This window comes from Pseudosulfitobacter pseudonitzschiae (assembly GCF_900129395.1).
Lineage (GTDB): Bacteria > Pseudomonadota > Alphaproteobacteria > Rhodobacterales > Rhodobacteraceae > Pseudosulfitobacter > Pseudosulfitobacter pseudonitzschiae.
In genome coordinates, this window is record NZ_FQVP01000005.1 from 111644 (window position 1) to 338407 (window position 226764).

219 protein-coding genes, 3 tRNA genes, 2 pseudogenes and 1 riboswitch (2 of these 225 only partly in view) are annotated in these 226764 nt (G+C 61.3%); of the genes and pseudogenes, 121 read left to right on the forward strand and 103 right to left on the reverse strand.

Annotated features, from left to right (window positions below):
- Positions 1 to 709, reverse strand: the 5' end (the start) of a protein-coding gene (gene ctaD, locus BUC08_RS15125; protein ID WP_037926015.1) for a cytochrome c oxidase subunit I. The gene continues 983 nt to the left of window position 1, outside the view; 709 of the gene's 1692 nt are visible here — the first part of the coding sequence; its start codon is at positions 707 to 709; its stop codon lies off the left edge, out of view.
- Positions 710 to 929: 220 nt separating this feature from the next.
- Here ctaD and BUC08_RS15130 point away from each other — a divergent pair, with 220 nt between their 5' ends.
- Complete coding sequence (locus BUC08_RS15130) at positions 930 to 2213, forward strand: MFS transporter (RefSeq protein ID WP_037926012.1); 1284 nt, start codon at positions 930 to 932, stop codon at positions 2211 to 2213.
- Here BUC08_RS15130 and lipB read toward each other — a convergent pair.
- The gene (gene lipB, locus BUC08_RS15135) at positions 2210 to 2860 is read right to left on the reverse strand and encodes a lipoyl(octanoyl) transferase LipB (RefSeq protein WP_037926008.1); all 651 of its coding nucleotides are present in this window, start codon (positions 2858 to 2860) and stop codon (positions 2210 to 2212) included. The two genes, BUC08_RS15130 and lipB, sit on opposite strands and share 4 nt — an antisense overlap.
- A gap of 5 nt (positions 2861 to 2865) precedes the next feature.
- Positions 2866 to 3537, reverse strand: a complete 672-nt coding sequence (locus tag BUC08_RS15140) for a DsbA family oxidoreductase (RefSeq protein WP_037926006.1) — start codon at positions 3535 to 3537, stop codon at positions 2866 to 2868.
- A 145-nt stretch (positions 3538 to 3682) separates the two neighbouring features.
- On the opposite strand from BUC08_RS15140, the gene BUC08_RS15145 reads away from it, so the two are divergent.
- The 4 genes and pseudogenes from BUC08_RS15145 (at position 3683) to BUC08_RS24955 (ending at position 6647) form a co-directional block, all read left to right on the forward strand.
- Positions 3683 to 3768 (forward strand) — tRNA-Leu (locus BUC08_RS15145).
- 536 nt (positions 3769 to 4304) lie between these two features.
- Positions 4305 to 4523, forward strand: a pseudogene (locus tag BUC08_RS25225) (BapA prefix-like domain-containing protein); the annotation flags it as partial.
- A gap of 97 nt (positions 4524 to 4620) precedes the next feature.
- Complete coding sequence (locus tag BUC08_RS24950) at positions 4621 to 5445, forward strand: hypothetical protein (RefSeq protein WP_234973763.1); 825 nt, start codon at positions 4621 to 4623, stop codon at positions 5443 to 5445.
- 44 nt (positions 5446 to 5489) lie between these two features.
- The gene (locus BUC08_RS24955) at positions 5490 to 6647 is read left to right on the forward strand and encodes a hypothetical protein (RefSeq protein WP_073194271.1); all 1158 of its coding nucleotides are present in this window, start codon (positions 5490 to 5492) and stop codon (positions 6645 to 6647) included.
- Between the two features lie 194 nt (positions 6648 to 6841).
- Here the strand turns inward: BUC08_RS24955 and BUC08_RS15160 are convergent, their stop codons facing one another.
- Positions 6842 to 9715 (reverse strand): UDP-N-acetylmuramoyl-tripeptide--D-alanyl-D-alanine ligase, encoded by a 2874-nt coding sequence (locus BUC08_RS15160; protein ID WP_037926383.1) that lies wholly within the window; start codon positions 9713 to 9715, stop codon positions 6842 to 6844.
- 666 nt (positions 9716 to 10381) lie between these two features.
- Between BUC08_RS15160 and BUC08_RS15165 the strand changes: the two genes are divergently transcribed.
- Together BUC08_RS15165 and BUC08_RS15170 are read left to right on the forward strand one after the other, a co-directional pair.
- Positions 10382 to 10828 carry an RrF2 family transcriptional regulator gene (locus tag BUC08_RS15165; RefSeq protein ID WP_037926003.1) on the forward strand — a complete coding sequence of 149 codons (447 nt, stop codon included), beginning with the start codon at positions 10382 to 10384 and terminating at the stop codon, positions 10826 to 10828.
- A complete protein-coding gene (locus BUC08_RS15170; RefSeq protein WP_037926001.1) occupies positions 10828 to 11724 on the forward strand; it encodes an NAD(P)/FAD-dependent oxidoreductase in 897 nt (298 codons plus the stop codon). The genes BUC08_RS15165 and BUC08_RS15170 overlap by 1 nt, the downstream gene beginning before the upstream one ends.
- Positions 11725 to 11805: 81 nt before the next feature.
- Here BUC08_RS15170 and BUC08_RS15175 read toward each other — a convergent pair whose 3' ends face one another.
- The 5 genes from BUC08_RS15175 to BUC08_RS15200 form a co-directional block, all read right to left on the reverse strand.
- Positions 11806 to 12888, reverse strand: coding sequence for a response regulator (locus BUC08_RS15175; RefSeq protein ID WP_143186757.1), 1083 nt, complete (start codon positions 12886 to 12888; stop codon positions 11806 to 11808).
- 30 nt (positions 12889 to 12918) lie between these two features.
- Positions 12919 to 13884: a response regulator gene (locus BUC08_RS15180; RefSeq protein WP_051694289.1), complete on the reverse strand. Its 966-nt coding sequence runs from the start codon at positions 13882 to 13884 to the stop codon at positions 12919 to 12921.
- Between the two features lie 13 nt (positions 13885 to 13897).
- Complete coding sequence (locus BUC08_RS24635) at positions 13898 to 14236, reverse strand: hypothetical protein (RefSeq protein WP_037925998.1); 339 nt, start codon at positions 14234 to 14236, stop codon at positions 13898 to 13900.
- Positions 14237 to 14456: 220 nt separating this feature from the next.
- Positions 14457 to 16232 carry a BapA/Bap/LapF family prefix-like domain-containing protein gene (locus BUC08_RS24960; protein ID WP_051694287.1) on the reverse strand — a complete coding sequence of 592 codons (1776 nt, stop codon included), beginning with the start codon at positions 16230 to 16232 and terminating at the stop codon, positions 14457 to 14459.
- A 267-nt stretch (positions 16233 to 16499) separates the two neighbouring features.
- On the reverse strand, positions 16500 to 18491 hold the full coding sequence (locus BUC08_RS15200; protein ID WP_051694285.1) for a BapA/Bap/LapF family prefix-like domain-containing protein: 1992 nt from the start codon (positions 18489 to 18491) through the stop codon (positions 16500 to 16502).
- A 293-nt stretch (positions 18492 to 18784) separates the two neighbouring features.
- Here BUC08_RS15200 and BUC08_RS15205 point away from each other — a divergent pair, with 293 nt between their 5' ends.
- The 3 genes from BUC08_RS15205 (at position 18785) to BUC08_RS15215 (ending at position 22909) form a co-directional block, all read left to right on the forward strand.
- Positions 18785 to 20740, forward strand: a complete 1956-nt coding sequence (locus BUC08_RS15205; RefSeq protein ID WP_051694282.1) for a hybrid sensor histidine kinase/response regulator — start codon at positions 18785 to 18787, stop codon at positions 20738 to 20740.
- 99 nt (positions 20741 to 20839) lie between these two features.
- Positions 20840 to 21559: a response regulator transcription factor gene (locus BUC08_RS15210; protein ID WP_318173672.1), complete on the forward strand. Its 720-nt coding sequence runs from the start codon at positions 20840 to 20842 to the stop codon at positions 21557 to 21559.
- A gap of 114 nt (positions 21560 to 21673) precedes the next feature.
- A complete protein-coding gene (locus BUC08_RS15215; protein ID WP_200796210.1) occupies positions 21674 to 22909 on the forward strand; it encodes a glycosyltransferase family protein in 1236 nt (411 codons plus the stop codon).
- Here the strand turns inward: BUC08_RS15215 and BUC08_RS15220 are convergent.
- The 6 genes from BUC08_RS15220 to BUC08_RS24815 all read right to left on the reverse strand — a co-directional run bounded on the left by BUC08_RS15220 (position 22906) and on the right by BUC08_RS24815 (position 32593).
- Positions 22906 to 24243: a BamA/TamA family outer membrane protein gene (locus tag BUC08_RS15220; protein ID WP_224551678.1), complete on the reverse strand. Its 1338-nt coding sequence runs from the start codon at positions 24241 to 24243 to the stop codon at positions 22906 to 22908. The genes BUC08_RS15215 and BUC08_RS15220 overlap by 4 nt on opposite strands.
- 76 nt (positions 24244 to 24319) lie before the next feature.
- Positions 24320 to 25492: an HlyD family efflux transporter periplasmic adaptor subunit gene (locus BUC08_RS15225; protein WP_037925994.1), complete on the reverse strand. Its 1173-nt coding sequence runs from the start codon at positions 25490 to 25492 to the stop codon at positions 24320 to 24322.
- Positions 25489 to 27624 (reverse strand): type I secretion system permease/ATPase, encoded by a 2136-nt coding sequence (locus BUC08_RS15230; protein WP_051694280.1) that lies wholly within the window; start codon positions 27622 to 27624, stop codon positions 25489 to 25491. The genes BUC08_RS15225 and BUC08_RS15230 overlap by 4 nt, the downstream gene beginning before the upstream one ends.
- Before the next feature lie 31 nt (positions 27625 to 27655).
- Complete coding sequence (locus BUC08_RS15235; RefSeq protein WP_224769679.1) at positions 27656 to 28948, reverse strand: TolC family protein; 1293 nt, start codon at positions 28946 to 28948, stop codon at positions 27656 to 27658.
- Positions 28948 to 29718, reverse strand: a complete 771-nt coding sequence (locus BUC08_RS15240) for a BapA/Bap/LapF family prefix-like domain-containing protein (protein WP_143186759.1) — start codon at positions 29716 to 29718, stop codon at positions 28948 to 28950. The genes BUC08_RS15235 and BUC08_RS15240 overlap by 1 nt, the downstream gene beginning before the upstream one ends.
- Positions 29719 to 30034: 316 nt before the next feature.
- A complete protein-coding gene (locus tag BUC08_RS24815) occupies positions 30035 to 32593 on the reverse strand; it encodes a hypothetical protein (RefSeq protein WP_191610379.1) in 2559 nt (852 codons plus the stop codon).
- Positions 32594 to 33219: 626 nt separating this feature from the next.
- Here BUC08_RS24815 and BUC08_RS15250 point away from each other — a divergent pair.
- From BUC08_RS15250 to BUC08_RS15260, 3 genes are all read left to right on the forward strand, one after another.
- A complete protein-coding gene (locus tag BUC08_RS15250; RefSeq protein WP_224551673.1) occupies positions 33220 to 34179 on the forward strand; it encodes a TAXI family TRAP transporter solute-binding subunit in 960 nt (319 codons plus the stop codon).
- A 60-nt stretch (positions 34180 to 34239) separates the two neighbouring features.
- Entirely contained in the window at positions 34240 to 36024 is a 1785-nt protein-coding gene (locus BUC08_RS15255; RefSeq protein WP_051694338.1) for a TRAP transporter permease, read from the forward strand.
- Between the two features lie 150 nt (positions 36025 to 36174).
- The gene (locus BUC08_RS15260) at positions 36175 to 37569 is read left to right on the forward strand and encodes an HWE histidine kinase domain-containing protein (protein ID WP_037925985.1); all 1395 of its coding nucleotides are present in this window, start codon (positions 36175 to 36177) and stop codon (positions 37567 to 37569) included.
- A 118-nt stretch (positions 37570 to 37687) separates the two neighbouring features.
- Here BUC08_RS15260 and BUC08_RS15265 read toward each other — a convergent pair whose 3' ends face one another.
- Genes BUC08_RS15265 through BUC08_RS15280 form a run of 4 tightly spaced genes read right to left on the reverse strand, consistent with a single transcriptional unit; the run spans position 37688 to position 41479 of the window.
- Positions 37688 to 38494 carry a heme ABC transporter ATP-binding protein gene (locus BUC08_RS15265; RefSeq protein WP_037925981.1) on the reverse strand — a complete coding sequence of 269 codons (807 nt, stop codon included), beginning with the start codon at positions 38492 to 38494 and terminating at the stop codon, positions 37688 to 37690.
- The gene (locus BUC08_RS15270) at positions 38494 to 39561 is read right to left on the reverse strand and encodes a FecCD family ABC transporter permease (RefSeq protein WP_037925979.1); all 1068 of its coding nucleotides are present in this window, start codon (positions 39559 to 39561) and stop codon (positions 38494 to 38496) included. The genes BUC08_RS15265 and BUC08_RS15270 overlap by 1 nt, the downstream gene beginning before the upstream one ends.
- On the reverse strand, positions 39561 to 40427 hold the full coding sequence (locus BUC08_RS15275; protein ID WP_037925975.1) for a heme/hemin ABC transporter substrate-binding protein: 867 nt from the start codon (positions 40425 to 40427) through the stop codon (positions 39561 to 39563). The genes BUC08_RS15270 and BUC08_RS15275 overlap by 1 nt, the downstream gene beginning before the upstream one ends.
- A complete protein-coding gene (locus tag BUC08_RS15280; RefSeq protein WP_037925973.1) occupies positions 40424 to 41479 on the reverse strand; it encodes a hemin-degrading factor in 1056 nt (351 codons plus the stop codon). Before BUC08_RS15280 ends, BUC08_RS15275 begins: the two co-directional genes overlap by 4 nt.
- A 236-nt stretch (positions 41480 to 41715) precedes the next feature.
- On the opposite strand from BUC08_RS15280, the gene BUC08_RS15285 reads away from it, so the two are divergent.
- From BUC08_RS15285 to BUC08_RS15325, 9 genes and pseudogenes are all read left to right on the forward strand, one after another.
- On the forward strand, positions 41716 to 43719 hold the full coding sequence (locus BUC08_RS15285) for a TonB-dependent receptor domain-containing protein (protein WP_143186760.1): 2004 nt from the start codon (positions 41716 to 41718) through the stop codon (positions 43717 to 43719).
- Between the two features lie 21 nt (positions 43720 to 43740).
- The gene (locus tag BUC08_RS15290; protein ID WP_037925971.1) at positions 43741 to 44181 is read left to right on the forward strand and encodes a hypothetical protein; all 441 of its coding nucleotides are present in this window, start codon (positions 43741 to 43743) and stop codon (positions 44179 to 44181) included.
- A 4-nt stretch (positions 44182 to 44185) separates the two neighbouring features.
- Entirely contained in the window at positions 44186 to 44827 is a 642-nt protein-coding gene (locus BUC08_RS15295; RefSeq protein ID WP_037925964.1) for a MotA/TolQ/ExbB proton channel family protein, read from the forward strand.
- Positions 44817 to 45203: a biopolymer transporter ExbD gene (locus BUC08_RS15300; RefSeq protein ID WP_073194279.1), complete on the forward strand. Its 387-nt coding sequence runs from the start codon at positions 44817 to 44819 to the stop codon at positions 45201 to 45203. Before BUC08_RS15295 ends, BUC08_RS15300 begins: the two co-directional genes overlap by 11 nt.
- Complete coding sequence (locus tag BUC08_RS15305; RefSeq protein ID WP_143186761.1) at positions 45200 to 45580, forward strand: ExbD/TolR family protein; 381 nt, start codon at positions 45200 to 45202, stop codon at positions 45578 to 45580. Before BUC08_RS15300 ends, BUC08_RS15305 begins: the two co-directional genes overlap by 4 nt.
- Positions 45577 to 46482: a cell envelope integrity protein TolA gene (gene tolA / locus BUC08_RS15310; RefSeq protein ID WP_051694278.1), complete on the forward strand. Its 906-nt coding sequence runs from the start codon at positions 45577 to 45579 to the stop codon at positions 46480 to 46482. The genes BUC08_RS15305 and tolA overlap by 4 nt, the downstream gene beginning before the upstream one ends.
- Before the next feature lie 71 nt (positions 46483 to 46553).
- Positions 46554 to 47325 (forward strand): annotated as a pseudogene (locus BUC08_RS15315) (cyclase family protein).
- Positions 47326 to 47527: 202 nt separating this feature from the next.
- Positions 47528 to 47728: a hemin uptake protein HemP gene (gene hemP / locus BUC08_RS15320; protein ID WP_051694336.1), complete on the forward strand. Its 201-nt coding sequence runs from the start codon at positions 47528 to 47530 to the stop codon at positions 47726 to 47728.
- Positions 47725 to 48204: a hypothetical protein gene (locus BUC08_RS15325; protein WP_037925947.1), complete on the forward strand. Its 480-nt coding sequence runs from the start codon at positions 47725 to 47727 to the stop codon at positions 48202 to 48204. The genes hemP and BUC08_RS15325 overlap by 4 nt, the downstream gene beginning before the upstream one ends.
- On the opposite strand, the gene BUC08_RS15330 is transcribed toward BUC08_RS15325, so the two are convergent.
- The 7 genes from BUC08_RS15330 to BUC08_RS15360 all read right to left on the reverse strand — a co-directional run bounded on the left by BUC08_RS15330 (position 48201) and on the right by BUC08_RS15360 (position 55732).
- A complete protein-coding gene (locus tag BUC08_RS15330; protein WP_037925945.1) occupies positions 48201 to 49679 on the reverse strand; it encodes a mannitol dehydrogenase family protein in 1479 nt (492 codons plus the stop codon). The genes BUC08_RS15325 and BUC08_RS15330 overlap by 4 nt on opposite strands.
- On the reverse strand, positions 49667 to 50440 hold the full coding sequence (locus BUC08_RS15335) for an L-iditol 2-dehydrogenase (protein ID WP_037925943.1): 774 nt from the start codon (positions 50438 to 50440) through the stop codon (positions 49667 to 49669). The genes BUC08_RS15330 and BUC08_RS15335 overlap by 13 nt, the downstream gene beginning before the upstream one ends.
- Positions 50437 to 51441 (reverse strand): ABC transporter ATP-binding protein, encoded by a 1005-nt coding sequence (locus tag BUC08_RS15340; protein WP_037925940.1) that lies wholly within the window; start codon positions 51439 to 51441, stop codon positions 50437 to 50439. Before BUC08_RS15340 ends, BUC08_RS15335 begins: the two co-directional genes overlap by 4 nt.
- 10 nt (positions 51442 to 51451) lie before the next feature.
- Entirely contained in the window at positions 51452 to 52282 is an 831-nt protein-coding gene (locus BUC08_RS15345) for a carbohydrate ABC transporter permease (RefSeq protein ID WP_037925938.1), read from the reverse strand.
- Between the two features lie 8 nt (positions 52283 to 52290).
- Positions 52291 to 53157: a carbohydrate ABC transporter permease gene (locus tag BUC08_RS15350; RefSeq protein WP_037925935.1), complete on the reverse strand. Its 867-nt coding sequence runs from the start codon at positions 53155 to 53157 to the stop codon at positions 52291 to 52293.
- Between the two features lie 116 nt (positions 53158 to 53273).
- Positions 53274 to 54593 (reverse strand): ABC transporter substrate-binding protein, encoded by a 1320-nt coding sequence (locus BUC08_RS15355; RefSeq protein WP_037925933.1) that lies wholly within the window; start codon positions 54591 to 54593, stop codon positions 53274 to 53276.
- A 110-nt stretch (positions 54594 to 54703) separates the two neighbouring features.
- Positions 54704 to 55732, reverse strand: coding sequence for a LacI family DNA-binding transcriptional regulator (locus BUC08_RS15360; protein ID WP_037925930.1), 1029 nt, complete (start codon positions 55730 to 55732; stop codon positions 54704 to 54706).
- Positions 55733 to 55970: 238 nt separating this feature from the next.
- Here BUC08_RS15360 and BUC08_RS15365 point away from each other — a divergent pair, with 238 nt between their 5' ends.
- Genes BUC08_RS15365 through BUC08_RS15375 form a run of 3 tightly spaced genes read left to right on the forward strand, consistent with a single transcriptional unit; the run spans position 55971 to position 58403 of the window.
- Positions 55971 to 56810 carry a crotonase/enoyl-CoA hydratase family protein gene (locus BUC08_RS15365; protein ID WP_037925927.1) on the forward strand — a complete coding sequence of 280 codons (840 nt, stop codon included), beginning with the start codon at positions 55971 to 55973 and terminating at the stop codon, positions 56808 to 56810.
- 4 nt (positions 56811 to 56814) lie between these two features.
- Positions 56815 to 57966, forward strand: coding sequence for an iron-containing alcohol dehydrogenase (locus BUC08_RS15370; protein ID WP_037925925.1), 1152 nt, complete (start codon positions 56815 to 56817; stop codon positions 57964 to 57966).
- Positions 57960 to 58403 carry an acyl-CoA thioesterase gene (locus tag BUC08_RS15375; RefSeq protein ID WP_037925920.1) on the forward strand — a complete coding sequence of 148 codons (444 nt, stop codon included), beginning with the start codon at positions 57960 to 57962 and terminating at the stop codon, positions 58401 to 58403. Before BUC08_RS15370 ends, BUC08_RS15375 begins: the two co-directional genes overlap by 7 nt.
- Positions 58404 to 58576: 173 nt before the next feature.
- Here the strand turns inward: BUC08_RS15375 and rsgA are convergent, their stop codons facing one another.
- Positions 58577 to 59653, reverse strand: a complete 1077-nt coding sequence (rsgA, locus tag BUC08_RS15380; protein WP_037925917.1) for a ribosome small subunit-dependent GTPase A — start codon at positions 59651 to 59653, stop codon at positions 58577 to 58579.
- 365 nt (positions 59654 to 60018) lie between these two features.
- Between rsgA and BUC08_RS15385 the strand changes: the two genes are divergently transcribed.
- The 14 genes from BUC08_RS15385 to BUC08_RS15450 all read left to right on the forward strand — a co-directional run bounded on the left by BUC08_RS15385 (position 60019) and on the right by BUC08_RS15450 (position 74151).
- A complete protein-coding gene (locus BUC08_RS15385) occupies positions 60019 to 62310 on the forward strand; it encodes a bifunctional salicylyl-CoA 5-hydroxylase/oxidoreductase (protein ID WP_037926347.1) in 2292 nt (763 codons plus the stop codon).
- The gene (locus BUC08_RS15390) at positions 62307 to 63026 is read left to right on the forward strand and encodes an SDR family NAD(P)-dependent oxidoreductase (protein ID WP_037925914.1); all 720 of its coding nucleotides are present in this window, start codon (positions 62307 to 62309) and stop codon (positions 63024 to 63026) included. Before BUC08_RS15385 ends, BUC08_RS15390 begins: the two co-directional genes overlap by 4 nt.
- On the forward strand, positions 63023 to 63481 hold the full coding sequence (locus BUC08_RS15395; RefSeq protein ID WP_037925909.1) for a MarR family winged helix-turn-helix transcriptional regulator: 459 nt from the start codon (positions 63023 to 63025) through the stop codon (positions 63479 to 63481). The genes BUC08_RS15390 and BUC08_RS15395 overlap by 4 nt, the downstream gene beginning before the upstream one ends.
- Positions 63471 to 64271: an enoyl-CoA hydratase family protein gene (locus BUC08_RS15400; protein ID WP_037925907.1), complete on the forward strand. Its 801-nt coding sequence runs from the start codon at positions 63471 to 63473 to the stop codon at positions 64269 to 64271. The genes BUC08_RS15395 and BUC08_RS15400 overlap by 11 nt, the downstream gene beginning before the upstream one ends.
- A gap of 54 nt (positions 64272 to 64325) precedes the next feature.
- A complete protein-coding gene (locus BUC08_RS15405) occupies positions 64326 to 65471 on the forward strand; it encodes an acyl-CoA dehydrogenase family protein (RefSeq protein ID WP_037925904.1) in 1146 nt (381 codons plus the stop codon).
- A complete protein-coding gene (locus BUC08_RS15410) occupies positions 65471 to 67090 on the forward strand; it encodes an AMP-binding protein (RefSeq protein WP_037925901.1) in 1620 nt (539 codons plus the stop codon). The genes BUC08_RS15405 and BUC08_RS15410 overlap by 1 nt, the downstream gene beginning before the upstream one ends.
- Positions 67087 to 67902 (forward strand): tryptophan 2,3-dioxygenase, encoded by an 816-nt coding sequence (locus BUC08_RS15415; RefSeq protein ID WP_037925899.1) that lies wholly within the window; start codon positions 67087 to 67089, stop codon positions 67900 to 67902. The genes BUC08_RS15410 and BUC08_RS15415 overlap by 4 nt, the downstream gene beginning before the upstream one ends.
- Positions 67902 to 69086, forward strand: coding sequence for a kynureninase (gene kynU, locus BUC08_RS15420; RefSeq protein ID WP_037925896.1), 1185 nt, complete (start codon positions 67902 to 67904; stop codon positions 69084 to 69086). Before BUC08_RS15415 ends, kynU begins: the two co-directional genes overlap by 1 nt.
- 70 nt (positions 69087 to 69156) lie before the next feature.
- Positions 69157 to 70299, forward strand: coding sequence for an ABC transporter substrate-binding protein (locus tag BUC08_RS15425; RefSeq protein WP_037925893.1), 1143 nt, complete (start codon positions 69157 to 69159; stop codon positions 70297 to 70299).
- Between the two features lie 98 nt (positions 70300 to 70397).
- The gene (locus BUC08_RS15430) at positions 70398 to 71315 is read left to right on the forward strand and encodes a branched-chain amino acid ABC transporter permease (protein ID WP_037925890.1); all 918 of its coding nucleotides are present in this window, start codon (positions 70398 to 70400) and stop codon (positions 71313 to 71315) included.
- Position 71316: 1 nt separating this feature from the next.
- On the forward strand, positions 71317 to 72300 hold the full coding sequence (locus BUC08_RS15435) for a branched-chain amino acid ABC transporter permease (RefSeq protein ID WP_037925887.1): 984 nt from the start codon (positions 71317 to 71319) through the stop codon (positions 72298 to 72300).
- Complete coding sequence (locus BUC08_RS15440; protein ID WP_037925884.1) at positions 72293 to 73048, forward strand: ABC transporter ATP-binding protein; 756 nt, start codon at positions 72293 to 72295, stop codon at positions 73046 to 73048. The genes BUC08_RS15435 and BUC08_RS15440 overlap by 8 nt, the downstream gene beginning before the upstream one ends.
- On the forward strand, positions 73045 to 73734 hold the full coding sequence (locus BUC08_RS15445) for an ABC transporter ATP-binding protein (protein WP_037925881.1): 690 nt from the start codon (positions 73045 to 73047) through the stop codon (positions 73732 to 73734). Before BUC08_RS15440 ends, BUC08_RS15445 begins: the two co-directional genes overlap by 4 nt.
- A gap of 24 nt (positions 73735 to 73758) precedes the next feature.
- A complete protein-coding gene (locus tag BUC08_RS15450; protein ID WP_037925878.1) occupies positions 73759 to 74151 on the forward strand; it encodes a RidA family protein in 393 nt (130 codons plus the stop codon).
- On the opposite strand, the gene BUC08_RS15455 is transcribed toward BUC08_RS15450, so the two are convergent.
- Genes BUC08_RS15455 through BUC08_RS15465 form a run of 3 tightly spaced genes read right to left on the reverse strand, consistent with a single transcriptional unit; the run spans position 74135 to position 76150 of the window.
- Positions 74135 to 74932 (reverse strand): metal ABC transporter permease, encoded by a 798-nt coding sequence (locus BUC08_RS15455; protein WP_037926345.1) that lies wholly within the window; start codon positions 74930 to 74932, stop codon positions 74135 to 74137. The genes BUC08_RS15450 and BUC08_RS15455 overlap by 17 nt on opposite strands.
- Entirely contained in the window at positions 74922 to 75647 is a 726-nt protein-coding gene (locus BUC08_RS15460) for a metal ABC transporter ATP-binding protein (RefSeq protein ID WP_037926343.1), read from the reverse strand. Before BUC08_RS15460 ends, BUC08_RS15455 begins: the two co-directional genes overlap by 11 nt.
- 23 nt (positions 75648 to 75670) lie before the next feature.
- Positions 75671 to 76150: a transcriptional repressor gene (locus BUC08_RS15465; RefSeq protein ID WP_028958098.1), complete on the reverse strand. Its 480-nt coding sequence runs from the start codon at positions 76148 to 76150 to the stop codon at positions 75671 to 75673.
- A gap of 84 nt (positions 76151 to 76234) precedes the next feature.
- On the opposite strand from BUC08_RS15465, the gene BUC08_RS15470 reads away from it, so the two are divergent.
- On the forward strand, positions 76235 to 77254 hold the full coding sequence (locus BUC08_RS15470; protein ID WP_037925875.1) for a zinc ABC transporter substrate-binding protein: 1020 nt from the start codon (positions 76235 to 76237) through the stop codon (positions 77252 to 77254).
- Between the two features lie 138 nt (positions 77255 to 77392).
- On the opposite strand, the gene BUC08_RS15475 is transcribed toward BUC08_RS15470, so the two are convergent.
- A complete protein-coding gene (locus BUC08_RS15475; protein ID WP_037925873.1) occupies positions 77393 to 79417 on the reverse strand; it encodes a PhoX family protein in 2025 nt (674 codons plus the stop codon).
- A gap of 261 nt (positions 79418 to 79678) precedes the next feature.
- Here BUC08_RS15475 and BUC08_RS15480 point away from each other — a divergent pair, with 261 nt between their 5' ends.
- The 6 genes from BUC08_RS15480 to BUC08_RS15505 all read left to right on the forward strand — a co-directional run bounded on the left by BUC08_RS15480 (position 79679) and on the right by BUC08_RS15505 (position 83471).
- Positions 79679 to 80320, forward strand: a complete 642-nt coding sequence (locus BUC08_RS15480; protein ID WP_028958095.1) for an ATP-dependent Clp protease proteolytic subunit — start codon at positions 79679 to 79681, stop codon at positions 80318 to 80320.
- 156 nt (positions 80321 to 80476) lie between these two features.
- Positions 80477 to 81742 (forward strand): ATP-dependent Clp protease ATP-binding subunit ClpX, encoded by a 1266-nt coding sequence (gene clpX / locus BUC08_RS15485; protein ID WP_037925869.1) that lies wholly within the window; start codon positions 80477 to 80479, stop codon positions 81740 to 81742.
- Positions 81743 to 81815: 73 nt separating this feature from the next.
- Positions 81816 to 82178: a RidA family protein gene (locus BUC08_RS15490; RefSeq protein WP_037925867.1), complete on the forward strand. Its 363-nt coding sequence runs from the start codon at positions 81816 to 81818 to the stop codon at positions 82176 to 82178.
- Positions 82179 to 82266: 88 nt separating this feature from the next.
- On the forward strand, positions 82267 to 82650 hold the full coding sequence (locus BUC08_RS15495; protein ID WP_037925864.1) for an NADH:ubiquinone oxidoreductase subunit NDUFA12: 384 nt from the start codon (positions 82267 to 82269) through the stop codon (positions 82648 to 82650).
- Positions 82651 to 83115: an outer membrane lipid asymmetry maintenance protein MlaD gene (gene mlaD / locus BUC08_RS15500; RefSeq protein WP_037925861.1), complete on the forward strand. Its 465-nt coding sequence runs from the start codon at positions 82651 to 82653 to the stop codon at positions 83113 to 83115.
- Positions 83112 to 83471: a DUF2155 domain-containing protein gene (locus BUC08_RS15505; protein ID WP_037925858.1), complete on the forward strand. Its 360-nt coding sequence runs from the start codon at positions 83112 to 83114 to the stop codon at positions 83469 to 83471. The genes mlaD and BUC08_RS15505 overlap by 4 nt, the downstream gene beginning before the upstream one ends.
- Here the strand turns inward: BUC08_RS15505 and aat are convergent.
- From aat to BUC08_RS15550, 9 genes are all read right to left on the reverse strand, one after another.
- The gene (gene aat / locus BUC08_RS15510; RefSeq protein ID WP_037925855.1) at positions 83435 to 84067 is read right to left on the reverse strand and encodes a leucyl/phenylalanyl-tRNA--protein transferase; all 633 of its coding nucleotides are present in this window, start codon (positions 84065 to 84067) and stop codon (positions 83435 to 83437) included. The two genes, BUC08_RS15505 and aat, sit on opposite strands and share 37 nt — an antisense overlap.
- Positions 84067 to 85419, reverse strand: coding sequence for an acetyl-CoA carboxylase biotin carboxylase subunit (gene accC, locus BUC08_RS15515; RefSeq protein ID WP_037925851.1), 1353 nt, complete (start codon positions 85417 to 85419; stop codon positions 84067 to 84069). The genes aat and accC overlap by 1 nt, the downstream gene beginning before the upstream one ends.
- 10 nt (positions 85420 to 85429) lie before the next feature.
- Positions 85430 to 85924 (reverse strand): acetyl-CoA carboxylase biotin carboxyl carrier protein, encoded by a 495-nt coding sequence (gene accB / locus BUC08_RS15520; RefSeq protein ID WP_037925846.1) that lies wholly within the window; start codon positions 85922 to 85924, stop codon positions 85430 to 85432.
- Between the two features lie 273 nt (positions 85925 to 86197).
- Entirely contained in the window at positions 86198 to 87391 is a 1194-nt protein-coding gene (locus BUC08_RS25120) for a calcium-binding protein (protein ID WP_051694276.1), read from the reverse strand.
- A gap of 322 nt (positions 87392 to 87713) precedes the next feature.
- A complete protein-coding gene (locus BUC08_RS15530; protein WP_028958086.1) occupies positions 87714 to 88469 on the reverse strand; it encodes an ABC transporter ATP-binding protein in 756 nt (251 codons plus the stop codon).
- A gap of 11 nt (positions 88470 to 88480) precedes the next feature.
- A complete protein-coding gene (locus BUC08_RS15535) occupies positions 88481 to 89242 on the reverse strand; it encodes an ABC transporter ATP-binding protein (RefSeq protein ID WP_037925842.1) in 762 nt (253 codons plus the stop codon).
- 12 nt (positions 89243 to 89254) lie between these two features.
- Positions 89255 to 90496, reverse strand: coding sequence for a branched-chain amino acid ABC transporter permease (locus tag BUC08_RS15540; RefSeq protein WP_037925839.1), 1242 nt, complete (start codon positions 90494 to 90496; stop codon positions 89255 to 89257).
- 3 nt (positions 90497 to 90499) lie between these two features.
- A complete protein-coding gene (locus BUC08_RS15545) occupies positions 90500 to 91531 on the reverse strand; it encodes a branched-chain amino acid ABC transporter permease (protein ID WP_037925836.1) in 1032 nt (343 codons plus the stop codon).
- 93 nt (positions 91532 to 91624) lie between these two features.
- Positions 91625 to 92989 carry a substrate-binding protein gene (locus BUC08_RS15550; protein ID WP_037926337.1) on the reverse strand — a complete coding sequence of 455 codons (1365 nt, stop codon included), beginning with the start codon at positions 92987 to 92989 and terminating at the stop codon, positions 91625 to 91627.
- Between the two features lie 248 nt (positions 92990 to 93237).
- Here BUC08_RS15550 and BUC08_RS15555 point away from each other — a divergent pair, with 248 nt between their 5' ends.
- The 5 genes from BUC08_RS15555 (at position 93238) to BUC08_RS15575 (ending at position 99261) form a co-directional block, all read left to right on the forward strand.
- Positions 93238 to 94530, forward strand: a complete 1293-nt coding sequence (locus tag BUC08_RS15555; protein WP_037926335.1) for a helix-turn-helix domain-containing protein — start codon at positions 93238 to 93240, stop codon at positions 94528 to 94530.
- 117 nt (positions 94531 to 94647) lie between these two features.
- Positions 94648 to 95016: a response regulator transcription factor gene (locus BUC08_RS15560; protein ID WP_037925833.1), complete on the forward strand. Its 369-nt coding sequence runs from the start codon at positions 94648 to 94650 to the stop codon at positions 95014 to 95016.
- Between the two features lie 3 nt (positions 95017 to 95019).
- Complete coding sequence (locus BUC08_RS15565) at positions 95020 to 95301, forward strand: hypothetical protein (protein WP_037925830.1); 282 nt, start codon at positions 95020 to 95022, stop codon at positions 95299 to 95301.
- Positions 95301 to 97991 (forward strand): sensor histidine kinase, encoded by a 2691-nt coding sequence (locus BUC08_RS15570; RefSeq protein WP_037925827.1) that lies wholly within the window; start codon positions 95301 to 95303, stop codon positions 97989 to 97991. Before BUC08_RS15565 ends, BUC08_RS15570 begins: the two co-directional genes overlap by 1 nt.
- Before the next feature lie 91 nt (positions 97992 to 98082).
- Positions 98083 to 99261: a FliM/FliN family flagellar motor switch protein gene (locus BUC08_RS15575; protein WP_037925823.1), complete on the forward strand. Its 1179-nt coding sequence runs from the start codon at positions 98083 to 98085 to the stop codon at positions 99259 to 99261.
- Between the two features lie 31 nt (positions 99262 to 99292).
- Here BUC08_RS15575 and BUC08_RS15580 read toward each other — a convergent pair whose 3' ends face one another.
- From BUC08_RS15580 to BUC08_RS15650, 15 genes are all read right to left on the reverse strand, one after another.
- Entirely contained in the window at positions 99293 to 99718 is a 426-nt protein-coding gene (locus BUC08_RS15580; RefSeq protein ID WP_037925820.1) for a protein tyrosine phosphatase family protein, read from the reverse strand.
- A gap of 9 nt (positions 99719 to 99727) precedes the next feature.
- Positions 99728 to 100159, reverse strand: a complete 432-nt coding sequence (locus tag BUC08_RS15585; protein ID WP_037925817.1) for a DUF6691 family protein — start codon at positions 100157 to 100159, stop codon at positions 99728 to 99730.
- A gap of 1 nt (position 100160) precedes the next feature.
- On the reverse strand, positions 100161 to 100589 hold the full coding sequence (locus BUC08_RS15590) for a YeeE/YedE family protein (protein ID WP_037925814.1): 429 nt from the start codon (positions 100587 to 100589) through the stop codon (positions 100161 to 100163).
- A gap of 16 nt (positions 100590 to 100605) precedes the next feature.
- A complete protein-coding gene (locus tag BUC08_RS15595; protein WP_037925810.1) occupies positions 100606 to 101472 on the reverse strand; it encodes an MBL fold metallo-hydrolase in 867 nt (288 codons plus the stop codon).
- A gap of 65 nt (positions 101473 to 101537) precedes the next feature.
- Positions 101538 to 101780 (reverse strand): hypothetical protein, encoded by a 243-nt coding sequence (locus BUC08_RS15600; protein WP_174861657.1) that lies wholly within the window; start codon positions 101778 to 101780, stop codon positions 101538 to 101540.
- A gap of 37 nt (positions 101781 to 101817) precedes the next feature.
- Positions 101818 to 102804, reverse strand: a complete 987-nt coding sequence (locus tag BUC08_RS15605; protein ID WP_051694274.1) for a TonB family protein — start codon at positions 102802 to 102804, stop codon at positions 101818 to 101820.
- A complete protein-coding gene (locus BUC08_RS15610) occupies positions 102804 to 103184 on the reverse strand; it encodes an ExbD/TolR family protein (protein ID WP_037925802.1) in 381 nt (126 codons plus the stop codon). Before BUC08_RS15610 ends, BUC08_RS15605 begins: the two co-directional genes overlap by 1 nt.
- 2 nt (positions 103185 to 103186) lie before the next feature.
- Complete coding sequence (locus BUC08_RS15615; protein ID WP_174861658.1) at positions 103187 to 103558, reverse strand: ExbD/TolR family protein; 372 nt, start codon at positions 103556 to 103558, stop codon at positions 103187 to 103189.
- Positions 103558 to 104193, reverse strand: a complete 636-nt coding sequence (locus BUC08_RS15620; protein WP_037925799.1) for a MotA/TolQ/ExbB proton channel family protein — start codon at positions 104191 to 104193, stop codon at positions 103558 to 103560. The genes BUC08_RS15615 and BUC08_RS15620 overlap by 1 nt, the downstream gene beginning before the upstream one ends.
- On the reverse strand, positions 104190 to 105008 hold the full coding sequence (locus BUC08_RS15625; RefSeq protein WP_224769678.1) for a cobalamin-binding protein: 819 nt from the start codon (positions 105006 to 105008) through the stop codon (positions 104190 to 104192). Before BUC08_RS15625 ends, BUC08_RS15620 begins: the two co-directional genes overlap by 4 nt.
- Positions 104972 to 105631, reverse strand: a complete 660-nt coding sequence (locus BUC08_RS15630) for an adenosylcobinamide amidohydrolase (protein ID WP_037925797.1) — start codon at positions 105629 to 105631, stop codon at positions 104972 to 104974. Before BUC08_RS15630 ends, BUC08_RS15625 begins: the two co-directional genes overlap by 37 nt.
- Positions 105628 to 106374 carry an ABC transporter ATP-binding protein gene (locus tag BUC08_RS15635; RefSeq protein ID WP_037925796.1) on the reverse strand — a complete coding sequence of 249 codons (747 nt, stop codon included), beginning with the start codon at positions 106372 to 106374 and terminating at the stop codon, positions 105628 to 105630. Before BUC08_RS15635 ends, BUC08_RS15630 begins: the two co-directional genes overlap by 4 nt.
- Complete coding sequence (locus tag BUC08_RS15640; RefSeq protein WP_037925793.1) at positions 106371 to 107351, reverse strand: FecCD family ABC transporter permease; 981 nt, start codon at positions 107349 to 107351, stop codon at positions 106371 to 106373. The genes BUC08_RS15635 and BUC08_RS15640 overlap by 4 nt, the downstream gene beginning before the upstream one ends.
- Entirely contained in the window at positions 107348 to 108184 is an 837-nt protein-coding gene (locus BUC08_RS15645) for an ABC transporter substrate-binding protein (RefSeq protein ID WP_051694333.1), read from the reverse strand. The genes BUC08_RS15640 and BUC08_RS15645 overlap by 4 nt, the downstream gene beginning before the upstream one ends.
- Positions 108171 to 109973, reverse strand: a complete 1803-nt coding sequence (locus tag BUC08_RS15650) for a TonB-dependent receptor plug domain-containing protein (RefSeq protein ID WP_037925787.1) — start codon at positions 109971 to 109973, stop codon at positions 108171 to 108173. Before BUC08_RS15650 ends, BUC08_RS15645 begins: the two co-directional genes overlap by 14 nt.
- A 135-nt stretch (positions 109974 to 110108) precedes the next feature.
- Positions 110109 to 110311: riboswitch (cobalamin riboswitch) on the reverse strand.
- A gap of 146 nt (positions 110312 to 110457) precedes the next feature.
- On the opposite strand from BUC08_RS15650, the gene BUC08_RS15655 reads away from it, so the two are divergent.
- Together BUC08_RS15655 and BUC08_RS15660 are read left to right on the forward strand one after the other, a co-directional pair.
- The gene (locus BUC08_RS15655) at positions 110458 to 110721 is read left to right on the forward strand and encodes a DUF2312 domain-containing protein (protein ID WP_028958061.1); all 264 of its coding nucleotides are present in this window, start codon (positions 110458 to 110460) and stop codon (positions 110719 to 110721) included.
- A 152-nt stretch (positions 110722 to 110873) separates the two neighbouring features.
- Positions 110874 to 111194, forward strand: a complete 321-nt coding sequence (locus BUC08_RS15660; protein ID WP_037925784.1) for a hypothetical protein — start codon at positions 110874 to 110876, stop codon at positions 111192 to 111194.
- Positions 111195 to 111206: 12 nt separating this feature from the next.
- On the opposite strand, the gene BUC08_RS15665 is transcribed toward BUC08_RS15660, so the two are convergent.
- Together BUC08_RS15665 and BUC08_RS15670 are read right to left on the reverse strand one after the other, a co-directional pair.
- Positions 111207 to 111725, reverse strand: coding sequence for a hypothetical protein (locus BUC08_RS15665; protein WP_037925782.1), 519 nt, complete (start codon positions 111723 to 111725; stop codon positions 111207 to 111209).
- 258 nt (positions 111726 to 111983) lie between these two features.
- Positions 111984 to 112059: transfer RNA gene (locus tag BUC08_RS15670), tRNA-Thr, on the reverse strand.
- 148 nt (positions 112060 to 112207) lie between these two features.
- On the opposite strand from BUC08_RS15670, the gene BUC08_RS15675 reads away from it, so the two are divergent.
- Positions 112208 to 113083 (forward strand): hypothetical protein, encoded by an 876-nt coding sequence (locus BUC08_RS15675; protein ID WP_037925780.1) that lies wholly within the window; start codon positions 112208 to 112210, stop codon positions 113081 to 113083.
- A gap of 306 nt (positions 113084 to 113389) precedes the next feature.
- Entirely contained in the window at positions 113390 to 113947 is a 558-nt protein-coding gene (locus tag BUC08_RS15680; protein WP_051694267.1) for a DUF6151 family protein, read from the forward strand.
- 144 nt (positions 113948 to 114091) lie between these two features.
- On the opposite strand, the gene eda is transcribed toward BUC08_RS15680, so the two are convergent.
- Together eda and edd are read right to left on the reverse strand one after the other, a co-directional pair.
- Positions 114092 to 114736, reverse strand: a complete 645-nt coding sequence (gene eda, locus BUC08_RS15685) for a bifunctional 4-hydroxy-2-oxoglutarate aldolase/2-dehydro-3-deoxy-phosphogluconate aldolase (RefSeq protein ID WP_174861659.1) — start codon at positions 114734 to 114736, stop codon at positions 114092 to 114094.
- A gap of 17 nt (positions 114737 to 114753) precedes the next feature.
- Positions 114754 to 116559: a phosphogluconate dehydratase gene (edd, locus tag BUC08_RS15690; protein ID WP_037925778.1), complete on the reverse strand. Its 1806-nt coding sequence runs from the start codon at positions 116557 to 116559 to the stop codon at positions 114754 to 114756.
- 273 nt (positions 116560 to 116832) lie between these two features.
- Here edd and BUC08_RS15695 point away from each other — a divergent pair, with 273 nt between their 5' ends.
- Positions 116833 to 117849 (forward strand): Fe(3+) ABC transporter substrate-binding protein, encoded by a 1017-nt coding sequence (locus BUC08_RS15695; RefSeq protein ID WP_037925776.1) that lies wholly within the window; start codon positions 116833 to 116835, stop codon positions 117847 to 117849.
- Positions 117850 to 117917: 68 nt separating this feature from the next.
- Here BUC08_RS15695 and BUC08_RS15700 read toward each other — a convergent pair whose 3' ends face one another.
- Entirely contained in the window at positions 117918 to 118553 is a 636-nt protein-coding gene (locus tag BUC08_RS15700; RefSeq protein ID WP_318173645.1) for a flavin reductase family protein, read from the reverse strand.
- Positions 118554 to 118585: 32 nt separating this feature from the next.
- Between BUC08_RS15700 and BUC08_RS15705 the strand changes: the two genes are divergently transcribed.
- Both BUC08_RS15705 and BUC08_RS15710 read left to right on the forward strand, forming a co-directional pair.
- Positions 118586 to 119107 (forward strand): DUF992 domain-containing protein, encoded by a 522-nt coding sequence (locus tag BUC08_RS15705; RefSeq protein ID WP_037925772.1) that lies wholly within the window; start codon positions 118586 to 118588, stop codon positions 119105 to 119107.
- A gap of 226 nt (positions 119108 to 119333) precedes the next feature.
- Positions 119334 to 119954, forward strand: a complete 621-nt coding sequence (locus BUC08_RS15710; RefSeq protein WP_037925770.1) for a YdeI/OmpD-associated family protein — start codon at positions 119334 to 119336, stop codon at positions 119952 to 119954.
- A 21-nt stretch (positions 119955 to 119975) separates the two neighbouring features.
- Here BUC08_RS15710 and BUC08_RS15715 read toward each other — a convergent pair whose 3' ends face one another.
- Together BUC08_RS15715 and acs are read right to left on the reverse strand one after the other, a co-directional pair.
- Positions 119976 to 120680 carry an adenylate kinase gene (locus BUC08_RS15715; protein WP_037925767.1) on the reverse strand — a complete coding sequence of 235 codons (705 nt, stop codon included), beginning with the start codon at positions 120678 to 120680 and terminating at the stop codon, positions 119976 to 119978.
- A 5-nt stretch (positions 120681 to 120685) separates the two neighbouring features.
- Complete coding sequence (gene acs / locus BUC08_RS15720) at positions 120686 to 122629, reverse strand: acetate--CoA ligase (RefSeq protein ID WP_037925765.1); 1944 nt, start codon at positions 122627 to 122629, stop codon at positions 120686 to 120688.
- A 480-nt stretch (positions 122630 to 123109) separates the two neighbouring features.
- Between acs and BUC08_RS15725 the strand changes: the two genes are divergently transcribed.
- The 3 genes from BUC08_RS15725 to BUC08_RS15735 all read left to right on the forward strand — a co-directional run bounded on the left by BUC08_RS15725 (position 123110) and on the right by BUC08_RS15735 (position 126310).
- Positions 123110 to 124129 carry a C4-dicarboxylate TRAP transporter substrate-binding protein gene (locus tag BUC08_RS15725; RefSeq protein WP_037925763.1) on the forward strand — a complete coding sequence of 340 codons (1020 nt, stop codon included), beginning with the start codon at positions 123110 to 123112 and terminating at the stop codon, positions 124127 to 124129.
- Between the two features lie 154 nt (positions 124130 to 124283).
- Complete coding sequence (locus BUC08_RS15730) at positions 124284 to 124910, forward strand: TRAP transporter small permease subunit (RefSeq protein ID WP_037925761.1); 627 nt, start codon at positions 124284 to 124286, stop codon at positions 124908 to 124910.
- Positions 124910 to 126310, forward strand: a complete 1401-nt coding sequence (locus BUC08_RS15735) for a TRAP transporter large permease (RefSeq protein ID WP_037925759.1) — start codon at positions 124910 to 124912, stop codon at positions 126308 to 126310. Before BUC08_RS15730 ends, BUC08_RS15735 begins: the two co-directional genes overlap by 1 nt.
- A gap of 99 nt (positions 126311 to 126409) precedes the next feature.
- On the opposite strand, the gene BUC08_RS15740 is transcribed toward BUC08_RS15735, so the two are convergent.
- On the reverse strand, positions 126410 to 126757 hold the full coding sequence (locus BUC08_RS15740) for a hypothetical protein (RefSeq protein WP_037925757.1): 348 nt from the start codon (positions 126755 to 126757) through the stop codon (positions 126410 to 126412).
- Positions 126758 to 127033: 276 nt separating this feature from the next.
- On the opposite strand from BUC08_RS15740, the gene dusA reads away from it, so the two are divergent.
- Positions 127034 to 128041, forward strand: coding sequence for a tRNA dihydrouridine(20/20a) synthase DusA (gene dusA, locus BUC08_RS15745; protein ID WP_037925755.1), 1008 nt, complete (start codon positions 127034 to 127036; stop codon positions 128039 to 128041).
- 19 nt (positions 128042 to 128060) lie between these two features.
- Here dusA and BUC08_RS15750 read toward each other — a convergent pair whose 3' ends face one another.
- Positions 128061 to 129239 carry a multidrug effflux MFS transporter gene (locus BUC08_RS15750; protein ID WP_037925753.1) on the reverse strand — a complete coding sequence of 393 codons (1179 nt, stop codon included), beginning with the start codon at positions 129237 to 129239 and terminating at the stop codon, positions 128061 to 128063.
- A gap of 157 nt (positions 129240 to 129396) precedes the next feature.
- Here BUC08_RS15750 and BUC08_RS15755 point away from each other — a divergent pair, with 157 nt between their 5' ends.
- Positions 129397 to 130218: a sulfite exporter TauE/SafE family protein gene (locus BUC08_RS15755; protein ID WP_037925751.1), complete on the forward strand. Its 822-nt coding sequence runs from the start codon at positions 129397 to 129399 to the stop codon at positions 130216 to 130218.
- A 52-nt stretch (positions 130219 to 130270) separates the two neighbouring features.
- Here the strand turns inward: BUC08_RS15755 and BUC08_RS15760 are convergent, their stop codons facing one another.
- The 4 genes from BUC08_RS15760 to ccmI form a co-directional block, all read right to left on the reverse strand.
- The gene (locus BUC08_RS15760; RefSeq protein WP_037926317.1) at positions 130271 to 130690 is read right to left on the reverse strand and encodes a PACE efflux transporter; all 420 of its coding nucleotides are present in this window, start codon (positions 130688 to 130690) and stop codon (positions 130271 to 130273) included.
- Between the two features lie 108 nt (positions 130691 to 130798).
- On the reverse strand, positions 130799 to 131032 hold the full coding sequence (locus tag BUC08_RS15765) for a DUF1289 domain-containing protein (RefSeq protein ID WP_037925749.1): 234 nt from the start codon (positions 131030 to 131032) through the stop codon (positions 130799 to 130801).
- Between the two features lie 9 nt (positions 131033 to 131041).
- Complete coding sequence (gene ruvX / locus BUC08_RS15770; protein WP_037925747.1) at positions 131042 to 131518, reverse strand: Holliday junction resolvase RuvX; 477 nt, start codon at positions 131516 to 131518, stop codon at positions 131042 to 131044.
- Positions 131515 to 132750, reverse strand: a complete 1236-nt coding sequence (gene ccmI / locus BUC08_RS15775) for a c-type cytochrome biogenesis protein CcmI (protein ID WP_037925744.1) — start codon at positions 132748 to 132750, stop codon at positions 131515 to 131517. Before ccmI ends, ruvX begins: the two co-directional genes overlap by 4 nt.
- 211 nt (positions 132751 to 132961) lie before the next feature.
- Between ccmI and BUC08_RS15780 the strand changes: the two genes are divergently transcribed.
- The 5 genes from BUC08_RS15780 to BUC08_RS15800 all read left to right on the forward strand — a co-directional run bounded on the left by BUC08_RS15780 (position 132962) and on the right by BUC08_RS15800 (position 138647).
- Entirely contained in the window at positions 132962 to 134206 is a 1245-nt protein-coding gene (locus BUC08_RS15780) for a sarcosine oxidase subunit beta family protein (RefSeq protein WP_037925743.1), read from the forward strand.
- 103 nt (positions 134207 to 134309) lie between these two features.
- Positions 134310 to 134639, forward strand: coding sequence for a hypothetical protein (locus tag BUC08_RS15785; protein ID WP_037925741.1), 330 nt, complete (start codon positions 134310 to 134312; stop codon positions 134637 to 134639).
- A 99-nt stretch (positions 134640 to 134738) separates the two neighbouring features.
- Positions 134739 to 135068 (forward strand): sarcosine oxidase subunit delta, encoded by a 330-nt coding sequence (locus BUC08_RS15790; protein ID WP_037925739.1) that lies wholly within the window; start codon positions 134739 to 134741, stop codon positions 135066 to 135068.
- Positions 135065 to 138085 carry a sarcosine oxidase subunit alpha family protein gene (locus BUC08_RS15795; protein ID WP_037925735.1) on the forward strand — a complete coding sequence of 1007 codons (3021 nt, stop codon included), beginning with the start codon at positions 135065 to 135067 and terminating at the stop codon, positions 138083 to 138085. The genes BUC08_RS15790 and BUC08_RS15795 overlap by 4 nt, the downstream gene beginning before the upstream one ends.
- Positions 138078 to 138647, forward strand: a complete 570-nt coding sequence (locus BUC08_RS15800; protein ID WP_037925732.1) for a sarcosine oxidase subunit gamma — start codon at positions 138078 to 138080, stop codon at positions 138645 to 138647. The genes BUC08_RS15795 and BUC08_RS15800 overlap by 8 nt, the downstream gene beginning before the upstream one ends.
- Positions 138648 to 138701: 54 nt before the next feature.
- Here BUC08_RS15800 and BUC08_RS15805 read toward each other — a convergent pair whose 3' ends face one another.
- Entirely contained in the window at positions 138702 to 139310 is a 609-nt protein-coding gene (locus BUC08_RS15805) for an NADAR family protein (protein ID WP_073194283.1), read from the reverse strand.
- Positions 139311 to 139468: 158 nt separating this feature from the next.
- On the opposite strand from BUC08_RS15805, the gene BUC08_RS24370 reads away from it, so the two are divergent.
- The 4 genes from BUC08_RS24370 (at position 139469) to rarD (ending at position 142310) form a co-directional block, all read left to right on the forward strand.
- Positions 139469 to 140092: a hypothetical protein gene (locus tag BUC08_RS24370; protein WP_143186763.1), complete on the forward strand. Its 624-nt coding sequence runs from the start codon at positions 139469 to 139471 to the stop codon at positions 140090 to 140092.
- Positions 140092 to 140517, forward strand: a complete 426-nt coding sequence (locus BUC08_RS15815; RefSeq protein WP_037925730.1) for an immunoglobulin domain-containing family protein — start codon at positions 140092 to 140094, stop codon at positions 140515 to 140517. The genes BUC08_RS24370 and BUC08_RS15815 overlap by 1 nt, the downstream gene beginning before the upstream one ends.
- A gap of 112 nt (positions 140518 to 140629) precedes the next feature.
- A complete protein-coding gene (locus BUC08_RS15820) occupies positions 140630 to 141229 on the forward strand; it encodes a superoxide dismutase (protein WP_037925728.1) in 600 nt (199 codons plus the stop codon).
- A 139-nt stretch (positions 141230 to 141368) separates the two neighbouring features.
- On the forward strand, positions 141369 to 142310 hold the full coding sequence (rarD, locus tag BUC08_RS15825; protein WP_051694264.1) for an EamA family transporter RarD: 942 nt from the start codon (positions 141369 to 141371) through the stop codon (positions 142308 to 142310).
- Here the strand turns inward: rarD and BUC08_RS15830 are convergent.
- Positions 142247 to 142795: an LOG family protein gene (locus tag BUC08_RS15830; RefSeq protein WP_037925726.1), complete on the reverse strand. Its 549-nt coding sequence runs from the start codon at positions 142793 to 142795 to the stop codon at positions 142247 to 142249. The genes rarD and BUC08_RS15830 overlap by 64 nt on opposite strands.
- Before the next feature lie 131 nt (positions 142796 to 142926).
- Between BUC08_RS15830 and BUC08_RS15835 the strand changes: the two genes are divergently transcribed.
- The 3 genes from BUC08_RS15835 (at position 142927) to BUC08_RS15845 (ending at position 146632) form a co-directional block, all read left to right on the forward strand.
- Complete coding sequence (locus BUC08_RS15835; protein WP_037925724.1) at positions 142927 to 144363, forward strand: LysM peptidoglycan-binding domain-containing protein; 1437 nt, start codon at positions 142927 to 142929, stop codon at positions 144361 to 144363.
- Positions 144364 to 144432: 69 nt separating this feature from the next.
- Entirely contained in the window at positions 144433 to 146283 is a 1851-nt protein-coding gene (locus tag BUC08_RS15840) for an ABCB family ABC transporter ATP-binding protein/permease (RefSeq protein WP_037925722.1), read from the forward strand.
- A gap of 7 nt (positions 146284 to 146290) precedes the next feature.
- Entirely contained in the window at positions 146291 to 146632 is a 342-nt protein-coding gene (locus tag BUC08_RS15845) for a hypothetical protein (RefSeq protein WP_037925720.1), read from the forward strand.
- A 47-nt stretch (positions 146633 to 146679) separates the two neighbouring features.
- Here BUC08_RS15845 and BUC08_RS15850 read toward each other — a convergent pair whose 3' ends face one another.
- A complete protein-coding gene (locus BUC08_RS15850) occupies positions 146680 to 150612 on the reverse strand; it encodes an efflux RND transporter permease subunit (RefSeq protein WP_037925717.1) in 3933 nt (1310 codons plus the stop codon).
- Positions 150609 to 151901: an efflux RND transporter periplasmic adaptor subunit gene (locus BUC08_RS15855; protein WP_037926309.1), complete on the reverse strand. Its 1293-nt coding sequence runs from the start codon at positions 151899 to 151901 to the stop codon at positions 150609 to 150611. The genes BUC08_RS15850 and BUC08_RS15855 overlap by 4 nt, the downstream gene beginning before the upstream one ends.
- A 246-nt stretch (positions 151902 to 152147) precedes the next feature.
- On the opposite strand from BUC08_RS15855, the gene BUC08_RS15860 reads away from it, so the two are divergent.
- The 3 genes from BUC08_RS15860 to der all read left to right on the forward strand — a co-directional run bounded on the left by BUC08_RS15860 (position 152148) and on the right by der (position 155768).
- Complete coding sequence (locus BUC08_RS15860; protein WP_037925715.1) at positions 152148 to 152825, forward strand: tetratricopeptide repeat protein; 678 nt, start codon at positions 152148 to 152150, stop codon at positions 152823 to 152825.
- A gap of 48 nt (positions 152826 to 152873) precedes the next feature.
- Complete coding sequence (locus BUC08_RS15865) at positions 152874 to 154226, forward strand: outer membrane protein assembly factor BamB family protein (protein ID WP_037925708.1); 1353 nt, start codon at positions 152874 to 152876, stop codon at positions 154224 to 154226.
- 69 nt (positions 154227 to 154295) lie between these two features.
- The gene (der, locus tag BUC08_RS15870) at positions 154296 to 155768 is read left to right on the forward strand and encodes a ribosome biogenesis GTPase Der (RefSeq protein WP_037925706.1); all 1473 of its coding nucleotides are present in this window, start codon (positions 154296 to 154298) and stop codon (positions 155766 to 155768) included.
- An 81-nt stretch (positions 155769 to 155849) separates the two neighbouring features.
- Here der and BUC08_RS15875 read toward each other — a convergent pair whose 3' ends face one another.
- The gene (locus BUC08_RS15875; protein WP_037925704.1) at positions 155850 to 156539 is read right to left on the reverse strand and encodes a tryptophan-rich sensory protein; all 690 of its coding nucleotides are present in this window, start codon (positions 156537 to 156539) and stop codon (positions 155850 to 155852) included.
- Positions 156540 to 156620: 81 nt separating this feature from the next.
- On the opposite strand from BUC08_RS15875, the gene BUC08_RS15880 reads away from it, so the two are divergent.
- Positions 156621 to 157733 carry a DUF2235 domain-containing protein gene (locus BUC08_RS15880; protein WP_037925702.1) on the forward strand — a complete coding sequence of 371 codons (1113 nt, stop codon included), beginning with the start codon at positions 156621 to 156623 and terminating at the stop codon, positions 157731 to 157733.
- Here the strand turns inward: BUC08_RS15880 and serS are convergent.
- Positions 157730 to 159022 carry a serine--tRNA ligase gene (serS, locus tag BUC08_RS15885; protein WP_037925700.1) on the reverse strand — a complete coding sequence of 431 codons (1293 nt, stop codon included), beginning with the start codon at positions 159020 to 159022 and terminating at the stop codon, positions 157730 to 157732. The two genes, BUC08_RS15880 and serS, sit on opposite strands and share 4 nt — an antisense overlap.
- Positions 159023 to 159232: 210 nt before the next feature.
- On the opposite strand from serS, the gene yajC reads away from it, so the two are divergent.
- The 10 genes from yajC (at position 159233) to BUC08_RS15935 (ending at position 166120) form a co-directional block, all read left to right on the forward strand.
- Complete coding sequence (yajC, locus tag BUC08_RS15890) at positions 159233 to 159511, forward strand: preprotein translocase subunit YajC (RefSeq protein WP_037925698.1); 279 nt, start codon at positions 159233 to 159235, stop codon at positions 159509 to 159511.
- Positions 159512 to 161173 (forward strand): protein translocase subunit SecD, encoded by a 1662-nt coding sequence (gene secD / locus BUC08_RS15895; RefSeq protein ID WP_037925696.1) that lies wholly within the window; start codon positions 159512 to 159514, stop codon positions 161171 to 161173.
- A gap of 1 nt (position 161174) precedes the next feature.
- Positions 161175 to 162143 carry a protein translocase subunit SecF gene (secF, locus tag BUC08_RS15900; protein ID WP_037925694.1) on the forward strand — a complete coding sequence of 323 codons (969 nt, stop codon included), beginning with the start codon at positions 161175 to 161177 and terminating at the stop codon, positions 162141 to 162143.
- Positions 162109 to 162891: a sulfite exporter TauE/SafE family protein gene (locus BUC08_RS15905; RefSeq protein ID WP_224769677.1), complete on the forward strand. Its 783-nt coding sequence runs from the start codon at positions 162109 to 162111 to the stop codon at positions 162889 to 162891. The genes secF and BUC08_RS15905 overlap by 35 nt, the downstream gene beginning before the upstream one ends.
- A gap of 1 nt (position 162892) precedes the next feature.
- The gene (locus BUC08_RS15910; protein WP_037925691.1) at positions 162893 to 163249 is read left to right on the forward strand and encodes an Mth938-like domain-containing protein; all 357 of its coding nucleotides are present in this window, start codon (positions 162893 to 162895) and stop codon (positions 163247 to 163249) included.
- 115 nt (positions 163250 to 163364) lie between these two features.
- On the forward strand, positions 163365 to 163985 hold the full coding sequence (ccmA, locus tag BUC08_RS15915) for a heme ABC exporter ATP-binding protein CcmA (protein ID WP_037925689.1): 621 nt from the start codon (positions 163365 to 163367) through the stop codon (positions 163983 to 163985).
- On the forward strand, positions 163982 to 164638 hold the full coding sequence (gene ccmB, locus BUC08_RS15920) for a heme exporter protein CcmB (protein ID WP_037925687.1): 657 nt from the start codon (positions 163982 to 163984) through the stop codon (positions 164636 to 164638). The genes ccmA and ccmB overlap by 4 nt, the downstream gene beginning before the upstream one ends.
- A gap of 63 nt (positions 164639 to 164701) precedes the next feature.
- Entirely contained in the window at positions 164702 to 165433 is a 732-nt protein-coding gene (locus BUC08_RS15925; RefSeq protein ID WP_037925685.1) for a heme ABC transporter permease, read from the forward strand.
- Positions 165430 to 165588 carry a heme exporter protein CcmD gene (gene ccmD, locus BUC08_RS15930; protein WP_174861660.1) on the forward strand — a complete coding sequence of 53 codons (159 nt, stop codon included), beginning with the start codon at positions 165430 to 165432 and terminating at the stop codon, positions 165586 to 165588. Before BUC08_RS15925 ends, ccmD begins: the two co-directional genes overlap by 4 nt.
- Complete coding sequence (locus BUC08_RS15935) at positions 165581 to 166120, forward strand: DsbE family thiol:disulfide interchange protein (protein ID WP_037925683.1); 540 nt, start codon at positions 165581 to 165583, stop codon at positions 166118 to 166120. The genes ccmD and BUC08_RS15935 overlap by 8 nt, the downstream gene beginning before the upstream one ends.
- A 5-nt stretch (positions 166121 to 166125) precedes the next feature.
- Here the strand turns inward: BUC08_RS15935 and BUC08_RS15940 are convergent, their stop codons facing one another.
- Together BUC08_RS15940 and acnA are read right to left on the reverse strand one after the other, a co-directional pair.
- Positions 166126 to 167433: a short-chain fatty acid transporter gene (locus tag BUC08_RS15940; protein WP_037925681.1), complete on the reverse strand. Its 1308-nt coding sequence runs from the start codon at positions 167431 to 167433 to the stop codon at positions 166126 to 166128.
- Positions 167434 to 167665: 232 nt separating this feature from the next.
- Entirely contained in the window at positions 167666 to 170455 is a 2790-nt protein-coding gene (gene acnA / locus BUC08_RS15945) for an aconitate hydratase AcnA (RefSeq protein ID WP_037925679.1), read from the reverse strand.
- A 286-nt stretch (positions 170456 to 170741) separates the two neighbouring features.
- On the opposite strand from acnA, the gene BUC08_RS15950 reads away from it, so the two are divergent.
- On the forward strand, positions 170742 to 171434 hold the full coding sequence (locus BUC08_RS15950) for a DUF1223 domain-containing protein (protein WP_037925677.1): 693 nt from the start codon (positions 170742 to 170744) through the stop codon (positions 171432 to 171434).
- Between the two features lie 24 nt (positions 171435 to 171458).
- On the opposite strand, the gene BUC08_RS15955 is transcribed toward BUC08_RS15950, so the two are convergent.
- The 6 genes from BUC08_RS15955 to purB form a co-directional block, all read right to left on the reverse strand.
- Positions 171459 to 172358 carry a lysophospholipid acyltransferase family protein gene (locus BUC08_RS15955; RefSeq protein ID WP_051694261.1) on the reverse strand — a complete coding sequence of 300 codons (900 nt, stop codon included), beginning with the start codon at positions 172356 to 172358 and terminating at the stop codon, positions 171459 to 171461.
- Between the two features lie 7 nt (positions 172359 to 172365).
- Complete coding sequence (locus BUC08_RS15960) at positions 172366 to 173259, reverse strand: DMT family transporter (protein WP_037925676.1); 894 nt, start codon at positions 173257 to 173259, stop codon at positions 172366 to 172368.
- Between the two features lie 51 nt (positions 173260 to 173310).
- The gene (locus BUC08_RS15965; RefSeq protein ID WP_037925673.1) at positions 173311 to 174345 is read right to left on the reverse strand and encodes a flagellar motor switch protein FliG; all 1035 of its coding nucleotides are present in this window, start codon (positions 174343 to 174345) and stop codon (positions 173311 to 173313) included.
- Between the two features lie 114 nt (positions 174346 to 174459).
- Positions 174460 to 175005, reverse strand: coding sequence for a tetratricopeptide repeat protein (locus BUC08_RS15970; protein WP_037925671.1), 546 nt, complete (start codon positions 175003 to 175005; stop codon positions 174460 to 174462).
- 92 nt (positions 175006 to 175097) lie between these two features.
- Positions 175098 to 175259: a hypothetical protein gene (locus tag BUC08_RS24820; RefSeq protein WP_169741850.1), complete on the reverse strand. Its 162-nt coding sequence runs from the start codon at positions 175257 to 175259 to the stop codon at positions 175098 to 175100.
- A 108-nt stretch (positions 175260 to 175367) separates the two neighbouring features.
- Positions 175368 to 176672 carry an adenylosuccinate lyase gene (purB, locus tag BUC08_RS15975; protein ID WP_037925669.1) on the reverse strand — a complete coding sequence of 435 codons (1305 nt, stop codon included), beginning with the start codon at positions 176670 to 176672 and terminating at the stop codon, positions 175368 to 175370.
- A gap of 90 nt (positions 176673 to 176762) precedes the next feature.
- On the opposite strand from purB, the gene BUC08_RS15980 reads away from it, so the two are divergent.
- From BUC08_RS15980 to BUC08_RS15990, 3 genes are all read left to right on the forward strand, one after another.
- On the forward strand, positions 176763 to 177176 hold the full coding sequence (locus BUC08_RS15980) for a DUF6314 family protein (protein ID WP_037925667.1): 414 nt from the start codon (positions 176763 to 176765) through the stop codon (positions 177174 to 177176).
- A 105-nt stretch (positions 177177 to 177281) separates the two neighbouring features.
- Positions 177282 to 177869, forward strand: coding sequence for a biotin transporter BioY (locus BUC08_RS15985; RefSeq protein ID WP_037926300.1), 588 nt, complete (start codon positions 177282 to 177284; stop codon positions 177867 to 177869).
- A gap of 131 nt (positions 177870 to 178000) precedes the next feature.
- Positions 178001 to 178726 carry a heme-dependent oxidative N-demethylase family protein gene (locus tag BUC08_RS15990; RefSeq protein WP_037925664.1) on the forward strand — a complete coding sequence of 242 codons (726 nt, stop codon included), beginning with the start codon at positions 178001 to 178003 and terminating at the stop codon, positions 178724 to 178726.
- Here BUC08_RS15990 and BUC08_RS15995 read toward each other — a convergent pair.
- From BUC08_RS15995 to BUC08_RS16035, 9 genes are all read right to left on the reverse strand, one after another.
- Complete coding sequence (locus BUC08_RS15995; protein ID WP_037925662.1) at positions 178723 to 179154, reverse strand: glyoxalase superfamily protein; 432 nt, start codon at positions 179152 to 179154, stop codon at positions 178723 to 178725. The genes BUC08_RS15990 and BUC08_RS15995 overlap by 4 nt on opposite strands.
- Before the next feature lie 225 nt (positions 179155 to 179379).
- Positions 179380 to 180192, reverse strand: a complete 813-nt coding sequence (locus BUC08_RS16000) for a lytic murein transglycosylase (protein ID WP_037925659.1) — start codon at positions 180190 to 180192, stop codon at positions 179380 to 179382.
- 73 nt (positions 180193 to 180265) lie between these two features.
- The gene (locus BUC08_RS16005; protein WP_037925657.1) at positions 180266 to 181417 is read right to left on the reverse strand and encodes a hypothetical protein; all 1152 of its coding nucleotides are present in this window, start codon (positions 181415 to 181417) and stop codon (positions 180266 to 180268) included.
- A gap of 121 nt (positions 181418 to 181538) precedes the next feature.
- Positions 181539 to 183011, reverse strand: a complete 1473-nt coding sequence (locus BUC08_RS24195) for a calcium-binding protein (protein ID WP_083604358.1) — start codon at positions 183009 to 183011, stop codon at positions 181539 to 181541.
- A gap of 174 nt (positions 183012 to 183185) precedes the next feature.
- On the reverse strand, positions 183186 to 184493 hold the full coding sequence (locus tag BUC08_RS16015) for a M10 family metallopeptidase C-terminal domain-containing protein (RefSeq protein WP_073194285.1): 1308 nt from the start codon (positions 184491 to 184493) through the stop codon (positions 183186 to 183188).
- Positions 184494 to 184700: 207 nt separating this feature from the next.
- Positions 184701 to 186026, reverse strand: a complete 1326-nt coding sequence (locus tag BUC08_RS16020; protein WP_073194287.1) for a calcium-binding protein — start codon at positions 186024 to 186026, stop codon at positions 184701 to 184703.
- 337 nt (positions 186027 to 186363) lie between these two features.
- Positions 186364 to 187833 (reverse strand): calcium-binding protein, encoded by a 1470-nt coding sequence (locus tag BUC08_RS24200; RefSeq protein ID WP_083604360.1) that lies wholly within the window; start codon positions 187831 to 187833, stop codon positions 186364 to 186366.
- Positions 187834 to 188111: 278 nt separating this feature from the next.
- Complete coding sequence (gene glnA / locus BUC08_RS16030) at positions 188112 to 189515, reverse strand: type I glutamate--ammonia ligase (RefSeq protein WP_037929224.1); 1404 nt, start codon at positions 189513 to 189515, stop codon at positions 188112 to 188114.
- Positions 189516 to 189548: 33 nt separating this feature from the next.
- The gene (locus BUC08_RS16035) at positions 189549 to 189887 is read right to left on the reverse strand and encodes a P-II family nitrogen regulator (protein WP_028957987.1); all 339 of its coding nucleotides are present in this window, start codon (positions 189885 to 189887) and stop codon (positions 189549 to 189551) included.
- A gap of 280 nt (positions 189888 to 190167) precedes the next feature.
- Here BUC08_RS16035 and BUC08_RS16040 point away from each other — a divergent pair, with 280 nt between their 5' ends.
- The gene (locus tag BUC08_RS16040) at positions 190168 to 191022 is read left to right on the forward strand and encodes an NAD(P)H-hydrate dehydratase (protein ID WP_037929226.1); all 855 of its coding nucleotides are present in this window, start codon (positions 190168 to 190170) and stop codon (positions 191020 to 191022) included.
- Here BUC08_RS16040 and BUC08_RS16045 read toward each other — a convergent pair.
- Positions 191019 to 191522, reverse strand: a complete 504-nt coding sequence (locus BUC08_RS16045; RefSeq protein ID WP_051694592.1) for a Hint domain-containing protein — start codon at positions 191520 to 191522, stop codon at positions 191019 to 191021. The two genes, BUC08_RS16040 and BUC08_RS16045, sit on opposite strands and share 4 nt — an antisense overlap.
- 187 nt (positions 191523 to 191709) lie before the next feature.
- Between BUC08_RS16045 and BUC08_RS16050 the strand changes: the two genes are divergently transcribed.
- Positions 191710 to 191793 (forward strand) — tRNA-Leu (locus BUC08_RS16050).
- A gap of 267 nt (positions 191794 to 192060) precedes the next feature.
- On the opposite strand, the gene BUC08_RS16055 is transcribed toward BUC08_RS16050, so the two are convergent.
- Positions 192061 to 192969 carry a LysR family transcriptional regulator gene (locus BUC08_RS16055; RefSeq protein WP_051694593.1) on the reverse strand — a complete coding sequence of 303 codons (909 nt, stop codon included), beginning with the start codon at positions 192967 to 192969 and terminating at the stop codon, positions 192061 to 192063.
- 92 nt (positions 192970 to 193061) lie between these two features.
- Here BUC08_RS16055 and BUC08_RS16060 point away from each other — a divergent pair, with 92 nt between their 5' ends.
- Genes BUC08_RS16060 through BUC08_RS16075 form a run of 4 tightly spaced genes read left to right on the forward strand, consistent with a single transcriptional unit; the run spans position 193062 to position 197532 of the window.
- Positions 193062 to 194024 carry a TAXI family TRAP transporter solute-binding subunit gene (locus BUC08_RS16060; RefSeq protein WP_037929229.1) on the forward strand — a complete coding sequence of 321 codons (963 nt, stop codon included), beginning with the start codon at positions 193062 to 193064 and terminating at the stop codon, positions 194022 to 194024.
- A 10-nt stretch (positions 194025 to 194034) separates the two neighbouring features.
- Positions 194035 to 195894 carry a TRAP transporter permease gene (locus BUC08_RS16065; RefSeq protein ID WP_037929235.1) on the forward strand — a complete coding sequence of 620 codons (1860 nt, stop codon included), beginning with the start codon at positions 194035 to 194037 and terminating at the stop codon, positions 195892 to 195894.
- Positions 195891 to 197234, forward strand: coding sequence for an acyclic terpene utilization AtuA family protein (locus BUC08_RS16070; RefSeq protein WP_037929238.1), 1344 nt, complete (start codon positions 195891 to 195893; stop codon positions 197232 to 197234). The genes BUC08_RS16065 and BUC08_RS16070 overlap by 4 nt, the downstream gene beginning before the upstream one ends.
- Positions 197221 to 197532 (forward strand): AtuA-related protein, encoded by a 312-nt coding sequence (locus BUC08_RS16075; protein ID WP_037929241.1) that lies wholly within the window; start codon positions 197221 to 197223, stop codon positions 197530 to 197532. The genes BUC08_RS16070 and BUC08_RS16075 overlap by 14 nt, the downstream gene beginning before the upstream one ends.
- 152 nt (positions 197533 to 197684) lie before the next feature.
- Here the strand turns inward: BUC08_RS16075 and BUC08_RS16080 are convergent, their stop codons facing one another.
- Both BUC08_RS16080 and BUC08_RS16085 read right to left on the reverse strand, forming a co-directional pair.
- Positions 197685 to 198050 (reverse strand): cupin domain-containing protein, encoded by a 366-nt coding sequence (locus BUC08_RS16080; RefSeq protein ID WP_037929243.1) that lies wholly within the window; start codon positions 198048 to 198050, stop codon positions 197685 to 197687.
- Positions 198051 to 198190: 140 nt separating this feature from the next.
- Positions 198191 to 200209: a BTAD domain-containing putative transcriptional regulator gene (locus BUC08_RS16085; protein ID WP_037929246.1), complete on the reverse strand. Its 2019-nt coding sequence runs from the start codon at positions 200207 to 200209 to the stop codon at positions 198191 to 198193.
- Positions 200210 to 200364: 155 nt separating this feature from the next.
- Between BUC08_RS16085 and BUC08_RS16090 the strand changes: the two genes are divergently transcribed.
- From BUC08_RS16090 to tig, 9 genes are all read left to right on the forward strand, one after another.
- The gene (locus BUC08_RS16090; RefSeq protein WP_037929460.1) at positions 200365 to 201447 is read left to right on the forward strand and encodes a PLP-dependent cysteine synthase family protein; all 1083 of its coding nucleotides are present in this window, start codon (positions 200365 to 200367) and stop codon (positions 201445 to 201447) included.
- A gap of 4 nt (positions 201448 to 201451) precedes the next feature.
- Entirely contained in the window at positions 201452 to 201823 is a 372-nt protein-coding gene (locus BUC08_RS24970) for a hypothetical protein (protein ID WP_224769895.1), read from the forward strand.
- The gene (locus BUC08_RS16095; protein WP_263596506.1) at positions 201741 to 202301 is read left to right on the forward strand and encodes a pyridoxal phosphate-dependent decarboxylase family protein; all 561 of its coding nucleotides are present in this window, start codon (positions 201741 to 201743) and stop codon (positions 202299 to 202301) included. Before BUC08_RS24970 ends, BUC08_RS16095 begins: the two co-directional genes overlap by 83 nt.
- Positions 202302 to 202504: 203 nt before the next feature.
- Complete coding sequence (locus BUC08_RS16105) at positions 202505 to 202987, forward strand: tetratricopeptide repeat protein (RefSeq protein WP_143186764.1); 483 nt, start codon at positions 202505 to 202507, stop codon at positions 202985 to 202987.
- A gap of 765 nt (positions 202988 to 203752) precedes the next feature.
- Positions 203753 to 204628, forward strand: a complete 876-nt coding sequence (locus tag BUC08_RS16110; RefSeq protein WP_037929253.1) for a type IV pili methyl-accepting chemotaxis transducer N-terminal domain-containing protein — start codon at positions 203753 to 203755, stop codon at positions 204626 to 204628.
- A gap of 203 nt (positions 204629 to 204831) precedes the next feature.
- Positions 204832 to 205875: a TRAP transporter substrate-binding protein DctP gene (gene dctP, locus BUC08_RS16115; protein WP_224551516.1), complete on the forward strand. Its 1044-nt coding sequence runs from the start codon at positions 204832 to 204834 to the stop codon at positions 205873 to 205875.
- Positions 205876 to 205986: 111 nt separating this feature from the next.
- Positions 205987 to 206559, forward strand: a complete 573-nt coding sequence (locus BUC08_RS16120; RefSeq protein ID WP_051694594.1) for a TRAP transporter small permease subunit — start codon at positions 205987 to 205989, stop codon at positions 206557 to 206559.
- Entirely contained in the window at positions 206556 to 207869 is a 1314-nt protein-coding gene (locus tag BUC08_RS16125; protein WP_037929256.1) for a TRAP transporter large permease, read from the forward strand. Before BUC08_RS16120 ends, BUC08_RS16125 begins: the two co-directional genes overlap by 4 nt.
- 156 nt (positions 207870 to 208025) lie before the next feature.
- On the forward strand, positions 208026 to 209357 hold the full coding sequence (tig, locus tag BUC08_RS16130) for a trigger factor (protein ID WP_037929263.1): 1332 nt from the start codon (positions 208026 to 208028) through the stop codon (positions 209355 to 209357).
- Between the two features lie 178 nt (positions 209358 to 209535).
- On the opposite strand, the gene BUC08_RS16135 is transcribed toward tig, so the two are convergent.
- Positions 209536 to 210273: a helix-turn-helix domain-containing protein gene (locus BUC08_RS16135; protein ID WP_159436700.1), complete on the reverse strand. Its 738-nt coding sequence runs from the start codon at positions 210271 to 210273 to the stop codon at positions 209536 to 209538.
- Positions 210274 to 210392: 119 nt separating this feature from the next.
- On the opposite strand from BUC08_RS16135, the gene BUC08_RS16140 reads away from it, so the two are divergent.
- Positions 210393 to 211235 carry an SMP-30/gluconolactonase/LRE family protein gene (locus tag BUC08_RS16140; RefSeq protein WP_051694596.1) on the forward strand — a complete coding sequence of 281 codons (843 nt, stop codon included), beginning with the start codon at positions 210393 to 210395 and terminating at the stop codon, positions 211233 to 211235.
- Positions 211236 to 211293: 58 nt separating this feature from the next.
- Entirely contained in the window at positions 211294 to 211674 is a 381-nt protein-coding gene (locus BUC08_RS16145; RefSeq protein WP_037929266.1) for a carboxymuconolactone decarboxylase family protein, read from the forward strand.
- Positions 211675 to 211800: 126 nt separating this feature from the next.
- On the opposite strand, the gene BUC08_RS16150 is transcribed toward BUC08_RS16145, so the two are convergent.
- From BUC08_RS16150 to BUC08_RS16160, 3 genes are all read right to left on the reverse strand, one after another.
- Positions 211801 to 212286, reverse strand: coding sequence for a transglycosylase SLT domain-containing protein (locus BUC08_RS16150; protein WP_224551512.1), 486 nt, complete (start codon positions 212284 to 212286; stop codon positions 211801 to 211803).
- A gap of 148 nt (positions 212287 to 212434) precedes the next feature.
- Complete coding sequence (locus tag BUC08_RS16155; protein WP_037929270.1) at positions 212435 to 214393, reverse strand: bifunctional 2',3'-cyclic-nucleotide 2'-phosphodiesterase/3'-nucleotidase; 1959 nt, start codon at positions 214391 to 214393, stop codon at positions 212435 to 212437.
- Positions 214394 to 214544: 151 nt separating this feature from the next.
- Positions 214545 to 215351 carry a helix-turn-helix domain-containing protein gene (locus BUC08_RS16160; RefSeq protein WP_037929272.1) on the reverse strand — a complete coding sequence of 269 codons (807 nt, stop codon included), beginning with the start codon at positions 215349 to 215351 and terminating at the stop codon, positions 214545 to 214547.
- A gap of 132 nt (positions 215352 to 215483) precedes the next feature.
- On the opposite strand from BUC08_RS16160, the gene BUC08_RS16165 reads away from it, so the two are divergent.
- Complete coding sequence (locus BUC08_RS16165) at positions 215484 to 215882, forward strand: hypothetical protein (RefSeq protein WP_037929275.1); 399 nt, start codon at positions 215484 to 215486, stop codon at positions 215880 to 215882.
- Positions 215883 to 216027: 145 nt separating this feature from the next.
- On the opposite strand, the gene rplI is transcribed toward BUC08_RS16165, so the two are convergent.
- From rplI to rpsF, 3 genes are read right to left on the reverse strand one after another with little or no spacing between them, the layout of a single operon-like run.
- Positions 216028 to 216657 (reverse strand): 50S ribosomal protein L9, encoded by a 630-nt coding sequence (rplI, locus tag BUC08_RS16170; RefSeq protein ID WP_037929277.1) that lies wholly within the window; start codon positions 216655 to 216657, stop codon positions 216028 to 216030.
- A 12-nt stretch (positions 216658 to 216669) separates the two neighbouring features.
- Entirely contained in the window at positions 216670 to 216897 is a 228-nt protein-coding gene (gene rpsR, locus BUC08_RS16175; RefSeq protein WP_028957713.1) for a 30S ribosomal protein S18, read from the reverse strand.
- A gap of 26 nt (positions 216898 to 216923) precedes the next feature.
- Positions 216924 to 217277, reverse strand: a complete 354-nt coding sequence (gene rpsF, locus BUC08_RS16180) for a 30S ribosomal protein S6 (RefSeq protein ID WP_037929279.1) — start codon at positions 217275 to 217277, stop codon at positions 216924 to 216926.
- Positions 217278 to 217576: 299 nt separating this feature from the next.
- Between rpsF and BUC08_RS16185 the strand changes: the two genes are divergently transcribed.
- Positions 217577 to 218080 (forward strand): hypothetical protein, encoded by a 504-nt coding sequence (locus tag BUC08_RS16185; RefSeq protein ID WP_051694597.1) that lies wholly within the window; start codon positions 217577 to 217579, stop codon positions 218078 to 218080.
- Positions 218081 to 218230: 150 nt separating this feature from the next.
- Positions 218231 to 218800, forward strand: coding sequence for a YceI family protein (locus BUC08_RS16190; protein WP_037929281.1), 570 nt, complete (start codon positions 218231 to 218233; stop codon positions 218798 to 218800).
- Positions 218801 to 218898: 98 nt separating this feature from the next.
- On the opposite strand, the gene BUC08_RS16195 is transcribed toward BUC08_RS16190, so the two are convergent.
- Positions 218899 to 220107, reverse strand: coding sequence for a cytochrome b/b6 domain-containing protein (locus BUC08_RS16195; RefSeq protein ID WP_037929283.1), 1209 nt, complete (start codon positions 220105 to 220107; stop codon positions 218899 to 218901).
- 190 nt (positions 220108 to 220297) lie between these two features.
- On the opposite strand from BUC08_RS16195, the gene fabD reads away from it, so the two are divergent.
- From fabD to BUC08_RS16235, 8 genes are all read left to right on the forward strand, one after another.
- Entirely contained in the window at positions 220298 to 221227 is a 930-nt protein-coding gene (fabD, locus tag BUC08_RS16200; protein ID WP_037929285.1) for an ACP S-malonyltransferase, read from the forward strand.
- Between the two features lie 21 nt (positions 221228 to 221248).
- Positions 221249 to 221983: a 3-oxoacyl-ACP reductase FabG gene (gene fabG / locus BUC08_RS16205; protein ID WP_037929287.1), complete on the forward strand. Its 735-nt coding sequence runs from the start codon at positions 221249 to 221251 to the stop codon at positions 221981 to 221983.
- A 183-nt stretch (positions 221984 to 222166) separates the two neighbouring features.
- On the forward strand, positions 222167 to 222400 hold the full coding sequence (locus tag BUC08_RS16210) for an acyl carrier protein (RefSeq protein ID WP_028957706.1): 234 nt from the start codon (positions 222167 to 222169) through the stop codon (positions 222398 to 222400).
- A gap of 176 nt (positions 222401 to 222576) precedes the next feature.
- Positions 222577 to 223113, forward strand: coding sequence for a GNAT family N-acetyltransferase (locus tag BUC08_RS16215; protein WP_037929291.1), 537 nt, complete (start codon positions 222577 to 222579; stop codon positions 223111 to 223113).
- 135 nt (positions 223114 to 223248) lie between these two features.
- Entirely contained in the window at positions 223249 to 224511 is a 1263-nt protein-coding gene (gene fabF / locus BUC08_RS16220; RefSeq protein WP_037929294.1) for a beta-ketoacyl-ACP synthase II, read from the forward strand.
- Positions 224511 to 225683, forward strand: coding sequence for an endolytic transglycosylase MltG (mltG, locus tag BUC08_RS16225; protein WP_037929297.1), 1173 nt, complete (start codon positions 224511 to 224513; stop codon positions 225681 to 225683). The genes fabF and mltG overlap by 1 nt, the downstream gene beginning before the upstream one ends.
- 212 nt (positions 225684 to 225895) lie before the next feature.
- Complete coding sequence (locus BUC08_RS16230) at positions 225896 to 226237, forward strand: hypothetical protein (protein WP_037929300.1); 342 nt, start codon at positions 225896 to 225898, stop codon at positions 226235 to 226237.
- Positions 226149 to 226764: the 5' end (the start) of a DNA-packaging protein gene (locus tag BUC08_RS16235; protein ID WP_174861661.1), read on the forward strand. Its footprint extends 755 nt past the window's final position; only the first 616 of its 1371 coding nucleotides appear in the window; its start codon is at positions 226149 to 226151; its stop codon lies off the right edge, out of view. The genes BUC08_RS16230 and BUC08_RS16235 overlap by 89 nt, the downstream gene beginning before the upstream one ends.

Sequence of the window (226764 nt, forward strand, 5' to 3'; positions counted from 1 at the left end):
CCAGAACCGGCAGGGACAGCAGGATCAGCCAGCTGGTGACAAAGATCGACCACGAGAACAGCGGCACCTTGAACAGAGTCATGCCGGGGGCACGCATGTTCAGGAAGGTGGTGATCATGTTGATCGCGCCCAGGATGGACGAGGCACCCGATACGTGAACCGCGAAAATCGCAAGGTCCATGGCCATGCCGCCTTCGCGCACGGACAGCGGCGGATACAGAACCCAGCCCACGCCCGCACCGTGCTGACCGCCTTCGGAGGGGGCCAGAACCGAACAGACAGCCAGTGTTGTACCGGCGACATACATCCAGAACGACAGGTTGTTCATCCGCGGGAACGCCATGTCCGGCGCGCCGATCTGCAACGGCATGAAATAGTTGCCAAACCCGCCGAACAGGGCGGGAATCACCACAAAGAACATCATCAGGATGCCGTGGCCGGTGATCAGCACGTTCCAGAGGTGCCCGTTGGGGGTACATACGTCGGATGACGCAATCAGACGCGCCCCTTCCTGACACATATACTGGACGCCGGGGTTCATCAGCTCAAGGCGCATGTAAACGGTGAATGCGACCGAGATGAAACCGGCCAATGCCGATACGATAAGGTACAGAATACCAATATCTTTGTGGTTTGTGGACATGAACCAGCGGGTAAAGAACCCGCGTTCGTCGTGATGATCGTGCCCGTGAATGGCTGCGTCTGCCATGCGGTGCCTCCTGCTGAGATGACTGCGGGCACGCCAAGAGCGACGGTGACCCGGATATGGAGCGGTTCTAGTGTGTTGGGCCGCGTGCATCAATGCATGATCTTGCCGCAGGTGGGGAATTATTGTCGCGGTCGGGCCTGTGACGCGCAAAAATTTTGTATTTAGCGCAAACGATCTATCTACCTTCGGGATCACGCAGCCGGAGATCTCTTTCGTGGCCATGGATTTGCAAAGACGCCTGTACGGCGCGTTGACAGAAGATGACGCTCAGGCCGATGCGGGGCAGGTCCGTGCCTTTGCGACCCATTTTACCGCTTTGACTGCGACAAAGCTGGCCGGTGGGCTTGTCGATCCCAAGCTGGTTCTGTCGTCCCTTCTGGTCGCCCTCGGCGCACCGGGCGGCGTGATCGGGGCGCTGGTGCCGGTGCGCGAGGCGGGGGCGCTGTTGCCGCAACTGGCCCTTGCAGCCTGGATCGAACGCAGCCGTCAGCGCAAATGGTTCTGGGCGGCGGGGGCCGTTGGACAGGGCATTGCGGCGCTTGGCATGGCTGCGGCGGCCCTGACGCTGGACGGCGTTGCGGCGGGCTGGGCGATACTGGGCTGTCTGGCGTTGCTGGCGGTTTGCCGGTCGGCAGGATCGGCCAGCTACAAGGACGTGCTGGCGCGCACGCTGGACAAGGGCACGCGCGGCACCGTCTCGGGGTTGGCCGGCACCATCGGTGCGGTGGGGGTCCTGATCTTTGCGCTGTTGCTCAGCCTTGGCATCATTCCGGGCACCCCTGCGGCGATTGCCATGGTGATCGCGGTGGCGGGCGGGCTTTTGATCGCGGCGGGGCTGATTTTCACCTGGCTGCAAGAGCCGGAGGCGGAGGTTGGTGATGCAAGCCAGGGGCTTGGCGGGCTGCGTGCGGTCTTTGCGCCGTTGCGCAAGGATGCACAACTGCGTCGGTATATCCTGACGCGCACGCTGCTGATTTCGACCGCGCTTGCTCCGCCTTTTGTGGTGATGCTGTCGGCCGGGCAGGGCGACAGCATCAATCTGGGTCACCTCGGTCTGCTGGTGCTGGCCTCCTCGGCGGCAGCGATTGTGTCCTCTTATATCTGGGGGCGCCTGTCGGACCGTTCGTCACGTCAAACGCTGATGTTTGCCGGGATCGCCGCAGCCGCCGTGCTGGCATTGGCCGCCGTGGTCGGCACGCTGACGGGGGATCTGGGGGGAGCTTACGGCGCTGCGGGTTTCGTCTTTGCCGCGAAGATCGCCTATGAAGGCGCGCGGGCGGGGCGCAAGACCCACCTGGCGGATATGGACGCGCATGGCCAAAAGGCGATCTATACCGCGCTCAGCAATTCAATCCTGGGTGTGATGCTGTTGCTGGGCGGATTGTTCGGCCTGTTGGCCGACATCGCCGGGCCTGCGCTGGTGCTGGGTGTCTTTGCAGCGATGGCAGCGGGCGGTGCCTTGGTGGCCGTAGGGCTGGACGAGGTGCAAGCCGACGCGACCTAGGTTTCGAAAATTTTCGTGAAACTGCGGCGCAGGGCCAGATCCACGTCATCCATCGTCACCGGCAGGCCCAGATCGACCAGCGACGTGACGCCGTGGTCGGTGATTCCGCACGGCACGATGCCACTGAAATGCTCCAGGTCCGGTTCGACATTGATGCTGATGCCGTGAAAGCTGATCCATTTGCGCAGACGGATGCCAATCGCGGCAATCTTGTCCTCGGCGGGGGTGCCATCGGCTTGCTGTGGCTTCTCAGGACGCTGCACCCATACACCGACGCGCCCATCACGGATCTCGCCCTTGACGTTGAAACTGTCCAGCGTGTCGATGACCCAGGCCTCTAGATCGCGCACAAAGCAACGTACGTCGCGCCCGCGCTTGCCCACGTCCAGCAGGGTATAAGCCACACGCTGACCCGGACCGTGGTATGTATATTGCCCGCCGCGCTTGGTGGGATAGACCGGAAAGCGGTCGGGATCGGTCAGATCGGCTTCCTTGGCCGAGGTGCCTGCAGTGTAGAGGGCAGGGTGTTCCAGCAACCAGATGCATTCGTCCGCCGTGCCTGCCGCAATCTGGGCGGCGCGCTCTTCCATCCACGCCTCTCCGGTGCGGTAATCGGTCAGGCCGGGGGTGGTGATCCATTCGACCATATGTCTCAGGCAGCCTCTTCCAGCGTTTGCCGCAGGATTTGTGCATAGTTTTCCGCGCCTTGTGCGCCGGTCACCAGATATTTGCCGCCAAAGACCATCGACGGCACGCCGGAGATTGCGCGCGAGGTCCAGAATTTCTGCTTTTCGCGCACGCTTTCGACCAATTTGCCGCTGTCCAGCACCTCGCGCGCCGCATCGGCGTCGATGCCCACGGAGCCGGCCACGTCGATCAGCACATCGGGGTCGGACACATCGCGGTTGTCGGTGAAATGCGCCTTGAACAGTGCCAGTTTCAGCGGATGTTGCAATCCTTGTGACAGGGCAAAGTCCAGCAGCTGGTGCGCCTGAAACGAATTCACGATGCGGCTTTCGGGGGTAAAGTTGAAATCGAACCCCAGCGACTTGCCCAATTCCTGCAACTGCTTGCGGTTCTGCGCGGATTGTTCGGGCGAGGCGCCGTATTTCTCGGCGATATGCTCGGCGGTGTTCTGGCCTTCGGGCGGCATTTCGGGATTCAGCTCAAAAGGATGCCAGCGGATGCGCGCACCGATGCCGGTTGCAGCCAGGGCCTGTTCCAGCTGGCGGTATCCCACGATGCACCAGGGACACATCACGTCCGAGACGATATCAACGTCGACAACAGGCCCTTCCGGGGCGGCGGATTCGGGTGTGGACATGGGGCGCGATCCTTTCTGCTTTGCCTATAGGTCGTACCTGTGCCGCAGAATTGCAACCCGCAGGATGTGCCGTGTGCTTGGGGCAAATTTCCACTTCACATCTGAACGGCGTCGGTCTATAGCCCGCTCACCAAGCGACTGGCGTGCGGCCGTGGCGGAATGGTAGACGCGCAGCGTTGAGGTCGCTGTGGGGTAACACCCGTGGAAGTTCGAGTCTTCTCGGCCGCACCAACTCTCTCTCCCTCTCCAGAATGTTTCGTGTCGCGGCTGCCTGTTCCGGAAGCCTTCGCACCGGATAATCGTTTGTGCCCTCGATAATCTGGCTGGTTCCTTCGGTTGGACCAAGTTGATGTGGCCCTCTTTCTCGATGCTGTGCTGGCCGCTCTTCCCGATCCGGGGCGCGCAGGGGGCAGGGGCATCGTGTGGTCCTCTTCCGGCAGTTCTGCGCATGGCACCGGGTTCAGCAATTGAACAGAAAGCGTGATTGCCACACCGGTACGGGTTTGCCGCCGCCGCGGGATGTCCTGGGCGATCTTGGGAGGAAATTTTTCAGGCGCGCCATCGTGCGTTTTTCCACCAGGGCTGCGCGTTCCTGCCAGTGCTCAGATCAAGGGCCGGAACCCTCTCTTCCCCCTCAGAAACAGTGAATTCTCAAATGGGCTACAAAAACGAGGATTCTCGATTGATTATATACTTAAGTTATGCATTATATCCTTTAGGATGTAACTTATGCCACCCTTGTGTGGGGTGTGGAGAGGACGTGCCCCATGGCCAACACCGTTTTACAAGCAGGACAAGAGATCAATATTCGGATCGATGCGCTTCAGTCAGACATCGCCCGTTACAGTCGGCAGGGCGATACGCTGACTGTCGAGTTGAAGAATGGCGATACAATTGTCATCAGGGATTATTACAAGCCTGCAAAGGACGGGTCTCTGCACAGCCTCACGCTTGGCGATGATACCAATGCAAATATCGACGGTGAGCAGCAAGAAGAGCTGAGTTCGGAAGAGCAGGCCGGTCTGGTCGCGGCCGGTTTGGCGGGCTTGGGGCTGGCAATGTCTGGCGGTGGCAGCGATAGCGATGACGGAGATGCGGATGCAGATGCTGATGCTGACGCGGATGCGGATGCGGATGCGGATGCTGACGCCGATGCGGATGCGGATGCGGATGCAGATGCAGATGCCGATGCTGACGCCGATGCGGATGCTGACGCCGACGCAGATGCTGACGCCGACGCCGATGCCGATGCAGATGCAGATGCGGATGCTGACGCAGATGCAGATGCAGATGCAGATGCTGACGCCGATGCTGATGCTGATGCCGACGCTGATGCAGATGCCGACGCGGACGCAGACGCTGACGCGGATGCCGACGCTGATGCTGACGCCGACGCTGATGCTGACGCCGACGCTGATGCCGATGCAGATGCGGATGCTGACGCCGACGCTGATGCTGATGCGGATGCCGACGCTGATGCTGATGCAGATGCTGATGCCGACGCAGATGCAGATGCAGATGCCGACGCAGATGCAGATGCCGACGCTGATGCAGATGCTGACGCCGATGCGGATGCTGACGCCGACGCGGATGCTGACGCCGATGCAGATGCAGATGCGGACGCGGATGCAGATGCCGACGCTGATGCTGACGCCGATGCGGACGCTGACGCTGACGCTGACGCCGATGCGGACGCTGACGCAGATGCGGACGCTGACGCAGATGCTGATGCAGATGCGGACGCGGATGCTGACGCCGATGCGGACGCTGACGCTGACGCAGATGCGGACGCTGACGCTGACGCCGATGCAGACGCTGATGCGGACGCGGACGCCGATGCAGATGCTGATAGCGAGCAGGGTTTCCTCGACCCGCTTATCTCGGACGATGGCCTTCTTGGGGACCTGACCGGAAATGACGGGCTTCTTGGGGCCGTCACTGGTTCGGAAGGTTTGCTTGGAGACCTGCTCGGTGACGACGGTGCCTTGGGTGACGTAGGCGACGACCTTTTGGGTCAGCCGGTCATCGGTGACGGCACAATCTCTGACGAGGTCGGTCTGCTGGACGGTGTTGTAGCCAACGACGGCCTGCTTGGAGCCGTCACCGGAAACGATGGCGTCCTTGGGGATATCACTGGCTCAGAAGGATTGCTGGGTGATCTGGTCGGCAACGACGGTGCCTTGTCGGATATCACCGGCGCAGATGGCTTGGTCGGTGATCTGGTGGGAACCGGGTTGCTTGGGACAACCGATGGGGACGGCGGCGACGGTGGTCTGCTGGACGGTGTGATCGGTGACGACGGTCTCGTTGGCGGCCTGCTTGGCGGCGACGGTGGTCTGCTGGACGGGGTGACCGGTGACGACGGCCTTGTTGGCGGCTTGCTTGGCGGCGACGGTGGTCTGCTGGACGGTGTGACCGGTGACGACGGTATCGTTGGCGGCTTGCTTGGCGGCGACGGTGGTCTGCTGGACGGTGTGACCGGTGACGACGGTATCGTTGGCGGCTTGCTTGGCGGCGACGGTGGTCTGCTGGACGGTGTGATCGGTGACGATGGTATCGTTGGTGGCTTGCTCGGCGGGGACGGTGGTCTGCTGGACGGTGTGACCGGTGACGACGGCCTTGTTGGTGGCCTGCTCGGCGGCGACGGCGGTCTGCTGGACGGTGTGACCGGTGACGACGGCCTTGTTGGTGGCCTGCTTGGCGGCGACGGTGGTCTGCTGGACGGGGTGATCGGTGACGACGGTCTCGTTGGCGGCCTGCTTGGCGGCGACGGTGGTCTGCTGGACGGGGTGATCGGTGACGACGGCCTTGTTGGCGGCTTGCTTGGCGGCGACGGTGGTCTGCTGGACGGTGTGACCGGTGACGACGGCCTTGTTGGCGGCTTGCTTGGCGGCGACGGTGGTCTGCTGGACGGTGTGACCGGTGACGACGGCCTTGTTGGTGGCTTGCTCGGCGGCGACGGTGGTCTGCTGGACGGCTTGACCGGTGACGACGGCCTTGTGGGCGGCCTGCTCGGCGGCGACAATGGTCTGCTGGACAGTGTAACCGGTGAAGACGGCCTGCTGGGCGGCTTGCTCGGTGGTCTGGGCGGATCAGACGACATCGTCTAACCGCTGGTCGATCAACGAAACAATCTCAAGCCCCACATTTCATGTGGGGCTTGTTTGCGTTTCAGCTGACTGTTGCGAAAAGTGAGCGCACCTGAGGGAGGCCCTGAAAGCGCGGCCGCTGGCATTAACCATCATTTAAAAAGACAGAAAACCGGCCACAGATAAAGCTGCCCCAAAGGGGGAAAGAAAGTGGCTTAAGACGCTCTGAATTTCGAAAGGCGTTGAAACAGGCCCGTACTGTTCGAACCTTTTACCAAGACGACATCGCCCGGGGCGACCTGTTCGGTCAGGAGGTTTTCCAGATCTTCCAGATCCAGACTGTTGAACCGGCCATCATGTTCAGTCGATGCGAGGCCGGCCTTGAACGCGTCGCCGACAAGATAAACGGTGTCCAAAGGCTTTTCTCTGAGCAGGTTCAGAAGCGCGACATGTTCTGCACCGCTCTCCTCGCCAAGCTCCGCCATATCCCCAAGAATGGCCACCCGTTTCCCATCGCAAGGCATCGCAAGCATTTCATCCAGCGCCGCGCGCATCGATGCCGGGTTTGCGTTATAGGAATGATCCAGAATTTTCGCGAAACCCTCTGCGACAGCCAGTTCGATAACCTGGCCGCGCCCGACATCTTTTGCAAAAGTCGTCAGATGCTCAAGCACAGGCGCGACCGGTTGGCCCAGTTCACTGACCACCGCAACCACCGCCATCGTGTTGTCGATCGCATAGCGCCCCGCGCTCAGGGTTGGCACAGTATGGTGTTCTCCGAAGACACTCAGCGTGATCTGCGATGCCGAGGGGGCCGGGGATACCGGAAAGATGTTGGCCGTGTCCGACCAACCGTAGGTTACAATTTTCAGACCCTTGTTCTTCGCGGCGGTCTCTACGATCTCGTATTCGGTCATATCCCGGTTCAGGATCGCCACGCCAGTGTCGGGCATCTGGGTAAAAATGCGCGCTTTTTTCTGTGCAATGGTGGCCGTGTCTTTGTGATAGATCAGATGCGCGGGATGGATGTTGGTGAACACGGCAATGTCCGGGCGCGCCAGTCGGGTGTTCTCTTGCATCTGTCCGATCGCCATCTCCAGAATACAGTATTCCGTATCGGTGGGGGCGCAACACAGGTTCCAGGCAAGGCCGCGCACCATATTCGCGCTGAAGCGGCTGGCGTGAACCTTGCCAACCGCGCCAAGGCAATGGGCAATCATCGACGTTACGGTGGTCTTTCCTGCGCTGCCTGTAACGCCGACAACCGGGGCAGCGAGCGACCTGCGCGCATCATGTGCCAGTGCAATCAGAGCTGCGCTCATATCGGGTACGCGTAACACGGAACCCGCTTTGACAGATGCACCTTCGTTGCGGCTCACGATGGCAAGGCGCGGAAAAATCTGGCTGTCTTCAAGCTCTTCATAACGAATTCCGAACCGGTCATCCGGATGCCGCGCAAATACGATGTCATCGGCGCGAAAGCTTGGGGCGAACGTGGAAACGCCGTTCAATTCCTGCCGGGCCGACGGTGGGTGCAGCCATTCCGACCCCGGCAGAAGGTCGGTGATATCTTGGGTTGTCCAGCGCGCCTGTCCCGGTTTTCTGACCTGCCTTCGCTTTTGCTGGTCGCAAAGGGCGATAAAGTTGTCCCGCTCTTTCAGATAGGACCGATATGCGATCAATCCTGACAGGTAGTGTTCGACATCGTCGATGCGCACCCGAAAGCCGTGATGGCGAATGAAAAAGCTTCCGGTGACAGAAGCCGGGTTTCGGAAATACATCGCGACTTCGGGAAAAAAGAACCCGTTGGTCAGATATTGCGCCCGATGTTCCATCGCCTCGCGAAACGCATGGAGATCCAGCGCGTCGATGACCGGGGTCGATGATCTGTCCTGAAGCGCGCGTTGCAGCAGCCGCCGGGTGGCACAACACAGCTCCAGCAGGGTCGGAAAGGTGGTGATCCGCTCGCGGATAAAGGGCAGGTAGTCCCGGACGTTGCGGATGCCGAAAGCGATGTACTTCGGGTCGGTGTCATGACGCGACAGTTCGTTGACGCAATAGGCCAGCCAGTGATCGTTGTACTGCCAGTAATCCTTGGCGATGAAATAATCGACGGCACGTCGGGTTGCATCCAGCCAGCGTTGATCACCGGTGGCACCGTAAAGCCGCATCAGCCCGAACGCGGCTTCTCCGTCATAATAGACCGTGCGAAACTCCTCTTTCGGGGTCAGGGTGTCCGCATCCAGAACGTGGCAAAAGCTGCCGTCCGCCCGTTGCATCGCCAAGATGCCGTTGCCCAATCGGCGGGCCAGTTCAAGCACGGTTTCGTCGCCGGTCACCTCGAAAAATTTGCAGCACGCCAGAATGGCCACGGCATTGCCGCCAAGTTTTACTTCCTTGCCCGTGTCCATGAGAAAGGCAGACGCGCCGTCCGGTCCCTTGTTGTATTTGACAAGGTTTTTCGCGATCTGCCTCAAGGACCGGTCAATGGCTTCGCGCAGATCATCGCGTTGGGACAATTCATAGGCTTCACACAGCGCATAGGTGCTGCTGGCATGGCGCAGCGTGTTGTAGTGATTGATCGGGCGGTCAAAGCAGGGATGCCTGCCATAATAAAACATGCCGTTCTCGTTCACCTGAGCGGCAAGATACCCAGCACTCTGATCTATCAGAAAATCCAGGTTGGCAGGCTGCATAAGGTCAAACACGCGCCGCCCGCCATTCGGCCCGGAGGGTTCGAGGTGGACAATTTCGCCACCGTCGCCATCACGGAACATCCCATCGGTTGAGAAGAGATGGACGGTGTCGGTATCTTTGGGGGCTTCAAATGTTTTGCCAAAACGCCTTTTCCAGTAAATCCCGAGGTTGTTGAGGTTGATTTCGCAATGCGGAACCTGCGCGCCCTGATAAAGCAGGGCGCTGCCGTTCAGTTCACCTTCGGTGATCGCATGCTGGAAATCCGCATCCAGAGACAGCCCCTTGCGGCTGTAGTTGCGTTTCACCTTCTTCAATGCGGCAATGTAGGTGGCGAAGGATACCGCCTGTACCGAGGTCGCCCAGTCCAGGCGCACATGACGTGCACCAAGCATGTGCAAGGGACCTTTTTCCTGCAACCTTTCACGCAATTCTTCCAGGGTTGAAGCCGTGATCGTTCTGACCCGCGCGCGACTGTCGCCATCCGTCGCAGACACAAAGACAACAAAGCGCGGATAGGGTGCAGGAAGAGAAGATACCCGCGCGGCGAATTCATCCAGAAATTTCGATATGGCATTGGTTTTCATATGAATTCAGCGTTCGCAGTTGGAAAATTCGTCACGTTGGGCCTGTAAACATTCATACTGCATGACCTGCGCTCGTGGAAGGTCGGGTGTTTGGATTCGTCCGTGTTGACCCGGCCGTTTGTTCCGGGGCGTTCAGGGGTGGAAATTGTCCTATCTGTTTGGAAATACAGGCGGGTTGGTTTGACCCGGTCAAGCGCCATTGGTTTCGGCAGGGTGCCTCGCGGCGATACCAGCTATTCCAGGTTCAACTGGCCCAGCTGATTTCCTGGTCAACTTCAACGGGCTGGTCCAACGTTGCATGTGCCGGTTGCTTGCCAAATCCTGCATCCTTGGATTTTCGCTAGCCTTTGAGTGAGGTTTTTCGAGTAAGCGACTGGATTCGCGACATCTTCCGTATCGTGGTCCACGGATGAGGTTTCCCCGATTGCCATCCCTTGGTTGACATTCGGCGCGAATCATAACTATTGATGTTACATGAAGCGTGACAGCCGCCTTTCCTCCGTCCTTCATGCGCTTTTGCATATGGCAGAGCATGATGGTCCCATGACCTCTGACGATCTCGCAAAATGTCTGGGCACCAATCCCGTGGTCGTCCGACGCAGCATGGGTTTCCTGCGCCAAGCCGGAATCGTGGCGTCGGACAGGGGGCACGCAGGCGGCTGGCGCATCACGGCGGACCTGTCCGTCGTCTCGTTGCGGCAACTGCATGACGCCTTGGGCGAGCCTGCGCTTTTCGCTGTTGGAAATCGCAATGAACTGCCCGAGTGCCTGGTGGAACAGACTGTTAACGCGGCGCTGGACCAAAGCTTTGCCGAAGCCGAGGCCCTGTTGCTCAAACGTTTCGGAGAGATCACCCTGGCCGACCTTGCCGCAGATTTCACATTGCGGCATGCCGCCCGGCGCAACCAGAGAGAAACCTGATGATCCATGATGTTATTGTTATCGGGGGGAGCTACGCCGGCATGGCCGCTGCCCTGCAACTCCTTCGCGCGCACAGATCGGTGCTGGTCATCGACGCGGGGCAAAGACGCAACCGGACCGCCGCCCATTCGCATGGTTTTCTTGGGCAGGATGGCGTTGATCCGGCGGTTATCGCCCGCAAGGCCCGCGACCAGCTAGAGGCATATCCGACCCTGGTCTGGACAGAGGGCGAAGCCACCGCGGTCACGGGCGCGCGCGACGGTTTCGTCGTGACATCGGCAGACGGAGGGTCGCACCAGGGGCGCCGCATCCTGTTTGCCACCGGAGTGACCGATCAATTGCCCCAGATTGCAGGTCTGGCCGAGCGGTGGGGCAGGTCTGTCTTTCACTGCCCTTATTGCCACGGGTATGAGCTGGACAAGGGGGCTATCGGCGTCATCGGCTCGGGCCCGGCTTCGGTGCATCAGGCCGAGCTTTTGACCGAGTGGGGCACCATCACGTTGCTGGCAAATGGTGTCGTGACACTGGAAAACCCCGAACGTCAGAGGCTGAAGCAAAAGGGGATCACCGTCGTCGATACGCCAATCGCTGCCGTCGAGAACGAGGCCGACGTGCGGCTGAGGGACGGCCACCTGCTTTCCTTTGCCGGTCTGTTTGTCGCCACGCGTATGTCACCGGCGAGCACGCTGCCCGCCATCATGGGCTGCACCCTTGCGGAAAATCCGATGGGGCAGATGATCGCGGTGAGTGGCTCGAAAGAGACCTCAGTGCCGGGTGTGTTTGCCTGTGGTGACGTGGCCGTGGTCCCAAGTTCCGTGTCCCTTGCCGTCGGGGATGGCGCATTGACGGGTTTGCATTTGCACCGCTCATTGGTCTGGCCCGACGCCGGAACCTGAAGGCGGTCTGTCCCGTCCGCGACCGGAACCTGCCCTTGTCGCGTGACCTGTCCCCTTGTCCGGCGATGTGGCGGGGAACTCTTAAGCCTGGAGTGGTGCGGCATGGCCCGTCTGCTGGGCCATGCGTTGCTCGGCCCTTGCAAGCGCGCGCTCGAAGACATCGCGCGCCGGTTGGGTGGCGTTAAGCCGTGGGATGATCGGATTGCCAATCGAAATATCCAGATCCAATGGATCGCCGTTGTCGTATTCGGTCCCCTTGTCATCCAGCAGGTTCTGGATTTCTGTTTCCAGGTCAGCCGAAGACATCATTCCGGTTCTGCCCCGGACAATCAAAAATGCACCGTTTCCGGCATAGGCCATCATGGCGTTCTGGGTCATCAGGGCGCTGCTGATGGCATCCGCCACTTCCCCCAGGGCATAGGCGAATTCGGCGGAAGACGTTCTTGCATGAATGGTGTCGATCCGATGGATTTTCACAGCTTCCACCTGCGATCCGGCAAGGCCCGCTTGGGACAGTTGCAACAGGTAGTTGCCCAGAGCATCATAGCTGATCAACCCGGGGAAGCCGCTGATCGTATAGCGTTGGGTCAGGCTTTGCTTTGCGTCCATGGCAAGCGGCGTCTGCGATGTATTGACACTTTGGGCGTCTCGGATCTGCTTTGCGATGCGCAGCCGCGCACCAAGTTCGGTGATATGGAAAGGCTTGTTGGCGTAATCCGTCGCCCCCGCCTTGAAGGCGCGATCCACATAGTCCCTGTCAGTCATCGAGGTCAGCATGATGATCGGGGTGTCGCGGTAGGCGGGCAGGGCGCGCACGAGAGCGCACAGTTCAATGCCGTTCATACCCGTCATCATGATATCGAACAGCAAGCAGTCGAACGGCACAGGTTCGCGCCCGATCAGATCGAACGCGTCTTCGCCGGATGATGCGGTTGTGACGTCATGAAAGCCCAGTTGCCCGGTCAATTGGGACAACAAGTCGAGTGTCAGCTGATTGTCATCGACGGCAAGAATTTTCATGGGTCCCTGACACTGTTGTGTGCGGCTTAAATATTCCGCAAGAAATGATGTGATGTGAAAATCGGTTTGGCTGTTTTCGGGTACGGGTTCCCCCACCAGGCGGGCTGTTCGACGGGGCAGAGCGCGGCTCGTCTGGTGGGACAATTGGCGGGTATTCGGTTCAGGTGCTAACGATCAGAGACTGTGCACCTCGTTTTCGGTCGCTTTGAATTTTGTGGCCTGGCGGGCTTCTGCCAGACGAATTACCCGATCAAAGGTAAACTTGACCCGCTGGGTCTTGTTGGCCGAAGGGTGGACAGGTCGACCGACCGACAGCGTGACCTTCATCTGACGCCCATCGTCGTCACGCAGGTCCATGTTGTCCAAAGCGGACTGAAGCCGGTCCTCAAGCTCGTGCCAGACCGGGGGGCGTTCTTCGGTGACGATGCCCAGAATTGTACCGTCTCCGGCATAGGCCATCAAAAGTTGCGTACGGTCCACGACCTCTGCAATTGCCTGTGCAGCAGCAGCGATGGCGCCGACAAATTCGCGGCTTGTGCCGTTGCGATACAGCGCGTCGATATCGTCGATCTTTACCGCGAAAGCCTGGCAGATCTTCAGATTGCTGCGCGACAGTTGCGACAGGTAATTGCCCAGGGAAAACGGCAGAACCAGCTGGTTGACGCCAAGAACATACACCGGATCTTCAAGTCCGAACTTGTGGATGCCGGGCAGGCCGTTCTTGGTCATGGTGTTCGGATTGAGCCGCGGCGCCTTGTCCGAGGTTTCTGTCATACGCTTGGCCACGCGCAAACGTGTGGCCATCTCTTTGATCTCGAAAGGTTTCGTGAGATAGTCGTTGGCGCCCGCTGCAAAAGCCTGTTCGATCGACACCGGGTCAGACTTCAGCGTCAGCATCAGGATCGGTGTGTTGTGATAGGCGTCCATGCTGCGGATTCGACGGCACAGGGTGATCCCGTCCATCTCTGGCATTTCGATATCCAGCAGCAGGCAATCAAACGGCGCTTCCGCTTCGGCCAGAATATCAAGCGCCTGTGGACCCGATGCCGCGACGCTTACGTCCGGAAAGTCGGTTTTCTGAAGAATGGCCGGCAGGAAATCAAGAATGAACGGATTGTCATCAACAGCAAGAATTCTCATCTTTTCGACTTTCTCATTTGGCTTTTGCCGTTTCACAGATGCGACCTGGCGCCGAGGTGTTGCGTTGATCTTCGGGATGCTCCGGTGCCTCGGCAAGTGTCGCGCGCCGTTGCAGCATCGCGTGAACAAGGATGGAAACCATCGTGGCCACGCCACCGCCCAGAACATAGGCCAGTGCCACCAGCCCAAGATGCCCGCCCAGCAAGAAGATCACTGCCGCCGACAGGTTGGCGTAGATCAGCCCGATAAACAGAAAGGCCCAGATGCCCGGACCTGGTGGCTGTTTGGTCGCGACCGGGGGCAGGGCGTATTTCATTTCGACCTGGTCTACGTCGTAGGTTACGGCGGACAATCGTTGCGGATCCGCCTTTGCGTGAGATCTGCGTCTGCGTCCCTGAGCGGTCTGGAAGGCCGCGGATGCGTCGTATCCTTCACAAGGTAAAAAGGCTGACCGGAACGTGCCGGGGGGCACGGGTGTTCCGGTCAGCCCAGTGAAATGGCCCCTCGTGTCTGCCCGGGCTGGCAGCATGAAAAAGGGACCAAATCCTCGTTTCATCTCTGGGAGTCTCCGATCAGATGTCCGGGGCGCCATTGAGGCCATCAGTCAGGCCGCCCAGCAGATCGCTGCCATCCGTCAGGCTGTCCAGCGTGCCGCCCAGCAGGTCGCCGCCGCCGAGCAGGCCACCGACCAGGCCATCGTCACCGGTCAGGCCATCCAGCAGGTCGCCACCGCCAAGGACATCACCCAAAGGTCCGTCCTCGCCCAGCAGCCCGTCCAGCAAGCCGCCCGCAGTGCCGTCTTCGCCAGTGCTGTCACCCAGCAGGCCAGTGTCGAGCAGTTCACCGACCAGGCCTTGGTCGCCTGTCACGTCGGCCAGAAGACCGTCGTTCCCGACAACATCACCCAGCAGGCCGTCCGAGCCGGTCACGTCGCCCAGCACTCCGGAATTGCCGGTGACATCACCCAGCAGGCCCTCATCGGCGATGACCGGGTCCAGAATGCCCCGTTCGGGTGCAAGCCCGCCTGTCAGCCCTTCGAGCGTGCCGGACAAGCCGTCCTCGCCGCCCAGCAGGCCGCCAGTGAGGCCGCCCAACAGGTCGCCTTCGCCGCCGAGCAGCCCACCGACCAGGCCATCTTCGCCGACGATACCATCCAGCAGATCGCCACCGCCCAGAACATCACCCAAAGGACCGTCCTCGCCGATCAGTCCGCCAAGCAGGTCGCTGTCACCCAGCAAACCACCCAGCAGGCCGTCTTCTCCGGTCAGGCCATCAAGCAGCCCGCCTGTCCCGTCTCCGCCTGTGCCGTCACCCAGCAGGCCGGTGCCGGTCAGATCACCGACCAGTCCGTCGTTGCCGCTTACGTCACCCAGCGATCCGGTGTTGCCGACAAGATCACCCAGCAGCCCGTCAGAGCCGGTGATATCGCCCAAGATACCATTGTTGCCGGTGATATCGCCCAGCAGGCCGGTGTCCGAGACGATCCCGTCAAGAATACCGGTTTCTCCATCGACGCCATCGCCAAGCACCGGTTGTCCCAGCAGGTCCTCGGTAAGATCACCAAGCGGCGAGTCCTCACCCACCAGGTCACCGAGCAGGCCGTCAGACCCCGTCACGTCACCCAGCAGCCCATCGTTTCCGGTCAGGTCCCCGAGGAGCCCGTCATCAGAGATGATGGGGTCCAAGAGGCCTTGGGTGTCGGTATCCGTCGGATCGGTGGGATCTGTTGGGTCCGTCGGATCTGTTGGGTCGGTTGGGTCGGTTGGGTCAGTCGGATCTGTTGGGTCGGTTGGGTCAGTCGGATCCGTTGGATCTGTTGGGTCAGTCGGATCCGTTGGATCTGTTGGGTCCGTCGGATCTGTTGGATCTGTGGGGTCCGTTGGATCTGTGGGGTCCGTTGGATCTGTCGGATCGGTTGGATCTGTTGGGTCCGTCGGATCTGTTGGATCTGTTGGGTCCGTCGGATCGGTCGGGTCCGTCGGATCAGTTGGGTCCGTCGGATCAGTTGGATCAGTTGGGTCCGTCGGATCAACAGGGTCGTCGTCACCACCACCTGCTGCGCCAAGCAGTCCCAGGCCTCCGACCACGGCAGCCGCGATTACGCCGGCATCATCCATGGTGCCGCCTACGCCCGCTTCACCGGCAATCTCGGTGCCGTCAGCCATCACCAGGCTGTGCAGCGAACCATCCGCGGTGGGCACATAGTAATCGAGGACAGTGATTACATCGCCATTCTTGAGCGTGATGAACAGGTCATCGCCCTTGCGGGCATAGTTGGCAACGTCTGCTTGGTTGGCATCGATTTTGATACCAATTTCCGCGCCGGCCTGGATGGTTGTGTTTGCCATGTCTGAACTCCTGATGGTGGTGCGCTGCAAACCACGCATATGCTAAAGTATGTTAATAAACCTTAAGTATGTAAAACCATACCAAAGGTGTATCTGTCAACGCTTCTGGTTGTTTGGCGATGGGATGAAATTAACCGGAGCTTGCAGGGTATGATGCCTGAATTGTTCGGTAAGAATATGTATTTAAAAGGAAATACTTCGAAAAAGTGAAAAGCCCCGCCAGGCGGCGGGGCTTTTGCTATTGGCTAAGAATTGGAAATTGTCTGTTCACACCCCGTCCAGCGTCGATGTGAGGCAGGAAAGCAGACCATCGTCCCCGGTCAGCCCGCCCAACAGGTCACCGCCAAGCAGGCCGCCCGTCAGCCCCCCAAGCAAGCCGCCCGATGTGCCATCTTCGCCGGTACCATCGCCCAGCAGGCCGGTGCCGGTCAGATCGCCAACCAGGCCTTCATCGCCTGTCACGTCGGCCAGAAGACCATCGTTCCCGACGACATCACCCAGCAAGCCATCCGAGCCTGTCACATCACCCAGGATGCCGTGGTTGCCGGTGACGTCACCCAACAGGCCCTCATCGGCGATGACCGGGTCCAGCAAGCCATCTTCGGCTCCGAGTGTGTCCAGCAGCCCGCCAGTCAGGCCGCCGAGCAGATCGTCTTCACCACCCAGCAAGCCGCCGGTCAGACCGCCGAGCAGATCGTCCTCACCACCGAGCAAGCCGCCGGTCAGACCGCCGAGCAGATCGTCCTCACCACCGAGCAAGCCGCCGGTCAAACCGCCGAGCAGACCGTCCTCGCCACCCAGCAAACCGCCGGTCAGTCCACCCAACAGGTCGTCCTCGCCACCCAGCAAGCCACCGGTCAGCCCGCCGAGCAGACCGTCCTCACCACCGAGCAGGCCACCAGTCAGACCGTCGAGCAGACCATCCTCGCCACCAAGCAAGCCACCGGTCAGCCCGCCCAACAGGTCGCCTTCACCGCCAAGCAATCCGCCGGTCAACCCGTCGAGCAAGCCGCCCGCCAGTCCGTCTTCACCGGAGCCATCGCCCAGAAGGCCAACACCTGTCAGATCGCCGACCAAGCCATCTGCGCCTGTCACGTCGCCCAGCAGGCCGTCGTCGCCGATCAGATCACCGGCCAGACCATCCGAACCTGTGATGTCGCCCAGAATGCCCGAGTTGCCAGTGATGTCGCCCAGCAGCCCGCCATCGGCAACCAGCGGATCAAGGAGGCCGGTGTCTGCACCAAGCCCGCCCAGCAAGCCTTCGACCGTGCCCGACAGGCCACCCAGCAAGCCGTCGTCGCCGCCCAGGACGCCATCCAGAAGGCCGCCGCCGCTGCCCAGAAGTCCGCCAACGACACCGTCTTCGCCGAGCAAGCCACCGACAATGCCTTCATCGCCGAGAATCCCATCGGTCAGCCCGGTGCTGCCCAGCAGGCCGCCCACGACACCCTGATCGCCCAGAACACCGTCAAGAACACCTTCGACAGTTTCCAGAACGCCGTCCACAGCGCTGCCTTCTCCCAGCAGGCCATCGGTCAGGCCAGTGCTGCCGAGCACGCCACCCAGCAGGCCATCCTCGGACACCAGGCCTCCGGTCAGGCTGCCCGAACCATCGCTGTCACCCAGCAGGCCAGTGCCCAACAGGCCACTGACCAAACCATCTGAACCAGTCACATCCCCCAACAGCCCGTCTTCGCCGACGAGTTGGCCCAAAAGACCGTCCGAGCCTGTCACCGCGCCCAAAAGCCCGTCGTTGCCAGTCAGATCGCCCAGCAAGCCTTCGTCTGCCAGAACGGGGTCAAGCAGTCCCTCGACGGCTGGTTCCGTTGGATCGGTCGGCTCTGTGGGGTCAGTCGGTTCCGTGGGGTCAGTCGGCTCTGTGGGATCAGTAGGCTCCGTCGGCTCGGTTGGGTCCGTCGGCTCTGTGGGATCGTCATCGCCACCATTGGCGGCCACCAGGCCGGTTGCGAGAGCGGCGAGACCTGCGCCGATTTCTTCCATATTCATGCCAAGGCCTGCGACTTCTTCGGTTTCGTCTGCAATCCCTTCGACACCACTGAAGCTTCCGTCAGAGAACATCAGCTTGTGTGCTGCGCCACCGGCTGCGCGATCGTAGAAATCAGTGACCGTGATGCTTTGGCCATTGGTCAGTTCGACAACCAGATTGTCCCCGGATTTTACGTAGCGAGCGACGTCAGCCTTTGTGGCGGGTATGGTTACGTTCGCTGCCGCCCCAGCTTGGATTTTTGTGGTAGCCATCTCAACATCCTCTGTGCGGAAGATCGCACTATCTAAAGTTTGTGTTTACATACTTAATAGAACAAACACATACTAAAGTTGCAGTCAATACGACTCACGTGTTGAGGGCGCCGCTTTTGCAGAATGTGGCACCCGATTGTTTTCTAACCATATAATAATGGCGCTCCGTGGTGCCGTAGTTGACAGGCGGGAGATTGGAATACAGGGTTTTATATAAGGAAAATACCCTCTTAAGGTGTATTCAGACCTGAAAATGTGTGCGTTCGGGAAACGATCCGAACTGGGAGAGCGCAATGACACGAAAAGCAGATCTTTCGAAAGACGCGACCGCGGTACGGCCCGTTCTTCAGGCTATTGCGCGTCTGATCTCGACAGACCGGCGCGCTGTGATTCTCGCAACGGACAAGGCCGAGGTGTTGTTGTCCAACGCCCCCGCCACACGGGTCGGGATGGACACCGAAGGGTTGAGCGCGGCATTTGACTGGCCAGCTTTGTGTGCACGTGCCCGTCGCGCAGGCAGCATCGCGGTTTCAAAAAACTTTCGGAACACCGAGCTTGAGGGCGAGCTGGTTTATGTGCCCCTGGGGGCAGCGGACAGTTTCATGCTGCGTTTGGCCGAGACGGACCAGGAGGCGGCGGTGTTGCGCAACCGCACCCGCACGGCGACGCTGCTTCGTGTCTCGCATGACCTCAGAACCCCGATCCAATCCTTGCTGGCCGCAACCGACGCAATGCTGAATTCGAAAGATACCGGCACCGCCGATACGCGCCGTGACCAAATGCAGCGGTCGGCGCAACTGGCGCTGAGCCATATCGACAATGTCATCAAGGTGATCCGGGGCGAACTGACAACTGCCGAAATCCAGTCGGACGAGGATTTCAGCCTCGCGGAAGAGGTGCGGGCGACATTGGATATGATCCGGCCCATTGCGGGCACACGCGGCACCTCAGTGGCGTTGACGATTGATCCGCCCGCCGAGGAACGGGTGAACGGTCCGGTGCGGTTTGTCAGGGCGCTGTTGCAGAACATGTTCGACAATTCGGTCAAACATGGCGGGACAAAGGTCGAGGTGCGCGTCACCAGCGAAAGTGCTGCGGAAACGGCCGCCAATCGAAACATCATGGTCGAAGTGAGCGATCTGGGCGGGGGGCTGCCCGACGCACAAAAGGCACGGCTGATGCGTGCCATTGATCTGGCGGACATCTCACTGGCGCGGCAGTCCGGCGCGGCAACCGGACCGGCAGAGGGGCGGCCATCTGCAGGGCTGAACGTGCTGGCCTATGCATTGAGCCAGCTTGGCGGGACGCTGGAAGTGTTCGACCGCGGCGAGGACGGAGAAGCGATTGCAGAAGGTTCGACTGCCAAGGTGGCGGGCACGATCCTGCGGGCGCGGTTCGATCTGGCGGTGGCAGAGGCGGCCGCGCATCCGGCTACGACACCGCACCCTGTCGCTGTCGACAGCCAGCTTTTGCGCGGCATTGGCGTGCTGGTGGTCGAGGACAGTCCCTCCAGCCGCGATTGGGTCGTCCATTGTCTGCGCGCTGCGGGTGCCCAGGTGGTGGCGGTTGAAAACGGCCTGCGTGCACTGGAGACGCTTCAAGGTCCCGATGCGGTTGAAAACATCGACTTGCTGCTGACCGATATGACTTTGCCCTACATCAACGGTCTCGAACTGGTGCAGCGGCTTATCGCACAGCAAACTTCGGGTGCGCTGGCCTGGCGCGGCAAGATCCTGGGCCTTTCTGCCCATATAGATGATGACCTGCGGAAGGCCTGCCTGAAGCTGGGGATGGCGCAACTGCTGGAAAAGCCCATCCGAAGCGTGGACCTGTGCCGTTCGGTTCAGGATGTGGTGCGCGCGTCGTCCTGCGATATCGCGCCCTTGCCGGATCAGAAGGCAGCGGGCGGTGCGGATTGTTCGCGCGCGGACCCGTTGGCCGAAAGCATGGTCAAAGAGCTTGTCGCACAGCTGGGTCTGGACACCGCACGCGGCTTTATGCTGCGGGCGCGATCCGAAGCGCAGGCGGTGTTCGAAGATATCCTGCATCAGGGCATGCATGCAGACACGGGCCGTATGCTGCATGCGGCGACAGGTGCGTGTGGACTGACAGGGCTGAAGCTGTTGGAGCGCAGTTTGCGCGAACTGGAAATTCTGGCAAAGGCGTCAAAACCGATTTCCGAGAGGCAACTTGGCGATCTGAAGGCGACGCTGGCCGCAACCGGGAGGGCGATTGAACACTTGGGCTGAGGCTTGACGTCATCTTGTCGATGTCACTTCACCTACACTTGGAATTCACCTATGAACTAGAAACCCAGGCAAACACTCAGGACTGTGAAGGTCTTGCGGGTGATCCGGAGGAACCAGATTGGGGCCCCGATTGTTCGCAAAGCTGTGCAAAAGCCTTACCAAGCTGAAATGGACCTTATGAATACCTCAAAACCCGAAATTCTAAGAGTTCTCATCGCAGACGATCATGCCATGATTTTGGAGATGTTCGAACAATTCTTGTCCGGGCTCCCCGATTTTGAGGCACAGACAGCGCCGGATCTCGACTCCGCATTGGCGCAGATCGACAACGCCGGTGGGTTCGATCTGGTATTGGTAGATCTGGATATGCCCGGAATGAACGGCGTTGCCGGGCTGGCCAAGGCGATTGAACGCAATGGCGGCAAGCCGGTTGGTATCATCACCAGCAACCCGACGCCTCATGTGGTCTCCGAAACTCTGGCGATGGGGGGGGCGGGTATCGTTCTCAAGACGGAATCCCTGAACAACCTCACGAATGAAATCCGCTTTATGGCGAACGGTGGTCGCTATGTCCCCGTCGAACTGATCGACCGTCAACGGGTCAGCAAGCCGCGCGAAAGCAACGGCGCGTCTTTGTCAGAGAGGGAAATGACCGTGCTGGCGCTGTTGGCCGAAGGCAAACCAAACCGCGAGATCGGCACCGACCTTGGGCTGGCCGAAGCCACGGTCAAGATGCATGTCAAATCCATCTGCTCGAAGCTGGGGGCCAACAACCGCACCCAAGCGGTGATTGTGGCGCGCGATCACGGCCTGTTCTGAATACCCCCGCATCGGTCCGCAGGCCTACAGACCCGAGTTGCATCCCTAAGTATGGGTGATGTAGGCTGATTGCCACGGGCCGCCGCGCGGCTGTCTGGCATGGGGATCGGGCGATTGACCAAACCGGTGATTGTGTTCGTGGGCGCCGTTTATCCGGGCCAGTTCGGGCGGTTGTGTGATTACCTGCGCGAAACAGGCATGGCCGACAGCTATTTCTTGACCACGCCGGGCCATATGGAACGCAATCGCGCGCGCGGGGCGCATATCCTTGGGTTCAAGCCGGACGGCAATATCGTTGGCGCGCAAAGCTATTATTATACGTCCAAGTTGGAACGATCTGCACGGATTTCACGCGGGGTGCTTTCGGCGCTGACCGCGTTTCAGAAGCGCCGCAAGATCGACGTGGTTGTGTGCCATTCATTATGGGGCGCGCCGCATTTTCTGTACGATGAAATTGACGCGGCCATTGTCAGCTATATCGAATTTCCCAGTTTTCGCGCCCATGGCTGGGACCCGGCCTATCCGCCGGACCAGTCCCAGCGGATGACCGATCGCAACGCCGAGATGCTGAATTTCCATCAGGCACTGCGCAGCGATCTGGTGATCTGTCCCAGCCGCCATGCCAAGCAGATGTTTCCCAAGGCTTTGCAATCGAATATCGAGGTGCAGATGGAAGGGTTCGACTTTGCCGCGATGCCCGAGGCCGAAGTTGCGACCGAACCACGACCGTTCACCATCGGTTTCGCATCGCGCGATTTGTCCTCGGCCAAGGGGTTTGAGACATTCATGCGCATCACTGACAAGCTGGTGGGGCAGGGTGTGGATGCCCGTTTTGTGGCCTTTGGCGGTGCGGGTGTGGCGACCTATGGCTACGAAGAGCAGGCCGTGCAGCGGCTGCATGACGGCAAGGTCAAGAATTTCCGCGATCATTTACTGCTTAAATACCCCCGCGCAGCATCAGCCGTCGAATTTCCGGGAAAGCTGCCATATGACGAATTTTCCAAACGCGTCGCCGAAGTTGATCTGTTCCACTACCCGCTGCAATTCGGCGTGGCGAACTGGGGACTGGTCGAGATCCTGGGCCGTGGCGGCTGTGTGCTGGCGCCCGACCGTGGCTATGCCGCCGAACTGATTCAGGACGACATCAACGGCCAGCTTCTGCCCGATGACGATGATGCCTGGATTGCCGCGACATTGGCGTTAAAGGACGATCCGTCCCGGCGGCTGCGGTATGGTCAGGCGGCTAGCGCGATGGCGCGCGCGCAATATGATCTGTCAGCGGTCGCGCCGCGTTACATGGGGCTGTTCAGGCAGGCGATGCTGAACCGCGCAGCGCGGGCTGCGGGCTAAAAACGCGTGCTCAGGCTTAGCCCAAAGACCTGATGTTCATCGCCGGGCTGGTCCTCGATGGGCGTGGCCACGTAAAGCGAAACGGGGGTGTTGCCCACGTCAAAGACAACGGACAGGCCGACACTGCTGCGCCGGTGCAGGCTGTCGTCGATGGTGCCGCCAAGTGTGTCATCCAGATCCCAGCTTGCGCCGCTGTCGACAAAGATGCCTGCACGGAACGGAGTGCGATAAATCTCGCCAAAGTCGCGTTGCAGTTCGATCGAGACTTTGGCGTAGGTGTTGCCCCCCAGCGCGTCGTTGCCGTCACGCGGGCCGATGCCGCGCGGGGCAAAGCCGCGAAAGGTGTCTGCACCGGGATAAAACCGGTCGATGGCGCGGGTGGCATTGCCGCTGGTGCCGTTGATGTTCCCGGCGTCAAAGCCGAAGAGCAATCGCAGATTGGAGGCCAGCGGAAATTGCATGCGCGTCTCAAGGCGCGTGTCCGAGATCGGGTCGTCCGTGCCGATGTTCCAAAAATACTGGTCCAGCCGGATGCGATAGCCGAACCGATCCCAATCTTCCTGTCCATCCTGCGCCTCTGCGGTGCGTTCGTGACGCAGGCCCAGCCGTACATAAGGCGCCGAAATGCCGTCGGTCTGTTCTTGCAAAAGCAGGGCGCTGGCGGTTGGTTCCACATCATACAGCCGGTGGTCGCGGTAGCCGATCCCGGCTTCCAGCTTTGTCGAAGGGGACAGCGCCCAGCCCAGATAGGTCTCGATCCGCAGGGATTCGTGGGTGTAGCTGCGGTCGTCATAATCGTCGCGCCCGCCTGCCAACTCAAAGCCGAGGTCGAAATCCGTCTCGAACGCTTCGGTGCGGTACAGGTTCAGGCTGTAGCGTTGCACCTCTTCGCCGTACTCAAGGTTGACCGCGCCATAGGTCCGGTCGAACAGGTTGTAGCGTTCATAAGACAGGCTGCCCACGACGCCGTCCTGGGACGCATAGGCCAGCGTTGCATCAATGCGGCCGGGGCGGGTGTCCAGTTCCTGTACGTCGATGACCAATGTGTCGCCTTCACGTGACAGGGCCACCGTTTCGAAAACGCCCGTGGACATAAGACAGTCTTCAATCGCGCGCAGCTCAAGGTCGATGTATTCGACGCCCTCTTCGGCGCCGCAGGTTGCCTTGATGTCTTGTTCGGGAATGAACTGCGCCCCACGCACTTCGACGGTGTTGACCATTTGCGACTGGACAGGTGTCGCGGTGGCCAGGGCGAGACCGAAAGCCCCCGTTGTGAGCAGGGTTTTGGTGAAATCCAAAGTGCCGTGGCAGCCGGCAAAGTGCAGTTGTGGCAAGGGGCAGTCTCTTTCTTGATCTTTCATCACCGCAAGCAAGCAGGTCAGCAGCGACCCGCCACAGGATTGGAGGTTATTATTGTAGCCGCGCTTTGAGAAGGGGGCGGGTGAGATAGCTGAGGACGGACCGTTTGCCGCTTTCGATGTCGACCTGGGCAATCATGCCGGGACGGATCGCGAACTCTTCGCCGCCGCGCTCCAGATAGCTGCGTTCGGTCTTGACCATGACGCGGTAGAAATCCTGCGGACCCTGGGGCGTGTCCTCTTCGACGGTGTCTTCCGAGATTTGGATGACGGTGCCGCGCAGGTCGCCGTAAGTGGCAAAGTCATAGGCGGTGATCTTGACACTGGCGGGCATGCCGGGCGCGATAAAAGCCACGTCGCGCGGTTGCACCTTGGTTTCGATGATCAACTGGTCATCCGTGGGCGTGATTTCCATGATCGGTTCGCCGGGCTGGACAACACCGCCAAGCGTGGTGATGTCGATGTTGTTGACACGCCCGGCCACGGGCGAGCGGATTTCGGTCCGTTGGAATTCGTCCTCTTTCTGGATCAGATCCTGCTGGATCATCAGCAGCTTGGCCCGGCGCTGCGCCAGATCCTTGTAGGAATCCTGCACATAGACGTTGCGTGTTTCACTGATCTTGCCGTCAATCTCGGCCTTTTTCTGTTCCAGTTGCAACAGGTTGATCTTGCTGACCGAACCGGAGGCTGTCAGCGGACGGGTGATGTCGATCTGCTCCTGAATGGCGGTCTGTTCTGCCTCCAGCGCCGACAGGGACGCCTCAAGCTTGGTGCGCCGGGCAGTGAACAGGCGCAGTTCCGTCTGCTCGGCGGCGTTCGGCTCGGGGCCAAAGTCCAGCTCGGGCTTTTCCAGCACCTCCGCCTGCAGGCGGGCCACTTCGGCAGTCAGCGCGGTGATCTCGGATTGTGCGGACAAAAAGGCCGATTGCGACCGGGTGGGGTCGAGGCGGGCCAGAACCTGGCCTTCTTCGACGATGTCGCCTTCGCTGACTGCAAGCTCGGACAGGATGCCGCCTTCAAGGCTTTGGATGGTCTGCATCCGCCGCAAGGGGATTACGCGTCCATCGCCGCGTGTGATTTCGTTGATCTGTGCAAGGGCGGCCCAAGTAACGCCAATGATCAGCGCCAGAATAATGGTTTGAATGGTCAGCCGCGCCACCCGCAGCGTTTGGCGTCGGTAACTGCCATCCATATGGCTGGATGTCATGGCATCCGCGTTGCTCATGTGACGGCTTGGACTGGTCGGGTTTTAACCGAATTGGCGCGCGCCGAATTCAGGATCTGCATCAGGTCGCCGTCCCGCGCCACGCGCCCGTCTTTCAGAACGATGGCCCGTTCGGTCAGGGCGAGCAATTCGCGCTTGTGGGTCGAGATGACCGTGGTGCGCCCTTCCAGCCAGTCCTTCATGTGGCTGATAACCTTGCTTTCGGTGATGTGGTCAAAAGCGGCGGTGGGTTCGTCCAGCAAAACCACCTTGGGATCTTGCAACAGCACCCGCGCGAGGCCGATCGACTGGCGCTGGCCGCCTGACACGTTGGCGTTGCCTTGCAGTTGCAGGTCCAACCCGCGCACGTGGCGCCGCACGAATGTGCCAAGTCCGACAGCATCCAGCGCCTCGAGCAATTCGTCATCGCTGTGCAGGCCGTGGTCCAACAGAAGGTTGTCGCGCAATGTGCCTTGGAACAGTGCAACGCTCTGCGGCAAATAGCCGATCTGCCGACGCCGGTCGATGGGGTCGATCTGGGACAGCGACAGGCTGTCGATCAACACGCTGCCCGATTGCGGATCGGTCAGCCCGGCCATCAGGCGCAGCAGGGTGGATTTGCCCGCGCCGTTGCCACCCAGCAATGCGATGCGTTCTCCTGCTCCGATGGACAGGTCGGGGATCGAGATCACGGGCGGGGCTTCGGGATCGTGGCGGAACACCACGTCGTCAATCTTGTAGTTGCCCGAGAGGGAGGAGGCGCGCACGAAATGACGGTCCACGGGGCGCTCGACGGGCAGGGCCATGATCTCGTCCAGCCCTTCCATCGCGGCGCGCACCTGCTGCCAGCGCGCCAGCAGGCCCGCGACCTGACCCATGGGGGACATGGTGCGGCTGGACAGCAGCGTGCAGGCGATCAGGCTGCCGACGGTCAGCTCGCCCGCGCTGATCAGATAGACACCGGCGATGATGACACCGGCATAGGCCAGCTTCTGAACCGTGCTGACCAGTTGCGTCATGATGTTGGTGATGCTGCGCGTCTTGATCGCGGTCGTCGCCATGGTCGCCGACAGTTGGGCGTGGGCGCGCTGCAACCGGCCTTCTGCGCGCGATGCCTTAACGGTTTCAAGGTTCGAGATGGTTTCCAGCAGCAACCCGTTCAGCGCCGCCGCCTCGCGGGTGTTTTCACGCGATGCACGGGCCAGTTTCTTTTGCATCAGGATGCCGGGCAGGATCGTGGCGATCACCCCTGCCAGCACCACAAAGGCGATATTGCCGCCGATGAACCAGATCACGCCGACAAAGATCAGCACGAAGGGCAGGTCGCAGATGGCCGTGACGGTGCCAGAGGTAAAGAACTCTCGCACAGTCGCGAAATCACGAACCTGGTTGGCAAAGACGCCTGTGGACGCGGGCTGATGCTTCAGCCGCATGTTGGCAACTTTATCAAAGAGTTGCGCAGACAACCTCAAGTCGAGATCGCGGCCCGAAACGTCCACCAAAGTCGACCGCATCAACCGCAGGACCAGTTCAAGGATGATCGCAATGCCGACACCGCTGGCCAGAATCCACAGCGTGTCAAAGGCGTTGCTGGGCACCACACGGTCATAGACCTGCATCGAGAAAAGGGCCGTCGCCACCGCCAGGATGTTCGCAGCAAAGGAGGCCAGAACCACATCGCGGTAGATCACCCAGTTGCCCAGCACAGGCCCCAGGATCCAGTGGCGTTTGTCCTTGCTTGGCGCGTCCAGCCGGTCAGATACGATGTCGATGGGCTTGGACACCAGAATGCGCCCGTCGTGCACGGCTTCGAGCTCGGCGCGCGACCACATGCAGCGGCCGCCACCAGCTTCGGGAACGATCACCTTGGCGTGGGTTTTGGTCAGGCTTTCCAGAATGACCGTCCGTCCGTTCTTCAGGAACAACAGGGCAGGCAGGCCGTGATCGGGAAAATCTTCGATGGATTCGTGGCTGATCCGGCAGCTCATATTGACGCGGCGCAAGGCCAGTGTCGCAAGGCTCTCACCCGCGGCGCCATCCTTGGCCTTGGGCAGCCCGTCTATCAGCTGACTGGACGACGTCGCAACACCCTGTACGCGGCACAGTTCGACAAGGCCTTCGATAAGCGGGTCTGAGGATGATGCATTTTTCATGCGAATTTCCAGTTTTACCTACGGGGCAAGCCTATTGCGTGTGTGAAGCGGAAATGATCAGCGTGCCCAGCACACCCAGATCATGCGCCGCGCGGTATTCGGTGCGTTTGCGTTCGTCGTATGTGTCGATCTTGTCGATTTGCGAGTCGTAAAGGTCACGGCCGGTTGTCAGCAGGTCCAGCAGCTCGCGCTGACCGCCGATAAACTGTTGTTCATAGTTGTCCAAAACCCGTTGCGCTTCGGCCAACTGCTGCGCTCTGGAGTTTTCCGTCGTGCGCAGAATGTTGATTTGCTGACGGGCGCTCGAAGCGGTGTTGGTCAGGTCGCGTTCAACCGAAACCAGGGTGGATTTGGCCGCTTGCAAGTTCAGCTCGGCGGATTGCACGCCGCGTTTGCCAAACCCGCTCGAACTGAGATCGACCCCCGTGGAGATGCCGATTGCGGTGCGGCTTCGGCCACCATTCAGGTCGGCGCGGCCCTGGGCCTGCAGCTTGATGGTGGGTAGGCGCGCGGCCTTGGCGGTTTGTACACCTGCGGCGGCCTCATCGGCCGAGGCGCGCGCAGCGATATAACTGGGCGCGATATGGACCGCAGACCGCACCTTTGCCGCCTGGGCATAGCGGCTGGCAAAGCCCAGTTCTGGCGGATACTGGATGCCTGAAACCGGTTGCCCTACCAGAAATTCGATTTGCGACAGGGCAATGCGGCGGTTTGCGACCAACTGTGCCATCTGGTCCTCGGCACGTGCGATCTCAAGCCGGGCGCGTGCCACCTCGCCATTGTCACTGATGCCAGCGGTGGCGCGGTCCTGTGCCTGCCCCGAAATCCTGCGCGCAAAGGTGGTGTAGGCTTGGGTGCGGGCGATTTTGAGATCGATGGTTTCGATATCGATAAAGAATTCCGCCACCTGCAGCGACAGGCCCTCCACCTCCATTTTCAGATCGGAAACAGCCTGAACGCGCACATGCGATGCCGCGTTGATCTTGCTGCGGATCAGGCCCCAGTCGTACAGCACCTGTGACACGGTCAGTGTGATGCCGGCCCCGTTCGAATCCGTGGTCGAGCTGTCGCCGGACAGGCTGATGCTGGGATAGTATTCATCACGCGCAGCCTGAATGTCGATCGAACGGCTCGCCACTGTCTGCCGAAGTGCTGCCACATTTCCATCACGTTCGGTTGCACGCAAAACGGCCGCTTCTAACGACATTTGCGCAGCGGCGGGCAGTGACATGGCCACCGTAAAAAGCGCAGCGGCCAGCGGTGCCAACCGGATGCCGGGGCGCTGCATGCGCCTGTTTTGCTTGGGCCGTGTCAGCACGATCATCAAGTGATCTCCGTCATCAATTCAGTGAACAGTCCATCTTGCGCCTCGGGAATGTACAGCAAGCTCGGGTCTGGCGAATCTGATACTAAAAAACCTGAAGTTTCTGGCAATTCAGTGGCATTTTCACCGCTAAATTCTGAAGAAGCTGCTTCTGCATCCTCGGAAGGAGGCGTATCTGCCGCCTCGGGGTCGAAGTCCGATGGTTCCAAGATCATATCCTCTGGACCCGTCAGTTCCTCGATGGCTGTCGCCAGATCGGTCTGGGTATCAGGCTGAGTGTTCTGTGCGACTGGGGCGGGCGTGTTTTCATCGTCAGACAAGTAGGCGATGCCGCTGCCCAGCGAGAAACCGGCGCCTGCAAACAGTGCCGTGTCGCCCCAATCTCCCGCGCCGCCTGCGTCCGCACTTTCGATGTCGGAAGAACCCGAACTGACCGGGGTCACGCCCTCGGTCGTCTGCATGGCTTCGGTAAATTCGGTGTCCTGCGCCAGATCAGGCTCGGGCGCCATAAGTCCGGTCACAACAGGGGAGCCATCGGCTGACAACAAGCGACTGAAATCGCCGTTTGGCCCGATGACAAAGAAGTTTTCAATGTTCAGGGTTTCGCCGTTTGACAGGCGCACAACCAGATCCTGCCCTGATTTCTCAGTGCCCAAAATGGACGCGCTGACGGACACATCCGTGGGTTCGCTCAGGATGCGCCGGGACATCACAGGTGCCGCGAGCGCTTGTGCCGCGTCCTTTGCCTGTGTGGTTACTCCAACGGTCACTGCCATCTCACTAACAAAATTGTTTTTACCTGACTTCGCCCCGCGCTGGATGAGCACTCAACCAAAAGTTGCCGAGCACATCACGAAGGCTGACGGGGCGTCTTTTGACAGCCAACATACTACAGCCTTATTTGTTAACTAATTGTTAACTTCTTTCAAGCGTGAGTTAAGGTTCAGGTTGTATTTTTCGGCACCACACAATCTTTTGTGGCGTTAATACCGTTTAAAATTATTAATTTACGGGCAAGGCTCCCTGACTTGGGGAACCTTTAATAGTTAAGATCAGGTCACCCCTAGGTTGCCGGATTGCCTTGATTTAGACAGAGTCGGAATCTGTTGAGTTGCCGAAGACACTATCCAGAAGCGTTGTTCCGGCATCGTCGACCTGACTGAAGAGTGTGTTCATCGCGTCTTCAATTGCGTCGTCTGCCAGCAAGCCGCTTTCGAACGAAGATGCGTCGTCGCCGGTTGTCTCGGCGTTCAACAAGTCGTCGAATGTATTGTGCTCTCCAAGGACGTCCTCGACGCCGCCGGCAAGAATGTCGTTCAGCAAGCCGTCGATCTCGGGGTCCGCAGCGTCACCGCTTTCAGCGGGCGCCGGTTCGAACAGGCCTTGGTCAACAAGCGTGCCGGTCAGGCTGGCATCACCGCTCAGACCCGCAAAGAGATCATCGGCAGTAAGATCTGTATCAACCACGTCCAGGCCAAAGATGTCCTCTTCACCTAGCAGGCCGTCAAAAATAGACGCCTCGGAGGCATCCGCGCTCGCGCCTCCAAAGCCTGGAAGGAACGCAAGGCTGTCGCCTCCGATCAGCGTATCAAGAAATCCGTCGTCGCCAGTCAACAACCCGTCTTCGCCGGTCACATCGTCCAGAAGGCTAGGGATGATGCTGGTCACGTCCTCGACGACAGTCTCAACCGGGGCCGTTACGGTTTCCAGAAGGTCCTCGGTTGTCTCGATGACGGTCTCTGCCGGGGCCGTTACGGTTTCCAGAAGGTCTTCGGTTGACTCGACGGCGGTGTCCACCGGAGCCGTTACGGTTTCCAACACGTCCTCGGTTGTCTCGACGACAGTGTCCACCGGAGCAGTTACAGTCTCCAGAAGATCTTCGGTTGTCTCGACGACGGTCTCGACCGGAGCCGTTACGGTTTCCAGAAGCTCCTCGGTTGTCTCGACGACGGTCTCTGCCGGAGCCGTTACGGTTTCCAGAAGGTCCTCGGTTGTCTCGACGACGGTCTCGACCGGAGCCGTTACGGTTTCCAGAAGGTCCTCGGTTGTATCAACGACGGTCTCTACCGGAGCTGTTACGGTTTCCAGAAGGTCCTCGGTTGTCTCGACGACGGTGTCCACCGGAGCCGTCACGGTTTCCAGAAGGTCCTCGGTTGTCTCGACAACGGTCTCGACCGGAGCCGTTACGGTTTCCAAGAGGTCTTCGGTTGTCTCGACGACGGTGTCCACTGGCGCCGTTACGGTTTCCAAAACGTCCTCGGCTGTCTCGACGACAGTCTCCACCGTATCGGTCACGGTTTCGACAACTTGTTCCGTGGTCCCGACCACAGTTTCAACCGTGTCTGTCACCGTATCTGTTAGGGGCTCGATGCTGTCCACGACAGTAGAGAGCGGATCGTCCAGAACATCCGAGGATTCGCTCTCCGTGATGCCGCCAAGAAGTCCGCCGACCAGCCCATCCGTGCCAAGCAAGCCACCGACAATACCGTCTTCTCCGAGGATGGTATCAACCAAACCATCTTCACCCAGCAGCGTGTCCACAACGTCATCGACAACGCCGTCCTCGCCGAGCACGGTGCCGACAACGCCGTCATCGCCCAGAACCGTATCCACGACCGTATCGACAACACCGTCATCGCCGAGCACGATATCGACAACACCGTCTTCCCCCAGAATGGTGTCCACCACGTCATCGACAACGCCATCATCGCCGAGCAGGGTATCGACAACACCGTCTTCACCCAGAAGGGTGTCCACAACGTCATCTACAACGCCGTCATCACCAAGAACGGTATCCAGAACACCGTCCTCGCCCAACAGGGAGTCCACGACAGTATCAACGACACCGTCCTCGCCCAGCAGTGTGTCCACGACCGTGTCGACGACGCCGTCTTCGCCGAGCAGTGTGTCCACGACCGTATCGACGACACCGTCCTCGCCCAGCAGGCTGTCCACGACCGTATCGACGACACCGTCCTCGCCCAGCAGGCTGTCCACGACTGAATCAACGACGCCATCTTCCCCCAGAAGGCTGTCGACGATACCGTCTTCACCGCCAATCAGGTTGGTCACCGGGGCCAGTGGCGTGCTTGAGGTCGGGGTGCCTGTCGAAGTTGGGGGCTTCTGGGCCGTTGTTGTCTGCGGTGTGGCAGAGGTATCTTCGCCCGGTTTCAAGGACTCCTTGAAATAGGGTTGATCGTCTTGCGAGCCATGCAAGGGGGCCGCGCCCAGGCTGGCCATCTTTGGCTCGGCGGGTGCGTCAATGCTGTTGCTGTCAGGTGTGGCTTCGACGGAGACATCCAGAGCCGCCACGTCAAATGCCTGTGCCGCAGCGCTGGCCGTGTCTTGCTCGGGATCTGCAAGGGTCTGATCCTGCGCGGCGGGGGTGTGATCGCCAGCTTTGGTATCTTGCGGGTGCGTGTCGCGGTCGGGAAGCGTTTCGGCAAATGCCTGCAATCCATCAGGCGAGCCGCTTTGCAGGGCAAGGCCCATTCCGATCGCGGTTGCCGTCGCCGAAACACCGCTCGCGCGTCCGCCACGGTCTTCTGCACTCTGGAGAGGGCGGCCAGGCAAACTCAGACCGTTGGCTTGATCGCCAAGCGTCTGACGCACCTGGGTGCCGCTGAGATTTCCACGCTTGCCCACTTAGGCAACTCCATATTTAGCCTGCGCTGTGCGCAACCGAAGCTTTAGAAACTGCGAGGCGGACCATCCGAAAGAGGCGGGTCTCATTCCTCATTGCAAACCTGTTACAGCACATAGTGGACTCCCTCGAAAGAATCCATACTTAAGCTTCAAACTAGATACTATAGTATGCGATTTTGTGATCTTTTCGCAAGCGCGAAGTGGAAAGCACATAAAAACGCGAAATAATTGGTATAAACACCCATCCAAAAGTATGTATTCCGCTTCATGCGCGATTTCAACGTCGGGGTGCGTTGCCTCCATTCCTTCGATCAAAGTGCACAAGAACGGCGCCAAACATTGCCTGAGCGACTCGCTCTGGACCTCGTTCAACCTGTGCAGATCACTTTGGTCGCGTATCGGACCGGACATCTTACGTGCTGCAACAACAGGGCAAGAGCGCGCGCGAAATGCCCTGTTTCCGACATCTTCGGCGGGTTGGCTTCTGAAAAGAGTGCATTCTGCCCGTTGACGGGGATAGAAGTTCGACGTTCTTTGCTGCACCAAAGTCGATGACCCGGACACAGGGCATATCAACGGCCGATACAACCACGAACCACAAGTACCATCTTGAAGGAGGAGTTGAGATGAACACCTTTATGAAAACGACGCTGGCCGCACTGGCGGTCGCCGCTCTGGGCGTCACTGCAGCCTCGGCGGAAACGCGAATCACTTATAAATCCGCCAAGACAGGATCGTCCTATTACCAGATGGGCGTTGAACTGGCCGAGGCGATGAAAACAGGCACCGATGGCGCGCTGATTGTCACCATCGAAGAAAGCCAGGGTTCCGTGCAGAACGTGATGGAGGTCAAGGCGCGCGGCGCGGATTATGTGTTCACCACTCCACCTGCGCTGGTTGGCCTGGCGCAGCAGGGCAAGGCAATGTTTGATGGCAAGGGCGACCCCAAGTTCGACGAGATCCGCGCCCTGTTTCCGATCCCCTCGCTGACCATGCATTTCGTGATGTCCGCAGACAGCGGTGTGACCGACCTCATGGGCATGGAGGGCAAGCAGATCCTGCTGGGCAAAGGATCGTTCGGTGCCACCGAGGGCGAGAAATACATCGAGACCTTTGGCCTGACCGACAAGGTCAAGATCGCGGATGCGGAACTGTCCAACGCGGTAGCTGCGTTGAAAAACGGCCAGATCGACGGTTTTGTCACCGCCGGATCGTGGCCTGCGCCCAATGTGATCGAGGCGGCGGCCTCGACCCCCGTGACCGTTCTGTCGCTGACCGATGAGCAGATTGCACAAACCGGCCGCACAAAGCTGGTGATTCCGGCGGGCACCTATGCAGGGCAGGACGCCGATATTCAAACCACCTCGTTGCCGGTCGTGGCCTATACCACCACCGCAATGGACGATGACACGGCCTATGCGCTGACCAAGACCTTCTGGGAGAGCAAGGCCAAGCTGGGCGACACCTCGCCGTGGTGGAATGGTGTGGATCAGGACCTGATGGCCAACATCGCAGGCAAAATTCATCCCGGCGCGCAGCGTTACTATGAAGAGGCAGGCATTGCCCTCACCGACGCGCAAAAGTAATGCGCCCTTTGCAGGCCGGGCATCGTTCCGGCCTGATCTTTTACAGCGACAGGTTCAATGATGGATATGCTTCCCAAAGGGCGCGTGCACGCGGCGTTCTGGCTTTTGCTTGCAACGGCTCTGGTGGGGTATCATCTGGCCCTTATCTTCTCTGGACTTGTGCCCAACCTGGTCAGCCGCCCATTGCACATGGCGTTCATCCTGCCGTTCATCCTGGTTTTGGGCGCATCAGGCCCCGCGAGCCGGATCAGCGGGGCGATCATCGCAATGCTTGGCGTGGCGGCTGCGCTGTGGGTCGCGCTGAATGCCGACCGGCTGGGGGATCAATACGGGTTTCTTGAGGGCAATTTTCAGGTCGCTGTGGCCGTTGTCCTGCTGGCCGTCACGCTTGAAGCTGCCCGTCGCGCCATCGGCTGGCCGCTGCCGCTGGTGGCTGCGTCTGCCTTGCTGTACGGGCTGTTCGGTCAATATATCCCGGGTCAGTTCGGCCACTCGGGCACACCGATCAACAGCTTCCTGGGCACGCTGACCATTGCCGAAGGTGGCATCTGGGGATCGCTGACCGGCGTGTCTGTCGGTGTCGTGTCGATCTTTGTGATCTTCGGCGCGGTGCTGAATGCGGGTGAGGCAGGGCAGGGGGTCATGAACGTTGCAGCCGCCTTTGCCGGGCGTCTGAGGGGCGGGGCTGCAAAGGTGTCGGTGATTTCCTCGGCGCTCTTCGGCTCGATCTCAGGTTCGGCCTCGGCCAATGTGGCGTCCACGGGGGCAATCACGCTGCCCGCGATGACCAAGCTGGGCTATCCCAAACGGCTGGCCGCCGCGGTCGAGGCGGTGGCCTCGTCCGGCGGGCAGATCATGCCGCCGCTGATGGGGGCGGGCGCCTTTGTCATGGTCGAACTGACCGGCGTGCCCTACACGGCAATCATGGCGGCGGCTGTCCTGCCTGCTTTTCTCTATTTTCTGGCGGTCTGGGTGGGGATCAATGCCTATGCCCGACGGTTCGACCTGAAGGGCGTCGACGCATCCGACCAGCCCGCGTCGCGTGACGTAATCATCACCTCGCTGTTTTTCCTTGTGCCCTTCACGGTGCTGTTGTGGGGCATGTTCTGGGCACAGTTTACCCCCGAATATGCCGCTGCATTGGCGATCCTGGCGGGCGCGCTGTTGTTGTTCGTAAATGGCAATCTGCAATGCAAACGCGAACAGGTTGCGGCCCGCTTTGCCTCTGCGGTGATCAACGCCGCGCGGCAGGTGTCGATGATTGCCGCGATCATCCTGTGCGCCTCGATCATCATCGGGGTGCTGTCGATCACCGGGCTGGGGGTCAAGGTGACCTCGCTGATCCTCGAGGGAGCGGGCGGGCTGTTGTGGCCATCGCTGCTGTTGACGGCACTGGCCTGTCTGATCCTGGGGATGGAGGTGCCGACGACCGCCGCCTATGTGATCTGTGTGTCCGTTGCAGGACCTGCGCTGACGCAACTGGGGCTTGAGCCGCTGCAGGCGCATCTGTTCGTGTTCTGGTTCGCGCTGCTGTCCACCATCACGCCGCCGGTTTGCGGCGCGGTGTTCATTGCGGCCGGCATGATCGGGGAAAACTGGTTGAAGGTGGCTCTTACCGCGATGGCGCTGGGCGTTGGCCTTTATGTCATCCCGCTGGGCATGGTTGCCAACCCCGACATGCTGCGGCTGGCCGATGCACCGGTGGCTGCGTTGATCGCGACGGTGCGGGTCGCGCTCGGCCTGACGTTGCTGTCCTATGGATTGATCGGTGCACGCAGGCCGGTGCCGACGGTCCTGATGGTGGTCGGTGGCCTGTGCGTTGTGTTCTCGGGGCTGTATTTCTGAGGCATTTGCCGGTTCTGGAACGCGGTCCGGCGCGCTGTCGTGAAGTGCTCTAAGATCCGCCGTCTTTGGGTCGCCATATCCGCAAACACTTTTCTCAGCAAAAACTGTACTATATCGTTTCAGAAGAGATATTTTGCTGAGATCAAGATTATGACCAAATCAAGCTTTCCAGCCAGCGGTGGCGATCACCTTGATCTTTTGCTTGCCACTTCGGAGATCGGTATTTGGGAGCTTGACGCAGCAACGGGCAAGGCGCTGCGCAATCTCAGGCATGACCAGATTTTCGGACATGATCAGCTTCTGGATCATTGGAGCGGTGATGTCTTTCTGACCTACGTTGTCGAGGAAGACCGCAAGCGGGTCGGTGCCCTTTTGAATGCGTCGCTGACCGATGGAGAGCCATGGTCCTTTGAAACCCGCATTCGGCGTGCGGATGGGGTTGACCGCTGGATCAGTGCCAAAGGCGTGCCGAAATTCTCGGAGACCGGGGAAGTCACCAAGCTGATCGGCCACGTTATTGATATCACTGCGACAAAGCTGACCGAGGACCGCCTTAGGTTGCTGTCAAAGGAACTGAACCACCGCGTCGCAAACACCTTCACAATCATGAACTCGATGATCCGTCACGCCTCGAAAAAGGCGAATACGGTCGATCAGCTCGCGCTCACCCTGATGGAACGGCTCGCGGCCCTTGCCCGGTCAAACAAGGTTCTGGTCGCCGAAGAGGCAGAACGCTCCAGCCTGCACGATATCCTGAAAATGGAGCTGGAAGCCTTTCTGGGGTGGCAGAAACGTATCTCGATTTCCGGGAAGTTGCATATCTGGTTTTCAGGCGAGGCTTCGGAAGCTCTGGCGTTGATCTTTCACGAGTTGCTGACCAATGCCGTGAAACACGGGGCGCTTTCGGTGCCTTCCGGTCGTGTCAATCTGACCGTCGAGGAGTGCCCTGACAGACGGGTCAAAATCAACTGGGTCGAAACGGGCGGGCCGTCCCTCGTGGGCGACCGGCGCACTGGCATCGGTTCGACGATCCTGCAAAACGCGATGCGTGACGAGGGCACCGTAAAGCTTGATTTCGCGGCGGAAGGCCTGAAGTGCGACATTGTCATCAATGACAGCTTCCGGCGGGAAGCGCCGGACATTCCCGAGCCGGTGGCGCCTGCGCGTGAGGACCAGCCGATTGCCGATGATGGCGCGTTTTCGGGGCAACGTATCATGGTTGTCGAAGACGATCCGATCATCGGGCTGGATATATCGGATATCCTGAAATCACGCGGCGCGCAGGTGATCGGACCCTTCACGAATGTGGCGAGCGCGTTGAAAGCGATACGCGACAAGCCGGACGCGGTGTTGCTGGACGTGAACCTGGGGCAGGAAACGACAGATGTGGTTGCATCGCAGCTTTCCGACCTTTCGATCCCGTTTCTGGTGCTGAGCGGCCAGTTCGACAGTTCGGATCTTGGTGCGGCATTCAAAGGCGTCACGCTCATGAGCAAGCCCTTTCGGGAACGCGATCTGGTGGCCGCTGTGCACCGGCTTTTGTGATTTGCCTTCCTGAGGTTCCTAAAACTTCGCAATCTGTGGCGCGTGCGGAACTCGCCTTGGACAGCCCCGATGTCGCTTCGCCAGCGCGGAATAACCCGGGCAGGGGGAGCGGTGTCTCTCACGCGGACTGTGCGACGGGCATCGGCTCCAAGTTGCCCGCCGATTGCGGCAGCATGAACCAGCCACCGTCCTGCGGGGCCGTGCTGGTGCGGATGTCGCACCCATAGGCGCGCGAGACCTGCGCGTCGGTCAGCACCTCGGCGGGGGTGCCATGGCCGATAATGCGACCCGACTGCATCAGCACGATCTGATGGGCAAACATCGCGCTCAGGTTCAGGTCATGCATCACCGCCACCACACCGCCGCCTGCGCGGGCAAAGTCGCGGGCGATTTGCATGACGGTCAGCTGGTGGCCGATGTCCAGGCTCGACACGGGTTCGTCCAGAAACAACCAGCGGGGCACGCCGCTGACCACGGGGCGCCAGACCTGGCAGAGCACGCGGGCCAGTTGCACGCGCTGTTGCTCGCCGCCTGACAGCTCTTGGTAAAAACGGTTGGCATAGCCCTCCAGACCCACTCGCGACAGTGCCGTCAGTGCCAGCCTGTCGTTGGTTTCGATCCCGCCGCGCAGGCCCAGCCGCACCACTTCGACGGCCTGAAACGGAAAGGCCAGCGGAGTCGCCTGTGGCAACACCGCGCGCTGCGCCGCCAGGTCATAGGGCTTGGCCGTGGCGATGTCGGTGTCGCCCAGCGTGATCCTCCCGCTGAAATCCACATCACCGGTCAGGGCCCGCATCAGCGTGGTCTTGCCCGACCCGTTGGGGCCGACGATGGCGGTCAGGGTTCCGGGTGCCGCCGTCAGGGTCAGCCCGTGCAGCACCTGTTTCGGGCCATAGCTGACTGAAATGTCTTTTGCGTACAGCATCACATATCCACCAATCCGCGCTTGCGCAGCAATATCCAGAGAAAAACCGGCGATCCCAGCAGGGCGGTGAGAATGCCGATGGGCAGTTCGGCAGGCGCCACGACGACGCGTGCGATCATGTCCGCCACCAACAGCAACGACGCGCCCAACAGGCCTGCGTTCACCAAAAGCCCACGATGGTCCGGCCCCGTGGCCAGACGCAGCAGGTGCGGCACCACGATGCCGATGAAGCCGATCCCACCCGAGATGGCGACGGCCGTGCCGGTTGCGGCAGAAACGGCGAGGATGGCAATGGTTTTCGTGCGCTCGACCGGAATGCCCATATGGTGCGCGGCAGCCTCGCCTAGGGCCAGCCCGTTCAGACCGCGGCCCAGGGTACAGGCCAAGGCGACCGACACCAGGATGACAGGGGCGGCGATGCTCAATTTCACCCACGATGCTCCGGCCAGCGACCCCAGCGACCAGAAAGTCAGCTCGCGCAGCTGCATGTCATCGGCCAGAAATATCAGTACCCCCGAAAAGGCGGCAAAAAGCGCGCTGAGCGCGATACCCGCCAGCAGCATCGTTGCGACCGAGGTACGCCCCGCACGGGTCGACACGCGGTATAGCAATAACATCGACCCCCAGGCCCCCAGAAAGGCCGCGACCGGCAGCAATCCGGCGCCCAATGTGGTTTGTACCACGGCAGGCAGGGCGGCACCCAGAACGATAATGCTGATCGCGCCCAGTGACGCACCGGTGGTCACGCCCAGAATACCCGGATCGGCCAGTGGGTTGCGGAACAGCCCCTGCATTACCGCACCGGACACGGCCAGCGCGCCACCGACGCAGATCCCCATGACCAGACGCGGCGCACGGATATCCCACAGCACGACCCGTTCGGTCAGGGTCAGCGCCTCGCCTTGTGCCAGTTTCCACAAGGCCCCCCACAACGAGGTGCCCGAGGCGCCGACGGCGAGGCTGACCAGCGACACCAGCACCAGCAGCAGGCCCAGCCAGACGTGCGCGCGCCGCGCCGTGGTGCGCCTGTCGACAAAGGGCAGGGTTGCGGTGTCGCTGGCCATCATCAACCTTGTCCCTGCAACGCATCATGCAGCGCTTGCGCTGCTTGTGGTGTGCGCGGACCAAAGCCCAGCAGCAACAGCCCGTCCATCTTGACCAGCGCGCCCGCTTCGGCGGCGGGGGTGGTGGCCATTTCGGGCATCGCAAACAGTGCCTCGGCAGTGCTGGAATGATCGCCTTCGCGGTCCATCATCAGTACCACGTCCGGTGCCGCGACCGAAATCGCCTCGGCGGTCAGTTCGCGGTAGCCTTCGAACTGGTCAATGGCGTTGATGCCCCCCGCCAGTGCGATGATCGCATCAGCAGCCGTGTTGCTGCCCGATGCCATGATACGCCCGCCTTGGGTGCTCAGCACGAACAGGACCCGCTTGGGCGCGCCCTGCGATTGGTTTACCTGCTGCGCGACGGTGTCAAAGTCGGACTTTACCTGATCGCGCAGAATCTGCGCCTTGTCCGGCACACCCAGTGCCGCTCCGATTGCGGTGATCTTGGTCAGCACCCCGTCCGCCGAAAAGGGCGCAGGAACAACAACCATGGGCACCGATGCAGCTTCGAGCACCGAAATCGTCTCGGGCGGACCCGCGCCCGGCTCGGTCAGGATCAGCGTCGGCTGCACGCTCAGCACGCCTTCGGCGGCCAGCGCGCGCATATAGCCGATATCTGTCAGCTCTTCTGCCGCAGCGGGATAGGTCGAGGTGGAATCGCGCGCCACCAGGCGGCTCTCCTCGCCCAGGGCATAGACGATCTCGGTCGTGGCCCCGCCAATGGCGACAACGCGGCTGGTATCATAGGGCGCGGCAAAGGCAGCCAACGGCAGCGTGCAGGCCACCGCCGTTGTTGCCAGCGCCCGCATCAGGGTTCTGCGTTTCATGCAACCGCCTCCGGCGCAAGCGCGGGCAGGGCGTCCACGATGGCGCGCCATTGGGGGCGGCTGTCGTAGTCGTCCTTGCGCACGCCAAAGACCTGAAAGATCAGCCCGCCATCTGCATCGAATGCCTCGACCGACACGGCCTTGCCGCGCTGGGTGGGCTTGTCGACGGCATAGACCTCGGCCACGTGGTCCAGACGCAGGTGCAGGTTGAAACCGGGGTCCATCACGTTCTGCCAGGGGCCCATCGGCTTGAGTGTCTCGATAGGGCCGGTGTGGATCTGGATACAACCACGGTTGCCGACAAAGACCATGACCTCGATGCCCGCTGCCTGAACGTCATGCAACATCCGGTCAATCGCACCGGTGGCCAGCGGGCGCACGAAAGGCGCGCCGGCAATGCGGTAAGCGCCCAAACGGTTCATCCGCAGTTTCGAGGTCAGGCGCATGAACTGGTGCGTGTCGGTCATCTTGGACCATTCCGATTGCAGCAAGTTCAGCTTTTCAGGATTTGACTTGGCGGCTTCGGTCGGCGCGCGCGCGGCCAGTTCCAGATGTGTCGGCTGCTCGGACAGGGCAGCCTCGGACCTGGCGGCGTCCCAAGCGGGCACGAAGGCCGCGTCGCGCAGGAAAATCTTGTGCACCGCGTCCCCTGCGGCATCGAACACCTGAAGACTGCGGCGCAGTCCGGTCTCTGTTTCCTTTTCGACCATGAAGGCGTGGCGCCAGTGCGACGGAAACAGGCGCAGGTCGATCTTGTCGTTCAGCACCATCGCCGCATGTGCGCCCGAGGTGTAGTTGGCATAGCTGCCGACTTTTTCGTTCACGCAAGACACGTTGCGCGTCAGCGCCATGACCTCGCCCAGTTGGCTGGCGATGCCCATGATGGTGTCGGGATGCGGCGCGATATGGGTGACGCCCTGACCGGTGTGGGCGGCAATCAGTTGCGCCTCGGTGATGCCCAGTTTGTCGGCAAGGTCGCGTTCGCGCAACTTGGCGTACTCAATACGCGCTGCGCGAATCTGCTCTGCGGATGGTGGTGTTGTTTGGCCCATGAAGTCCCTCTGGGTTGCTCAGTATGATGGGAAGAACTGGCTGCGGCCCGAGTTTCGGGGGACGTGGCTGGGCGGGTTTGGAAAACCTCTGCCTTTAATTCTTGACAGTTTTAGTCTGATTAAATAGGGGACTGCAAGCGACAAGTTTTCGACTTGCCGAGACATCAAAATCAAACGCCAAGCCAGCCCTTTCGCAAGCCCAAGGCAACCGCCACGCATTGCGAAGGGACTCCTGCATGACTTTCCGAACCACACGGGCACGTTTATGTGCTTCTACCGCCGCGCTGATCACAGTCGGCGTTGCATCGGGCGCGTTTGCCCAAGATCCCACCGAGGATTACCTTGGTGAAATCGTGCTGGGCGAGGGCAAGCGCGCGGTGCAGACTGACACCGCCATCCCCGTCACCGTCGTTGATCAGGACGAAATCGAAGACCGCCAGGCCGGTACCATTGCCGAGCTGATCGACACTGTTCCCGGAGTGACACTGGTCAACGGCACCACAGCGGCCGGTTCGGGCATCAACATTCGTGGCTACGGGGCAAACAGCACCTATGGCACAGATGGTAAGGTTCTGGTGCAGATCGACGGTGCGACCAAGGGCAGCGAAGAGTTGTACCGCATCGGTTCGCAGCTGTACACCGACCCGTTCCTGTACCGCGAGATCGAAGTGTTGCGCGGCACGGTCGGGTCGTTTGAATATGGCTCTGGCGTGTTCGGCGGCGTTGTGCGGCTGGAAACCATCGACGCCAGGGACCTGACACGGGGAGAGTTGGGCTTTGTCGGGCGGCAAACGCTGGACTTTTCCACCAACGGCAACGGGTTGGCATCGTCAACCACGCTGGCGTGGCAACCGGATGAACAGTTCGAGGTGTTGTTCAACTATACCCGCCGCCAGTTGGGCGTGCGCACCGATGGCGATGGCAACCAGATCAATCCTGACGCGGGCGACATTGACGATCCCTCGGGCCTGCTCAAGGCGCGCTATACCTTTGGCGCGGGCAACGACCAGTTCGTCGAGTTCAGCTATACCAAGACCCAGCAGGAACAGTTCGACGTGCCTTATGACCAGTTTGGCACGACACCGTTCGGCAACGTCGACCGTTATATCGAAAACGAAGTCGCCACGCTGCGCTACAACTACAATCCCGGCGATGTGGCATGGCTGAATGTCACAGCCGAACTGCTGTATTCGGACGAGCTGGTGGAGAGTGAGGCGATCAATGGCCCGAACGCCTTGCTGGATGCCGACAACCGCTATCGCACCACGACATTCCGCGTGAAGAACGAGGCACTGTTCAGCACGGGCGCCATCGACCACGAACTGCGCACGGGTATCGAATTCATCCAGCGTGAACGCTCTGACGCGACAGCAGGGTCCGCCCCTGGCGGGACCAAGGATGCGCTGGCGTTCTATGCCGTGGATGAAATGCAGATCGGGGACCGTTGGACGATCACGCCCGCCCTGCGCTATGAAAACCAGACGATTACGCAGGACCCGCTGAACGGCAACGCGAAATATGACAAGGACGCGCTGATGGGTGGCGTTTCGGCGCGTTATGCCTTTGGCAATGGTTGGGCGGTGTTCGGGTCGGCCTCGTACACCGAGAACCTGCCGATCATCGACGATCTGGATGATGCTGTCTTTATCGGTCAGTCGGAACAGGGCCGCAGCTATGAAATCGGCGTGGCTTACGATTCCGTTGATGTGTTCCGCAGCGGCGACAGCCTTGCGTTCAAGGTCAACTATTACAATGACCACCTGACCGATCTCACCACCTATGTGGGGCGTCCGGCGACAGAAACCGTCACCGCAGTTGACCGCGAGGGCATCGAACTCGAGGCCGCATATGCGATGGAAAATGGCTATTACATTGACGCCAACGCGCATATTTCCAAGGGCACAGCCTACAGGGAGAACTCGCTTACCGCGCCCGTAGGCGACTGGTATCAGAACCCGCAGGACAACCTGCGCCTGACACTGGGCCGCAAGTTCAGCGACGAGCTTGACCTGAGCTGGGAAGTCGAAGCGGCCAAACGCTATGACGAAGGTGGCACCGTTTCGCCCGGTTTCGGCGTGCACAACCTGCGGGCCACCTATGTGCCGCAGAACGGTGTGCTGGAAGGCAGCACCATCCGCTTTGGTGTCGAGAACCTCTTTGACAAGACCTATCAGCCGCGCCTGTCCACCCGCAACGCGACGGGCCGGACGTTCAAGGTGACCCTGTCCACAACATTCTAAGCGCTAGGAAAAGGAAACCCCATGCAGCCACATCGCCACATAGGCACCTCCCTTGCCTTTGCTGCCGCGCTTTTTGGCACGGCGGCGCAGGCCCAGGAGACGACATCGCCCAAAGGCAGTGTCGCATTGGAACTGAACGCAGCGGATCTGGTGGGCGAAGCCTGCCGGATCACCTTTGTCGCCACCAACACCGGTGCGGCACCGATTGATCGCGCGGTGTATGAAACCGTTCTGTTTGATGCGGACGGCGGGGTGATGATGTTGACGCTGTTTGATTTTGGCAGCCTTCCCGCGGGTGTGCCGCGTGTGCGCCAGTTTCAGATTGCCGACACCGCCTGCGGGCGGATCGGATCGTTGCTGATCAACGGGGCAGGGACCTGCACGGTTGATGGCGCGGCGTCGGATATCTGCGCCAAGGGACTGGCCACCTCCAGCCGTCTGAACATCGCATTGCAAGGATAGAGCCATGTTTGATCTGTCACAGCTTCAGGCGCTTTACGACCTGGGTGGCCCCGTGGTCGCCGTTCTGGTGGGTGTCTCGATTTTGACGCTGGCCGTCATTCTGTACAAACTCTGGCAGTTTCGCGCCGCCCGCGTGGGCCAGCATACGGCGATCCGGCGCGCGCTGATGCATTGGGACGCAGGCGCCCGCGAGGCGGCTGCACGGGATCTGGAAAGCTCGCGCAGCTATCTGGCTCCCGTGGTCGCAAACGCCATGGCCGCGCCCGCAGCAGCAGACCGCGCCGCCCGGCTGTTCGCCGAGGCCGAGGCGCGGTTCCTGGCGCTGGAGCGCGGCTTTCGGCTGTTGGACAGCGTCGCACAGCTGGCCCCGCTGATGGGTCTGTTCGGCACGGTTCTGGGCATGATCGAGGCGTTCCAGGCCTTGCAGAACGCAGGGTCGTCGGTGGACCCGTCGCTGCTGGCCGGGGGGATCTGGGTGGCACTGCTGACCACGGCGGTCGGGCTGGCCGTGGCGATGCCCACGTCGATTGTCCTGTCGTGGTTCGAGGCGCGGATGACCTCCGAACGTGTCTTTGCCGAACAGGCGCTGACAACCATTCTAGCCCCGTCCAAGAGCGCGTTGGAACAGGTGCGTGATGCCGCTTAGGGCCACCAGACAGCGGCGCAAGCTGTCGATGACCTCCCTGATCGACGTGATTTTCCTGCTGCTGCTGTTCTTCATGCTGTCCTCGACCTTTTCGAAATTTGCCGAGGTCGAGGTGCAGGCTGCCTCTGGTGGCGGGCAGCCTTCGGGCGATCAGGCGCTTGCGTTCCTGCGTGCCACGCCAGAGGGGCTGAGCCTGAACGGCACGGCGCTGGGCGTTGATGAATTGCCCCAACGCCTGCGCGACTTGCAGGCAGGCAAGCCACTGGTTCTGTTGGTGAACCTGAACACTGAGGTCGATGCGCAGGCGATGACCGACATTCTGGTCGCGGTGCGCGGTATTCCTGATCTGGCAGTGAGCGTCATGGGGGCATCATGAGAGCACATAGACAGAAATCCGAACGCGAGCCGACGATTGCGCTGATCAACATCGTCTTTCTGATGCTGGTGTTCTTCATGGTGGCAGGCACCCTGGCCGCCCCGCTGGACTCTGAGTTGAAGCTGGTCAAAACCGCGGACCTCAAGGGCGAAGCGCCGGCCGATGCGTTGGTGATCGGGGCCGACGGTGCGCTGACCCATCGCGGTCAGCCGGTGGATGTCGCGAACTTTCTCGCCGCTGTGCCCGCTGCTGTTCAGACCGCGCGCATGATCCCCGACCGAGCGGCCCCCGCGCATACGGTGATCGAAACGGCCCGGGCCTTGCGTGCGGCGGGTGCGGAACGCGTTGTGATCGTTACGGAAAAGGCCCTGCAATGATCCGTCGTTCCTGGAAGATCGCCGCCCTGTTTCTGGGCTGCTCCGTCGCCGCCCATGCCGCGATACTGAGCCTTGCGGGCAAGGACGAAGCGCCACAGGTCGAGGGCGGGGCACCGGCGACTGTTGCCGAGCTGGGCAACAGCTTTGCCGATATGGCCGCCGGTGTGATGACGCCAGATGCCGTCGAAACGGTGCAAGAGGTGGCCGAGCCACCTGCACAGCAACCCGACACGGCACAGGAAACGCCGCCCGAGCCTGTCGAGATGGCGCGAGCCGAACCGGTCGAGGCCGTGCCCGCCGAAACGCAACCTTCTGTTGTCGTGCCGGTCTCTCCGGTGCCAACCACACCGTTGCAAGCCCAAGAACCACCGTCCGAGGTCACTGCCGCGCTGACGCCCGAGGTTCAACAAGCCTTGCCCGAAGAGCCCGCCACGCAAGTGTCGCGCCGCCCCGCATTGCGTCCCAAATCCATCGAGGCGCAGGCCCCCAAACCACAACCGAAACCTGCGCCAAAACCGAAGCCGCAGCCCAAAGGGAATGCCAAGGCCAATGCCGTCTCGGGGACCACCGACGGGCAGGCTGGCGCCAAGGCCAGGGCCGCCGCCGATCGTCAGGCCGCCGCAGCGGCCAAGGCTGCGAATGCCGCGGCCAGCAATTATCCCGGTCAGGTGATGGCACGTATTGCCCGCCTGCCGCGTCCGCGCACCAGCAGTCGCGGTTCGGCCACCATCGCCTTTACCATCGCAGGAAACGGAGGACTGTCAGGCGCGCAGGTTGCTGCCAGTTCCGGTTCGGCGCAACTGGACCAGGCCGCGCTTGAACTGGTGCGCCGCGCCAGTCCCTTTCCGCCGCCACCCAAGGGGGCGCAACGCAGCTTTTCGATCCGTATCAAAGGGCGCTGACTCCCACGATTGCTCCTGCGACCTGTTCGACGCACAGTGCCCTCGGGAGCGACGCCAAGAGGAGAAGGCCCATGAAGATCGTCGATCTGTCGAACCCGCTGGAGAACACGCAATACGCCGATCCGCCGGGTTTGGGTCCCAGGATTGATTACATGGGGCACGACCAGACGGCGGATCAGATGTTGCAGTTCTTTCCCGGCGTGACGCGCGACCAGTTGCCCGGCGGCGAAGGCTGGGCGGTCGAGCAGGTCACCCTGTCGACACACAACGGCACCCATCTGGACGCGCCCTATCATTATCATTCGACAATGGACGGCGGCAGACGCGCGATCACCATCGATGAGGTGCCGCGTGAATGGTGCTACGGGCGTGGGGTGAAGCTGGACTTTCGCCATTTCGCGGACGGCCATGTGGTGACAGGCGACGAGATGTCCGCGGCCTTTCACGCCATCGGGCATGAACTCACGCCAGGGGACATCGTTCTGGTCAACACGGCGGCGGGGGGTGGTTTACGGGCAGGCGCAGTATGTGGGCACAGGCTGTGGCATGGGACACGACGCGACAGTCTTTCTGACCGAGCGCGGGGTGCGGGTCTGCGGGACAGATGCGTGGAGCTGGGACGCCCCCTTTGTCCACACCGCAGCACGGGTGGCCGAGACTGGCGACGCCGGGCTGATCTGGGAAGGACACCGCGCGGGCATGGTGCGGGGGTACTGCCATATCGAAAAGCTGGCGAACCGCGCGGCGCTGCGAGCGACTGGTTTTGATGTCGCCTGCTTTCCGGTGAAGATCAAGGATGCGAGCGCAGGCTGGTGTCGTCCGGTGGCGATGTTCCGGGCGTGAGCTTTTCAACCCCCGACTTCGGTCGGGCGCTGCCCATTGTGGCGCGGTTTTGCGCAAGCGACAACAAACTCTGGGGTTGAGCCATTTCCCCATTTGACAATTCCGATTAAATCACTCAGGTATTGAAGGAGAGGTCCAGCCACCCCGAGTCACGCATCGGGCCAGCCCGACGGTTGCAAGACAAAGGGACAGAGCCATGCGTATGGACAAGATTCAAACACCGCACCATTCTTCCGAAAAACAGACACTTACCGTGAGCGCCAAACCCACCCCCGCCGACAAGGCACCCGCGCATGACGCGCGCAGCTTGACCGAAGGCGGCGACCAGGCGCGCATCGTGCTGGACGGTCAGGTCTATACCCTGCGCATCACCCGCGCGGGCAAGCTGATCCTGACCAAATGAGCGGGCCTGCGAACACGCGTGGCGGGGCTGCGGTGGGGTTGCTGACCGAGCTTGACGGGGTCGAGGCGGCATCGGTCATCTACCTGCGCCTGTGGAGCGACGGGCCGGACGGCCAGGCGATGCTGTGGAGCGATCTGAGCCGTACGCTGGGCCGCGATCGGGGCAGGCGGACCCTGCAGGCGTTCGAGCAGCTTTGCGCCCTATGCGCCCGACATGGACGCCGTCCGCTGATGCGCCATTCGGTTGAATGCAAATGTCTGGGTGCGGACGAGGCGTGCTTTGCCAATTTCGTGGCGCTTGCCGCGACCGGGGCGCAAGAGGACGCGATGCTGATCGCGACATTGCTGGTGCGCGCTGACGTGGCGCCGCAGATCACGTCGCTGGCTGCCAACTTCGGCTTGGGTTTGCAACAGATGCGACCGGCAGCGCCCCGCGACCTGGACCTGTCCAGACCGCAGGCCGCTACGCTGCACTAACCCTTGGCATAGGCGGTCAGCGCCGCTTCTGCCCCATCGGTCCAGATCATCGCCAGCCAGCGGCCAAAGGGTTGGGCAAAGGCAGGCACATTGGCCAGATTGCCGTAATATTGCGTTTGCGCCAGCCACGCCGCCGGATCGTCCTTGGCCGCTATGGCCGCCGTTTGCAGGCTGTCCCAATGCGGGTCGTTGGGCGCGATCATGCTGCCATCCTCGCGGGTGCCTTCGCACATCCGTGCCCACAGTGCCTCGGCCAGGGCCAGCCCCTCGACGGGGGTGCCCGCAGCCAACCCGTCGCGCAGGATCGGCAGGACGAAACCAGTGTGACGCGATGATCCGTCAAAGGCGACACGGCGGGTGGTATCGACGATGGCGGTGTTGGCGAAGCGTTCGGAAATCAGGGCGGCGTAACTCTCGGGGGTCATGCCGGGCACCGGCTGGACATGGGGCGCGATTTCGTCCCGTTCCACACGATTAAAGAAATCGGCAATCGCGGGATGGGCCATGCAGCCGGAAATCGTCGGGACAGACAGGATTTCGCCCGCATTTGCCAAAAGCTGGTGTCCTGCGTTCAACATGCGGATCTTCATCGACTCGTACCCTTGCACATCGTCGGTAAAGGTCGCACCCGCACGGTTCCAATCGGGGCGTCCGGCGCAGAAGTCATCCTCGATCACCCACTGGCGAAAGTTCTCGTGCGTCACGGGGGCGGCATCGTCGATGCCTTGTGCGCGGGCCAAAGCCAGTTCGGCGGGACCGGTGGCGGGCACGATGCAATCGACCATCGCATTGGGAAAGCTGGCGTTCGTGTCGATCCAGTCGGCCAGCGCCGGATCACTCAGCCGCGCCAGCGACACGACCGTTTGCCGCAGGACCGCGCCGTTGCCCTGCAGGTTGTCACAGCTTTGCCCGGTAAAGGGGGGTGTACCTGCCGCCTGTCGCTGCGCCAGTGCCGCGACCATCGCGCCAAAGGCGGTGCGGGGGCTGTCAGGGTGGGCCGCGTCGTGCTGCATGTCCGGATGGCCCGCGTCAAAGCCGCCGGTGACAGGATCGACGTAATAGCCGCCCTCGGTCACGGTCAGCGCGACGATACGGATCGCAGGATCTGCCATCTGGGCGATCAGGGCGGCGTTGTCATCCTCGATGGGAAGATAGCCGATCATCGACCCCACGACCTCGGCGCTTACGCCTGAAGGGTCCAGTTCGATAAGCGTTGTCAGACAATCCTGCGCCAGCAGCCGTGCGCGCTGTGGCGCGTCGGCTTGCCTGACACTGGCGCCGATGATGGCCCAGTCGTGGGCCAGTCCCATCTGCATCAGACGGTGCAAATACCACGCCTGGTGGGCGCGGTGGAAATTGCCCAGACCGATGTGCACGATCCCCGCGGTCAGCTTGGTGCGGTCATAGGTGGGCACGGACACAGCATCCGGCAACTCAGCCAGCGCGGCGTCGCGCAGCGGTATCAGCTCATCCATTGGCCACCATCGACGTTATAGGTTTGCGCAAGGATGTAATCGGCGTCGCTGCTGGCCAGAAACACGGCCATGCCGGTCAGATCGGCGGCGGTGCCCATGCGACCGTGCGGCACGGCGGCCCCCACCTCGCGTTTCTTCTGACCCGGCGCCTTGCCCTCGTATTTGGCAAAGAACGCATCGACCCCATCCCAATGCTCGCCGTCCACTACGCCGGGGGCGATGGCGTTGACGTTGATGCCGTGTTCGATCAGGTTCAGCGCCGCCGATTGGGTCAGGCTGATAATCGCGGCCTTTGTCGCGCAATAGACGGCAACCAGCGGTTCGCCACGGCGGCCGGCTTGGCTGGACATGTTGATGATCTTGCCGCCACCGCCGCGCGCAATCATGTGTTTGGCGACCGCTTGCAGGGTGAACAGGGTGCCCGCGACGTTGATGTCGAATGTGCGTTCGAAATCGGAGCGGGTGATTTCGATGATAGGAGCGGCGGTAAAGATGGCGGCGTTGTTGATCAGGATATCGATCTGTCCCAACTGCGCCACCGTTTCGGCCACCGCGCTGTCGATGCTGGCCTGATCGGTTACGTCCATGTGCACGGCAATGGCCGCTGCGCCTATGTCGGCCGCTGCTGCGCGGGCACGCGCGATGTCTATGTCTGCGATTGCAACGCGCGCCCCTTCGGCGACGTAGGCCTGGGCGAAAGCCAAGCCGATGCCGCGTGCTGCCCCTGTGATCAGGGCGCATTTTCCGTTCAGTCGGGTCATTGGATGCGCAGACCCTTGTCGTCAAAGCGGTGGATCTGGTCCGCGCGCGGATTGAGGTGGATGGTGTCCCCGTGGCGCAGGTTCACCTCGCCCGCGACACGCACGGTCAGCATCTCGGCCAGACCGGTGTCATGCACGTGAAAGAACGTGTCCGAGCCAAGGTGTTCGGCAACCCCGACACGGCCCTGCCACTGCCCGTCTGTCTCGACCACGTCGATATGTTCGGGGCGCACGCCGATGGTGTGAGCGTCGTGTTTGGCGGCCTCGGGCCCTTCGATCAGGTTCATCTTGGGCGAGCCGATAAAGCCCGCGACAAAGACGTTGCGCGGGGCGCGGTACAGGTCCAGCGGGCTGCCGACCTGTTCGATGTTCCCGGCGCGCAGCACGACGATCTTGTCGGCCATGGTCATCGCCTCGACCTGATCGTGGGTGACATAGATCATCGTAGTTTTCAGGCGCTTGTGCAGTTCCGAGATCTCCAGCCGCATCCCCACACGCAGGGCGGCGTCAAGGTTCGACAGGGGCTCGTCAAACAGGAACGCCGCAGGTTCGCGCACGATGGCGCGGCCGATGGCGACCCGCTGGCGCTGCCCGCCGGACAGTTGGCCGGGGCGGCGGTCCAGGTAATCGGTCAGGTTCAGCGCGGTGGCCGCCTGTTCGATCCGGCGGTCCTGTTCCGCCTTGTCGACACCGGCCATGCGCATGGGAAAGGCAATGTTCTTGCGCACCGACATATGCGGATAGAGCGCGTAGGACTGGAACACCATCGCCAGCCCGCGTTTGGCGGGCGAGATAGCCGTGGCGTCCGCCCCGTCGATCAGGATGGTGCCCGAGGTGATGTCCTCGAGCCCCGCGATCAGCCGCAGCAGCGTGGACTTGCCGCATCCCGAGGGTCCGACAAAGACGGTGAATTCGCCGTCTTCGATGGTCAGGTCCAGTGGCGGAATGACCTGCACGTCGCCAAAGTTCTTGGTGACCTGTTGAAGCGTGATCTGTCCCATATTCTTATCCTTATTTCACAGCGCCGAAGGTCAGGCCGCGCACCAGTTGTTTCTGGCTGAACCAGCCAAGTATCAGGATCGGTGCGATGGCCATGGTCGAGGCGGCAGAGAGCTTGGCGTAAAACAGCCCCTCAGGGCTTGAGTAGCTGGCGATGAAGGCGGTCAGCGGCGCGGCCTTGGCGGCGGTCAGGTTCAGCGTCCAGAACGCCTCGTTCCACGCCAGGATGATGTTCAGCAACACGGTCGAGGCAATGCCGGGCACGGCCATCGGTGTGAGCACATAGAGGATTTCCTCTTTCAACGAGGCACCATCCATCCGCGCCGCTTCCAGGATCTCGCCCGGAATTTCGCGGAAATAGGTGTAGAGCATCCAGATGATGATCGGCAGGTTGATCAGCATCAGCACCACGGTCAGGCCGACGCGACTGTCCAGCAGGCCCATTTTGATGAAGATAAGGTAGATCGGATAGAGCACACCCACCGCAGGCAGCATCTTGGTCGACAGCATCCACAGCAGGATGTCCTTGGTGCGCGCGGAGGGGACAAAGGCCATGGACCACGCCGCGGGCACCGCCACGATGATGCCCAGCAGGGTGGAGCCGCCCGCTATGATGACCGAGTTCCACAGGAACCGCATGTAATCCGAGCGTTCCTGCACCACGCGGTAGTTGTCCAGCGTCCAGTCAAAGAACAGGAACACCGGCGGATCGGCGATGGCTGTGGCTTCGGACTTGAAGCTGGTCAGGATGGTCCAGAGGATCGGAAAGAAGATCAGCAGGCCGATGCCCCAGGCGAGGACGGTGTTGATGAGCTTGCGTTGGTTGGTGACGTTGCGTGCCATGGTCTACCTCATGCGTCCAGGTTTTTGCCGACGATGCGCATCAGGAAGATGGCGACGATGTTGGCCAGGATCACGGCAAAGATGCCGCCCGCCGACCCCAGACCGACGTTCTGGCTTTCCAGCACCCGCTGGTAGATCAGATAGGTCAACGTCTTGGTGCCGAAGGACCCTTGGGTGGTCACAAAGATTTCGGCAAAGATCGACAGCAGGAAAATGGTCTGTATCAGCACCACGACCGTGATGGCCCGGCTCAGGTGGGGCAGGGTGATATAGCCGAACCGCGACAGGGGCGGGGCACCATCCATTTCGGCGGCCTCAAGCTGTTCACTGTCCAGCGACTGGATCGCGGTCAGCAGGATCAGCGTGGCAAAGGGCAGCCATTGCCATGCGACGATGATGACGATCGAGGTCATCGATGCCTGGCTGAGCCATTCGATCGGTGCGGCGCCGAAAAATTTCCACAGGTGGGCGAACAAGCCGTTCACGGGGTCCATGAACATGTTCTTCCACACCAGCGCCGACACGGTCGGCATGACAAAGAAGGGGGCGATCACGAGGATGCGCACGATGCCCTGTCCCCACATCGGCTGATCCAGCAGGATCGCCAGCAGGATGCCAAAGACAACTGTAATCGCCAGCACACCGCCGACAATCACCAGCGTGGCAATGACCGAGGGCCAGAAGGCGGATGAGCTGAAAAAGCGCACATAGTTGTCAAAGCCGACCCAGCCCAGATCACCGCCGCGCAGGGGCAGGTATTTCTTGAACGAGAAGTAAAGGGTCATGCACAGAGGCACCAGCATCCAACCCAAAAGCAGGATCACGGCGGGGGCCATCATCAGACGTGCGGCGGATCGGGAAGCTTTGGTGGCCATGGGGGTCTCCTTGCCAATGGCGTGCCTTGAACAGGGTCACGCAACGGGGGCGTTCAGAGGAACTGTTGGGGATCGGAGGGCAGGTTTGCCGCCCTCCGAAAGGTTTGCTCGACGGGTCAGTAGCCTGCGGCTTCCATCTCGTCTGTGGTCAGCGCCTGCGCTTTTTCCAGCGCCTCTTCGGCGGTTTGCTGACCGGCAAGGGCGGCCGAGAATTCCTGGCCCACTTGCGTGGCGATGCCTGCAAACTCGGGGATCGCGACGAACTGGACGCCGGTATAGGGGACGGGGTCCACGGTCGGGTTGGTCGGATCAGCCGCGTTGATCGATTCCAGCGTCATTTCGGCAAAAGGTGCGGCCGAGGTGTATTCCTCGTTCTCGTACAGCGATGTGCGCGTGCCCGGAGGGACGTTTGCCCAGCCTTCGTTTGCTGCGACCAGTGCGGTGTATTCCTTGCTCGTGGCCCAGGCGACGAATTTCTTGGCGGCATCAACCTTGTCCGATCCTGCGGGGATCGCCAGCGACCACGCCCACAGCCAGTTGCCTCGTTTGCCCAGACCCTTGTCGGGCGCCAGTGCAAAGCCGACCTGGTCGGCAACGGTGGAATCGTCGGGGTTGGTCACGAAGGACGCCGCAACCGTGGCATCGATCCACATGCCGCATTTGCCTTGCTGGAACAGCGAGAGATTTTCGTTGAACCCGTTGGTGGACGCGCCCGGAGGGCCGTAGTTGTTCATCAGGTCCAGATAGTCGGTCAGCGTCGCCTTCCATGCGTCGGTGTCGAATTGCGGTTTCCACTCCTCGTCGAACCAGCGCGCGCCGTACGAGTTGGCCATGGCACTCAGGAACGCCATGTTCTCGCCCCAGCCGGCCTTGCCCCGCAGGCAGATGCCATAAACTTCGGCATCTTTGTCAGTCATCGCTTCGGCTGCAGCGCGGATGTCGTCCCACGTGGGAGCATCGGGCATTTCCATGCCTGCGGCTTCCATCAGGTCCTTGCGGTACATCACCATCGAGCTTTCGCCATAGAACGGTGCAGCGTACAGTTCGCCATCGACGGTCAGACCGCCGCGCATGGCGGGCAGGATGTCATCGGCGTCCCATTCCGCAGGCAAGTCGTTCAACGACACCAGCCAGTTTTGCGCGCCCCAGATCGGCACTTCGTAGGTGCCGATGGTCATCACGTCGAACTGCCCGCCCTTCGTGGCGATGTCCTGTGTCACGCGCTGGCGCAGCACGTTCTCTTCCAGCGTGACCCACTCAAGGGCGATGTCGGGGTTTTTCGCGGTAAAGTCGTCGGTCAGGCCCTGCATACGGACCATGTCGCCGTTGTTCACGGTCGCAATAGTAAGGGTTGTTGTGTGGCTGTCGGCAAATGCGCCGGTTGCGGTGGCCAGCGCAAGAACGCTCGCCGCACAAAATGCGGTTCTCAAGGTCATCCGGTTTCCTCCCTGGTGATTGGATGCTTGACCCGGAGTGAACCAAAGAACTAAGCGCGGAGTCAATAAAAACTTTACGCGCGTAAATAAGTTGAGGGCGCAAACGGACCTCAGGCCGAGGCGCGCATGACCAGTTTTCCCTCAAAAAGGGTTTCGATACGCGGGCCTGCGCTGCGTCCGCCTTCGATCAGGTGGAACAGCGCCTCGACGCTTCGTTCTGATATTTTTTCGTAATCCTGCGCAATCGTGGTCAGGGGCGGGCACCCGAATCGCGAGAAAGGATGGTCGTCATGGCCCGCCACCCGCAGCGCGCAGTCCGCATCGCGGCCTACACGCATCCCGCGTTCATAGCAGGCCGCCAGAAAGCCGATGGCCAGCCGGTCGTTGCTGCACAATACGGTGTCGGATGTCAGCAGCTTGCGGTCGATCACATCCAGCCCGCCGCGATAGCCGACTTCTTCGAACCCCCAGCCTTCGCCGGCGACGCGGATCACCTGGGGGGCAAAGCCATTGGCCTCCATCGCCTGAATGTAACCATTGCGCCGTTTGTTGGCATTCGGGTTCACCGGGGGCATTTCAAAAAAACAGGGCGGCTGGCCGGTGCGGCACAGGTATTCGACGCTGAGTTTGACGAATTGCGTGTTGTCTGACCCGACAAACGCTTCGCCCACGCCCTCGATGTTGCTGTCGAACAGTACGGTGGGCACATCGTCGCAAAACTTTTCGACAGCGGCGCGGTCCGATGCGCGGCCCAGGGGCGCCAACAGCACGCCCGCCGGTTTGAGCGAGCGCAGGCTGTCGAGAATTTCCACCTCGAGCGCGCTGTCGCCATGGGCGCTGAACAGGGTGGGCCAGAATCCGGCTTGCATACAGCGCTGTTCGATGTTGCGCGCAATCTCGGCAAAGAACGGATCGGCCAGATAGGGCACCACGATCCCGATGTTCTTGGTCAGGCGGCGGTTCTGGTTCACCGCAAAGATGTTAGGGCGATAGTCGTATTGCTCCAACGCCTCTTCGATACGCGCGCGGGTCTTGGGGCGCACGCTGGACGGATCGTTGAAGTATTTCGATACCGTAGGACGCGAGATGCCGCTGACGCGGGCGAACTGCTCCATGTTGCGGATCTTGCTGTCGTCCATGGCATCGGTCCTTGAGCGGTTGCGCAACGCGAGAATTTTCCGCGCGTAAAGCAGATTTCTTTACACGAAACTTAGCCGCGCACAGGCGGGCAGGGCAAGGGCAAGCTGGGAACGGATGTATCCGTACCAGCCTTCGAGGCGCGTATCGCTGCGTCACAGCCCGCGGCGGAGGCTTGTCCGTCTGGACACTTGCCCTGCGATCAAGGCACCATGCGCCCGCTGGCAGGAGGAGCTTTGCATGACCGATCCCTTAACTTCGCGTTTTTTCGCCGTCTCGGTGGCGGATGGTGTGGCCCATATCGAAATGGACAATGCGGCCAAGGCCAACAGCATGACGCCCGCGTTCTGGGACGACCTGCCGCGCATCGCTGCGGCGCTGGACACCGATCCCGCCGTCCGCTGCGTGGTGATTTCGGGGCGCGGTAAACATTTTACGGCCGGTATGGATCTGGCCGCCTTTCAGGGCATCATGGAACTGACCGGGCAGGAACCAGGGCGTGCCGCCTATGCCATGCGCAAGCTGGTGCTGAAGCTGCAAGCGTCGCTGTCTGCGCTGGAAGAGATGCGGGTGCCGGTGATTGCCGCGATACATGGGGCCTGTCTGGGTGGGGGCATCGACCTGATCACCGCCTGCGACATCCGGCTGTGCACTGCCGACACCGCGTTCGGCATCGAGGAAATCAACATCGGCATGGCCGCCGACGTGGGCACGCTGCAGCGTATGCCCAAGCTGATGGCCCCCGGTGTTGTGCGCGAACTGGCCTACACGGGGCGGCGGTTTTCGGCGGAGGAGGCCAAGGGCTGGGGCATCGTCAATGCCATACACGCCGACCGCGATGCGGTGATTGCCGCCGCATTGGAGATGGCGAAGACCATCGCCGCCCGCTCGCCGCTGGCGGTTGCGGGCATCAAGCAGGCAGTGACCTATGCGCGGGACCATTCCGTTGCCGACGGGCTGGACCAGATCGCCACATGGAACGCTGGCATGTTGCGCCCTGACGATCTGACCCGCGCGATGGGTGCCAGGATGAAACAACAGCAGGCCCTGTTCGATGACCTGCTGACAGATGCAGGATAAGCCAATGACACCATTTACCTTCAACACCACACCCAGCATCCGCATGGGCGACGGCCTGCTGGACCAATTGGGCGACATGGCCCGCGCGACCTGCGGCGGCAGTGTTCTGCTGGTGACCGATCCGGGCATGATGGCCACGGGCATCGTTGATCGCGCGCTTGCAGCGATTGAGGCGGCAGGCGTGGCTGTTACCGTGTTCTCGGATGTCAAAGCCGATCCACCCGAAGCGGTGATCCTGCAAGCGGTTGCTGCGGCCAAAGGTATGGACGGAGTGATCGGTCTGGGAGGAGGGTCCTCTATCGACGTGGCCAAGCTGGCGGCACTTCTGGCCCGTTCCGGTGAGACGCTGACCGATTGCTATGGCGTTGGCATGGCCAAGGGGCCGCGCCTGCCGTTGATCGCGGTGCCGACGACATCCGGCACCGGGTCGGAGGTCACGCCAATCAGCATCGTGACCACGGGAGCGTCCGAGAAAATGGGCGTCGTCAGCCCGTTGATCATCCCCGATGTTGCCCTGCTGGACCCCGAGCTGACCCGCGACCTGCCGGCACATGTCACGGCTGCCACAGGCATCGATGCCATGGTCCACGCCATCGAAAGCTATGCAAGTGCCTCGCCGAACAACAACCCGGTCAGCCGCGCGCTGGCGGTCGAGGCGTTGCGCCTGATGGGCGGTGCGCTGGAACGCGCGGTGAAAGAGCCGCATGACATGGCCGCACGCGGTGACATGCTGCTGGGCTCGCTTCTGGCAGGGCAGGCATTCGCGAACAGCCCGGTGGCGGCGGTGCATGCGCTGGCCTATCCCATCGGCGGGCATTTCAAGGTGCCGCACGGGTTGTCCAACGCGCTGGTGCTGCCCCATGTGCTGCGGTTCAATGCCATGACGGCACCCACACCCTATGCCGAACTGGCTGGCATCACCTTTCCGGAACTGGCCGACTTGCAAGGTCAGGAGGCCGCGTCCGCCTTTGCAGATGCGCTTCAAGACCTGTCAACACGCTGCGGGCTGCAAAAGGGCTTGCGCGAGGTTGGCATCGGGCAGGACGACCTGCCAATGCTGGCGCGCGATGCGATGAACCAGACGCGTCTGCTGGTCAACAATCCGCGCGCGTTGGACCAGACCGACGCCCAATCCATCTATGAGGCCGCATGGTGAGCCGCCCCGCACCTGGCACGCGGGCCGATTACACCGCGTTTTCCGTCATCACGACTCGTTGGCTGGACAATGACACCTACGGCCACATGAACAACGCCATGCACTACCAGCTGTTCGATACGGCGGTGAACGGACACCTGATCGAACAGGGGGTGCTGGACCTGAAGACCAGCCCGACGGTGTTTCTGGTGGTGGAAACCGGCTGTGTCTATCACGGCGAGCTGGCCTTTCCCGATGTGATCCACGCAGGCATCCGCGTCGCCCGTTTGGGCGGATCGTCGGTGCACTACGAGATCGGGCTATTTCGCAACGACGACGACACCGCCGCCGCCGAAGGGCGGTTTGTGCATGTAAACGTCGACCGCGTGACACGCAGGCCGTTGCCGATTGCGGATGAGGCACGGGCAGTGCTTGAGGCGTTGATGAAGGCGGCGTGAGGGGCTGACCGGGATGATCCGCCTGCGCGCAGGTCCGGTGTTTTGGACTTTTCTGACTGCCGGACACATTCCACCGATCAGTCAGGCGCAACTGCAATCAAATCGCCGTGCCGTAGGGTGGCCCGTCATGTCAGAGATTAAAATCAGGTGCCAACCACCATCGGTGCAAAGCCTCAGCGTTTTTTCTTCTGCTGCACCGTCTTGATCTTCTTGTGAAACGACTTCTCGTGCGCCTTGCGCTGGGCCAGCGTCGCGGTGTTGAACCGCTCCTCTGCCGCCAGTTTGCGCCAGCGCGCCAGACGGTCAGCGTCGATTTCGCCTGCCTCCAGCGCCTTTCGCACGGCACAGCCGGGTTCGGTCTCGTGGGCGCAGTCGTTGAACCGGCACCGGCCCGCCAGTGTCACCAGATCGTCAAAGACCTCGGCAATCCCGTCCTCGACGTCGGTCAGTTGCAGCTCGCGCATCCCCGGCGTGTCCAGCACCGCGCAGCCGTCCGGTGTAAAGTGCAACTGGCGATGCGTCGTCGTGTGGCGCCCGCGATTGTCGTCCTCGCGGACGGCACCGGTGTCAGCGACACTGCGTTGGAACAGCGCGTTGACCAGTGTGGATTTGCCCACGCCGGATGACCCCAGAAAGGCAACCGTCTGCCCCGGCGTGCACCAGCTTGCGAGCTTGTCCGCAGGCTCGGAGCTCTTGGCGTTCAGCGCCTCGACCACCACGCGGTTTGAAATCGCCCGTGCATCGTCCAAATAGGGGGCGGTGTCGTCGCATAGGTCCGCCTTGGTCAGCAGAATCACCGGCGTCACCTGAGCCTCGAAGGCCAGCGCCACGAACCGTTCCAGCCGTGCCACATTGAAATCGCGGTTGCACGAAGTGACGATAAACACCGTGTCCACATTGGCCGCGATCATCTGGCGTTTGCGGTCGTGGCCCGCCGCGCGGCGCTCGAACAGGCTGATGCGGTCCAGCAGGATGCTGTTGGCGGGGTTGGTCTGGTCGAGCAGGAACCAGTCGCCCACTGTTGCTTCTGGTCCGGGCGGGATGGTGGTGTCAATACCGTCGCCCAGCACGCGCAGGCCTGACCGGTGCACTTCGGTCACCCGCACAGGGGGGGTGGTGGCAAGGGTGTCGACGTCGGTTTGTTGGCTGAAGAACGGTTTCCACCCCAGCATCTGCAAAGGCGACGGTGCGCGTTTGGGCAGGGGGGACGATCCTGCGGGGGTCAGGAACTTGGAATAGTCTCGTGTCATCGGAATGAACTCTCATGTTCAGAGGCGGGGCATGGCCCACACTGACAAAATGTCGTGTGACGAGATTGCAGAAAGGCAGCGCCCGACAACCTGTCGTGCGGGCGTGCGTGCTGTGCGGTTCTGCATCGGGAGGACGCGATGCCTCCCCACTTTAACAGGTCATACCCTCTCCATGAGTGTTTCAGTTTGATAGGCCGCCGGTTGGAGATCGGCAAGGTTTTTCAATGTCCCGACAACAGTGCGTGCACACAGTTTGAGCAATTGGCAGCTGACAATGATAATATATTTTAGGTTTAAAATATTTTTGCTTGAAATAAAAAGGAATCGCTCCTAGCCTCGATCTTGCTTGGATGAGGGAGATGATTATGCGTGCTGTATGTCTGGGGGGCGGTCCTGCTGGTCTCTATTTCGCAATCTCGCTAAAGCTGCGCGATCCGCAGGCGCAAGTGACCGTGATCGAACGGAACAAGGCAGATGACACCTTTGGTTGGGGTGTGGTTCTGTCGGACGAGACATTGGGCAACCTGGCCGCGAACGATCCCGTCAGCGCTGAAACCATCCGCCAGCATTTCGCCTATTGGGATGACATCGCGCTGCACCACAAGGGCCAGCGGATCGTCAGCACCGGCCACGGGTTCTGCGGAATCGGACGCAAGACGCTGCTCAGCCTTTTGCAGGAGCGCGCCCGCGATCTGGGGGTCGAACTGCAATTCGAAACCGAAGTCGGCAGCGCCAGCGATTATATGGACGACTACGATCTGGTGGTGGCCTGTGACGGGCTGAATTCCAAGACACGGCTGGAATTTCAGGACACGTTCAAACCCGACATCGACGTGCGTCGCTGCCCCTTTGTCTGGCTTGGCACGCATCAGAAATTCGACGACGCCTTTACCTTTATCTTCGAGCAGACCGAACACGGCTGGGTCTGGGCGCACGCCTATCAGTTCGACCCTGACACGGCGACCTTCATCGTTGAATGTTCGCAGGCGACCTATGACGCTTTCGGCTTTGAGCACATGAGCAAAGAGGAAAGCATTGCCACCTGCGAGCGCATCTTTGCGGCGCATCTGGATGGCCATGCGCTGATGTCCAATGCCAATCACGTGCGCGGCTCGGCCTGGATCAAGTTTCCCCGTGTGCTGTGCGAAACCTGGCATCACGAGAATGTCGTGCTGCTGGGCGATGCCTCGGCCACGGCGCATTTCTCGATCGGATCGGGGACCAAACTGGCGCTGGAATCGGCGGCCAAGCTGGCCGAGGCGGTGGTGAACGAGCCGGACCTTGGAAAGGCATTCGTCGATTACGAGGCCGCCCGCCGTCTGGAAGTGCTGCGCCTGCAATCGGCGGCCCGCAACTCGCTGGAATGGTTCGAGGATGTGGAACGTTATCTGGACATGGACCCGGTGCAGCTGAACTATTCGATGCTGACGCGGTCGCAGCGGATCAGCCACGAGAACCTGCGTGAACGCGACCCGAAATGGCTGGCCGATGCGGAAGGGTGGTTCATGGCGCAGGCCGGTGCCGCGCCAACCAACGCGCCCCGGGCGCCCATGTTTGCGCCGTTCCGCCTGCGGGAACTGACGCTGGCCAACCGTATCGTTGTCTCTCCCATGGCGCAGTACAAGGCGGTGGACGGCTGCCCGACCGACTGGCACCTGATCCATTATGGCGAGCGGGCCAAGGGCGGCGCGGGGCTGGTCTATACCGAGATGACTTGCGTGTCGGCGGATGGCCGGATCACGCCGGGTTGCCCGGGCCTCTATGCGCCTGAACACGAGACAGCATGGAAGCGGCTGGTGGATTTCGTCCACAGCGAAACCGACGCCGCAATCTGTTGCCAGATCGGCCACGCGGGCCGAAAGGGATCGACGCAAGTGGGTTGGGAAACGATGGACGCGCCGCTGCCTGCGGGCAACTGGCCGCTGATCTCGGCCAGCGCTCTGCCATGGTCCGACCGCAATGCCATGCCGCGCGCAATGTCGCGCGATGATATGGATACCGTTCGGGACCAGTTTGTAGCGGCGGCGGAAATGGCCGAGCGTGCAGGCTTTGACATGATCGAACTGCATGCGGCACACGGCTATCTGATCTCGTCCTTCATCTCGCCGTTGTCGAATGTGCGCGACGATGAATACGGCGGGTCGCTTGAAAATCGTCTGCGCTATCCGTTGGAAGTCTTTGAGGCCATGCGTGCCGTGTGGCCTGCAGCCAAGCCGATGGCGGTGCGGATTTCGTCGACCGACTGGCATGACATGGGCGTGACCCCCGAAGAGGCCGTCGACATCGCCCGTGCCTTTACCGCCGCAGGTGCTGACATCATCGACGTAAGCGCAGGCCAGACCAGCACCGAAGCCCGCCCCGTCTATGGTCGCATGTTCCAGACCCCCATGTCCGACCGCATCCGCAACGATGCAGGCGTCGCAACCATGGCCGTCGGCAACATCTACGAGGCCGATCACGTCAATTCGATCCTAATGGCGGGGCGCGCCGATCTGGTCTGCCTTGCACGGCCGCATCTGGCCGATCCCTACTGGACCCTGCGCGAAGCTGCGCGGATCGGTGACAGACAGGCCGCCTGGCCGCGACCATATGGCCCGGGACGGGATCAGCTTTGGCGGCTGGCCGACCGCGCTGCAGAGACAGAGGAACGGGTATGAGACAGGTTTTGATCACGGGGGGCGGTTCGGGCATCGGGCGCGGGATTGCGCAGGCGATGGCCGATGCAGGCGACGCGGTGACCGTCGCGGGCCGCCGGATGGATGCGCTGCAAGAGACCGACGGCGGGCGCGGCATGACCTGCCTGACCTGCGATGTGACGGACGAGGCATCGGTCAATGCGCTGTTTTCCAAACCCTACGACGTGGTGATCGCCAACGCGGGCGCGGGCAAGTCGATGAAACTGCGCGATATGCCGCTGGATGTGTTCAAGGGCACGGTGGATGTCAACCTGACGGGCACTTTCCTGACCTTCCGCGCGGCACTGCAAACGATGACGCGCGGCGGGCGGCTGATTGCCATCGCCTCGACCGCAGGGCTGCAGGGGGGGCCGAACATCTCGGCCTACGTGTCAGCGAAACATGGTGTGGTCGGGCTGGTGCGTGCGCTGGCGACCGAGGTTGCACGTGACGGCATCACCTGTAACGCGGTCTGCCCCGGCTTCGTGGATACGCCCATGGGGCAGGCGGCGGCAGAAGGCGTTGCCGCGCGGTTCAACATCAGCCTGGACGAAGCCACGGCGCGCATCACGTCGGGAAACCCGATGCGCCGGATGATCACCGTGGAGGAAGTCGTCGCGGCTGTGACCTTCCTGGCTTCTGAAGGCGCGTCGATGGTGAATGGTCACACGTTGTCCGTCTCGGGCGGCGAGATATGACCAACGCAAAGGATCGCCTGCGCCTGTGGTTGCGCCTGCTGAAGGTCACACGCGGCATTGAGGCGCGTCTGCGCGAGGCGCTGCGCCGCGAGTTTGAAACGACCTTGCCGCGCTTTGACATGATGGCAGCCCTGTCACGCCACCCCGAGGGGTTGAAGATGAGCGCCCTGTCCGGCGTGCTGCGTGTCTCGAACGGCAATGTCACCGGCATCGTGGACCGGCTGACCGCCGAAGGGCTGGCCGAACGCATTCCGGTGCCGGGCGACCGCCGCGCGATGGTGGTGCGCCTGACTGCTGACGGACAGGCCGAGTTCTCCCGCCAGGCCGAGGCACATGAAGGCTGGATCAATGACATGCTTGGCGACTTCACCGCAGAGGAGGCCCGGACACTGGCCGCGCGCCTGCTGCGTCTGGCCGAAACACAAGACCAAGAGGAGATGACCAATGCGCTCTGACGTAACCCATTTCGAATGCGAGATCGCCGAGGGCATCGCCACGGTGCGGCTCAGCCGACCCGAGCGGAAGAACCCGCTGACCTTCGACAGCTACGCCGAGCTGCGCGATTGGTTCCGCGATCTGCATTATGCGGATGACGTGCACGCGGTGGTCTTTGCCTCGAATGGGGGTAACTTCAGCTCTGGAGGGGATGTGCATGATATCATTGGTCCTTTGACCAACATGAACATGAAGGAACTGCTGCGGTTCACACGTATGACCGGTGATCTGGTCAAGGCCATTCTGGGGTGCGGCAAGCCGGTGATTGCCGCCATTGACGGCATCTGTGTGGGTGCGGGGGCGATCATTGCCATGGCGTCGGATCTGCGGATCGGCACGCCCGAGGCCAAGACCGCGTTTCTGTTCACCCGCGTGGGACTCGCGGGCTGTGACATGGGCGCTTGCGCGATGCTGCCCCGTATTATCGGTCAGGGTCGGGCGGCGGAGCTGCTGTATACGGGCCGCTCGATGAGCGCAGAGGAAGGTGAAAAATGGGGATTTTTCAACCGCCTCGTCGATGCTGATGCGCTGGAGGCAGAGGCGCGCGCGTTGGCGGTGCAAATCGCGGCGGGTCCGAACTTTGCCCATATGATGACCAAGACCATGCTGGCGCAGGAATGGTCGATGTCGCTGGATCAGGCGATCGAGGCCGAAGCGCAGGCACAGGCGATTTGCATGCAGACGACGGATTTCGAACGCGCCTACCGCGCTTTTGTCGCCAAGGAACGCCCCGTTTTCGAGGGAGATTGAGGATGGGCACCTCCGGCGGTGATTTTATGAACCAGAGAAGAAGGGCTTGTGACCATGTCTGACCGTACGTTCCTGAACTGGCCGTTTTTCGACGCCCGTCACAAGGCGTTGGCCGATGATCTGGATGCGTGGTGTGCGGCGCACCTGCCGGTGGATCACGCCGACGTTGACGGTGCGTGCCACGCGTTGGTGGCGGCGCTGGGGGATGCGGGATGGTTGCAACACACAGGCGGCGATTTGGATGTGCGCACGCTGTGCCTGATCCGCGAAACACTGGCGCGGCATGACGGGCTGGCCGACTTTGCCTTCGCGATGCAGGGGCTGGGGACGGGAGCGATTTCGTTGTTCGGGACCGAAGCACAGAAAGAGGTCTGGTTGCCGCTGACGCGGACGGGGCAGGCGATTTCCGCCTTTGCCCTGACAGAGCCGCAATCGGGGTCTGACGTGGCGAATTCCACAATGTCAGCGGTGCTGGACGGCGACGAATTTGTGCTGAACGGGCAAAAGACCTGGATCAGCAATGGCGGCATTGCCGATGTTTATACCGTCTTTGCCCGGTCCGAGGACGCGCCCGGCGCGCGGGGGCTGTCGGCCTTTGTCGTGCCTGCGGATACGCCCGGTCTGGAGATCACCGAGCGGTTGCAGGTGATCGCCCCGCACCCACTGGCGACGCTGACGTTCAAGGATTGTCGCGTGCCTGCATCGGCCCTTTTGGGCGAGCGGGGCAAGGGATTTGGCATCGCGATGTCGGTTCTGGATGTTTTCCGCTCGACCGTGGCGGCGGCGGCTTTGGGTTTTGCCCGGCGCGCGCTGGACGAGGCATTGGAGCGGGTCACAACCCGGCAAGTGCAGGGTGCGGCGCTGGCAGAATTGCAATTGGTTCAGGGGCACATTGCCGAAATGGCGCTGGATGTCGATGCCTCGGCCTTGCTGATCTACCGGGCGGCCTGGACCAAGGATTCAGGCGCACCACGGGTGACGCGCGAGGCTGCCATGGCCAAGCTGTTTGCCACCGATCAGGCGCAGAAGGTGATTGATGCGGCGGTGCAACTGCACGGCGGCGACGGGGTCCGCAGCGGTCACATGGTGGAAAGCCTGTACCGCGAGATCCGCGCCTTGCGCATCTACGAGGGGGCGTCGGATGTGCAAAAGGTTGTGATCGCACGGCAGACCTTGGCGAATTTTGCAGGAGAAAAATGATGTTGGGACCGACAGCACATCTGGATACGTTTTCGCGCGACAACCTGCCGCCACAGGATCAGTGGCCGGAATTTGCGATGGACGGGTTCGACTATCCCGAGGTTCTCAATGTGGGTGTCGCCCTGACCGACGAGATGGTGGCGAAAGGATTTGGCGACCACACCGCATTGATCGGGAACGGGCGGCGGCGGACCTATAAAGAGATGTCGGATTGGACCAACCGGTTGGCCCATGTGTTGGTTGAGGATCTGGGTGTAAAGCCCGGTAATCGCGTGCTTATCCGATCTGCGAATAACCCTGCGATGGTGGCCTGCTGGCTGGCGGCGACCAAGGCGGGTGCGGTGGTGGTGAACACCATGCCCATGCTGCGCGCGGGCGAGTTGCGCGCAATTGTGGACAAGGCGCAGATCAGCCATGCGCTGTGTGACACGCGCCTGATGGACGAGCTGATGACCTGCGCGGAAGGTTCGGATTTCTTGACCAGCGTGACCGGATTTGACGGCACCTCGAACCACGAGGCCGAATTGGACCGGCTGGCCTTGGAAAAACCGGTCAGGTTCGACGCGGTGCAGACCGGTCGGGACGATGTGGCGCTGTTAGGGTTCACCAGCGGCACCACCGGCAGCCCCAAGGCGACGATGCATTTTCACCGCGATCTGCTGATGATTGCCGACGGTTATGCGCGCGAGGTTCTGGGTGTGGTGCCCGAGGATGTCTTTGTCGGTTCGCCACCCTTGGCGTTTACCTTCGGTCTGGGCGGGCTGGCGATTTTCCCGCTGCGGTTCGGTGCTGCGGCGACTTTGCTGGAAACGGCGTCACCGCCGAACATGATTGAGATCATTGAAAAATACCGCGCGACTGTCTGCTTTACCGCGCCCACCGCCTATCGCGCCATGCTGCGCGCGATGGATGAGGGCGCGGACCTGAGCAGCCTTCGGGCGGCCGTGTCGGCGGGTGAAACGCTGCCCGCGCCGGTCTATGACGAATGGATGGCCAAAACCGGCAAGCCGATGCTGGACGGAATCGGTGCGACCGAGATGTTGCATATCTTCATCTCGAACCGCTTTGACGATCATCGCCCTGCCTGTACGGGCAAGCCGGTTACGGGATATCGGGCCAGGGTCGTGGACGCTGACGGCGTGGAAGTGCCGCGCGGTACGGTGGGGCGGCTGGCGGTGCAGGGGCCAACCGGATGCCGCTATCTGGCGGATGCGCGCCAGGCGGAATACGTGCAAAACGGCTGGAACATCACCGGCGACAGCTTCACGATGGACGAAGACGGTTACCTGCACTTCGCCGCGCGCAATGACGATATGATCGTCAGCGCAGGCTATAACATCGCCGGACCCGAGGTCGAGGCGGCGCTGTTGTCCCACCCGGATGTGGTGGAATGCGCGGTGGTGGCCAAACCGGATGAGGCACGCGGCCAGATCGTTCAGGCGCATGTGGTTGTTGGCAAGGGTGTTGTAAAAGATGCCAATCTGATCAAAGCGCTACAAGACCATGTTAAAGCGACAATTGCCCCCTATAAATACCCCCGTGACATCCGTTTCGTCGATGCGTTGCCCAAAACGGCGACGGGGAAGATCCAACGATTTGCCTTGAGGGAAACAGAATGACCGAGCACCACGGCGCGAAACTCGATTTCAGCAAGGATATGTCCTATGGTGACTATCTGGGGCTGGATGCGATCCTGACGGCACAGCATCCGCGCTCGGATGCGCATGACGAGATGCTGTTTATCGTGCAGCACCAGACATCCGAACTGTGGATGCGGCTGGCGATTCACGAACTGCAGACCGCGCGGGCACGCGTGGCGTCGGGTGATTTGCAGACTGCTTTCAAGATGTTGACCCGTGTTGCGCGGATATTCGAGCAGTTGAACGGGGCGTGGGATGTGCTGCGCACGATGACGCCCAGCGAATACACTGCTTTTCGTCCGTCCTTGGGCAATTCGTCCGGGTTCCAGTCGCATCAGTACCGGATGGTCGAGTATCTGTTGGGCAACCGCCAGGTGGCATTGAAAAAGGTGCACGAACACCGTTCCGAGGCGCATGCGGCGCTCGAGGCCGAGTTGGCCCAGCCCAGCCTGTATCAGGTGGCGCTTGCGGTGGTGGCCGAACGGTTGGGTGTCGCAGCCCCCGATGCGGCCCCCTCGCAAACGGCTTGGGCGGCTGAACCTGCGGTGCAGGATATGTGGAAAACGGTTTATCAAGATCCTGCAACCCATTGGGAATTATACGAACTGGCGGAAAAGCTGGTGGACCTTGAGGATTACTTCCGGCGCTGGCGGTTCAACCACGTGACCACGGTGGAACGGATCATCGGGTTCAAACGGGGCACGGGCGGCACCTCGGGGGTGGCCTATTTGCGCAAGATGCTCGAGGTCGAGCTGTTCCCCGAGCTTTGGCATGTCAGAGGAGAGTTGTAATGGTGCTGCGCAAAGAGATGTTCGATCTGCCAGAGGGCGTGCTGTACTTGGACGGCAATTCGCTTGGCCCGCTGCCCAAGGCGGCGCAGGCGCGGGTGTCTGGCATGATTGCGGATGAGTGGGGCCAGATGCTGATCCGGGGTTGGAACGAAGCCGGATGGATGGCGCAGCCTGCGCGTATCGGCGACAAAGTGGGCCGTTTGATCGGCGCACCAGAAGGATCGGTCGTGATGGGCGACACGCTGTCGATCAAGGTCTATCAGGCGGTCGCCTCGGCCCTGAAAATGCGGCCGGGCCGCAAGGTGATCCTGAGCGACACCGGCAACTTCCCCACCGATCTTTACATGGTGCAGGGGCTGATCAACACGCTGGATCAGAGCTATGAACTTAAAACCGTGGCTCCCGAGGACGTGGCCGGTGCCATAGACGACACCATCGCTGCCGTGATGCTGACCGAAGTGGATTACCGCACGGGCCGCAAGCATGACATGAAGGCGATCACCGAGATTGCCCATGCCAGCGGTGCGGTGATGATCTGGGATCTGGCGCATTCCGCCGGTGCGGTGCCCGTCGATCTGGCCGGCAGCAATTGCGAGATGGCAGTGGGATGCACGTATAAATACCTGAACGGGGGCCCCGGCGCGCCCGCGTTTATCTATGTGCGCCCCGATCTGGCGGGGCGTGTCCAGCCGGCGCTGGCCGGGTGGATGGGACATGATGCCCCCTTTGATTTCGACCAGGATTACCGCCCCGCAGGCGGGATCGAGCGGATGCGCGTCGGCACGCCGCCGATCATCCAGTTGGCCGCACTCGAGGCTGCGATGGAAGTCTGGGACGGCGTCGACATGGCCGAGGTGCGCAAGGCGTCGATTGCCCTGCAAGAGCTGTTCATCAAAGAGGTAGAGGCCCGCGTGCCCGCCCTCACACTCGCCAGTCCGCGCGATGCGCAACAGCGCGGCAGTCAGGTCTCGTTCCGGTTCGAGGAAGGGTATGCCGCAATGCAGGCGCTGATCGCGCGGGGCGTGATCGGGGATTTCCGTGCGCCCGACACCATGCGTTTTGGCTTTACGCCGCTGTATCTGGACCAAGAGGACGTGTTGGCTGCCGTGGCGCATATTGAAACTGTGATGCGTGACAAACTGTGGGATGACCCGCAATATCGCAAACGCAGCCGGGTGACCTGAGAACAGGCCACCCTTTGAGAAACGAAAACAAGAGGGGCGCAATGACCCCATCATCAAGGGAGACGACCAAATGAAGATCAAATCACTGGTAGCAGCGGCCTGCATGGCGCTGGCGGGCTCGGCGGCGTTGGCCGACGGGCACGGCGGCAAGGTCAAGGTCGGCATGATCACCACCCTTTCGGGCGGCGGCGCAGGTCTGGGCATTGACGTGCGTGACGGCTTTTTGCTGGCGGCCAAGGGCAATGAGATGCTGGACATCGTCGTCGAGGATGACCAGCAAAAGCCGGACATCGCGGTGCAGCTTGCCGACAAGATGATCCAGTCCGAAAAGGTCGACGTGCTGACCGGCATCATCTGGTCGAACCTGGCCATGGCCGTCGTGCCCAGTGTCACGGCACAGGGTAAATTCTACCTGTCGCCCAACGCCGGTCCTTCGGCTCTGGCAGGCAAGGGATGCAGCCCGTTGTATTTCAACGTCGCATGGCAGAACGACGCCTTTTACGAGGCGGGCGGGCTTTGGGCCAATGAAAACGGCATCGGCAAGGTGTTCCTGATGGCGCCCAACTATCCGGCGGGCATCGACGGCATGACCGGCTTCAAGCGCACTTTCGAAGGCGAAGTCGTGGGCGAAGTTTATACCAAGCTGGGCCAGACCGACTATGCCGCCGAGATTGCGCAGATCCGTGCGTCGGATGCCGACACGGTCTATTTCTTCCTGCCGGGTGGCATGGGCATTTCGTTCATGAAGCAGTGGGCCGGATCGGGTGTTGAGAAGAACGTGATGGGGCCCGCTTTCAGCTTTGACCAAGGTATCCTTGGCGCGATTGGCGATGCAGCCCTGGGCGTCAAGAACACCGCGCATTGGTCCAAGGATCTGGACGTCCCCGGCAACGCCGATTTCGTGAAGGCATTTCAGGATGAATACGGCCGTCTGCCCTCGCTTTACGCAGCCCAGGGGTATGACACTGCGCTGTTGCTGATCTCGGCCATGGCCAAGGCGGATGTAAAAGACGCAGCCGCGTTCCAGGCCGCGTTGGAAGAGGCGGATTTCCAGTCGGTGCGTGGCAAGTTCTCGTTCGCGGCGAACCATCATCCGATCCAGGACATCTATATGCGTGAAGTCGTCAAGGAAGGTGATGTCGTCACCAACCAGATCGTTGGCGTGGCCGCGACCGATCATACGGACGTCTACGGCGCTGATTGCAAGATGTAAGTCACGTGGCCCTGGCGGGTGAGCCGCCGGGGCCAATTTCCTGAAACCGGATTAATTCCAAAGGCTTGTCGTCGCGGCGCGCGGGGCAGGGGTGGTAGATGACACCAATCTTATTGATAGAACAGGTCCTGAACGGGCTGCAATCGGGGATCATGCTGTTCCTGATGGCGGCCGGTCTGACGCTGATTTTCGGGGTCATGGGGCTGATCAATCTGGCGCATGGTTCGCTTTACATGATCGGTGCCTTCGCAGCGGCGGCAGTGGCGGGCTGGACCGGTTCGTTCACGCTGGCCTTGGCTGCGGCGCTGGCGGCTGCTGCGCTGGCGGGGTGCATCATCGAGATGGTGGTGATCCGCAGGCTTTATGACCGTGACCATCTGGACCAGGTGCTTGCGACCTTTGCGCTGATCCTGATCTTTTCCGAAGGCACGCGCTGGCTGTTCGGGTCGTTCCCGCTGTATCTGGACGTACCGGCGGCGCTGTCCGGTCCGGTGCGCTTGCCCGGTGGCATACTCTATCCCTCTTACCGGTTGCTGATCATCGTCATCGGGCTGCTGATCGCCATTGGCCTGTTTCAGTTGATCGCGCGCACCCGCATCGGCATCCAGATCCGCGCAGGCGAAAGCGACCGCGAGATGATCGGTGCCTTGGGCGTCGATATCAGCCGTCTTTACACGATCGTTTTTGCCCTTGGCGCGGCTCTTGCCGGTCTGGCCGGCGCACTGGTGGGCGCGATCCAATCGGTGCAGGTGGGCATGGGCGAACCTGTGCTGATCCTGGCCTTTGTCGTGATTGTGATCGGTGGCATCGGCTCGATCAAGGGGGCGCTTGTGGGCGCGCTGTTGGTGGGGCTGACCGATACGCTGGGCGGGGTGTTGTTGCCGCTGTTTTTTGGTCTGTTCATGGACCCGTCCAGTGCCACGACCATCGGGTCGGCGCTGGCGTCTATGTCGATCTATATTCTGATGGCGCTGGTTCTGCTGTTCCGGCCCACCGGCCTGTACGGGAGGGCATGAGATGCGGCGCGAAACCATATTGAACGCGGTGCTTTACCTGGCGATGCCGGTTGCCGCCGCTCTGGCCTTTGCCATGGACGAGCCGTTCCTGATCACGCTGATCACCCGTGCCGCGATCTTTGCGCTGGCGGCGGTGGGGCTGAACCTGGCCTTGGGGCTGGGCGGATTGGTCAGCCTGGGCCATGCGGCATTTTTCGGGATCGGCGGCTATGCCATGGGGATACTGGCCCATCACGCGCAGACCTACAGCCCGATGATCGACAGCTGGATTGTGATCGAAGGGACCAAGTCGATGCCGGTGATCTGGCTGGTGGCAATCGTCACCAGCGCGCTGACCGCATTGGCCATCGGGGCACTGTCGCTGCGCACCTCGGGCGTTTACTTCATCATGATCACGCTCGCCTTCGGGCAGATGTTCTATTACTTCGCGATTTCCTGGCCTGCCTACGGCGGTGAAGATGGCCTGAGCATCTATGTGCGCAACAGCTTTCCTGGCCTCAATACGCTGGACCCGATGCAATTCTTTGTGCTGGTCTTTGTCATCCTGTCGGCGGTTCTGTGGTGGATGGGCCGCCTGGCCCGCGCCCCCTTTGGACTGGCGCTGAGTGCGGCACGGCAGAATGCCGAGCGGGTTGAAACTGTGGGTCTTGGGCCATTCCGACTGCGGTTGGTGGCCTTCGTCATCTCGGGCGCGGTGACCGGGCTGGCTGGGGCGCTGTTTGCAGACCTCAACCGGTTCGTCAGCCCGACCATGTTCAGCTGGCAGATGTCGGGAGAATTCATCGTGTTCATCGTGCTGGGCGGCGTCGGGCGTCTGTTCGGACCCGTGGCGGGCGCGATGCTGTTCGTACTGCTGGAGTACCTGCTGTCGCCGCTGTCCGAGTTCTGGCTGATCTATGTGGGGGCGATCCTGCTGGTGGTCGTTCTGTTCGCACGCGGCGGGCTGATCGGGTCGCTGGCCGGACGGGAGGTGGCCCATGACTGAACCGCTGTTGCATATCGACGGGCTGTACAAGGCCTTTGGTGCCTTGCAGGCCACGGACGGGGTGACGCTGACGCTGTTGCCCGGTGAAATTCACGCGCTGATCGGGCCGAACGGGGCCGGAAAATCGACGCTGATCAAGCAGATCGCGGGCGGGGTGACGCCGGACGCGGGCCGCGTGTGGTTCAAGGGGCAGGACGTAACGGCTCTGAGCACGCAGGCGCGGGCGCAGGCGGGGCTGGGACGGACGTTCCAGATCTCGTCGCTGGCGATGGAGGCGACGGTGCTGCAAAACGCGGTGCTGGGCGCGCTGGGGCGGGCCGGATCAGTCTGGCGGTTCCTGCGCCCGGTGATGCGCGATGCCGCGTTGGTGGCACAGGCGCAGGCGGCGCTGGAGCGCGTGGGGCTGGCCGATCATGCCGCGACCCGCACGGCAGAGCTGAGCCACGGCCAGCGGCGGTTGCTTGAGGTGGCGGTGGCGCTGACGCTGAAACCCCATGCCTTCGTGATGGACGAACCTATGGCGGGGCTTGGCGCGTCGGGCTCGAAACGTATGACCACCTTCCTTGACGGGTTGCGCCGCGAAGCGCCGATCCTGCTGGTGGAACATGATATGGACGCGGTCTTTGCCTTGGCCGACCGGATCAGCGTGCTGGTCTATGGCAAGATCATTGCCACCGGCACGGCGGACGAAATTCGCGCTGATCCGCTGGTACGCACCGCCTATCTGGGCGAGGAGGATGTGGCATGAGCTTGCTGGAACTGGAACAGGTGCAGGCCTCTTACGGACCGTCGCAGGCACTGTTTGGCGTTGATCTGGACGTGGCCGAAGGCGAGGTCGTGGCCCTGATGGGGCGCAACGGCATGGGCAAATCCTCGACGATCAAGGTGATCAGCCGTCTGCTGAAACACAAATCCGGCAGCGTAAAGCTGGAGGGCCGCGACATTGGCAGCTTGGCCCCGCACAAGGCGGCCCGGGCCGGGCTGGGTCTGGTGCCCGAGGGGCGGCGGTGCTTTGCCAACCTGACGGTGCGCGAAAACCTGATCGCGGCCGCGCGGTCCGGGCATTGGGACATGGCGCGGGTGACCGCGCTGTTCCCGCGCCTGGAGGAGCGACAGGACCAGCTTTCGTCGTCGCTGTCCGGGGGCGAGCAGCAGATGCTGGCCATTGGTCGCGCGTTGATGACCAACCCGCGCCTGCTGATGCTGGACGAGGCCACGGAAGGGTTGGCACCCGTGGTGCGGCAGGAAATCTGGGCCGCTGTGCGCACATTGAAATCCGAGACAGGGCTTGCCCTGCTGGTGGTCGACAAATCGCTGGCCGAACTGCGTCAAATCGCAGATCGCGCTGTTATTCTTGAACGTGGCATTTCGGTGTGGCGTGGTGATATGGCCGCGCTGGACCATGAAATTGCAGATAAATTCCTGGGCGTCTGACGTTCATATTTACGGAGGTGGCTTATGGCCCATCGCATCATTCAACCCGACGGCTGGAAACCTGCCAAGGGCTACGCCAACGGCGTTCTGACCAAGTCCGGCACGCTTTATGTGGGCGGACAGATCGGCTGGACTGCCGAGCAGGTGTTCGAAGCGCATGATTTCATCGGCCAGATGCGCCAGGCGCTGACCAACATCCGCACCGTGGTCGAAACGGCGGGCGGCACCTGTGCCGACATCGTGCGGCTGACGTGGTATGTCACCGACAAGGCCGATTACCTGGCGCATCAGGCCGAGGTCGGTGCGGTGTACCGCGAGGTGTTGGGGCGGAACTTTCCGGCGATGACCATGGTGGTGATCGACGCGCTGGTCGAGGATGAGGCCTTGCTGGAGATTGAAGCTACCGCCGAGCTTTGATGGCGCTGCGCAGCAGTGAGGTCAGCACAAAGGCACCTGCGGCCACGCTGACGATGCTGGGACCTGTGGGCGTATCCCATTGAAAGGATGCGCCCAATCCGCCCAGAGCGGAGAATGCCCCGATGCCTGCGGCAATAGCTGCCATGGCTTCGGGCGTGCGCGCCAGGGGCCGTGCTGCAGCCGCTGGAATGATCAGCAGGGCGGCAATCAGCAGCGCGCCGACAACCTTGATCGCACAGGCCACGGTGATGGCCAGCGTCAGCGTCAGCACTAGTTGCTCGCGGCGCGGGTTGATACCGCTGGCCCGCGCGAGATCCGGGTTCAGCGTGGCCGACAACAGCGCGGTCCAGCGCCAGGTCAGCAGGGCGATGACCAGAACAGCGCCACTCCAGATCAGCGCCAGATCGGATTTGGTCACGGCCAGAATGTCGCCGAAGAGATAGGCCATAAGGTCCACGCGTACCCCCTGCAGGAGCGACACCGCAACCAGCCCCAGCGCAAGGGCGGCATGGGCCATGACGCCCAGCAACGTATCCTCGCCCAGCCCGCGCCCGGACAGGGTGCTGACCGCCAGCGCCATCAGCAGCGCGACGACCAGAACGCCCAACAGCACCGGCCCCTGAAAGGTCAGTGCCAGTGCCACGCCCAAAAGCGCCGCGTGCGATGTGGCATCCCCGAAATAGGCCATGCGTCGCCAGACCACGAAACAGCCAAGCGGGGCGGCAGCTAGGGCGACACCGATGCCCGCGAGGGCGGCGCGCAGGGCAAAATCATCCAGCATGGGTGTGGCCTTCGTGGTCGTGGTGATCATGTCCATGATCATGGTTGTGTTCGTGCCGGTACAGCGCCAGCGCGCCTTGGGTGCCGGAACCGAACAGCGCGCGATATTCCGGCGCGTCGCGCACCACCTCTGGCGTGCCTTCGCAGCAGATGTGCCCGTTGACGCACAACACCCTATCAGACGCGGCCATGACCACGTGCAGGTCGTGGCTGACCATCAGAACGGCACAGCCCAAATCTGCGCGGACCTCTTCGATCTGGCGGTAAAAGGCGGCAGAGCCGGGTTGATCGAGGCCTTGGGTCGCTTCGTCCAATATCAGCAGGTTGGGCCGCATCAGCAGCGCACGCGCCAGCAGCACACGCTGGAACTGGCCGCCCGAAAGCTCGGACATCTGCGCGCTGCCCAGATCGGGCAGGCCAGCGTGGCGCAGGGCCTCGGCCACCGCCTGCGGTTTGCTGCGGCGTGGCAGGTTCATGAAACGCTGCACGGTCAGCGGCAGTGTCGGGTCAATGTGCAGGCTTTGCGGGACATAGCCGATGGACAGGTCGGGCGCGCGGGTGACGGTCCCTGACACGGGCGTCAGCGCGCCGATCAACCCCTTGAGCAGCGTGGACTTCCCGGACCCGTTCGGTCCGACGATGGTCACAATCTCGCCCGCGTTGATGGCGAAATCGACGTGACGCAGAACGGGCGTGCCACCCTGTGCCAGCGTCATGCCGCGCGTTTCGATCAGCGGGCTCACGCAGCGGCGTCCTGACAGTCGGGGCACAGCCCCTCAGCCTCGATCACGGTGCGTTCGATCTTGAACCCGGTGTCGCGGGCGGCGTCGCCCAGTCGGCCACGGGCCATTTCGGTTTCGGCTTCGGCCACGGATTTGCAGGACCGGCAGATCAGGAAGGCCGGTGCGTGATCCGACCCAAGATGGGCGCAGGCGATATAGGCATTCAGACGCTCGATCTTGTGGGCAAATCCGGCCGAGGTCAGAAAATCCAGCGCGCGATAGGCGACAGGGGGTTGCGAGCCAAGCCCATCCTCTGCCAGATGCCCCAGCAGGTCATAAGCCCCCAGCGCGCGGTGTTCCCGCAGCAGGATTTCCAGCGCACGGCGACGCACCGGCGTCAGTTTCAGCTTGTGCGCGGCACAGTGGCGTTCGGCGGCTGCGATCGAGGTGTCGATACAGGCGGCGTGATCGTGGCGGTGAAAACCGATGGCAGGCATAAGGGAAATCTCCGTCGTTTTGTGGGTTGATATGTTATAGCATAACAAATAGCAAGGCCTCGATTTTACACCGGAGAGACTGTCATGATCAGAAAAATAGGGTTGGCCCTAGTGTTCAGCGCAACTGCAGCGATGGCGGACGCGCCGCGTGTGGCGGTGGACATCGCCCCCGTGCACGCTTTGGTCGCACAGGTGATGAAGGGTGTAGGCACGCCCGAACTGATCGTGCCGCCGGGGGCCTCGCCCCACGGTTATGCGCTGCGTCCGTCGCAGGCGCGCAGCCTGTCGGAAGCGGATGCGGTGATCTGGGTCGGTCCCGGTCTGACGCCGTGGCTTGAGGGGCCGCTGGATGCGCTGGCTGGCGAGGCGTCGCAGCTGGTGCTGATGGATGTGCCGCAGGTGCTGAAGTTGAAGATCCGCGAAGGCGGCGGTTTCCTGGGTCACCACCATGGTGACGAAGAGGAAGGCCATTCGGATCACGAAGACCATGCGGGACATGACCACGATGGCCACGATCACGATGGCCACGATCACGATGGTCACGATCACGAAGATCACGCGCACGCCTCTGAAGCGCATGGAAGTCAGGTGGATCATACTCTGGACCCGCATGCGTGGCTGGCCCCTGAAAACGCGGCCCTCTGGATGCTGGAAATTTCCGTTGTTCTGGGTGCGCTCGATCCCGACAACGCGCTGGCCTACGAGACCAATGCCCGTGATGGCGCTGCAGCTCTTGCGGGGCTGACAGCCGAGATCAACACGATTCTCGAACCCGTCCGAGGACAGCCATTTGTCGTTTATCACGATGCCTACCAGTATTTTGAACGCAGCTTTAACATGTCGGCAACCGGATCGCTCAGTGGTGGCGACGCACAGCCTGCAGGCGCTGCTAGGGTGGCCGAGATTCGCGACATGATCGCTGATGCCGGAGCCACCTGTGTCCTGTCCGAACCGCAATTCAACGCAGGTTTGGTCACGGCGGTGGGGGCTGCAAAGACGGGTGTGGCGGACCCGTTGGGTGCATCGCTGGAACCCGGGCCTGCACTTTACGGTGATGTTTTGCGCGGTTTGGCGACATCACTGGCAGAGTGCCTGCAAGACTGAGGGCGGGTTTGGGGGGCGCCGCCCCCGCCGCTGCGCGCCTCCCCCGGAGTTTATCTGGCAAGATGAAGAGGGAAAAAGACCCCGCCCTGTGAGGGGCGAGGTCTGAACTGTACTGAAAAGAGATTGCTTGGAATTGGTTCAGGTGGCGATTTTACCGCCGCCTTTTTTTGTGACCACCAGCACCGAAGGACGCGGCGGCATGGCCGGATCGAAATCGGGCCAACGGGTGGCGGGATCTTCGAAGGTCGAGTCGCGCTCGAACCCGACGAGATCCTTGGTGCCGTCTGTGCCGGGGTGCTGGACGGCCAGGAACAGCGTGTCCATCTCATCGGTAAAGTATGGCCCGCACAGCTCGCCGCCCACGGGGCAGCGGAAGAACAGCTTTGACGTGCCGCGCGCTTCGCCTTCGGTTTCCAGTGCATAGAGCCCGTCGGATTTGCCGGTCTTGCCCCAGCCCGACCCCTGGTCGGTCGAAATCCACAGACGGCCGTCGGCGTCGATGGCGGCGTTGTCCGGCGAGCCGAACCAGCCGTTTTCCGAGGTGTCGGGGTTCCACTGTGCGCCCACCTCGGTCACCGCAGGGTCACCGCATTTCACCAGGATCGACCAGGTGCCGGTCGTGGCCGAATGCAGGCCGCCGTCTTCCTTGATCTCGATGATGTGGCCAAAGCTGCTTTCGGCACGCGGGTTGGCCGCGTTGACCTGGTCGGCTGTGCGCTTCGAGTTGTTGGTCAGCATGATATAGGCGGTGCCGTCGCCGCGCGGTTGCGCGTCTTCGGGGCGGTCCATCGGCGTGGCACCCAGTGCATCGGCGGCCAGACGGGTGTCGATCATCACGTCGGCCTGGCTGTCAAAGCCGTTCTCGGCGGTCAGCGGACCGGTGCCATGGACCAGAGGCAGCCATGTGATCGTGCCGTCTTCGTCAAAGCGCGCCACGTAAAGCGTGCCGTCGGACATCAGCGAGGAGCCGAAAGTCTCGTCGCCAGTCACGGTGCCGTTCGAGACATATTTGTATTGATAATCAAAGCGGTTGTCGTCGCCGCAGTAAACCACCAGCTTGCCGTCTTCAGAAACGCAGGTTTCGGCGCCTTCATGGCGGAAGCGCCCCAATGCGGTGTGTTTGATCGGCATCGCGTCGGGGTTGCGCGGATCAACCTCGACGATCCAGCCCCAGCGGTTGGGTTCCTGCGGCTCAAGGTCGATGTTCCAATGGTCGTGGTACTTGCCCCAGGCGTACCAGCGGCCCGGCACGCCATAGCGCTTCAGTTTTGCGGCCTCGGGGTGTTCGGAGATGTCGGGGTTGCCTTCGGCGTCCAGCTTGTCGGTCCAGAAATAGCCGTGAAAGTTTTCCTCGGCCATCAGATAGGTGCCCCAAGGTGTCATGCCGCCGGCGCAGTTGTTGACGGTGCCCATCACGGTCATGCCTTCGGGGTCGGCGTTGGTCTGCATACGCGCATGACCTGCGGCGGGACCGTCGAGGGTCATCTTGGTGTTCAGTGGTGTGATGCGGCGGTTGTACTTGCTGTCGCGCACCAGTTCCCATTTGCCATCGCTGTTCCGGGCGATCTCGACCACTGTGCCGCCGTGGGCCGCCATTTCGATATCGATCAGTTCTGGCGTCATGCCTGCGAAATCGACATTGTCCTGACGGCCAAGGCCGGGGAACATGACCTCTTCGTTGGTGTATTCGTGGTTCACGCACAGCAGGCCGCGGTCAGGGTTTCCGTCCAGCGGGGTAAAGCCGACATAGTCGTTGTTGTAGCCGAATTGCTGCAATTGCGCGGCGGCGGTCTGGTTCATCACGTCGAATTCGGGCGCGTCGGCTGTGATCGGATCACCCCAGCGCAGCAACACGTCGGCGTCATAGCCTTCGGCGATGTGGTGGGTGGCATCATTGCCCCAGGCAACTTCGTCAAACACATAACGCGAACCGGCGGCAGCATCGGCCGGGGTGGGCGCCATCATCGCGGCGCTCCCGAACAGGGCGGTCGTGGCGGTCACACCCAACGTGCCGCGCAGGATGTCGCGGCGCGAATAGCGCGCGGCGATCACGTCACCGATGGTGCGGCTGAGGTTGGGGTTTGTCGGGATGTCGTCGAAGGCCTCAAAGGCCTCGGCCTTGTTGCCGATGTCGGGGGCGTTGATGATGCTGCGGCGATTCATTGGGGGCTGTCCTCACATGGGCTGATGAATTGCGCACCGGATGCCGCAAAAGTGTAACGGCGTCATGACATTGCGCAGGTTGTTTTCAATCGCATGACCAGAGGTATTTCCTGCGCAAGATGAGGGCGCACAGCCCTGCATCAGAGGGGATTGCCATAGGTTTTGACGGGCCGCGGGGTTGCAGGTCGGAAATGGCGATACTAAGACTCGGGTAACACCTTTGCAGGTATGGTCCCGCAAAGGCTGACGAGGCAGGAACCCATGCACGATCCCATTGATACATATATGAACACGCTGGTCCCCATGGTGGTGGAGCAGACAAGCCGCGGCGAACGCGCCTATGACATCTTCTCGCGCCTGTTGAAGGAACGGATCATTTTCCTGTCCGGTCCGGTGCATGACGGCATGTCGTCGCTGATCGTTGCTCAGTTGCTGCACCTTGAGGCGGAGAACCCCAGCAAGGAAATCAGCATGTATATCAACAGCCCCGGCGGCGTTGTGACGTCCGGTCTGTCGATCTACGACACCATGCAGTACATCAAACCCAAGGTCAGCACGCTGGTCATCGGGCAGGCGGCCTCGATGGGGTCGTTGCTGCTGACGGCGGGTGCCGCGGGCATGCGTTTCTCGCTGCCCAACAGCCGCGTGATGGTGCACCAGCCGTCGGGTGGCTATCAGGGTCAGGCGACCGACATCATGATTCACGCGCAGGAAACTCAAAAGTTGAAGACGCGCCTGAACGAGATTTACGTGCGTCACACTGGCCAGACCCTGGAAAAGGTCGAGGCCGCACTTGAGCGTGACAACTTCATGTCGCCGGATGAGGCCAAGGACTGGGGCCTGATCGACGAGATCGTTGAGAATCGCGAAAAGGCCGAAGAGGCCAAAGACGACGCCAAGTGATCGGAAAGGGTGCCCGTGTGCTGGCGTTAGGCAAACGGGCATTTTGACATTGTGGACGGTCAGGGGCTGGCCTAAACTGGCCCCTAACATTCGCGAAACAGGCTGCTGCGCCATCGGGTGCACCAGTGATAAACGGCAAAACCTGAAAGGGTGGACATGGCGAACAATTCAGGCGGCGACAGCAAAAATACGCTTTATTGCAGTTTTTGCGGCAAGAGCCAGCACGAGGTCCGCAAACTGATTGCGGGGCCGACGGTGTTCATCTGTGATGAATGCGTCGAACTGTGCATGGACATCATCCGCGAAGAGACCAAGGCAAGCGGGCTGAAGTCGACCGACGGTGTCCCCACGCCACGCGACATTTGTGGGGTGCTGGACGATTACGTGATCGGTCAGGCGATGGCCAAGCGTGTGTTGTCGGTGGCTGTGCACAACCACTACAAACGCTTGAACCACGCACAAAAGGGCGGCGACATCGAGCTGTCGAAATCGAACATCCTGCTGATCGGTCCCACGGGCTGTGGCAAGACGCTGCTGGCGCAGACGCTGGCGCGGATTCTGGATGTGCCGTTCACGATGGCAGATGCGACCACACTGACCGAAGCCGGTTACGTGGGCGAGGACGTGGAAAACATCATCCTCAAGCTGCTGCAATCCAGCGAATACAACGTCGAACGCGCGCAGCGCGGCATCGTCTATATCGACGAGGTCGACAAGATCACGCGCAAGTCTGAAAACCCGTCGATCACCCGCGACGTGTCTGGCGAGGGCGTGCAGCAGGCGTTGCTGAAACTGATGGAAGGTACTGTTGCCTCGGTGCCGCCGCAGGGCGGGCGCAAGCATCCGCAGCAAGAGTTCCTGCAAGTGGACACCACGAACATCCTGTTCATCTGTGGCGGGGCCTTTGCCGGTCTGGACCGGATCATTGCCGCTCGCGGCAAAGGGTCGGCCATGGGCTTTGGTGCGGATGTGCGTGACAACGACGAACGGGGCGTGGGTGAAATTTTTACCGACCTCGAGCCCGAGGATCTGCTGAAATTCGGTCTGATCCCGGAATTCGTTGGCCGTCTGCCGGTTCTGGCAACGCTGGAGGATCTGGACGAAGACGCGCTTGTCACCATCCTGACCCAGCCCAAGAACGCGCTGGTCAAACAGTATCAACGCCTGTTCGAGATCGAAGACACGGTGCTGACCTTTACCGATGATGCGCTGACCGCGATTGCCAAACGTGCGATCCAACGCAAAACCGGTGCACGCGGCCTGCGGTCGATCCTTGAGGATATCCTGCTGGATACGATGTTCGAACTTCCGGGTCTGGACAGCGTGACCGAAGTGGTCGTCAACGAAGAGGCGGTGAATTCCGACGCCGCACCGTTGATGATTCATGCCGACGCGGAAAAAGCCCCGGCAACAGCGGGTTAAGGCCTATGCCTTGGTGAATGGAAATAGGCGGTGCGCAAGCGCCGCCTTTTTTGTGGCAACAGAGAGAAATGAAATGACAATCAAACGGATACATTCGGGCGGCGCATTCGAGGCCAAGATCGGCTATTGCCGCGCCGTGGTCGCGGGCGGCTTTGTCCATGTGGCAGGCACAGTGGGGCAGGGCGACACGGTCGAGGACCAATGCGCCAGCGCGCTCGAGATCATCGGCAAGGCGCTGAGCGAAGCGGGCAGCGGGTTCGAGAACGCGGTTCGGGTGACTTACATGCTGCCCAACGCCGCCGATTTCGAGGCGTGCTGGCCAGTGCTGCAAAAGACATTTGGCGACAACCCGCCCGCAGCCACGATGATCGAATGCGGTCTGATCGACCCGAAGTACCTGATCGAGATCGAAGTGACGGCGCTGGCGGGCGCCTAACCGCCCGAAAACTCCCGCGCGCGCACCTGTCCACTGGACCTTGTGCGCGCGATGGGGCATAGACGAGACAAAGCTTTCGGAGGCCGAAATGGGTATTCTCAAATCAATGTTGCGCGCGGTGACGTGGTGGAACGGGCAAACCCTGAACACGCAGCTGTTCACCTGGCGCAAGGGCACCAAGGTCGGCGAAGATGCTGAGGGCAATATTTTTTACCGCAACGCCGACGACAGCAAACGTTGGGTGATCTTCAACGGCGAAGCAGAGGCTTCTCGGATTGATCCCAACTGGCACGGTTGGCTGCACCATACGTGGAGCGAAACGCCCACAGACAGACCGCTGGTGCACAAGCCATGGGAAAAGCCGCATCAGGAAAACCTGACAGGCACCGCGATGGCCTATGCGCCCGCAGGGTCGATCCGGCGCGTTCAGCCGGCGGACCGCAGCGACTACGAGGCGTGGAGCCCCGAATAAATGGCCGAAAACACAACAGAAGTTCTGGTGGGCGGCGTTGTTCTGGCCGCCGCGGTTGCCTTTGGCATTTATGCCGCTCAGGCGGCGGGCCTTCGTTCGGGCGGGGACAGCTATCCGCTGCATGCCAGCTTTCGCAGCCTTGAAGGTGTCAGTGTCGGCACCGACGTGCGTCTGGCGGGGGTCAAGGTGGGCACCGTGTCAGGCGTTGCCCTGAACCCTGAGACCTTTCGCGCCGATACCACCGTCGATGTGGCCAAAACCATCGAGATCCCCGACGACAGCGCCATCGTGATCAGCTCCGAAGGGTTGCTGGGCGGAAACTTCGTTGAAATCGTCCCCGGTGGATCGCCGTTTTTCTTTGAGCCCGGCGATCAGTTCACCGATACCCAAGGGGCCGTGTCCCTGATTTCCCTGCTGTTGAAGTTTGTCGGCGGCGGCGGCGACAGCGACGGAGCATCCGAGTGAAACATCTGCTTGCAGCGGTATGCCTTGCAGCCTTTGTGCTGCCCGCGGCGGCGCAAGAGACAGCAACCGCCCGGGGCGCTGTTTTGCGCGGGCTGGACACGTTCAACGGTCATGTCACCGATATGGAAGTGGCCGCAGGTCAAAGCGTGCAATTCGGCCGCCTGAACATCGTGCTGCGCGAATGCCGCTATCCGGCAGGCAATCCGGCAGGCGATGCCTATGCCTCGCTTGAAATCAGCCAGCAGGGCCGCGAGGGCGTGATCTTTTCCGGCTGGATGATCGCCTCATCCCCTGCGCTGAGCGCGATGGAACACCCGCGCTACGACGTCTGGGTGCTGCGCTGTACCACCGATTGAAGCGATGCGGGGGGCAGCTCTGTAAAGCTGGCCTGACCCGTTAATGCCTTTGTCAACATCTTGTGATATTCCGCGCGCGAGACTTCGATCCCGCCCAGTGACGCCAGATGGTCGGTCAGAAACTGTGTGTCGAACAGAGTAAAGCCGCAACGTTGCAGGTGATCGACACAAGCGCCCAAGGCCATCTTTGACGCATTGGTGCGCCGCGAGAACATGCTTTCGCCAAAAAACGCCGTGCCCAGCGTCACACCGTACAGGCCCCCCACCAGTTCCTCACCTTCGTACAGTTCAAAGGAATGGGCGTGACCCATCTGGAACAACGCATTGTAAAGACTGCGAATCTCGGCGTTTATCCATGTCTCGGCGCGGTCGGCGCAGGCATCGACCGTGCCCAGGAAATCGGCATTGATTGCGACGCGCCAGTCGCTGCGGCGCATCGCGCGGGCAAGGCTGCGGGACATATGAAACCCGTCCAGCGGCATCAACCCGCGTTTGCGCGGATCGACCCAGAAGATGTCCGGGTCGTCGCGGTGTTCGGCCATCGGAAAGACCCCGATGCTGTACCCGTGCAAGAGAATCTCGGGTGTGAGATTCATTATGCAGGCTGCAGATGCGTCTCCAGCCAGTGTTCCAGCCAGTGAATGTTGTAATTGCCCGAATGGATGTCCGGCTCTTGCAGCAGTGCATCGAACAACGGGATTGTGGTGTCCACACCGTCCACGATCAGCTCGCCCAAGGCGCGGCGCAGACGTGCCAGTGCTTCGGGCCGGTCACGGCCATGTACGATCAGCTTGCCGATCAGGCTGTCGTAATAGGGCGGGATCGAATAGCCGTCGTACAGCGCCGAATCCATCCGCACCCCCAAACCGCCGGGCGCGTGGTACTGCGTGATCCGGCCCGGACAGGGGGAAAAGTTGGGCAGACGCTCGGCGTTGATGCGCACTTCGATGGCGTGTCCGTTGATCTTCAGGTCGTCCTGAGTGAAAGACATCGGCAAGCCTGCAGCCACGCGGATTTGTTCGCGCACCAGGTCGACGCCGAAAATCCCTTCGGTCACAGGGTGTTCCACCTGAAGGCGGGTGTTCATCTCGATGAAATAGAACTCGCCGTTCTCATAGAGAAACTCGATTGTGCCCGCACCGATATAGTTGATGTTGGCACAGGCGTCGGCACAGATCTTGCCGATGCGGTCGCGTTCTTCCTGGGTGATGGTGGGGCCGGGGGCCTCTTCGAACACCTTCTGGTGGCGCCGTTGCAGCGAACAGTCGCGTTCACCCAGGTGCACCGCGTTGCCCTTGCCGTCGCCGAACACCTGAATTTCGATGTGGCGGGGCGTGGTCAGGTATTTCTCGATATAGACTTCGTCGTTGCCAAAGTTCGATTTGCCTTCGGCGCGGGCGGTCATGAAAGCGCGTTCCATCTCGGCGGCGGACCCGGCGACTTTCATGCCCTTGCCACCACCGCCGGCAGTTGCCTTGATGATGACCGGATAGCCCATTTCGGCACCGATACGCTTGGCGTCTTCCAGCGTGTCGACGCCACCCTCCGAGCCGGGAACGCAAGGAACACCCAGCTTTTTCATCGTGTCCTTGGCGGTGATTTTGTCACCCATGACACGGATATGGTCGGCTGTGGGGCCGATAAAGGTCAGGTCGTGGTCCTGAATGATCTGCACAAAGGCAGCGTTTTCGGACAGGAAACCATAGCCAGGGTGAATCGCCTCCGCTCCGGTAATCTCGCAGGCGGCGATGATCGACGGGATCGACAGATAGGACTGTGTCGACGACGGTGGGCCGATGCACACGCTTTCGTCGGCCATGCGCACGTGCATCGCGTCGCTGTCGGCGGTCGAATGGACCGCAACGCTGCCGATGCCCATTTCACGGCACGCACGGATGACGCGCAGGGCGATCTCTCCGCGGTTGGCAATCAGGATTTTATTGAACATTGTCAGATCCTTATTCCAGGATCACAAGCGGTGCGCCAAATTCGACCGCCGCGCCATCATCCACCAGGATACGCTTGACAGTGCCGGCGCGGGGGGCCGGAATGTGGTTCATGGTTTTCATAGCCTCGACGATCAGCAGCGTGTCGCCTTCGGCGACGGTGGCACCGACCGAGATGAACGCGGGCGCGCCGGGTTCGGCTTGCATATAGACGGTGCCAACCATGGGCGAGGTGACCGCGCCGGGGTGATCTGCGGGATCTTCATTGGCGGCGGGGGCGGCCGCTGCGGCAGCGGCAGGCGCGGCAGCAGCCGGGGCCGCGGAAATCTGGGCCGGTGCGGGCGCATAACCTGCGACGGGCGGGTGTTCGCGTGTGACGCGCACGTTCAGGCTGTCGTCTTCGGCATAGTCGCGTTTGACCTGAAGCTCTGTCAGATCGTTTTCGCGCAGGAGTTCGGCCAGCGCCTTGATAAAGGCCACGTCGTCGTCGTGTTTGTTCTTTGTCATTGTCGTCCTCGACCTCTTGTCAGGGGCGTTGAACGCCCCCTGTTCTGGGGTCGGGTTATAGGCCAGATGTACCCCATTGGAAAGCATGGCTTTGCCGGTTTGGTGCATGTGCGCCTGCATGCCATCGTTGTGCGCGTGGCTGCGGGGTGGCGACGCGGTCGTTGGCAAGGTTGCGGACGGGTTCAGGACGGTCAATGGCGCGGGCTTCAAACGCGGTTGCGGGCGCCGTTGTGACACAGCGCCCGCAACCCAGATAATCCCAGCCCAAAGGCCTTAGGCGACGAGGAGTACGTCGCCCGGCGTCATGAAGTTGTCTCCGGTCAGTTCGCCCGGCTGTACGTCAAGGAAGGTCACGGTGATACCGTCGGCGTTGCTAAAGCCGCTCATGCCGCCCAACCCAAGGTCCTGGTAGAGACCCGACAGGTCCAGTACGGCATTGCCCCCTGTATAGGTCAGGTGCGCCAGTACATCGGCATCGCTGAACGCAGGCAGACCGTCATTCAATCCGCCGGGTAGGCTGACCACATCGCGCACAGCGTCGAAATCGGTGATGATATCGGCGCCGCTGTTGCCGGCAAAGATAAAGACATCGCTGCCCGATCCACCGCTGAGAGTGTCGTTGCCGCGTCCACCGTCGATCTGATCCTCGCCGGTGCCGCCGAACAGGGCGTCGTTGCCGTTGCCCCCGTACAGGCGGTCCTTGCCGCCGTCACCGTACAGCGTGTCATTGCCGTCGCCACCGCGCAGCACGTCCTTGTTGTTGCCGCCCATCAGCGTATCGTTGCCACCGTGACCGTTCAGGACGTCACGGCCCTGGCCACCCATGAACACGTCGTTGTTTACGCCGCCGTACATCACGTCATTGCCGTTGCCGCCGCGCACTTCCGAGGCAAAAACCGCCGGGTTGTCGTAGTTGTCGCTGCTCAGATCGTCCTGCACCGCGCTGTAGAAATCGTTGCCGTCGCCCAGGAACACACGGTCCAGCGTGCCCGCGTTCAAAACGCGGTCATCGCCGCTTCCCATGCGCAGGGTGCCAGCCACGTCACCGCGCATTGTATCGGTTGCGAAGTTCTGGAAGTAATCGTCACCACCGCCCATGCGCACGTCGCCGCCGATGCTGCCATAGTTGTCGATCAGGTCACTGCTGTTGCCCAAGGTGACGTCGCCGCTGATCAGTCCAAGATTGTTCAGATAGTGCTCGCCCTGGCCGATCATATCGAGGTCGCCGTAGTTGGCTGCCCCTGTTTCCATGAAAAAGGCCGCGTCGCCGTCACCTTGTCCAAAGAACCCGCCGGTGATCGAGGCGTCGCTGGTAAGGGTCGCTTTGTAAGCGATCTGGTTCACTGTTCTCGAAGTGGCGATGTCGCCGAAATAAGTCACGGTGTACGGAAATGAGCCAAGCGTAACCGTGGTCGGGTCGGTCAAGTTCTTGCCGGGAGTGAAGGTAACGTAGGAAAGATGTGCCATCTGTGGGCTAACCCTTTTGCGAGTGTGAATAGAAAAGGGGGAGACGGAGGGCATCTTTCGGGGTCCATGACCCCGTGCACGTCATGATGAACGGCCCAAAATTGTTGGTAGAACCCTGCCGGACGGCAGAATTCTTCAATAAAAATATCATTGTGTTCAACCCCCAGGTCAATGCCATGATTTTGCCTTATTTTAAGGTGGCGGCCTAGGGAAAACAGTAAGTGTTTCCAAATCAGTGACAAAGACGGGGATCGTTTGTGATCAGGCATAAAAAAACCGGCCGCAGGGGGCCGGTTTCTATCCTTGGTTGAATTGGCTGAGGTCAGATCGCCAGATACTCTTCGCGCAGCGCTTTGTTTTCCAGCACTTCGGCAGCGGTTCCGTCAAAAACGATTCCGCCAGTGTCCAGAATCACCGCGCGGTCGGCCAGTTTCAGCGCCCGCACCGCGTTCTGTTCGACGATCACGGTGGTGATGCCCTGTTCCTTGATGATGCGCAGGGTCTTTTCGATTTCGTCAACGATGACCGGCGCCAGGCCTTCGTAAGGTTCGTCCAGCAACAACACCTTGATGTCGCGGGCCAGCGCGCGGGCAATCGCCAGCATCTGCTGTTCGCCGCCCGACAGGGTCACGCCCTCTTGCATCCGCCGTTCGCCCAAGCGCGGAAACAGATCATAGAGCCGCTCGATCGACCAGCCGATCGGTGGTGCGATCTGTGCCAGCTTCAGGTTTTCCTCGACCGTCAGGCCGGGGATGATCCGGCGGTCCTCGGGCACCAGGCCCAGACCGGCTTGCGCGGCTTCATAGCTGGACATGTTGTGCAGCGGTTTGTGATCCAGCCAGATCTCGCCCTTGCGCACCTCGGGGTCGCCGATGCGTGCAATCGACCGCAGGGTCGAGGTTTTGCCCGCCCCGTTGCGGCCCAGCAGGGCCAGGATTTCGCCCTCGTGGACGTTAAAGCTGACGCCTTGCACGATATAGCTTTCGCCGTAATAGGCGTGCACGTCCCAGACCGACAGAAAGGCCGGGGCAGTTGCCGCGTGGTTGGCGTTCTTCGAGAAGTCGGGTTGTGTGTTCATCCGGCCCGTCCTTATGCTGCCTGGGTTTCGCCAAGGTAGGCTTCGCGCACCTTGGGGTGCCCCTTGATGTTGTCGGGTGTGTCTTCGACCAGCGGTGTGCCCTGCGCCAGCACGGTGATCCGCTCGGCCAGAGAGAACACCACGTGCATGTCGTGTTCGATGATCGCGATGGTGATGTCGCGCTCGTCCTTGATCTGTTTCAGCAGGTCGATGGTGTTGTTCGTGTCGGCCCGCGCCATGCCGGCGGTGGGTTCATCCAGCAAAAGCAGACGGGGTTCCTGAGACAGGCACATCCCGATCTCCAACCGTCGCTTGTCACCACGCGACAGGGAAGCGGAATGCATATGGCGTTTGTCGACCATGTTCATCTCTTCCAGCATATGTTCGGCGCGGTTCACGATATCGCGGTCGTTCAGCATGTTGGTCATCGCATTCAGCCCGAATGATCCGTCGCGCTTGGCAAAGCAGGGGATCATCATATTTTCCATCACCGTCAGATCGCCAAAGATCTCGGGTGTCTGGAACACGCGGCTGATGCCCATCTGGTTGATTTCATAGGGTTTGCGCCCCAGCACGGATTGCCCGTCAAACAATACGGACCCGGTGTCGGGGATCAGCTTGCCCACCAGGCAGTTCAGCAGCGTCGACTTGCCTGCGCCGTTGGGGCCGATGATGGCGTGAACGCTGTTTTCCGCGATGCTCAGGTTCACGTCCCCCAGCGCCTGCAACCCGCCAAAGCGCTTGCCGACATTTTTGACTTCGAGAATACCCATTGTTTCTCTCCTTTATTCGGCAGCAGTGTTGCGTTGTTCGGCAGCGTCGGCTTCGGCCTCGGCGGTCGAACGTTTGGGGTTGCCAAAGATCATGCGTCCCAGACGTTTGCCGCCCTCGACCAGCCCGCCGGGCAGGAAGATGATGACGACCATGAACAACAGTCCCAGCGTCAGGTGCCAGCCCTTGCCCACGAAGGGGTGAATGATGGTGACCAGGAAATCCTCGACGCCGTCAGGCAGGAAGCCCAGCCATTGATGCAGCACCCCGTCGTTGATCTTGCTCAGGATGTTCTTGAAATACTCGTTGAACCCTGCTCCCAGGATCGGTCCGATCAATGTGCCGACACCGCCCAGGATCGCCATGATCACGATCTCGCCCGAGGCGGTCCAGTGCATCCGTTCGGCACCCGCCAGCGGGTCCATCGACGACAGCAATCCGCCGGCCAGACCAGCATAGATACCAGAAATGACAAAGGCTGCCAGCGTGTAGGGCTTGGTGTTCAGCCCGGTGTAGTTCATCCGCTGCTGGTTCGACTTCACCGCCCGCAGCATCATCCCAAAGGGCGAGCGGAAGATGCGGATCGAGATATAGAAAGAGATCAGCATGATGATGCCGCACAGGTAGTAGCCGGCGTTGAAGGTGAACAGCCAGTCGCCCAACCGCAGTTCGTAGCTGTCGCGCATGGCGATGCCAAAAAAGTTGGTCACCGGCAGCGATCCGTCCGCAGTGGTCGACTGGCCCAGCACGCGCGGATCGGTCAGCAGCAGTTGCAGCCCGGTTTCACCATTGGTCAGGTTGAAGTTCGACGTGGGGTTTCCCAGCACCGAATAGGCCAGGTTGTACGACATCTGTGCAAAGGCCAGCGTCAGGATCGAGAAATAGATGCCCGACCGGCGCAGGCTGACGTATCCGATGGCCAGCGCAAAGATGCCCGCCACCACCATCGACAACAGTATGCCGGGGATCACGTTCATGCCCAACAGCTTGAACATCCACACCGCTGAATAAGAGCCGACACCCAGAAACGCCGCGTGGCCGAAGCTGAGATAGCCGGTCAAGCCGAACAGGATGTTGAACCCGATCACCAGAATGCCAAAGATCACAAAGCGTTGCATCAGGTCGGGGTAGCCTGCGTTGAACATCTGCGCGAGGCTGGAGCCCTGAGGGAAGGGGTTCAGGATGAAGGGGGCCAAGGCCACCATCGCCAGAACCACCATGAACAGGGTAAAGTCTTTTTTGGTCAGTCCAAGCATGTCTTACTCCTCCATCACGCCACGACGGCCCATCAGGCCACGGGGGCGGGCGAGAATGATGATGATCGCCACAACATAGATGATGATCTGGTCGATACCGGGCACGATTGCCTTGACCTCGTTCATCGAGGCAAAGGCTTCGAGGATGCCCAGCAGGAAACCGGCCAGCACGGCACCGGGCAGCGACCCCATGCCGCCGACGACAACCACGACAAAGCTGAGCACAAGGAAATCCATGCCCATGTGATAATTGGGCGAGTTGATGGGCGCGTACATGACCCCCGCGAGCCCTGCCACGGCGGCGGCTATGCCGAACATGATGGTAAAGCGGCGGTCGATGTTGATGCCCAAAAGGCCCACGGTTTCGCGGTCGGCCATGCCTGCACGCACCACCATGCCGAAGGTGGTGAATTGCAGGAATGCAAAAACCGCACCGATGATGACGGCAGCAAAGGCAAAATAGACCATGCGCCAGTAGGGGTAGATGATCGCATTGGGATCAAATCCGATCAGCACCCCGAAATCGAACGACCCGCGAAACGCCTCGGGCGCACCTGTGGGGATCGGGTTGGCCCCGTAAAACGCCTTGATCACCTCTTGCAGCACGATGGCCAGACCAAAGGTGACAAGGATCTGGTCGGCATGGGGGCGTTTGTAGAAATGTTTGATCAGGCCGCGTTCCATGATGAAACCGATGGCGACCATGATCGGAATGGCAAAGAGTATCGCCAGCGGCACCGACCAGTCGATCAGGGTCGCCCCGACCTCGGGGCCGAACCAGCTTTCGACATAGGGCGTGCTGATCTTGGCAGGATTTCCCAGGAAATCGGTCTTTGTCGGGTCCTCGACGATGGTGGACAGGGTCAGGATACGTTGCAGGGTGACGGCGCAAAAGGCACCGATCATGAACAGCGCCCCGTGGGCAAAGTTGACCACACCCAGCGTGCCAAAGATCAGGGTCAGGCCCAGGGCGATCAATGCATAAGCAGAGCCCTTGTCCAAACCGTTGAGAAATTGAAGGATTATCTGATCCATCGTCCCACTCGTTTGATTATACAGGAAAACTGCCCTCTTGCGGGGCAGGGTGACGCGGGGCAGGCGGTTGCCCGCCCCGCGCGTTGAGCGGTCTTAGGCGCCGGGGTTGCACGATCCCAGTGCGCCGCCCGAGAACATCGGGTGGTCGACGGGATAGGTAACCTGCTCGGTCGGTGTGACTTCGACGATTTCCACGAGATCGAATTCGTTCTCGGGGTTTTCCTTGCCGCGCACGACAACGACGTCCTTAAAGCACTGGTGGTCGCCGGCACGGTACAGGGTCGGGCCGTTGCCCAATCCGTCGAACTCAAAGCCTTCCAGGGCTTCGACAACGGCGCAGGGGTTGAACGAACCGGCACGGGTGACCGCGTCAGCATACAGCAGCGTCTGCGCATAGCAGGTCTGGGCCGCCTGGCTGGGCGGGAAGCCGTATTTTTCGCCGAAGGATTTGACGAAAGCGTTGGTGCCCGTGTAGCGGTCGCCTTTTTCGTTCTCCAGCTTCCAGTCCCAGTTTTGCGAACCCACGATGCCGGCGATGTTCTTGCCTGCACCCTTGGCCATCAGCTCGGAATAGAGCGGCACGACGATTTCAAAGTTCTTGCCGTTGGCTTGCTTTTCACGCAGGCCGAACTGAACGGCGTTGGTCAGCGAGTTGACCATGTTCCCGCCGTAGTGGTTCAGAACCAGAACATCGGCACCCGAGTTCAGGACCGGCGCGATATAGGACGAGAAGTCGGTTGCGGCGAGCGGCGTGCGCACTTTTTCGACTGTGTCCCAGCCCAAAGCCTCGGTCGCGGCTGCAATCGATTCTTCCTGCGTCCAGCCCCATGTATAGTCGGCCGTCAGGTGATAAGCGCGGCGATCCGTGCCATAAAGCTGCTCAAGCACGGGGGCGAGGGCAGCGGCGGACATATACGCGTTAAAGAAGTGGCGGAAACCGTTGGCTTTCTTGTCTTTGCCGGTGGTGTCGTTCGAGTGGGTCAGACCCGCCATGAAGATCACGCCAGCTTCCTGGCACAGACCTTGCACAGCCACAGCCACGCCAGAGGACGAGCCGCCCGAGATCATGATCGCGCCGTCTTTTTCGATCATCGACTTGGCCGATGCGCGCGCAGCGTCCGATTTGGTTTGTGTGTCGCCAGTGACAAAGTTGACCTTCTTGCCCAGGATACCCGTGCCGTCCAGAACCTTGGACGAGAAAGTGCTGAGCATCCCGCCGTCGCCTTCACCGTTCAGGTGTTCTACGGCCAGCTCGAATGCACGCAGTTCGTCCGCGCCTTCATCGGCATAGGGGCCGGATTGGGGCACGTTAAAGCCCAGCGTGACCGTGTCGCCGGTCGGCGCGTTGGTAAAGCCTGCGTGGCTGGCCGCACTCAGATACGTCGGCAGCGCAAGGCCCGCCCCGGCGATTGTGCCGGTCTTGAGCACGCCGCGACGTGTAAAGTTCGAATTGGACATGAAATCCTCCCAGTTGTTGAATTGCGCCCCGCCGACTCCTCCGTCCGCACGCAGCGCATGCACCACGCCTGTTGATGCGCTGTGCAAATATGTTATCGCCTGCTTTTGGAAAACTTCGCAATAACCCCCTTGAAATTCACGATTATTTTGTAAACAAATGAACAGAAATCATTAACACGATGTAAAGATTCTTATGTCGCGTTGCAGAAAGCCCTTGATAAGGCGCAACAAAGAGATGGGGGCGGATGATGAACAGGGACTCGTTGACCGGCAGTCGCATCCGCGAGCGGCGGGTGATTGCAGGTCTGAAACAGGCTGATCTGGCGCAACAGGCCGGAATCTCGGCCAGCTATCTCAACCTGATCGAGCACAATCGCCGCAGAATCGGCGGCAAACTGCTCTTGAACATCGCACATGTGCTGGGCGTCGAGCCGTCGGCGCTGACCGAAGGGGCCGAGGCCGCATTGATCGCGGCGCTGCGCGAGGCGGCCAATGATGGGGGGCTGGGCGTGGCCGAGGTTGAGCGGGTCGAGGAGTTCGCAGGCCGCTTTCCCGGCTGGGCCGAAGTGCTGGCCGGGGCGCACCGCCGTGTGCTTTCGTTGGAACGCACGGTAGAAACCCTCAGCGACCGGCTGACCCATGATCCGCAACTGGCCACCTCGATGCACGAGGTTCTGTCGACTGCTGCCGCGATCCGGTCGACCGCGTCGATTCTGGCCGATGACACCAGCATTTCGCCCGACTGGCAGGCACGGTTTCACGCCAATATTGATCAGGACAGCCGTCGTCTGGCAGACAGTGCCAAGGCCCTCGTGACCTACCTGGATGCGAACCCCCAGGAGACGGCCCATGTCTCGCCGCAGGAAGAGGTCGATGTCTTTCTCGAAGCGCATGGGCACAACTTTGAGGGGCTGGAGGCCGGCACGCAAACGGTTGACGCCGTGCTGGCCCGGGCCCCGCAACTGGTGTCGGTCGCGGCACAGCATCTGGCGCGACAGGTTCTGGGTCAGATCGAGGCTGACGCCCGTGCGGTCAGCCGTGCGGTGCTGTCCGAGGCGATCAAACACATCGGCATTGATCCGGTGGCGCTGGCGCAGGAATTCGGCGTGTCGGTGGCGCGCATTCTGCGAAGGCTGGCAGCCCAACCGGGCACACCGCGCGGGCTGGTTGTCTGTGACCGTGCGGGCAGCCTGGTGTTCCGGCGTCCGGTCGAAGGTTTCTCGATCCCGCGGTTCGGGGCCTGTTGCCCGCTTTGGCCGCTGTTTCAGGTCTTGCAGCACCCGGGGCAGGTGCTGCGCGAACGGGTTCAGCAGCAGGGCCGCAACGTGGCATCCTTTGACTGCTTTGCCGTGGCCGAGCCTGTGGGGCCTGCCCAGTATAATGCACCGCCCCTTGTGCATGCGACCATGCTGATCCTGCCGGTCAACGCCCCGGATCACGGCCAGAACGCTGGCCGCCCGGTGGGTGCCACCTGCCGTATCTGCCCGCGCGAGGCCTGCGCAGGCCGGCGCGAACCGTCTATCCTGAGCGCAGGCTTTTGACAGGCCATGCTTTTCGATCAATAGTCTGTGAATAAAAGGAGCGCCGCGCGCAGCACTGCCGCGCGGCGACGTGGCACAAAAGTGCGACGGGGGCCGTTCGGGGAGGAATGGACACCAATGGACAAGCACGTACTGCTGGTCGAAGACGAAGTGAATATCATCGAGGCCATGCGCTTTTTGCTGACGCGCGACGGCTGGAAGGTGGGCACACATTCGGATGGGGCCACTGCCGTTTCGGCGATCCGCGATGCGCGGCCCGATCTGGTGGTGCTGGACTATATGCTGCCGGGCAAAAGCGGCATCGAGATTTTGACCGAACTGCGCGCCTTGCCCGATTTCGCGGGCCTGCCGGTGCTGATGTTGACCGCACGGGGCCAGTCGCGCGACCGTGATCTGGCGGAACGGGCAGGGGTCAACCGGTTCATGACCAAGCCGTTCTCGAACGCCGAAGTGTTGAACGCCGTGCGCGATCTGGTGCGGGCCTAGGCGATGGCGCGCGGGCCGTCCTCTCCGGTGTTCCTGGAACGGCGCAGCTATCGCCGCCGCCGTTTGCAGGACGCGCAACGGTTGTTGCCGGTGCTGGGGATGCTGCTGTGGATGGTGCCGGTGCTGTGGCCGACGCGGGACGAGACCGGGCACGTCACAATGTCCGCGGCCATCTATTATGTCTTTGGCGTCTGGTGCCTGCTGATCGGGCTCAGTTTCGGGCTTTGGCGCGGATTGAAACGCAAGGTGGACGAGGGAACGGAGCCACCGGCGGGTGATCCCTGATGGCGTCGCTGAACCTGCTGGTCGGCGTCAGTCTGGTCTATGTGGCATTTCTCTTTGCCGTGGCCTTTGCCGCCGAGCGTGCCGCCGTGCGCGGGCGCAGCGGCTGGTTGCGCACGCCGCTGGTCTACACGCTGTCGCTGTCGATTTATTGCACCGCCTGGACCTTCTACGGAGCTGTTGGCTATGCCGCGCGCTCGGGGATGGAATACGTGACCATCTACCTTGGACCGTCGCTTGTGATGATCGGCTGGTGGTGGGTCTTGCGCAAGCTGGTGCGCATCGGGCGCAGCCAACGGGTGACTTCGGTCGCTGACCTGATCTCGGCCCGCTATGGCAAGTCGAACACGCTCGCCATCATCGTCACGCTTATGGCCGTGGTCGGCGTGACGCCCTACATCGCGCTTCAACTGCAATCCGTGACGCTGGCCTTGTCAATCTTCTCGGGACCGCCGGACGCCGAGGGACTGAACGGGTTGAACCCACTTTCTGCGGGATTCTGGGTTGCCGGAGGGCTGGCCGTCTTTACCGTCCTGTTCGGCACCCGCAACCTGAATGCCAACGAACGTCACGACGGCGTGGTCATCGCCATTGCCGTCGAAGCGGTGGTCAAACTGGTCGCGCTATTGGCCGTGGGCATTTTTGTGGTCTGGGGCATTGCGGGCGGCATCGGCCCGATGATGGAACGCATCGACGCCAGCGCGCTGGGCACATGGGAGCTGGACCGCAGCCGCTGGGCCGCGCTGACCGTGCTGTCGGCGGCGGCGTTCCTGTGCCTGCCGCGCATGTTTCAGGTTTTGGTGGTTGAAAATGACGACGAACGCCATGTGCAGATCGCCAGCTGGGCCTTTCCTGTCTACCTGCTGCTGATGAGCCTTTTCGTGGTGCCCATCGCCGTGGTTGGCCTGAACCTGCTGCCTGCGGGGTCGAACCCGGATCTGTTCGTGGTCAGCGTGCCGCTGGCGCAGGGGCAGACCGGCCTTGCCGTGCTGTCGTTTCTGGGTGGATTTTCCTCGGCCACGTCGATGGTGATCGTGGCCACGCTGGCGCTGTCGACGATGGTGTCAAACCATGTGGTCATGCCCATCTACCTCAGCCTCAAGTCCGGCGGTGCCAGCATGTCGGGGGATGTGCGCAACGTGATCCTGCTGGCGCGGCGGCTGTCGATCCTGCTGATCATCGCGCTGGGTTATGTCTATTACGTCTTGTCCGGCGGCAGCGGCGCACTGGCGGCCATCGGCCTGATTTCATTCGCAGGCGTGGCACAGTTCCTGCCTGCGATGCTGGGCGGCATCTTTTGGCGGGGCGCGACCCGGTTGGGGGCATTGTCGGGTCTGTGCCTGGGGTTCGCGATCTGGGTCTATGCGTCGCTGTTGCCCAGCTTTGGTCAGGACGCGGTGCTGCCTGCGTCCTTCTTCGAGGTCGGCCCTTTTGGCATCAACTGGCTGCGCCCCTATGCGTTTTTCGGGATCGACGGCATGGACCCGACCGTGCACGCGGTGTTCTGGTCGCTGTTGATGAACACGTGCGTGTTCATCGTGGTGTCGTTGTTGACCTTCCCCAAACCACTGGAGCGGCTGCAAGGCGCGCAATTCGTCAACGTCTTTGATCATTCGGGGCAGGCGCGGGGCTGGCACGCGTCGGTTGCGGCCTCGGAGGACCTGATGATCATGGCGCAGCGCATCCTTGGCGCCTCCGAAGCGCAGGCGCTGTTTCGCACGGCAGCGCGCGAACAGGGGATGACCGGCCATCTGCCCGAACCGACCCCTGCGTTTCTGGAGCGGTTGGAACGAGAACTGTCTGCCTCTGTGGGCACCGCCACCGCACATGCGATGGTCAGCCAGATGGTCGGCGCGGCCTCGGTTTCGGTAGAAGATCTGCTGGCGGTGGCGGACGAATCCGCGCAGATGCTGGAATATTCCAGTCAGCTTGAAGCGAAATCCGCCGAGTTGAGCCGCACCGCAGGTCAGCTGCGCGAGGCCAATGAAAAGCTGACGCAGCTTTCGGTGCAAAAGGATGCCTTTCTGGGGCAGATCAGCCACGAGCTGCGCACGCCGATGACCTCGATCCGCGCCTTTTCAGAAATCATGCGCGATGCAGAGGGGCTGAGCGTTGCCGAGAAGACGAAATATGCCTCGATCATTCACGTCGAGGCGATCCGTCTGACCCGGCTTCTGGATGATCTGCTGGACCTCAGCGTGCTGGAGAACGGTCAGGTCAGTCTGAATTCGGCCACCGGACCGCTGGAGGCGGTCCTGGACCATGCCGTGATCACGGCACAGGCCAGCGGTGACGGACGCCTGCGGGTCACGCGCGATAACGTGGCCGGGGACACGATGGTGACCACCGATCTGGACCGGTTGGGGCAGGTGTTCATCAACCTGATCACCAACGCCCAGAAATATTGCCGCGCGGCCGCACCGCATCTGGAGATTTCGGTGCACGCCGATGCGAAGCGGCTGGCGGTCGAGTTTCGGGACAACGGCACGCCGATCCCCGACGCTGCGCGTGCGTTGATCTTTGAAAAATTCGCGCGCGTGGCCGAGGGCGACGGGTCCGGTGCCGGGCTGGGGCTGGCGATCTGCCGCGAGATCATGGCGCGGTTGGGTGGCGACATCACCCATGTCCCACAGGCGGCTGGAAACGTCTTTGTGGTGCAGATCCCGCGCCGCCAGGTGTTGGCAGGTCAGTAATCGACAGGCCTTACGCGCGGCATGCATCTAAAGCCAATGGTAACCATTATTGCGCTAGGACGGAGTAATCCACATCCAGGGCAGGGGTGCCATGAGCGCAAGCGATCCGACTCCTTCGGTTCTGCGTCGCAAGACGGCGGCAGGACAACAGCAGCATCAGGCACGGTCGGTGACCGTGGCCAAAGCGATGCGCCTGTCGATTGCCAAGGTGGGACTGGATGTCTTTGACATGGCGATTCAGGCAATTGGCCTGCTGGTCGAGGACCGCAGCCAGGAGGTGTGCATCGACATGATGGATGCGGCCAACCTGTTGGTCCTTCTGGACGGCCCACAGGGGCGTGTGGGGGCTGCAATGATCGACGCGGCGCTGGTCGGCGGGGTGATCCAGCAACAGACGATGGGGCGCGTGGTGCCATCGGCAGGCGCGCCGCGTGCGATGACGGTGACAGATGCGGCCATGTGCGCGCCGTTGCTGGACGCGCTGTTCGACAAGGCATCGGCCGCAGTCGAAGACGAGGCCGATCGGTTGCTGTTGCGCGGTTTTACCTTTGGTGCCCGTTCGGAAGAGCCGCGTTTGGTGGGGATGGCACTGGAAGATGCAGAGTATCGCGTGATCCGTCTGACGTTGGACCTGGCCAAGGGCGTGCGTCAGGGCGATCTGGTGCTGTTTCTGCCGCTGGTGGCAACACATGATCCAGACGGCGGCGGACTGGACGGCAGCGACGAGGAAGGGGAGGCTGACAGTAGTCCGCGCAATATGACCGATGTCGTGATGCACCTTGAGGCGGAGCTGATGGTGCAACTGTGCCATGTGCGGATGAACCTGTCGGACCTGACCAGGCTGGCGCCCGGTGACACGGTCCTGCTCCCGCCCGGCACCTTTCCTGCGACGCGGATCATGGCGCAGTCGGGCAAATGTCTGGGAACGGGGACGCTGGGACAGGTGGATGGTCAGCGCGCGTTGAAGATTGACCGCGAACCGGCCCATGCCAAGCAGCCCCAACGCCGGCTGTCCGACCAACCCGATGTTGAAATGCCTGCCGTGGCGCGGATTGACATGGGACAGGGCGGGGTGCCGGACATGACCGACATGGGCCAGATGGAGATGCCGGACACCATGCCTGTGGCTCTTCCATCGGAGATCGAGGATATGCCGTTGCCGCCGATGGACGACATGCCGGACCTGAACGCCTTGCCAGAGCTTGACGATCTTCCGGATCTCGCGGACCTGCCCGATCTGGGTGACCTGCCAGAAATCAAATCGGCCTGACCGACCGTCTGGATCGCTGGACAGGTTGCTCTCAGGCCCCGGACATCGCTGTCAGCGTAGGCCGCAGACCTTCGAGATCATAGCCACCCTTGCGGGCGGTCTCCAGAATGTCATCGACGCTTTGCGTGCCTGCCTGACCCAGCGCCCAGATCACCGTGCATCGGGTGCCCGAGGCGCAATAGGCCAGAACCTTGCCCGGCGCATCGGCGACAAAGCCCATTTGCGCCGCGATATTATCGGGGGTCATCGTCTGATGCGTCAGCGGCAAAACCTTGAAATCCAGCCCCGCCTCTTGCGCCGCGACGGCCATCGCGTCTGCCTGATGGCTGGGCGGGTTTTCCGCGTCGGGCCGGTTGCAGATCACACGGGTAAAGCCTGCCTCGGCGATGGCGGGCAGGTCTGCCGGATCAATCTGCGGCGATACGAAATAGGCGGGGGTGATTTGACGAATATCCATAGCGCAGGTCTAGGCCGATGCCGTCCGTCTGTCCAGTATCTGACTGACGCGGGGTGCTGCCGCCATGCCAACCATCATCGCCACCAGAAACACCACTCCCGGGATACCGCCATACCCCAGCGAGGCCATCGCAGGCCCGGGGCACAGACCAACCAGCCCCCAGCCAATGCCGAACAACACCGACCCGATCACCAGCCTGCGGGTGATCTCGGTCGAGGGGCGGGGCGGGAACATGCTGCCGGCCAGTGGCTTGCGGCCCAGGGTCAGCCGCCATGCCACCGCCATGGGTACAATCGCGCCGCCCATGACAAAGGCCAGCGTCGGGTCCCATGCGCCGAAGATGTCCAGAAATCCCTGCACGCGGTTGGTGTCGGTCATCCCGGACAGATGCAGCCCCAGCCCGAACAGCCCCCCCGCGACGATGGCAATGAACAGCCGCATCCTACAAGCCTCCCATCAGGGCGCGCAGGCCGGCCACGGTGGCCACCCCTGCGCCGATGTAGATCAGCGTGGCGATGATGCCGCGGATACTCAGCCGCGAGATCCCGCAGACCCCGTGCCCCGAGGTGCAGCCGTTTGCCAGCCGCGTGCCCAAGCCAACGGCCAGACCGCCCGCGATCAGCAGCACCGGCGAGGCGGTGGCATGGGTTTCGACGCGGGCCGTGCCCAGATAATGAAACAGCGCAGGCACCGCGATCAGTGCTGCGACAAAGGCGACAGCCTCGGCCCAGCCACGCCGTGCGGTGCCGTCCAGAAGCCCGCCCAGAATGCCGGACGCGCCCATGATCCGCCCGTTGCCAAGCAGTAAGATCGATGCTGCGGTGCCGATGATCAGCCCGCCGAATAGGCCCCAAAGCCAAGAGACTTCCATATAAGATCCTTAGCTCTCAAAGTTTGTTGACCGGAATTTTCAGCATCACGTCGCCGTTGTCGTCCGCTGGTGGCAGGTGACCTGCGCGCATGTTCACCTGCAATGATGGCAGGATCAGCTTGGGCATGCCCAGCGTGGCATCGCGGTCCTGGCGCAGTTGCACGAAATCGGCGCATCCCACACCACCGCCAATGTGGACGTTGGCGGCTTTTTCCTCGGCGACGGTGGTTTCCCATGCGAAATCCTCGCGCCCCGGTGCCTTGTAATCGTGGCCCACGAAAATGCGGGTCTGGTCGGGCAGCGACAGAATGCGCTGGATCGAGGCGTATAGGTCGGTGGCCGACCCACCCGGAAAGTCGCACCGCGCGGTACCGAAATCGGGCATGAACAGCGTATCGCCCACAAAGGCCGCATCGCCGATCACGTAAGTCAGGCAGGCGGGCGTGTGCCCCGGCGTGTGCATCACATCGCCGCGCATCTGTCCGATGTGAAAACTGTCGCCATCTGCGAACAACTGGTCAAACTGCGATCCGTCGCGCTGGAATTCGGTGCCTTCGTTAAAGACCTTGCCGAATGTGTTCTGCACCACGGTGATGTTCTTGCCGATGCCGATCTTGCCGCCGATGCGCTCCTGGATGTAGGGCGCCGCCGACAGGTGATCGGCGTGCACATGGCTTTCCAGGATCCACTGGCATTCAAGGTCATGTTCGCGGATATGTGTGATGATCCGGTCGGCGCTGGCGGTGGATGTACGTCCGGCCGCATGGTCGAAATCCAGCACCGAGTCGACCACCGCACAGGCGCGGCCCGCAGGGTCCTTGACCACATAGCTGACGGTGTTGGTGGCCTGATCGAAAAAAGCTGTGACATCTGGGTGAAACATGGGACTCTCCAGCGTTTGTGTATTCAACATATGAACACCAAGCGCCGGTTTGCAAGCTCCGGGCCTCAGCCGAGGAAAATACCCAATACGACCAGCATCAGACCAAAGGCCGAAACAAACAGCGCGCCCAGGTTCAGCGGCACCACCGATTGCAACACGGCGCGCATGGCCTCGTCGTCCAGTTGCGCCCGCTTGGCACGGGCCACGCGGATGATGCACCACACCAGCCCCGCAAGGCCGATAAGCGATATCGCCGCACCCGCCCAGATGAGCAGGTCGAAGATCGGGAATGAGGTCTGTTGTTCCATGGACGATGCGCTACTGCATTGGCGCGCGGGGGGCAAGTCAGCCGTTGAAATCCAGCGCGATGGTGAACGTATAGGCGGGCTTGGTCAGCCCATTTGGCGCGCGGGCAAACCGGCGGGCGCGTTTGACGGCGGAAATCGCAGCTTTATCCAGTGCCGCATTCCCAGAGGAGGCCACCACCCGTACCGATTGCAGCACGCCTGAAGGTGCGATGGACAGTGCCAGTTTTGTGCGGCCTGCACCCGCGCCGCGTGGGGATGCGGCGTTGCGGCGTACCTTGGACTGGATGGCTGCCCCCCATTGTGCTTGCAGGGCGTTGGCGCGGGCGGTGGACAGGCTTTGGGTTTGCGCCGCGCCCCCGGTGCCTGCGGTTGCGGATTTGGCAGCCTTGCCCTTTGCGGTCGATTTGGCTTGTGGGGCCGATGCGGTGGCGGCGGGCTTGGGCTTGGCGGCGGGCTTGGCCTTTGCGGGCGGGGACAGATCGCGCGGACGCAGCATGGGGCGTTTCGAGGTTCTGGCGGTGGTGTCCTGAAATTGCGGGAGGTCCGGCGTTGGCGTGACAGCGGCCAACCGGTCAGGCGCTGCGGGGGCAGGGCGCGCGTCGGTGCGGGCCGTGGGGGTGACCTGAGGCGACTTTTCAGGTTGCGCCGGTTGCGCCACTTCGGTTTGCGGCTGCACTTTGGGCATGGGTTCGGGGATCGTGGGCAGTGCGGGGGCTGTCACGTCGAATAGCGGGGCCTGTGGCAGGGCCGTGGTGGCTGCGGGCACGTCGGTCACGGGGCGGATGGGAGCAGCCTCCACAGTCGCTTGTGTCTGTGGCATCGCGATTTCGGTGAGGGGCGCGGGGGGCTGCTCCCACGCCTCGGCCAGGGCGGCCATCGCGGCCGAGGCTGGGGCCACTGTCGCCGCCGCCGCGCCTGTATCCCCGGCCGAGGAAGCGCCTTGCGGGGCCGGAAACGCCGCCCACAGGCCGACGTGGGCACCTGCAGCCAGCGACAGGAAAACGGCGGCTTCGATCAGGCGCATCACTTTGCCCCCGTGATCAGTTCGACCCCGTCGACCCCTGCTGCCGCCAATTTCGGCAAAAGGGCGACCAGTTTGGCCGCAGGCAGCGCCGCGTCGGCACGCAGAGGCAGTACACCCACGTGGCCGGACAGCGCGGCCAGCGCTGCGTCGCCCGTCACACCGGCATAAGCCAACGTGCCATCGGCCCCGACATAGAGCGCGTTGGGGTCCAGCGGTGCAGCCTCTGAGGTGCTGTCTGGCACGGTGACATCGATGGGGTCTGGCGGCGCGATCTGGGCGCTCATCAGGAAAAAGATCAGCAGCAGGAAAACGACGTTGATCATCGGCACGATGTTTTCAGCGGCGCGGCGCGGCGGCGTTACGGGCGAGAAATCCAGCATGGCTATTCCACCACGATCAACTGCGTCAGACCTGCGGCACGCAATTCGTCCAGCGCGCGGACCAGATCCTGTACCGTGGCGCCGCCGCGTGCCCGCAGCAGGACGATATCGTCGGGCGCCGACATCAATGGGGCGAGGGCGGTGGGCAGGTCATCAACCGCCACGCCGTTCAGGGTGACGCCATGGGCCTCGATCCCCACCAGACGTGGCGGACCGGTGTACTCTGTCCCGCTGCCCGCTGTCTGCAAGGGCAGGGCGAAGTCGGTGCCAAAACGTGCGGCCAGCATGAAAAACACAAGCAGCAGAAACACCACGTCGATCATCGGCGTGAGGCTGGGCCTGCGGGCGGGCCGTATGGGGCCAAAGCTGAACATCAGGGGGCCTTTGGGCCTCGGGTAAAGACACGGGTCGCGGCGGTTTCCATGTCGCCTTGCAGCCGTGCGGCGATGCTTTCGAACCATGTTAGCGCCACGCCTGCGGGGATGGCCACGGCCATGCCTGCGGCTGTGGTCAGCAGCGCCTCCCAGATGCCACCGGCCAGGGCTGCGGGATCGGCGCGGCTTCCGGCTTCTTGCAGGGCCTGAAAGGCGTCGATCATACCGACCACCGTGCCCAGAAGCCCCAGCAACGGAGCGGTGGTGGCGATCAGTTCAAGCGCGCGCAGGCCGCTGCGGGCGTGAGCCAGATCAATGCGGGCATGGGCGGTGGTTTCCTCGCGCGCCTGTGCCTCGGTCAGGGCAGGGTCGTGGCGGGCGGTCATCGCGGTCAGCGCCATGCGGGCGCGAATGGACCTGCGACCGGTCAGCTTTGCGCGGGCCTCATCGGTCTTGCCTTGTGCCCAGTCGTCCAGCGCCGCCGCCGTGGCTGCGCCTGACCATGCGCCCAGCCGGGCAAGTTGCCACAGCTTCCACAGGATCAGCGCCAACGTCAGCACCGACAGCGCCGCGATCAGCCAAAGCACAGGGCCGCCGCGTTCCAGAAAGGCAATCATCGAGGGTGGCAATATCATTGTGTCTCTCCCCAGAGGGCGGTCAGAATGGCGTCAAGCCCGTCGGTCAAGGCCGCAGGCCCCGGTTGCAGGATCAGCGGCGACTTGATCTCGACGATTCGGCCCTGCGCCACCGCCGGAATGGCGTCCCAGCCCGCGCGGGTCGCGATCCGTTCGGTCCGCACCTTTTTGCCGCACCACGAGGCGATGATAACATCCGGGGCCGCGTCAATCACCTGCTGCGCATCCAGAATGCGGGCACGCGCGCCCTGTTCGGATTGCAGGTGGGCAAAGACATCGACGCCGCCCGCGATCTCGATCAACTCGGAGGCCCAGCGGATGCCGGAAATGGGCGGATCGTCCCATTCCTCGAAATAGACGCGGGGGCGGGACGGGCGCGGGGTGGCGCGGATCGTGTCAATGCGCGCGGCATAGTTGTCAGCGAGCGCCTTGGCGGCTGCCGCGCAACCGGTCAGCGCGCCCAAGCAGCGGATCATATCCAGTATGCCCGCGACCGAACGTTGGTTGAACCCGTGCACCGCAATGCCTGCGCGGATCAGATCGGCGGCAATGTCAGCCTGCAGGTCCGAAAAGGTCAGCACCAGATCGGGCTTCAATTCCAGTATCTTGGGCACATCCGCCGATGTAAACGCCCCCACGCGCGGCTTTTCGCGGCGCACGCGCGCGGGCCGGACGGCGTATCCGGTGACACCGACGATGCGGTCGGACTGGCCCAGCAGATACAGCGTTTCGACCGTTTCTTCGGTCAGGCAGACGATGCGTTCGGGGGGGAAGGCCATCAGACCACCTCGGACCTGCGCGAGGTGCGCATCCATTCCTGCGCGCCTTCCAGCACGGCAGTGTGGACGGCACGGCCAACCGCTTCGCCAAGGTCGGTGTGCATCCCGGCAAAGGGCGTATCGCCCACAGGCGCAGCGACCGCGATACAATCGGTGCCGGTGCCCGTGGCACTGCCGGTGGGCAGGTGATGGTTCACTTCCAACACGGCCACGGTGCGGGCCTGCGTGGCAATCGCCATCATCTCGATCAGGGCGGATTGGGTCAAGGCGACGTCTGTCTGCACGGCGACATTGATCGTGCCCCAATCCTTGCCCGACCGGTCCAGCCGTGTACCGATGCGCTCGGCGTTTGACAGGCCTACGGTGGCGACTGCGCGGGCAGTTGCGCTGCCTGCGGTTGCTGTATGTTCAGTCACGGCGCGAATGTCGCGCGATGTCAGAAAACAGACGTCGTCAGGCGTTCCACGCGCTGCCAGTTGGCCGGTCAGCCAGTCCAGCACGTCCAGATCCGGTGTCAGATCGGCATTGCGCACCTCGCGCCATGAAATTGCGCTGGCGGTCACGAAACCGGGCCGGTTCAGCGCCCAACTGAGCACCTGATGCGGCCCACCGAGATCAAAGCGCAGCCACGGGCGGTCAAGGGACAGCGGCACGGTCATGTCAGCGTGTCCAGCGTCTGGAACACGGGGCCGCGGTCGGTCATTTCGTAATGGGCGAGGATGCCAAAGACCTCTGCGAGGTTCTGGGGCGTCATCACGTCCACCGGGGCACCGTCCGCGACAATCGCACCCCGGTGCAGCAGGATCACGCGCGTGCAGTGCCGCGCGGCCAGTCCGAGGTCATGCAGAGAGGTCAGCACCGTGCGCCCCGAGGCCGCAAGGTCGGAAAACACCCGCATCGTGGCAATCTGTGCGGCGGGATCAAGGCCTGCGATCGGTTCGTCTGCCATCATCATGGGCGTATCCTGCGCCAGCGCGCGGGCGATCAGCACGCGAGCCTGTTCGCCGCCCGACAGCTGTGTCGCTGTGCGCTGGGCGTAAGCCTCCAGCCCCATTTGCGCCAGCGCGTCGGCGACGGCGGCAGCATTCTCGGCCTTGGTGCCGGAATGGGGCAGGCGGCCCAGTCGCACCAGCCGCTCCACGCTCACGGGCCAGGCGATTTCGCGGGCCTGCGGCAGCCACGCACAGGCGCGGGCGCGCTCCATGCTGGTCATCTGCGCCAGCGATGATGTGCCCTCGTGCGACAGCAACCCAAGGGCCGCGCGCATCAGGGTGGTTTTGCCGGCCCCGTTCGGCCCCAGCAGGCCGACGCATTCGCCGGGATGCAGGGTCAGCGACACGTTGTCGATCACCGGACACGCGCCGCGTTTGACAGACAGGTTTTGCAGGGTCAGCAAGCTCATTGCAGCGTCCCCCGTGTCTTGTAGATCAGGTGCAGGAACAGCGGCGCACCGACCAGCGCCATCAGCACGCCCAGCTTCAGATCCCGGTCGGGCAAGGCCACGCGCACAGCAATGTCCGCCGCCAGCACCATCGCCGCCCCGCCAAGCGCCGAGGCCCACAGCAACCGCGACGGCTGCCCGCCGACAAAGGGGCGCAGCACATGCGGCACCACCAGTCCGACAAAGCCGATGGAGCCTGCAACAGCCGTACCGGCGCCCACACAAGCCGCCGTGCCGATGACCAACGCCAGACGCAGCCGGGGCAGGCGCACGCCCATCGCGGCGGCGGCGTCTTCGCCCAGCGTCAGCGCATCGAGACCCCGGCCCAACGACCCCAGCAACACCCAGCCCACCACCATGAACGGCAGCGCCAGCCAGACGTGTGAAAACGACCGGTCCGCCAGCGATCCCAGCATCCAGAACACGATTTCAGCGGCGGCAAACGGGTTCGGCGACAGGTTCAGCACCAGCGAGGTAAAGGCCGAGGCCAGCGCCGAAATCGCGATCCCCGCAAGGATCAGCGTCAGCGCCGCACCCCCCGGTCCGGCCAGCGTCAGGATCATCGCCACGGCGATCAGCGCCGCCAGCAGCGCCGACAGCGGCAACGCCAAAGCAAAGGCAGCCGCCAGTCCGGTTTGCAGCGCCAACACCGCGCCCAGACCCGCCGCCGCCGACACGCCGATCAGGCCCGGCTCGGCCAGCGGGTTGCGCAGGTATCCCTGCATCGCCGCCCCAGACACACCCAGCGACGCGCCGATCATCACCGCCAACAGCGCACGCGGCAGGCGGATTTGCTGCATGACCACGCTCATCGGAGTGTCGTCGGTGGCGAACAGGCTGGTGAACGAATGCCAGACCGACACTGGCGTGGTACCGGTCACTAGCGAAATCACGAACAGGACCACGCACAGGGTCGTCAGAAGAACCGTCAGCTTCATTTGCGGGCCTCGACCTGTTTGCGCAGATTTACCATGCTGCGCACGGCGTTCAGCACGTTCGGCGTGCCGCAGACCCAATCGCGGTCGGTCAGCTCTCCGGCCATATAGGTGCCTTTCAGCGATGACAGCGCAGGGTGGTCCAGATTGTCTTCGGCGCGCGCGGCACCGGGGTAGTTGCGCCCTTGGATAATCACATCGGGGGCCAGCAGCACCAGTTGCTCCAGCGGCAGCACGCCAACCGACCCAAGGCCCACCTCTTCGGCGACATTGTCGAAACCCGCGGCGAACAACACATCGCCCGCCAGAGAGTGGCGGCCAGAGGAATAGTTGTTCACGTATGTGAGCGCGGCGCGGGGACGGTGTGCCGGAGCGGCAGACAGCTCTGCCAACTCTGCGTTGAATTCATCGATCAGCGCCTTGGCTTCAACCTCGCGGCCCAGAGCCTCGCCCATTTGCGTCAGCCGTTCGGGCACGTCCGACAGGGCACGGGCTGGGGCAAATTGTGCAACCTCAATGCCAAGATTGCGCAGCATCGAGATGGTCGCCATCGATGTGAATGTGCCCGCCAGCACCAGATCGGGCTTCAGCAGGTAAATCTCTTCGGCACCGGAGCCGTTGGCGGGCAGGGCGCGGGCCTGTTCGGAAAAAGCCGAATCCGTGTCTTCATGGGACAGGCGCGTGACCGACACCAGTTGACCGGGGGCTGCTATCAACAGCGCCAGTTGGTCGGTGCACAGGTTGATCGACACAACCCGCTGCGGCGGGGCCGCCAAAGCCGCAGCGGCGCTGACCAGCAGCGCCGCCAGGGACGTTATGAGATCAGAACGACGCACGGACGCCAAAGTAAATCGCGCGGTCCGAGGTGCCGTAACCGAACGAGGTCTGGTATTCCTCGTTGGTCAGGTTCTCCAGCCGCACATAGCCTTGGGTGGTCTCGCTGAAATCATAGGACATTGATGCGTTGACCACGGTGTAGTCTGGCATTGCAGTGCCACCATCGTCGGCGCGTCCCGCGACATGGTTCAGCACCAGCTGACCTGACAGCTTGTCGGTCAGGTCGGCTTCTACCCCAAGGACAAAGTCATGTTTAGGCACGCGGATCAGCTGGTTGCCTGTTGCATCCTTGGCATCAGTGTAAGTGTACGATCCGAACAGATCGGTGGTCGCGCCCAACGCCACGCGGCCCGACAATTCGAGACCTTCGGTGGTCGAGGTGCCCGGCACCTGATTATAACCGCCACCCGAGAATTCGATCAGATTGTCGATCTCGGTGTAAAAGACGGTGGCCTTGACCAGTGCATCGTTGGCAAAGCGGTGTTCAACGCCAATCTCGGCGCTGCGGCTTTCTTCTTGCTCAAGTGTGGGGTTGCCATAAACGGGGTGGAACAGTTCATACAGCGACGGCGCACGGAAACCGGTGCCGATGGAGGCGCGCAAAGTGGTATCCCCTGTGATCCGCCAGTTTGCGGCCAGACGGCCCGTGGTGAACCCGCCAAAGGTAGAGTGGTCGTCGTGACGCAGCGCAAAGCTCAGATCGACATTCTCGGAGGCTGCGTACTGCGCCTCGCCGAAGATAGAGGTGGTTCGATAGGTGCCATTGATGGTATCGACTGCGAACTCTTCCTCTGTGTAGCTGGCGCCAAAGGCCAGATCCACCGCGCCCACTTGTGTCACACCCTTATAACCAACTTCGGTGCGTTCACCAGTAAAGTAGCGGTTGAAGCCAACGGGATACTCGCGCTCGGTCTTTGAATAGGCCAGCGAAAGGGTGTGGTCGACTGTACCGCCCTCGATTTCGGCAAAGACCCGTGCGCCCAGACGCGTGGCCAGTTCCACTGCGGTCAGATTATCGACACGAAAGCCGTCCTGATCGGTTTCGCTGTCCAGATAGTTCAGCGCAAAGCCCAACTTGACCGTCTCGGTCGCGTGATAAGCCCCCGTCAGGAACAGCGTTATACCGGTGTAGCCGTCGGCCTCGGGGTTGCCTGCGTCTTCCTCGGCGGCGGAAAACCCGTTGGTGTCCACATGCGCAAGGGTAAAGGCCAGTTCGCCCTGTTCCGACTTGGTGGTGACACCAAAGGTTGCGGCATATGTGTCGTAGCTGCCCGCTTCGACGCTGTAGCGGTAATGTGTGCCCATCTCGGTCGCGCGCAGGGTGCTGATGTTGATCACACCGCCAATGGCTTCAGATCCATAAATCGCCGATTGCGATCCTTTCAGCACTTCGATGCTGCCGATGCCTGCAGTGGTCAATGCACCAAAGCTGTATTGAGTCTGCGTGCTGGCCGGATCGGTCATGTCGATACCGTCGATGTAAACCGGCACGTACTTTCCCGACAGGCCGCGAATGCGCAGAACCGACGACGTGCCCAAGCCGCCATTGCCTGACAGCGAAATGCCTGGCAACGTGTCCAATGTGTCCGACACACGGATGCTGGTGCTGTTTTCGATGGCCTCTTGGCCGACAACCTCGACCACAGTGCCGGTGCGTTTGGTCTCAACAGGTGTCTGGCTGGCCGATACGGTGATGGTGCCCAGGTCAAAGGCATCGTCCTGCGCCAAGGCCACGCGGGGCAGGGTGGCCAGTGCCACTACAGATGCCGAAGCAAGTAGATGTTTCATAAAATTGTCCCCTTACGGACGGGTCGGTCGGGTCCGGCCCTTTGGTCGTCGATTTGGGAAAGACAAAGTCGCCTTCCGCCGGTGAAACGCCACCAAAGCGGTCAGGCCGCCGACACATACGCACCCCGCGCCTGTATCCGGGTGATCCCTTTGGCAGGTCTCCTGACTTGCGGGTCATTGCGGGGCCGTGCCTTCCCGGGGTTGCTCCCCAGTGGCTTGTGACGGCTGCGCTCTCCGCTTACAGTTGCGGGGGCAGTCGCGGATTTGGGGGTATTGCCCCGAACCGCGTTCCCTTTAACGACGAGTCACCCCGCCGAACCAAAGTATGCGTGGCTTAGCCTGCGGATCGTTGCCGATCAAGTCGCGAATGCGACGCAGCACGCGGGGCCTGCGTCAAATGGCGCCAAAGGTGACTTGCAGGCGGAAGGGCAGGACGGTATCGGTTGGGTCTTGCCAGACCAGCCCTGACCGAAGGACGCGCCTCATGACCGACACCGCCACGAACCTTGAAAGCTACCGCGTGACCGCCGACGAACTGCGCCAGTTCATCGAGCGGATCGAGCGTCTGGATGCCGAGAAGAAAGACCTTGCCGAGCAGCAAAAAGAGGTGATGGCCGAGGCCAAGGGGCGCGGCTACGATACCAAGGTGATCCGCAAGGTCATCGCCCTGCGCAAGCGCGAGCCTGACGATATCGCCGAAGAAGAGGCGGTTCTGGAAATGTACAAAGAAGCGCTGGGCATGTCCTGACGCAAACTGCCGGGCGCGCGATTGCGTGCTTGGCATCTGCCGCACCCTGTCCATACCGGGACGGTGCACCCCTTTTCATGAACGCTTGCCGCCTTTGACCGGGCGGCGTAGCCTCATGGGTGTGGTCAATTGTCGGCCACGTGGGGATTTTCATGCAACTGACCACCCGTTTTGCCGCATTGCTTTTCGTCCTGTCCGGGGTGTCATCACCGGCCCTGGCCTCCGAGGCTTGTGAGGTTGTCGCAACCGTTGCGGGCGCGGCAAGCGTGCCACTTCATGCTGAACCTGACGAGAGTTCGGATCTTCTTTACCTTGTGCCGGTGGGAGATATTGTTCTTTATCCCCAGCAGGATATGGCTCCGGCGCAGTCAGAAAGCTGGCTGTGGGTGCGCCACGACCGCACACAACGCGACATCTGGCAAAGCGGCATCGCGGGCTGGTTGCGGGTTGAGAATGTGACGGATTGCGGCTGAGCGCGGCTGTGCTTAACCTTGGCCGTTCTCAAGAAACTGAAATGCTTCAAGAATGGTGTCCGCCAACCCGTCAAAGAAACGCGGCGTCATGACATCAATCAAACCCGAGGGCGCGCCCTCGGCCCTGGCCGGGCCTTCCGCGGCCTGTAACACGGCAAACATCGGTGTCTTGGCGCTCAGCAACTCACGATGGCTCGCGCCTGTGCCATGCTTCAAGACATTGATCGCCAGGTAGTATTGGTGAAGCCTGTGGGCAAGGTCATCATGTCCGGCGGCCGACAACCGGGCCTCGACTTTGCGTGACAGCGGGCCGCGTTTGAAATGGCGCTGCATGCGTGCCTCGAACACGGTAAAGATATCGACGGCCGCCAATTCGATTGCGACAGTTTCAGAATTCACGTCTTCGATTTGCGCGTTCGACAGAGGCTGACCCTGCGCATGTTCCAGGATTGCCGAAATCCGGTCTTGAGACGCGTTCGCAGCGGTCTGTGCGGCGTAAACCAGTTCCGGCAGGGTCTGTGAGGTTGTCATGGAGCGTCCTTGATAAGATTTGCTCTCCCAATAAGCTAAAATGTCGCCGAGGGTAGGTCCAAATGTACGCGCCGGTCCCGCAGGCTTCGTGACCTTGGCAAGAGATGAGAGACTTGGTGATTCTCCTGCAAGGTTGGGGTGTGAGCAGGTCGGGCGGCACAGTTCGAACACTGGCCATATTTAGCCAGGCTTCCGATGACACGCGCACCTATCACAGAACGCGGGCTGAGCGCCAAATCACTAAAATTTAAGGAAAAATGGTGCCCCCACACGGACTCGAACCGCGGACCTACTGATTACAAATCAGTTGCTCTACCAGCTGAGCTATAGGGGCACTCGGGCGCTCGTTTACTGCGCTGTTACACGGCGTGCAAGATGAAAATGCACTTGGGCATGCAGATAATGTTTGGTGGTTTTCCCGACCGTCAGAAACGCTATAACAATCCGACAGGCGCAGCGTCAGAGGATCAGGCACACACATTATGCAGATTGTTCTTCATACAGGCGCACATTTCACGGAAGAAGAGCGGCTGGTCAAATGCCTGCTGCGCAACAAGGAAGATTTTGCCGCCAAAGGTGTGGCCGTGCCAGGCCCGTCGCGATACCGCAAGTTGATGCGTGATACCTTTGCCGCGATGCAGAATGCGGCACCTGCCGAGGGCGCGCGGGATGTGCTTCTGGATGCGATTCTGGACGATGAGGATGCAGACCGGGTGATTCTGAGCCATGCCCATGTGTTCGGGGCACCTCGTGCTTCGGTGCGCAGCGGATTGCTTTATCCCAACGCCGCCGAGCGGATGCAGCAGCTGAGCCAGCTTTTCCCGCATGACCAGATCGAGATGTTCACGGCTCTGCGCAATCCGGCAGCTTTTCTGCCAGCGGTTTTCCGTGCGTCGCCGCAAGAGAGCGTGGAGGAGTTTCTGGGCGGGGTTGATCCGGCAGACGTGCGCTGGTCGGACATGCTGGCCGAGGTGCGTGCCGCTGCGCCACGTGTCAATATCACGGTCTGGTGCAACGAGGACACGCCGCTGATCTGGGCCGAGATCATCCGCGAATTGGCGGGGCTGGAGCATAACGAAAAGATCATCGGCGGTTTTGACGTTCTGGGGGACATCATGTCACCCGAGGGGATGCAGCGGTTCCGGGGTTATCTCAAGACCCATCCGGCGATGACAGAGATGCAGAAACGTCGGGTGATCGCGGCGTTCCTGGACAAGTATGCGCTGGAGGACGAGATCGAGGAAGAGCTGGACATGCCCGGCTGGACCGACGATCTGGTAGACGAGCTGACCGAGGTCTATGACGACGACATGCTGCGCATTCAGAAGATGCCGGGTGTGACGCTGATCGCGCCTTAGTCCGTGATGCCAAACGGCACCGACATTTGCGCCTTTTCACTGATCTAAAGTCGGGATCACCGGGGCAGGGCGTTGCTGTCGCTCGTGAAAATACATCGAAGCGCCGCTGTGAGCCCTCTGCGCGTGCCATCGCGAAAGCCCGCAAAGTCGTGTATGAGAGTTCTGAACCTCCAGCCAAGGTGCCGTCCTTGTATGTCGACTGTGCAAAGGGCAGGTGCGTTCATTGACGATGATCTCAAGTCTGCCTAACGTCCAGATAAAGGGCACAGCAAGGGCGGTCCTTCCCAAGATTCGAGGCGCGTTTTGATGTACATCAGTTGCGATTGTGGGGCCTTCAAGGCAGAGCTTACGCATTTCCCCGCGCATACGCCTGGCCGCTTGATGTGTTACTGTTCGGATTGTCAGCTCTATCTGAAAAAGCTCGGACGCGCGGAACTGCTCGACGCATTCGGTGGCACCGAAATCATCCCGGTCTACCCAAGCGAAATCCGCGTTACGCAGGGCAAAGAGCACCTTGTCTGCAACCGGCTCAGCCCGGAGGGGCTGTTTCGCTGGTCGACAGGGTGCTGCAATTCGCCTGTGGGGAACATACAGGCCAAGTTCCCTTGGTTTGGTATCCTGCATAATGCCTATCGTGCTGGCGATGATCCTGAGTGTCTGGAGCGTCTGGGTTCTGTGCGCAGCCGGATATATGGGCGCGACGCCACCGGCGAACCGCCCTTCGAGATCTCCGGGAAACTTGGGTTGAAGGATGCGCTGAAGGTGATGCCCTTCCTGATCCGGGGCTTCGTTCGAGGCAAGCAGAAGCCCTCGCCCTTTTTTAAAGAGGGATGGGAGCCGACCGTCCAGCCCCGGCTGCTCTGAGGCGCGACGGCCTCGTCCTGATCACCCGACACTGCCCTAAACCGGACCCAAGGTCGGGGTCGGGTCCGAAAGGCTTGGATTGTGGCTTGGCACTGCTGGGCCCTGGTTGTGGTGTCTCGCACCCCGATCGCAGCCCCCGCGTGGTCAGCCCTTCAATTGCGACGCTGCGCGCGCCAGTTCGGTAATTCCGTCCCAGTCCCCGGCCAGAACCATATCCTTGGGTGCAACCCAAGATCCGCCTGCACAGACCACATTTGTCAGGCTCAGGTAGTCGGCAGCGTTGGCAGGGCTGACACCGCCCGTCGGGCAGAACATCACTTGCGGGATGGGCGCGCCGATGGCCTTGATCGCGGCCGCCCCGCCCGAGGCTTCGGCGGGAAAGAACTTGAGCATCGTATAGCCGCGCTCCAGCAGGCGCATCGCCTCCGAGGCGGTTGCCGCTCCGGGCAGCAGCGGCAGGTCAGCCTCTTCGCAGGCGTCCAGCAAACGGTCGGTGGCACCCGGTGATACGCCGAATTGCGCGCCTGCATCCTTGGCGGCTTTCACATCTGCGGGGGTCAGCAAGGTGCCCGCACCTACGACGCCGCCAGCGACGCCTGCCATCTCACGGATCACCTCAAGCGCCGCAGGGGTGCGCAGTGTAACCTCGAGCGCGGGCAAGCCGCCCGCCACAAGGGCGCGGGCCAGCGGTGCGGCGTGGGTGGCGTCATCGACCACCAGAACCGGGATGATCGGGGCCATCTGTGCAATGCGCAGGGCGGCGGCGCTGGCGTCTTGGGGGGTCATCATGTCTCTCCTGTTAAGCCTTAAACGACCACGGCAGCGCCGGTGTCGGCCCCGCCCACGTTGGCACGGAACATGGCAAACAACTCGCGGCCCACGCCGTTTGTGTTGCCACTGAGGTCTGCCGTTGCGGGGGCGCGGTCTTCGATTCCTTCCGCCAGAACCTGCAACGTGCCTGCCTTGGCGTCCAGTCGGATCATGTCCCCGTCGCGCACTTTGGCGATCAGCCCGCCGTCCAAGGCCTCGGGGCTGACGTGGATTGCGGCGGGGGTCTTGCCCGACGCGCCGGACATGCGCCCATCGGTGACCAACGCCACCTTTTGCCCGCGTCCCTGCATCACCGCCATCAGCGGGTTCAGCGCGTGCAGTTCCGGCATACCGTTGGCCTTTGGACCCTGGAACCGGACCACGATCACGCAGTCGTCTGTCAATGTGCCTGCCTTGAACGCGGCTTTGACCTCTTCCTGGTCGTGGAACACGCGGGCAGGGGCCTCGACCAACTGGTGTTCATCTGCCACGGCGGAAATCTTGATCACGCCACGGCCCAGATTGCCGTTGAGTTGCTTCAGCCCGCCTTGCGGTGCGAACGGGTCGCTGGCGGGGCGCAGGATACGGTCGTTCTGGCTTTGGCGCGGGGCATCCTGCCAGCGTACCTCTCCGTCGATCAGCTTTGGCTCCTGTGTGTAGTCCTGAAGCCCGTTGCCCATCACTGTCACAGTGTCAGGGTGCAGCAGGCCTGCGTCCAGCAACTCGCCGATCATATAGGTCAGCCCGCCCGCCGCGTGGAAATGGTTCACATCGGCCAGCCCGTTGGGATAGACCCGTGCCATCAGCGGTGTCGCGTCGGAAATATCCGCCAGGTCCTGCAGATCAAGCTGCACGCCCGCCGCGCGGGCCATGGCGATGATATGGATCACCAGATTGGTGGACCCGCCCGTGGCCATCAACCCGACCAGACCGTTCACGAATGTCCGCTCGTCCAGAATATCGCAGACGGGGCGATAGTCGTTGCCCAGATTGGTGATCTCCAGCGCCCGCTTTGCCCCCGCATGGGTCAGCGCGTCGCGCAGGTCGGTGTCGGGGTTCACAAAGGACGCGCCAGGCAGGTGCAAGCCCATGAATTCCATCAGCATCTGGTTCGAGTTGGCGGTGCCATAGAAGGTGCAGGTGCCCGGTCCGTGATACGAGGCCATTTCGGCCTCCATCAACTTGTCGCGCCCAACCTGACCCGAAGCGTGCAACTGGCGCACCTTGGATTTCTCCTCGTTCGGCAAGCCCGAGGGCATCGGCCCCGCAGGCAGGAAGATCGACGGGATATAGCCGAATGTCGCCGCCGCGATGATCAGCCCCGGCACGATCTTGTCACAGACGCCCAAGTAGACCGCGCTGTCAAAGGTGTTGTGCGACAGCGCCACGCCCGCGGCCAAGGCGATCACATCGCGCGAGAACAGCGACAGCTCCATGCCGGTCTGGCCCTGGGTCACGCCGTCGCACATTGCCGGTACGCCGCCCGCCACCTGCGCCGTGCCGCCGTTGGCCAGCGCGGTTTGCTTGATCAGGTCGGGGAACCGCTGGAACGGCTGGTGCGCCGACAACATGTCGTTATAGGCGGTGACGATGCCGATGTTGGGGCTGATACCTTCGACCAGCGAGGCCTTTTCCGCGCCCATCGCGGCAAAGGCGTGGGCCTGGTTGCCGCAGGTCAGATGCGCACGGCGCGGCCCGTCCTCGGCGGCGCGGCGCATCCGGTCGAGATATTGCGCACGGCTGTCTGCCGAACGTTTGACGATGCGGGCTGTGACGTCCTGAATTTTGGGGGCGAGGGCCATAGCAGGCGTTCCCTTCATGGATATGTGTCATTGGCTGTTTTGGTTTTGTTAGCGCTAACGGGTGTTGATTTCAACCCGTAGTTTGTTCGGTGCAGAGCGCAGAGCAGGGGGATTGCAGCAGCATAGCACAGGTCTGCAAGTTTCGCGAACCGGTGCCTGAACGTGTAAAAAAGCTGCGACACCTTGCCCGATCTCGCACCAGTCGCTTGACGCATGGAGCGATTTCAGTAATTGACTTTTTTAATCAGAATTTGCCGCAACAGGAGTTTCCATATGCGTTTCGCCCATCCTCTCTCTCTCGCCTTTGCCACATTGATGGCACTTCCGGCCTATGCTGATGGCGAGTTGAACCTTTATTCCTCGCGTCACTACGACACCGACGAGCGGCTCTATTCCGACTTTACCGAGGCCACTGGCATCACCATCAACCGCATCGAAGGCAACGCCGACGAGCTGATCGCGCGGATTCAGGCCGAGGGGCAGAACTCGCCAGCGGACGTGTTGCTGACAGTGGACACCTCGCGCCTGAAACGCGCCAAGGATGCGGGCGTGCTGCAATCCGTGGACAGCGACATTCTGGAAAAACGCATTCCGGGTTACCTCCAGGATGCCGACAACGAATGGTTCGGTTTCTCGCAACGCGCGCGGATCATCTTTTATGACAAGACACGCGTGCCGAATCCACCGCAAACCTATCTGGATCTGGCCGATCCGGCCTATAAGGGGCAGGTGTGCCACCGGTCTTCCACTGCCGTCTACTCCCAGACGTTGCTGGCCGCGATGATCGAGAACTTTGGCGAGGAAGAGGCCAAGGCATGGGCACAGGGTATGGTCGACAACTTTGCCCGCGATCCCCAAGGCGGTGACACCGACCAGTTGCGCGGTCTGGTGTCCGGCGAATGCGACATTGCGATTTCCAACACCTATTACTTCGCGCGCGCCCTGCGCACCGAGGTCAAAGGGCTGGAGAAAGACGCGATTGCCAACATTGGCTGGGTGTTCCCCGCGCAGAACGCCGAAGGCGCGCATATGAACCTGTCGGGGGGTGGCGTGGCTGTCCATGCACCGAACCGCGACAACGCGGTGGCCTTCCTTGAATATCTGGCGTCAGACAAGGCGCAGGAATATTTCTCGGCCGGCAATGACGAATACCCCGCCGTACCGGGTGTGGGCCTCAGCCCTTCGGTCGCAGCTCTGGGCATGTTCAAGCCGGATGACGTCGACCTGTCCGCCGTGGCCGAGAACGTGCCCGCCGCGCAGAAGATCTTTAACGAAGTCGGCTGGAAGTGATCTTTCACCCGGACCGGTAAAACACGAATGGCGCGGTCGCCCGCGCCATTTTGCATGTCATAGGATGGCTAGAACGGTTGAAAGCGCCCGTACTGCCCCTGATCAAAGGCCAGGCCGGCTCCTGTTGCCTTGGTGGCCACCTGTGTCACGCGCCCCAAGATAATGCTGTGATCCCCTGCAGGGTGCGAGGCATGATGCGTGCAGTCAAAACGCGCAAGACACCCATGCAACAGCGGTACGCCTTGGGCATCTATGTCATGCGGATAGGCGTCGAAGCCTTCTCCATTCGCGGCGAAATGCAGCGCCATGTCGGCTTGTGCATCCGTCAGCACGTGTATGCTGAAGTGTTGCGCCTGCGCAAAGGCATCGTGCCTGCGTGAGGTGTTGGACAGCGACCACAGCACCAACGGCGGGGCCAATGACACCGACGAAAAGGAATTGGCGGTGAACCCCAGCGGCCCGATTTCGGACTGGGTGGTGATCACGGTAACCCCCGTGCCAAACCGCCCGAAGGCGTGGCGCAAGGGCACGTCGGTGTCAGGTCCGGGGGCAAATATCAGGTCGTAGGCGTTCATCCGACGACGGGTGCCATGTTCCGCCGGTGGTGTCCATATCCGATCAGATGCGGGGGCACCGGGACCGGATGCCGCGACGGCACCGGAACATTGCGCGGCGTGCACACGTTGTCCTGTCAGCGCGGGCAAGCCCCGCACCAAATACCGAACGGGAGACCAAGATGACCTATATCACCCCCAAGACCATCACCGCAGCCCTGGCCGTGACCGCCAGCCTTGCCGCAGGCACCTTTGGCCTGTCCACCGCCGCACAGGCCCAAGGCAAGGACCGCGCCGAACTGGGCTTGCTGGACTGCAACGTCGAAGGCGGCAGCGGTTTCGTGTTTGGTTCGACCAAGCAACTGGCCTGCACGTTCAACCCCGCCAATGACGCCTTGCCGCCCGAATATTATACCGGCTCGATCGAGAAGTTCGGGCTTGATCTGGGGCGCAGCGACGGCGCGGTGATCAAATGGGTCGTGCTGGCCCCGACCGAACAGGAATATGTCACTGGCGCGCTGGCAGGCACCTATGGCGGTGTGACAGCCTCGGCATCCGCTGGTGTGGGGCTTGGCGCCAATGCGATGCTGGGTGGCTCGGACGACACCTACGCGCTTCAACCGTTCAGCATCTCGGGCGAGACAGGCATCAATCTGGCCCTTGCTGTCAGCCAGATGGAATTGGTGTCAGCGCCTGCGCAGTAAGCGCAAAGCGTTTGCGATTTAGAAAAGGCCCGGCAATTGCCGGGCCTTTTTTGCATTTGGCGGATGCAGCCCGGATCATCCGGCTCTGGATCACCACCGGGATACAACCGGTCCAGCCCACGCGGGAATACAGCTTTCGGCACGGTATCGCGGCCCGCTGCATCCGGGTTTTGCGTTCCCGAAAATCCACGGTATCACTGTGCCGCAGACAGGAGGCCGCGCCCCGATGATCACGGAACTTGATGACTTTTTCACCAAAGGGTGCGGACGATGCGCGCGCTTTGACACGCCCGACTGCTCGATTGTGCCGTGGGGCAAGGGCCTTGAGGAACTGGACCGGCTTTGCCGAAACGTGGGGTTGGAACCTGCGCTGAAATGGGCGCACCCGTGCTATCTGCATGCCGGACGCAACATCGCCATGCTGGGGGCATTTCGCGGTGACTTCCGGCTGAGTTTTTTCAACGCGGCATTGATGAAAGACCCCGAGGCCGTGCTGGAACGCGCCGGACTGAACACGAAACACGCCCATATGATCCGTTTCACCGCGAACGAACAGGTGGCGGCAATGGAGCCGGTCATCACAGCCTATCTGAAAGAGGCGATGGGCTATGCGGCTGCAGGTCTCAAGGCGCCACCAGATGACAGCGAACTTGAAATACCCGAGGAACTGACCGAGGCGCTGGATTCCGATCCCGAACTGGCCGAGGCATTCCATGCCCTGACGCCGGGGCGGCGCAAAAGCTATGTCATCAACCTGTCCTCGGCAAAACAATCGGCAACCCGCGTCAAGCGGATTGCCGGATTTCGGGACAAGATCTTGGCGGGCAAAGGGGCGACCGACCGGTAGCGGTCTGTCGCAGCACCCGATTTACTTTCGCGTCGCTTCGGCCACGGCTCGGCTGACGGTCGTGGCGATCTCGTCAATGGAGCCCATGGCGTCGATGCGCTGCAAGGCGCCGCGCTTTTCGTAATAGGTGATCAGCGGGGCGGTCTGCTTGTGGTAGGCCGCCAGCCGTTCGGCCACTGTTTCGGCGTTGTCGTCCGACCGCCGCTTCATGTTCGAGGCGCCGCAGACATCGCAGACCCCATCCACCTTGGGTTTCTTGAAGCTGTCGTGATACCCTTCGCCGCATTCACCACAGGTGTAGCGGCCTGCGATGCGGTGCACCATGGCCTCGTCATCGACCTCAAGGCTGATGGCAGCGTCGATCTTTTGCCCGCTTTCCGCCAGCAATTCGTCCAGCGCCTCGGCCTGAACGGTGGTGCGGGGAAAGCCGTCCAGGATCACGCCCTTGGCGGTGTCGGGGGATGCAAGACGGTCGCGCAGGATCGCAATGACGATCTCGTCACTGACCAGGCCGCCCGATTTCATCACCTTGTCCGCCGCCTTGCCCGCCTCGGAGCCTTCGGCGACCGCCGCACGCAACAGGTCACCAGTGCTGAGCTGCACCAGCCCATAGCGTTTCTCCAGCATCCGCGCCTGCGTGCCCTTGCCGGCGCCCGGAGGTCCCAGCAGGATCAGCACGGGAGGCGCGAGTGTGGCAACATTTGCGGTGGTCTTGCTCTCGGTCATGCGTGTCAGCCTTTGTTCATGCGGTTGGCGATCAGGTCATCGACAACGGAAGGGTCAGCCAGTGTCGACGTGTCGCCCAATGCGCCAAAATCATCCTCGGCGATCTTGCGCAAGATGCGGCGCATGATCTTGCCCGAGCGGGTCTTGGGCAGGCCGGGGGCCCACTGGATCAGGTCGGGCGAGGCGATGGGGCCGATCTCGTTGCGGACCCATGTGCGCAGTTCCTTGCGCAGGTCTTCGGAGGGCTCCTCGCCGCTCATCAGGGTGACATAGCAATAGATGCCTTGTCCCTTGATGTTGTGCGGATAGCCGACAACCGCCGCTTCGGCGACCTTGTCGTGGGCGACCAGCGCACTCTCGACCTCGGCCGTGCCCATGCGGTGACCGGATACGTTGATCACGTCATCGACGCGGCCCGTGATCCAGTAATCGCCGTCCTGATCGCGGCGGCACCCGTCGCCGGTAAAGTAATAGCCTTTGTAGTCGCTGAAATAGGTCTGTTCGAACCGCTCGTGGTCACCCCAGACAGTGCGCATCTGGCCGGGCCAGCTGTCCTTGATGCACAGGACACCCTCGACGCCGTTGCCTTCGATCTCTTCGCCGCTGGTCGGGTCCAGGACCACGGGTTCAATGCCGAAAAACGGTCTTTGCGCAGCACCCGGTTTGGTTTCATGGGCGCCGGGCAGGGGGGTCATCAGGTGGCCGCCGGTTTCGGTCTGCCACCATGTGTCGACGATGGGGCAACGCCCGCCGCCAACCACATCGTTGTACCATTCCCACGCTTCGGGGTTGATCGGCTCGCCGACGGTACCCAGCAGCTTCAGGCTGCTCAGGTCGGCCTTTTTCACGAACTCATCGCCCTGACCCATCAGTGCGCGGATCGCGGTGGGGGCGGTGTAGAATTGCGAAACCTTGTGCTTTTCGCAGATCTGCCAGAACCGGCTGGCGTCAGGATAGGTGGGCACGCCCTCGAACATCAGCGTGGTCGCGCCATTGGCCAGTGGACCGTAGACGATATAGCTGTGGCCGGTGACCCAGCCCACATCGGCGGTGCACCAGTAGATGTCGCCATCATGGTAATCGAAGGTGATCTGATGCGTCATCGCCGCATAGACCAGATAGCCGCCGGTGGTGTGCACCACGCCCTTGGGCTGTCCGGTGGAACCCGAGGTGTAGAGGATGAACAATGGGTCTTCTGCGTTGACTTCAGTTGGCTCGCACGTGTCCGAGGCCGTTGCCGACAGCGCGTTGTAGTCGTGGTCGCGGTCCGACCATGGCACATCGGCACCGGTGCGGCGCACGACCAGCGTCTTGACGCTGTCATCGCAATTGGCCAGCGCCTTGTCCGCGTTGGTTTTCAGCGGCGTGTTGCGTCCGCCGCGGGGCGCCTGGTCGGCGGTGATCACCACCTTGGCGCCGCAGCCGTTTACACGGGCGGCCAGCGCGTCAGGCGAGAAGCCAGCGAAAACGATCGAATGGATCGCTCCGATGCGCGCACAGGCCAGCATGGCATAGGCGGCCTCGGGGATCATCGGCATGTAGATCACCACCCGGTCGCCTTTTTCGACGCCCATGTCTTTCAGCACGTTGGCCATCTTGCAGGTGGCCTTGTGCAAATCGCGATAGGTGATGTGCAGCGCGTCGTCGTCAGGGCTGTCAGGTTCCCAGATAATCGCGGTCTGGTCGCCGCGCGCCGCAAGGTGGCGGTCGATGCAGTTGGCCGAGACGTTCAGCGTGCCGTCGTCATACCATTTGATCGACACGTTGCCAAAGTCATAAGAGACGTCCTTGACCCGCGTATAGGGTTTGATCCAGTCGATGCGCTTGCCGTGCTCGCCCCAAAAGGCCGCCGGATCGGCAACGGATGCGGCATACATCTTGTCATAATCGGCAGCGTTTACATGCGCATTTTCAACCATGTGAGCGTGCGGGGCGTGGGTTCTGGTCATCGTAGGCTTCCTCCCTGGCGATCTTTTTCGGTCTAGGGCGGGCAATTGACAAGCCCGCATCGGCTCTGTCGCTCCATCCTCCCTGACGTGATCGTGATAATACTGCGATGTGAAAAGAAGGAAATAACTTGCGGAAAAATAACGGTTTCACTGTAAAGGTTTTTCCGATACCGCCAACATTTTGTAAATTTATACCTGACGTCGCCCATTTTTCTCATAGTTTCCGGCGATTGCATGTCAAATGAACGTGGCGGCAAAACCTGCGCAAACGCCTCAATTCTTCGGCCGCCCGGGCCTTATCCGACCTTAGTCCCTGTGCCCGATGGCCGCAGGTGTCGCGGTGGAGCAGAATCGCGCAAGATTATTTCGCGCCCCCTCGAGGGGTCCGTTTCTCGGGGGTTCTGGGTATTGGCATGATGGGAAACGCAAGTTACCCTGACGCCAAGCGGGCCATCCAAGGCTCGCGTAAGGGAGAGTATCATGAACAAATTTACGCTGGGCGCCGTCGCAGGCGCGCTGACATGCACCTTTGCACTCGAGGCTGCCGCGACCGAATGGAACGTCAGTGTCTGGGGCAAACGTCGCGCCTTTACCGAACATGTCGAGAAACTGGCCGAACTGGTTGCGGAAAAGACCAACGGCGAATTCACCATGAACGTCAGCTATGGCGGCCTGTCGAAGAACCGCGAAAACCTCGACGGCATCAGCATCGGTGCATTCGAGATGGCGCAGTTCTGCGCAGGTTATCACCCCGACAAGAACCGCGTGATCACCGTTCTGGAGCTGCCGTTCCTGGGTGTCGAAAACCTGGAGCAGGAGGTTGCCGTGTCCAACGCAGTCTATGCGCATCCCGCAGCCATCGAAGAAATGGCGCAATGGAACGCCAAGCTGCTGATGACCTCGCCCATGCCGCAGTACAACCTTGTCGGTACGGGCGATCCGCGTGACACACTGGCGAAATTCGACGGTATGCGGGTACGCGCCACTGGCGGCATTGGCGAGGCATTCGAACTGGTCGGCGCCGTGCCCACTTCCGTGACCTCGGCCGAAGCCTACCAGGCGATGGAATCGGGCGTTGTGGACACTGTGGCCTTTGCCCAGCACGCGCACCTCAGCTTTGGCACGATCAATCAGGCCGACTGGTGGACTGCCAACCTGAACCCCGGCACCGTGAACTGCCCCGTTGTGGTGAACATCGACGCATATGAATCCCTGAGCGATGCAGAACGCGAAGCGCTGGACAGCTCGGTGCCCGAGGCGATCGACCATTATCTTGCCAACTATGGTGAACTGCTGAAACGCTGGGACACCGTTCTGGAAGAGAAGGGCGTGGAAAAAGTGATGTACAGCGACGAGACCATTGCCGATTTCCGCGAAAAAGCGGCGGGACCGATCCGTGACGCATGGATCGCGGACATGGAAGGTCAAGGCCTGCCGGGTCAGGAACTGTACGATCTGGCTGAAAAGGCCCTGGCTGATGCCAAGGCTTCGGGCAGCTAATCCACGGCAGGGGGGCACCCTCGGGTGGCCCTGATACGAGGACACGTCAAGCCACCGCAGGGCGTCTTGCGGTGGCTTTTCATACTTTGAATGTGCTCGCGTCAAAACCGGGTCTGAACACCGGTCACAAGACTTCGAAAACAAGGGGACAGACATGGCAGGAACGTCATCGGTTCTGGAAGACAACAGTTTGCTCAGCAGGCTGGACAGGGCTTTGGTGCCCGTTGAGTGGTTTTTTGCGTTGATCAGCGGCATCGCCGTCTTTTCGCTGATGTTTCTGGCGGTCTGGTCGGTCCTGGGGCGCAAGTTCTTTGGCAGTCCGCTGATGGGCTATGTCGACTATATCGAAACCGCGATGCCCTTCATCGCGATCATGGGTGTGTCCTATGTGCAGCGCAGCGGTGGGCATATCCGCATGGACATGCTGGTCGGCGCGCTTTCAGGACGAGCCAAGTGGCTGTTCGAATTGATTTCGGTCCTGTTCATACTCGTTCTGATCATCGCGTTGATCTGGGGCAGCTGGGCGCATTTCGACCGCTCGTTCGATTGCGCACGGCCATTCTGCAGCCGCGACAGCTCCATCGACATCGGCCTGCCGCTGTGGCCCAGCAAGCTGATCGTTCCGATGGCGTTTTCAGTGCTGGCGCTGCGGCTTGTGTTGCAAGCGTGGGGATATGCCCGCGCACTGGTGCTGGGGCTGGAAAGTCCGGTGGCGGTGCCGCTGATCCTGACGGTGGCCGAACAGGCCAAACTTGAAGCCGACGCGCTGGGAGACGACTGATGGATCCGATTACAATTGGTCTGTGGACCACTGGCGGCATGTTGGTGATGGTTGTTCTGGGGATGCGCGTGGCCTTTGCTGCCGGTCTGGCGGGTTTTGCGGGGCTCTTCTGGCTGCGCTGGAACGGCTTTGACTATGACCCGGACCGCATTGGCAAGGCGCTGGAAATCAGCGTCAAGATTGCGGGGCAGGTGCCCCATTCCAAAGTGTCTTCACAGGCGCTTAGCCTGATCCCGACCTTTATCCTGATCGGCTACCTGGCCTATTATGCCAAGCTGACGACCGCCTTGTTCGAGGCTGCCAAACGCTGGATTGCCTGGGTTCCCGGAGGGCTGGCGGTCTCGACCGTTTTTGCCACCGCAGGCTTTGCCGCCGTGTCGGGCGCATCTGTGGCCACGGCGGCGGTCTTTGCCCGTATCGCCATCCCCGAGATGCTGAAGATCGGATATAACAAGCAGTTCGCGGCGGGTGTGGTCGCTGCGGGGGGTACGCTGGCCTCGCTGATCCCGCCCTCTGCCATCCTTGTGATCTATGCGATCATCGTCGAGCAGGACGTTGGCAAGCTGCTGCTGGCCGGGTTCATTCCCGGGGCCTTCTCGGCCGTGGTCTACGCAGTTCTGATTATCGGCATCGCAATGGTGTTCAAGAACGTCGGTCCACCGGTCAGCGGTTTCACATGGCGTGAACGGTTTGAATCCCTGCCGCCCGCCTTGCCCATCGTGGCGGTGGTCGTGATCATCATCTTTTTCGTCTATAACCCTTTTGGCGAGGCATGGGGCACCCCGACCGAAGGTGGGGCCGTGGGGGCGTTCATCGTGTTCCTGATGGCGCTCTATCGTGGGATGCGCCTGAACCAGCTCAAGGATGCGCTGATCGAAACGGCCAAGCTGACGGTGATGATCTTTACCATCATCTGGGGCGTGCTGATCTATGTGCGGTTTCTGGGCTTTGCCGACCTGCCGGGGGCCTTTGCCGACTGGATCACCTCGCTGGACATGGCGCCAATGCTGATCCTGATCTGCATTCTGCTGGCCTATGCGGTGCTGGGCATGTTCATGGACGCCATCGGCATGCTGTTGCTGACCTTGCCCGTGGTCTATCCGGCGGTGATGGCGCTGAACGGTGGAGAGCTTGTTTCCGCCGCGGACAGTGCCTTTGGTATGTCGGGGCCGATGTGCGCGATCTGGTTCGGCATTCTGGTGGTGAAAATGGCCGAATTCTGCCTGATCACCCCGCCCATCGGTCTCAACTGCTTTGTCGTGGCCGGCGTGCGCGACGATCTGACCGTGCAGGACGTGTTCCGGGGCGTCACACCGTTCTTTCTGGCGGACGCGGTGACCATCGGCCTGCTGGTGGCCTTCCCAAGCATCGTGCTGTGGTTGCCGTCCCTGGCGGGCTAGACCCGGCTTGCAGCGAAAACAAAGGCCCGCATCAAGTTGCGGGCCTTTTTCGTTCCGGATCACCGCATCGCACCAGACCGAACAGCGGCAGAGCCTGTGTCACGACGTTGGCGTCTGTTGGTGTGTCAGGCGCAGCCATTTCGTGTCGTCCTTGAGATAGGTCGAGGTACACAACGCCTCGTACAGCGGTATGTCGCCGCGTTCCGCCGAGACGCGGTAGGCCAGCACGGCGATATTCCCCTCAACAGACAGGACCTGTTCACTCATGACGACCGAGCGCCAACGCTGCGCCACATCCGCCTCGCGCCACAGCGCATCGCCGCTGAGGATGCCCGTGGGGTAGGGGAATACAAAGACCGCGTTTTTGGCCGACATGTTACGTGCGCTGTCCGCGCCTTGGGTCCAGAACCGTTCTTCCTGGTCCCACAGGGTGGCTTCGATGGTCATGCAATGTCTCTTTTCGATTGAAAATGATAGTCGCCGCAATCCGGCGGCGCATTGCCCGGGCTCCATTGCCAATGGCCGGAGTGGCGGGGTATCTGAACTGTCTAGCACGGCAGTGGCAGGGGAGTCATGCGCTTGTGCCGACGGGCAGGTAGCACAGATCCGGTTTGAAGCCCTGCGCGCTTCACTTTATGGGGGGCTGGTCTGCCCACGGGCAGGCGCATACGATCGCCTGAAATGGCCGTATCTGCTGTTTGCGAAGGTCAGGAGACCGAAGAGATGACCCATACGTCAGCCGCAAGGGCCGCGAAACTGTCCGTAGCCCCCATGATGGACTGGACCGATCGCCATTGCCGCTATCTGCACCGTCTGCTGTCGGCGCATGTGTTGCTCTATACCGAAATGGTCACGTCCCCCGCATTGGTGCGGGGCGGGGCTTTGCATTTGCTGGACCATCATGGGGACGAGCATCCCGTGGCGTTGCAGCTGGGTGGGTCTGATCCCACGGAACTGGCCCAGGCGGCGCGGATCGGGGCGGCCGCGGGGTATGACGAGATCAACCTGAACGTCGGTTGCCCATCGGACCGTGTGCAATCGGGCACTTTCGGGGCGGTGCTGATGCGCCAGCCTGCGCTGGTGGCCGACTGTGTGCGGGCCATGCAGGACGCGGTGGACATCGAGGTGACGGTAAAATGCCGCATCGGTGTTGACGAACAAAACCCCGCCGACGTGCTGCCTGAATTCCTGTCACAGATGGTGGGGGCAGGCGTCGAACGTGTCGCGATCCATGCGCGCAAGGCGTGGTTGCAAGGGCTCAGCCCCAAGGAGAACCGCGACATTCCTCCGCTGGACTATGATCTGGTGCGTCAGATGAAGGGGCTGTTTCCCAATCTGCACATCTCGGTCAATGGCGGGATCACGTCGCTGGAGCAGGCGGTTGAATTCCTTGACGGGGGTTTGGACGGGGTCATGGTGGGCCGTGCGGCCTATCACCAGCCGTCGGATATTCTGAGCACGGCAGACCGGCGGATATACGGCACCGGCACCGATACTTCAGCTGAACAGGCCGTTGCAGGAATGCTGCCCTACATCGAGGCGCATCTGACCGAAGGGGGCCGCCTGCATCAGGTCACCCGCCATATGCTGGGCCTGTTCGCGGGTCGTCCCGGTGCGCGTGGCTGGCGGCGGGCGCTGTCCGAGGGGGCGCATCGTGACGGGGCGGGGCCGGAACTGGTGGAACAGGCGCTGACTCACATCACCCAGGCAGCCCAGGCGCAAAGCGCCTGAGCGGATCTCAGGAACGAGCTTACGTCGCGCGCACGCGTCGGGGCAGGGTGAACAGGGTAAAGCTCATCGCCACCACGCCACATATCGCAATCGCCGCCAGCATCGGCAGGACCGTACCGTCAAAGAACGGCCCCGCGGCTGCAATCATCAGCCCGCCTGCGAGCATCTGCAAGGTGCCGCCCAGCGACGACGCCAGCCCCGCGCGCTCGCCATGTGCATCCAGCGCCAGCACCATCGTTGTGGGGATCACCACGCCCAGGCAGGCGTTGGCGCAGAACAATCCGGCGATCACAACGGGCAGATTCTCAAAGCCCGAGGCCACGACCAGCAACAACAGCAACACAAAGAACGTGAACCCGGTCACACCCATCCGCACCAGCGGGCGCATCCCAAACCGTTCGCCCAAGGGTGCGGCCATCTGCGAGGCCGAGAAGAAGCCGATGGCGTTGACCGCGAAGGCCAGTGAGAATTGCGTCGGCGTCAGGCCGAATTCCTGTACATATACAAAGGGTGCAGAGGCGATGAACACAAAGAAGCTGGCCATGCCAAAGCCGCCGATCATCGTCAGTCCCATGAACCCGCGATCCCGAAACAGGATGCCAGCGTTCTGGAGCAGGGTCTTTATCCGAACCGGCGTGCGTTTTTCGACTGCAAGGGTTTCACCCAGCGATACGCCCATCACCACGGCGGCAATTGCCGCAGCACAGGCCAGCACCGCAAAAACTGCGCGCCACGATCCAAGCGAGATCACCAGGCTGCCCGCCAGCGGCGCCAGCATGGGCGAGACAGACATCACCAGCATGACCATCGCCATCAGCCGCGTGGCCTCGTTCCCGGTGTGCAGGTCGCGCACGATGGCGCGGGGCATGACCATCATCGCAGCCCCGCCCAGACCCTGCACGGCACGCCATCCGGCCAGCGCCTCGACCGACCCGGCCAACGTGGCGCCGACCGACCCGATAAAGAACACGCCGAGCCCCAAAAACACCGGCAGACGGCGGCCCGTCTGGTCTGACAGCGGTCCATAGACCAGCTGCGCCACGCCCAGCGACAGGAAATACGCGGTCAAAGTCATCTGGACCGCAGGTTCGTCGACACCGAAATCGGCAGCGATATTGGGCATTGCGGGCAGATACATATCGATCGCGAACGGCCCGATCATGACCAACAGTCCCAGTACAAGTGCGATGCGCAACATCGGTCTCTCCGTCAGTGAATGGGTTTCGCGCGGCCCTGCCGCATTGCAGCATGGACATACGCCCGTGTTTTCTGATTGCCAAGGCAGGCTTTGAACTTGTGGCTGCGCGCCAGCTGCGATTTACCTGTGCGCACACACACCAAATGGGACTGACAAGATGCCTGATACCACGCTTTTGCTGGAAATGCTGATCATGCTGATGATCATTGGGGCCTTTGCGGGCGTTCTAGCAGGCCTCCTGGGCGTCGGCGGGGGCATCGTTTTGGTGCCTGCATTCTTTTATGCATTTCATACACTTGGCTATGACGGACCGCAATTGATGCAGATGTGTCTGGCCACGTCGCTGGCGACGATCATCGTCACCTCGCTGCGGTCGGTCCACAGCCACAACAAGAAAGGCGCCGTCGACTGGACGATCCTGCGCGGCTGGGCGCCGGGAATCGTGATCGGCGCGGTTCTGGGAATGCTGGCCGTGTCGCAGCTGCGGTCATCGACCCTGCAGGGGATATTTGGCTTTTTGGCGCTGGTCGTCGGGCTTTACATGGGCTTTGGCCGCGCTCACTGGCGGCTGGGCGAGGAGATGCCCAAAGGACCAAAACGTTGGGCATATTCGCCTTCGGTGGGCTTCTTGTCAGTGTTGATGGGCATCGGCGGCGGCAGTTTCGGCGTGCCGCTGATGAGCCTGCACAACGTACCGATCCACCGCGCGGTGGCAACTGCTGCGGGCTTTGGCCTGCTGATCGCGGTGCCATCGGTGATCGGCTTCCTGTTTGTCGACATGACCATGCCTGTGCCACCGCTGACCGTCGGCGCGGTGAACTTTGTGGCCTTTGGCATCGTCATCGCCATGACGCTGATCACCGCGCCCTGGGGTGTGAAGCTGGCCCATGCGATGGACCCCAAGCCGCTGAAGCGCGTGTTTGCCGTATTTCTGGTGCTGGTCGCGCTGAACATGCTGCGCAAAGCTTTGGGATACTGAGACCTGCAAAGGCAGGGCGGAAATCGCGCAAGATCCGCCCGGCCTGCTGCGGTCAGGCCGTTTCAGGCAGCGGAAAGACCTGGTCGTAGGCCCAATTGAAGACAAAGGCATAGACCAGGTAAAACACGACAAAGGCAACGTCCATGACCAGCGCCTGCCACAGTCCGATATCCAGGTAGAGTGCTATCATCGGAAGTGTGACCAGCAGCAAGCCCAGCTCGAACATCAGCGCATGGACGATCCGTATGAAAACGGTCTTGTGCACACTGCCCCGCAGGCGTTTCAGGGCGCGGTCGAACAGCAGGTTATAGACGTAGTTCCATAGGGTCGCCATGGACGCGGCAAGAATGGCAATAACGCCGATATGTTGGGCGTCCATGCCAAAGCCAATCGCGCCCAGGGGAACGACCAGCAAAAGGCCGATCACTTCAAAGCTCAGTGCGTGGCGAATACGGTCGGGGGTGGTGCGCATGATCTTCTCCATCTGAAGGCCGGGTCGTCCCGGATATTTTCCCGATGGGGGAGGTCGTCCTCGCTGCGTGTTACCTATGCAAACACGGGATCGAAATCAAGCCCGAGGCTATTGCCGATTCAACCGTGCCGCACGGCCCCCGCGCCGTCCTTTCGGCGCAACCTTCCGGTTCGGCAATTCGGCCATGATCGCCGCGCGTTCCTCGGGGGTCATCCGCGACCAGCGGCCGATTTCGTCGATGGAGCGTGCACAGCCCGTGCACAGGCGTGTCTCGGGGTGCACCACGCAGATGCGCACGCAGGGGCTTTCGATCTCGTTCCGGGTCCAGACAGGTTCGGTCATGGGGTGTCCTCAGCTTGCCGCGCGCAATACGCGCAAACGGTCCAGCAGTCCTTGGAGAATATAGGCGGCCGCCACGTGGTCGATCACCTCCGAGCGACGCTTGCGTGTCGTATCCGCCTCAAGCAGTGCACGCTCGGCGGCGACGGTGGACAGGCGTTCGTCCCAGAACGTCACAGGGCCATCCCACAGCTTTTCGAAATTGCGGGCAAAGGCGCGGGTCGACTGACAGCGCGGCCCTTCCGAGCCGTCCATGTTGCGCGGCAGGCCCAGAACGATACCGCCGACCGAACGGTGGGCGATGATCTCTTGCAGGCGGGCGGCGTCCAGACCGAATTTCTTGCGCCGCACGGTTTCCAACGGTGAAGCCACGGACCAGAACGTGTCGGAAACCGCCACGCCAATGGTCTTGTCGCCCAGGTCCAGTCCGATCAGCGACCGCATCGGGGGCAGGGCGGCCAGAAAGTCGGCGGTGTCGTCGTATATCATTCCAAACCTGCCTGTTCTGCCGCACCGGTCAACGCGTCCAGCGCGGCGGGATCGCCGGCAAAGGTGGCGCGGGCGTCCACCAGGACCGCGCGGGCGTCGTCAAGCCGACCCAGAACCGACAGCGCCGTGATCAAGCGCGCCCATTCGGTTGCCGGACCGCCCTCGGTTGCCAGCCGGTCGGACAGCGACGATACCATGCCCTCGATCATCTGCATCCGCTCTTGTGGTGTCATGGCGGCGGCGTTGTCCATATCCTGCTGGCTGGGGCCGCGCTGGTCGGCCTCTGCGGGCTGCGGCGGGGTATAGCCGTTCACACCGGCGATTTCGGCCAGTTCGGGAATGCGCGCACGGATCGGGGCCATCCAGGGCGCGTCCTGCGGGCCTGCACGCAAGAGACCGTCCCAAACGCGAAAGCCCAGATCGGGCCGCCCGGTCTGAATCAGCATTTCACCCCAGTAAAACCGCGCCGATCCGTCCGTATCGTCAATGTTCAGCGCCCGGCGCAGCGCATCCTCGGCGCTTGGCGAGACATAGCCGCCCGCCGCATAGATCAGCAATTCCGCCAATGTGGTCAGATCAGCGACACTGGCGTCGTCGCCTTTCAGCCGAACCACAGCCGCCTGCGCATCGGCGGCGAGACCATAGTTGCCCAACCGCGCCTCGGTCTGGGCCAGAAGGATGTGACCTTGCAAATCGTCAGGACGCCCTGCAACCGCCGCGCGCAGCTGTTCGATCAGTGCGGCGTATTCGGCGTTGTTCTCTTGCGTCTGGGGCGCCGGGGGCTGTGCCGCTTCGGCCTGTTCCTGCGTGGGGCGGTCCGCGCGGCGCTCTGCCGCCATCTCGATCCTCGATTTCAGGCTCAGGTCGCCATAGCCGGGCGCGCCAAGCTTCCAGTACAGCATGCCACTGCCTACCAGCAAAAGCGCACCCAGTCCCAGCGCCAGGCCGACGCTGCCGCGACCTGCCTTGGCATCATCGGGCAGCCGCGCATCGGCATCTGCGGCCAGAATACGACGCGACACTTCGGTGCGCACCCGCGCGGCATCCTCGGCGTCGATCGTGCCACGGGCCAGATCGCGTTCGACTTCTGCCAGCTGATCGCGGTAGATTTGCACGTCATAAGAGGCCGCCGATTGTGCCTGTGCGCGGCCTGCGCGCAATGCAGCCGCCAGCAACGCCGACACCACAAGTGCCAGCCCCGCCGCGATGATCCCGAAACCCCAGATGTCCATATCAGCCTTCTTTGTTGCCCCTTGGGGTGTACCCAAGCCGGCCTGCCATAAAAAGGGGCAAAAGGCCGCGCCCCGTCTGTGGCGACAGCAATTTTCGCAGGTGTCGCAAACCTGTTAAAAAGTGCCGCCGTGAGTATCCTTTCAAATCGCAGTCTCAACCAATACAGAACCAGCCGATTGCCTAGCCCCGAATCCTGTCAGGACCGTGCCCATGAAACGTTATTCAGCCTTTGCCATTGCCCGCGAGGCCATGCGCCACCACACCGGTTGGAACCGCGCCTGGCGCGATGCGCAACCGAAACCTAAATACGACGTCATTATCGTCGGCGCAGGCGGACATGGGCTGGCCACAGCCTATTACCTGGGCAAGAACTTTGGCATCACCAACGTGGCGATCCTTGAAAAAGGCTGGCTCGGTGGCGGCAACACAGGCCGAAACACCACGATCATCCGGTCGAACTATCTGCAAGACCCGTCGGCAGCGATCTACGAGAAGTCGCGCAGCCTGTACGAGACCATGAGCCAGGACCTGAACTATAACGTCATGTTCAGCCCGCGCGGTCTGATCATGTTGGCGCAGACCCATCACGAGGTGCGCGGCTATCAGCGCACGGCACATGCCAACGCGCTGCAAGGGGTCTCGACCGAGTTCATCAGCCCCGAGCGGGTCAAGGAACTGGTTCCGATCATCAACATCGACGGGCCGCGTTATCCGGTTCTGGGCGGCCTCTATCAGGCCCGCGGCGGCACCGCGCGGCACGATGCGGTGGCCTGGGGCTATGCGCGGGCCTGTTCCGACATGGGCATGGACGTGATTCAGCAATGCGAAGTGACCGCCGTGCGCACCGAAGGCGGCAAGGTCACCGGCGTTGACACCACGCGCGGGCCTATCAATTGTGACAAACTGGGTGGCGTCGTTGCGGGCCATTCGGGGCACCTGTGCGATATGGCTGGTTTCCGGCTTCCCATCGAATCCGTGGCCTTGCAGGCGCTTGTGTCCGAGCCGATCAAACCCTGCATGGACGTGGTCGTGATGGCCAACACCGTGCACGGCTATATGTCGCAATCGGACAAGGGCGAGATGGTCATCGGTGGCGGCACCGACGGCTACAACAATTACACCCAGCGCGGCAGCTTCCACCATATCGAAGAAACCGTCCGCGCGCTGATCGAAACCTTTCCGATGGTGTCGCGCCTCAAGATGCTGCGCCAGTGGGGCGGTATCGTGGACGTGACGGGCGACCGCTCGCCGATCCTGTCGAAAACACCCGTCGAGGGGATGTTTATCAACTGTGGCTGGGGCACCGGCGGGTTCAAGGCGATCCCCGGGTCCGGCTGGGCCATGGCCGAGCTTATGGCCAAGGGACAATCGCCCCTGACCGATGAATTCTCCATGCACCGCTTCCGCGAAGGCAAGTTCATCGACGAAAGCGTCGCCGCCGGGGTGGCCCACTGATGGCAGCTTTGGCAGATTCTCGCCGCTGCGATCTGCGGCTCAGGAACCAAATCAAACGTACCCACGTTCTCCTTGCAACGTTGATCAAGCAAGGAGACGACCAATGGCCGAATATGAAACAACCCGCACCACGACCAATGAGCCTGTCCACTCGACCACAACAACGACCCGCTCGGGCGGCAGCGGCGGTGTCGCCTTTGTCGTCGGCGCGCTTGTCGTCGTCGTCGGTGTTCTGGCCTATGTCATGTTCGGTGGCGATGTCGACACGTCCAGCGGCGCGAATGATGTCAATGTCACCATCGAAGGTGCCGGCGACGCAGCCAATGACGCAGGTCAAGCCATCCAAGGTGCTGCCGAAAGCGCAGGCGACGCCGTTGAAGGCGCAGCCGACAGCGTTGGCAACGCAGCCGACGAAGCCACAACCGGCAACTAAGCGCGCCTCCGGCGCCGATTTCAACACGCATCCTGGTAAGGGCGCGCGCATTCATGCGCGCGCCTTTGTCATGTCCGCATATCAAAACGAGGCCTGCCCATGCTGATCCTGACCTGTCCCTGTTGCGGCGTGACCGGCGAAGAAACCGAGTTCCACGCAGGCGGCGAAGCGCATTTGAAACGACATGGCCCCGGCTCGACCGCGGATCAGTTCGAAGAGTATTTGTTCATGCGCGAAAACCCCAAGGGCGTGCATTTCGAACGCTGGCGCCACGTTTACGGCTGCGGCAAGTGGTTTCATGCCGCGCGCAGCACAACCACGCTTGAGGTCTACGGCACCTATGCGGCCCAGACACACGAGCCGCCCAAAGACCTGCGTGACACAATCAGCAAAAAAGTCCCTGGCTGGACATGGAGAGAGTTTCAATGAGCACCCGTCTTGCCACAGGCGGTCGCCTGTTGAACAAATCCCGCGCCGTGAGCTTTACCTTTAACGGTCAACACATGACGGGTTACGAGGGCGACACGCTGGCCTCGGCGCTTCTGGCCAATGACCAGATGCTGGTCGGGCGCAGCTTTAAATACCACCGTCCGCGTGGCATTGTCGCCAGCGGAGCAGAAGAGCCGAACGGGCTGGTCAATCTTGGACTGGGGGGCCGGTTCGAGCCGAACCAGCGCGTCACCACGACCGAGCTGTTTGACGGGCTGACTGCCAAAAGCCAGAACCACTGGCCCAGCCTTGAATTTGATGTGGGCGCCATCAACGCCCAGATGTCGCGGTTCATGCCTGCGGGGTTCTATTACAAGACGTTCATGTACCCGCGTCCGCTGTGGAAACATGTCTACGAGCCATTCATCCGCAAGGCTGCCGGTCTGGGCGCCGCGCCGAAAGAGCGTGACGATGACACATATGAACATTTCTACGCCTTCTGCGATGTTCTGGTGATCGGCGGCGGTGTGGCCGGTCTGCAAGCGGCCAAAGCTGCTGCAGACACCGGTGCCCGCGTGATGCTGATCGAACAGACGGCGCATTGGGGCGGGCGTGCCCCGGTGGACGGCGGCGAAATCGCAGGCAAGCCTGTGGATAACTACGTGGATGAAACCGTCGCGGCCCTTGAAGCCATGGACAACGTCACCTTGCGCCGTCGCATGATGGGGGCGGGCGTTTATGACCACGGTTATGTTCTGGCCTATGAGCGTCTGACCGATCACGCGCCGGACATGACCGGCCCGCGTCACCGCCTGTGGCGCATCCGTGCCGGGCACATCGTGACCGCCACAGGGGCCATCGAACGCCCGCTCAGCTTTGCCGGAAATGACATTCCCGGTGTCATGCTGGCTTCAGCCGTGCGCGATTATGTGACCAATTTCGGCGTCTCGCCCGGGGATCGCACGGTTGTTGTGACGAACAACGATAATGCTTACCTTACGGCAATCGCCTTGAAACACGCGGGTTTGGACGTACCGGCAATCCTGGATGCGCGGGTGTTGCCCACCGACAGCGCACTGATGGCGCAGGCCAAGGCGTTGGGCATTCGCGTGCTGATGGGTCACGGTGTCTCGACCGTCATGGGCGGCAAGCGCGTGACCGGTGTTGCCGTGTGTTCACAAGCGGGCGAAGGTTCCATTTTGGAAACAATTCCATGTGACGTGGTTGCCATGTCGGGTGGTTGGTCGCCAGTGGTGCACTTGTGGTCCCATTGTGGTGGCAAGTTGACCTGGGATACGGCTCAGGCCGCGTTCAAACCGGATGTGGACAAAGCTCCGACAGGTGCGGACGGCAAAGCCTTTGTGACTGCCGCAGGCAGTGCCAGCGGGGCGCTTTTGCTGGCCGATGTATTGTCGAACGCAGATGCCGCAGGCCAGGCCGCCGCGACCTCGACAGGCCACAAGACAGCCCGCAACGCCTCTGCCGCACCCGAAGCCAGCCACACCCCCGAGGCCCCGATGGCGCCCGTCTGGCTGATGCCGCAGGGGGCAGGGATCAAGCTGCGCAGCAAGGCGTGGCTGGACTATCAGAACGACGTGAAAGTCAGCGACGTGCAACTGGCGGCGCAAGAGGGCTTTCATTCGGTCGAACATGCCAAGCGCTATACCACTCTGGGCATGGCAACGGATCAGGGCAAGCTGAGCAATATCAACGGTCTGGCGATCCTGTCGGACAGTCTGAACCAGCCGATCCCGCAGACCGGCACCACCACGTTCCGCCCGCCCTATACGCCCATTTCCATGGGCGCTATCGGCGGCGAGGCACGTGGCGATGTGTTCCAGCCTATCCGCCGAACGCCCATGCACGACTGGCACGACGAAAACGGTGCCGAATGGGAACCCGTGGGACATTGGCGCAGGCCATATGCCTATGTCCGCAGCGGTGAAAGCACCCATGATGCGGTGATGCGCGAGACCAAGAACACCCGCGAAAACCTTGGCATGCTGGACGCCAGCACGCTGGGCAAGATCATCGTGCGCGGACCGGATGCAGGCAAGTTCCTGGACATGATGTACACCAACATGATGTCCACGCTGAAACCCGGCAAATGCCGCTATGGTCTGATGTGCGACGAGAACGGCTTTTTGATCGACGACGGTGTGGTTGCACGCATCGACGAGCACACATGGCTGTGCCACACCACCACGGGCGGCGCTGAGCGTATCCACGCCCATATGGAGGAATGGCTGCAAACCGAATGGTGGACGTGGCAGGTCTACGTGGCCAACGTGACCGAACAATACGCGCAGATCGCCGTGGTCGGCCCCAAGGCGCGCGAAGCCTTGGAGCATCTGGGCGGCATGGATGTCAGCGCCGAGGCGCTTGGCTTCATGGATTGGGCCGACGGCACGCTGGGTGGCTTTGACGTGCGCGTCTACCGGATCTCGTTCTCGGGCGAGCTGAGCTATGAAATCGCGGTCCCTGCGTCGAAGGGACAGGCGCTTTGGGATGCGTTGATGGCGGTTGGTGCCGGGTTGGGCGTGATGCCCTATGGCACCGAATGCCTGCACATCCTGCGCGCCGAAAAGGGCTTTATCATGATCGGGGACGAAACCGATGGCACGGTAATCCCGCAGGATCTGGGCCTGCACTGGGCGATTTCGAAGAAAAAGGACGATTTCATCGGCAAACGCGGCCAGGAACGCAGCCATATGGTCGACCCGACCCGCTGGCAGCTTGTGGGGCTGGAAACCGTCGATGGATCGACCCTGCCGGATGGGGCCTATGCCTCGGCCGAGGGCACCAACGCCAACGGCCAGCGCGAGACCCAAGGCCGCGTGACCTCGACCTATCATTCCCCGAACCTCGACCGGGGGATTGCCATGGGGCTGGTGCTGAACGGGCCGGACCGCATGGGCGAGGTTCTGACTTTCCCCGGCACGGACGGCAAAGAGTACAAGGCCAAGATCGTATCACCCGTTTTCTATGACCCCGAAGGGGAGAAGCCGAATGTCTAACATCGTCAGTGCGTTGAACCAGAAAACCTATGCGGACGGCATCGCCGAAGTGCGCGAGATCGGCTTGCAGGGCATGATCACCCTGCGCGGCGACACGGCCAGCACTGCCGTCAAATCCGCCGCCACGGACGTCGCAGGTGTGGACATGCCTGCGCCCAACCAGGTCAATTGCGTTGACCAGCGCGGTATCTGCTGGATGAGCCCGGACGAGTTGCTGGTGCTGTGCCCCTATGAGACGGTCGCGGACAATCTTGCGAAAATGCGCAAGAGCCTGGACGGTGCCCATGCGTTGAGTGTGGACGTGTCGGACGCCCGCGCGGTCTTTGACCTGAGCGGCCCACATGCCCGCGAAGCACTGGCCAAGCTGGTGCCGGTTGATCTGTCGCCTGACGTGTTCAAGGAGGGTATGTTCCGCCGCAGCCGCATGGCACAGGTCCCGGCGGCCTTCTGGCTGCACGCGCCCGATACGTTCCGCATCATCACCTTCCGCAGTCAGGCGCAATATGCGTTCGACCTGCTGAAAGTGGCGGTACAACCGGGGTCCGAGGTCGGGTTCTTCTAAATCAGATCAGGGGCGGCGTACCCCGTCGCCCCGATGATGACGGATGGGTGAAGTTCAGCGGCAGCCCTTGATGCCTTCGGCGATCAACGTATCGCGCACGGCCATCAGGCAAAAGCCCAGCAGGTTTTCGCCCCGCCATTTCTCTGGCCGTTCCGCGTTGGGATCATCCCGTCCCAATCCAATCCCCCAGACCGGATCGACCGGACTGGCCTCGACCAGGATCTTGGGATCGGTCTTGACCAGAAAGGCCGCCATGTCACGATGCGCCCGGAACTTTGCCAGATTGCCCTCGTAGACGATACCGACCTTGTGGCGTGACCAAACCGCCGCGTCAAAGCCCTTGATCTTGCGTCCCAGCGCCTTGACCTCGCGCGGATCGTCCGAGGCGGCAATCGCCTGCTCCATCGCCGTGTCGCCGAACACACGCGCCTTGCCTGCCATCATCCAGTGTTCCGCAGTGGCATAACGCTGGCCCTGATGTTTGAACGGGCTGGGAAACCACTGGCTGAAACAGCTTTCGCGCACGGGCTGCCCCGCCCGCGCCCGATGCCCCCAGAACATAAGGAAACTGCAGCGCGGGTGCCGCGCCTGGGTCGCGGCCCAGGTCTGGTCATACTTCAGTGTCAGCGTGTCCTGCGATGATTGTCTTGCCCGGTCTGACATCGGGGTCCTCACTGCGTTTTGCGACGGGCTGCCTTGATGGGCTATTGCACGTTTCTAGGAATTCAAGGCCGAGTATGCTTCGGCATGGGGATGCGACATGCATAAGACGCCTGTTATGGCGTGCAAAGTCACAATACCGTCCTTTTTTGAACATCGCGATGCCGCGTGTCCTGGCGTTCGAGGTGATCGACATTGGTGTGCGCCACATGTGCTCTGGATCGACGGGGCACAGTCGATTGACGTTCAAGTTGAAAAAACTTGATCTGGCATCATTTAAGGGTTGTTTCAAAAGTCCTCGAAAGCTTAGGTTGGACCTGCAGTTTTCGGGAAAGTATTTCATGCGCAAGTGTTTGTGGGCCGTTGCTAAGGCTGCGACCATTTGGATTTTAAGCTGTAGCGGCGCATTCGCTGGCGTCTTTTACGATTGCGACATGGACACCAAGAGACCGGACGGTTGGGTGTCGCCAAAGATCGGCCTGGTCTTTGATGACAGAGGCAAGGTCACCGTCATCGACAATGTAATCCTTACTTTTGTGGGATCTCCTATCACCGCGCGTGCCCGCAAGAACGGTGATACCTACAGGATCACATGGATTATCGCAAATGCCAGAGATGCAAAGGGCGAGAACGTGCCCACATTCAGCTATATCGCCAAATTGAACACAACGACGCAGGCCATTTCCGTCCTGGCGAAACCCGCCCATTTCGCGCAACGGTTTTCCGGCAAGGGTACATGTGTCAGCCGGACAAAACCACCGAAAGATTTTCAGGTAACAGATTGATGATAAAGAAAACCTTCCTTGCCTGCGTGACCGCGGCCACTTCGGTTCTCGGCGTGCCGACAGGGCTTGCCGCGCAAGATTTCACACTGGAATGCGACCTTGTCAGGCTCAGCACCAATGGTGGCTTTGGCGAGAAGATTTTTGTGTCGTTCAAGGGCGGTTGGACAAACCCTGCCGCATATGACGCGATGATCCACGAAGTGCATGAGGTTCCCATTCCCGTGAAACTGATGTCGAACGAAGGGCGTCGGATTCAGATTGGTTGGGAGCTGAACGGCTTGAAATATCGACAGGGCTACAGCATCGGGCGGGTGATCTACCGCGCATCAATTGACAAAAAGACGCTGAATATTCGAATGCGGTCAACTATTCCCAGCAACGACGGCATTTACGCGACCCAGGGGCAGTGCAAAATTATAAAGTAGTGCCCGGACCAATTTTGGACTTCGCGCGTTGAAATATGTGGGGTGCTCTTGACGAACCACCCAGTCGCGCTTCATGTGACGTAACCGAAATAGAAATCAGGAGGCCTTCCCGATGGCTTTTGAACTTCCCGACCTTCCGTATGCGCACGATGCACTTGCCTCCAAGGGCATGTCCGCCGAGACGCTGGAATTCCACCACGACATTCACCACAACGCCTATGTCACAAACGGCAACAAGGCGATTGAAGGCACCGAATGGGATGGCAAGTCGCTTGAAGAGATCATCAAGGGCACCTACGATCCCAAGGCCGTCGCGCAATCGGGTATCTTCAACAACATCAGCCAGCTTTGGAACCACAACCAGTTCTGGGAAATGATGACCCCCGACGCCAGCAAGATGCCGGGCGATCTGGAAAAGGCGATCACCGAAAGCTTTGGCTCGGTTGACAAGTTCAAGGACGAATTCAAAGCCGCAGGCGCGGGTCAGTTCGGCTCGGGTTGGGCTTGGCTGGTCAAAGACACCGATGGCGGCCTGAAGGTCACCAAGACCGAGAACGGCGTGAACCCCGTGTGCTTTGGTCAAACCGCGCTGCTGGGGTGCGATGTGTGGGAACACTCCTACTACATCGATTTCCGCAACAAGCGTCCTGACTATCTGACCAACTTCCTCGACAATCTGGTCAACTGGGAAAACGTTGCCTCGCGCATGTAAGCGCGTAAACAACGGGGCGCGCACTCAAGCGCGCCGCACCAAGATACCTGAAACGCCCCGCAGAGTTCTGCGGGGCGTTTTGCGTTTGACGGGGCGTTCTTTCTTGCGGCGGTCGCGCAATCGCGCTCTTGATGGCAGCATGAGCCACACCCCCAAGATTCTGTCGCCACAAGCCAAAGGCGTTCTGGCGGCCATCGGTGCCTGTATGATCTGGGGACTGTCGCCGATCTTTTACAAACAGGTCTCGCATGTGCCCGCGATCGAAGTCCTTGCGCATCGCACGGTCTGGTCGCTGGTGTTCTTTGGCGGCGTTCTGGCGCTGCAAGGGCGGCTGGGGCAGGTTCTTGCGGCAGTGAACACGCGGCGCAAGCTGGCCACCGTGGGGCTGGCCTCGCTGATGATCGGAACGAACTGGTTCCTGTTCATCTGGGCTGTCGCGGCGGGGCGCACCACCGAGAGCAGCTTGGGGTATTACATTCTGCCGCTGGTGGCGGTGGTCATTGGCCGCGTGATTTTTGGCGAGGCAATGATGCGCAGCCAGTGGGTGGCGGTGGCGCTGGCCACGGGGGCGGTGGTGTTGCTGACCGTAGGGTTGCAAGCGCCACCGTGGATCGCGCTGACACTGGCGCTCAGTTTCGGCCTCTACGCGCTGATCAAAAAGCGGTTGGATATCGGACCTGTGGTGTCCGTCACCGCCGAGGTGCTGTTGATGCTGCCCATTGCCGTGTTCGTATTGTTGCAATCGGAACACACGGGCGGTTCGGCGTTTCATGCAGGGGCGTGGACCATGGGCGTGCTGTTGATCTCGGGGCCGGTGACGGCGTTGCCGCTGATCCTGTTCAGCTATGCGGCGCGACGGGTGCGGATGACCTCGTTGGGGCTGGTGCAATATCTCAACCCCACATTGCAGTTCTCTTGCGCGGTCTTCGTGTTCAAAGAGCCGTTCACCCTCTGGCACATGATTGCCTTTGGCCTGATCTGGCTGGCGCTGGCGATCTATGCCGCCAGCATGTTTGCTCAGGACAGGGCGTCACGCAAAGCGGCAGTGGCAGCGGCGGCGTCCGGCACCGGAATGATGTAATCCAGCAGGCTGGCATCTGCAAAACCCTGATCCACAACATGCTTCAACAACTGGATGAACGGGTCCCAGTAACCATTTGAATTCAAAACAACTACCGGCTTCTCGTGCAGGCCGAGCTGACGCCATGTCAACACTTCGAAAATCTCGTCCAGCGATCCGGCACCGCCCGGCAACAGCACCACCGCATCGCAGTTCATGAACATGACTTTCTTGCGCTCGTGCATGGTCTCGGTGACGATATAGCGGGTCAGATCAACCTTGCCGACCTCCCAGGCCACCAGGTGCGCGGGGATCACGCCAAAGGTATCACCGCCAGCGGTTTGCGTGGCTCGCGCCACGGTGCCCATCAGCCCCACATCGCCCGCGCCATACACCAGCCGCCAGTTGTTTTCAGCCAGCGCGGTGCCAAGGGCTGTCGCCTGATTTGCATAATCGGGATCATTGCCGGTGCGGGAGCCGCAGAAAACACAGACAGACTTCAGCATGGTTCACCTCAGGGTCTTGAAAATAAACGGGGTTGTCATCGCTAGGCTTTTGACCGGTGATAGCGCGCTTGATATGTAAGCTCAACGGCACTTGGGCCTACTGGGGGGCGCCGTGCGGGCGCGCGACTGACATGAGCAAGTTTTCATCTTATTCGGGGGCACCTGCGGGTGTCGCAGCGGCGGCGGTTGTCGCGATTGCTGCCGGGTTGGGCTGGTATTTTCTCAAACCAGCGCCAATCGATGCTCCAATTGCCGTGATGCAGGCGCCCGAGGGCGCACCGGGGTCAGAGCCGCCCAAAGCTCAAACATCTGAAAGCGTCGCAGCACCCCAGGATGCGTCAACGCCCCAAGCGACCGAGACACCGACACCGCCCATCATCGACGAAGTGCGGCTTGAGGCAGATGGCGTATTTGTCGTCGCCGGTCGCGCGGCTCCTGACAGCACCGTTTCTGTGTTGCTCGACGGGGTCGAGAACACCACGGCACAAGCCAGCAGACAGGGGGCCTTTGCCGCCGTGACGCTGATCGAACCCAGCACGCAGCCGCAAATTCTCAGCATCATCCAGCGCGGTCCCGACGGCGATGTCATCGGTGCGGAAGAGATCGTTCTGGCGCCGATGACGCCACAGTCGGATGCCACCCAAGTGGCAGAGGCCGGGCAGGCGGTCGGCGAAACTGTAACACCTGCCCCCGATACGGCTGATCCGAAGTCGGACGATGGTGTCGCGACCTCTGCAGAAACCACGCCCGCGCCCGCACAGGTGGCTGTGGCAGGGGGTGCGACAGCTGGCGAAGCAACAACAACGACCGCAGAGACACCGGTCGTGACGGCGCAGACCGAACCTGCGCAAACCGAAGCATCGCCCCAAACGGCAGGCACCGGGGCTGGCGCGGCGCAGGAAGACACCGTTCAGACTGCGGACACAACCGAGCCATCAGAACAGGCACAGACAACCGCCACGCAAGATACAAGGCAGACGGCACAGAACGCGGCACCGGCACAAACCGATGCCGGAACGTCGACGCCAGCCGACGCCACCGTCGCCATCCTGAAATCCGATGCAGAGGGCGTCGAACTGGTCAACAACCCGACCGCCATGACGAAACTGAACGTGTCGATCGACACCATCGGCTATTCCGATGATGGCAGCGTGCAATTGTCTGGCCGGGCAATCGGGCGTGATGGTTCGGTGCGCGTTTACCTTGATAATGCGGCCGTCATCGACCTGCCCGTAGATGCCCGTGGCCGCTGGCGGGGTGACCTGCCGCATGTGGACGGTGGCGTCTACACCCTGCGCGTGGACGAGATGAACCCGCAAGGCGAGGTTGTCAGCCGCGCCGAAACCCCGTTCAAACGCGAAGACCCGGCTGCATTGGCCGCGCAAACCGGTCCACAGGACACAGCGGTCAAGGCGGTGACGGTTCAAACCGGCAACACGCTGTGGGCCATCGCCCGCGACCGCTATGGCGAGGGCGTGATGTACGTGCGCGTCTTTGAGGCCAACCGCGACAGCATTCGAAACCCCGATCTGATCTATCCGGGCCAGGTCTTTGCCTTGCCGGACTAAAGCAGCCCGCAGCACTGGCATCCGCGCGCTGGCCGGCCTATGTAGAAGGCCAGCAAAACAGGACCCTTCATGCCAGCCGACACAGCCAGCGCCGCCGCAGACACAGATGTCGCGGCCCAAGCCGAGATTGACCGCGAAGACTCCCGCGCCGAACGCCGCTCGGGCTGGCGTACCATTCGCAAGGTCATGCCCTACCTCTGGCCGGACAACCAGCCTTGGGTGAAACACCGCGTGGTCTGGGCGCTGGTGGCGCTCCTGGTGTCAAAGCTCGTGTCTGTCTACATCCCCATCATCTTTCGCGACGCGGTCAACGTGCTGTCGGGCGAGGGCGTCTCGGCGCTGGCGCTGGGGGCGGTTGGCCTGACGGTTGCCTACGGTGTGGCGCGCCTGATGAACGTGGGCTTTCAACAACTGCGCGATGCGATCTTTGCCCGCGTGGGCCAGCGCGCGTTGCGCATGCTGGCGCTGGAAACCTTTGAACACATCCACCGTCTGTCGATGCGCTATCACATCACCCGCAAGACCGGCGGGCTGAGCCGGATCATCGAACGGGGCGTGAAGGGCGTGGATTTCCTTCTGCGCTTCTTGCTGTTCTCCATCGGTCCTCTGGTGCTGGAACTGCTCTTGATCGGGATCATCCTGACGGTGCTGTTCGACTGGATGTACCTGGCCATCGTCGCCTTCACCATCGCGCTCTACGTCTGGTTCACGTTCAAGGTGACAGAATGGCGCGTGAAACTGCGCCGCGAGATGAACGATCAGGACACCGATGCCAACCAAAAGGCCATCGACAGCCTGCTGAACTATGAAACCGTCAAATATTTCGGTGCCGAAGCGCGCGAGGCGTATCGCTATGACAAGGCCATGGCCGGATACGAGGCGGCGGCGATCAAGACGTCCTATTCGCTGGCCTTCCTGAACTTTGGCCAGTCGTTCCTGATCACCTGCGGATTGGTGGGGGTCATGGTCATGGCGGCTGTGGGCGTACAGAACGGCACGCTGACGGTGGGCGATTTCGTCATGGTCAACGCCTATATGATCCAGATCACCCTGCCGCTGAACTTCCTGGGCTCGGTCTACCGCGAAATCCGTCAGGCGCTGGTGGACATGGGCGAGATGTTCGATCTTCTGGAACAACCCGCCGAGGTCACGGACAAGCCCGACGCCAAGCCGTTGAAGGTTACCGGCGGGCGCATCGAACTGGACGACGTGCACTTTGGCTATGACAGCGAACGCGCGATCCTCAAGGGGATCACCCTGACAGCGGAACCGGGGGAAATGGTGGCCATTGTCGGATCGACCGGATCGGGCAAGTCCACCATTGGCCGTTTGCTGTTCCGGTTCTACGACGTCGGCAGCGGCGCGCTACGCATCGACGGACAGGACGTGCGTGATGTCACGCAGGACAGCCTGCACGCCGCCATCGGCGTGGTGCCGCAGGACACGGTGCTTTTCAACGACACCATCCGCTACAACATCGCCTACGGACGTGGGGATGCCACGCAGGACGAGATCGAGGCAGCGGCGCGGTCGGCGCAGATCCATGACTTTATCCTGAGCCTCCCCGATGGCTATGACACTGCCGTGGGTGAGCGTGGCCTGAAGCTGTCGGGCGGCGAGAAACAGCGCGTCGGCATTGCGCGGACCTTGCTGAAAGACCCGCCGATCCTATTGCTGGACGAAGCCACCAGCGCATTGGACAGCGAGACCGAGCAAGAGATCAAATCGGCGCTGATGGCCGCAGGGCGGGGGCGGACTGTACTGACCATCGCGCACCGGCTCAGCACCATTTCCGAGGCGGACCGGATCATCGTGCTGGAAAAGGGCAAGATCGTCGAACACGGCACGCACGAGGCGCTGCTGGCGCAGGCGGGCCGCTATGCGCAACTGTGGAACCGTCAGCAGTTCGAAGAGGACTGAAGCCCGGATGCCGCCAAAGGATTACCCGCATACGCCCGACGGGCGCTATTTCGTGTCCAAGGGGCGGCTTTGGCGCACCACCAATCCTGCCTTGCCCGACGATGTGCGTCGCGCTGCAATCAAGCGGCTGATGCGGGCGCGGATGGACGTGCGCCTTGCCGGGGACGACGCAGCGATGCGTGACGCGCGCGCCCGTGTGCAAGAGGCCAAAGAGGCCTTGGGTGAACGCGGACCTGTCTGGTGGGATGATGACGCGCCCGACCAGACACAGACCGCGCCACAAAACTCAACCTATGCAGACTGGTGGGCCGCGCTTGATCCGGCGGAGCGGAGCAAGGGGACAGGATAGTCCGTGACCACGGCACTGTCGGCCACCGTTTCCGGCGCGCCCGCACGCTATTCCGCTGCGCGCAGGTCGCTGTTCAGGCGGGGATCTTTGGGAAAGGTGGCCTTGGCGCGCGTGTCGCCTGTGCCGTCGTCCCAGATGATCTCGTGCAGGTCCGAGGCCTTGGCCTGACGGTTCAACGCCCAGTCGCGCGCCGCTGCGCTGGCACGGCCCAGGCTGAGCTTGGCCAGCAGATGCGACAGCCACAGCACATAGGTGCTCAGCCACACGCGCACCGCCAGCAATGACGGCGTGATCACCAGCGTCAGGACCGTGGCAATGCCCAGCCCAAATACCACCGCCGTTGCAAGCTGTTTCCACCACAGCGCGGTCGGGCTGTCGATGGTAAAGCCGCCGTTGACGAAGTCCAGCGACAGGCCGAACATCATCGGGGCCAATCCCGCCATTGTCGTGATCGTGGTCAACAGCACGGGGCGGATGCGATCCTGTGCGGTGCGGATGATCGCCTCGATCCTTGGCATGTAGCGTTCGTATTCCTGATAGGTGTCGATCAGAACGATGTTGTTGTTCACCACGATTCCTGCCAGCGCCACGATCCCCGTGCCGGTCATGATGATCGAAAACGCCTGATCCATCACCATCATGCCGATCAGCACTCCGGCGGTGGACAGCACCACGGCCCCCAGGACCAGGATCGCGTTATAGACGCTGTTGAACTGGGCCAGCAGGATGATGAACATCAGCCCCAGAGCTGCGGAAAAGGCCGAGGACAGGAACGCCTCGGATTCCGCCTGATCCTCCTGGTCGCCGGTCCATTCCCATTCAATGCCCGCGGGCAGGGGCGCCGTGTCCAGCCATTTGGTTATCTCGGCAATGCGTTCGTTGGCGTTGACCGGCACCATGTGCAGGCGACCCTGATCCAAGGCGGCTTGCAGGTCCATTGCCGGAGCGCTGGCGTCCAGCACCGCATAGGTCGTGCCATCCTCGGCGCGCAGGGGGCCATCAGGCGCAGGTGTGAGTGTCGCCACCACATCGGTAGTGGCTCCATCGGCGCCGGTTGTATCCACTGCCACCAGCTTTTGCAGGCCGGGAGAGACCGCGGCCTTGACGTCAAAATACCGTTTCTGACCCACGCGGCTGATCTGGGCCAGCTTGGGCACCGGTGTGCGGGTGATGAAGTTCGACAGCGGCACCAGCCCGTCGGGTGTCCGCACTTTCATCGAATCCAGCGTGCTCAGCAGCCTGTCTTTCTCGGGCAGGCGCACCCGGATTTCGATTTCTTCGTCCGAGGTGTCGACCCGCATGGTGTCCAGCAGCAGACCGCGTGTCACCAGTTGCACCATTGCACCGACCGTCGCCACGTCTGCGCCGTAGCGCCCCGCCTTTTCCACATCCACGTCGATCTGCCAGTCGATGCCGGGCAGGGGGCGCGTGTCCTCGATCAGCCTCAGGCCGGGCGTGCGCTCGAACTCAGCGCGGGCCAGGGCGGCAGAGGCAACCAGGTCATCCCAATTGTTGCCCTTCAGGCGCAGGTGCACCGGTTTGGCCGAGGCCGGGCCCATCGCCAGATTGAGGATTTCGACCCGGATGCCGGGGATCTGCCCAAGCTCGGCCATCAGATCGTCAATCACCGCATTGCCGTCAAAGGCCGGGTCCTGCACATCGCGCGTCAGCGTGTAATTGATCAGCGGAATGGTAAAGACCGGCTCCTTGTGGCTGGGGCGGTCTTCCCACGGAATGGTTTCGATCTGGATTTGGCCGATGGTATCTTTCGGCGATTGCGCGCCGCCGGTGTTGGCATTCAGCCCGCCGGTGCCGGCAAAGGCAAAGGCCGTGGCCACGCCGGGATGTTGTAACACCACGTCTTCGGCCTGATGGACCAGCGCATCCTTTTCCTCAAGGCTGAGGTTGCCGCGCGCCATGACATAGACAATGGCCTGTTCCGGTTCGGATTCGACAAAGAACTCGGTGCCGTTGTTGTTGTTCATGAAAGTGACCAGCGTGGTGCCGACAAAGACGAAGACGGCCCCGATCATCACCAGCGGCATCACCGGATTGCCTGCGATGAACGCCATCACGTGGCCAAAGGGCGAACGCTGATAGCCCGCGTGCACGCGGCGGGTGCGGGCGCCGAACGTCTTGACCACCAGCCAACGGCCACCACGTCCCAGCCGCGCGATGATGGCCAGCAGGCTGATGAACAGCCCCACGACACATCCCAGCACGATCCCCGCCGCCGCGGCCGTCACCAGCAGTACGCCGAAGGCTGTGGTAAAGGTGGCCAGAATGGATTGCAGGCTGTTTTGGTCCAGTTTGCCAAACACATCGCCCATCAACGCAAAGACAGGCGGCGCGGGCGGTACGGCACCGACTTCGGCGGCGTGGGGCACAAAGGCCAGCGCCATGACCAGTGCGGCGATTGCGCCCAGTCCCACGATCAGGCCCAGATGCGCCAGAACCGGCAGAGCCGCGATACGGGCCACGCCTTGGGACACCCAGCGTTCCATGCGGCCAGTCACACCGCCCATAACGGGCAGGTAAACCAGCGCCACGACCAGCGAGGCCGACAGCACGCAGATGATGGTGACCGGCAACATGCCCATGAATTCGCCCGGAACGCCCGGCCAGAACAGCATCGGCAGGAAGGCGCACAGTGTCGTCGCGGTCGACGAGATCACCGGCCAGAACATGCGTTTGGCCGCATCCACATAGGCCTGCATCGGCCCGACGCCTTCGGACTGCCTTTTGTCGGCATATTCCACCACGACGATCGCCCCGTCGACCAGCATCCCGACAGCCAGGATCAGACCGAACATGACAATGTTAGAAATCGAAATGCCCATCAGGGCCAGCAACACGAAACACAAAAGGAACGAGGTCGGGATTGCAAAGCCCACCAACAGCGACGCACGCAGGCCCAGGGCGGCCAGAACCACGATCATCACCAGCGCGATGGCGGTGAACACCGACCCTTGCAGCTGTTGCACCATCGAGTTGACCACACGGCTCTGGTCGTTCGAGGTGCCAACCTGCACCGCTGCCTTCAGTCCGTCGGGCCAGTTCTCGGCCTTCTTGGCCACGGTCGCCTTGACCAGATCGGCGGTGTCGATCAGGTTGAATCCCTTGCGCTTCACCACCTGGATGGCAATCGTGTCGTTGCCGTTGAACCGCGCGGTGCTCGCGCGGTCTTCAAAGGTCAGGTTGATTTCGGCCAGGTCGCCCAGCGTGACCACGCGGTCGCCGTTCGTCTTGACCGGCAGCGCATAGACATCGCGCGCCTCTTTGAAGGACGAGGGGATCTTGACCGCAAAGCTGCCGTTGTCCGAGGTCACTTCGCCCGCCGCGATCAGCATGTTGTTGTTCTGAACCACGCCCACCAGTTCGGCGGCGGTGACGTTATAGGCCTCGAGCCGCAGCGGATCGATCACCACTTCCAGCATCTCGTCGCGGTTGCCTGAAATCGGCGCTTCCAGCACGGCATCCAGCGCTTCAAGATCGTCCTGCAAGTCTTTGGCAACGCGGGCCATGGTGCGTTCCGGCACGGGGCCGGACAGGTTTACGATGACGATGGGAAATTCGGAAAAGTTGAACTCTTCGACCGTGTATTGTTCGGCGCCATCGGGGAACTTGGCCTGCGCGTTGTTCAACGCGTCGCGGGCATCGGCCATCACCTGCGTCTTGTCCCAGCCGAATTCGAACTCAAGCACGATGTTGGCGTAGTTTTCCGCGGCGGTTGCGCTCATCTTTTTCAGGCCGGGCAGGTCGGCCAACTCGGTCTCCATCGGCTTGATCAGCAGCGTTTCGGCATCCGATGCAGAAATGCCCGGGAACGGTGCCGTGACGATCAGCATCGGAATCTCGATGTCAGGCTCACCTTCTTTCGGCAGGCTGACATAGGCAAAGGCGCCGACCGTCAGGGACAGCACCACAAAGGCCAGTACCATCCGCGCCCGGGATGCGGCCCAGTCAACGATACCGCTCATTCAGCAGCCTCCCGAAAGGTCGCATCGACCGTGACGCCAGCGGTGACATATTCCTGTCCCACGACGATCACGTCGACGGAGTCGGGCAATCCGGTCAGCCAGATGCCATCGGGCGTGTCGCGCAGGATTTTCACCGGCTGGAACTGGACCACGCTGTCAGGGCCCAGCGTGCGCAGCCCCAGCGTGCCCTCGTCATTCAGGGTCAGGGCCGATTGCGGCAGCAGATGTGCAGGCGCGCCATCCGTGGCGATCAGGATTTCCACCGTTTGTCCGTCGCGCAGTGTCAGGTCGGAGTTCGGAATTTCGATTTCCACGCGGAATGTGCGGGTGACAGGGTCCGCTGCGCGTGACAGGAACGTGACCTGCCCCTGAACATCGTCACCGCCCGCCGCCAGACGCCCGCCAGCCATCGCACCCACATGCACGCGGCTGACATCGGTTTCGGGCACAAAGGCCACCAGCTTGATCGGGTCCAACTGGATCACCGTGGCACACAGCGCGCCGGGCTGCATCAGGCTGCCCAGTTCGGCGGTGTCGCTTTCCAGCAGGCCGGCAAAGGGTGCGTGGATGTCCAGCCGCTCGATTTCTTTCTCGGCAGCGGCCACGGCTGCCTGCGCCGCCTCGATCCCGGCATCTGCCGATTGCAGGCCCGATTTTGCGGCCTGAACACTCGCGCGGGCCGATTCCAGCCCCGCGCGGGCCGAAGCCACTGCGGCGTCGGCGCTTTTGACGCGGGTTTCCGCGGCAAAGCCGCCTTCGCTCAGCTTGGAGGCCGCGTTCTGGTTGATCAGCGTTTCGTCCAGTTTGGCCTGTGCCTCTGCCACGCGGCTTTGCGCCTCGGGCACGCGGCTTTCGGCGGTGGCCTTGGCGGCGGTGGCTTCGGACAGGCGTGCTCTGGCTTCAGCCAAAGTCGCGCCGCGTGTGCCGGGGGACAGTTTGCACAACAATTGTCCCGCGTCGACAAAGGTGCCCTTGGGCAGCGGTTCGGACATCACGGTGGAACTGGTTTCGGCTTTGACCTCGACCTCACGCCAGGCCTGCGTCTGACCGCGCAGCACGACGGCGCTGTCAATGTCACGCGCGGTGGAATGCAGGGCCACGACACGCATCGCGGGTGCGGCCGGTTGCGCCGCTTGCGCAGCAGTCGAGGGCGGTGAGGGGGCAGGTTGATCAGGTGTTTCTGCCGCGGCATCGCCGCGCAGGTAGGCCATGGTTGCGTCACGCTCGATGGTGAAAGCCAGCACGATAACAGCGACGATCAATGCCGCCAGAATAGAAAGTATACGCATGAGCGCCCCGATTCGTATGCGTCCGACCAAGCCTGCAGGCTTGCTGATGTCGGAGATATAGGTGCAGAAATACACTAAACTAACCAGTTTAGTTAAAAAAATTTTGAGCCGCGCAGCAAATCCGCAAATCGCCGCAGTCCGCCGTTCTGACGCGTGCCCCTTGGCTTGGCGCCATGTGCGCGTTAAGAGGGGCGAAACCGGGCCCCAACAGAGGGTCGGACCCTGTGACAGACCCGAGGCCAAGCCATGAGCAATAACGACAGTTTCATTGACGAAGTGAATGACGAGGTCCGCCGTGACCGCCTGTATGGCATGGTGCGCCGTTATGGTTGGATCGCGGTGGTCCTGATCGCACTGATCGTGGGCGGCGCTGCCTATAACGAATGGCAAAAGGCCCAGACCCGCACCGAAGCCGAGGCGCTGGGGGATGCGATGCTGAATGCGCTGAAGCTGAATGACAGCGCTGCGCGCGCCGAGGCCTTTTCCAAGATCGAGGCCGGTCAGCCGTCGGCACGGGCCGTGCTGAACTTTTTGACCGCAACCGAAGAATATGCCGTTGGGGACGCGGCCGAAGGTGCCGCGCGCCTGCAAGAGGTTGCCAACAACAACGACGTCCCGCTGATCTACCGTCAGATCGCATCTTTCAAACTTCTGGGGCAGGGTGCGGACACGATGTCCGTCGAAGACCGCCGCGCAGGCTACGAGGCGTTGACCCAACCCGGCGTGCCGTTGCGCCTGCTGGCCACCGAGCAACTGGCGATGATCGACATTGAAACCGGTGACACCGATGGTGCCATTGCCCGGCTGAAAACCATTTTGGATGACAGCGAAGTGACGCCGGACTTGCAACAACGTGCGCTACAGGTGATTGTGGCGCTGGGTGGGGAGCCCGACCTTGGTGCAAACGGCGCCAACGGCAACTGAACAAACGACGAATTTGCCTCGGGACCAGAAACGACAATGAGCAGAGCCATGAAATCGAACCCTCTTTTCGCGGCGCGTTTGCCTCTGGCCCTTGCCCTTGGTGGCAGCCTGATCCTGAGCGCGTGCACAGAACCCGAAGTCATTCTTGCGGGCAAACGCGAGCCTGTGCGCTCGGTGCTGCAGAACCCCGATCCCGAAGATCTGGTGGTCGATGTCGCACCTGAAAACACCACGCGCGCAGTGTCTTTTCCTGCGCCAAAGGCCAATGCCTCGTGGACCCATTCGATTGGCACACCGGCCTATCGCACCGTAAATCCGGCCCTGTCCGCCGCTCCGCAACGTGTGTGGAGCGCCAACATCGGTCAGGGTGACAGCCGCCGTCAGCGCATCACCGCCGATCCGGTCGTGGATGCAGGGCGCATTTTCACACTGGATTCCGGCTCGACCGTCACCGCGACATCGACATCTGGCGCAACCCTGTGGCAGGCGGACGTGCGGCCCGCGCGCGATGATGCGGGCACTGCCACCGGCGGAGGTCTCGCTGTCAAGGATGGCACGCTCTACGTTTCATCCGGCTACGGCGTGCTGACCGCGCTGGATGTCACCAACGGCGGTGTGCGCTGGACCCAACAGCTGGATGCCACAGGTTCGGGCGCACCCACGGTTTATGGGGATCTGGTCTATCTGATGGCAGGTGACGACACCGGCTGGGCGGTGGAAACCGCCACGGGCCGGGTACGTTGGCAGGTCGCGGGACCTGAGTCCGTTTCAAACATTCTGGGTGCTCCGGCACCTGCCGTCACCGATGAGCTGGCAATCTTTGCCTTCGGCTCGGGTGAAATGCAGGCGGTGTTCCGGCAAGGTGGTCTGAGCCGCTGGGACGCATCCGTGCTGGGCGAGCGTCGAGGCCGCGCGCTGTCCAAGGTTGACGACATCACTGGCGCGCCCGTTGTCGTGGGCAACACCGTCTATGCCGGCAGCCAGGCGGGCCGCATGGTTGCGGTCAACGCTGTGTCGGGCATGCGGGAATGGACCGCGAATGACGGCGCAATTGATACCATGTACCCCATCGGCAACAGCGTCTTTGCCCTGACCGACCGCAACGAGCTGGTGCGTCTTGATGCCTCCGACGGCACCCGTGTCTGGGGTGTGCGCCTGCCCAACTATGTCAAGGACCGCCCAAAGAAGATCGCCGAAGTCTATGCCCACAATGGCCCGGTTGTGGCCGGTGGCCTTGTGCGGGTGGCCTCGTCTGACGGGCTGCTGCGCAGCTTTGATCCGGTCAGTGGCGCACTTGTCGGCACTGCGGAAATCCCCGGTGGCGGCATCACCGCACCGGTGGTCGCAGGTGGCACGCTGTATGTTGTAAGCCGCAACGGGCAATTGCACGCTTTCCGTTGATGCGGAATTGCGCTAGGGCGTGCGCTTTGGGGCGTACATCCTTGCGCCTGACCTGAACCGGAGACTGTCATGTCTTTCACCCTCGCCATCGTGGGGCGGCCCAATGTGGGCAAGTCCACGCTGTTCAACCGCCTTGTGGGCAAGCGTCTGGCGCTGGTCGACGACCAACCCGGCGTGACCCGCGACCTGCGCGAAGGGGCTGCGCGCCTGGCCGACCTGCGCTTTACCGTGATCGACACCGCCGGTCTGGAAGAGGCCACGGACGAATCCCTGCAAGGGCGGATGCGCAAGCTGACCGAGCGCGCCGTGGACATGGCCGATGTCTGCCTGTTCATGATCGACGCGCGGGCAGGGGTGACACCCACCGACGAAGTTTTCGCAGAAATCTTGCGCAAACGTTCGGCCCATGTGATTCTGGCGGCCAACAAGGGCGAAGGCGCTGCGGCCGACGCCGGTGTGATCGAGGCCTATAGCCTGGGTCTGGGCGAGCCGATCCGCCTGTCCGCCGAGCACGGCGAGGGGCTGAACGACCTCTATACGCATCTGATGCCGCTGGCAGACAAGTTCGCCGAACGCGCCGCCGAAGATGCGCCCGAGATCGACGTGACGCTGGATGAGGATCTGGACGACATGGACGTCGTGCCGGTGCCCACCAACGCCAAACCCCTGCAAGTTGCCGTCGTGGGCCGTCCCAATGCGGGCAAGTCGACGCTGATCAACAAAATTCTGGGGGACGAGCGTCTGTTGACCGGCCCCGAGGCGGGCATCACCCGTGACGCGATTTCGCTGCGCATCGACTGGGCGGGCGACGATGGCGAACCTGTCCCGATGCGGATTTTTGACACCGCCGGGATGCGTAAAAAGGCCAAGGTGCAGGAAAAGCTGGAGAAACTCAGCGTCGGCGACGGGTTGCGCGCGGTCAAGTTCGCCGAAGTCGTCGTTGTGCTGTTGGACGCGGCCATTCCGTTCGAGCAGCAGGACCTGCGCATTGCCGACCTGGCCGAACGCGAGGGCCGTGCGGTGGTCATCGCGGTGAACAAATGGGACATCGAGGACGACAAGCAGGACAAGCTGCGCGAGCTTAAGGAAAGCTTTGAGCGGCTGCTGCCGCAACTGCGCGGCGCGCCGCTGATCACGGTCTCGGCCAAGACGGGACGCGGTCTGGACCGTCTGCACGCGGCGATCATGAAAGCCTATGACGTGTGGAACCGACGCGTGGCGACCGCTGCGCTGAACCGCTGGCTGAGTGGCATGGTCGAGGCGCATCCGCCCCCCGCACCGCAAGGCAAGCGCATCAAACTGCGCTACATGACACAGGCCAAGACGCGGCCGCCGGGGTTCGTGGTGATGTGTTCGCATCCCGACAAGGTACCCGAAAGCTATTCGCGCTATCTGGTGAACGGGCTGCGGATTGATTTCGACATGCCGGGCACGCCGATCCGTCTGTACATGCGTGGCCAGAACGATTCGAACCCCTACAAGGGCCGCAAGAAAGCACCGCCGTCGAAGCTGCGCAAACACACCGAAGGGCGCCGCAGCTAGGGCAGGACCGGGGCGCTGCCCCGGACCACGGAATATTTCCGGCCAAACGCAGCCAAGTCAAAATGCCAGTGACGGCGCCCGTTATACGCGGGCGCTGCGCACCATCGGCAGGACCATGGCCACGGCCCCGATCAAGGCCAGCCACGCCACGCCGGCGGTTGCAGTGTCCCAATTGTGTACCGCCACCGCGATCAGCGCCCAGATCACCGCCAGCCCGTATGTCGGCGTGCGGTTCAACAGGCTTTGCACCGCCATCGCCAACAGGATCGCCAGTCCCACAAAGACATAGGCTGCGGTCTGCTGGCTCATCCAGCCATACCCGGCCGCGAGCAACCCCAGCGACACACAAGAGGCCGCGCTCAGCCAGCCTGTGTACAAGCCAACCGGCCAGGCGGCCCAGGGCTTGTCGGTCATCGGCGCACGGAACAGCGCGATCAACGCCGTAACCAGCATCGCCCAGATCAGGATCGCCGCCCAGACCGGGCTGAGCATCGCGACCGGCAGCCACGTCGCCCCGATGGCAAGTGATACCGCAAGAGCCGGGCGCATGGCGGTCCATTCGACAGGGCGCTTCAGTCCGAACACCGCGCTGGCGATCAACCACAGATAGATCAGCCCCCAGATCGAGAAAGCATAGCCCGCAGGCTGAACCGGTGGGTTGTCTTGCGGAACCGGGAACTGGTCAGGGTTAAATCCACCAAAGCCCGGAACCAGCAGGGGCGAGGCAGCAAAGGCAATGCTGAGGATCAGGACAAGGATGGCGAGAGGCATTTATTTACACTTCCTACGGGAATGATAAGGTGGTTTCGTATTCAACTAATTCATTTCAACGGACTGCCAAGGACGATTGCCATGACCCGTATCGCTATTTTCTGCGATGGCACGTGGAATTCCCCCACCATCGAAGAACCCACCAGTGTCCATAAACTTCACCACACCCTGATCAGTGACCCGATGCAGGGCCAGGTCTCGGCCTATTTTGCCGGGATTGGCACCGACGAGCGGTTTGACGGGCCGGTGAAACGGTTTTTCAACAAATATGGCGGCGGGGCGTTTGGGTGGGGCCTGGATGCCAAGGTCAAGCAGGCCTACCAGTTCATCGCTCAGGTCTATCAGCCGGGGGATGAAATCTACCTGTTCGGTTTCTCGCGTGGCGCGTTCACCGCGCGGTCGGTCGGCGGGATGATCCGCAAATGCGGGATCGTCACGGACACCACGCCCGAAGGGATCAACGCAGCGTTCAAGCTGTATCGCAAGCCCGGTGCCGCCAACCATCCTGACAAGCCGCATATCCTGCAAGAGCGTCGCAAGCTGTCGCCTCGCTTTGCCACCTCGCAAGAGGATCTCGACTGGCGTAATGACGATTCGGAACTGGTGAACATCGCCTATATCGGAGTTTGGGACACGGTTGGCGCACGCGGCGTTCCGGTGGCAATCCTTGGCCCCGTCGCGTCGATGTGGAACGCCCAGTACAAGTTTCACGACATGGCATTGTCCAGCCTTGTGCGCAGCGCCCGGCACGCGTTGGCCGTGGACGAGCGGCGGTTGTTCTACCAGCCTGCGAAATGGGACAATCTGGATGACCTGAACGACAAGAAAGGTCTGAACAAGGGCGACACCAGCCCCGCGCGTAAATATCAGCAGGTCTGGTTCGTGGGGACGCACAGCGTCGTCGGCGGCAGTGCCCGTGTACAGGCGTTGTCAGCCTATCCGCTGCAATGGATCTACGAAGGCGCCAAGGCGCTAAAGCAAAAGCCGGGCGTGCGCTTTCCCCATGTAGACGGTGATGCGCTGGTGGATACGGACGAGTTGACCGGCAAGACCGGATGGCTCAGCCAGAAGCTGAGCGGTTGGCGCGAGGGGCCGCAGCAAAAGTGGGAACTGCATGACAGCACGGACGCGCGTGTGCGCGGGCGCAAAGATTACCGCCCGCGCAGTCTGCACAAGATGTTTCCGGCAGGTTAGGCGAGAATGCCGTCTGCACCCAACGTGGTCTTGCCACCCAGATAGGGGGCCAGAACCTCGGGCAGGGTCACCGAACCGTCCGCTTGCTGTCCGTTTTCCAGCACCGCGATCAGGCAACGCCCGACCGCAAGGCCCGAGCCGTTCAGCGTGTGCACGAACTGTGGCTTGCCACCATCTGCCGGCTTGAACCGCGCATTCATGCGGCGGGCCTGGAAATCGCCCGTATTCGATACCGAGCTGATCTCGCGATAGGCATCCTGGCCGGGCAGCCATGCCTCGATGTCATAGGTGCGGCGCGCGCCAAAACCCATGTCGCCGGTGCACAGGATCACGGTGCGATACGGGATGCCCAGACGCTCCAGGATATCCTCGGCACAGCGCAGCATGCGCTTTTGTTCGGCGTCGGACTCTTCTGGCAGGGTGACGCTGACCATCTCGACCTTTTCGAACTGGTGCTGGCGCAGCATACCCGCAGTATCACGCCCCGCGCTGCCCGCTTCCGAGCGGAAACACAGCGTGTGCGCGGTGTAGCGGCGGGGCAGGCTGGCTGCATCAATCACCTCGCCAGCGGCGATATAGGTTAGCGGCACCTCGGATGTAGGCACCAGCCATTTGCCTTCGGTGGTCTGATAGCTGTCTTCGCCAAATTTCGGCAGCTTGTCAGTGCCGTACATGGCGTCGGAATTGACGAGCACAGGCGTGTTCGTCTCGGTCAGGCCATTCACATCTACGTGGGTGTCCAGCATGAACTGCGCCAGCGCGCGGTGAATGCGCGCCACGGCACCCGACAGCAGCACAAAGCGGCTGCCCGAGATTTTGGCGGCGGTTTCGAAATCCATCGACGGGGCGACCGATGGCAGGTCGTAATGCTCGCGGGGGGTGAAATCAAAGCTGCGCGGTGTGCCCCAGCGGTTCACCTCGGCGTTATCAGCCTCGTCCGCACCATCGGGCACATCGTCGGCGGGCAGGTTGGGAATGCGCGCCAGCTTGTCGGTCAGCTGCGCGTCCAGCGCCTTGGCGGCCTCGTTCATCTCGGCGATTTCGGCCTTTTTGGCCGCGACCAGCGCGCGCAGGCGTTCAAACTCTGCCTCGTCGCCACGCCCCTTTGCGGCACCGACCTCTTTGCTCGCCTTGTTCTGTTCGGCCTGCGCGGTTTCGGCGGCCAGGATTTTGCCTCGGCGGGCTTCGTCCAGCGACAACAGATCCGAGGACACCGGCGCATCGCCACGGCGGGCAAGTGCTGCATCAAAAGCGGCGGGATTGTCTCGGATAGCGCGGATGTCGTGCATGGTCAGTTCCTCTGAGCGATGTGTCTGCTTTGAGTCGGTGCGCGCCTTATGACCCATCGTGCGGGCGAAAGGTAGCCTCTGGATGGCCCGAAACGGGTCCAGATGCCGCAGTTTAGTGCAGTATTGCACCTTGCACACATGCGAAGCCGCCCCTAGGTTCTGCCAAAATCGACAGCAGGCCGATGAAGGCCGTCAAAAGGACCAATCTCCATGCAACAAATCGGCCAGTTCGTTCCCCTTATCCTGATCTTCGGTATCATGTATTTCCTGTTGATCCGTCCGCAGCAGAAAAAGGTCAAAGAACATCAGGCCATGGTTCAGGCACTGCGTCGGGGTGATCAGGTCGTGACCCAGGGCGGCATCATCGGCAAGGTGGTCAAGGTCAAGGAAGACAACGAGCTTGAGCTCGAAGTGGCTGACGGCGTGAAAATCCGTGTTGTTCAAAGCACGATCGCGCAGGTGATCTCGAAAACAGAGCCTGCCAAGTAAATGCTGCAAATCGGTTTCTGGAAACGGCTGTTCATCTGGGGCCTTGTGGCCCTGGGTCTGCTGTTGGCACTGCCCAATGCGTTTTACACGCGTGTCGAGCAGTCGAACGACGCGGTTGCCGCCATCGAGGCCGGTGCCGACACCCCTGAAAATCAGGCGCTTGCAGGGCAATGGCCCGAATGGTTGCCGTCGAACCTGGTGAACCTCGGGCTTGACCTGCGCGGCGGCGCGCATCTGCTGGCCGAAGTGCAGGTTTCGGATGTTTATGATGCCCGTCTTCAAGCCAGTTGGCCGGAAATCCGTGACGCGCTGCGCCCCGAGCGGGCCACCGTGGGCACGATCCGGTTGCAGGATTCACCCGCCGGAACGCTGCGCATTCGCATCGGCGAGGCTTCGGGCATGCAAACCGCGCTCGAGATCGTGCGCGGTCTTGCGCGTCCCGTGCAAACGCTGACCGGTGCCGGTTCGACCGACATTGTCGCCAGCGGGCAGGGCGACCTGATTACCGTGACCCTCAGCGACGCCGAGAAACAGGCCACCGATGAACGCACCATGCAGCAATCGCTGGAAATCGTGCGTCGCCGGATCGACGAGGTGGGCACACGCGAACCCACGATCCAGCGCCAGGGCAGCGACCGTATCCTGATCCAAGTGCCGGGCATCGGCTCGGCCGCCGAGTTGAAGGCGCTGTTGGGCACCACGGCCCAATTGACATTCAACCCCGTCGTAACCCGCACCACGGACGAAAATGCGTCGGTGGCGCCGGGCGAAAAGCTGGTGCCATCGCTGGATGAAAAGGGTGTGTACTATGTGATCCAGACCGCACCCGTGGTGTCGGGCGAGGATCTGGTGGATGCACAGCCTGCCTTTGACCAAAACGGCGGTCCTGCAGTCAACTTCCGGTTTGACTCCTCCGGCGCACGCCGGTTTGGCGATTACACCGCTGAAAACATCGGCAGCCCCTTTGCCATCGTTCTGGACAACGAAGTTGTCAGCGCGCCGGTGATCCAAAGCCATATTCCGGGTGGCTCGGGCATTATCACGGGCCGCTTCACGGTCGAGCAGACCACCAAGCTGGCCGTATTGCTGCGGGCAGGGGCCTTGCCTGCCAAGATGAACTTTCTCGAAGAACGCACCATCGGCCCCGAACTGGGACAAGACAGCATCGAGGCGGGCAAGCTTGCCACCGGTGTTGCCTTTGCCGGTGTGCTGATCTTCATGGTGCTCAGCTACGGGCTCTTCGGCATGTTCGCCAACATCGCGCTGATCATCAACATCGCGATGATCTTTGGCCTGCTCAGCACCATCGGTGCGACGCTGACGTTGCCGGGGATCGCGGGGATCGTTCTGACTGTGGGTATGGCGGTGGACGCCAACGTGCTGGTGTTCGAGCGTATCCGCGAAGAGCTGAAATCGGCACGCGGACCTGCGCGGGCCATCGAACTGGGCTATGAAAAGGCGCTGAGCGCCATTCTGGATGCCAACATCACCACATTCATCACCGCCGTTATCCTCTTTGTCATGGGCTCCGGCCCGGTGCGCGGCTTTGCCATCACCCTGGGTCTGGGTATCGTGACATCCGTCTTTACCGCGGTCTACGTGACACGGTTGATGGTGGTTATGTGGTACGACCGCCGCCGCCCCAAGCAGATCGAGGTTTGATATGCGTTTAAGACTGGTACCTGACGAGACGCACTTTAACTTCTTTGGCCGCTGGAAGCTGTGGTTGGGCATTTCGGCCGTGATGGTCGTGGTCGCCTTTACCTCGTTCCTGGTGCAGGGGCTGAATTATGGCATCGACTTCCGGGGCGGCACGACCATCCGCACCGAAAGCACGCAGCCGGTCGATGTCGGCGTGTACCGTGATGCGGTTTCAACCCTCGATCTGGGCGATGTTTCAATCACCGAAGTGTTCGATCCCAGTTTTGGTGCGGACAAGAACGTGGCCATGCTCCGCATTCAGGCACAGGACGAGCAAGAGGCCGTGACGCCGGAAACCATCGCAGCCGTCGAGGCGGCGCTGGCGGAGGTGGTGCCGGACATCAAGTTCATCTCGGTCGAATCCGTCGGACCCAAAGTGTCGGGCGAACTGATCCAGACCGCTGCACTGGCTGTGATTCTCGCGATTGGCGCGGTGCTGGTTTATATCTGGCTGCGGTTCGAATGGCAGTTTGCCTTGGGCGCCGTGATCGCGCTGGTCCATGACGTGATCCTGACCATCGGCGTGTTCTCGGAAATCCAGATCCGGTTCGATCTGGCGATCATCGCGGCGCTGCTGACCATTGTCGGCTATTCGCTGAACGATACGGTGGTGGTCTTTGACCGCGTGCGGGAAAACCTGCGCAAGTACAAGAACCGCCCGCTGAAAGAGGTCTTGAACCTGTCGATCAACGAAACCCTCAGCCGGACGCTGATGACCTCGCTGACCACGCTTCTGGCACTGATAGCGCTGTATGCGTTGGGCGGGGACGTTATTCGCGGGTTCGTCTTTGCGATGATCTGGGGCGTTGTGGTCGGGACCTATTCGTCGATCTTCGTGGCCTCGACGATCCTGCTGTATCTGGGCGTAAAACGCGACTGGACGAAACAGGACGGCAATGCTGGCAACCAGTACGCCAACATCGATGCCTGATATTCTGTCAGAGGCCCTGGCTCTGCCGGGCCTCTGGCTGTTGGTCCTTGGCGCATTTGTCGCAGGGATCGTGCGCGGCTTTTCCGGTTTCGGCACAGCGATGATCTATTTGCCCGTGGCGGCACAGGTCATGCCGCCCATCTGGGCGATCCTCTCTTTGGTGATGCTGGACGTGTTTGGCCCCGTTCCCATCGTGCCGCGCGCCCTGCGTCAGGCGCACCGCCGCGACCTGGTGCTGCTGCTCGCAGGCACCTTGTGCCTGCTGCCTGTGGGCCTTGCGTTGCTGGCGCTGATGACCGGCGAAACCTACCGCTATATCGTGTGCATCCTGTCGCTGGCGCTGGTCGCCTGCCTGGCACTTGGTCTGCGTTATCAGGGCAAGCTGACGCCGCCGCTGGTGGGGGGCATCGGCGCGCTGGCCGGGTTTTCCGGCGGTCTGAGCGGCGTTCCCGGCCCGCCGGTGATCCTGTTCTACATGGCCAGCGCTCTGCCGGTGGCGGTGGTGCGGGCGAATGTGTTGCTGTACCTCTTTGCTTTCGACTTTCTGCTGGTCGGCGTGCTGGCGTTGCGCGGCGATCTGGTCTGGCTTCCAGTGGTCATCGGTCTGATGCTGGCGATCCCGTCGATGATCGGCAATTTGATCGGTGCGGCCATTTTCAACCCGGACAAAGCTGGCCTATACCGTGGCGTCGCCTACGTGGTTGTGGCAAGCTCGGCCATCATGGGCCTGCCAGTCTGGGGAAATTGAGATGCGTCTGAACGAAGTGACCTACAACGATGCCAAGCCGATCGAAGGCTATGGCCCCGGCTTTTTCCGCATCGGCGGCGAGGTGTTTCATGGCGCGGTGCTGACCGGGCCGCAAGGTACCCAGGCCTGGGGTGGCTATGACGCCGATCCGCAGGCATTGCTGGCGCTGGCGGGGCAGATCGACGTGTTGTTCGTCGGCACCGGCGCCGAGGTCGCGCATATCCCTGCGGACCTGCGCTCGCAACTGGAAGAGGCGGGACTGGGCGTCGAGGCCATGTCCTCACCCGCCGCTGCACGCACTTACAACGTGCTGCTGAGCGAAGGGCGCCGCATTGCGCTGGCGATGTTGCCTGTCTGAGTGGTCCGCTGGCGCGCTGTTTGCCCCCTCTGGGCTACCGCCCCGCACAGCTCCAAGGGAATTAGGCACCTTAGAAGGGCTTTTCCGAGCCGCGCGCATCCGTTAGGTCAGGCTGATGGAATTGAACGTAACCGAATTGTCCGTGGCGCGCGGTGGCTTGCCGGTGCTGGAAGGTGTCAGCCTGTCGCTGGCGCCCGGCCAGGCGCTGGTGCTGCGGGGGCCAAATGGATCGGGCAAGACGACGCTGCTGCGCACCATCGCCGGGTTGCAACCTGCGCTGGCGGGTAATGTGACGGGGGCGGAGGACCGCATCGCCTACGCCGGCCACGCCGACGGGTTGAAGGCGATGCTGAGTGTTTCCGAAAACCTGACTTTTTGGGCCGCTGTCTTTGGCACGCGGCATGTGGATGCGGCCCTTGCAGCTTTTGCATTGGAGCCGTTGGCGGACCGGCTGGCCGGCACATTGTCTGCGGGTCAAAAGCGACGGCTCGGGCTGGCGCGGTTGCTGGTGACAGGGCGGCCGATCTGGGTGCTGGACGAACCGACGGTGTCGCTGGATGCGGATGCGGTGACCTTGTTCGCAGATGCCGTGCGCGCGCATCTGGCGGGCGGTGGCATGGCGTTGATTGCCACGCATATCGACCTGGGCCTTGAGGCTGCGGTGCTGGATGTGACGCCCCACCGCGTCGTGCTGGATGCAGCGCGGCTGGGCGCCAGTGACGAGGCATTCCTGTGAGGGCGCTGCTGGTGCGTGATCTGCGGCTTGCGCTGCGGGCTGGGGGTGGCTTTGGTCTGGGGCTTGCGTTTTTCCTGATTGTCGTCGTTCTGGTGCCGTTCAGCGTGGGACCACAGTCCGAGCTGCTGGGCCGGATCGCGGCAGGCGTCCTGTGGCTGGCGGCCCTGCTGGCCTGCCTTTTGTCACTGGACCGCATCCTGGCGCTGGATTTCGAGGATGGCACGTTGGACGTGCTGGCCACCGCGCCCTTGCCGCTGGAGGCGGCGCTGAGCGTCAAGGCGCTGGCGCATTGGCTGACCACGGCCGTGCCGTTGGTGGTCGCGGCCCCAGTGCTGGCGGTGCTGCTGAACCTGCCAGCGGCGGGTTATGGCGGACTGGTCCTGTCGTTGCTGCTGGGCACGCCCGCGCTGTCGGTGATCGGCACCTTTGGCGCGGCGTTGACCGTCGGGATCAAACGGGGCGGGCTGCTGTTGTCGCTGCTGGTGCTGCCGCTCTATGTGCCGACGCTGATTTTCGGAGCCGAGGCCGCACGGCGCAGCGCCGACGGGTTGGACGCCACCACGCCACTGTTGATGCTGGCGGGGATCAGCGCGGGTGTGCTCGCACTGATGCCCTTTGCCAGCGCTGCCGTGCTGCGCGTCAACTTGCGGTGAGCGCATTGCCGCAGGCTTCTGTCAGGGATTGAGCCCGTGCGGCCAACAGATTAGGAAAACGCTATGTCATTGTGGGAATACGCCAATCCAGTCAAGTTTCTGCGCCTCAGCGAACGGGTTCTGCCGTGGCTGTGGGCGCTGGCGGTGCTGTGTCTGGCCAGCGGGTTGGCCTGGGGCTTTTTCGGCACACCGGATGATTTCCGCCAGGGGTCAACGGTCAAGATCATCTATATTCACGTGCCCGCCGCTTTGATGGCGATCAATGGCTGGTTCATGATGCTGGTGGCCTCGTTGATCTGGCTGATCCGGCGTCACCATGTCAGCGCGCTGGCCGCCCGTGCCGCCGCGCCGGTGGGGGTGACCATGACGCTGATCGCGCTGATCACCGGTGCCGTATGGGGCCAGCCGATGTGGGGCACGTGGTGGGCGTGGGACCCGCGCCTGACCTCGTTCCTGATCCTGTTCCTGTTCTACCTTGGCTACATGGCCATGTGGTCCGCGATCGAGGACCCCGACACCGCCGCCGATCTGACATCGGTGCTGTGCCTCGTGGGATCGGTCTTTGCCATTCTCTCGCGTTATGCGGTGAATTTCTGGAACCAGGGATTGCATCAGGGCGCATCGCTGTCGCTGGACAAGGAAAAGAACGTGGCGGATGTTTTCTATCATCCGCTTCTGCTGAGCATCGCAGGCTTTGTCCTGCTGTTCCTGGCGCTGGTGCTGTACCGCACGGGAACCGAGATCCGCGTAAGGCGCACCCGCGCCCTGCGCGCACGTCAGGGGGCAGGGGTATGATGCCGGAGCTGGGAAAATACGCCGTTGCGGTGCTGTCGGCCTATGGGGCGACGGCGGTGCTGCTGATCGTGCTGGTCACCGCCACCTTGCTGCGCGGACGCCGCGTGCGGGACGAAATGCAGCGCACCGAAGCCAGGGGGCGCAAGGATGCCTAGACTGTCACCGATGATGATCGCACCGCCGTTGGTCTTTGCCGCTTTTGTCGGACTGGCGGCCTTCGGGATGTTTCGCGACGATCCCGAAGGGTTGCCGTCGACGCTGGTGGGGCAACAGGTGCCTGCGATCACCACGGACACGCTTGCAGACTATCCCGGTGTGACGCCGGAAATGTTCAAGCAGGGCGAGGTGACGCTGGTGAACTTCTGGGCCAGCTGGTGTCCGCCATGCCGCGCCGAACACCCGCGCCTGCTGGAAATGCAGGCCGAGGGGCTGAGGATCGTCGGGGTGAACTACAAGGATCAGAAGGGTGCCGCGACCGCTTACCTTGAGGATGACGGCAATCCCTTTTCCGCTGTCGCCTTTGATCCGGCGGGACGTACGGGGATTGACTGGGGTGTGACGGCGCCGCCCGAGACCTTTATCGTGGACGGCGACGGCACCGTACTGTTCCGCTTTGCAGGCCCGCTTGTGGGCAGCGATTACGAACAGCGGTTTCTGCCCGCGCTGGAAGCCGCGCAGGCAGACTGAGACCTTTACAGAAAGGTCAGGCCAAGGGCGATGATGACGCCAGTGATCACCAGGTGGATCACGCAGAACCCCATGATGTCCTTGGCCCGCAGACCGGCAATGCCAAGGATCGGCAGCGCCCAGAAGGGCTGCACCATGTTTGTCCATGCATCCCCCCAGGCCACGGCCATCGACGCACGGCCAAGATCCGCACCCAGCGCTTGGGCTGCGGGCAGGATCACCGGGGCCTGAACCGCCCATTGTCCGCCGCCCGAGGGCACGAAAAAGTTGACGATGCCTGCGGACAGGAACGACCAGAATGGCAGCGTGGCCTCGGTCGCCAGACCCACCAGCCCCTCGGACACGGTCGCGGCCAATCCGGTCTGGACCATGATCGCCATGATGCCCGCGTAGAAGGGGAACTGGATCACGATGCCGGCGCCACCTTTGACGGCCTCATTCAGCGCGTTCAGCAAGTGGCGCGGCGTGCCATGCAGCAGGATCGCCAGTGTCAGGAACAAAAAGTTGATGACGTTCAGCGACAGCCCGTTGCCTGCGGCGAAATACTGGATCAACCAGGCGGCACCCGCGGCACCGATCAGCACCGACAGGATGGGCGTGGTTTCCAGATACTCGGCGGGTGAGCGGGTGTCGGGCTTGGTGGTTTCATCGGTCTTCAGCAGGGCCGGGTCGATATAGATGCTGTCGGTCTCTGACGGCATCATCGCGCGGTTGACCAGCGGGACGACAACGAACAGCGCGGCCACGATGATCAGGTTGTAGGTGGAAAAGATCGTCTGTGACGTCGGAATGATACCGGTCAGATCGGCAAAGGGGTGTCCTTCGGTGGCGATGGACAGCGGGATCGACCCCGCCAGACCGCCGTGCCAGACGATAAAACCCGAATAGGCCGAGGCCACCAGCAGGCGATAGTCCACCTTGATCTGGCGGGCCAGTTCCTTGGCGAACAAGGCCCCGACCACAAGGCCAAAGCCCCAGTTGATCCAGCTTGCCGCCAGCGACACGACGCTGACCAGAAGGATGGCACCGCCCGCGCTGCTGGCCAGACCGGCGAGGGCCTGCAGACCCTTTTTGACCAGCGGGGTCGACGCCATCATATAGCCCGTGACCAGCACCAGAAGCATCTGCATCGAGAAGCTGAGCAGCGACCAGAACCCGTCACCCCAGACGCTGATCACCTCAAGCGGGCTGCTGCCCTGAATGCCCATCGCGGCCAGGCCCGCGACCAGCGTGAGCACGACGACAAAGACGAAGGGATCGGGCAGGTATCGGTCGACGATGCGAACCATCGGACGGGATATCGCATTCAGCATGGCGGCTTTCCTTTTCTCTTTAGGGTTGCGTATTTCCCGGGACGATCCGGGATTTTAACCTGAATGAAAAGAGGCAAAGCACGGCATTTTCCTGTAGCTGCGCCTGATTTATACTGTAACCTCAGGTGCTTGACCTGTCATCCAAAGGCTTGATCAAAACCGATAGCCGTCAAATGAAAAAACCCCCGACGCAACCGCGCGGGGGCTTTTCCGAATTGCTTGTGCGCCGGGTTTATTCCGCAGCGATGGCGCTTTCAGCGGCAAGGTTGCGCAGCACATAGTGCAGAACGCCGCCGTGCTCGATGTATTCGATCTCGATCGCCGTATCGATGCGGCACTTGATCTTGATCTCTTTCACCGAACCGTCTGCCATGGTGATGGTGCAAGGCACCTCTTGCAGCGGCTTGATGGTGTCCAGACCGCTGATCGACACGGTTTCCTCGCCGGTCAGACCCAGCGATTTGCGGGTGTCGCCATTTGTGAACTCGAACGGGATAACGCCCATGCCCACCAGATTCGAACGGTGGATACGCTCGAAGTTTTCCGCGATCACGGCTTTGACGCCCAGCAGCGCCGTGCCCTTGGCCGCCCAGTCACGCGAGGACCCCGCGCCATACTGTTCGCCGCCAAAGATCACCAGCGGTGTGCCGTTGGCCTGATGCGCCATGGCCGCGTCAAAGATCGAGGTCTGTTTGCCATCGGGGCCCTTGGTATAACCGCCCTCGACGCCGTCCAGCATTTCGTTCTTGATGCGGATGTTGGCGAATGTGCCGCGCATCATCACCTCGTGGTTGCCGCGCCGCGACCCGTACGAGTTGAACTCGCGCACCGGCACCTGACGCTCCACCAGATACTGACCGGCAGGGGTGCTTTCCTTGAACGAACCGGCAGGCGAGATGTGGTCGGTCGTGATCATGTCACCCAAGACCGCCAGCACTTTGGCGTCCTTGATGTTGCTGATCGTGCCCGGTTCCTTGCTCATGTTCTGGAAATAGGGCGGGTTCTGCACATAGGTCGATTGCGGCGGCCAGTCGTAGGTCATGCTGTCCGTCACTTCGACGCCTTGCCATTTTTCGTCGCCCTTGAAGACGTCGGCATATTTGTCCTGGAACGCGGCGCGCGTCACGGTCTGCTCGACCAGTTCCGCAACCTCCTGGGTCGAGGGCCAGATGTCTTTCAGGTAAACGTCATTGCCGTCCTTGTCCTGACCCAGAACGCCGTTGGCCAGATCGACGTTCATGTCACCGACCAGCGCATAGGCCACCACGAGGGGAGGCGAGGCCAGATAGTTGGCGCGCACGTCAGGCGAAATCCGGCCTTCAAAGTTGCGGTTGCCCGACAGGACCGAGGTGCCGATCAGGTCGTAGTCATTGATCGCCTTGCTGATCGGTGCATCCAGCGGGCCCGAGTTGCCGATGCAGGTGGTGCAGCCATAGCCGACAAGGTTGAAGCCGATGGCGTCCAGATCCTCTTGCAGGCCTGCGGCCTCAAGATAGTGCGACACGACTTGCGAACCGGGAGCGAGCGACGTCTTGACCCAAGGCTTGCGGGTCAGACCCAGCGCGCGGGCTTTCCGCGCCACAAGGCCCGCACCGATCATCACGTAGGGGTTCGACGTGTTGGTGCACGATGTGATCGATGCGATCACGATGGACCCGTCGTGCAGTTGATAGTTGCCATCATCGGTCTGCACATAGCCACGTTTGTGGTTGCCCGTGTCGCCGGGGATTTCGCGCGGCTCGGGCTGGCCGCCTTCACCTTCCCAGCGCACTTCGGAACTCTCTGTAGCATCCGCACCGCCGCGCACGCCGTTGACGTATTCGGCGAACGCAGTGTGGGCCGATGTCAGCGCGATATAGTCCTGCGGGCGTTTGGGACCGGAAATCGCGGGCACAATGGTGCCCATGTCCAGGTGCAGCGTGTCTGTGTAGATCGGCGCATAGTCCGCACCACGCCAGAAACCGTTTTCCTTGGCATAGGCTTCGACCAGCGCGATGCGGTCCTTGTCGCGGCCCGTGTTGGTCAGGTAGCGCAGGGTTTCATCGTCGATGGGGAAAAAGCCGCATGTCGCGCCGTATTCCGGAGCCATGTTGGCGATGGTGGCACGGTCGGCCAGCGGCAGGTGGTCCAGACCTTCGCCGTAGAATTCGACGAATTTGCTGACCACGCCTTTTTCGCGCAGCATTTCCACGACTTTCAGCACCAGGTCGGTGCCGGTGGTGCCTTCCATCATCTTGCCTGTCAGCTCAAAGCCGACAACTTCGGGGATCAGCATCGAAATCGGCTGACCCAGCATCGCGGCCTCGGCCTCGATACCACCCACGCCCCAGCCCAGAACCGCCGCGCCGTTGACCATTGTTGTGTGGCTGTCGGTGCCGACCAATGTGTCGGGATAGGCCACCAGCTCGCCGTTCTGGTCCTTGTCGGACCACACGGTCTGCGCCAGATATTCCAGGTTCACCTGGTGGCAGATGCCGGTGCCGGGGGGCACCACGCGGAAGTTGTTAAACGCCTTCTGGCCCCATTTCAGGAACACATAGCGTTCCATGTTCCGCTCGTATTCGCGGTCCACGTTCATCTGGAACGCGCGCGGGTTGCCGAATTCGTCGATCATGACCGAGTGGTCGATGACCAGATCGACGGGGTTCAGCGGGTTGATCTTTTCAGGGTCGCCGCCCAGAGCCTTCAGACCATCGCGCATCGCGGCCAGGTCGACCACCGCCGGCACGCCGGTAAAATCCTGCATCAGCACGCGTGCGGGGCGATAGGCGATCTCGCGCGGGTTGTTGCCGCCCTTTGTTGCCCATTCGGCAAAAGCCTTGATGTCGTCGGTTGTGACGGTCTTGCCGTCTTCGAACCGCAGCATGTTTTCCAGCACCACTTTCAACGCGGCGGGCAATTTCGAGAAATCGCCCAGGCCTGCCTCGGTGGCGGCGGGAATCGAATAATAGGCGACCGACTGGTCGCCGACTGTCAGCGTCTTGCGGGTTTTGGACGTATCATGGCCAACTGTGATGGGCATGGGTGGCTCCTTTGGCTTATTGTGCCCCAATTGGGAGGGGCAGGTGGCAGGGGGCGGTCTTCGCGCCTGATTTGCATCTTAATCTAGTTCGGATCAACAGGATTCCACCGCTCTGCGACACTTTTGTATACCGTTGTGTACCGAATTCTAAGGATTGCCGTCAGATGTGGCGCTTTGGAACCATCCTGCACTGTCGCTGGCCATCTTTCAACAAAGCTTGATTGGTCATTACAGGGTCATACGGTTAGGTATGATCCAGACCAAAAGACCCAAAGGCCTCCAATACATGAAATCAGTCTTGTCCGTTCTTGCCGCAGCACTGCTGTCCACTGCCACGCCCGGAACCGCAGATTCGCCGGTCGTGGTCGAGTTGTTCACCTCGCAGGGCTGTTCGTCGTGCCCGCCTGCAGACAAGATTTTTGCCGAGTTGGCGCAGCGCGATGATGTGATCGCCCTGGCGCTTCATGTGGACTATTGGGACTATATCGGCTGGAAAGACGAATTCGCCGTACCCGCCTATGCGGATCGTCAGCGTGGTTATGCCGCCGCGGCCCAGCGCCGGTCGATCTATACGCCGCAGATGGTGGTGAACGGTCAGACCGACATCGTGGGCGCGCGGCCGATGGAGTTGTCCGAAGCGATTGCCAAACATGCGGCGATGAAGTCGCCGGTGACGCTGGACGTGACACGGCAGGGTGATGCGTTGCAGATTTCGGCGCAGAACACCGGTGATGCGGCGCAGATGGTGGTGCAGCTGGTGCGCTATACCCCGATGAGCAACACGCGGATCACCCGGGGCGAGAACGCGGGCATGACGCTGGACTATGCCAATGTCGCCTGGGACTGGAAGGCGATTGGCACATGGGACGGGCGCAGCGACCTGTCGCTGAACGTGCCCGTGACAGGTGACGCGCCGCTGGTGGTGCTGGTCCAGCAAGGCACCGACGGCGCGATCCTGGCAGCGGACGCACTGCGCTAGATAGCTGCGAGCGGTGACCCCGCTTCAGGCCTCGTAGGCGCGCCAGCGGCGATGCACCCAGAACCATTGTTCGGGGTTTTCCCGCACCCTTGCACCCAGGCTGTCGTTCAGCGCCTGCGTCATCGTTTCCGCATCCGTATGCGCAACCGGCGCTTCCAGCACCGTTTCAAAGCTCAGGCCATCAGGCTGACGGATGCCGTAGAATGGGATCAGCAAGGCATCGAACCGCAGCGCAAGCTCGGCCGCCGACAGGGCGGTTTTTGCAGGCTGGCCCATGAAGTCCAGCACCGTCCCCTCGAACACGTGCTGATCGAACAAGAGCACCAACTGCCCACCGCCGCGCAGATGGCGGACAAAGCCGGATGTGCCGCGCCGCCCCTGGGGAAAGACAGGGCCGCCAAAGGCCTGCATCGTCTTGACGTAATGGGCGTTGAAATAGGGGTTGGCCATGTCACGGTACAGCCCGCCCACGGCAAAGCCCTGTGCCACCAATGCGGCGCGGGTCGCCTCGTAGTTCCCGAAGTGTCCCGTCACCAGAATGACCGGACGGTCCGCGGCATCGGCCTCGCGCAAGGCGTCGAAACCTGCACCGGTCACGGGCTGGTTTTCCATGCGGTGCAGGAACTCTTCCGACGAATAATTCTCGATGATGCTGCGGCCCGCGTTGTTCAGGCAGGCCCGCGCGATACGCCGCCGTTCCGTCGCGGCCATCTCGGGGTAGATCAGCGCAAGGTTCGCCTCGGCACGGCGACGGTAGCCCACCAGCGGCCCCACGATACGTTCCACGATCCCGCCCAGCAGCGCCACGCGCGTCGCATAGGGCAGGGCCAGCGCCACACGGATCAGCGTATAGATGATCGCGTTGGACACATAGTGCCCCGCGCGCTCGCGCAGCGGCATGGTCGATAGGTCGGCTTTGGCCATGGGCGGATCACACCTGAGACAGGGCCGGCGCGCGCGCCAGACGGGTTTCGCGGTGCCAGACATACAGACCCGCCCCCACGATCACAAGCGCACCAACCATCGTCCACCGGTCGGGGAACTCGTCGAAAAACACCACGCCCCACAGCATCGCCAGCACCAGCCCCGTGTAGTTGAAGGGGGCAAGCAGCCCCGCTTCGGCCTGCGACAGGGCGCGGATCAGCATCAGCTGCCCGGCGGTGCCGAAACAGCCGATCATCACCATCAGCGTGGCCGATGTTGGTGTCAGCGGGGTCCAATGAAACGGCACAAGACAGGTCATCACGACCGACCCGACAAGGCCCGTGTAAAACAGCGATGTCCACACGTCTTCGTCCGACCCAAGGCGGCGTGTAAGCAACGTATAGGACGCAAAACAGACCGCCGACCCCAGCGGCAACAGGGCGGCGGGCGCGAACACGTCCGTTCCGGGGCGAATGATGATCAGCGCGCCGACCAAGGCGGCGGCAATGGCAAAGATGCGGCGGGGGCCAAGCGCCTCGCCCAGAAACAGCGCACCGCCCAGGGTGATCAGCACGGGGTTCAGGCTCATCACCGCGGTGGCCTCGGCCAGCCCGATCTTGCCCAATGCGGTGAAGAAAAAGCCGGTCGCGGTCATCAGCAGCAAGGACCGCGCGATCTGCAGTTTTGGATACTGGCTGCGCGCGACGCTGCGCAGGCGCGGGGCCACGAGGATCAGAACCACCAGCATCTGCCCGCCATAGCGCGCCCACAAGGCAGGCAAGGTGCCGGTCAGCGGGCTGATCGCCTTGACAGAGGCATCCATGCCGCCAAAGCAGGCAATGGCAAGAACGGCCAGCAGAATGGCGCGGGCAGGGTTGGCGGCGGTATGGGGTGCGTTCATTCCCCGCGCTTACGGCGCGCTGCTGTCGCTGTCCAGTGTGGACGCTGCGGCCTATTCTTCTTCTTCTGCCATCAGGATCAACTCGCCCTCGGCCTCAAGCTTGCGGATCGCGGCGACCATATTTGACGTGGCGGTATCGTGGTCTGCGGGCTTGGGGGCAGCGGTTTCCTGCATTTCCTCGCGCAGGGAATCGGCCATGCGTCCCGACATGTTCTCAAGGATGAAATCGGCCGAGGCCTTCATACCCGCGGCTTCGGCACCCGCCATGGCGATCAGCAGGTCGGCGGGGTCCACCTCGCGCAGCACGCGGGGAATGTCGCGGGGCGCGATGCGCTGCGGGATGTTGGCAAAGGTAAAGATCGCCTTGCGCACCGCATTGGCAAAGCCCTGATCGGTCTCGTCCAGCCCTTCCAGAACGTCGTCGCGGGTGACGGATGTGGACGAATTCAGGATCGCGCCCACACGTTCCACCGGACCTGTGTCAAAGGCACCCAAAGGCTGTGCGTTCAATTGCATGGCCAGCGAAAGTCCAATCCGTTCCACCGCATCCGTCGTGACCGACCCTGTCAGCGACACCGCATAGGTGATCTGGCGCGCGCGGGGGCCGGGCAAGAGGCCCAGCAATGCAGCGGCCTTCTTCACGTCAAGTTTGGACATGACCACGGCACAGACTTCGATGCTTTCGCTTTGCAGGATCGGCAACAGTTTTTCCGGACCCATGTCGCGCAGGCGCACCCACGGATCACCCGCCTGCCTCACGCCTGCTTCCTTGCGCAGGCGTTCGGCGGTCTGGGGGCTGATCTTTCCCTCAAGCGCGTTCAACGCACCCGCGATGCCACCGGGAAAGCGCAGGCCGATGCGTTCAACCTCTTCGGCGAATTCGGAGACCACCGCAGACAGCGTGTCACGATCAACGGTGCGCATCTGGCCCATGGCTTTGGTCAGGTGCGATTGCAGTTCCTCGGGCAGATCCTCCAGCGGGATATCTGCACCCTCGTTCAGCAACAGGCGCACAACCACCGCCGCCTTGGCCCGACGGCTCAACTGGATTGGCGCGCCCGCAGCGGGCAGGGACGGCGCAGGCATGGGGGAGGGCAGAATCAGTTCATTCACCAGATGGCCTCAACATACAGGAACAAGGGTCCTGCATGTTGTGGCATCTATTGGTGAACAAAGCCTGAAATCAGGCAGGTTCAAAGCTTAGTAGTTGTAGGTCACGCCGGTTTCGATCGCCGTGCGCAGCGATTTGGCAGCCCAGGTGTCGGCGCCGCCACGCGCGTTGATTTCACGCAATTGCGTCAGCGCGGCCACGCGGTCGCCCTGCGCCACCAGCCCCTGACCCATATACGAGCGGGCCAGCAGGTTGTCGGGATTGGCATCCAGCGCCTTTTGGTAGAATACCATGGCCACGTCGATCTGTCCCAGCTTGCGGGCGGTAAAGCCGCGATAGGTCAGCACGCGGTCGTCGGATTGGTCGGACATGGCGTCCATCACCCCTTGGGCGTCTTCGTAGCGACCGGCATAGGCCAGTTCGCGGACCGCCTGATACAGCTGGTCATCGTCCAGACGCGATTCCTTGGGTTTCACGCAGCGCTGTTTTTCTTCGTCCCAGACACGCACGCCCTTGCAGTCCTTGCTGGTCTGGGTTGGCGTCGGGGCTGTATCATTGCCACTGCCAGCCGCGTAAAGCGGTGCAGCCACGGAAAGGGGCAGGGTCAGGGCCGCAGCCAAAAGGGTAACACGCATCAGAACAACTCCCGTTAACTATACCGGGAATAAATACCGCATTTTCAGAAAACGCGAGCCGTTTTTGCGATCAACAGGTCGTGAGCGACGATTCAGGTGCTGACAGGAACACAGGTGCCTGTGGTGTGATCAAAATTCGAACCCTCAGCACAGGACATCGCCTGCTGATCCTTCATCCCGCCACAGCCTTCGGCCACGGCGAATACGGGGGCCAATACAAGCGCCAGCGTGGTGGCGATACGTGTGATTTTCATCTGTTCGTCTCCTTGATTGCCGAATGTATTATCGTGTGATGGCCATCAGGATACGACAAAGCGCGCGACGGACCTAATCAATAATCCGTCGCGCGTCGGTCTGTGCGATCAGTCGCCGAAAACGCGGGCAAAGATCGTGTCGACATGTTTGGTGTGGTAATCCATGTCGAATTTCTCGTTGATCGCGTCCGCGCCCAGTGCGGCGACCACATCGGCGTCGGCCAGCAGCTGCTCGCGGAAATCGACCCGTTCTTCCCAAACTTTCAGCGCGTTGCGTTGCACCATGGCATAGGCATCTTCGCGGCTGACACCGGCCTGTGTCAGCGCCAGCAGCACCCGCTGGCTCATCACCAGACCGGGGAATTTGTTCATGTTGTCCAGCATGTTCTGCGGGAAAATCAGCATCTTGTCGATCACGCCCGTCAGCCGCGCCAGCGCAAAGTCCAGCGTGATGGTCGTGTCGGGCCCAATCGCCCGCTCGACCGAGCTGTGCGAGATGTCACGCTCGTGCCAGAGCGCCACGTTTTCCATCGCTGGGATCACCGACATGCGCACCAGACGGGCAAGGCCGGTCAGGTTCTCGGTCAGAACGGGGTTCTTCTTGTGCGGCATCGCGGACGAGCCCTTTTGCCCCATCGAGAAGAACTCCGCACCTTCCAGCACTTCGGTGCGCTGCATGTGGCGGATCTCGATGGCGACGTTTTCGATGGACGAGGCGATGACGCCCAGCACCGCAAAGAACATCGCGTGACGGTCGCGCGGGATCACCTGGGTGCTGATCGGCTCGGGCGTCAGGCCCAGCTTGGCGCAGACGTGCTCTTCGACCGCCGGGTCGATGTTGGCGAATGTGCCGACGGCACCGGAAATCGCACCGGTCGCAATCTCGGCGCGCGCCGCTTTCAGGCGGTCGCGGTTGCGGTCCATCTCGGCGTAGAAGCGCGCGAACGTCAGGCCCATGGTGGTGGGTTCGGCATGAATGCCGTGGCTGCGGCCCACGCGCACGGTGTTCTTATGCTCAAGCGCACGCTTTTTCAGTGCGGCCAGCAGGGCATCAAGATCGTCCAGCAGGATGTCGGCGGCGCGCACAAGTTGCACGTTCAGACAGGTGTCCAGAACGTCCGAGGATGTCATGCCCTGATGCACGAAACGCGCCTCTTCGCTGCCGACATGTTCGGCCAGGTGGGTCAGGAACGCGATGACGTCGTGTTTGGTGACGGCTTCGATCTCGTCGATGCGGGCCACGTCGAATTCCACGTCCTTGGCTTTCCACACGGCATCGGCGTTTTCACGCGGGATCACGCCCAGATCGGCCATTGCATCGCAGGCATGTGCCTCGATCTCGTACCAGATCTTGAACTTGGTTGCTGGTTCCCAGATCGCAACCATATCGGGACGGGAATAACGGGGGATCATGGGCGCACCTTTTCATGACTGTTCAGCGGTTGCTGCGGCTCATAAACTGCGCCGCGACGCACCACAACCTTTCGAGTGACAATACCGCCCATGTCCCACGGCCCGACACCGCGCACCTTAAGCGATTTTGCAGGCCACTGGCGGTTGGAGCGGCAGATTGTGCATGACGACGGGACCGTCGCCCGGTTCACGGGCACCGCCACTTGGACGCCTGAGGACGAGCGGTTGCGTTGTGTCGAACAGGGCGAGATGCGCATTGGGGATGGACCTGCGATGGCGGGGCAACGGGTCTATCTTTGGGATGCCGAATTGCGGGTTTATTTCGACGATGGGCGGTTCTTTCACACGGTCCCGCCCACAGGGGGCGAGACGGGGCATTGGTGTGATCCCGATCAATACGACGGGTCCTATGATTTCAGCGATTGGCCGGCTTTCACCGTCACTTGGGCGGTGCGCGGGCCACGAAAAGCCTATCAAATGACCAGCCACTATAAACCGGCGTAGTTTTGCCCATTTAGGAGGATTTCGCACTTGCAGAAACCTTGGCAGATTGGCACCATCGGAGAAACAATTTAAAGAAACGAACGGAGCTGCCTGGTGGAAAAAACGATGCAAAATAGAGTGCTAAGTGATCTTCTTGAATCAGAAGACAAATTGACCTTGCGCGCGCGCCAAGTGCTCATGGTGGCCGCAGGCATTCTGCTGCTCGCAATTGCAGCAAAAATCAAGGTGCCGATGTGGCCTGTCCCGATCACGATGGGCACCTTTGCCGTTCTGGCCATCGGCGCCGCATATGGCGCGCGTCTGGGTCTGGTGACGATCCTGGGCTACATGATTGTCGGCGCTCTGGGCCTGGACGTTTTCGCAGGTTCGTCTGCACAGACATTCGGTCTGACATATATGATGGGCGGCACCGGCGGTTATCTCGTGGGCTACGTTCTGGCAACGGTTGTGCTGGGCGTGCTGGCGCAACGCGGATGGGACCGCTCTGTTGGCTGGATGGCGCTGGCGATGCTGATCGGCAACGCGGTGATCTATCTGCCGGGTCTGGCATGGCTGGGGCAACTTTACGGCTGGGACAAGCCGATCCTGCAATGGGGTCTGACACCGTTCCTGATCGGGGATGCCATCAAGCTGGCGCTGGCCGCCGTGCTTCTGCCCGGGATCTGGAAATTGATCGACCGCGCGCGCGGCTGATCTGACCGACAACAGATTTGAAAGGGCGCGGACCGCAGGGTGCGCGCCTTTTTTGCATTCCGGCACGCGCATCGGATGGTTCTCCAGCGGTCTGCCTTGCACCTTGTTTCGGGCAGGGCTAGCGATGGGCCATGACCATTCTACACCACACAATTCCCTACGACGTCACGCCCCGCACATTGCCCGGCATTCAACCCGTGACCGAGCCGTGGCTGCGTGTCGACGAGGCCTATGCCGGACAGATGGCGTGCCGCTGTGACTTGCTCGGGACCAAGCCGGACAAAGTTCTCTATCTCGAACCCCAAGCCCACGCGGCAGCGGTCGAGCTGTTGGAGATGGTGCTGGAACGCCTGCCTGACTTGGGCTTTGCGCAAGCGGGCGAGGACGTGACCTGCCCTGACGGGCGGCACGTCACCGTGGATCGCGCGCACCCGATGGCAACGCTGGGGCGTCTGGTGCAATGCGATTTCGTGCTGTTGGACAAACGCGGCGCCGAACATGTGCTGACGGGTGCTGTTCTGTGCTTTCCGGCCAGCTGGCGGCTGGATGAAAAGGCAGGGCGTCCACTGGTGGCCATCCACGATACAGTGGCATCCTACGACGAGAACATCGCCAAACGTGTGCAGCGGTTGTTCGACGGCATTCAGGCGGGCCGCCCGCTGTGGCGGTTCAACGCGCTTTGGTATGATGATCCCGAACTGCACCAGCCGCGCAGTGTCACCGAACCGCGCCACCAGCGGGACGGCGCGGGCTATTTCCGGTCAGAGCGGCAGACGCTGATCCGCCTGCCGCAGTCGGGAACGGTAGTCTTTGCGATCCACACCTATGTGCTGCGGGCCGAGGACGTGGCCCGTTAGCCCATGTCGATGACCATCTGCGACTGACCGTCCGAGGTCTTGCGCGGGCTGGCACCGTTCGCATCCACCGTGCAGTTCACCTGTTGCCGGAAATTGCTGAAATGCGCCGAGGTCACCACGTCCACCGGCCGGTCAAAGCGCAATGTCAGTTGCCAGTGCCCCTGTGCCATCATTCGCGCGGCCTTGACCTGTCCGGTAAAGTGGTGGCCCAGATAGCGCCCTGAAACGGCCATGCCCGGCGCAAAACCCGTAGGCGCGTCATTGCCCAGCCGGGCAGACAAGGTGTTCCAGTCACGCGCGCCCCATTGATGGGCAAGGGTTTCCAGCGCCTGCGCATGGCTGATGGGCGTGCCTTGGGCCGCCAGATCGGCGCGAAGGCGTTTGGCCTGCGCCTTGAGCGCATCGCGCGAGGGAAGTGTGTGTTCCATGTCTTCAATCCTGTCAGGATCGCAAGGTGGTGCCGGGTGCCTGCATTGCCGGGGTCCGGTGCGATCAGATTGGGATCAGACGGGACAGTTCAGCCAGCGCTTCACCACATGCAGGCGGCAGGGGCGCTGGACCCTTGGCACCGCATATGGCGCAGGAAATGCGTTTGTTCAAGAGCAGGGGGGAGAGGTGCAGGCGCGTGGGCACGCACCTGCGACACGGATGCATCAGCCGTCGATGCGCGCGCCCATGATGGCGATGGCCTGCTGATAAACGGTGGCCGCGTTCCACTGTTTGATCACGGCAAAATTCGGCTGGCCTTCCTGATAGCCCTGACCGGGTTGCCAGCCCTTGGCGCGCAGGAAATTCGCAGTCGAGGCCAGCGCGTCGGTCTGGTTGTAGAAATCAATGCGCCCGTCACCGTTGCCGTCCACGCCATAGGTCATCGCATTTCCGGGCAGGAACTGCGTGTGCCCCAGCTCGCCATGCTTGGCGCCCTTGGTCGCCCCGTCGATGGCGCCGCGGTCCACCAGCATCAGCGCCCCGATGGCATGGGGCTGGAAAAATCCAGAGCGGCGGCAGTCATAGGTCAGCGTTGTGATGGCCGAGACAACGGACGTATCGCCCATGAACCCGCCAAAGGCTGTTTCCATGCCGTGAATGGCGATGATCACGCCCGCAGGGACACCGTATTGGCGTTCAAGCGCCTGGTAGAACGATGGGCTCTGCGCCTTGCGCTTGCGGCCTTGCGCCACGATCGTGCCAGCCCCGCGAACCTGCATGAATTTCGACAAAGTGTATTTGAACGACTTCTGATTGCGGTCCGCCGCGATCGTGCCCGACGCATAGCTGGCACGCGCCAGCGCATCCAGCCCGCGCTGTTTCACACCTGCGCGTTGCGCTTCGGCGGCAAATTCCTTTTTCCACGCCTCGAAACCCGCCGAGGTGTTGCCGCAGCTGGCCGCATAGGCCGCCGGTGTCAGGCAAAAAGCTGTGGTCAACGACAGGGCGAGCGCGTGGGCAAAGCTGCGAAATGACATAAAAAAATCTTCCCGATATCAACAACAGACGGTTCAGTATTGCTGTATTCTGAGACTGCGTAAAGCGTTAGCTCTACGGCTGTGCAGTTCCTTGCGCAGATGTGATCTGCGACGGAAGCAGCGCGTCGGCCTTCGGGCTGTTTCCAGCCAATGACACCGGCTTTGGCGGCGCGACAAAGGTATAATAGAGCGCCAGAAACAGGGCCGGGACCGCGACGCCGCGCACCAGCAGCGGAAACGCCAGCCGCGACAGCAGGCTCTTGCGTGGGCGGGAGTCCGCCTCGACCTTGTCGTGGATGCTGACCGCCATCTTCTCGCCGCCACGCGCCACACCTCTGAGCCGCGACAGGCGATCCTCGAACCCCGCGGCATCCGTTCCGGTGGGGGCGCGCACTTGTGGCGGGGTCAGCCCGACGCAGATCCGTCCGCATCTGTCCGCCGAGACCGCGTTTTCATGGCGCACGTGCAGAACCGTGCCGTCCGTCAGTTCCAGGCTGTCCCCATGGTTCAGGTGAATGCGGCCTTCGTGATGTTCGTTCAGGATCGAGATCAGTTGCCGGAACCCGGTGGCCTGATCGCGCGGCATCGGGTCCAGATACAAGGTCTTGCCCAACAGATGTTCGGAACAGCCCGCGACCATGCCCAACCGTGCGGCACCGTCGATGTCGGGCCCCGCGGGCAGGGGCAGGGGGTGCATCACCAGCGAAAAGGGCAGGTCGCGGCCCTTCCATATGTCCAGTTCGGAAGGGGTACAGACCATGTCGGATTGCACCCAATGCACCAGCGTCACCGGGGTGGTGGCAATCAGCGCGTCCAGCGCAGCCTTGAGCACGCGCAGACGCAGCACCAGCGGAAGCTTGTCCTTGATCGCCTCTTCGGGACCCGCACCATGGCCCACGTCCAGCGTGACAAAGCCGGTGTGGGCCGCAAACAGGCCATCGTAATCGGGGATACGCGCCTTGGCGAAGGGGCTGGCCAGCGCACCGGCAATGACCTGTCGCGGCAACTTGCGGCGATGCGCCGAGACCCGCAGATGCACGCGTGGATGGCTGAGCAAAGCCTGACCGCCGGACAGGTCGGAAACCTGTTCCAACACCATTCCGGTGTCCCGGATCGCGGCATTCACCCGCCCAAGCAGACCGGCGATATCCACGCGGATCGCACGCGCACCCAGCGCGTGCGCCGTCGCAGGCACATCTGTGTGCAGGGGCAGGGTGTCGGCCATATGATCTCCGCAAGGTCTGGACGCTTGTTCGGTCAATCACATGAATACGCGGCAATATTAGGGCAAAGACGGGCCGTTTTTCAAAAAACAACAGCCCGCCCTCTTGCTGTGAGGCGGCAGCTTACAGCACGAAATCATCCACGCTCAGCGCGCCCACATCCGTGAGCCAGATGCGCATGTCGGCGCTGCCGTTCCCGTCGGTGTCGACCTGGACAAAGGTCTTGCCACTGCCGTCGATGTCATAGCGCACCTCGTTGCCGGTGCCGGAAAAAGCCGCTGTGCCGACAAAGGTCAGCCCCGAGGCCACCGCGCTCAGGTCGATCACGTCGATGCCGACTTCGAAATCCTGAATTGTGTCGCTGGCCCCTGTGCTGCTGTCCTGCTTGACCGTATACAGGAACGTGTCCGCGCCCGCGCCACCGCGCAGAACATCGGCCAGCCGCCCGCCGTTGATCTCGTCGTTGCCGTCGCCGCCACGGATCGTGTCCTGATCGCGGCCCCCGTTCAGAGTGTCGTCGCCATCACCGCCGAACATCTTGTCGGCCCCGTCGTCACCGATCAACTGGTCGTCGCCCATGCCACCGGACATGAAATCGCTGCCCAGCCCGCCGCGCAGGTCATCGTCACCGCCGCGCCCGAACAGGCGGTCGTTGTCGGCGCCACCGTCGAGGAAGTCTGCGTTGTTGCCGCCCGTCAGCGTGTCGTTGCCCGTTCCGCCCAGAACGCCGCCCGTGACAAGGCCGGTGTTGCTGGCCGTGTAGGTGTCATCGCCTGCGCCCAGGTCAAGCGTGCCGGATATGGTGCCGCCGTTGGTGACCAAATCAGCCCCGCCAGCGGTGTTCACATTGCCATCCACAAAGCCAAAGTTCTTGAACGTACCACCGACCGTGTCGGACAGTTCAACCCGCCCGTAAATCTCGCCGGTGTTGGTGAAGGTCTCCGACACAAGCGCATCGGAGTTGAAGGCCTGATCGTAACTGAGGATCGTGCCCGAGTTGATGGCCACAACATTTTCGGTGCCTGCAAAAAACGAGACGGCTGCTTTATAGATCTCGCCGCCGCCGATCTTTGTACGTTCAATCAGTCCGCTGTTGTCGAGATATGCATTGCCTATAGCGTAGAACATGACGGCAGACGCAAAGGTGGCACCATCACTGTTCGAAGTGATCGTTCCACTGTTGGTCAAGCTGGCGGTGTTTGCCAGGAACATCAAGATTGTGCCGCGATCGTAGCTTGTTATGCTACCGTCGTTGTCCACGGAAATGCTGCCCAAGCTGTCATCGGCAAGAGAATTTGAGCCAACGTAGAACGCAAAGTCGTTGTTCGCGACCACACTGCCGGTTTCACCGATTGTGATGTCATAACCGTAATCCAGATCTGTCGAGGCCGAGTCGAGGTCGATAGCGCGGTTCTCGCCGATAACAGTTCCGTCGACGTTCACTCTGAGAAACTGCTCGGACACTTCAATCGCTCGCCAATCCGTCGAAACCAGAGAAACGGATTCTTCGATCCAGACCAGGTCGTTGTCTGCGACGTCTGCGTTTCCGATCAGAGTGCCGGTGGTGACTGTGGTGGATGGTACGATGACTGCCATTTTAGCTTTCCTTCAGATAAGTATTTGAAAACATGATGTGATCATGTTGCTTGAGGTTGGGAATTCAGCTCGTCAGTGTCTTGCCAAGCCTCTGGTACACGTGGAGATGGTCGTTCGACGCCATTCCTGCCGGACCGGTACGCCGCCGCGCGCAGGGCGGGCGGCGCATAGGGATTACAGCACGAAGTCAACCGCACCCAGCGCGCCCACATCCGTAAGCCAGATGCGCATGTCGGCGCTGCCGTTGGCGTCAGTGTCGACCTGGATGTAGGTGCGCCCGTTGCCCGCGATGTCATAGCGGACCTCGTTGCCGGTGCCGGAAAAGGCCGCCGTTCCGACAAAGGTCAGCCCCGAGGCCACCGCGCTCAGGTCGATCTTGTCGATACCAACCTCGTAATCCTGAATGACATCGCTGGCGCCAGTGCTGCTGTCCTGTTTGACGCCATATACAAATACATCGGCCCCCGCGCCGCCGTTCAGCACATCATTCAGGCGGCCGCCCTTGATCTCGTCGTTGCCGTCGCCGCCGTGGATGGTGTCCTTGTCGCGGCCCCCGTTCAAAGTGTCGTCACCGGAACCGCCGAACATCTTGTCGCTGCCGTCATCGCCGATGATCTGATCGTCGCCCATGCCGCCGGACATGAAGTCGCTGCCCAATCCGCCGCGCAGGTCGTCATCACCACCACGGCCGAACAGGCGGTCGTTGTCGTCGCCCCCGTCCATGAAATCGGCGTTGCTGCCGCCGGTCAACGTGTCGTTGCCCAGGCCGCCGTCGATAACACCCAGAACGATGCCACCATCAAATGCAGTATAGGCGTCGTCGCCCGCACCCAGCAGCACATTGCCCTGAAACACACCGGAATTGTCGACAGTGTCAGTCGCGGAATTTATCGACCGGTAGGCTGCAAACCGACCGCCCACCAAGCCTGTGTTCAGCGTGTAAACCGCGCCGCTCGCTTCAACGGATATGGCGGCAGCAGTCGTCGAGTTCGAATTCATGCTGCCATGGTTTTCAAGATGAGCATTGACAACATCGTCTAACAAAAGAAAGCCGTTGCTGAAAATACCGGTGTCATTGGCATTGATGGTGCCATAGTTGATCAATGTGCCAAATTCTGCTTCAGATAGGACCATTCCGACAGAGCGATGGGTGGTGATCTGTCCATAGTTGACGGCAATGCTGTCGTCCCCATGGATTATTATTCCGGTAAAGTCATAGGCCACGATGCTTCCGGTGGCCTGAACCGTCACATTGTGCTGGCCGGTGGTTCCATCTGTCCCGAGGTATACGCCGTTGCCATAAGCGTAGAGATCGCCCGCAATGACCACATTCACACTGTTCGCAGTGCCATCCGAATTAATGGTATTGGTGTTTGAACTTGAAACGATCACGTCTTCGGCGACGATAATAAGGTCATCGGTGTTGGCGGTGATCTGCACGCCAGAGCCGATCAGATCCGAGGTGAAAAGTCGTAATGCCATGGAAATTCTCCTTTTGGGTTAATAGTTCTGCCGTGTCCGGTGACTGGCGCTGGATGATCAAAATTGGATCAGACCAGTCCTGGAAATTATTGGACCGGATTAGGCGGGCAACCCTTCCTTCGGTCAACATGACTTCGTGGGGAAAATTCGGTTGCCTGTCACCACCGCCCGGCCTTTCGGGGCAGGGCGGTGGCGGTTGGTCAGGACCTACAGCACGAAGTCATCCACACTCAGCGCGCCCACATCCGTAAGCCAGATGCGCATGTCGGCGCTGCCGTTGGCGTCAGTGTCGACTTGGATATAGGTGCGCCCGTTGCCCGCGATGTCATAGCGCACCTCGTTGCCGGTGCCGGAAAAGGCCGCTGTGCCGACGAATGTCAGCCCCGAGGCCACCGCGCTCAGGTCGATCTTGTCGATACCGACTTCGTAATCCTGAATGACATCGCTGGCGCCGGTGCTGCTGTCCTGTTTGACGCCATAGACAAATACATCGGCCCCCGCGCCGCCGTTCAGCACATCATTCAGGCGGCCGCCCTTGATCTCGTCGTTGCCGTCCCCGCCGTGGATGGTGTCCTTGTCGCGGCCCCCGTTCAGGGTGTCATCGCCGGAACCGCCGAACATCTTGTCGCTGCCGTCATCGCCGATGATCTGATCGTCGCCCATGCCGCCGGACATGAAATCGCTGCCCAGCCCGCCGCGCAGGTCATCGTCACCGCCGCGCCCGAACAGGCGGTCGTTGTCGGCTCCACCGTCGAGGAAGTCTGCGTTGCTGCCCCCGGTCAGGGTGTCGTTGCCGGTGCCGCCCAGAACGCCGCCCAACACCACGCCGCCCGCGATGGCGGTATAGGCATCGTCGTCTGCGCCAAGATCCAGAACTCCGGTCATCATCCCGTTGTTCGAGACGATATCGTTACCGCCCTTGGTGGTCACATCACCGTCGATCAGCCCGAAGTTGTTGAGTGTTCCGCCGACAACTGTAGACAGTTCTACGTCGCCAACGATCTGGCCGCTGTTGGTGAGTGTCTCTGACACAGTGGCATCTGAGTAAATGGCAATACGTCCGCTGAGGATCGTGCCCGAGTTTGTGGCCGAAACAACTTCGGTGCTGCTGAAGAACGACACGGTCGCGGTGTCTTTGCTGGGCCCGCTGGTGTCGTGCAGACGCTGGATCAGCCCGCTGTTGTCAAACAGCGCATTTTTAACGATAGCGAAGCTGACAGCCGCGTCAAAGTAGTTGGTGGTCGAGTTGGACGTAATCGTGCCGCTGTTGCTAAAATTCGCCTGGTTGGCATTGAACAGCAGGACCGCGCCACGATCAAAGGCGGTCACCTCGCCGGCATTCGCAAGGTTGATAGCGCCATAGGCGAGATCGGTGTTGGTCGCGTTTGCGCCAATATAGATCGCAAAACTTGTATTTGTGATGACGTTGGCCGTCTCACCAAGGGTCACATTGTATTCATAATCTGTGTTGGCTGCGCTGCTGTCCACTCGGACGCCATAATCATTGGCAACAACATCACCATCAATTTTCATGTCTAGGTTTTGATGGGAAATGCTTATTGCAGTGCTGGACGTAGAGATCAGTTCCACGCTTTCACGGACCCATAAAAGATCGCTTTCAGCAACATCTGCGTTCGATATCACAATACCTGCGGAAGTGGTTGACGTTGGTAGGATAATTGCCATTTTTCTGTTCCTTAACAAACATTTGGATGTGCATTGCATTAAAGCCTAGGAAAGTAATCAGACTTGCTTAGCGCGGGCGGGTGGTGGTTTTGGAATTGGGACGTATCTTGCACTGGGGCGCTACAGGTTTACGATATCTATTGCCGATGTCGCGCCACACACGATGTGAGGCACGAATGCTGTCTTACAAAACGAAATCATCCACGCTCAGCGCGCCCACATCCGTGAGCCAGATGCGCATGTCGGCGCTGCCGTTCCCGTCGGTGTCGACCTGGATAAAGGTCTTGCCGCTGCCGTCGATGTCATAGCGCACCTCGTTGCCGGTGCCGGAAAAAGCCGCCGTGCCGACAAAGGTCAGCCCCGAGGCCACCGCGCTCAGGTCGATCACGTCGATGCCGACTTCGAAATCCTGGATGGTGTCGCTGGCCCCTGTGCTGCTGTCCTGCTTGACCGTATACAGGAACGTGTCCGCGCCCGAGCCACCGCGCAGAACATCGGCCAGCCGCCCGCCGTTGATCTCGTCGTTGCCGTCGCCGCCACGGATCGTGTCCTGATCCCGGCCCCCGTTCAGGGTGTCGTCGCCATCACCGCCGAACATCTTGTCGGCCCCATCGTCCCCGATCAACTGGTCGTCGCCCATGCCGCCGGACATGAAATCACTGCCCAGCCCGCCGCGCAGGTCATCGTCACCGCCGCGCCCGAACAGGCGGTCGTTGTCGGCTCCACCGTCGAGGAAGTCTGCGTTGCTGCCCCCGGTCAGGGTGTCGTTGCCCAGCCCGCCGTTGATCCATCCCTGCACGATGCCGTCGGCGATGGCGGTATAACTGTCGTCTCCCTCGTTCAGCGCAACTTCGCCAATCATGGTGCCGGAGTTTTCGACCACATCCGCGCTTACAGACCCAAGGAACGATCCCGCGCCGCCCGAGATGGTGCCGGTGTTGACCAAAACCGCCAGGTTTGACGCGTACAGCTCGCCAAAATCGACGCCCCAGGCCTGGGTCGAATGCACGTTTCCGTGGTTGAGAACGATCGAGCCGTTTGCCGATTGCATCAGCTTGATGCCCGCGCCTTCGCTGGACGTGGCCGAGATCACGCCGCCTTCGTAGTTGACGATGGTGCTGTCCGACCGAAGTGCGACAACGCCGTTGTTAAGGCGCGAATCCCGGAGTTCGTCTTCGTAGTTGTTGGCCTGCACGGTGCCGGAATTGTAGAACGTGTCGCCCGCGCTGGAATAGCTTATGAAAACGCCGCTGCTGCCTTCAATGGTGCCCGTGTTGGTGATCGTCGAACTGCCACCCGAGGAAAACAGGGCGATGGTCTTTGGGGCAACGATACTGCCATGGTTGGTAATGGTCGAATCCGCGCCGGCGATCTGGAACGTGGCTTGCAGTGAATCTTGGTTAAAATCAGTAACGCTCCCGGTTTTCGCGATAGTGATATTGACACGTGCACCTGCAAGGTATGTGTTATCAGTCTGCACGGCGTCACCGGCCAGAACGATGGAAAGATCGGTTATGGAGCTTCCGGAAAACAGACTGCCGCTGCCGGACCCCCACAGGATGCCCTGTTGCAGATAGAAGGTGTCGCCGTTAGCGGCAAAAACATGGGCTGTTCCGCCAACCACGCTGGATGTCGTGATAAACGTTGCGGTCATGAAATGGGCCTTTCGTTCAAAAAATGAAAAATAATGTTCAAATCAAATGATGCGCAAATGATGCACAAAATGCGTGTTTCGCAAAGAAAAAGGGAACTTTGGGGCAAGGATTGGCAGGTTTGAGCCGGAAAACGACGGTTTGAGCAGCTGATTTCTATCTGGGCGTGTGGCTCCCAAGGCCCGCCCGTAACGCAGTCCGCCACAGCCACGAAAAAAGGCGCCCGCGAAGGGGCGCCTTTTCCGTCTGCTCGATATGCGGGCCAAGGCCCACAGCCGATTTAGCAGGAGTAGTACATTGCGAACTCGACCGGGTGGGGCGTGTGTTCGTAACGGTGCACTTCTTCCATTTTCAGATCGACATAGCCTGCAATCTGGTCGCGGGTGAACACGTCACCGGCCAGCAGGAAGTCCATGTCTTTTTCCAGCTCTTCCAGGGCTTCGCGCAGCGAACCGCAAACCGTGGGGATACCGGCCAGCTCTTCTGCGGGCAGGTCATACAGGTTCTTGTCCATGGCTTCGCCGGGATCGATCTTGTTCTGGATGCCGTCAAGGCCGGCCATCAGCAGGGCTGCAAAGCACAGGTAGGGGTTCGCCGACGGATCGGGGAAACGGGCTTCGACGCGCTTTGCTTTGGGGCTTTCTGTCCACGGAATACGCACGCAACCCGAACGGTTGCGAGCCGAATAGGCGCGCAGAACGGGGGCTTCGAAGCCGGGGATCAGACGCTTGTAGCTGTTGGTGCCGGGGTTGGTGAAGGCGTTCAACGCTTTGGCGTGGGACAGGATGCCGCCGATGAAATACAGGGCTTCCTGGCTCAGGTCGGCGTATTTGTCGCCTGCGAACAGGGGCTTGCCGTCTTTCCAGATCGACATGTTCACGTGCATGCCGGTGCCGTTGTCGCCCGCGATGGGCTTCGGCATGAAGGTGGCGGATTTGCCATAGGCGTGCGCCACGTTGTGGATCACGTATTTGTATTTCTGCAGCTCGTCGGCCTGTTTGGTCAGGCTGTCAAAGATCAGGCCCAGTTCGTGCTGGCACGATGCCACTTCGTGGTGGTGCTTGTCGACCTTCATGCCCAGACGTTTCATCGTCGACAGCATTTCCGAACGCAGGTCCTGGGCTTCGTCGATCGGGTTCACAGGGAAATAGCCGCCCTTGACGCCGGGACGGTGGCCCATGTTGCCCATTTCGTACTCGGTGTCTGTGTTCCAGGCCGCGTCGGACGCGTCCACCTGGTACGACACCTTGTTCATCGACACCTGGTAACGCACGTCGTCGAACAGGAAGAATTCGGCTTCGGGGCCCATGTAGGCCACATCGCCGATACCCGAGGATTTCAGATAGGCTTCGGCTTTCAGCGCCGTGCCGCGCGGGTCGCGCTCGTAGGCTTCGCCGGTGTCGGGTTCGACAACCGAGCAGTGCACGCAGACGGTTTTTTCGGCATAGAAGGGGTCGACATAGGCGCTGTCCAGATCGATCATCAGTTTCATGTCCGATGCTTCGATCGACTTCCAGCCTTCGATCGACGAGCCGTCGAACATAAAGCCTTCTTCGAGGAAATCCTCGTCAACCTGATCTGCGATCAGGGTCACGTGCTGCAATTTGCCACGCGGGTCGGTAAAACGGATGTCGACGTATTCAGCGCCTTCATCCTTGATCATGTCGAGAACTTTGTTTCCCATGTGTGTCTGTCCTTCTTGTGCAGAATTGTACGTTTAAAGCGCGTCCGAACCGGATTCACCGGTGCGGATGCGGATGGCTTGTTCGACGGAAGTGACAAAAATCTTGCCGTCGCCAATCTTTTCGGTTTTGGCCGCGTCGACAATGGCCGCAATGGCGCCGTCGACCTGATCGTCGTCCAGAACCACCTCAACTTTTACCTTCGGCAGGAAATCGACGACATATTCGGCACCACGGTAAAGCTCCGTGTGACCCTTCTGACGTCCGAAGCCCTTGACTTCGATAACGCTCAGGCCTTGCACGCCCACGTCCTGGAGGGCCTCTTTGACTTCATCAAGCTTGAAGGGCTTGATGATGGCTTCAATCTTCTTCATGCGGGCCTCCCTTTGCATGGTGTCGATGGGCGTCAGACCATTTTGCGTCTGATGCGTCTACGACGGGCGGGAGGATTGCAAGGGAATGAGGCAGATTTGGAAATGAAGAGGCGATTTTTTGCGCGGTATGATTAAAAATTAGTCACTTTGTGAGCATGGCGCAGCGTTGGCACCGTTTTGACCATTTGCCCGCGTCCTGCAGGTCACTGGCTTGCCTGCGATCCGGTAATCTGTACGTATTTTCTTTTGGCTCCAAACATCCCCGCCGGAGGCTCCTGCCATGACAATGCCAACCATCACCCGCGAGGACTTGCCCGACCTGGGCAAACGGTCGGGGCACAAGTTTGACCACGGCCACGTGCTGGTGCTGTCGGGCGGTCCGGGGCGCACGGGGGCTGCGCGTCTGGCCGCACGGGCCGCGTTGCGGGTGGGCGCGGGGCTGGTGACACTTGGTGTATCTCCTTCGGCGCAGCTCGAGGTGTCGATGCAGGTCACTGCCGTGATGCTGCATCGCCTTAAGGACGCTGGTGACCTGATTGCGCTGCTGGAGGACAAGCGCCTGAATGCGCTGTGCGCAGGCCCGGGGCTTGGCCTGGATCACCGTGCGGCTGACCTTGTCCGAACGGTGCTGGACAGTGGCCGGGCCTGTGTTCTGGATGCGGACGCGCTGACGCTGATCGCCCGTGATCCGGCGCTGCGCGAGCGGTTGCATGACAGCTGTGTACTGACCCCGCACGGCGGCGAATTTGCGCGCCTGTTCCCGGATATTGCCGCTGCCTGTGGCGACGACCCGGCGATTGGTACAAAGGTTACCGCCACCCGTGATGCCGCAGCGCGGGTCGGGGCGGTGGTTTTGTTCAAGGGTGTGGACACCGTGATCGCCAGCCCCGATGGGGACTGCGCGGTTCACAGTGCGCGTGGGGACCGCTCGGCGCCGTGGTTGGCCACTGCGGGAGCAGGGGACGTGCTGGCCGGGATCATCGGCGGCTTGCTGGCGCGCGGTTTCAAGCCGTCGGATGCGGCAAGGGCGGCAACGTGGTTGCATGTCTCATGCGCGATCAACTTTGGCCCCGGCCTGATTGCCGAGGATCTGCCGGATGTTCTTCCAGCGGTGTTGCGTGACCTGGCGTCTTAGGCTGCCAGTTCCCGCACAGACACCATCGCAGGCACCGACAATTCCAGCCCGTCGGCATAGACCACATGCGGCGCGTCAAATCCCAGCTGGATCAGCGTCATGGTCCGCACCCCAAGATCGGTGATGAACTCGCCGTCAATCAGGCATCCCGCAGGCAGCACCGCCTGTGTCGCACCGGCCAGCGCCTTGGCCCGCCAGTCGCGCACCAGCACCTGTTGCGCGGCGGGCAGGATCACGTTGGTTTCAGGGCGTTTCTGCCCCAGCGATCCCGCGGCGATGGCCACCGCCGCCGATGTGATCCGCGTGGTGCTGACGGCTTTCAGCGTCACCAGACCCGCGTTGCGGCTGATGATACGGTCACCGGCGGACAGGTATTCCACCGGAATTTCGCCATCGGATGTCAAAAGGATTGTGCCGGCAACAAGGCCGACGTGAAGGATTTCTGCGCGCAACTGCGGAGCCTGTCCGCTTTCGACGCGCCCGACCGTTTTCGGTTTCATGGGCGTCTCTCTTTTTGTACAACCTGCCTCAAGGTTGATGGCAATATACCCCAATAATCTGTTAAAGTCGCCAGAATAATAACCGTAAAATTTTCCGCGCATCTCTGCGACATTTTTGGTCTCGCCTATTGGGCGATGCTTTGGTATCTGACGCGTCAGCGCGCTGCGATGCGGACGCTGCAAAAGTGCGGGTGTGGCGGAATTGGTAGACGCACCAGATTTAGGTTCTGGCGCCTTTGGCGTGGGGGTTCGAGTCCCTTCACCCGCACCACTTTGAAATTATTTCAGAAATTCCCGTGTAAGCGATGCCCTCCCTCAAAGGAATCGCAAACCTTAACAGATTGTTAGCACTTTCTTGTTTGGTCTTAGTGCTGTTCACTTGCCATCTGAGCCTGCCTGGATGCGTCTGTCCGGTTCCCATGCGCCGTATATTTCTGCACTATCGACAAAGTTTTATGGCCCGTGACAGCCTGAATATCGCGCATGTCTGTGAACAGGCGCGCCCCCGGAGCGGCACCAAAGTGCGACAGGTCCGCGCCTATCCTGCTGCCATGAGATGCCGCCTCACGTGGGCCAGAAACGCCGAAGCGGTCGGGGAAAGGGATCGGCCGGCTTGGTGGACAAGCCCGATCCGCCGTTTCGCACCAAAGTCGGAAATGGGGCGCTGGACCAGCCGCCCCATCGGCAGGACTGGCAGCGTCAGCGTTGGCAGCAACGTGATGCCGAGGTTCACGGCGACCAGCGCCCCGGCCGTCGCGAGGTGGGCGACCTCGAACCGGGGCGAAATGACCCTTTCAAGACGCTGGCACGCACCGTCGAGCAGTTCGCGCACGCTGGTGCCCGGTTCCATCGCGATCAGCGGCATGTCGATCAACTCGGCCAGGTCATAGACCCGGTCTTCGGACAGCGGCCCTTGCGGCGCACCGACCGCGACAAACGGGTCATCCATCAACGGGTGAAACGTCAGCCGCATCCGCGCCGACATGGTGCCCGCTGTAAATCCGATGTCCGCACGTCCGGTTTCGATGGCCTCCACCACGCTGCCGGACAGCGCGTCAATGATGCGCAGGTCGATGTCGGGATGGGCAAGGGTAAAGCTGGCCAGCAGATCCGGCAGCAAACCCGCCGTCACAGAGGGCAGCCCGGCAATCGTCAGCCGCCCGTTGCTTGCGGAAAGATGCGCGTCGAACTCGGCCATGACATCCATGGATGTGTTGATCATCCGCTCGGCCAGCTTGGCAAAAGCCAGGCCCGAGGTCGTGGGGGTCACGTTGCGTGTGTCACGATCAAAAAGCCGCGTGCCCAGCCGCGCCTCAAGTGCCGCAATTTGCCGCGACAGGGCCGACGCCGACATGCCCAAGGCCTCGGACGCGGCGCGAAACGTGCCGCTTTCGCTGACGGTCAGGGCCGCCTGAAAATCTGCGATAGAAGGTGTGTTGCGATTCATGCATCAATTATTAACAATATCGCACTTTTCACAATAGATAGCTTGGTGCACTCTCGTATGGCCCGCGATGCGGTGCAAAATGGGAGGAAACCATGAAACATCTTGTACGCGCCCTGCTGGGTGCAACGCTGCTTGCCGGACCCGTGTCTGCGCAAGACACCGACCTTTTGATCGGATCGACCTCGGCCTCGTCGAGCCATTACGGTTATTTCGTCGCCGTGGGCCAGTTGATCAACGAGAACGCCGAAGGGCTGCGCGCCTCGGTGGTCGAAACCGGTGCCACCATGGACAACATCCGCCGGATGGAACGTGGTCAGGTTGACCTTGGGCTGGTCACGACAAACGTCGCGCAGCACGCCGTCGCAGGCACAAATGAATTCGAAGGCAAGCAACAGGATCTGATGCTGCTTTGGGTCTATACCGGTGCGCCGCAGAACGTGGTCATGCGGGCAGATGCAGGTGTCACCGACCTGTCGGGCCTTGCAGGCGTCCGCTTTAATCCCGGTATCAAAGGATCGGCGACTGAATCAACGACCGAGGCGGTTTTCAATACGCTGGGTCTTACGGCGGACTACGTGCGCGGCTCGACCACCGATGTGGTGGACATGATCAAGGACAACCGCGTCGCCGGATATGTGAAATCGGGTTCGGGCAAAAAGCTTGATGGCTCGACCATGGACATCGCGACATCGACCGACATTGCCATTCTGGGTCTGACAGCCGCGCAGGCGGACAAACTCAAGGCAGAGATGCCCGACATCTCTGTCGTCGACATTCCCGAAGGTGCCGCAGATGGCGTGCCCGCCTACACAACCTGGAGCTTTGGCGTCGGTGTGGGCGCACCCTCTACCATGGACGAAGAAACCGCATATCAGATCGTCAAGGCGGTGATGGAGGACAAGGAGGCCCAAGCCAACGCGATGGCCAGCCTGAAGGGCGAGAACCTTGCCGACATCACATTGCAGTTCGGAACCATTCCACTGCATCCCGGTGCCGTGCGCTGGTTCGAAGAGCAAGGCATCGACCTGCCTGCCAAGCTGAAGCCGACAGAGTAAGGCCGTACCTATGACACTCCAGCGCGTTCAGCGGGCTCTGGCGATCTTCGTCGGCCTCTTTGTTCTATATACGGCGGCGACCGGCCCTTTCGAAGGGCTGATCCAAAGAGCACTCTTTCTCGCGCTGGTGACCTGTCTGGGTTTTGCGCTCTTTCCACTGGGCGCCGGGAAACCCTGGCGTCCGGCGGGGCTGGCTGTCGATCTTGCGCTCTGTGCGGTGTCGGTGGCGGCCTGTGGCTATGTCGTGGTGAACTACGACGCGATCATGACGACCCTTCCGTGGGCCACGACACTGGACAAGGCGCTGACCGTCGGTCTGGTGCTGGCGGTTCTGGAACTGGGGCGGCGCACTGTCGGGCTTATCTTTCCGGTCCTTGTCCTGCTGGGGCTGGGCTATGCGCTGTTCGGGAATTACCTGCCGGGTCCGTTGCGCCATCGGGGATTTGACACAGCCTTTGTCACCGAAACGATTTTCCTTGGTGACCTGGGGATTTGGGGCATGCTGACGGGCGTCGCCGCGACGGTGATTGCCGCTTTCGTTCTGTTTGGTGCCCTGTTGCTGCATACGGGTGGCGGTCAGGCGTTTATGGATCTTGCCATGCGGCTGGGCGGGCGTCAGCCCGGCGGCGCGGCCAAGATTGCCACCATCGCCAGCGGGCTTTTCGGCATGATCTCGGGCTCGGCCGTGGCCAATGTGGCGACCACGGGCAACTTTACGATTCCGATGATGATCCGCCTTGGCTACCCGCGCCCCTTCGCCGCCGCAGTCGAGGCGGTCGCATCGACCGGGGGCCAGATCGCGCCGCCGATCATGGGGGCGGCAGCCTTTGTCATGGCCGAAATTCTTGGCGTACCTTACCTGACCATCATCGTCGCGGCGATCCTGCCTGCGGTGCTGTTTTACCTGTCAGTGTTCATGACCGTGCATTTCGTGGCGCTGCGCCGCGGTCTGGCCATCGTGCCCGAAGACGAAATGCCTGCGTGGACAACCATTCTCGCGCCGCGCCGCGTTCTGCCGATCCTTTGCGCGCTGGGCGGACTGGGCATCGGGATCTGGATGGGCCGCTCGATCTCGACCTCTGCTTTCTATGGCATCATCGGGCTGCTGATCGCCTTCTTTGCGACCGAGGCCGGGCGGCTGAGCATCCGCCAGATGGCAGACAAGCTGTTCAACGGACTGGAAGACGCGGGCAAGGGCCTCGTTATTATCGGGGTGTTGCTGGCGGGTGCGCAGGTTCTGGTGTCGATGATCAACCTGACCGGCATCGGCGTCACCCTGTCGTCGCTTATCGTCAGCATGGCCGGAGATTCCGTTGTGCTGGTTGCGATGATCGTGGGGGCCGTCTGCCTTATCATGGGGATGGGCCTGCCCACGACCGCCGCCTATGTTCTGGTCGCCGCCGTTCTGGCCCCCGCGATGACAGCGGTGGGCGTCGATCCGCTGGCGGCACATCTGTTCGTGTTCTATTTTGCAACCATCTCGGTCATCACGCCGCCCGTCTGCGTCGCTGTCTTTGTCGGGGCAGGGATCGCCAATACCAACTGGCTGCCCGCCGCGGGCGAAGCTGTCCGGCTGGGTGCGGTCACCTATCTCGTGCCCTTCCTGCTGCTGCTTTATCCGGGAATGCTTCTGGGCGGCAGCCCGCTTGATATTCTCGAAGCCGTCGCTGCCGGTCTGGTGCTGGTGCTTGCTGTGCCGGCGCTGCTGTCAGGCGCGCAGCTTTTCGGGCGCAAGACCGTTGATGTTGCGATCTATGTCCTTGTCATAGCACTTGCGATCTATCCGCAGCCGGTGACGCCGTTCCTGGCCCTCGCGATCCTCTTGGCGGCACATTTTTCGGGGCGCGTCCAAAGGAGGACACTGGCATGAGCATTCTACGCCTGGGAGCAGGTGCCGGATTTCAGGGCGACCGTATCGCACCCGCAGTGGACCTGGCCGAGCGCGGAAAACTCGACTACCTGATTTTCGAGTGTCTGGGCGAACGGACAATCGCGCTTGCCCAACAGGCGCGCAGCGCCGATCCCACAAAGGGCTACGATCCCCTGCTGGAACGACGCATGCGCGCCGTTCTGCCCGCCTGTGTGCGCAATGGCACGCGTATCGTGACCAACATGGGCGCGGCGAATCCGCGTGCCGCCGCCGAAAAAACCCGCGCCGTCGCCCGCGAGCTTGGCCTGACCGGGCTGAGGGTCGCGGCCGTGACGGGTGACGATGTGGTTGATCAGGTCGGCGATCTTGTCCTCGACGAAACCGGCAAGCCGGCATCAGAGCTTGGCGACCGGCTGGTGTCGGCAAATGCCTATATCGGGATTGACGGGCTGGTCGCGGCACTGAACGCAGGCGCGGATGTGGTCATCTGTGGACGCGCCTCCGATCCTTCCTTGTTTCTGGCTCCGTTGGTCCATGAATTCGGTTGGGCGCGGGATGACTGGACCCGTCTGGGGCGGGGTATCCTTGTTGGTCACCTTCTGGAATGTGCCGCACAGATCACCGGCGGATATTTCGCCGACCCCGGTTTGAAAGACGTGCCTGACCTGGCGAATGTCGGGCATCCGCTGGCCGAGGTGGACAGCGACGGCAACGCTGTGATCACCAAGCTGGAGGGGACCGGAGGACGCGTCAGCCGGGCGACCTGCATCGAACAGATGCTCTACGAAATCCACGACCCCGCCCGCTATCTGCAACCCGATGTGGTCGCGGACTTCTCGAAAGTGAATTTCAAGGAAATCGGACCCGATCGCGTGGCCGTGACCGATGGGACGGGGACAAAAGCAACGGGATTGCTGAAGGTCTCTGTCGGATACCGCGATGGCTGGTTCGGCGAGGGCCAGATCAGCTACGCCGGGGCGAATTGCGTGGCGCGTGGCAATCTGGCCATCTCCCTTGTGCGCGAACGGCTCGCGCAGACGTCCGGCGCAATCATCGAACAGCGCGGCGAATTGATCGGTGTCAATTCTGTCTGGCCGTCCACCAATGACACCGCCAACACCGCCGAAGTGCGCATGCGCTATGCCGCGCGGTGTCACGACGCAATATCCGCCCAAACCGTCGGGGAAGAAGTCGAAGGTCTCTATCTCGCCGGTCCGGCAGGAGGCGGGGGCGTGACAAAGAGCATACGCGAGGTGCTTGCCATTGCGTCAACGCTGATGCCGGCGGAGAACGTTGCCACGACTTTCGAAATGAAAGGAGCGTCGCATGAAGCTGCATGATATCGCCCACGCGCGTACCGGCGACAAGGGGGACATCTCGAACATATCGGTGATCGCCTACGACCCTGCGCACTGGCCCCTGATCCGCGATATGGTCACGACCGATCGGGTCGCGGCGCATTTCGAAACATTCGATGCGCGCGACATTTCCCGCTATGAAATTCCGCAGCTTCAAGCCCTTAATTTCGTGATCCGTGGCGCACTGGCCGGCGGCGTAACGCGGTCACTGGCCCTTGATGCACATGGCAAATGCTTGGCATCGGTCCTGCTGGAGATGCAGATCTGTTCGAGTAAATGAATTTCATTCGCTTTGGCGAACCGCTCCGAAGGCGTCATGCGTGACGAACTCGCAAAGTCGGCACGCGCCGCAGCGACCGCGCGGCCGGTCTGGCGGGCGTTCGCTTCTGGCAGGTTGAGGATCAGCTCTCTGGCGCGCGGGTTAAGTGAGATTCAGTGCTGATGCTCCGGGGCTCCGAAAAGGATCAAGTCGACCCGTTCTTCGCCATCGACATAGGCATCGTGGCCAGATGGTATTTCAAAGAAATCCCCCTTTGTGATGGACGTTTCTTTACCTGTATCGATCATGCGGACGACGAGCTTGCCTCCGAGACAATAGCCGGTGTGGCGCATCGGGCACGATTCTGGCGAACCCAAAAGCGGCTTCTCGTCTTCTTCCCACGTCCATCCCGGCTCGAAAGTCGCGCGCATGCCAGTTGTGCCATCGGTCATGTTGATGATGTCGATTCCACCGCGCTCTTTCATGTCGAGCGAACTGTCGGGGGTCTCGAAGCGCCTGATTTCAATTGTATTTCCCATGATGCATTCCCTTTTGGTTTGAGCGGGGCCTCACGCAGCCGGCGAGCGGCAACGTCTCCGCCTCTCTTTTTAGAAGGCAAGCATGGGTACGAGAGTGGCACGGACCGTGGAAACCTGAGTGGAAATCTCGTTCTGCGTTGTCAGATCAGCGAAAGCTTGGCCGCCAATGAACGAAGTAGGTGAGCCTCTTCGGGTGAAAAATGGAAGGCAGCAAGGAAACTGTCGATCCCGTATCTGGGCTGCTGGACATGGATCACGGCCGCAAGAATTCGGGCCTCAGGCACCCGGTCAGCCAGCGCAAGAAAAAGAGCGGCCATCCCCAAGATGTTGATATGCGCGTTTGGACGTGCCGCAGCCTGCGTTGCCCACTCGGCTGCCGCTTCGAACTGACCAAGCCGCAAGTGGGCCATCGCTCTGCTTCCCAGCATTCCGAACATCAAAGGATCGTAGGGGCTGAGCGCCCGTGACTTGTCCGAGGCCCTGATCGCCTCTACCGGATCGCCGGTCTGGGCCTCGACAAAAGCCAGTGCGTAATGCGCAAGTGCGAAGTTCGGGCTGAGGTCCACCGACACGCGCAGCGATTTAACCGCCAAATCGTGCTGTCTGCGCAACCACAAAGCACGCCCCATCGCCAAATGCGCGGCAGGATCTTGTTCATCGGCGAGCATACTCTGGGTCGCAGCCGCATAAGCGCTTTCGGCCTCGGTCCCAGGGTCAGACCAATTCTGGAATGCATTCTGCCAATGAGTGAACGAGAGCCCGGCATAAGCGCGCGAGAAGGTCGGATCGAGGGTGACAGCCGCATCAAAGAAGTGCTGTGCGCGTGCGTTGTTCTCTTTCGTAAAGCGGTACATGTGCCAAAGACCGCGATGATGCGCCTCCCAAGCGTCAAGTGATGTGGGAGGGCGCAAAATTGCACGGTTTCGCTCGGCCCGCTCTATCTCGCCGGTCAGGGCTGCTACGATACGATTGCCCAACTCTTCCAGCGCGCTCAAGAGGTCGGCATTGGGTGCTTCGCAGGTTTCAGTCCAGACTATTCTGGCAGACTGCGTATCGATCAAATCGATTTCCACCCGCAGCTTGTCGGCAACCTGTTGCATGCTCGCTGTCGCCACGTAGTTAACGTTGAGTTGTTTGCCTGCTTCCACACCAGAGACGCCGCGCGCGGCGAGGGCGTAGACCGACCCCCGTGCGATGATGGACATGTTTCTGAGCTTTGCCAGTCGCGTGATGACATCGTTCGTCAGCCCGTCAGCGATACCTGTCCCGACCTGCGGGTCACGAACCGTAAACGGCATCACGGCAAGGGCCGAGCGGCTGGGAGCCGATGGGCATGGCTCCACCTGAGCGACCGCAACTTGATGTGTTGCTGCACTATCGGTCGATCGCGTGGCAGCACCGCGTTCCTTTTTCACTTCACTCCATGTCTTTCGCAATTCGACGACAGAAATCCCTTCGTCTGCGAAAAGTCGTTCGCTGTTGGCAAGGTGTGTCTCGGCTTCGCCGAAGCGACCTTGACTGGCCAAAACGCTGAGAAGCCGATGATGCGGCTCAATCTCGAACGGTGCGAGATTGAGCCATTGTTCAAGATATTGGTCGATCTCAGATGATCCAACTGGTCGTGTTGCCGTCAGTTGCTTGAGGATACTGATCTGACATGCCGCAAAACGGCGACGTTGCGCGGTTACCCATTGTTCAGCCGATGGTTCCGCAAGGCTCAATTCTCCAAGAAACTGACCTCGATAGAGCTCTGCCAAGGTCTTGAGCCTCTGTATAGAAAGCGGTTCGCCTTTCTCGGCGGTCATGATTTGGACAGCGTCAACGACACAGCCGTCAAGATCAAGACCAATGCCATCCTCACTCGAGAGGACCCGAAGACGGTGAGGGCGATCCAAAACTTGCCGAAGCTTGCTCAGATGCCAGCGGAGCTCTGCTCTCGGATCACTTGGCCGGTCCCAGAGAAGATCACATAGGCGTTGGCGGCTGACCTGCCGGGGTTCGGTGATCAAAATCGCCAGCAAAGCCCTCAGCTTGCGTGAACGGGCGAGGACGACTGGCGAACCACCGTGGCGAACAACTACCGGTCCGAGCAGGCGTATTTCCACCAGCGGTGTCGCAGCCGTTTTCGCCGACCCGGCGATTTCCACGGAACTTTCCACGCTGCCTCCTACGTCACTATCTGCCTCTCATGATATCATGTTTTCAGAATTACTCGCGATTACTCGTGTCGGGGCATTCAGCGGGTCAACGGGACTGCCTAATGCAAGAAGGTTTTTGCGAAACCATCTGCGAAAAAACAAAAGGAGAAAATGCCATGGTTGAACCTACATCAATTCGGACGACCAAGGGTCGTGGCCGGGTCTACGACAGTGTGCTGGACACCATCGGCGACACGCCCGTGATCCGCGTGAACAACATCCCGACCCACGGTGCAACTGTCTATGTCAAAGCAGAGGCGTTCAATCCCGCGGGCTCTGTCAAAGACCGGCTGGCCGTGAACATCATCGAAGCAGCGGAACGGTCCGGCGCGCTGAAGCCTGGTCAAACCGTGGTGGAGGCCACCAGTGGCAACACCGGGATCGGTCTCGCCATGGTCTGCGCTCAAAAGGGATATCCACTGGTCGTGACAATGGCCGATAGCTTTTCGGTCGAGCGGCGGCGTCTAATGCGGATGTTCGGGGCGAAGGTTGTGCTGACACCCCGCGCCGAAAAAGGGTTGGGAATGTACAAGAAAGCGGCTGAGCTGGCAGAAAAACATGGTTGGTTTCTCGCATCACAGTTTGAAACTGATGCAAATGCAGACATTCATGAAGCGACCACTGCGCGCGAAATCATGGCGGACTTTGATGGAGCGCGGCTCGATTACGTTGTTACCGGATATGGTACGGGCGGAACGGTCACAGGTATCGCGCGGGTTCTACGCAAGGAGCGGCCTGACACCAAAATCATCCTCTCCGAACCTGCCAACGCACAACTCGTTGGCAGCGGTCATGCGCAGGAACGCAATGCAAACGGCGCACCGACTGCAAGCCATCCGGCCTTTGAGCCTCATCCGATCCAGGGCTGGACGCCGGACTTCATTCCAGCGGTGCTGCAAGAGGCGATCGACGAGGGGTTTTACGATGAACTGATCCCGATCGTCGGCGCTGAAGGGGTCAAATGTGCTCAGGAACTTGCCAGCAAGGAAGGAATTTTCACCGGTATCTCGGGCGGATCAACTTTTGCCGTCTCGCTCGAAGTTGCCAGGAAAGCGCCAAAAGGTTCGGTGATCCTGTGCATGTTGCCCGACACGGGCGAGCGCTACCTGAGCACGCCCTTATTCGAGGGTATTGTGGAAGATATGGATGAGGCGGAGCTTGAGATTTCCCGCTCCACATCGGGGTTCCAGATAGGCTGATGCGATGGATGTTTTCAAAATCGCGTGCCGTCAAGCGCAGGCTTACAGGTGCTCTGTTGCGGACCGCCGGGTAAGGCCTGAACGCGACTATGCGCAGATGCGCGCCGATTTTGCTGTGCCTTTTCCGGAAACCGGCACTCCGGACATTGAGGTCATCAAAAAACTGGCGGATCTTGGTGAACCGGGACTCATGCAGGTCACACATCCGCGTTTCTTTGGATGGGTGATGGGGGGCATCGCCAGTCGCCGTCGTGGCGGACTGGCTGGCGTCAGCATGGGGGCAGAATGCGGTTATGCGCCACACGTCTCCAGCGTCCGCAGCGATCGAAGAAACAGCGTCAGGTTGGCTCCTCGACGTCCTCGATCTGCCCCGTGATGCAGCCGTTGGATTTGCGAGTGGCGGCACCATGGCCAACTTTACCGCGCTCGCGGCTGCCCGCTTCGCTTTGTTGCGCGGCGTCGGATGGGACTGCGAAGCCCTGGGACTGTTCGGTGCACCGCAGGTCCATGTGTTTGTTGGAGATGATGTGCACACTTCGGTTCTTTCGGCCCTTCGGTATCTTGGGTTCGGGACGGAGCGGCTGATCCGTGTGGATACGGACATGCAAGGCAGGATGTTGGCCGAGGATTTGGCACAGCGCTGCAAAGCATGCGATGGGGCCAAGCTGATTATCGTGCAGGCAGGTCAGATCAACATTGGTGCATTCGATCCCTTCGTCCAGATCGCGGAAATCGCCGAACAAACTGGCGCTTGGCTGCATGTGGATGGCGCTTTTGGACTATGGGCTCGCGCGGACCCAAGGATACGCGCCATGACAAATGGCATGAAACGGGGCAGACTCCTGGGGTGTTGACGGTCACAAGTGGCTTCCGGTTCCGTTCGACTCTGGCTACGCAATCGTCCGGGACGCGGCAGCACTGCAAAGCGCAATGGCGATAACTGCCAGTTATTTGCCAACACAAGATCCCAATGACCGCGTCCCGTCCTACCTCGTACCCGAGCTCTCGCGCAGGGCACGCGGTTTGGTGCTGGGCCCAACATTCGGTCTACAACTGGTTGGAAGACATCGAAGGAGCCAAATCCAAAGCGCTTGGGCTGGCGGAAAAAGCAGCCGGGCTCTCGTCGGATGATCCGCTCATTCTTTCGGTGCTGGGCGTCGTACATACCTTCGCGCGCAACTACGGTACCGCGCGCATACTGCTGGAGAGGGCGATCAAGCTTGACCCGAATTCCGCTTGGGCACTCAGCAGGTTTGGTTGGCTGGAGGTATACGCGGATCGTCCAGCGGTCGCTTTCCAACATTTCGAGCATGCGATGCGCCTCAGTCCACTTGATCCGATGAATTTCAACAACCTCGTGGGAATAGCGAGTGCGCATCAGATTTCCGGCGATTTCAATACGGCGGCAGGTATGTTTCAGCGCGCTTTGCTGGAGCGGCCAAGCGCGTTTTGGAGTCACCGAAACCTCGCATCTGCGCTCAGCGCCGCAGGCAGGGCGGAAGAAGCAGAAGTTTCCAAGAACGCGATGTTCAAAGCCTAGCCGGACATGAGCATCAAGCGCTTAAAGGAGGCGATGATGTTTTCGCCCGAAGCCCTTGAGCAGATCTCTGTTCATCTTCGTGTTCTGGGTGTTCCAGAAGAATAGTATTGGCCGTTGGACAATCTGCGTGAACAAGCTGTGCAGCATGAGACGGGTAAGGTCCGTTCTCCTCCCTTGGCTTCGATCGACGCGAACGATCCGTTGGCGGCGGAGTAGGCCAAAGAGAAGACCGTCATGATCGACGAACGAACGCCCGCTCAGCGGTTTGTGCAAGGGCCGAAAGCTGTCGCCCGATGCCAGACTGGACTGGAATCCGGCAGATAAATATCGCGATGCGTTGATCCATCTCGTGAACCGCGCCTGCAATAAACTGGATGCGCTTGCCAAAATTGACTGTCCAAATTGTCCGGCTGTGCGGTCCCGTCGCCTGAAGAATCCAAGTTTAGACACGGTGGATGGAGAGCAGTTTTAAGTCTGATCGCGATTAATGTGCAAATATTGAAGCTTAGTTTTTTAATTTCAGTGTTCTTCGTGTCCACTCACCTGCAAAACTCTGAAACCATTGATAAAACTATGGTGTAGCAGTGCTTCCTTCCAAAGGAATCTCAAAGCTTAGCACTCTCTTTTTTAGTCCCCGTGTCGCGCCGGGCAAGCGGCACGCTTTGCCTGACTGAAAAGCGCTTTGCAGATTTCCACTGGGCTTAACGCCTTGTTCAGCCTCGCGGTGCTAACTGGCTCCATGGTTGGCAGACAGGGTAGCACCGGATGAGAATTCTGAGCAAATTCGCGTTTTTGTGGTGTGTAATACCGATGTGTGGTCTGGTGCCCGAAGCGACGGCGCAGGTGGCGGCGTCGGGCTCTGCTGTGGTGGTGCGTGTCGATATTTCGGGGCGGCAGCGCATGTTGTCTCAGCGCATGGCAATGGCCTCGTGTTTTGTCATGGGCGATGTCGAGACCGAAAAGAACATTAAAAACGCCCATCAAGCCTATGATTTGTTTTCACAAACTCAAGGTGTTCTGCGCCATGGTGGCACGCGGGACAATCTTGAACCTGAACGCGATCCACAGGTTCTGGCCTTGCTGGACCAATCGGACGAGATATTCGACACCTACGGGCGTGCGGTATTGCAGGTGACCCACCAGGATTTGCAATCGGTTGTGGTGGCGCAGGTGACGGAACTGGACCTGCCGCTGCTGAAACTTCTGAACCAGACGGTCGGCGCGATCGAAGCGTCAGGGACATCCGCCACGCAAGATGGTGTTTTGGCCAATACGGTCAACATCGCCGGACGGCAGCGGATGTTGTCCCAAAAGGTGCTCAAGGAATTCTGTTACGTCAGCCTGGGCGTCGACAGGGAGCGGCAACAAAAGCGACTGGCCGAGACGCTGGCATTGTTCGAGACCAGCTTGGCCCTGCTCGAAACAGGCAGCGCAGAGCAAAACGTGCTGGCGCCTCCGAACAAGCGCGCAAGGGGCCGGTTAAAGCGGGCGCGTCTGGTCTGGGAAAAGCTTTCTCCGATCCTGCACCGCGCGATTGCCGGGCAGGACCTCTCGCGCGATGACCTGCACCGCGTCGCTTCTTTCAGCGAGGATTTGCTGAAGGCCTCGCAGCATGTTGTGGCAAGCTATCTGAAACTCTGAACGGGGCGATCTGGTCCACGATTGCGTAACTTGAAGATTCTTCAAGTCGATTTCGCTGTTTGGACGTTGGGTCGTACACGAAAAGATTGGTTGAGGGGCAGGGCCATCCGCGCCACACTCGCCCTCTGATGGCCATTTGTCCGTTCGACCATATGCTGTTCATATCGCGACAAGTGCCAATACCATTTCTTTGGGAGGAAACTATGACCATGAAGTCACAAGGTATGAACCGCCGCGCCATGTTGCGCGGAGCGGCTGTTGCAGCCGTCGCCACCCCGGCACTTGTCGGCAAGGGGATCGCAGCGGGCGAAGTCACATGGCGCGTCCAGGCGCATTGGCCCAAGGCGTCCAGCTCGTTCACCGACAGCCTCGGCGTGCTGGCGACAGCACTGGAAGAGCGCACCGAAGGCGCGTTCAAGCTGGAACTGCTGGGTGCCGGCGAATTCGCCAAGGGCCCCGACATCTACAACATCGTGCGCAAGGGTGTGGTGCCCATGGGCTCGATCAGCCCGTCCTATATCATCGACAACGCCGAAGCCGCCTCCTTTGCCTATGGCATTCCGGGCACGCTGCGTCAGGCGTGGGAAATGGAACACGCGATCAAGAACCTCGGCATCGAGGATCTGGTGAACGAGGATCTGGCCTCGGACGGTGTGCGTCTGATGTCGGAAAAGGTTCTGCCGACCGAGATGGTCGTGTCGAAAAAGATCGAATCCGCGGACGACTTCAAGGGCCTGAAAATCCGGTCCTCGGGCAAGATGCTGGATTACCTGGCCGCCGCCGGTGCCGCACCGCAGTTTGTGCCCGGTTCCGAACTGTACCAGTCCCTGTCGTCGGGCGTGGTGGATGGCGCGCATTGGGGTGCCGCCGTGGGCGCACAATCGATGTCGCTGTGGGAGGTGTGCAAATACCACTACAAGCCGGTTCTGGCGCAGACCACCGATGCCTACATCATGAACGAGGATGCGCTGGCCGACCTTCCGGAAGACTTGCGCACGGCATTGCTGGACACTGTCACAAACCGGTTCTTCCTGCGTTCGGCTGAATATCAGCACAAGGAAGCCATCGCCCTGTCCGAAGGTGTGGCCAACGACGGCGTCGAAGTGATGCAGCTGCCCCAGGACGTTCTGGACATGCTGGCTGGCGCCTCGGCCCAGATCCTTGAGGAAGAGGGCCAGAAGGGCGAGAAAGCCGCCAAGGCCGCCGACATCTACCGCGGTCTGATGAAAGACCTCGGCTACGCCTGAAGCATCTGACTCACCGCGCCACGAGCGGCGCGGTGAACAGGCTTTGATAACGCCTGCGCAGCCCTTTCAGGAGCCGCGCAGGCGCTTTGCCCTCATTCAGGAGACAGTGACATGTTTCAACTGGCCCGCGCCGTGACGCGCGTGAACAGGTTCATCGGAAAATGGGCCTCGCTGGCCGTTCTGGTGATCTTTGCCCTGCTGCTGGCCGATGTGGTCATGCGTTACCTGGTCGGAAGCCCGGCAATCTGGACGGCGGAACTGGCTGTGCTGATCTTTGGCGTCTATGCCGTTGTCGGCGGGGGCTATCTGCTGACCGAGCGGGGGCATGTGAACGTCGACATCATCTATGGCGCGCAAAGCCTGCGCCGCCGCGCGATGCTGGACATTCTGACATGGCCGCTGTTTGCGCTCTTTGTCGGTGTGCTGCTGTGGCAGGGCTATGACATCGCCGCCGAGTCGCTTGAGGACTGGGAGCGGTCACAGTCGATGTGGAAAGCGCCCCTGTGGCCCACCAAGATCATGATCCCCGTCGCCGCCGCCCTGCTGTTGTTGCAGGGTGTGATCCGCCTGTGGGCGGACGTGCGCGTGGTCATGGGCCTGCCGGTGCCAGAGGACGTATTCGGCAAACCCGGCGCACCTGAAACCGATAACACCCCGGAACCTTCCAAGGAGATGCAGCAATGAGCGTCGAACTTCTGACCCTGCTGTTCTTCGGCAGCCTGCTGGTCTTTCTTCTGCTCGGCACTCCACTGGCCTTTGTGCTGGGCGGCGTGTCGGTGGTGTTCCTCTATTTCGAGATGGGCGAGATCGGGTTTTACCTGCTGGCCTCCAAGATGTGGGAGACGATGCAAAACCCCACGCTGATGGCGATTCCGCTGTTTGTCTTCATGGCGATCCTGCTGGAAAAGTCGGGGGTTGCGAATGATCTTTACGATATGATGCACCAGTGGTGGGGCGGCCTGCGTGGCGGTCTGGCCATTGGCACGGTGCTGATCTGCGTGATCTTTGCCGCCATGTCGGGCATTTCCGGTGCCGCCGTGGTGACCATGGGCACCATTGCCCTGCCAAAGATGCTGGAACGCGGCTATGACAAGAAGCTGGCGCTGGGGGCGATCAACGCGGGCGGCGGCTGGGGCATCCTGATCCCGCCGTCGATCCTGATGGTGCTTTATGCGCTGCTGACCGAAGTGTCGGTGGGCCGCTTGTTCGCCGCCGGTGTCGGCCCCGGCCTGACGCTGTTCGTGCTGGTGTCGCTGTACATCGGTGGACGCTGCTGGTTGCAGCCGGATCTGGGGCCGGCCTTGCCGCCCGAGGAACGCGCGGACTGGGGACAGAAGTTCCGGTCGCTGCGCGCCGTGATCCTGCCGATCCTGATCGTGACCATCGTTCTGGGTGCGATCTTTGGCGGCTTTGCCACCGCGACCGAGGCCGCGGCCATCGGTGTGTTCGGTGCGCTGGTCGCCACCGGCGTGAACGGGCAATTGTCATGGAAGGTGATCCACGAGGCGTCGATTGCCACGATGAAGCTGACCGCGCTGATCATCTGGATTCTGTTTGCGGCCCACGCGTTCTCCACCGCCTACACGGCGCTGGGCGCGCAAAGCCTGATCAGCGACCTGATGGCCTATATTCCCGGCGGTCGCTGGGGGGCGCTTGCGTTCATGCTGATGGTGCTGTTCTTCTTCGGGATGGTGCTGGACCCTGTGGGGATCATGCTGATCACGCTGCCGGTGTTCCTGCCTGTGGTGCAACAGGCGGGGTTCGACCCGATCTGGTTCGGCATCCTGTTCATCATCATGATGGAGGTGGGGTATATGACGCCGCCCTTCGGCTTCAACCTGTTCTACCTCAAGGGGGTGGCGCCGCCGGACGTGACCATGGGTGACATCTACAGTTCGGTCATTCCTTACGTGATCGTCACGCTGATCGGCGTCTTGCTGATCATCCTGTTCCCCGGCATCGCATTGTATCTGCCGAACCTGTTCTACAACTGACGGGACCGGTCCCCCCTCTCGATTGAATCCGCGCAGCCCCCCGGCTTGCGCGGATTTGCACCTTGAACCCCTTGCGCCCGGCCCATTGGGCCAATAGAACGGCGCAAATTTTGCCAAGCACTCCGCATTGGGGTGCTGTTACGCTATGGAGCACACATGCAGGTCACCGAGACGCTGAACGAAGGTTTGAAACGCGGCTATGCCATCACGATCACTGCGGCCGAGATCGAAGCCAAAGTGAACGAAAAGCTGGCCGAGGCGCAGCCCGAAGTCGAAATGAAGGGCTTTCGCAAAGGCAAGGTTCCGATGGCGCTGCTGAAAAAGCAGTTCGGCCCGCGCATCATGGGCGAAGTCATGCAGGAAAGCGTCGATGGCGCGATGTCCAAGCATTTTGAAGACAGCGGCGACCGTCCCGCCATGCAGCCCGATGTCAAGATGACAAACGAGAACTGGAAAGAGGGCGACGACGTCAACGTCGAGATGTCCTATGAAAAGCTTCCCGAAATCCCCGAAGTTGACCTGAGCAAGATCGAGCTGGAAAAGCTGGTCGTGAAATCGGACGACGCGGCCGTGGAAGAGGCACTGGGCAACCTGGCCGAAACCGCGCAGGATTTCAAAGACCGCAAGAAAGGCTCCAAGGCCAAGGACGGCGATCAGGTCGTGATGGATTTCGTCGGCAAGGTTGACGGCGAAGCGTTCGAAGGCGGTTCCGCCGAAGATTATCCGCTGGTCCTGGGCTCGAACAGCTTTATCCCCGGTTTCGAAGATCAGCTGGTTGGCGTCAAAGAAGGTGAAGAAAAAGCCGTGACCGTGTCCTTCCCCGAGGACTATCAGGCCGAGCATCTGGCAGGCAAAGAAGCCGTGTTCGACTGCACCATCAAAGCGGTGAAAGAGCCCAAAGCCGCCGAGATCAACGACGAACTGGCCAAGAAGTTCGGTGCCGAAGATCTGGCCGCGCTGAAAGGCCAGATCGCCGAGCGTCTGGAAGCCGAATACGCCGGTGCCGCACGTGCGGTGATGAAACGTGGCCTGCTGGACGCCCTGGACAAGGCCGTGAGCTTTGATCTGCCCCCGTCGCTGGTCGACGCCGAAGCAGGCCAGATTGCGCACCAGCTGTGGCACGAGGAAAACCCTGACGTTCAGGGCCACGATCACCCCGAGGTGACCCCCACGGACGAGCACAAGACACTGGCCGAGCGCCGCGTGCGTCTGGGCTTGTTGCTGGCCGAACTGGGTCAAAAGGCCGAGATCGAAGTGACCGATGCCGAGATGAGCCAGGCCGTCATGAACCAGGCCCGTCAGTACCCCGGTCAGGAACGCCAGTTCTTTGAATTCGTGCAGCAGAACCCGCAGATGCAGCAACAGCTGCGCGCGCCGCTGTTCGAAGACAAGGTCGTGGACCACGTCTTTGACAAGGCGACCGTCACCGAGAAGGAAATCTCGAAAGACGATCTGCAAAAAGCCGTTGAGGCGCTGGAAGACGAATAAGTCTTTCGCCCTCTTTCTGGTTCGGAATTGGAAAAGGCCGCCTTTCGGGGCGGCCTTTTTCGTCTTGTGTGTCTTGTCACAGAGCGCTGCGTCGGCCCGTCCGGGCGGGGGGCGAACGCCGGGCAATCGCGACCCGAACTTACTGATCCTTAAAACCAGCGTGGACCGATTGGATCCTCTATTTGCCCTCAATAGTTAGCAGACTGGAGAATTTGACATGGGACCAGGCCAAACTGAGCTTGTAGCTCTTGAGCTCGGAAGTAGGCAGCGTCAGTTGATCCTGCCGCGCCATTTCGGACAGCTCGCGGTTCAGCCTGCGCAACTCCGTCATCATATGGCGGGCCGTATCGCCCGATATCCGGCGTGACTGGGTCAGGAAGGCGGCAGCCTCGGTATCCTGCGCCAGAAAAACCTGACGGACAAAGTCGAGGTTGATCTTCATCAGGGCACGATGCAACGGACCGTCGCGCCTGAACTGGATCGGATGCTCCAATAGCAGGCGGATGCGTCCGGTTGCCTGCACTTCAGCAAGCCCGAGCCGTTCAAGTTTTCGACCCATCCTGAGCGTATCGCCCGGGTCCAGCTTGAACTGTCGCGCGATTTCTTCGACAGGCATGCCATCGTGCAGCAGAATGAAAAAGTTGAACAGCGACGGATCACCGGCCAGTTGCGCTTCGATACGGTCCCCGAGCGCGACCGGCGTGACCGTCGTGCGTTTGGCCTGTGCCACCACGTCTTCCAGCGCCAATCCCAGCGCATCGCAGATTTCAACGATCCTGCTTAGCTTGTCGTCACGTGCGGCAAACACCCGTTTGATCGTAGGTTCCGAGGTTTCGAGCCTGCGGGCAAGCTCCGCGTAGGTGATCTTGCGCGCCCGCAACACCGTCTTGAGTGTTTCGAAAATTCTCGCTTGCACGGCGGCCTCTCTGATGCTGCTTTCCACGGTTTGGTATCAAAAATTGATACCGACAAGTTAAATATTCTCCATTTCGATCATTATCAGTAACTCAGGTCAGGTCAAATGAGGATTTGGATATGATCAAGAAAACAATGTTGGCGGGGCTGGCTCTGGTCCTGAACACAGGCGCCGTACTGGCGGATGAAAACTGGACTGCGGGTGGTTTCGACATGCCGGAATCGGCTGTGTTCGATACAGAGCGGAACCGGATCATTCTCAGCACCATCATCGGCAATCCGGGCGCTGCCGATGGGCAAGGCAGCCTAGTGCTTCTGTCACCGGAGGGTGACGTGATCGACGCCAATTGGGCGGTGGGGCTGGACGCACCAAAAGGAATGGCGATCCTGGGCGACGTGCTGCTGGTCGCGGACCTGACCAGACTGCATGAAATCGACCTTGCCACAGGAAAAATCCGCCGGTCGCTTGCCATGCCGGAAGCCGTCTTTCTCAATGATGTCACTTCCGATGGAGAGGTCGCCTTTGTGAGTGATCTGATGACGGACAGCCTGTGGCGCTACGCCGATGGGGCGTTAACCCTCTGGTTCAGCGACCCGCAGCTTGCCCATCCCAATGGCGTTTTCCTTGATGAAGGACGGTTGCTTGTCGGGTCATGGGGCGCGGGCCTGCGCGACGATTTCACAACAGAAACGCAAGGGTCGCTGCTGTCTGTCTCATTGGACACAAAGGAGATCAGCGTCGTCGCACCGAACATCGGCAATATCGACGGCATCACCCGGATCGACGACGCAATCATCGTGAGCGATTGGGTGACGGGCGGGTTGCTCGAGATCGGGCGTGACGGTGTGGCACAGCAGGTGGCCCAATTTGCGCCGGGACTTGCAGATATTTCTTCTGATGGAAGTACGCTTTACCTGCCAATGATGCTCGATGGCTCGTTGATTTCTCGGGACTATCCATGAGCGGGGTGCTGGCACCCACGGGGCCAGCACCAATGATTCTAAATCAGGAAAAACGGTTATGAACGATACATATGCGCTCGGTCGTGAATTGGCTGAAGCGCTCAACCCTGGACTGGGACAGGCCCTTGAAGAACGCTACGGTGCCCTTCTGCCAGGTATGCCGCAAAGCGTTGTAGATTTTGCCTGTGGTCAACAATATTGCCGTCCGGGTCTTGCACTGCACGATCGTTACTTGGCAACTATTGCAGCGCTGACAGCCCTTGGGGGGCAGACGGCACCACAACTTAGGATCAATATTTCTGCAGGTCTTAAAGCTGGCTTGACCGAAACGGAAATTGCGGAAGCGATTTGGCAGATGTCGCTTTATGGCGGGTTTCCCGCAGCCATCAACGCTTTGAATGTGGCACTGAACGTTTTCCGCCAGGGAGATGACCCATGAATGGATCATGACCTTCGGCTAGAACGATAGCAGCGAAAACTGACCTTCTGAACGGCGGGCGTTCGCCGGGCGAACACCGAGAGGCCGACGGTGTTGCGCACCTTGCTTGCGGGCCGGTTTCGTCCCTCAGCCCTTGCGCAGGCCAGTTTCCACCAACATGCCGCGTTTCTTGGCTTCGTAGTAATATCCGCGCGCGTACCAGTGGATCGCGGTGCTCATGTCGCCGTTGGACAACAGCCACGCGCCGCGCAGGTATTTGACGCCGTATTTCAGGTTGGTTTCGGCATCCAGCAAATCAGAGGCAGACCCCCTGTGACCCATGCTGCGGGCTGTTGCAGGCAGGATTTGCAACAGGCCGTAATAGGGGCCGTTCCGGGCTTTGGGGTTGTGGGTGCTTTCGCGGATGGCCAGGCGGTGGATCAACGGGCGCGGGACCTCGTAGGCGTCGGCGTATTTGTTGATCAGGCGACGCAGTTCCGGCGTCTCGTTGGGGTACAGCGGCGGTTCCATGAAACCGGGGCCTTTTTCTTCGGTGGGCGCTGCGCTGCATGCGGACAGGGCAGGGGCGCAGGCCAGCATCAGTAGTGCGGTGCGACGGGTGAATGAAGGCATACTATGACCGTGAACAGTGAATATGCCAGCGATGTAGGCCGATTGCGGTGATTCCGGCCAGCCACCTTGCCTGACATGGGCGCGAACACGCCGATGTGAGCGGTTGGTAAGCGCCAAGGCGCTTGTGCGCCTTGGCCGGGCTCTTCGCTTACAACTGGATGCGGAAGCGGGCGAAGCCGTCGTCGCCTTCGCCTGCGGGGGCGATGTCCACGCCCTTGACGTCGGCCACATAGTCCGCAGCCTTGGGGCCGGTGTCGAACAGAACGCTGGCGCCCTCGACCGGCGCAAAGGTCCAGTTGGCATCGGCGCGGGGGCTGATGGTGCCTTGTTCAACGATATAGCGCACGATTACATCGCGGTTGGTGTCGGGGCCTTCAAACACGATGCTGTCGCCCATGGCTCCGGGGAAAGCGCCGCCGCCACTGGCGCGGTAGTTGTTGGTAGCGACGATGAATTTTGCAGCCGGATCAATGGGTTTTCCGTCATAGTTCAGGTTCACGATCCGGTTGGCGTCGGGGTTGATGACTTCGCCCTTGCTGTCGAACTTCGACGGCTGGGACAGGTCGATCTGATAGGTCACACCGTCCATCACATCAAAGTTGTAGCTGGGAAACTCGGGGTTCAGCAGCATCTGGTCGGCTTCACCAGGCGTTACCTGATTGAACATGCCCGCCGAGCGTTCCAGCCAGTCCTTGACTTGCGCCCCGGTAACCAGAACCGCGCGCGCGGTGTTGGGGTAGAGATACAGGTCCGAGACGTTCTTGATGGCCACGTCGCCCTTGGGCACATCGGTATAATATTCCGGGCCACCACGACCGCCGGCCTTGAAGGGGGCCGCGGCAGAGAGGATCGGCAGGTCCTCGTATTCGGTGCCCTTCATCATCTGCGCAATGTACCACGTCTGGGCAATCGACACGATCTGCACGGACGGATCATCCGCCACCAGCGCGAAATAGCTGTGCAGCGGTGCGTCGGTCTTGCCCACGGCGCGGCGGACATAGGCCAGCGTGGCGTCGTGTTCCGCCTGCACCGAGGCCAGCACCTCGGGATCGCTTTCCACCAGTGCTGTAACGCTGCGGTCTTCGTTGCGCTTGGAAATCGGGCGCGCCTCAGAAGCGGACCCCGCGATGCGCCAGCCGTTGCCGTCGCGTTCCAGCATCAGGTCGATCAACCCCATGTGGCTGCCCCAGAACCCGCCCATGGTGGCCGGTTTGCCGTGGATGGTCCCTGCGTCCGCGTCAACGGCGGCGTATTCGGTATAGGTGGCCGAGGGGAACACAAGGTGGCTGTGTCCGGTCATGATCGCGTCGATGCCGTCCACAGCCGCCAGCGGGACGGATGCGTTTTCCATGCCCTCGCTGTGATCGGCAGCACCGATGCCCGAGTGGGACAGGGCGATGATGATGTCGGCACCCTGTTCTTTCATTTGTGGTACATAAGCCTGCGCAGTTTGTACAATATCGCGGGTCTGCACATTGCCTTCCAGGTGGCGGCGGTCCCAGTTCATGATTTGCGGCGGGACAAACCCGATCAGCCCGATCTTGATCGGGTGGCTGTTGCCCGCGCCGTCGGTGATCATCCGGTCGATCAGCACATAGGGTTCGATCAACGTGGTGTCCTTGGTCGGGTCGCTGCCCATCTCCTTGACCACATTGGCCGAGACCACCGGATAGTTGGCGCCTGCGAGGGATTTCATCAGGAAATCGAGACCGTAGTTGAATTCGTGGTTGCCCAGCGTCGAGGCGTCAAAGCCCAGCGTGTTCATCGCGGCAATGACGGGATGCATGTCGCCGTCCTTCATCCCGCGTTCATAGGCGATGTAATCGCCCATCGGGTTGCCTTGCAGGAAATCGCCGTTGTCCAGCAGCAGCGAATTGGTCGCCTCGGCGCGGATGTCCTTGATGAGCGACGCGGTGCGGGCAAGGCCCACGGTGTCGACTTCCTTGTCGGCGTAGTAGTCGTAGGGAAAGACATGCACGTGCAGGTCGGTGGTTTCCATCAGCCGCAGGTGCGCCTGGTTGGCGGCGGCATTGGCCGAAAACGGGTGTACGGCCAGCAGGCTGGCGGAGCTGGCGATAAAGGCGCGGCGGGACAGGGTGAAGGGCATGACGTGATCCTTTGGTGCATCTGCGACCGGCTATCGCTGCGGTCTGTGACAGGGGCATGACAGACCGGAATGATGCCTGTTAGCGATATCTGAGGTCAATGGGGGGAATGTGGTGCGTTGGGGCACCCTGCACCCGGTCGGATGCGCGCTCTTAACCGGCTTCGGCAATCAGCCGCGTCATTGCTGCAGCTGTTTCGGGATCGGCGGGAAAGAACGCCTCGATCGCCACTTCGGACAATGTCACGTCAACGGCCGTTCCGAACACGGTGGTCGTTCCAAGAAAGGTTAACGGGCCGTGGCGGCTTTTGAGCTTGAGGGGGACGGCGATCTGGGTTGGGCTTGCAGGCGATAGCCGCATCCCCTGACTGTGCGTCGGGGCAGGCAGCGCGGCCAGTTCGGTGTGCAGGGCCAGAAGTTTGGGGTCGGCGGTCTGGTCGACCTCGTGCAAGAGCCGTGCGAGGACATAGGCGCGCCATTCGGCAAAGTTGACAATGCGCGGGGCCAGCCCTTCGGGGTGCATGCTGAGCCGCAGGACATTCACCGTCCCCGCAAGCAGGTGCGGCGCGACACCGTCCAGCAGCGCATAGATCGCCGCATTGGCGGCCTGAAGTTCCCAATACCGGTTCACCGCAAGCGCGGGATGGGGCAGGTGACCCTGCAGGATCTGCCCGATCACCGTCTGCGCGGCAGACAGCGCCGGTGCGTCCAGCGGATGCTGCGGATAGTGCGGTGCATGGCCGGCGGCCACCAGCACCGCGTTGCGCTCGCGCAGGGGCACGTCCAGCTGTTCACACAGCCGCATCACCATCTCGCGGCTGGGGCGCGCGCGTCCCGATTCCACAAAGCTGAGATGACGCTGGGAGATGCCGGCCTCGGCGGACAGGTCCAGCTGGCTCAGACGCCTGCGGCTGCGCCACTGGCGCAGCAATTGCCCTGCGGATTCTCGTGTTTCGATCATGACGGAAGCTTAAACGGACATTCTTTGCGCGACGATTACCTGTGACGTAATCGACTTTACTACCTTTCGTCACGAAGTTCCGCATATCGCCCGACCCGATTGGTGGGGCACAGCAGAAAAAGGAACACGTTCATGATCAAGTCAGCTTCTCAACTTACACTGCAATCCATTCTGAAACTTGATGCGGTCACCTGTGCCGCGATGGGGGCTTTGCTGGCGCTTGCCTCCGCTCCGGTGGCGGCCCTGACGCAGATCGGCGCGCCGCTTTTGTTCTGGGCCGGACTGTTCCTGTTTCCGGTGGCGGGCTTCATGTTCGCCTGCGCTCAGATGCGTCGCGTTCCGATGTGGGCCACTGGCCTTGTGGTTGTCGGAAACGGGCTGTGGGTGCTGGTCAGTCTGGCGCTGCCTTTGGCGGGGCTGATTGCACCCAATGCGCTGGGGTGGCTATTCCTTGTGGGGCAGGCCGTTGTCGTTCTGATGATCACCGCGCAGGAATGGCGTGCGGTGCAGCAGCAGCCTCTTGCCACGTAAGCCGTAAGGCGCAGGAGAAAATGCCTTGACCTGTCAGGCCCTCGTCCATCTTCGCGACGCTGCGATGGGACCCCGCGTGACATCAAACGAAAAAGGCCGCCCCGAGGGGCGGCCTTTGCAATGTTCACTGTGCGCAGATGCGCGATCAGTTGGTCGAAGTTTCTTCGTCGTCCGAGGACTGTTCGGAAACCGCTTCGGCCAGATCGTCGTCGTCGGATGCCGCGGCACCGATGTCTTCGAACAGCTCGGAGATTTCGAAATCGGCTGCGGCTTCTTCTTCCGCGGCCAGTTCCTGGATCGATTTGCCCGAGGCTTGCAGTTCGGCTTCTTCCACCGAGCGTGCGACGTTCAGTTCGATTGTCACCTGAACTTCGGGGTGAAGGGTCACTTCAACTTCGTGCAGGCCCAGCTGTTTGATCGGCTGAACGATGACAACCTGCTTGCGGTCCAGCGAGAAACCTTCGGCTGTGGCAGCTTCGGCCGCGTCACGGGTGGTGACCGAACCGTAAAGGTTGCCGCCGTCCGATGCCTGACGAATCACAACGAACTGTTGGCCGTTGAGTTTGTCGCCAAGTGCTTCGGCTTCTTTCTTGGTCTCAAGGTTCTGCGCTTCGAGCACAACTTTGCGTGCTTCGAAGTCTGCGATGTTCTGCTCGGAAGCAGACAGCGCCTTGCCCTGGGGCAGAAGGTAGTTGCGCGCAAAGCCGGGTTTGACGTCGACGACGTCGCCCATCTGGCCCAGTTTGGCCACGCGTTCGAGAAGGATCAGTTGCATGTACTTGGCTCCTTATTTCACTGCGTAGGGCAGCAGGGCGAGGAAGCGGGCGCGTTTGATGGCACGGGCCAGTTCGCGTTGCTTCTTGGCCGAAACGGCGGTGATGCGCGACGGCACGATCTTGCCACGCTCGGAAATGTAGCGTTGCAGCAGACGTGTGTCCTTGTAGTCGATCGCGGGCGCGTTCTCACCCGAGAAAGGGCACACTTTGCGACGGCGGAAAAATGGTTTTGCAGCCATGGGTTAGCTCCTTTTTTGCTCGGGGTTCAGCGGCGCTCGCGACGGGTGTCGCGTTCGTCACGTTTCTGCATCTGGACCGACGGGCCTTCTTCGTGGGCGTCGACTTTGATGGTCAGCACGCGCATGACGTCGTCGTGCAGGCGCATCAGGCGTTCCATCTCTTGCACGGCGGCGGCCGGTGCGTCGGTGCGCAGGAAGGCATAGTGGCCTTTGCGGTTTTTGTTGATTTTGTACGCCATCGTTTTGACGCCCCAGTATTCGTTATCAACCAGGGTGCCGCCGTTGTCGGCGAGGACGGTGCCAAAATGTTCGATCAGGCCTTCGGCTTGTGTGTTCGACAAGTCCTGGCGTGCGATCATGACATGCTCGTAAAGGGGCATGTGCGCTCCATTTATATCAAGGCGCATTTCATAGACGAAGCGTTCAAGTCCCTTTGCGGCTTCGGCACGAGAGTCTGCGCGGTTCAGATGAGGTGCAAAAGGAAGTGCCCATATACACGGTTTGCGCGGAGGCGCAAGCGTGGTGGCCCGGCAGGCGCAGATGCGGTGTTGTATTGTCGGGCGTGCCGCAACAATGCCCCGTAACCGACGGGCACCCGCCCCATTCCTGCCGCCTTCGCTGTTCAGGCTGCCCCTGACAACAACGACATGGCGTACACGCGCGGGCGGGGGAGCAGAACATGACAACAACATCGGATTATATCACCGACAGTCAGGGCCGGAACCCGGCAGTCCATGGCGTGTCTGTGCGGGCGCTGGACGCCGGACGCACCCTGGGCCGGTTGGCGCGGCGCGTGACAGGGGCGGGGCTGATCCTTGCGGCTGCGGGCCTGTGGCTGGCGCCGGGCAGCAGTTGGGCGGCGGACATCCTGCTGATCAAGCTGGTGCTGTCGCTGGTGGCGGGGGGCGTCGGGCTGGCGCTGGTCCAGGCCGGGTCCGCCCCTGACGCACCCGAGGTCGAGATTGACCTGGTCCGGCGTCGTGTCCGGGTGTTCGCCCGCACGCGGGGACGCGATGTTGTCCTGCATGATTGCAGCTTTGCCGATCTTGGCCGCGTGGAGAAAACCAGCAACACGCTGATGCTGTGGGATGACCGCGATAACCTGCTGGCCGAGGTTGCACCCGCAGACCGGCGGGCGCAGAAGGCGTTGGTGTCGGGGCTGCGCGACGCGGGCAAGTTGTAGGCGGCACGCCAGACAACGGACTGCCTGCAGTTTCCCGCGCAAATGTGATGTTCACGAATGCGCATATGCTGTTGATCTGTGTTGAATTGTCATAAAATGGCCATGACCCACATGTTCGGGTGAGTTTCATCAACACGGAGAGTCCCAAGTATGAAATCCCTTATTCTCGCCGCAGCCCTTTCAACGGCTGCCACAATGTCCTTTGCAGCCGACACCTATACGCTGGACCCCAGCCACAGCCAGATCGTGTTTCATTACGAACACCTGGGCTTTTCGACCACATATGGCATGTTCTCGGGAATTGAGGGCGAAATCAGCCTGGACCAGGAAGACCCTGCACAGTCGTCCGTGTCGGTGTCCTTTCCCGCCAACAGCCTGATCACCGGCTGGCAGCCGCGTTTCGACCATTTGATGACGGGCGATTTCTTTGGTGCCGATGAAAACGATACGGTGACTTTCAAATCCACCAGCATCGAGGTGACCGGTGAGGACACCGGCAAGATCACCGGTGACCTGACCATCAACGGCATCACCAAGCCGGTGGTTCTGGATGCCAAGATGAACCAGATGGGCGATCACCCGCAGGCGGGCAAGCCGTGGGCCGGTTTCAGTGCGACCACATCCGTGCTGCGGTCGGATTTCGACATGGGCATGTTCGCACCCTACGTGGGCGACGAAGTGGACATCATGATTTCGATCGAGGCGATGAAGGCCGAGTAAGCCTTTGACCAGAGGAATGCAGAAGGCCGCTGGAGAGATCCAGCGGCCTTTTTGTTTTCCGTCCGCGGGCTGCGGGCGGTGATATTTGTGCCCGCAGCCTAGTTCGTGGCCGCGGCGCGGGTGGCGGTCAGCTCGATCTGGACGGTGACCGGGAATTTCAGGCTGCCTTCGTCGTTCATATTGTCCCCGATGTTGAAATCTCGGCGGTCCAGGGTGGTCGTCGCCTTCATCGTGGCGGTGTCGCCGTCGATGGCCAGGTCAAAGGGCAGTTCCAGCGGCACCGACTGGTCCTTGATCGTCAGGGTGCCGTTGGCCGTGGTGCGATCTGTCGTTGTGGCGATTTCGGCGCTGTAGGACGCGGTGGGGAATTCTTCGACGTTGAAGAAATCCGGACCCATGGCCTGATCGGTGACTGAACCGAGGGTGAGCGAGCCGATGGAAATGGTCGCCTCGACCGCGCCGGCGACACCGTTTTGAACCGTTTCGTCAAAGGTGATGTCGGCAGTCCAGTCGGCAAAGCTGCCGGTCACGTCAGAGCCGAACTGGTTGACCGTGATGGACAGGGTGCCGTTCTGGACCTGCCAGTCGGATTGAACCTCGGCCAGGGCGGTGGGGGCGGGGCCGTCGTTTTCGGCGCCCGACATTCCCAGGCCTGCACCAAAGGCGATGGCCACGGCCCAGATCACGGCGGCGGTGATGGCGGGGCGGCGCATGTTGTGGGTGCCGCCCGGTGTGGTGGCGGTGGTGGTGCCGAACCACATGCGGCGCAGGGTGCTGTCACGGTCGATGAAATGATGTTTCAGCGCGCCCAGGACGTGCAGGGCAAGGGAGGCTTCCAGCACATTGGTGGCAATGACGTGCATCGCGCCAAAGGCTCCGGCGACGGCATCGGATTTGGGGACGAGTGGCAGGTCCTGACCGATGGGCCACCAGATCGGCGCAAAGCCCGAGGTGGCGGCGTGGTGAATCCACCCCGACAGCGGCACGATGACAAGGCTGGCATAGAGCAGCCAATGCACGGTTTCGGCGGCAAAGGTTTCAAGCTTGCGCTCGGGGTGCAGGCTGGCCGGTTTGGTTTGGGTCAGGGCCCACAGGATACGGGCCAGCGCCACGAAAAAGACCGTGATGCCCAACGTCTTGTGCAGCGAGAACAACCACGCCTTGGTCGCCAGTTGTTCGGCGGTGTCATAGGCCATGTCGTTGGCGATCAGCCCCAGCGGAATCAGGGTCAGGATCAGCAAGGCGATCAGCCAGTGAAATGTCTTGGTTACAGAGCCGTAGCGGTCTTCGGCATTGGTCAGGGGCATGTCTGTCTCCGGATTGGAACGGATGAGGGTTTGCCCTGCGGCGGGCTTGGGTCTTAATGTGACCTATTGGCAGGTCTTTGTAACTGCAAATTGTTGCACAGGCTTGGTGCGGGATGTGTTGGGCGGCTTGTGCGCGGCGCGCAGGCTCTCTAAACCGCGCAGAACGACAAAAGAGGGAGGGCACCAGCCCATGAGCATAGCATTTGTATTTCCCGGTCAGGGTGCGCAGACCATCGGCATGGGCCGCGATCTGGCCGAGGCCTATCCGGCGGCGCGCGCGGTTTTTGACGAGGTGGACGATGCCCTGGGCGAAAAGCTGAGCGATCTGATCTGGGAGGGCGACATTGAAACGCTGACCCTGACGCAGAATGCACAGCCTGCGCTGATGGCCACGTCGCTTGCGGCGATGCGCGCGCTTGAGGCCGAAGGCTATGGCATCAACACGGCGTCCTATGTGGCCGGGCATTCGCTGGGTGAATATTCCGCTTTGGCGGCGGCGGGGGCGATCTCGGTCGCGGACACCGCGCGGCTGTTGCGGATTCGCGGGGCGGCGATGCAAGAGGCGGTGCCGGTGGGTGTTGGCGCAATGGCGGCATTGCTGGGCCTGGATTTCGCCACGGCGACCGAAGTGGCGGAGGAGGCAGCGCAGGGCGAGGTGTGCCAGGCGGCAAATGACAACGATCCGGCGCAAGTGGTGGTGTCGGGTCACAAGGCGGCCGTCGAGCGTGCCATCGAGATTGCCAAGGCCAAGGGCGCGAAACGCGCGCTGTTGCTGCCCGTAAGCGCCCCGTTCCATTGCGCATTGATGGAGCCTGCTGCCCGCAAGATGGCCGAGGCGCTGGACCAGGTGGACATCAGCGCACCCGCCGTGCCGCTGGTCGCCAACGTGCGCGCCGAAGGTGTCGACAGTGCCAAGGTGATCCGCGATCTGTTGGTGGAACAGGTCACCGGATCGGTCCGTTGGCGGGAAAGTGTCATGTGGATGGCGGCGCAAGGTGTGACCGAGATGTGGGAAATTGGTGCGGGCAAGGCGCTGAGCGGGATGATCCGCCGGATTGACCGCGAGGTCGCCACGCGCAACGTCGGAGTGGCGGCAGATATTGCCGGCCTCAAAGCCTGATCGTACAAAGAGGAAAGTTTCATGGATTTGACGGAAAAAACGGCGCTGATCACCGGCGCATCGGGCGGCATTGGCGCCGAGATTGCACGTGTCCTGCACGCAGCGGGTGCCACGGTTGCGCTGTCCGGCACGCGGGTCGAACCGCTGGAGGCGCTGGCGGCCGAACTGGGCGCGCGGGCGCATGTCCTGCCGTGCAACCTGAGCGATATGGAAGCGGTCGAGGCGCTGCCCAAGCAGGCCATCGAGGCGATGGGCCGCGTGGATATCCTGGTGAACAACGCAGGGATCACCCGCGACAACCTGTTCATGCGGATGTCGGACGAGGACTGGTCCAGCGTCATGGACGTGAACCTGACCGCCACGATGAAGCTGTGCCGTGGCGTTCTGCGTGGCATGATGAAGGCGCGCTGGGGCCGGATCATCAACATCAGCTCGATCGTCGGGGCCATCGGCAACCCCGGTCAGGCGAACTATGCCGCCAGCAAGGCGGGGATGATCGGTATGTCGAAAAGCCTGGCGTACGAGGTTGCCAGCCGTGGGATCACCGTAAATGCCGTTGCGCCGGGATTTATTACCACGCCAATGACAGACAAGTTGACAGATGACCAAAAAACCGCGCTTCTGTCGCAAATCCCTGCCGGTCGCATGGGCGAGCCGTCGGAAATCGCCGCCGCTGTGGCCTATCTTGCCAGCACGCAGGCAGGCTATGTCACAGGAACGACCTTGCACGTGAACGGCGGTATGGCCATGTTGTAAGGGCCGCGCCAGAAGCCTTGCCATCCTTTCGGGATATGCTATAGGCGGCGCAGATTTGAACCGGGGGCGCGGAGACGCGCCGTTGGAATAGCCGCTCCCTGGGGGGCACGACCATGTCGCACCAGCAGGGGCGGCGCCACTGAAGGGCAAGATATTTTGCCCGCTTGGAATGAGGACTTAGAAATGAGCGACATCGCGGACCGCGTTAAAAAGATCGTTGTAGAGCACCTGGGTGTTGAAGAAGACAAAGTTGTCGAGAACGCGTCGTTCATCGATGATCTGGGCGCAGACAGCCTGGACACCGTTGAGCTGGTGATGGCATTCGAAGAAGAGTTCGGCATCGAGATCCCCGACGACGCGGCGGAAACGATCCAGACTTTTGGCGATGCAGTGAAATTCATCACCGAAGCGTCCTAAGTTCCAAAAGCTTCAGACTGATCAGAAACGGTGCCTTTCCTCGCGGAAAGGTGCCGTTTTTTTTGTTTCGGGCAAAACGGGATTGCGCTGCGCCGTTGCGGACTGCACTGTTGTCACAGAGCCTTGGACAACAAGAGGCCGCAGCAGGTTACCAATACAATGCCCCCGTTTGATCCATGTCGCGTGTAATTCCGACCATCAACACCAAAGGCCTGACGTTGCGCGCGTTGCGGCCTGAAGATTTCGACCGCTATGCCGCCATCTGGGAAATGCCCGAGGTCGTGCGTTATATCGGCGGCGTCCCGTGGAGCCGCAGCCGCGCGTGGGATTCGTTTCTGCGCAATGCGGGACATTGGCAGATGACCGGTTTTGGCCAGTGGGCGATCGAGGCGCAGGGCACCAAGTCGTTGGTGGGTCAGACCGGATTTTTCTATGGAGTACGGGGGCTTGGCGCGGATTTTGACGCATATCCCGAGGCTGCCTGGGTGCTGTCAGCGGATTTTCAGGGACGCGGGCTGGGACGGCAGGCGGCACAGGCGGCACATGACTGGTTTGACCGCGTCGTGACGGGGCCGCTGGTGTGCCGGATTGCGTCTGAAAACGCGGTGTCGCTGCGGTTGGCCGAAGTGTTGGGCTACAAGCCGATGCGCCAGACCGAGGAAGAGGGAACGCCGGTCGAATTGTTGATCCGCAAGTCGCCGCCGCAGGGTTAGGTCGCGGGGCGGCAGAAATCGGCCAATTTTGCCGTGAAATGCTGCGCTTGCAAAGGCTGCGTGATGTCGCGTTTGACTTGAACACGCGGGGCGTGACGGGCTATGAGCATCGAAACGAGACAGAGGGGCATTTCTATGCGCAGAGTTGTTGTGACGGGTTTGGGTTTGGTCACACCGTTGGCCGACGGGGTCGAAGCCAGTTGGAGCCGTATTCTGGACGGACAATCGGGCGCAGGGCCGATCACCGGATTTGACACCGAAGGACTGGTCACGACCTATGCCTGTGAAGTGCCCCTGGGCGACGGCAGCGACGGGACGTTCAACGCCGACAGCTATATGGAGCCGAAGGAACAGCGCAAGGTTGACACCTTTATCCTGTTCGGCATGGCGGCGGCGCAGCAGGCTGTTGAGGATTCCGGCTGGACCCCGCAAACCGACGAAGATTTCGAGCGCACCGGCGTGTTGATCGGGTCGGGCATTGGCGGGTTGAACAGCATCGCCAACACTGCCGTGATGATGGAAGAAAAGGGCCCGCGCCGCGTCAGCCCGTTCTTTGTGCCCGGTGCGTTGATCAACCTGATCAGCGGGCAAGTCAGCATCCGCTATGGCTATAAAGGACCGAACCATTCGGTTGTGACCGCATGTTCGACCGGCGCGCATGCGATCGGCGATGCCAGCCGTCTGATCCAGCATGGAGATGCGGACGTGATGGTGGCAGGCGGGGCCGAGGCGGCGATCTGCAAGATCGGGATTGCAGGCTTTAACGCGTGCAAGGCGCTGTCGACCAAATACGCGGACGACCCCAAGAAGGCGAGCCGCCCCTATGACATCGACCGTGACGGTTTTGTCATGGGCGAGGGTGCGGGCATTGTCGTATTGGAGGAATACGAACACGCCAAGGCGCGCGGTGCGAAGATTTACGCCGAGGTGAAGGGCTATGGCCTGTCGGGCGATGCCTATCACATCACGGCCCCTTCTGAGAGTGGCGAAGGCGGCGAACGTGCGATGCGTGCGGCGCTGCGCAATGCCGGTTTGCAGCCGTCTGATATTGATTACATCAACGCCCATGGCACCAGCACCATGGCCGACACCATCGAGTTGGGCGCGGTCGAGCGGATGCTGGGCGATCACGCGGGCAATGTGACGATGTCGTCGACCAAATCCGCCACAGGTCACTTGCTGGGCGCTGCGGGCGCGATCGAGGCGATCTTTGGCATTCTGGCGATCCGCGATCAGGTGTGCCCGCCGACGATCAACCTGGACAATCCTGCGGTTGAAACGGCTGTGGACCTGGCACCCAACGCCAAGCGTGAACGTGAGGTGAATGTGGTGCTGTCGAATTCCTTTGGCTTTGGCGGGACCAATGCTTCGGTGATCTTTGCAAAGGTTGATGGTTGATGTGGCGTCATATCGCCTCGAACGCGTTGACGTTCATGTTGCTGGCCATGTTCCTGTTGGGGGGTGTCATCCTGTGGGGCAAGGCGCAGTACGTTCGTACAGGGCCGCTGGCTGAAGCAATTTGCGTGGAAGTGCCGCGTGGGTCGAGTTTTGATCGTGTGAGCAAAAATTTGGTAGAGCAGGGCGCTGTTTCCAGTGGTCCTATTCTCCGTATCGGCGCCGACTATTCCGCGAAAACAGATGATCTGAAGTTTGGTAGCTATCTAGTCGAGCCTGGTGCTTCCATGGAAGAGATTGTTGATGTTCTTACCCGTGGCGGGGCCAGCACCTGCGGAACCGAGGTCGTCTATCGCATCGGTGTGAACCGGGTGTCGGTTCAGGTGCGTGAGCTGGACCCTGCGACCAGCAAGTTCGTTGAGCGGGCCGAATTCGATCAAACAGCCGAGGAGATTCCCGAGGTTTACACCGAAGTGAAAGCCAAGCCGGATACACGGTTTCGCGTTGCTGTGGCCGAGGGTGTGACCAGCTGGCAGGTGACCGAAGGGTTGCGCAGCATGGATGTGCTGGAGGGCGAGGTGCCGGAGGTGCCTGCCGAGGGGTCGCTGGCCCCCGACAGCTATGAGGTGCGCCCTGGTGATGATCGTGCAGCCCTTTTGGCGCAGATGGAAGCGGCGCAGGAGGTTCTGGTGGCCGCGGCATGGGAAGGGCGTGACGAGGGTCTGCCTGTGACCACGCCGGAAGAGTTGCTGATCCTTGCGTCGATCATCGAGAAGGAAACCGGCGTGCCCGAAGAGCGCCGTCAGGTGGCCAGCGTGTTCGTGAACCGTCTGAACCAGGGAATGCGTCTGCAGACCGATCCCACGGTGATCTATGGCATCACCAAGGGCGAGGGTGTGCTGGGTCGTGGTTTGCGCCAGTCGGAATTGCGCAAGGCGACGCCGTGGAACACCTATGTGATCCAAGGGTTGCCGCCGACCCCGATTGCCAACCCCGGACGGGCCAGCCTGGAGGCTGCAGCGCGGCCGGACAACACCGATTTCGTGTTCTTCGTGGCTGATGGCAGTGGCGGGCATGCCTTTGCCACCACGCTGGAAGAGCACAACCGGAACGTGGCTGAATGGCGCAAGATCGAAGCGCAACAGCCAGCGCAGCAACCGGCGCAGGACAATTGATTGCCCCGCCCAATCGTTAAGTTTTCGTAATGATAACGGACGGTTGGGCGGCGCTGTTCAAGCCCTCGGACTTGACTTTGCGCACGGTCTGATGTAGAACTTGTGACATGCTGGAAGACATGGGCAAACGGCCCCGAGGGTGACCTCGGCGGCCGTTTTTTCGTGTTTCTCTCGTGCGGGGGCACATACCCAAGAGAGGTGAATGACCAGTCATGATCATCATTACCCCAGATGAGGACGCCGCGCAGATCCAACAGGCATTGGGCACGGTTTACCGTGAGCTTGGCGAACTCAGAGAGCAGCTTGCCGCCTTGAAAGAGGAGGCGCGGGACCGGGGGGATGCGGATGCAAAAGATGTCAGGGCGACGGTCGCTTCGCTGCGATCGTCGCTTGAGACCTGTATGAAACTGGAGACTCAAGTTGCAGAATGTCGACGTAAACAATCACACATCGCCCAAGGCGGCTATGCACTCGACCTTGACGCCGCACGGGCTGAGGTCGGGTGCCGACTTGCTCGCTTGCGCAACTGTGCAAGAGCAGGCCAAGTTTCTTGACGATATTGGCGAGGGGGGGCTTTGTGCCCTCCCTTTTCTGTTCGAGTTCTGGGCGATGCCGCATCAGTTGCCGCCAGAGGGGGACTGGCGGGCCTGGGTGATCCTGGGCGGGCGTGGTGCGGGCAAGACGCGGGCCGGTGCCGAGTGGGTGCGCAGCAAGGTCGAGGGGGCGCGGCCGTTTGATGAGGGCGCGTGTCGGCGCGTGGCGCTGGTGGGCGAGACACAGGATCAGGTGCGCGAGGTGATGATCTTTGGCGAAAGCGGGATCATGGCCTGTTCACCGCCCGACCGTCGGCCCAAGTGGATCGCCACGCGCAATCGGCTGGAATGGCCCAATGGCGCGGTGGCGACGGTGCATTCGGCGCATGATCCTGACGGGTTGCGCGGGCCGCAGTTTGATGCGGCCTGGGTGGACGAGCTGGCCAAGTGGAAAAAGTCGGAAGAGGCGTGGGACCAGTTGCAGTTTGCGCTCCGCCTGGGCGATCAGCCGCAGGTCTGTGTGACGACGACGCCGCGCAATGTGGGGG

Bases quoted from the DNA above. Each gene is read 5' to 3' on its own strand.
- accB (WP_037925846.1), bottom strand. From the start codon at position 85,924: ATGACAAAGAACAAACACGACGACGACGTGGCCTTTATCAAGGCGCTG.
- BUC08_RS16195 (WP_037929283.1), bottom strand. From the start codon at position 220,107: ATGCCCCTGACCAATGCCGAAGACCGCTACGGCTCTGTAACCAAGACA.
- BUC08_RS15995 (WP_037925662.1), bottom strand. From the start codon at position 179,154: ATGGAACACACACTTCCCTCGCGCGATGCGCTCAAGGCGCAGGCCAAA.
- BUC08_RS15550 (WP_037926337.1), bottom strand. From the start codon at position 92,989: ATGTCCAATTCGAACTTTACACGTCGCGGCGTGCTCAAGACCGGCACA.
- BUC08_RS24960 (WP_051694287.1), bottom strand. From the start codon at position 16,232: ATGGCAAACACAACCATCCAGGCCGGCGCGGAAATTGGTATCAAAATC.
- BUC08_RS15790 (WP_037925739.1), top strand. From the start codon at position 134,739: ATGCTGATCCTGACCTGTCCCTGTTGCGGCGTGACCGGCGAAGAAACC.
- BUC08_RS15780 (WP_037925743.1), top strand. From the start codon at position 132,962: ATGAAACGTTATTCAGCCTTTGCCATTGCCCGCGAGGCCATGCGCCAC.
- BUC08_RS15400 (WP_037925907.1), top strand. From the start codon at position 63,471: ATGCGCTCTGACGTAACCCATTTCGAATGCGAGATCGCCGAGGGCATC.
- fabG (WP_037929287.1), top strand. From the start codon at position 221,249: ATGGATTTGACGGAAAAAACGGCGCTGATCACCGGCGCATCGGGCGGC.
- fabD (WP_037929285.1), top strand. From the start codon at position 220,298: ATGAGCATAGCATTTGTATTTCCCGGTCAGGGTGCGCAGACCATCGGC.
- purB (WP_037925669.1), bottom strand. From the start codon at position 176,672: ATGATCCCCCGTTATTCCCGTCCCGATATGGTTGCGATCTGGGAACCA.
- dusA (WP_037925755.1), top strand. From the start codon at position 127,034: ATGACCCATACGTCAGCCGCAAGGGCCGCGAAACTGTCCGTAGCCCCC.
- BUC08_RS15750 (WP_037925753.1), bottom strand. From the start codon at position 129,239: ATGTTGCGCATCGCACTTGTACTGGGACTGTTGGTCATGATCGGGCCG.
- BUC08_RS15820 (WP_037925728.1), top strand. From the start codon at position 140,630: ATGGCTTTTGAACTTCCCGACCTTCCGTATGCGCACGATGCACTTGCC.
- BUC08_RS15805 (WP_073194283.1), bottom strand. From the start codon at position 139,310: ATGTCAGACCGGGCAAGACAATCATCGCAGGACACGCTGACACTGAAG.
- BUC08_RS15665 (WP_037925782.1), bottom strand. From the start codon at position 111,725: ATGACAACCTCACAGACCCTGCCGGAACTGGTTTACGCCGCACAGACC.
- BUC08_RS15605 (WP_051694274.1), bottom strand. From the start codon at position 102,804: ATGCGCCTGATCGAAGCCGCCGTTTTCCTGTCGCTGGCTGCAGGTGCC.
- dctP (WP_224551516.1), top strand. From the start codon at position 204,832: ATGACCATGAAGTCACAAGGTATGAACCGCCGCGCCATGTTGCGCGGA.
- BUC08_RS15430 (WP_037925890.1), top strand. From the start codon at position 70,398: ATGACACCAATCTTATTGATAGAACAGGTCCTGAACGGGCTGCAATCG.
- BUC08_RS15165 (WP_037926003.1), top strand. From the start codon at position 10,382: ATGAAGCGTGACAGCCGCCTTTCCTCCGTCCTTCATGCGCTTTTGCAT.
- BUC08_RS15365 (WP_037925927.1), top strand. From the start codon at position 55,971: ATGACCGATCCCTTAACTTCGCGTTTTTTCGCCGTCTCGGTGGCGGAT.
- BUC08_RS15875 (WP_037925704.1), bottom strand. From the start codon at position 156,539: ATGCCTCTCGCCATCCTTGTCCTGATCCTCAGCATTGCCTTTGCTGCC.
- BUC08_RS15480 (WP_028958095.1), top strand. From the start codon at position 79,679: ATGCACGATCCCATTGATACATATATGAACACGCTGGTCCCCATGGTG.
- BUC08_RS16185 (WP_051694597.1), top strand. From the start codon at position 217,577: ATGACAACAACATCGGATTATATCACCGACAGTCAGGGCCGGAACCCG.
- BUC08_RS15275 (WP_037925975.1), bottom strand. From the start codon at position 40,427: ATGAAACGCAGAACCCTGATGCGGGCGCTGGCAACAACGGCGGTGGCC.
- BUC08_RS15130 (WP_037926012.1), top strand. From the start codon at position 930: ATGGATTTGCAAAGACGCCTGTACGGCGCGTTGACAGAAGATGACGCT.
- BUC08_RS15305 (WP_143186761.1), top strand. From the start codon at position 45,200: ATGAGAGCACATAGACAGAAATCCGAACGCGAGCCGACGATTGCGCTG.
- BUC08_RS15650 (WP_037925787.1), bottom strand. From the start codon at position 109,973: ATGAAACATCTACTTGCTTCGGCATCTGTAGTGGCACTGGCCACCCTG.
- yajC (WP_037925698.1), top strand. From the start codon at position 159,233: ATGCAACAAATCGGCCAGTTCGTTCCCCTTATCCTGATCTTCGGTATC.
- BUC08_RS15290 (WP_037925971.1), top strand. From the start codon at position 43,741: ATGCAGCCACATCGCCACATAGGCACCTCCCTTGCCTTTGCTGCCGCG.
- BUC08_RS16110 (WP_037929253.1), top strand. From the start codon at position 203,753: ATGAGAATTCTGAGCAAATTCGCGTTTTTGTGGTGTGTAATACCGATG.
- clpX (WP_037925869.1), top strand. From the start codon at position 80,477: ATGGCGAACAATTCAGGCGGCGACAGCAAAAATACGCTTTATTGCAGT.
- BUC08_RS15285 (WP_143186760.1), top strand. From the start codon at position 41,716: ATGACTTTCCGAACCACACGGGCACGTTTATGTGCTTCTACCGCCGCG.
- mltG (WP_037929297.1), top strand. From the start codon at position 224,511: ATGTGGCGTCATATCGCCTCGAACGCGTTGACGTTCATGTTGCTGGCC.
- BUC08_RS16155 (WP_037929270.1), bottom strand. From the start codon at position 214,393: ATGCCCTTCACCCTGTCCCGCCGCGCCTTTATCGCCAGCTCCGCCAGC.
- BUC08_RS16020 (WP_073194287.1), bottom strand. From the start codon at position 186,026: ATGAAAATTGATGGTGATGTTGTTGCCAATGATTATGGCGTCCGAGTG.
- BUC08_RS15880 (WP_037925702.1), top strand. From the start codon at position 156,621: ATGACCCGTATCGCTATTTTCTGCGATGGCACGTGGAATTCCCCCACC.
- BUC08_RS15980 (WP_037925667.1), top strand. From the start codon at position 176,763: ATGTCCCACGGCCCGACACCGCGCACCTTAAGCGATTTTGCAGGCCAC.
- tig (WP_037929263.1), top strand. From the start codon at position 208,026: ATGCAGGTCACCGAGACGCTGAACGAAGGTTTGAAACGCGGCTATGCC.
- rpsF (WP_037929279.1), bottom strand. From the start codon at position 217,277: ATGCCCCTTTACGAGCATGTCATGATCGCACGCCAGGACTTGTCGAAC.
- BUC08_RS16145 (WP_037929266.1), top strand. From the start codon at position 211,294: ATGAACGATACATATGCGCTCGGTCGTGAATTGGCTGAAGCGCTCAAC.
- BUC08_RS15385 (WP_037926347.1), top strand. From the start codon at position 60,019: ATGCGTGCTGTATGTCTGGGGGGCGGTCCTGCTGGTCTCTATTTCGCA.
- hemP (WP_051694336.1), top strand. From the start codon at position 47,528: ATGGACAAGATTCAAACACCGCACCATTCTTCCGAAAAACAGACACTT.
- BUC08_RS15970 (WP_037925671.1), bottom strand. From the start codon at position 175,005: ATGCGTGTTACCCTTTTGGCTGCGGCCCTGACCCTGCCCCTTTCCGTG.
- BUC08_RS24195 (WP_083604358.1), bottom strand. From the start codon at position 183,011: ATGGCAGTCATCGTACCATCCACCACAGTCACCACCGGCACTCTGATC.
- der (WP_037925706.1), top strand. From the start codon at position 154,296: ATGTCTTTCACCCTCGCCATCGTGGGGCGGCCCAATGTGGGCAAGTCC.
- eda (WP_174861659.1), bottom strand. From the start codon at position 114,736: ATGATGACCCCCCAAGACGCCAGCGCCGCCGCCCTGCGCATTGCACAG.
- BUC08_RS15965 (WP_037925673.1), bottom strand. From the start codon at position 174,345: ATGCCTGCGCCGTCCCTGCCCGCTGCGGGCGCGCCAATCCAGTTGAGC.
- BUC08_RS24970 (WP_224769895.1), top strand. From the start codon at position 201,452: ATGGATGTTTTCAAAATCGCGTGCCGTCAAGCGCAGGCTTACAGGTGC.
- BUC08_RS15925 (WP_037925685.1), top strand. From the start codon at position 164,702: ATGTCATTGTGGGAATACGCCAATCCAGTCAAGTTTCTGCGCCTCAGC.
- BUC08_RS15905 (WP_224769677.1), top strand. From the start codon at position 162,109: ATGCTGGCAACCAGTACGCCAACATCGATGCCTGATATTCTGTCAGAG.
- BUC08_RS15845 (WP_037925720.1), top strand. From the start codon at position 146,291: ATGCCGCCAAAGGATTACCCGCATACGCCCGACGGGCGCTATTTCGTG.
- BUC08_RS15585 (WP_037925817.1), bottom strand. From the start codon at position 100,159: ATGCGGCTGTTCATTGCCATCGTCGCGGGGGGGCTGTTCGGGCTGGGG.
- BUC08_RS15570 (WP_037925827.1), top strand. From the start codon at position 95,301: ATGGCGTCGCTGAACCTGCTGGTCGGCGTCAGTCTGGTCTATGTGGCA.
- BUC08_RS15610 (WP_037925802.1), bottom strand. From the start codon at position 103,184: ATGCTGGATTTCTCGCCCGTAACGCCGCCGCGCCGCGCCGCTGAAAAC.
- serS (WP_037925700.1), bottom strand. From the start codon at position 159,022: ATGCACGACATCCGCGCTATCCGAGACAATCCCGCCGCTTTTGATGCA.
- BUC08_RS16165 (WP_037929275.1), top strand. From the start codon at position 215,484: ATGATCAAGTCAGCTTCTCAACTTACACTGCAATCCATTCTGAAACTT.
- BUC08_RS15545 (WP_037925836.1), bottom strand. From the start codon at position 91,531: ATGGATCAGATAATCCTTCAATTTCTCAACGGTTTGGACAAGGGCTCT.
- BUC08_RS16125 (WP_037929256.1), top strand. From the start codon at position 206,556: ATGAGCGTCGAACTTCTGACCCTGCTGTTCTTCGGCAGCCTGCTGGTC.
- BUC08_RS15730 (WP_037925761.1), top strand. From the start codon at position 124,284: ATGGCAGGAACGTCATCGGTTCTGGAAGACAACAGTTTGCTCAGCAGG.
- BUC08_RS15295 (WP_037925964.1), top strand. From the start codon at position 44,186: ATGTTTGATCTGTCACAGCTTCAGGCGCTTTACGACCTGGGTGGCCCC.
- BUC08_RS15395 (WP_037925909.1), top strand. From the start codon at position 63,023: ATGACCAACGCAAAGGATCGCCTGCGCCTGTGGTTGCGCCTGCTGAAG.
- BUC08_RS24200 (WP_083604360.1), bottom strand. From the start codon at position 187,833: ATGACCGCAACGTTTATCACGACATCCAGCGTGGTTGGCGGAACAGCC.
- BUC08_RS15535 (WP_037925842.1), bottom strand. From the start codon at position 89,242: ATGGGTATTCTCGAAGTCAAAAATGTCGGCAAGCGCTTTGGCGGGTTG.
- BUC08_RS15200 (WP_051694285.1), bottom strand. From the start codon at position 18,491: ATGGCTACCACAAAAATCCAAGCTGGGGCGGCAGCGAACGTAACCATA.
- BUC08_RS15415 (WP_037925899.1), top strand. From the start codon at position 67,087: ATGACCGAGCACCACGGCGCGAAACTCGATTTCAGCAAGGATATGTCC.
- BUC08_RS15540 (WP_037925839.1), bottom strand. From the start codon at position 90,496: ATGCTTGGACTGACCAAAAAAGACTTTACCCTGTTCATGGTGGTTCTG.
- BUC08_RS15445 (WP_037925881.1), top strand. From the start codon at position 73,045: ATGAGCTTGCTGGAACTGGAACAGGTGCAGGCCTCTTACGGACCGTCG.
- BUC08_RS15785 (WP_037925741.1), top strand. From the start codon at position 134,310: ATGGCCGAATATGAAACAACCCGCACCACGACCAATGAGCCTGTCCAC.
- accC (WP_037925851.1), bottom strand. From the start codon at position 85,419: ATGTTCAATAAAATCCTGATTGCCAACCGCGGAGAGATCGCCCTGCGC.
- BUC08_RS15660 (WP_037925784.1), top strand. From the start codon at position 110,874: ATGCAACTGACCACCCGTTTTGCCGCATTGCTTTTCGTCCTGTCCGGG.
- BUC08_RS16015 (WP_073194285.1), bottom strand. From the start codon at position 184,493: ATGGCATTACGACTTTTCACCTCGGATCTGATCGGCTCTGGCGTGCAG.
- BUC08_RS15640 (WP_037925793.1), bottom strand. From the start codon at position 107,351: ATGAAGCTGACGGTTCTTCTGACGACCCTGTGCGTGGTCCTGTTCGTG.
- BUC08_RS15835 (WP_037925724.1), top strand. From the start codon at position 142,927: ATGAGCAAGTTTTCATCTTATTCGGGGGCACCTGCGGGTGTCGCAGCG.
- BUC08_RS15830 (WP_037925726.1), bottom strand. From the start codon at position 142,795: ATGCTGAAGTCTGTCTGTGTTTTCTGCGGCTCCCGCACCGGCAATGAT.
- BUC08_RS15655 (WP_028958061.1), top strand. From the start codon at position 110,458: ATGACCGACACCGCCACGAACCTTGAAAGCTACCGCGTGACCGCCGAC.
- BUC08_RS15715 (WP_037925767.1), bottom strand. From the start codon at position 120,680: ATGACCGAGAGCAAGACCACCGCAAATGTTGCCACACTCGCGCCTCCC.
- BUC08_RS15435 (WP_037925887.1), top strand. From the start codon at position 71,317: ATGCGGCGCGAAACCATATTGAACGCGGTGCTTTACCTGGCGATGCCG.
- BUC08_RS15565 (WP_037925830.1), top strand. From the start codon at position 95,020: ATGGCGCGCGGGCCGTCCTCTCCGGTGTTCCTGGAACGGCGCAGCTAT.
- ccmI (WP_037925744.1), bottom strand. From the start codon at position 132,750: ATGGACATCTGGGGTTTCGGGATCATCGCGGCGGGGCTGGCACTTGTG.
- BUC08_RS15475 (WP_037925873.1), bottom strand. From the start codon at position 79,417: ATGAATCGCCGCAGCATCATCAACGCCCCCGACATCGGCAACAAGGCC.
- aat (WP_037925855.1), bottom strand. From the start codon at position 84,067: ATGAATCTCACACCCGAGATTCTCTTGCACGGGTACAGCATCGGGGTC.
- BUC08_RS16070 (WP_037929238.1), top strand. From the start codon at position 195,891: ATGAGCATTCTACGCCTGGGAGCAGGTGCCGGATTTCAGGGCGACCGT.
- BUC08_RS15910 (WP_037925691.1), top strand. From the start codon at position 162,893: ATGCGTCTGAACGAAGTGACCTACAACGATGCCAAGCCGATCGAAGGC.
- BUC08_RS15940 (WP_037925681.1), bottom strand. From the start codon at position 167,433: ATGCTGAATGCGATATCCCGTCCGATGGTTCGCATCGTCGACCGATAC.
- BUC08_RS15460 (WP_037926343.1), bottom strand. From the start codon at position 75,647: ATGACGCTGGCACAGGGTGGCACGCCCGTTCTGCGTCACGTCGATTTC.
- BUC08_RS15355 (WP_037925933.1), bottom strand. From the start codon at position 54,593: ATGACCTTGAGAACCGCATTTTGTGCGGCGAGCGTTCTTGCGCTGGCC.
- BUC08_RS15180 (WP_051694289.1), bottom strand. From the start codon at position 13,884: ATGAGAATTCTTGCTGTTGATGACAATCCGTTCATTCTTGATTTCCTG.
- BUC08_RS15590 (WP_037925814.1), bottom strand. From the start codon at position 100,589: ATGGAAGTCTCTTGGCTTTGGGGCCTATTCGGCGGGCTGATCATCGGC.
- BUC08_RS15580 (WP_037925820.1), bottom strand. From the start codon at position 99,718: ATGGATATTCGTCAAATCACCCCCGCCTATTTCGTATCGCCGCAGATT.
- BUC08_RS16065 (WP_037929235.1), top strand. From the start codon at position 194,035: ATGACACTCCAGCGCGTTCAGCGGGCTCTGGCGATCTTCGTCGGCCTC.
- BUC08_RS16090 (WP_037929460.1), top strand. From the start codon at position 200,365: ATGGTTGAACCTACATCAATTCGGACGACCAAGGGTCGTGGCCGGGTC.
- BUC08_RS15850 (WP_037925717.1), bottom strand. From the start codon at position 150,612: ATGAGCGGTATCGTTGACTGGGCCGCATCCCGGGCGCGGATGGTACTG.
- BUC08_RS15450 (WP_037925878.1), top strand. From the start codon at position 73,759: ATGGCCCATCGCATCATTCAACCCGACGGCTGGAAACCTGCCAAGGGC.
- BUC08_RS16055 (WP_051694593.1), bottom strand. From the start codon at position 192,969: ATGAATCGCAACACACCTTCTATCGCAGATTTTCAGGCGGCCCTGACC.
- BUC08_RS15300 (WP_073194279.1), top strand. From the start codon at position 44,817: ATGCCGCTTAGGGCCACCAGACAGCGGCGCAAGCTGTCGATGACCTCC.
- BUC08_RS15170 (WP_037926001.1), top strand. From the start codon at position 10,828: ATGATCCATGATGTTATTGTTATCGGGGGGAGCTACGCCGGCATGGCC.
- BUC08_RS15390 (WP_037925914.1), top strand. From the start codon at position 62,307: ATGAGACAGGTTTTGATCACGGGGGGCGGTTCGGGCATCGGGCGCGGG.
- BUC08_RS15345 (WP_037925938.1), bottom strand. From the start codon at position 52,282: ATGGCACGCAACGTCACCAACCAACGCAAGCTCATCAACACCGTCCTC.
- BUC08_RS15440 (WP_037925884.1), top strand. From the start codon at position 72,293: ATGACTGAACCGCTGTTGCATATCGACGGGCTGTACAAGGCCTTTGGT.
- BUC08_RS15410 (WP_037925901.1), top strand. From the start codon at position 65,471: ATGTTGGGACCGACAGCACATCTGGATACGTTTTCGCGCGACAACCTG.
- rarD (WP_051694264.1), top strand. From the start codon at position 141,369: ATGAGCCACACCCCCAAGATTCTGTCGCCACAAGCCAAAGGCGTTCTG.
- BUC08_RS15370 (WP_037925925.1), top strand. From the start codon at position 56,815: ATGACACCATTTACCTTCAACACCACACCCAGCATCCGCATGGGCGAC.
- acnA (WP_037925679.1), bottom strand. From the start codon at position 170,455: ATGCCCATCACAGTTGGCCATGATACGTCCAAAACCCGCAAGACGCTG.
- BUC08_RS16215 (WP_037929291.1), top strand. From the start codon at position 222,577: ATGTCGCGTGTAATTCCGACCATCAACACCAAAGGCCTGACGTTGCGC.
- BUC08_RS15350 (WP_037925935.1), bottom strand. From the start codon at position 53,157: ATGGCCACCAAAGCTTCCCGATCCGCCGCACGTCTGATGATGGCCCCC.
- BUC08_RS15630 (WP_037925797.1), bottom strand. From the start codon at position 105,631: ATGACCGTGCCGCTGTCCCTTGACCGCCCGTGGCTGCGCTTTGATCTC.
- BUC08_RS16190 (WP_037929281.1), top strand. From the start codon at position 218,231: ATGAAATCCCTTATTCTCGCCGCAGCCCTTTCAACGGCTGCCACAATG.
- BUC08_RS15555 (WP_037926335.1), top strand. From the start codon at position 93,238: ATGAACAGGGACTCGTTGACCGGCAGTCGCATCCGCGAGCGGCGGGTG.
- BUC08_RS16120 (WP_051694594.1), top strand. From the start codon at position 205,987: ATGTTTCAACTGGCCCGCGCCGTGACGCGCGTGAACAGGTTCATCGGA.
- BUC08_RS16230 (WP_037929300.1), top strand. From the start codon at position 225,896: ATGATCATCATTACCCCAGATGAGGACGCCGCGCAGATCCAACAGGCA.
- BUC08_RS15325 (WP_037925947.1), top strand. From the start codon at position 47,725: ATGAGCGGGCCTGCGAACACGCGTGGCGGGGCTGCGGTGGGGTTGCTG.
- BUC08_RS15950 (WP_037925677.1), top strand. From the start codon at position 170,742: ATGAAATCAGTCTTGTCCGTTCTTGCCGCAGCACTGCTGTCCACTGCC.
- ccmD (WP_174861660.1), top strand. From the start codon at position 165,430: ATGATGCCGGAGCTGGGAAAATACGCCGTTGCGGTGCTGTCGGCCTAT.
- BUC08_RS16075 (WP_037929241.1), top strand. From the start codon at position 197,221: ATGAAGCTGCATGATATCGCCCACGCGCGTACCGGCGACAAGGGGGAC.
- mlaD (WP_037925861.1), top strand. From the start codon at position 82,651: ATGGCCGAAAACACAACAGAAGTTCTGGTGGGCGGCGTTGTTCTGGCC.
- BUC08_RS15280 (WP_037925973.1), bottom strand. From the start codon at position 41,479: ATGGGCCAAACAACACCACCATCCGCAGAGCAGATTCGCGCAGCGCGT.
- secD (WP_037925696.1), top strand. From the start codon at position 159,512: ATGCTGCAAATCGGTTTCTGGAAACGGCTGTTCATCTGGGGCCTTGTG.
- BUC08_RS16000 (WP_037925659.1), bottom strand. From the start codon at position 180,192: ATGTCATTTCGCAGCTTTGCCCACGCGCTCGCCCTGTCGTTGACCACA.
- kynU (WP_037925896.1), top strand. From the start codon at position 67,902: ATGGTGCTGCGCAAAGAGATGTTCGATCTGCCAGAGGGCGTGCTGTAC.
- BUC08_RS15160 (WP_037926383.1), bottom strand. From the start codon at position 9,715: ATGCTTGGTGCACGTCATGTGCGCCTGGACTGGGCGACCTCGGTACAG.
- ccmA (WP_037925689.1), top strand. From the start codon at position 163,365: ATGGAATTGAACGTAACCGAATTGTCCGTGGCGCGCGGTGGCTTGCCG.
- BUC08_RS15490 (WP_037925867.1), top strand. From the start codon at position 81,816: ATGACAATCAAACGGATACATTCGGGCGGCGCATTCGAGGCCAAGATC.
- BUC08_RS15230 (WP_051694280.1), bottom strand. From the start codon at position 27,624: ATGAAAAATGCATCATCCTCAGACCCGCTTATCGAAGGCCTTGTCGAA.
- BUC08_RS15955 (WP_051694261.1), bottom strand. From the start codon at position 172,358: ATGGCCAAAGCCGACCTATCGACCATGCCGCTGCGCGAGCGCGCGGGG.
- BUC08_RS15695 (WP_037925776.1), top strand. From the start codon at position 116,833: ATGCGTTTCGCCCATCCTCTCTCTCTCGCCTTTGCCACATTGATGGCA.
- BUC08_RS15615 (WP_174861658.1), bottom strand. From the start codon at position 103,558: ATGTTCAGCTTTGGCCCCATACGGCCCGCCCGCAGGCCCAGCCTCACG.
- BUC08_RS15270 (WP_037925979.1), bottom strand. From the start codon at position 39,561: ATGATGGCCAGCGACACCGCAACCCTGCCCTTTGTCGACAGGCGCACC.
- BUC08_RS15255 (WP_051694338.1), top strand. From the start codon at position 34,240: ATGGATATGCTTCCCAAAGGGCGCGTGCACGCGGCGTTCTGGCTTTTG.
- BUC08_RS15760 (WP_037926317.1), bottom strand. From the start codon at position 130,690: ATGCGCACCACCCCCGACCGTATTCGCCACGCACTGAGCTTTGAAGTG.
- BUC08_RS24370 (WP_143186763.1), top strand. From the start codon at position 139,469: ATGCCGCGTGTCCTGGCGTTCGAGGTGATCGACATTGGTGTGCGCCAC.
- BUC08_RS15735 (WP_037925759.1), top strand. From the start codon at position 124,910: ATGGATCCGATTACAATTGGTCTGTGGACCACTGGCGGCATGTTGGTG.
- BUC08_RS15465 (WP_028958098.1), bottom strand. From the start codon at position 76,150: ATGCCTGCCATCGGTTTTCACCGCCACGATCACGCCGCCTGTATCGAC.
- BUC08_RS24820 (WP_169741850.1), bottom strand. From the start codon at position 175,259: ATGAAAATCACACGTATCGCCACCACGCTGGCGCTTGTATTGGCCCCC.
- BUC08_RS15705 (WP_037925772.1), top strand. From the start codon at position 118,586: ATGACCTATATCACCCCCAAGACCATCACCGCAGCCCTGGCCGTGACC.
- BUC08_RS16040 (WP_037929226.1), top strand. From the start codon at position 190,168: ATGACAATGCCAACCATCACCCGCGAGGACTTGCCCGACCTGGGCAAA.
- BUC08_RS15495 (WP_037925864.1), top strand. From the start codon at position 82,267: ATGGGTATTCTCAAATCAATGTTGCGCGCGGTGACGTGGTGGAACGGG.
- BUC08_RS15795 (WP_037925735.1), top strand. From the start codon at position 135,065: ATGAGCACCCGTCTTGCCACAGGCGGTCGCCTGTTGAACAAATCCCGC.
- BUC08_RS15960 (WP_037925676.1), bottom strand. From the start codon at position 173,259: ATGAACGCACCCCATACCGCCGCCAACCCTGCCCGCGCCATTCTGCTG.
- BUC08_RS15815 (WP_037925730.1), top strand. From the start codon at position 140,092: ATGATAAAGAAAACCTTCCTTGCCTGCGTGACCGCGGCCACTTCGGTT.
- BUC08_RS15360 (WP_037925930.1), bottom strand. From the start codon at position 55,732: ATGGACGACAGCAAGATCCGCAACATGGAGCAGTTCGCCCGCGTCAGC.
- BUC08_RS15235 (WP_224769679.1), bottom strand. From the start codon at position 28,948: ATGATCGTGCTGACACGGCCCAAGCAAAACAGGCGCATGCAGCGCCCC.
- BUC08_RS15710 (WP_037925770.1), top strand. From the start codon at position 119,334: ATGATCACGGAACTTGATGACTTTTTCACCAAAGGGTGCGGACGATGC.
- BUC08_RS15740 (WP_037925757.1), bottom strand. From the start codon at position 126,757: ATGACCATCGAAGCCACCCTGTGGGACCAGGAAGAACGGTTCTGGACC.
- secF (WP_037925694.1), top strand. From the start codon at position 161,175: ATGCGTTTAAGACTGGTACCTGACGAGACGCACTTTAACTTCTTTGGC.
- BUC08_RS15470 (WP_037925875.1), top strand. From the start codon at position 76,235: ATGATCAGAAAAATAGGGTTGGCCCTAGTGTTCAGCGCAACTGCAGCG.
- BUC08_RS16005 (WP_037925657.1), bottom strand. From the start codon at position 181,417: ATGGCCGACACCCTGCCCCTGCACACAGATGTGCCTGCGACGGCGCAC.
- BUC08_RS16160 (WP_037929272.1), bottom strand. From the start codon at position 215,351: ATGATCGAAACACGAGAATCCGCAGGGCAATTGCTGCGCCAGTGGCGC.
- BUC08_RS15985 (WP_037926300.1), top strand. From the start codon at position 177,282: ATGCAAAATAGAGTGCTAAGTGATCTTCTTGAATCAGAAGACAAATTG.
- BUC08_RS24950 (WP_234973763.1), top strand. From the start codon at position 4,621: ATGACGGAGATGCGGATGCAGATGCTGATGCTGACGCGGATGCGGATG.
- BUC08_RS15205 (WP_051694282.1), top strand. From the start codon at position 18,785: ATGACACGAAAAGCAGATCTTTCGAAAGACGCGACCGCGGTACGGCCC.
- BUC08_RS15680 (WP_051694267.1), top strand. From the start codon at position 113,390: ATGTACATCAGTTGCGATTGTGGGGCCTTCAAGGCAGAGCTTACGCAT.
- BUC08_RS15800 (WP_037925732.1), top strand. From the start codon at position 138,078: ATGTCTAACATCGTCAGTGCGTTGAACCAGAAAACCTATGCGGACGGC.
- BUC08_RS15860 (WP_037925715.1), top strand. From the start codon at position 152,148: ATGAGCAATAACGACAGTTTCATTGACGAAGTGAATGACGAGGTCCGC.
- BUC08_RS15225 (WP_037925994.1), bottom strand. From the start codon at position 25,492: ATGAGCAACGCGGATGCCATGACATCCAGCCATATGGATGGCAGTTAC.
- lipB (WP_037926008.1), bottom strand. From the start codon at position 2,860: ATGGTCGAATGGATCACCACCCCCGGCCTGACCGATTACCGCACCGGA.
- fabF (WP_037929294.1), top strand. From the start codon at position 223,249: ATGCGCAGAGTTGTTGTGACGGGTTTGGGTTTGGTCACACCGTTGGCC.
- ruvX (WP_037925747.1), bottom strand. From the start codon at position 131,518: ATGATATACGACGACACCGCCGACTTTCTGGCCGCCCTGCCCCCGATG.
- BUC08_RS15260 (WP_037925985.1), top strand. From the start codon at position 36,175: ATGACCAAATCAAGCTTTCCAGCCAGCGGTGGCGATCACCTTGATCTT.
- BUC08_RS15725 (WP_037925763.1), top strand. From the start codon at position 123,110: ATGAACAAATTTACGCTGGGCGCCGTCGCAGGCGCGCTGACATGCACC.
- BUC08_RS16080 (WP_037929243.1), bottom strand. From the start codon at position 198,050: ATGGGAAATACAATTGAAATCAGGCGCTTCGAGACCCCCGACAGTTCG.
- BUC08_RS16060 (WP_037929229.1), top strand. From the start codon at position 193,062: ATGAAACATCTTGTACGCGCCCTGCTGGGTGCAACGCTGCTTGCCGGA.
- BUC08_RS15675 (WP_037925780.1), top strand. From the start codon at position 112,208: ATGCAGATTGTTCTTCATACAGGCGCACATTTCACGGAAGAAGAGCGG.
- BUC08_RS15250 (WP_224551673.1), top strand. From the start codon at position 33,220: ATGAACACCTTTATGAAAACGACGCTGGCCGCACTGGCGGTCGCCGCT.
- BUC08_RS16210 (WP_028957706.1), top strand. From the start codon at position 222,167: ATGAGCGACATCGCGGACCGCGTTAAAAAGATCGTTGTAGAGCACCTG.
- glnA (WP_037929224.1), bottom strand. From the start codon at position 189,515: ATGGGAAACAAAGTTCTCGACATGATCAAGGATGAAGGCGCTGAATAC.
- BUC08_RS15375 (WP_037925920.1), top strand. From the start codon at position 57,960: ATGGTGAGCCGCCCCGCACCTGGCACGCGGGCCGATTACACCGCGTTT.
- BUC08_RS16140 (WP_051694596.1), top strand. From the start codon at position 210,393: ATGATCAAGAAAACAATGTTGGCGGGGCTGGCTCTGGTCCTGAACACA.
- BUC08_RS15530 (WP_028958086.1), bottom strand. From the start codon at position 88,469: ATGAACACACAACCCGACTTCTCGAAGAACGCCAACCACGCGGCAACT.
- BUC08_RS15335 (WP_037925943.1), bottom strand. From the start codon at position 50,440: ATGACCCGACTGAACGGAAAATGCGCCCTGATCACAGGGGCAGCACGC.
- BUC08_RS15425 (WP_037925893.1), top strand. From the start codon at position 69,157: ATGAAGATCAAATCACTGGTAGCAGCGGCCTGCATGGCGCTGGCGGGC.
- BUC08_RS15935 (WP_037925683.1), top strand. From the start codon at position 165,581: ATGCCTAGACTGTCACCGATGATGATCGCACCGCCGTTGGTCTTTGCC.
- rsgA (WP_037925917.1), bottom strand. From the start codon at position 59,653: ATGACACGAGACTATTCCAAGTTCCTGACCCCCGCAGGATCGTCCCCC.
- BUC08_RS16095 (WP_263596506.1), top strand. From the start codon at position 201,741: ATGCGCCACACGTCTCCAGCGTCCGCAGCGATCGAAGAAACAGCGTCA.
- BUC08_RS15755 (WP_037925751.1), top strand. From the start codon at position 129,397: ATGCCTGATACCACGCTTTTGCTGGAAATGCTGATCATGCTGATGATC.
- BUC08_RS15265 (WP_037925981.1), bottom strand. From the start codon at position 38,494: ATGCTGTACGCAAAAGACATTTCAGTCAGCTATGGCCCGAAACAGGTG.
- BUC08_RS15140 (WP_037926006.1), bottom strand. From the start codon at position 3,537: ATGTCCACACCCGAATCCGCCGCCCCGGAAGGGCCTGTTGTCGACGTT.
- BUC08_RS25120 (WP_051694276.1), bottom strand. From the start codon at position 87,391: ATGGCACATCTTTCCTACGTTACCTTCACTCCCGGCAAGAACTTGACC.
- BUC08_RS15455 (WP_037926345.1), bottom strand. From the start codon at position 74,932: ATGCTGGATGATTTTGCCCTGCGCGCCGCCCTCGCGGGCATCGGTGTC.
- BUC08_RS15855 (WP_037926309.1), bottom strand. From the start codon at position 151,901: ATGCGTATACTTTCTATTCTGGCGGCATTGATCGTCGCTGTTATCGTG.
- BUC08_RS16035 (WP_028957987.1), bottom strand. From the start codon at position 189,887: ATGAAGAAGATTGAAGCCATCATCAAGCCCTTCAAGCTTGATGAAGTC.
- BUC08_RS15600 (WP_174861657.1), bottom strand. From the start codon at position 101,780: ATGGAACAACAGACCTCATTCCCGATCTTCGACCTGCTCATCTGGGCG.
- rplI (WP_037929277.1), bottom strand. From the start codon at position 216,657: ATGCAACTGATCCTTCTCGAACGCGTGGCCAAACTGGGCCAGATGGGC.
- BUC08_RS15340 (WP_037925940.1), bottom strand. From the start codon at position 51,441: ATGGGACAGATCACGCTTCAACAGGTCACCAAGAACTTTGGCGACGTG.
- BUC08_RS15620 (WP_037925799.1), bottom strand. From the start codon at position 104,193: ATGATATTGCCACCCTCGATGATTGCCTTTCTGGAACGCGGCGGCCCT.
- BUC08_RS15635 (WP_037925796.1), bottom strand. From the start codon at position 106,374: ATGAGCTTGCTGACCCTGCAAAACCTGTCTGTCAAACGCGGCGCGTGT.
- BUC08_RS15595 (WP_037925810.1), bottom strand. From the start codon at position 101,472: ATGTTTCACCCAGATGTCACAGCTTTTTTCGATCAGGCCACCAACACC.
- BUC08_RS15575 (WP_037925823.1), top strand. From the start codon at position 98,083: ATGAGCGCAAGCGATCCGACTCCTTCGGTTCTGCGTCGCAAGACGGCG.
- BUC08_RS16045 (WP_051694592.1), bottom strand. From the start codon at position 191,522: ATGAAACCGAAAACGGTCGGGCGCGTCGAAAGCGGACAGGCTCCGCAG.
- BUC08_RS15765 (WP_037925749.1), bottom strand. From the start codon at position 131,032: ATGACCGAACCTGTCTGGACCCGGAACGAGATCGAAAGCCCCTGCGTG.
- BUC08_RS15990 (WP_037925664.1), top strand. From the start codon at position 178,001: ATGACCATTCTACACCACACAATTCCCTACGACGTCACGCCCCGCACA.
- acs (WP_037925765.1), bottom strand. From the start codon at position 122,629: ATGACCAGAACCCACGCCCCGCACGCTCACATGGTTGAAAATGCGCAT.
- BUC08_RS15865 (WP_037925708.1), top strand. From the start codon at position 152,874: ATGAAATCGAACCCTCTTTTCGCGGCGCGTTTGCCTCTGGCCCTTGCC.
- rpsR (WP_028957713.1), bottom strand. From the start codon at position 216,897: ATGGCTGCAAAACCATTTTTCCGCCGTCGCAAAGTGTGCCCTTTCTCG.
- BUC08_RS15405 (WP_037925904.1), top strand. From the start codon at position 64,326: ATGTCTGACCGTACGTTCCTGAACTGGCCGTTTTTCGACGCCCGTCAC.
- BUC08_RS15330 (WP_037925945.1), bottom strand. From the start codon at position 49,679: ATGGATGAGCTGATACCGCTGCGCGACGCCGCGCTGGCTGAGTTGCCG.
- BUC08_RS15625 (WP_224769678.1), bottom strand. From the start codon at position 105,008: ATGGATGCGCACCTCGCGCAGGTCCGAGGTGGTCTGATGGCCTTCCCC.
- BUC08_RS15840 (WP_037925722.1), top strand. From the start codon at position 144,433: ATGCCAGCCGACACAGCCAGCGCCGCCGCAGACACAGATGTCGCGGCC.
- tolA (WP_051694278.1), top strand. From the start codon at position 45,577: ATGATCCGTCGTTCCTGGAAGATCGCCGCCCTGTTTCTGGGCTGCTCC.
- BUC08_RS16150 (WP_224551512.1), bottom strand. From the start codon at position 212,286: ATGCCTTCATTCACCCGTCGCACCGCACTACTGATGCTGGCCTGCGCC.
- BUC08_RS15560 (WP_037925833.1), top strand. From the start codon at position 94,648: ATGGACAAGCACGTACTGCTGGTCGAAGACGAAGTGAATATCATCGAG.
- edd (WP_037925778.1), bottom strand. From the start codon at position 116,559: ATGGCCCTCGCCCCCAAAATTCAGGACGTCACAGCCCGCATCGTCAAA.